This is a genomic window from Stenotrophomonas indicatrix (genome assembly GCF_050573115.1).
Lineage (GTDB): Bacteria > Pseudomonadota > Gammaproteobacteria > Xanthomonadales > Xanthomonadaceae > Stenotrophomonas > Stenotrophomonas lactitubi_A.
Genome location: NZ_JBNYZT010000001.1, coordinates 1,076,964 through 1,282,250, shown reverse-complemented (window position 1 = coordinate 1,282,250; position 205,287 = coordinate 1,076,964). Strand labels below are relative to the sequence as shown.

182 protein-coding genes and 8 tRNA genes are annotated in these 205,287 nt (G+C 65.8%); 110 read left to right on the top strand and 80 right to left on the bottom strand.

Features of this window, described 5'->3' with window-relative positions; all coding sequences use genetic code 11:
• The 3 genes from ACQ5SA_RS05805 to ACQ5SA_RS05795 all read right to left on the bottom strand — a co-directional run.
• The coding region (locus tag ACQ5SA_RS05805) for a hypothetical protein (RefSeq protein ID WP_499313231.1) at window positions 1-182 on the bottom strand (182 nt) is incomplete at its 3' end.
• A 96-nt stretch (window positions 183-278) separates the two neighbouring features.
• Complete coding sequence (locus tag ACQ5SA_RS05800) at window positions 279-1,064, bottom strand: queuosine precursor transporter (RefSeq protein WP_025879090.1); 786 nt, start codon at window positions 1,062-1,064, stop codon at window positions 279-281.
• Window positions 1,061-1,744: a DUF502 domain-containing protein gene (locus tag ACQ5SA_RS05795; protein ID WP_100553172.1), complete on the bottom strand. Its 684-nt coding sequence runs from the start codon at window positions 1,742-1,744 to the stop codon at window positions 1,061-1,063. Before ACQ5SA_RS05795 ends, ACQ5SA_RS05800 begins: the two co-directional genes overlap by 4 nt.
• An 84-nt stretch (window positions 1,745-1,828) precedes the next feature.
• Here ACQ5SA_RS05795 and ACQ5SA_RS05790 point away from each other — a divergent pair, with 84 nt between their 5' ends.
• A complete protein-coding gene (locus ACQ5SA_RS05790; protein ID WP_363732299.1) occupies window positions 1,829-3,100 on the top strand; it encodes a hypothetical protein in 1,272 nt (423 codons plus the stop codon).
• Between the two features lie 7 nt (window positions 3,101-3,107).
• On the opposite strand, the gene ACQ5SA_RS05785 is transcribed toward ACQ5SA_RS05790, so the two are convergent.
• From ACQ5SA_RS05785 to trxA, 5 genes are all read right to left on the bottom strand, one after another.
• Window positions 3,108-3,827, bottom strand: a complete 720-nt coding sequence (locus ACQ5SA_RS05785; RefSeq protein WP_353101026.1) for a hypothetical protein — start codon at window positions 3,825-3,827, stop codon at window positions 3,108-3,110.
• A 53-nt stretch (window positions 3,828-3,880) separates the two neighbouring features.
• Complete coding sequence (locus ACQ5SA_RS05780; protein ID WP_499313222.1) at window positions 3,881-4,333, bottom strand: DUF4442 domain-containing protein; 453 nt, start codon at window positions 4,331-4,333, stop codon at window positions 3,881-3,883.
• 88 nt (window positions 4,334-4,421) lie between these two features.
• Window positions 4,422-6,056, bottom strand: a complete 1,635-nt coding sequence (locus tag ACQ5SA_RS05775; protein ID WP_230112783.1) for a CHASE2 domain-containing protein — start codon at window positions 6,054-6,056, stop codon at window positions 4,422-4,424.
• Window positions 6,053-7,753 carry a FecR family protein gene (locus ACQ5SA_RS05770; RefSeq protein WP_499313219.1) on the bottom strand — a complete coding sequence of 567 codons (1,701 nt, stop codon included), beginning with the start codon at window positions 7,751-7,753 and terminating at the stop codon, window positions 6,053-6,055. The genes ACQ5SA_RS05775 and ACQ5SA_RS05770 overlap by 4 nt, the downstream gene beginning before the upstream one ends.
• A 107-nt stretch (window positions 7,754-7,860) precedes the next feature.
• The gene (gene trxA, locus ACQ5SA_RS05765) at window positions 7,861-8,718 is read right to left on the bottom strand and encodes a thioredoxin (protein ID WP_353101018.1); all 858 of its coding nucleotides are present in this window, start codon (window positions 8,716-8,718) and stop codon (window positions 7,861-7,863) included.
• Window positions 8,719-8,870: 152 nt separating this feature from the next.
• On the opposite strand from trxA, the gene ACQ5SA_RS05760 reads away from it, so the two are divergent.
• From ACQ5SA_RS05760 to ACQ5SA_RS05720, 9 genes are all read left to right on the top strand, one after another.
• Window positions 8,871-9,479 carry a DUF998 domain-containing protein gene (locus tag ACQ5SA_RS05760; protein ID WP_499313217.1) on the top strand — a complete coding sequence of 203 codons (609 nt, stop codon included), beginning with the start codon at window positions 8,871-8,873 and terminating at the stop codon, window positions 9,477-9,479.
• 105 nt (window positions 9,480-9,584) lie between these two features.
• The gene (gene leuS / locus ACQ5SA_RS05755; protein WP_499313215.1) at window positions 9,585-12,224 is read left to right on the top strand and encodes a leucine--tRNA ligase; all 2,640 of its coding nucleotides are present in this window, start codon (window positions 9,585-9,587) and stop codon (window positions 12,222-12,224) included.
• A 139-nt stretch (window positions 12,225-12,363) separates the two neighbouring features.
• Window positions 12,364-12,939, top strand: coding sequence for an LPS-assembly lipoprotein LptE (locus ACQ5SA_RS05750; RefSeq protein ID WP_353100953.1), 576 nt, complete (start codon window positions 12,364-12,366; stop codon window positions 12,937-12,939).
• Between the two features lie 12 nt (window positions 12,940-12,951).
• On the top strand, window positions 12,952-13,989 hold the full coding sequence (gene holA / locus ACQ5SA_RS05745) for a DNA polymerase III subunit delta (protein ID WP_230112778.1): 1,038 nt from the start codon (window positions 12,952-12,954) through the stop codon (window positions 13,987-13,989).
• A gap of 3 nt (window positions 13,990-13,992) precedes the next feature.
• Complete coding sequence (gene nadD, locus ACQ5SA_RS05740) at window positions 13,993-14,658, top strand: nicotinate-nucleotide adenylyltransferase (RefSeq protein WP_353100950.1); 666 nt, start codon at window positions 13,993-13,995, stop codon at window positions 14,656-14,658.
• 58 nt (window positions 14,659-14,716) lie between these two features.
• A complete protein-coding gene (gene rsfS / locus ACQ5SA_RS05735) occupies window positions 14,717-15,130 on the top strand; it encodes a ribosome silencing factor (RefSeq protein ID WP_099818985.1) in 414 nt (137 codons plus the stop codon).
• Window positions 15,131-15,193: 63 nt separating this feature from the next.
• Window positions 15,194-15,664, top strand: a complete 471-nt coding sequence (rlmH, locus tag ACQ5SA_RS05730; RefSeq protein WP_025879294.1) for a 23S rRNA (pseudouridine(1915)-N(3))-methyltransferase RlmH — start codon at window positions 15,194-15,196, stop codon at window positions 15,662-15,664.
• 22 nt (window positions 15,665-15,686) lie between these two features.
• Window positions 15,687-15,763: transfer RNA gene (locus ACQ5SA_RS05725), tRNA-Asn, on the top strand.
• Window positions 15,764-15,949: 186 nt separating this feature from the next.
• Complete coding sequence (locus tag ACQ5SA_RS05720; protein WP_499313357.1) at window positions 15,950-16,876, top strand: alpha/beta hydrolase; 927 nt, start codon at window positions 15,950-15,952, stop codon at window positions 16,874-16,876.
• Between the two features lie 33 nt (window positions 16,877-16,909).
• Here the strand turns inward: ACQ5SA_RS05720 and arcD are convergent, their stop codons facing one another.
• The 4 genes from arcD to ACQ5SA_RS05700 all read right to left on the bottom strand — a co-directional run bounded on the left by arcD (window position 16,910) and on the right by ACQ5SA_RS05700 (window position 23,060).
• Window positions 16,910-18,331 (bottom strand): arginine-ornithine antiporter, encoded by a 1,422-nt coding sequence (gene arcD, locus ACQ5SA_RS05715; RefSeq protein ID WP_499313210.1) that lies wholly within the window; start codon window positions 18,329-18,331, stop codon window positions 16,910-16,912.
• Window positions 18,332-18,439: 108 nt separating this feature from the next.
• Window positions 18,440-21,232, bottom strand: a complete 2,793-nt coding sequence (locus ACQ5SA_RS05710; protein WP_499313208.1) for a TonB-dependent receptor — start codon at window positions 21,230-21,232, stop codon at window positions 18,440-18,442.
• Between the two features lie 215 nt (window positions 21,233-21,447).
• Window positions 21,448-22,101 (bottom strand): energy transducer TonB, encoded by a 654-nt coding sequence (locus tag ACQ5SA_RS05705; protein WP_230112773.1) that lies wholly within the window; start codon window positions 22,099-22,101, stop codon window positions 21,448-21,450.
• A gap of 221 nt (window positions 22,102-22,322) precedes the next feature.
• Window positions 22,323-23,060 (bottom strand): SIMPL domain-containing protein, encoded by a 738-nt coding sequence (locus ACQ5SA_RS05700; RefSeq protein WP_265953492.1) that lies wholly within the window; start codon window positions 23,058-23,060, stop codon window positions 22,323-22,325.
• Between the two features lie 130 nt (window positions 23,061-23,190).
• Between ACQ5SA_RS05700 and ACQ5SA_RS05695 the strand changes: the two genes are divergently transcribed.
• The 4 genes from ACQ5SA_RS05695 (at window position 23,191) to tldD (ending at window position 30,686) form a co-directional block, all read left to right on the top strand.
• The gene (locus tag ACQ5SA_RS05695; protein ID WP_499313206.1) at window positions 23,191-23,799 is read left to right on the top strand and encodes a Maf family nucleotide pyrophosphatase; all 609 of its coding nucleotides are present in this window, start codon (window positions 23,191-23,193) and stop codon (window positions 23,797-23,799) included.
• Window positions 23,792-25,279, top strand: a complete 1,488-nt coding sequence (gene rng / locus ACQ5SA_RS05690; RefSeq protein ID WP_499313203.1) for a ribonuclease G — start codon at window positions 23,792-23,794, stop codon at window positions 25,277-25,279. Before ACQ5SA_RS05695 ends, rng begins: the two co-directional genes overlap by 8 nt.
• Window positions 25,280-25,309: 30 nt before the next feature.
• Window positions 25,310-29,176 carry a YhdP family protein gene (locus tag ACQ5SA_RS05685; RefSeq protein WP_499313202.1) on the top strand — a complete coding sequence of 1,289 codons (3,867 nt, stop codon included), beginning with the start codon at window positions 25,310-25,312 and terminating at the stop codon, window positions 29,174-29,176.
• Window positions 29,177-29,240: 64 nt separating this feature from the next.
• The gene (gene tldD, locus ACQ5SA_RS05680) at window positions 29,241-30,686 is read left to right on the top strand and encodes a metalloprotease TldD (RefSeq protein ID WP_230112771.1); all 1,446 of its coding nucleotides are present in this window, start codon (window positions 29,241-29,243) and stop codon (window positions 30,684-30,686) included.
• A gap of 41 nt (window positions 30,687-30,727) precedes the next feature.
• Here the strand turns inward: tldD and yjgA are convergent, their stop codons facing one another.
• A complete protein-coding gene (gene yjgA, locus ACQ5SA_RS05675; protein WP_499313199.1) occupies window positions 30,728-31,318 on the bottom strand; it encodes a ribosome biogenesis factor YjgA in 591 nt (196 codons plus the stop codon).
• 68 nt (window positions 31,319-31,386) lie between these two features.
• Here yjgA and pmbA point away from each other — a divergent pair, with 68 nt between their 5' ends.
• Both pmbA and ACQ5SA_RS05665 read left to right on the top strand, forming a co-directional pair.
• Window positions 31,387-32,754, top strand: coding sequence for a metalloprotease PmbA (gene pmbA, locus ACQ5SA_RS05670; protein WP_499313197.1), 1,368 nt, complete (start codon window positions 31,387-31,389; stop codon window positions 32,752-32,754).
• Window positions 32,755-32,841: 87 nt separating this feature from the next.
• Window positions 32,842-33,204 carry a DUF4870 domain-containing protein gene (locus ACQ5SA_RS05665; RefSeq protein ID WP_265953497.1) on the top strand — a complete coding sequence of 121 codons (363 nt, stop codon included), beginning with the start codon at window positions 32,842-32,844 and terminating at the stop codon, window positions 33,202-33,204.
• 123 nt (window positions 33,205-33,327) lie between these two features.
• Here ACQ5SA_RS05665 and ACQ5SA_RS05660 read toward each other — a convergent pair whose 3' ends face one another.
• The 5 genes from ACQ5SA_RS05660 to ACQ5SA_RS05640 all read right to left on the bottom strand — a co-directional run bounded on the left by ACQ5SA_RS05660 (window position 33,328) and on the right by ACQ5SA_RS05640 (window position 38,590).
• Window positions 33,328-34,206, bottom strand: coding sequence for a polyprenyl synthetase family protein (locus ACQ5SA_RS05660; protein WP_499313191.1), 879 nt, complete (start codon window positions 34,204-34,206; stop codon window positions 33,328-33,330).
• Entirely contained in the window at window positions 34,196-34,456 is a 261-nt protein-coding gene (locus ACQ5SA_RS05655) for an exodeoxyribonuclease VII small subunit (RefSeq protein WP_006381978.1), read from the bottom strand. Before ACQ5SA_RS05655 ends, ACQ5SA_RS05660 begins: the two co-directional genes overlap by 11 nt.
• Before the next feature lie 36 nt (window positions 34,457-34,492).
• Window positions 34,493-35,779 (bottom strand): tRNA lysidine(34) synthetase TilS, encoded by a 1,287-nt coding sequence (gene tilS / locus ACQ5SA_RS05650; protein WP_499313354.1) that lies wholly within the window; start codon window positions 35,777-35,779, stop codon window positions 34,493-34,495.
• Window positions 35,780-36,341: 562 nt separating this feature from the next.
• A complete protein-coding gene (locus ACQ5SA_RS05645; protein ID WP_499313188.1) occupies window positions 36,342-36,887 on the bottom strand; it encodes a WG repeat-containing protein in 546 nt (181 codons plus the stop codon).
• Window positions 36,884-38,590: an alkaline phosphatase gene (locus tag ACQ5SA_RS05640; protein WP_499313184.1), complete on the bottom strand. Its 1,707-nt coding sequence runs from the start codon at window positions 38,588-38,590 to the stop codon at window positions 36,884-36,886. The genes ACQ5SA_RS05645 and ACQ5SA_RS05640 overlap by 4 nt, the downstream gene beginning before the upstream one ends.
• A gap of 154 nt (window positions 38,591-38,744) precedes the next feature.
• Here ACQ5SA_RS05640 and ACQ5SA_RS05635 point away from each other — a divergent pair, with 154 nt between their 5' ends.
• The 7 genes from ACQ5SA_RS05635 (at window position 38,745) to ACQ5SA_RS05605 (ending at window position 45,821) form a co-directional block, all read left to right on the top strand.
• A complete protein-coding gene (locus ACQ5SA_RS05635) occupies window positions 38,745-40,079 on the top strand; it encodes a dicarboxylate/amino acid:cation symporter (protein ID WP_025876066.1) in 1,335 nt (444 codons plus the stop codon).
• A 230-nt stretch (window positions 40,080-40,309) separates the two neighbouring features.
• The gene (locus ACQ5SA_RS05630; protein WP_499313180.1) at window positions 40,310-40,849 is read left to right on the top strand and encodes a FapA family amyloid fibril periplasmic chaperone; all 540 of its coding nucleotides are present in this window, start codon (window positions 40,310-40,312) and stop codon (window positions 40,847-40,849) included.
• Window positions 40,846-41,460: a FapB/FapC family functional amyloid domain-containing protein gene (locus tag ACQ5SA_RS05625; RefSeq protein WP_499313177.1), complete on the top strand. Its 615-nt coding sequence runs from the start codon at window positions 40,846-40,848 to the stop codon at window positions 41,458-41,460. Before ACQ5SA_RS05630 ends, ACQ5SA_RS05625 begins: the two co-directional genes overlap by 4 nt.
• 44 nt (window positions 41,461-41,504) lie before the next feature.
• Window positions 41,505-42,875 carry a FapB/FapC family functional amyloid domain-containing protein gene (locus ACQ5SA_RS05620; RefSeq protein ID WP_499313174.1) on the top strand — a complete coding sequence of 457 codons (1,371 nt, stop codon included), beginning with the start codon at window positions 41,505-41,507 and terminating at the stop codon, window positions 42,873-42,875.
• Between the two features lie 140 nt (window positions 42,876-43,015).
• Window positions 43,016-43,720: a C39 family peptidase gene (locus tag ACQ5SA_RS05615; protein ID WP_230109683.1), complete on the top strand. Its 705-nt coding sequence runs from the start codon at window positions 43,016-43,018 to the stop codon at window positions 43,718-43,720.
• Between the two features lie 13 nt (window positions 43,721-43,733).
• The gene (locus ACQ5SA_RS05610; RefSeq protein ID WP_499313168.1) at window positions 43,734-44,486 is read left to right on the top strand and encodes a hypothetical protein; all 753 of its coding nucleotides are present in this window, start codon (window positions 43,734-43,736) and stop codon (window positions 44,484-44,486) included.
• A 45-nt stretch (window positions 44,487-44,531) separates the two neighbouring features.
• On the top strand, window positions 44,532-45,821 hold the full coding sequence (locus tag ACQ5SA_RS05605; protein ID WP_230109687.1) for a transporter: 1,290 nt from the start codon (window positions 44,532-44,534) through the stop codon (window positions 45,819-45,821).
• Window positions 45,822-45,865: 44 nt separating this feature from the next.
• Here the strand turns inward: ACQ5SA_RS05605 and ACQ5SA_RS05600 are convergent, their stop codons facing one another.
• The 3 genes from ACQ5SA_RS05600 to ACQ5SA_RS05590 form a co-directional block, all read right to left on the bottom strand.
• Complete coding sequence (locus tag ACQ5SA_RS05600; protein WP_353100864.1) at window positions 45,866-47,218, bottom strand: sigma-54 interaction domain-containing protein; 1,353 nt, start codon at window positions 47,216-47,218, stop codon at window positions 45,866-45,868.
• Between the two features lie 231 nt (window positions 47,219-47,449).
• Window positions 47,450-48,226, bottom strand: a complete 777-nt coding sequence (locus tag ACQ5SA_RS05595; RefSeq protein ID WP_230109689.1) for a C40 family peptidase — start codon at window positions 48,224-48,226, stop codon at window positions 47,450-47,452.
• Between the two features lie 132 nt (window positions 48,227-48,358).
• Entirely contained in the window at window positions 48,359-48,898 is a 540-nt protein-coding gene (locus tag ACQ5SA_RS05590) for a C40 family peptidase (RefSeq protein ID WP_099819008.1), read from the bottom strand.
• Window positions 48,899-49,009: 111 nt separating this feature from the next.
• Here ACQ5SA_RS05590 and ACQ5SA_RS05585 point away from each other — a divergent pair, with 111 nt between their 5' ends.
• The 6 genes from ACQ5SA_RS05585 (at window position 49,010) to ACQ5SA_RS05560 (ending at window position 54,839) form a co-directional block, all read left to right on the top strand.
• Window positions 49,010-49,492 (top strand): FKBP-type peptidyl-prolyl cis-trans isomerase, encoded by a 483-nt coding sequence (locus tag ACQ5SA_RS05585; protein ID WP_230109690.1) that lies wholly within the window; start codon window positions 49,010-49,012, stop codon window positions 49,490-49,492.
• Window positions 49,493-49,591: 99 nt separating this feature from the next.
• Window positions 49,592-50,836 (top strand): DUF418 domain-containing protein, encoded by a 1,245-nt coding sequence (locus ACQ5SA_RS05580; RefSeq protein ID WP_499313160.1) that lies wholly within the window; start codon window positions 49,592-49,594, stop codon window positions 50,834-50,836.
• A gap of 202 nt (window positions 50,837-51,038) precedes the next feature.
• Window positions 51,039-52,397 carry a glutathione-disulfide reductase gene (gene gorA / locus ACQ5SA_RS05575; protein ID WP_499313155.1) on the top strand — a complete coding sequence of 453 codons (1,359 nt, stop codon included), beginning with the start codon at window positions 51,039-51,041 and terminating at the stop codon, window positions 52,395-52,397.
• A gap of 418 nt (window positions 52,398-52,815) precedes the next feature.
• Complete coding sequence (locus ACQ5SA_RS05570; protein WP_165377749.1) at window positions 52,816-53,736, top strand: DMT family transporter; 921 nt, start codon at window positions 52,816-52,818, stop codon at window positions 53,734-53,736.
• The gene (locus tag ACQ5SA_RS05565) at window positions 53,643-54,071 is read left to right on the top strand and encodes an MGMT family protein (RefSeq protein WP_499313148.1); all 429 of its coding nucleotides are present in this window, start codon (window positions 53,643-53,645) and stop codon (window positions 54,069-54,071) included. The genes ACQ5SA_RS05570 and ACQ5SA_RS05565 overlap by 94 nt, the downstream gene beginning before the upstream one ends.
• Before the next feature lie 93 nt (window positions 54,072-54,164).
• A complete protein-coding gene (locus ACQ5SA_RS05560) occupies window positions 54,165-54,839 on the top strand; it encodes a rhomboid family intramembrane serine protease (protein ID WP_353101455.1) in 675 nt (224 codons plus the stop codon).
• Window positions 54,840-55,018: 179 nt separating this feature from the next.
• Here the strand turns inward: ACQ5SA_RS05560 and ACQ5SA_RS05555 are convergent, their stop codons facing one another.
• Both ACQ5SA_RS05555 and ACQ5SA_RS05550 read right to left on the bottom strand, forming a co-directional pair.
• Entirely contained in the window at window positions 55,019-56,605 is a 1,587-nt protein-coding gene (locus ACQ5SA_RS05555) for a phytoene desaturase family protein (RefSeq protein ID WP_353101457.1), read from the bottom strand.
• Complete coding sequence (locus ACQ5SA_RS05550; RefSeq protein WP_353101458.1) at window positions 56,602-57,084, bottom strand: VOC family protein; 483 nt, start codon at window positions 57,082-57,084, stop codon at window positions 56,602-56,604. Before ACQ5SA_RS05550 ends, ACQ5SA_RS05555 begins: the two co-directional genes overlap by 4 nt.
• A 125-nt stretch (window positions 57,085-57,209) precedes the next feature.
• On the opposite strand from ACQ5SA_RS05550, the gene ACQ5SA_RS05545 reads away from it, so the two are divergent.
• Window positions 57,210-58,865, top strand: a complete 1,656-nt coding sequence (locus tag ACQ5SA_RS05545; RefSeq protein WP_499313138.1) for a saccharopine dehydrogenase family protein — start codon at window positions 57,210-57,212, stop codon at window positions 58,863-58,865.
• A 64-nt stretch (window positions 58,866-58,929) separates the two neighbouring features.
• Here the strand turns inward: ACQ5SA_RS05545 and ACQ5SA_RS05540 are convergent, their stop codons facing one another.
• From ACQ5SA_RS05540 to ACQ5SA_RS05505, 8 genes are all read right to left on the bottom strand, one after another.
• Window positions 58,930-60,936: a M13 family metallopeptidase gene (locus tag ACQ5SA_RS05540; RefSeq protein ID WP_499313134.1), complete on the bottom strand. Its 2,007-nt coding sequence runs from the start codon at window positions 60,934-60,936 to the stop codon at window positions 58,930-58,932.
• 255 nt (window positions 60,937-61,191) lie between these two features.
• Complete coding sequence (locus ACQ5SA_RS05535; protein WP_499313129.1) at window positions 61,192-63,297, bottom strand: M13 family metallopeptidase; 2,106 nt, start codon at window positions 63,295-63,297, stop codon at window positions 61,192-61,194.
• Window positions 63,298-63,487: 190 nt separating this feature from the next.
• Window positions 63,488-66,478, bottom strand: coding sequence for a TonB-dependent receptor domain-containing protein (locus ACQ5SA_RS05530; RefSeq protein WP_499313124.1), 2,991 nt, complete (start codon window positions 66,476-66,478; stop codon window positions 63,488-63,490).
• Window positions 66,479-66,859: 381 nt separating this feature from the next.
• Window positions 66,860-67,672 (bottom strand): SEL1-like repeat protein, encoded by an 813-nt coding sequence (locus ACQ5SA_RS05525; protein WP_353098538.1) that lies wholly within the window; start codon window positions 67,670-67,672, stop codon window positions 66,860-66,862.
• A gap of 60 nt (window positions 67,673-67,732) precedes the next feature.
• Window positions 67,733-69,721 carry an alpha/beta hydrolase family protein gene (locus ACQ5SA_RS05520; RefSeq protein WP_353098539.1) on the bottom strand — a complete coding sequence of 663 codons (1,989 nt, stop codon included), beginning with the start codon at window positions 69,719-69,721 and terminating at the stop codon, window positions 67,733-67,735.
• Between the two features lie 87 nt (window positions 69,722-69,808).
• Window positions 69,809-72,628, bottom strand: coding sequence for a TonB-dependent receptor plug domain-containing protein (locus ACQ5SA_RS05515; RefSeq protein WP_499313116.1), 2,820 nt, complete (start codon window positions 72,626-72,628; stop codon window positions 69,809-69,811).
• 334 nt (window positions 72,629-72,962) lie between these two features.
• The gene (locus ACQ5SA_RS05510) at window positions 72,963-75,770 is read right to left on the bottom strand and encodes a TonB-dependent receptor domain-containing protein (RefSeq protein WP_353098541.1); all 2,808 of its coding nucleotides are present in this window, start codon (window positions 75,768-75,770) and stop codon (window positions 72,963-72,965) included.
• A 359-nt stretch (window positions 75,771-76,129) separates the two neighbouring features.
• The gene (locus ACQ5SA_RS05505; protein ID WP_499313110.1) at window positions 76,130-78,925 is read right to left on the bottom strand and encodes a TonB-dependent receptor plug domain-containing protein; all 2,796 of its coding nucleotides are present in this window, start codon (window positions 78,923-78,925) and stop codon (window positions 76,130-76,132) included.
• Window positions 78,926-79,140: 215 nt separating this feature from the next.
• Here ACQ5SA_RS05505 and apbC point away from each other — a divergent pair, with 215 nt between their 5' ends.
• Entirely contained in the window at window positions 79,141-79,995 is an 855-nt protein-coding gene (gene apbC / locus ACQ5SA_RS05500; protein ID WP_089236336.1) for an iron-sulfur cluster carrier protein ApbC, read from the top strand.
• A gap of 78 nt (window positions 79,996-80,073) precedes the next feature.
• Window positions 80,074-80,640, top strand: coding sequence for a dCTP deaminase (gene dcd / locus ACQ5SA_RS05495; RefSeq protein ID WP_089236335.1), 567 nt, complete (start codon window positions 80,074-80,076; stop codon window positions 80,638-80,640).
• Between the two features lie 65 nt (window positions 80,641-80,705).
• On the opposite strand, the gene ACQ5SA_RS05490 is transcribed toward dcd, so the two are convergent.
• From ACQ5SA_RS05490 to ACQ5SA_RS05480, 3 genes are read right to left on the bottom strand one after another with little or no spacing between them, the layout of a single operon-like run.
• Window positions 80,706-80,873, bottom strand: a complete 168-nt coding sequence (locus ACQ5SA_RS05490; RefSeq protein ID WP_025876120.1) for a LiaI-LiaF-like domain-containing protein — start codon at window positions 80,871-80,873, stop codon at window positions 80,706-80,708.
• A gap of 15 nt (window positions 80,874-80,888) precedes the next feature.
• Entirely contained in the window at window positions 80,889-81,311 is a 423-nt protein-coding gene (locus ACQ5SA_RS05485; RefSeq protein WP_230109716.1) for an HIT domain-containing protein, read from the bottom strand.
• Window positions 81,308-81,979: a dienelactone hydrolase family protein gene (locus ACQ5SA_RS05480; protein ID WP_499313105.1), complete on the bottom strand. Its 672-nt coding sequence runs from the start codon at window positions 81,977-81,979 to the stop codon at window positions 81,308-81,310. Before ACQ5SA_RS05480 ends, ACQ5SA_RS05485 begins: the two co-directional genes overlap by 4 nt.
• 206 nt (window positions 81,980-82,185) lie before the next feature.
• Here ACQ5SA_RS05480 and rimO point away from each other — a divergent pair, with 206 nt between their 5' ends.
• Both rimO and ACQ5SA_RS05470 read left to right on the top strand, forming a co-directional pair.
• A complete protein-coding gene (gene rimO, locus ACQ5SA_RS05475) occupies window positions 82,186-83,547 on the top strand; it encodes a 30S ribosomal protein S12 methylthiotransferase RimO (protein WP_230109718.1) in 1,362 nt (453 codons plus the stop codon).
• Entirely contained in the window at window positions 83,544-84,362 is an 819-nt protein-coding gene (locus ACQ5SA_RS05470; RefSeq protein ID WP_499313098.1) for a DUF3025 domain-containing protein, read from the top strand. The genes rimO and ACQ5SA_RS05470 overlap by 4 nt, the downstream gene beginning before the upstream one ends.
• Window positions 84,363-84,405: 43 nt before the next feature.
• Here ACQ5SA_RS05470 and greB read toward each other — a convergent pair whose 3' ends face one another.
• The gene (gene greB / locus ACQ5SA_RS05465) at window positions 84,406-84,921 is read right to left on the bottom strand and encodes a transcription elongation factor GreB (RefSeq protein WP_499313094.1); all 516 of its coding nucleotides are present in this window, start codon (window positions 84,919-84,921) and stop codon (window positions 84,406-84,408) included.
• A 125-nt stretch (window positions 84,922-85,046) separates the two neighbouring features.
• The gene (locus ACQ5SA_RS05460; protein WP_353098547.1) at window positions 85,047-86,552 is read right to left on the bottom strand and encodes a helicase HerA-like domain-containing protein; all 1,506 of its coding nucleotides are present in this window, start codon (window positions 86,550-86,552) and stop codon (window positions 85,047-85,049) included.
• A gap of 122 nt (window positions 86,553-86,674) precedes the next feature.
• Between ACQ5SA_RS05460 and ACQ5SA_RS05455 the strand changes: the two genes are divergently transcribed.
• Window positions 86,675-88,285, top strand: a complete 1,611-nt coding sequence (locus ACQ5SA_RS05455) for a transglycosylase SLT domain-containing protein (protein WP_230109721.1) — start codon at window positions 86,675-86,677, stop codon at window positions 88,283-88,285.
• A 23-nt stretch (window positions 88,286-88,308) separates the two neighbouring features.
• Window positions 88,309-88,656: a ribonuclease E inhibitor RraB gene (locus tag ACQ5SA_RS05450; protein ID WP_230109722.1), complete on the top strand. Its 348-nt coding sequence runs from the start codon at window positions 88,309-88,311 to the stop codon at window positions 88,654-88,656.
• A gap of 598 nt (window positions 88,657-89,254) precedes the next feature.
• Here the strand turns inward: ACQ5SA_RS05450 and asd are convergent.
• Both asd and ACQ5SA_RS05440 read right to left on the bottom strand, forming a co-directional pair.
• Window positions 89,255-90,097 (bottom strand): archaetidylserine decarboxylase, encoded by an 843-nt coding sequence (gene asd / locus ACQ5SA_RS05445; RefSeq protein ID WP_483023848.1) that lies wholly within the window; start codon window positions 90,095-90,097, stop codon window positions 89,255-89,257.
• A complete protein-coding gene (locus tag ACQ5SA_RS05440) occupies window positions 90,094-90,744 on the bottom strand; it encodes an SCO family protein (protein WP_025876141.1) in 651 nt (216 codons plus the stop codon). The genes asd and ACQ5SA_RS05440 overlap by 4 nt, the downstream gene beginning before the upstream one ends.
• 123 nt (window positions 90,745-90,867) lie before the next feature.
• Between ACQ5SA_RS05440 and prmB the strand changes: the two genes are divergently transcribed.
• The 15 genes from prmB (at window position 90,868) to ACQ5SA_RS05365 (ending at window position 111,983) form a co-directional block, all read left to right on the top strand.
• Window positions 90,868-91,797 (top strand): 50S ribosomal protein L3 N(5)-glutamine methyltransferase, encoded by a 930-nt coding sequence (prmB, locus tag ACQ5SA_RS05435; protein WP_499313087.1) that lies wholly within the window; start codon window positions 90,868-90,870, stop codon window positions 91,795-91,797.
• Complete coding sequence (gene aroC, locus ACQ5SA_RS05430; RefSeq protein ID WP_100461071.1) at window positions 91,794-92,897, top strand: chorismate synthase; 1,104 nt, start codon at window positions 91,794-91,796, stop codon at window positions 92,895-92,897. The genes prmB and aroC overlap by 4 nt, the downstream gene beginning before the upstream one ends.
• Window positions 92,890-93,927 (top strand): 2-hydroxyacid dehydrogenase, encoded by a 1,038-nt coding sequence (locus ACQ5SA_RS05425; protein WP_230109726.1) that lies wholly within the window; start codon window positions 92,890-92,892, stop codon window positions 93,925-93,927. Before aroC ends, ACQ5SA_RS05425 begins: the two co-directional genes overlap by 8 nt.
• Window positions 93,928-94,018: 91 nt before the next feature.
• Window positions 94,019-95,047, top strand: a complete 1,029-nt coding sequence (locus ACQ5SA_RS05420) for an aspartate-semialdehyde dehydrogenase (RefSeq protein WP_230109727.1) — start codon at window positions 94,019-94,021, stop codon at window positions 95,045-95,047.
• Between the two features lie 150 nt (window positions 95,048-95,197).
• Window positions 95,198-97,180: a FimV/HubP family polar landmark protein gene (locus ACQ5SA_RS05415; protein WP_499313084.1), complete on the top strand. Its 1,983-nt coding sequence runs from the start codon at window positions 95,198-95,200 to the stop codon at window positions 97,178-97,180.
• Entirely contained in the window at window positions 97,177-97,536 is a 360-nt protein-coding gene (locus tag ACQ5SA_RS05410; protein WP_353098552.1) for a VOC family protein, read from the top strand. The genes ACQ5SA_RS05415 and ACQ5SA_RS05410 overlap by 4 nt, the downstream gene beginning before the upstream one ends.
• Window positions 97,537-97,568: 32 nt before the next feature.
• Window positions 97,569-98,339: a tRNA pseudouridine(38-40) synthase TruA gene (truA, locus tag ACQ5SA_RS05405; protein WP_353098553.1), complete on the top strand. Its 771-nt coding sequence runs from the start codon at window positions 97,569-97,571 to the stop codon at window positions 98,337-98,339.
• A complete protein-coding gene (locus ACQ5SA_RS05400) occupies window positions 98,336-98,992 on the top strand; it encodes a phosphoribosylanthranilate isomerase (protein WP_089236318.1) in 657 nt (218 codons plus the stop codon). Before truA ends, ACQ5SA_RS05400 begins: the two co-directional genes overlap by 4 nt.
• A gap of 168 nt (window positions 98,993-99,160) precedes the next feature.
• Window positions 99,161-99,835 carry a DUF1449 family protein gene (locus ACQ5SA_RS05395; RefSeq protein ID WP_089236317.1) on the top strand — a complete coding sequence of 225 codons (675 nt, stop codon included), beginning with the start codon at window positions 99,161-99,163 and terminating at the stop codon, window positions 99,833-99,835.
• Entirely contained in the window at window positions 99,832-101,850 is a 2,019-nt protein-coding gene (locus tag ACQ5SA_RS05390; protein ID WP_499313078.1) for a flotillin family protein, read from the top strand. The genes ACQ5SA_RS05395 and ACQ5SA_RS05390 overlap by 4 nt, the downstream gene beginning before the upstream one ends.
• Window positions 101,851-101,932: 82 nt before the next feature.
• A complete protein-coding gene (locus tag ACQ5SA_RS05385; RefSeq protein ID WP_499313077.1) occupies window positions 101,933-107,305 on the top strand; it encodes a DNA repair ATPase in 5,373 nt (1,790 codons plus the stop codon).
• Window positions 107,302-108,009 (top strand): hypothetical protein, encoded by a 708-nt coding sequence (locus ACQ5SA_RS05380; RefSeq protein WP_499313073.1) that lies wholly within the window; start codon window positions 107,302-107,304, stop codon window positions 108,007-108,009. The genes ACQ5SA_RS05385 and ACQ5SA_RS05380 overlap by 4 nt, the downstream gene beginning before the upstream one ends.
• A gap of 43 nt (window positions 108,010-108,052) precedes the next feature.
• Window positions 108,053-109,162: a toxic anion resistance protein gene (locus ACQ5SA_RS05375; RefSeq protein WP_499313070.1), complete on the top strand. Its 1,110-nt coding sequence runs from the start codon at window positions 108,053-108,055 to the stop codon at window positions 109,160-109,162.
• A 205-nt stretch (window positions 109,163-109,367) separates the two neighbouring features.
• Window positions 109,368-110,057, top strand: coding sequence for a hypothetical protein (locus ACQ5SA_RS05370; protein ID WP_230109743.1), 690 nt, complete (start codon window positions 109,368-109,370; stop codon window positions 110,055-110,057).
• A gap of 48 nt (window positions 110,058-110,105) precedes the next feature.
• Window positions 110,106-111,983 (top strand): C40 family peptidase, encoded by a 1,878-nt coding sequence (locus tag ACQ5SA_RS05365; RefSeq protein ID WP_499313064.1) that lies wholly within the window; start codon window positions 110,106-110,108, stop codon window positions 111,981-111,983.
• A 75-nt stretch (window positions 111,984-112,058) separates the two neighbouring features.
• On the opposite strand, the gene ACQ5SA_RS05360 is transcribed toward ACQ5SA_RS05365, so the two are convergent.
• Window positions 112,059-112,946 (bottom strand): LysR family transcriptional regulator, encoded by an 888-nt coding sequence (locus ACQ5SA_RS05360; protein WP_499313061.1) that lies wholly within the window; start codon window positions 112,944-112,946, stop codon window positions 112,059-112,061.
• A 96-nt stretch (window positions 112,947-113,042) separates the two neighbouring features.
• Between ACQ5SA_RS05360 and trpB the strand changes: the two genes are divergently transcribed.
• The 5 genes from trpB (at window position 113,043) to glmM (ending at window position 118,657) form a co-directional block, all read left to right on the top strand.
• Entirely contained in the window at window positions 113,043-114,260 is a 1,218-nt protein-coding gene (gene trpB, locus ACQ5SA_RS05355; protein WP_499313059.1) for a tryptophan synthase subunit beta, read from the top strand.
• Window positions 114,257-114,937, top strand: a complete 681-nt coding sequence (locus ACQ5SA_RS05350) for a hypothetical protein (protein ID WP_353098562.1) — start codon at window positions 114,257-114,259, stop codon at window positions 114,935-114,937. Before trpB ends, ACQ5SA_RS05350 begins: the two co-directional genes overlap by 4 nt.
• 1 nt (window position 114,938) lies before the next feature.
• On the top strand, window positions 114,939-115,748 hold the full coding sequence (trpA, locus tag ACQ5SA_RS05345; protein ID WP_499313055.1) for a tryptophan synthase subunit alpha: 810 nt from the start codon (window positions 114,939-114,941) through the stop codon (window positions 115,746-115,748).
• 669 nt (window positions 115,749-116,417) lie between these two features.
• The gene (gene accD, locus ACQ5SA_RS05340) at window positions 116,418-117,293 is read left to right on the top strand and encodes an acetyl-CoA carboxylase, carboxyltransferase subunit beta (protein ID WP_230109749.1); all 876 of its coding nucleotides are present in this window, start codon (window positions 116,418-116,420) and stop codon (window positions 117,291-117,293) included.
• Entirely contained in the window at window positions 117,293-118,657 is a 1,365-nt protein-coding gene (glmM, locus tag ACQ5SA_RS05335) for a phosphoglucosamine mutase (RefSeq protein ID WP_499313048.1), read from the top strand. Before accD ends, glmM begins: the two co-directional genes overlap by 1 nt.
• Window positions 118,658-118,729: 72 nt before the next feature.
• Here glmM and galE read toward each other — a convergent pair whose 3' ends face one another.
• The 4 genes from galE to ACQ5SA_RS05315 all read right to left on the bottom strand — a co-directional run bounded on the left by galE (window position 118,730) and on the right by ACQ5SA_RS05315 (window position 123,706).
• A complete protein-coding gene (galE, locus tag ACQ5SA_RS05330; RefSeq protein WP_499313046.1) occupies window positions 118,730-119,737 on the bottom strand; it encodes a UDP-glucose 4-epimerase GalE in 1,008 nt (335 codons plus the stop codon).
• 70 nt (window positions 119,738-119,807) lie between these two features.
• Window positions 119,808-120,665, bottom strand: a complete 858-nt coding sequence (locus ACQ5SA_RS05325) for a polysaccharide deacetylase family protein (RefSeq protein WP_499313044.1) — start codon at window positions 120,663-120,665, stop codon at window positions 119,808-119,810.
• Window positions 120,658-121,803 (bottom strand): glycosyltransferase family 4 protein, encoded by a 1,146-nt coding sequence (locus ACQ5SA_RS05320; protein ID WP_108264923.1) that lies wholly within the window; start codon window positions 121,801-121,803, stop codon window positions 120,658-120,660. Before ACQ5SA_RS05320 ends, ACQ5SA_RS05325 begins: the two co-directional genes overlap by 8 nt.
• A gap of 19 nt (window positions 121,804-121,822) precedes the next feature.
• Window positions 121,823-123,706 carry a DUF3413 domain-containing protein gene (locus tag ACQ5SA_RS05315; protein ID WP_499313039.1) on the bottom strand — a complete coding sequence of 628 codons (1,884 nt, stop codon included), beginning with the start codon at window positions 123,704-123,706 and terminating at the stop codon, window positions 121,823-121,825.
• A gap of 194 nt (window positions 123,707-123,900) precedes the next feature.
• Between ACQ5SA_RS05315 and ACQ5SA_RS05310 the strand changes: the two genes are divergently transcribed.
• From ACQ5SA_RS05310 to ACQ5SA_RS05175, 28 genes are all read left to right on the top strand, one after another.
• Window positions 123,901-124,836 carry an isopenicillin N synthase family dioxygenase gene (locus ACQ5SA_RS05310; protein ID WP_499313035.1) on the top strand — a complete coding sequence of 312 codons (936 nt, stop codon included), beginning with the start codon at window positions 123,901-123,903 and terminating at the stop codon, window positions 124,834-124,836.
• A gap of 659 nt (window positions 124,837-125,495) precedes the next feature.
• Complete coding sequence (gene tpiA / locus ACQ5SA_RS05305) at window positions 125,496-126,251, top strand: triose-phosphate isomerase (protein ID WP_100553097.1); 756 nt, start codon at window positions 125,496-125,498, stop codon at window positions 126,249-126,251.
• Window positions 126,252-126,301: 50 nt separating this feature from the next.
• A complete protein-coding gene (gene secG, locus ACQ5SA_RS05300; protein ID WP_025876192.1) occupies window positions 126,302-126,739 on the top strand; it encodes a preprotein translocase subunit SecG in 438 nt (145 codons plus the stop codon).
• 51 nt (window positions 126,740-126,790) lie between these two features.
• Window positions 126,791-126,875: transfer RNA gene (locus ACQ5SA_RS05295), tRNA-Leu, on the top strand.
• A gap of 112 nt (window positions 126,876-126,987) precedes the next feature.
• Window positions 126,988-127,344 (top strand): NADH-quinone oxidoreductase subunit A, encoded by a 357-nt coding sequence (locus tag ACQ5SA_RS05290; RefSeq protein WP_005414075.1) that lies wholly within the window; start codon window positions 126,988-126,990, stop codon window positions 127,342-127,344.
• Window positions 127,335-127,889, top strand: coding sequence for a NuoB/complex I 20 kDa subunit family protein (locus tag ACQ5SA_RS05285; protein WP_089236302.1), 555 nt, complete (start codon window positions 127,335-127,337; stop codon window positions 127,887-127,889). Before ACQ5SA_RS05290 ends, ACQ5SA_RS05285 begins: the two co-directional genes overlap by 10 nt.
• Before the next feature lie 33 nt (window positions 127,890-127,922).
• Window positions 127,923-128,669: an NADH-quinone oxidoreductase subunit C gene (locus ACQ5SA_RS05280; RefSeq protein WP_499313030.1), complete on the top strand. Its 747-nt coding sequence runs from the start codon at window positions 127,923-127,925 to the stop codon at window positions 128,667-128,669.
• Window positions 128,666-129,973 carry an NADH-quinone oxidoreductase subunit D gene (locus ACQ5SA_RS05275; RefSeq protein ID WP_089236300.1) on the top strand — a complete coding sequence of 436 codons (1,308 nt, stop codon included), beginning with the start codon at window positions 128,666-128,668 and terminating at the stop codon, window positions 129,971-129,973. The genes ACQ5SA_RS05280 and ACQ5SA_RS05275 overlap by 4 nt, the downstream gene beginning before the upstream one ends.
• Before the next feature lie 97 nt (window positions 129,974-130,070).
• Complete coding sequence (gene nuoE / locus ACQ5SA_RS05270; RefSeq protein WP_025876204.1) at window positions 130,071-130,598, top strand: NADH-quinone oxidoreductase subunit NuoE; 528 nt, start codon at window positions 130,071-130,073, stop codon at window positions 130,596-130,598.
• Between the two features lie 4 nt (window positions 130,599-130,602).
• The gene (gene nuoF, locus ACQ5SA_RS05265; protein ID WP_499313023.1) at window positions 130,603-131,943 is read left to right on the top strand and encodes an NADH-quinone oxidoreductase subunit NuoF; all 1,341 of its coding nucleotides are present in this window, start codon (window positions 130,603-130,605) and stop codon (window positions 131,941-131,943) included.
• On the top strand, window positions 131,940-134,174 hold the full coding sequence (nuoG, locus tag ACQ5SA_RS05260; RefSeq protein WP_499313020.1) for an NADH-quinone oxidoreductase subunit NuoG: 2,235 nt from the start codon (window positions 131,940-131,942) through the stop codon (window positions 134,172-134,174). Before nuoF ends, nuoG begins: the two co-directional genes overlap by 4 nt.
• Window positions 134,171-135,265 carry an NADH-quinone oxidoreductase subunit NuoH gene (gene nuoH / locus ACQ5SA_RS05255; RefSeq protein ID WP_108265503.1) on the top strand — a complete coding sequence of 365 codons (1,095 nt, stop codon included), beginning with the start codon at window positions 134,171-134,173 and terminating at the stop codon, window positions 135,263-135,265. The genes nuoG and nuoH overlap by 4 nt, the downstream gene beginning before the upstream one ends.
• Before the next feature lie 3 nt (window positions 135,266-135,268).
• The gene (gene nuoI / locus ACQ5SA_RS05250; RefSeq protein ID WP_005417924.1) at window positions 135,269-135,757 is read left to right on the top strand and encodes an NADH-quinone oxidoreductase subunit NuoI; all 489 of its coding nucleotides are present in this window, start codon (window positions 135,269-135,271) and stop codon (window positions 135,755-135,757) included.
• Between the two features lie 9 nt (window positions 135,758-135,766).
• Window positions 135,767-136,426 (top strand): NADH-quinone oxidoreductase subunit J, encoded by a 660-nt coding sequence (locus ACQ5SA_RS05245; RefSeq protein WP_089236296.1) that lies wholly within the window; start codon window positions 135,767-135,769, stop codon window positions 136,424-136,426.
• Window positions 136,423-136,728, top strand: a complete 306-nt coding sequence (gene nuoK / locus ACQ5SA_RS05240) for an NADH-quinone oxidoreductase subunit NuoK (protein ID WP_033831640.1) — start codon at window positions 136,423-136,425, stop codon at window positions 136,726-136,728. Before ACQ5SA_RS05245 ends, nuoK begins: the two co-directional genes overlap by 4 nt.
• A gap of 7 nt (window positions 136,729-136,735) precedes the next feature.
• Complete coding sequence (gene nuoL, locus ACQ5SA_RS05235) at window positions 136,736-138,895, top strand: NADH-quinone oxidoreductase subunit L (protein WP_180166332.1); 2,160 nt, start codon at window positions 136,736-136,738, stop codon at window positions 138,893-138,895.
• 23 nt (window positions 138,896-138,918) lie between these two features.
• Window positions 138,919-140,427, top strand: coding sequence for an NADH-quinone oxidoreductase subunit M (locus ACQ5SA_RS05230; protein WP_089236294.1), 1,509 nt, complete (start codon window positions 138,919-138,921; stop codon window positions 140,425-140,427).
• Window positions 140,428-140,442: 15 nt separating this feature from the next.
• On the top strand, window positions 140,443-141,903 hold the full coding sequence (gene nuoN, locus ACQ5SA_RS05225) for an NADH-quinone oxidoreductase subunit NuoN (RefSeq protein WP_089236293.1): 1,461 nt from the start codon (window positions 140,443-140,445) through the stop codon (window positions 141,901-141,903).
• Between the two features lie 129 nt (window positions 141,904-142,032).
• Window positions 142,033-142,109: transfer RNA gene (locus tag ACQ5SA_RS05220), tRNA-Met, on the top strand.
• An 84-nt stretch (window positions 142,110-142,193) separates the two neighbouring features.
• A tRNA-Met gene (locus ACQ5SA_RS05215) sits at window positions 142,194-142,270 on the top strand.
• Window positions 142,271-142,626: 356 nt separating this feature from the next.
• Window positions 142,627-143,217 (top strand): ribosome maturation factor RimP, encoded by a 591-nt coding sequence (gene rimP / locus ACQ5SA_RS05210; RefSeq protein ID WP_089236292.1) that lies wholly within the window; start codon window positions 142,627-142,629, stop codon window positions 143,215-143,217.
• A gap of 4 nt (window positions 143,218-143,221) precedes the next feature.
• On the top strand, window positions 143,222-144,733 hold the full coding sequence (gene nusA, locus ACQ5SA_RS05205) for a transcription termination factor NusA (protein ID WP_499313007.1): 1,512 nt from the start codon (window positions 143,222-143,224) through the stop codon (window positions 144,731-144,733).
• A gap of 92 nt (window positions 144,734-144,825) precedes the next feature.
• Window positions 144,826-147,471: a translation initiation factor IF-2 gene (gene infB / locus ACQ5SA_RS05200; RefSeq protein ID WP_499313005.1), complete on the top strand. Its 2,646-nt coding sequence runs from the start codon at window positions 144,826-144,828 to the stop codon at window positions 147,469-147,471.
• Window positions 147,472-147,570: 99 nt separating this feature from the next.
• Window positions 147,571-147,954 carry a 30S ribosome-binding factor RbfA gene (rbfA, locus tag ACQ5SA_RS05195; RefSeq protein ID WP_089236289.1) on the top strand — a complete coding sequence of 128 codons (384 nt, stop codon included), beginning with the start codon at window positions 147,571-147,573 and terminating at the stop codon, window positions 147,952-147,954.
• Window positions 147,955-148,063: 109 nt separating this feature from the next.
• A complete protein-coding gene (gene truB, locus ACQ5SA_RS05190; protein WP_353098927.1) occupies window positions 148,064-148,972 on the top strand; it encodes a tRNA pseudouridine(55) synthase TruB in 909 nt (302 codons plus the stop codon).
• 178 nt (window positions 148,973-149,150) lie between these two features.
• Window positions 149,151-149,411 (top strand): 30S ribosomal protein S15, encoded by a 261-nt coding sequence (rpsO, locus tag ACQ5SA_RS05185; RefSeq protein ID WP_005410445.1) that lies wholly within the window; start codon window positions 149,151-149,153, stop codon window positions 149,409-149,411.
• Window positions 149,412-149,559: 148 nt separating this feature from the next.
• Window positions 149,560-151,668, top strand: coding sequence for a polyribonucleotide nucleotidyltransferase (gene pnp, locus ACQ5SA_RS05180; RefSeq protein WP_230112437.1), 2,109 nt, complete (start codon window positions 149,560-149,562; stop codon window positions 151,666-151,668).
• 147 nt (window positions 151,669-151,815) lie between these two features.
• A complete protein-coding gene (locus ACQ5SA_RS05175; RefSeq protein WP_499313002.1) occupies window positions 151,816-153,375 on the top strand; it encodes a winged helix-turn-helix domain-containing protein in 1,560 nt (519 codons plus the stop codon).
• On the opposite strand, the gene ACQ5SA_RS05170 is transcribed toward ACQ5SA_RS05175, so the two are convergent.
• Together ACQ5SA_RS05170 and ACQ5SA_RS05165 are read right to left on the bottom strand one after the other, a co-directional pair.
• Window positions 153,344-154,402, bottom strand: a complete 1,059-nt coding sequence (locus ACQ5SA_RS05170; protein ID WP_499313000.1) for a serine hydrolase domain-containing protein — start codon at window positions 154,400-154,402, stop codon at window positions 153,344-153,346. The two genes, ACQ5SA_RS05175 and ACQ5SA_RS05170, sit on opposite strands and share 32 nt — an antisense overlap.
• Before the next feature lie 103 nt (window positions 154,403-154,505).
• On the bottom strand, window positions 154,506-155,507 hold the full coding sequence (locus ACQ5SA_RS05165) for a tetratricopeptide repeat protein (protein ID WP_499312999.1): 1,002 nt from the start codon (window positions 155,505-155,507) through the stop codon (window positions 154,506-154,508).
• Between the two features lie 205 nt (window positions 155,508-155,712).
• On the opposite strand from ACQ5SA_RS05165, the gene ACQ5SA_RS05160 reads away from it, so the two are divergent.
• Entirely contained in the window at window positions 155,713-156,903 is a 1,191-nt protein-coding gene (locus ACQ5SA_RS05160) for a glycoside hydrolase family 18 protein (protein ID WP_499312997.1), read from the top strand.
• Window positions 156,904-156,963: 60 nt separating this feature from the next.
• On the opposite strand, the gene ACQ5SA_RS05155 is transcribed toward ACQ5SA_RS05160, so the two are convergent.
• Genes ACQ5SA_RS05155 through ACQ5SA_RS05145 form a run of 3 tightly spaced genes read right to left on the bottom strand, consistent with a single transcriptional unit; the run spans window position 156,964 to window position 159,093 of the window.
• Window positions 156,964-158,523 (bottom strand): PepSY-associated TM helix domain-containing protein, encoded by a 1,560-nt coding sequence (locus tag ACQ5SA_RS05155; RefSeq protein WP_499312995.1) that lies wholly within the window; start codon window positions 158,521-158,523, stop codon window positions 156,964-156,966.
• Window positions 158,524-158,533: 10 nt separating this feature from the next.
• Complete coding sequence (locus ACQ5SA_RS05150; RefSeq protein WP_230112434.1) at window positions 158,534-158,797, bottom strand: hypothetical protein; 264 nt, start codon at window positions 158,795-158,797, stop codon at window positions 158,534-158,536.
• A complete protein-coding gene (locus tag ACQ5SA_RS05145) occupies window positions 158,797-159,093 on the bottom strand; it encodes a hypothetical protein (RefSeq protein WP_025876254.1) in 297 nt (98 codons plus the stop codon). The genes ACQ5SA_RS05150 and ACQ5SA_RS05145 overlap by 1 nt, the downstream gene beginning before the upstream one ends.
• Before the next feature lie 418 nt (window positions 159,094-159,511).
• Between ACQ5SA_RS05145 and thrS the strand changes: the two genes are divergently transcribed.
• The 11 genes from thrS to ACQ5SA_RS05090 all read left to right on the top strand — a co-directional run bounded on the left by thrS (window position 159,512) and on the right by ACQ5SA_RS05090 (window position 167,971).
• Complete coding sequence (thrS, locus tag ACQ5SA_RS05140; protein ID WP_499312993.1) at window positions 159,512-161,413, top strand: threonine--tRNA ligase; 1,902 nt, start codon at window positions 159,512-159,514, stop codon at window positions 161,411-161,413.
• Window positions 161,414-161,462: 49 nt separating this feature from the next.
• Complete coding sequence (gene infC, locus ACQ5SA_RS05135) at window positions 161,463-162,005, top strand: translation initiation factor IF-3 (protein WP_089236282.1); 543 nt, start codon at window positions 161,463-161,465, stop codon at window positions 162,003-162,005.
• Between the two features lie 274 nt (window positions 162,006-162,279).
• Window positions 162,280-162,477: a 50S ribosomal protein L35 gene (gene rpmI, locus ACQ5SA_RS05130; protein WP_002811096.1), complete on the top strand. Its 198-nt coding sequence runs from the start codon at window positions 162,280-162,282 to the stop codon at window positions 162,475-162,477.
• A gap of 11 nt (window positions 162,478-162,488) precedes the next feature.
• Window positions 162,489-162,848 (top strand): 50S ribosomal protein L20, encoded by a 360-nt coding sequence (gene rplT / locus ACQ5SA_RS05125; RefSeq protein ID WP_005410435.1) that lies wholly within the window; start codon window positions 162,489-162,491, stop codon window positions 162,846-162,848.
• A 194-nt stretch (window positions 162,849-163,042) separates the two neighbouring features.
• Window positions 163,043-164,038 (top strand): phenylalanine--tRNA ligase subunit alpha, encoded by a 996-nt coding sequence (gene pheS, locus ACQ5SA_RS05120; RefSeq protein ID WP_499312991.1) that lies wholly within the window; start codon window positions 163,043-163,045, stop codon window positions 164,036-164,038.
• An 86-nt stretch (window positions 164,039-164,124) separates the two neighbouring features.
• Window positions 164,125-166,506 (top strand): phenylalanine--tRNA ligase subunit beta, encoded by a 2,382-nt coding sequence (pheT, locus tag ACQ5SA_RS05115; RefSeq protein ID WP_499312989.1) that lies wholly within the window; start codon window positions 164,125-164,127, stop codon window positions 166,504-166,506.
• A 27-nt stretch (window positions 166,507-166,533) separates the two neighbouring features.
• The gene (locus ACQ5SA_RS05110) at window positions 166,534-166,833 is read left to right on the top strand and encodes an integration host factor subunit alpha (protein ID WP_005410432.1); all 300 of its coding nucleotides are present in this window, start codon (window positions 166,534-166,536) and stop codon (window positions 166,831-166,833) included.
• Window positions 166,814-167,170 (top strand): MerR family transcriptional regulator, encoded by a 357-nt coding sequence (locus ACQ5SA_RS05105; protein ID WP_005410431.1) that lies wholly within the window; start codon window positions 166,814-166,816, stop codon window positions 167,168-167,170. Before ACQ5SA_RS05110 ends, ACQ5SA_RS05105 begins: the two co-directional genes overlap by 20 nt.
• 67 nt (window positions 167,171-167,237) lie before the next feature.
• Window positions 167,238-167,314 (top strand) — tRNA-Pro (locus tag ACQ5SA_RS05100).
• A gap of 118 nt (window positions 167,315-167,432) precedes the next feature.
• Window positions 167,433-167,636 (top strand): hypothetical protein, encoded by a 204-nt coding sequence (locus tag ACQ5SA_RS05095; RefSeq protein ID WP_100553082.1) that lies wholly within the window; start codon window positions 167,433-167,435, stop codon window positions 167,634-167,636.
• On the top strand, window positions 167,630-167,971 hold the full coding sequence (locus ACQ5SA_RS05090; RefSeq protein ID WP_353098908.1) for a low molecular weight protein tyrosine phosphatase family protein: 342 nt from the start codon (window positions 167,630-167,632) through the stop codon (window positions 167,969-167,971). Before ACQ5SA_RS05095 ends, ACQ5SA_RS05090 begins: the two co-directional genes overlap by 7 nt.
• Here ACQ5SA_RS05090 and ACQ5SA_RS05085 read toward each other — a convergent pair.
• From ACQ5SA_RS05085 to ACQ5SA_RS05075, 3 genes are read right to left on the bottom strand one after another with little or no spacing between them, the layout of a single operon-like run.
• Window positions 167,941-168,390: a GNAT family N-acetyltransferase gene (locus ACQ5SA_RS05085; RefSeq protein ID WP_353098907.1), complete on the bottom strand. Its 450-nt coding sequence runs from the start codon at window positions 168,388-168,390 to the stop codon at window positions 167,941-167,943. The genes ACQ5SA_RS05090 and ACQ5SA_RS05085 overlap by 31 nt on opposite strands.
• Window positions 168,387-168,740 (bottom strand): DUF6713 family protein, encoded by a 354-nt coding sequence (locus ACQ5SA_RS05080; protein WP_499312988.1) that lies wholly within the window; start codon window positions 168,738-168,740, stop codon window positions 168,387-168,389. Before ACQ5SA_RS05080 ends, ACQ5SA_RS05085 begins: the two co-directional genes overlap by 4 nt.
• Before the next feature lie 59 nt (window positions 168,741-168,799).
• A complete protein-coding gene (locus ACQ5SA_RS05075; RefSeq protein ID WP_499312986.1) occupies window positions 168,800-169,309 on the bottom strand; it encodes a DUF3011 domain-containing protein in 510 nt (169 codons plus the stop codon).
• A gap of 273 nt (window positions 169,310-169,582) precedes the next feature.
• Here ACQ5SA_RS05075 and ACQ5SA_RS05070 point away from each other — a divergent pair, with 273 nt between their 5' ends.
• Window positions 169,583-169,951 (top strand): hypothetical protein, encoded by a 369-nt coding sequence (locus tag ACQ5SA_RS05070; RefSeq protein ID WP_499312985.1) that lies wholly within the window; start codon window positions 169,583-169,585, stop codon window positions 169,949-169,951.
• Between the two features lie 21 nt (window positions 169,952-169,972).
• On the opposite strand, the gene ACQ5SA_RS05065 is transcribed toward ACQ5SA_RS05070, so the two are convergent.
• On the bottom strand, window positions 169,973-170,665 hold the full coding sequence (locus ACQ5SA_RS05065) for an aspartate/glutamate racemase family protein (RefSeq protein ID WP_353098904.1): 693 nt from the start codon (window positions 170,663-170,665) through the stop codon (window positions 169,973-169,975).
• A 161-nt stretch (window positions 170,666-170,826) separates the two neighbouring features.
• On the opposite strand from ACQ5SA_RS05065, the gene ACQ5SA_RS05060 reads away from it, so the two are divergent.
• From ACQ5SA_RS05060 to ACQ5SA_RS05050, 3 genes are all read left to right on the top strand, one after another.
• Window positions 170,827-171,459 (top strand): cation efflux transmembrane domain-containing protein, encoded by a 633-nt coding sequence (locus ACQ5SA_RS05060; protein WP_353098903.1) that lies wholly within the window; start codon window positions 170,827-170,829, stop codon window positions 171,457-171,459.
• A 99-nt stretch (window positions 171,460-171,558) separates the two neighbouring features.
• Complete coding sequence (locus ACQ5SA_RS05055; protein WP_205404746.1) at window positions 171,559-172,197, top strand: LysE family translocator; 639 nt, start codon at window positions 171,559-171,561, stop codon at window positions 172,195-172,197.
• 104 nt (window positions 172,198-172,301) lie between these two features.
• Entirely contained in the window at window positions 172,302-172,475 is a 174-nt protein-coding gene (locus ACQ5SA_RS05050) for a DUF1328 domain-containing protein (RefSeq protein WP_025876319.1), read from the top strand.
• Between the two features lie 25 nt (window positions 172,476-172,500).
• Here ACQ5SA_RS05050 and ACQ5SA_RS05045 read toward each other — a convergent pair whose 3' ends face one another.
• The 5 genes from ACQ5SA_RS05045 to ACQ5SA_RS05025 all read right to left on the bottom strand — a co-directional run bounded on the left by ACQ5SA_RS05045 (window position 172,501) and on the right by ACQ5SA_RS05025 (window position 174,830).
• Window positions 172,501-172,833, bottom strand: a complete 333-nt coding sequence (locus ACQ5SA_RS05045) for an SMR family transporter (protein ID WP_089236273.1) — start codon at window positions 172,831-172,833, stop codon at window positions 172,501-172,503.
• A 13-nt stretch (window positions 172,834-172,846) separates the two neighbouring features.
• Entirely contained in the window at window positions 172,847-173,419 is a 573-nt protein-coding gene (locus ACQ5SA_RS05040) for a TetR/AcrR family transcriptional regulator (RefSeq protein ID WP_353098901.1), read from the bottom strand.
• Between the two features lie 75 nt (window positions 173,420-173,494).
• Window positions 173,495-174,250 (bottom strand): transporter, encoded by a 756-nt coding sequence (locus ACQ5SA_RS05035; protein ID WP_499312982.1) that lies wholly within the window; start codon window positions 174,248-174,250, stop codon window positions 173,495-173,497.
• A gap of 70 nt (window positions 174,251-174,320) precedes the next feature.
• Complete coding sequence (locus ACQ5SA_RS05030; RefSeq protein WP_108264876.1) at window positions 174,321-174,554, bottom strand: DUF1653 domain-containing protein; 234 nt, start codon at window positions 174,552-174,554, stop codon at window positions 174,321-174,323.
• 12 nt (window positions 174,555-174,566) lie between these two features.
• Entirely contained in the window at window positions 174,567-174,830 is a 264-nt protein-coding gene (locus ACQ5SA_RS05025) for a hypothetical protein (RefSeq protein WP_100553074.1), read from the bottom strand.
• A gap of 416 nt (window positions 174,831-175,246) precedes the next feature.
• Between ACQ5SA_RS05025 and ACQ5SA_RS05020 the strand changes: the two genes are divergently transcribed.
• Window positions 175,247-175,453, top strand: a complete 207-nt coding sequence (locus ACQ5SA_RS05020; protein ID WP_499312979.1) for a hypothetical protein — start codon at window positions 175,247-175,249, stop codon at window positions 175,451-175,453.
• A 26-nt stretch (window positions 175,454-175,479) separates the two neighbouring features.
• Here ACQ5SA_RS05020 and ACQ5SA_RS05015 read toward each other — a convergent pair whose 3' ends face one another.
• From ACQ5SA_RS05015 to ACQ5SA_RS04980, 8 genes are all read right to left on the bottom strand, one after another.
• Window positions 175,480-175,950: a response regulator gene (locus tag ACQ5SA_RS05015; protein WP_353098897.1), complete on the bottom strand. Its 471-nt coding sequence runs from the start codon at window positions 175,948-175,950 to the stop codon at window positions 175,480-175,482.
• A 115-nt stretch (window positions 175,951-176,065) separates the two neighbouring features.
• Complete coding sequence (locus ACQ5SA_RS05010; RefSeq protein ID WP_312109481.1) at window positions 176,066-176,512, bottom strand: pilin; 447 nt, start codon at window positions 176,510-176,512, stop codon at window positions 176,066-176,068.
• Window positions 176,513-176,558: 46 nt separating this feature from the next.
• Window positions 176,559-177,026 (bottom strand): pilin, encoded by a 468-nt coding sequence (locus ACQ5SA_RS05005; RefSeq protein WP_353098896.1) that lies wholly within the window; start codon window positions 177,024-177,026, stop codon window positions 176,559-176,561.
• A 149-nt stretch (window positions 177,027-177,175) separates the two neighbouring features.
• Window positions 177,176-177,571 carry a pilin gene (locus ACQ5SA_RS05000; protein WP_230113235.1) on the bottom strand — a complete coding sequence of 132 codons (396 nt, stop codon included), beginning with the start codon at window positions 177,569-177,571 and terminating at the stop codon, window positions 177,176-177,178.
• Window positions 177,572-177,743: 172 nt separating this feature from the next.
• Window positions 177,744-178,106, bottom strand: a complete 363-nt coding sequence (locus ACQ5SA_RS04995) for a hypothetical protein (protein ID WP_499312976.1) — start codon at window positions 178,104-178,106, stop codon at window positions 177,744-177,746.
• 60 nt (window positions 178,107-178,166) lie between these two features.
• A complete protein-coding gene (locus tag ACQ5SA_RS04990) occupies window positions 178,167-178,544 on the bottom strand; it encodes a roadblock/LC7 domain-containing protein (protein ID WP_230113234.1) in 378 nt (125 codons plus the stop codon).
• The gene (locus ACQ5SA_RS04985; protein WP_353098895.1) at window positions 178,537-179,088 is read right to left on the bottom strand and encodes a GTP-binding protein; all 552 of its coding nucleotides are present in this window, start codon (window positions 179,086-179,088) and stop codon (window positions 178,537-178,539) included. The genes ACQ5SA_RS04990 and ACQ5SA_RS04985 overlap by 8 nt, the downstream gene beginning before the upstream one ends.
• The gene (locus ACQ5SA_RS04980; protein ID WP_353098894.1) at window positions 179,085-179,792 is read right to left on the bottom strand and encodes a hypothetical protein; all 708 of its coding nucleotides are present in this window, start codon (window positions 179,790-179,792) and stop codon (window positions 179,085-179,087) included. The genes ACQ5SA_RS04985 and ACQ5SA_RS04980 overlap by 4 nt, the downstream gene beginning before the upstream one ends.
• 246 nt (window positions 179,793-180,038) lie before the next feature.
• On the opposite strand from ACQ5SA_RS04980, the gene ACQ5SA_RS04975 reads away from it, so the two are divergent.
• The 3 genes from ACQ5SA_RS04975 to ACQ5SA_RS04965 all read left to right on the top strand — a co-directional run bounded on the left by ACQ5SA_RS04975 (window position 180,039) and on the right by ACQ5SA_RS04965 (window position 181,769).
• Window positions 180,039-180,698, top strand: a complete 660-nt coding sequence (locus ACQ5SA_RS04975; protein ID WP_353098893.1) for a response regulator — start codon at window positions 180,039-180,041, stop codon at window positions 180,696-180,698.
• A 132-nt stretch (window positions 180,699-180,830) separates the two neighbouring features.
• Window positions 180,831-181,391, top strand: a complete 561-nt coding sequence (locus ACQ5SA_RS04970; RefSeq protein ID WP_394122671.1) for a DUF3011 domain-containing protein — start codon at window positions 180,831-180,833, stop codon at window positions 181,389-181,391.
• 174 nt (window positions 181,392-181,565) lie between these two features.
• The gene (locus ACQ5SA_RS04965) at window positions 181,566-181,769 is read left to right on the top strand and encodes a hypothetical protein (protein WP_032978640.1); all 204 of its coding nucleotides are present in this window, start codon (window positions 181,566-181,568) and stop codon (window positions 181,767-181,769) included.
• Window positions 181,770-181,950: 181 nt separating this feature from the next.
• Here ACQ5SA_RS04965 and dxs read toward each other — a convergent pair whose 3' ends face one another.
• From dxs to ACQ5SA_RS04930, 7 genes are all read right to left on the bottom strand, one after another.
• The gene (gene dxs, locus ACQ5SA_RS04960) at window positions 181,951-183,858 is read right to left on the bottom strand and encodes a 1-deoxy-D-xylulose-5-phosphate synthase (protein ID WP_499312972.1); all 1,908 of its coding nucleotides are present in this window, start codon (window positions 183,856-183,858) and stop codon (window positions 181,951-181,953) included.
• 105 nt (window positions 183,859-183,963) lie between these two features.
• Complete coding sequence (locus ACQ5SA_RS04955; RefSeq protein WP_025876340.1) at window positions 183,964-184,629, bottom strand: HNH endonuclease; 666 nt, start codon at window positions 184,627-184,629, stop codon at window positions 183,964-183,966.
• A gap of 424 nt (window positions 184,630-185,053) precedes the next feature.
• On the bottom strand, window positions 185,054-186,844 hold the full coding sequence (locus ACQ5SA_RS04950) for an acyl-CoA dehydrogenase C-terminal domain-containing protein (RefSeq protein ID WP_499312970.1): 1,791 nt from the start codon (window positions 186,842-186,844) through the stop codon (window positions 185,054-185,056).
• Window positions 186,845-186,909: 65 nt separating this feature from the next.
• Entirely contained in the window at window positions 186,910-187,386 is a 477-nt protein-coding gene (locus ACQ5SA_RS04945) for an LEA/WHy family protein (RefSeq protein WP_089236264.1), read from the bottom strand.
• A gap of 163 nt (window positions 187,387-187,549) precedes the next feature.
• Window positions 187,550-188,101, bottom strand: a complete 552-nt coding sequence (locus ACQ5SA_RS04940) for a lipocalin family protein (protein WP_230113066.1) — start codon at window positions 188,099-188,101, stop codon at window positions 187,550-187,552.
• Between the two features lie 176 nt (window positions 188,102-188,277).
• Window positions 188,278-188,353, bottom strand: a tRNA-Phe gene (locus tag ACQ5SA_RS04935).
• A 42-nt stretch (window positions 188,354-188,395) separates the two neighbouring features.
• Window positions 188,396-188,471 (bottom strand) — tRNA-Phe (locus tag ACQ5SA_RS04930).
• 338 nt (window positions 188,472-188,809) lie between these two features.
• Here ACQ5SA_RS04930 and curA point away from each other — a divergent pair.
• Window positions 188,810-189,829 carry an NADPH-dependent curcumin/dihydrocurcumin reductase gene (gene curA, locus ACQ5SA_RS04925; RefSeq protein WP_442244065.1) on the top strand — a complete coding sequence of 340 codons (1,020 nt, stop codon included), beginning with the start codon at window positions 188,810-188,812 and terminating at the stop codon, window positions 189,827-189,829.
• 69 nt (window positions 189,830-189,898) lie between these two features.
• On the opposite strand, the gene ACQ5SA_RS04920 is transcribed toward curA, so the two are convergent.
• On the bottom strand, window positions 189,899-190,363 hold the full coding sequence (locus ACQ5SA_RS04920; protein ID WP_499312967.1) for a hypothetical protein: 465 nt from the start codon (window positions 190,361-190,363) through the stop codon (window positions 189,899-189,901).
• Between the two features lie 179 nt (window positions 190,364-190,542).
• On the opposite strand from ACQ5SA_RS04920, the gene ACQ5SA_RS04915 reads away from it, so the two are divergent.
• Window positions 190,543-190,716, top strand: a complete 174-nt coding sequence (locus ACQ5SA_RS04915) for a hypothetical protein (RefSeq protein ID WP_499312966.1) — start codon at window positions 190,543-190,545, stop codon at window positions 190,714-190,716.
• Between the two features lie 54 nt (window positions 190,717-190,770).
• Here the strand turns inward: ACQ5SA_RS04915 and ACQ5SA_RS04910 are convergent.
• From ACQ5SA_RS04910 to ACQ5SA_RS04895, 4 genes are all read right to left on the bottom strand, one after another.
• Window positions 190,771-190,846: transfer RNA gene (locus tag ACQ5SA_RS04910), tRNA-Ala, on the bottom strand.
• A gap of 135 nt (window positions 190,847-190,981) precedes the next feature.
• Window positions 190,982-191,896, bottom strand: a complete 915-nt coding sequence (locus tag ACQ5SA_RS04905) for an alpha/beta hydrolase (protein WP_499312964.1) — start codon at window positions 191,894-191,896, stop codon at window positions 190,982-190,984.
• Window positions 191,886-192,779, bottom strand: coding sequence for an alpha/beta fold hydrolase (locus ACQ5SA_RS04900; RefSeq protein WP_230113062.1), 894 nt, complete (start codon window positions 192,777-192,779; stop codon window positions 191,886-191,888). Before ACQ5SA_RS04900 ends, ACQ5SA_RS04905 begins: the two co-directional genes overlap by 11 nt.
• A gap of 20 nt (window positions 192,780-192,799) precedes the next feature.
• The gene (locus ACQ5SA_RS04895) at window positions 192,800-193,855 is read right to left on the bottom strand and encodes a sugar phosphate isomerase/epimerase family protein (protein ID WP_499312962.1); all 1,056 of its coding nucleotides are present in this window, start codon (window positions 193,853-193,855) and stop codon (window positions 192,800-192,802) included.
• 101 nt (window positions 193,856-193,956) lie between these two features.
• Between ACQ5SA_RS04895 and ACQ5SA_RS04890 the strand changes: the two genes are divergently transcribed.
• Window positions 193,957-194,547 carry a TetR/AcrR family transcriptional regulator gene (locus ACQ5SA_RS04890; protein WP_499312961.1) on the top strand — a complete coding sequence of 197 codons (591 nt, stop codon included), beginning with the start codon at window positions 193,957-193,959 and terminating at the stop codon, window positions 194,545-194,547.
• A gap of 153 nt (window positions 194,548-194,700) precedes the next feature.
• Window positions 194,701-197,031 (top strand): TonB-dependent receptor, encoded by a 2,331-nt coding sequence (locus tag ACQ5SA_RS04885; RefSeq protein ID WP_499312959.1) that lies wholly within the window; start codon window positions 194,701-194,703, stop codon window positions 197,029-197,031.
• A 97-nt stretch (window positions 197,032-197,128) separates the two neighbouring features.
• On the opposite strand, the gene ACQ5SA_RS04880 is transcribed toward ACQ5SA_RS04885, so the two are convergent.
• The 3 genes from ACQ5SA_RS04880 to rnd all read right to left on the bottom strand — a co-directional run bounded on the left by ACQ5SA_RS04880 (window position 197,129) and on the right by rnd (window position 201,920).
• On the bottom strand, window positions 197,129-199,195 hold the full coding sequence (locus ACQ5SA_RS04880; protein WP_499312957.1) for a DUF4034 domain-containing protein: 2,067 nt from the start codon (window positions 199,193-199,195) through the stop codon (window positions 197,129-197,131).
• Between the two features lie 119 nt (window positions 199,196-199,314).
• The gene (locus ACQ5SA_RS04875) at window positions 199,315-200,442 is read right to left on the bottom strand and encodes a serine hydrolase domain-containing protein (RefSeq protein ID WP_499312956.1); all 1,128 of its coding nucleotides are present in this window, start codon (window positions 200,440-200,442) and stop codon (window positions 199,315-199,317) included.
• Window positions 200,443-200,840: 398 nt separating this feature from the next.
• Window positions 200,841-201,920, bottom strand: a complete 1,080-nt coding sequence (rnd, locus tag ACQ5SA_RS04870) for a ribonuclease D (RefSeq protein WP_499312954.1) — start codon at window positions 201,918-201,920, stop codon at window positions 200,841-200,843.
• Between the two features lie 84 nt (window positions 201,921-202,004).
• Here rnd and ACQ5SA_RS04865 point away from each other — a divergent pair, with 84 nt between their 5' ends.
• Both ACQ5SA_RS04865 and ACQ5SA_RS04860 read left to right on the top strand, forming a co-directional pair.
• Window positions 202,005-203,888 carry a formylglycine-generating enzyme family protein gene (locus tag ACQ5SA_RS04865; protein ID WP_230113056.1) on the top strand — a complete coding sequence of 628 codons (1,884 nt, stop codon included), beginning with the start codon at window positions 202,005-202,007 and terminating at the stop codon, window positions 203,886-203,888.
• 102 nt (window positions 203,889-203,990) lie between these two features.
• A complete protein-coding gene (locus ACQ5SA_RS04860; protein WP_089236252.1) occupies window positions 203,991-204,881 on the top strand; it encodes a M48 family metallopeptidase in 891 nt (296 codons plus the stop codon).
• Window positions 204,882-205,287: the final 406 nt, after the last annotated feature.

Here is a 205,287-nt window from a genome sequence, read left to right as displayed (position 1 = left end):
GAGCTGCCGCGGGCCGGCGGGGTGGCACGTGTGCCGGCGCGGGCCTTCGGCTTGGCCGCCTGGCGGGTCTGCGCGGCGGCGGGGCGGCTGCCCTTCTTCTTCGCTGCTTCGGCCGGCGGAACGGCGCTGAACAGGAACAACGCGGCGATGGCGGCGGCCAGGACGCGGGGGGAATACGGCATCAAGAAGCTTCCGTGGAACACAGACCGTGGAGCTTGCACGATCCGCGCGCGTACGGCCAGCGTGAGGGCGCAGTCAGCTTGCGCGCCGCTGGGGCTTCAGTCAGCCGCGGCCGCAGCGCGCAGGTCGGCGGCGCGGTGTTCGCCCAGATAGCGGGTGATTGCACGCCGCATCAGGTACAGCAACGGAATCAGGGCGATCGCAAAGCCCATCTTGTAGACGTAGTTGACACTGCTCACCGCCAGGAACAGCGATGTCGGCCAGTGCTGCGGGCCGAGCACGAAGGCGATCCAGATCACCACGAAGCTGTCCACCAGCTGCGAGACTGCGGTGGAACCCGTGGCACGCAGCCATACATGGCGCTCGCCGGTGGCCTGGCGGATGCGATGGAACACCGCCACGTCGATCAACTGGCCGAACAGGAACGCCACCAGCGAGCCGGCGATGGTCCACATGCCCTGTCCGAACACCGCCGCGAACGCGGCCTGGTAGTCGGGCACGCCGTGGGCATCCATCGAGGTCACCCACCAGCTGGCCGGTGCCAGCGAGATCGCAGCGAAGGCGAACAGGAAACCGTAGGCGATCAGCACCACCGCCAGCCACGAGATGAAACGCACCCCGCGCTTGCCGAAGAATTCGTTGATGGTGTCGGTCATGATGAACACCACCGGCCACAGCAGCGTGCCGGCGGTGAAGCTCAGCGAGCCGGTCTGGCCGAACAGGTTCCAGTTCAGCGGGTCGATGCCGAGGGTGTCTTCCAGGGCGAAGATCTTCACCCCGATCAGTTCGGCCAGTACGGCGTTGCCACAGAAGAACGCGGCCAGCACGATGAACAGCAGGACCGCGCGGTCCTGCAGCGGGCGCGCGTGCGACGCCTCGCTCATTCGGAACGATCGCCAGCGCGGGTGAACGGAACGCTGGAGGGCGCCACTGCACCGCCGGAAATGATGAAGCTCATCGCCTGGTCCACCGTCCAGTCGGTCGGGGTGAGCAGTTCGACGGGCACGATCTCCAGATAGCCCGAGGTCGGGTTCGGCGTGGTCGGTACATAGACGGCCGCCAGTTCGCGGTCGGTGCCCTGTTCCTTGATGACCCGGGTGACCAGGCCGACCGATTTCATGTCGCGGTGCGGGAAGTCGATCAGCACCACGCGCTGGGTGCTGCCCGGCTCGGTCTGCAGCATGTCCAGCAGCTTCTTGGCGCTGTCATAGATGATGCTGGCCAGCGGAATGCGCTTGATGACCGCACCGACCCAGCGCAGCAGGCGCTGGCCGACCACGCGACGGCTGGCTACGCCCACCGCCAGGATCACCAGCAGGGTGGCCAGCAGGGCGATGGTGTTCTGGATCCATTCGGCGCGGACCCAGCCGAGGTAATGCGGGAAGTTGGTCGCGATCTGTTCGGACAGCGGCACCACCAGCGGGCTGGAGATGCCCGACAGCAGCACGAACACGAATTTGACCACCACCCAGGTCAGCCAGATCGGCAACAGGGTCAGCAGGCCGGTCAGGAACAGGCGCTGCAGGGAGGGGCGGGGAACCAGGGCGGGGGCTTCGAGCGACATGCGCGCATTGTAGCGGTCGCGGCCGCTCGTTTACGCTGTCCGTTGGCGGTGCAGGCCATACAGGGAAAGGATACCGTGTTGAGGATGCTGCGGTGGTTGAGCTGGGCAATGCTGGGTCTGCTGGTGATGGCCGTCGCGGCATGGCTGCTGTCGAGGTACTGGCCGTTGTCGGCCGCCCAGCGGGAAGACAGGCGTCTGCTTGAGGCCGTGCAACCCAACGAAGGTCGCAACGGCTTCGCCCTGCTGTGGACGCTGCCCTTCGATGGGCTGGACCAGGCCCAACGTGAGGCGGCGTTGGCCGAAGATCTGCGGCGCTGGCAGGCCTCGCCGTCGCAGGCGTCGCACACGTCGTTGCTGGCGGCCGCGCACGCACCGTTGAAGCTGGATGGGGCAGGTCGTTGTGCCGTCGGGCCCGTCGGCTGCCTGGCACAGGTACGCGCTGATCCGCAGCGCTTCGCTGACGCCCACGCCGGGCATGCCGGCCTGCACGAGCGACTGGCGCGGATGGCGGACTACGATCGTTTCGATTCCCCGTTCCAGCCCTTCGAAAGCGAGCTCCTGCCACTACCGGCGTACACGCCGCTGTTGGATGGCACCAGTGCGCAGGCACTGGCCTATCTGCAGGGCGATGTTGCCGGTGCCGTCGAGGCAGGCTGCAGATCGGTTCAGTTCGGGCGGCGGATGATGCGCACCGGCAGCACGCTGGTGGACAGCATGATGGGTGCCGCCGTGGTGAGGATCCATGCCGCATTGCTGGGTGACATGCTGGTCGAGCAATCACCGGATTACGTGCTGCCCGTCTCCTGCGAGGTGGCGCTGCAGCCGCTGGAAGCCGACGAGCAGAGCCTGTGTCATGCGATGCAGGGCGAATTCGCGATGAACAAGGCCGCCATCGAGGCGTCCACGCAGACAGCAGGCAGCCGCCTGCTGCTGGATCGCGACCACACCCTGGCCCGGATCGCCGGCAATTTCGGCTGGGCATGTCGCCCTGCTGCAGTGAAGGCGCTGGCAGCCGATGTCCCGCTCCTTGCCCCGCCACCGCCCCGATGGGAAGTGGGCTGCGTGGCCAATCCGCTGGGATGCACATTGAGCGCCATCGCCGGGCCGTCCCACGCACAGTACGCGACGCGCAGCCAGGACGCAGCGGCGATGATCCGCCTGCTTGGCGCGCAGCGCTGGCTGCGGCAACAGGCCGGGCCACCCGACGAGGCACTGGCGCGGTTGCCGGCGCAGTGGCGTTCGCAGGCGCGCACGCCAACACTGTCTGCCGACGGTCGCCACCTGCAGCTGCTGAGGCGCGGACCGGCGCGCGAAGGCGAGGGCCCGTATCTGTCGATGCCCTTGCGGGCTGACTGACCCGGGCTCAGTCGCTGTCGCCGAGCGGATTGAACGCCCAGCCATCGCCAACGCCGTCCAGCGTCCAGCGCCTGCGGTCACGCAGGGTCTGCCAGCGCACCTGTTCCTTGTCGTCCTGCATGCTGCCCTCGGTCAGCTTCACCTTGCCGGTGGAGAAGTTCACGCTGAGGCCTTCGGTCTGTCCGGAATTGCGCATCATCGAGTCGCGGTCGTAGCCGATCAGCGCGAAGGCGCCTTCCTGCCAGCGGAACGTGAATGTGGTGGTGCTCGTCGACCAGCTGCCCGCGCTGGAGAACGAGTACAGCCCCACCCGCAGTGCGCCGCGCTGGATCGACACGCCGGTGCCTTCGGCCAGCGCATCGCTGAGCACGGGCGAGTCCGGGCGTGGAATGAGGGTGTGGTTCTGCGCGGCCAGCACGTAACCGGAGGGGCGCGCAAAAGCGATGGCGAGGATGCGCGGGTTGCTGTCATACGGCGACGGCCCGAACCCATCGTGCTCGATGATGTTGCGCGGGTCCTGCTGGCGCAGCACCAGCGCAAGGTCGCTGCGCCCGTCCTGGTCGAGGTCGCCTTCAATCCTGTATTCCAGCGCCCAGCCGGCAGGTACGAACCCCTCGGCCGTAGCGGCGTGCGCCGGCAGGGTGGGGTAGCGCACCGGCGGCACATCCAGTGCGGTGGCGGCAACGGGCAGGGCGGTCAGCGCCGCAGCAAGGACGAAAAGGCGCATTGCAGCCTCCATGGCAAGGCTGCAGAGGATAGCGGGACGTCAGCCGGCCTGCTTTACCGTACGTGTGGCTTCAAGCGCACATAGACCTGCTTGCGTACCTGCGCAACGACCTCGCCGGCTTCGTCGACCACGTCGTTGCTGAACCAGCGCAGCACTTTTTCGCCACCGGCCGCCGCCGTACGCAGTTCATCCAACAGGGCGTCGTCGATGCGGAAGGACGTGCGTACTGTGCCGCGGCCGGGCTTGAGGAAATCGATCGCACCGGCGCGATCCCAGACGTAATAGTCACGGCCCAGGGTGTGCATCAGGCCCAGCATCCAGAACGGATCGGTCATCGCGAACAGGCTGCCGCCGAAGTGTGTGCCGACGTAGTTGCGGTTCCAGGGACGCAGGCGCAGTTCCACGTCGATCTGCCGGTAGTCCGGGGTGATCCGTGTGACATGGATGCCGGTGAACAGGAACGGTGGCCACAGATTGATGCCGAAGCGGAACGTGCTGGCTTTCATGCGGGAACCGGGCAGGGGGCGGGGATCCAGTCTAACCATTCGCATGCGTATGTTGTAGCCCGTGGGGGCGTATCAGACCTGCCGGGCGCTACGGTTCGGGCGTACCGCCGTCGATCACATAGCCGTCGCGGCCATTGTCCTTGGCACGGTAGAGCGCGTTGTCAGCGCCTTCGACGAAATGATGCGGTTGCAGGTCGCTGTCCGGCACGCGGGTATAGACGCCGATGGTCAGGGTGACACCTGTGTCGCTGCCATCGCCGGGCGGCGGCAGGGCGCGTATGCAGGAGATCAGGTCTTCGATCACCTGCCGTGCGCCTTCCACCGGGGTATCGGGCAGCACCAGTGCGAACTCGTCGCCGCCATAGCGCGCGGCCATGTCACGGGGGCGGCGGGCATGCGCCTGGATCAGGCGGGCCACTTCGCACAACACGCGATCACCGACCTGGTGGCCATGACGATCGTTGTGGTGCTTGAAGTGGTCGACATCGATCAGGGCCAGGGTCAGTGGCTTGCCACTGCGGCGCGCCGCATCACATTCCTGTTGCAGCGATTGTTCGAAGCGCAGGCGGTTGCCCAGCCCGGTCAGCGCATCACGGTTGGCCTGGCGGTGCCAGGAGGCGATGCGCCAGGTCGCCCACGCCGTCAGCACCAGCACGATGCCGAGCAGTGCGCTGGCCGGCGCCCACCAGAGGCTGCCGGTGCGCAGCAGCAGCCAGCTCAGCAGCGGCGCGGCCGGCAGCGAGCACAGCGCAACCACCCAGGGCAGGCGCAGCCCGAGCAGCAGTACGCACATTGCCACCAGCAGGCCGGCCAGGGTGTCCTGCCAGGCGCGGGGCAACACGTCGATCTGTTTGTCCTGCAGCAGCATCGAGGCGATGTTGGCCTGGTACTCGCTGCCGCTCATCCAGTATTCGCGGGTGGTGGGTGTCAACAGGCGGGGGGCGATGCCACTGGCCGTCATGCCGACCACGATGCGCCTGCCATGCAGCATCGATGCATCCACGCGTCCCTCCAGGACATCGGCGTAGGACACCTGCGGCAAGCGTTCGGGCGGCCCGGCATAGCGCACGCGCACGTAGTCGTTGCGGCGCCATTGATAGGGCGAATCCAGCGCGGGGTCGGGGTCAGGCAGGCCCTGAGCGCGCTGCGGCGGCAGACCGGTCAACGCCAGGCCGAGCGCCGGCCAGTGCGCTTGGCCGATGCCGGCATGCAGGTAGATTCCACGGGCGACACCATCGCCATCGACCTCAACGTCGCTGTGGCCGATGGCGGCAGCGCTGGCAGCAATCAGCGGGATGGGCAGCATCTCCTCGGCCATGCGGTCGCCGGCGGCCGGCGCGGCCAGCACCGGCAGCACCACGCGGCCGTTGCGACGGATCGCAGCGGCCAGTTCGGCGTCCTGGCGTGCATCGCGGCGGTCGGGCTCGGACAGCATGAGGTCCAGCGCGACGCGCTCGGCACCAGCGTCGGTCAGGCGGTCCAGCAGGCGCGCATGCACCGAGCGCGGCCACGGCCATTGGCCCAGCCGCTGCAGGCTGCCTTCGTCGATGGCGACGATCAGCACGCTGGGGTCGGGACGGTAATCCCAGCTGCCGACCATCATGTCGTACGCCGTTTCGTCCTGTCGCCACAGCCATTGGCCATGGCTGACCACCGCAGTCGCTACACCTGCCAGCAACGCCAGCAGGATCCGTCGCGACCACGGCAGCGGCGAACGCCTCACAGCAACAGCCACAGCAGCAGGACACCGCCGCCCGCGCCGTAGCACAGGCGGCACGGCAGCTTGACCTGCTGGGCAGGCGAGAACGGGCCAGCGTGGCCGTCGTCGTCGATGTACTGCACACGGATGTGCAGCGTGCCGCGCCATGGTCGCTTGAAGCTGACCTGCGGTTCGTCAACGGTGGTATCGACCAGCGGCGCGTTGAAATCACCGCGACGATCGACCTGCACCCGGTAGCGCTGGCCATCGCTTCCCGCCTGCCAGCGCAGGGTCAGCTCGCCATCGGTGGCCTCGGGCGGCTGTAGTGCCGGGTCCACGGGTTCATTGGTCAACTGCAGCGTCAACGCCTGGCCATAGCGACCCTGGTGACCCTGATCATCACGCGAAGCGATCCGCCAGTAGTACTGGCCGGGAGGCAGCGGCTCGCCCAGGCGCAGGTCGGTGTCGCCGGTACGCTGCTCGCGCAGCGGCTGCAGGAACTGCGGCTCGTCGGCAACCTGCAGCACGCTGCTGCTGGCACCCGGCGCCTGGCTCCAGTGGAAGCGCGGCCGATCGCTGTTGACCGTCTGTCCCTGTACCGGGGAAATGGTCAGCGGCGGTGGCGGCTGGTCGCCAAGGAGGAAATCCTCGCTGGCATCGAGGCCTTCCACATCTTGTGCATCCACCGCGCGCAGCAGCAGACGCAGCGCTCCCGGCGGCAGCTCGCCGATCAGCAGCCGGGTTTCGGTGGTGGTGGCGGCAAACAACAGGATTTCCGGGGTGGCGGCCTGCACGACTTCGACCCGGTAGTGATCGGCACCCGTCACCGGTTCCCACGCCAGCTGGGCCGGCAGGGCACCCAGGCGGGTCGAATCGGCGCGCAGGTGCGGTGCCGGCAGCAGGCCGGAAACCGCTTCGGGTGCTGTCTCGCTGCCCGCGCTGCGACTGGCCTGGCCGGGGTGCACCAGGCGCTGGCCATGCGGGTTGCCGACCTGCACTTTGCCTTCCAGTACTTCGGTGGCACCGGCATGGGCATCATCGCCGGCACTGACCCGGAACACGGTGCCGCGCACGCTGCTGGTGGCCGTGGGCGCATCGATGATGTAACGCGAGGCGGGCCCGCGCGCGGGGGTGACCCGGTTGCTGGCGCGCCCCTGCTGCAGGCGCAGTCGGGTATCGACCATGCCGGTGCGGCCATAGCGGCTGAGCTGGTCCAGGCGCAGGCGTGAGTGCTCGCGCAGCTGCAACCGCGACGCGTCGGCGAATTCAAGGGTGATGCTGGACTCCGCCTTCGTCTGGATCGCATCGCCGATATGCAGTTGTTCGCCTGCGCGCACGGCGCGGCTGCTGCTGCCATCGGCCGCGCTCAGTTCAACCTGCCCACGCACCGCCAGTACCCGCGCCGGTGCGGGTTCGATGCGCAACCAGCCGATCGGGAAGCGCAGCAGTTCGCCCGGTGGCAGCCGGTACGGATTGTCGATGCGGTTGTGCTGCTGCAGCTGCTGCCAGCCCACGCTGGGCTTGAGGTAGGCCTCGCCCAGGTCCCACAGGGTATCGCCGGGGCGCACCCGATAGTTCCAGTCCTGCGCGCCGGCAAACGCCGGCAACAGGCAGAGGGCGCACAGCAGTGTGCGCAGGAAACGCATGATGAAAGACGACGAGCGGCCAACGGTCACGGATTGCTGTCCCGGCAAAGCGGGGGCGCAGCTGCAAGACCCCATGGCCCCGACCTCATCCCCCCGAACGGATCGTGGCGGCCCTGGGGGCCACCATCGCGGGCATTATTGCCCGCGTTCAGTGCAGGGATTCTGAACGATGCCGGTGCCGTTCAGAACAGCAGCGAGGCCATCCGGCGCCGCGAACGGCCGACCAGGTCTTCGTCGGCGATGACGTTGAAGGCATCGATCAGCGCCTTGCGCGGCAGTCCTTCCTGGAAACCGCGGTCGATCCGCAGCATCTCCAGGAACTGTTCCAGTGCGGCTTCGTCTTCGCCGGCCAGCAACAGCTGCACACCACGCAGGTGGCGCGCCTGCAGGTCCTTGCCGTCGGCGGCGATGCGCGCCTCCAGCACTTCAGCGGGCGGGGCATCCTTCAGCGCGGCGGCGAAGGTGAGGCGGGCGCGGCCACGCACGGCGCGGTCGTCGGTGGCCAGGTTGGCGGGCAGGGCGTCGATCAGGGTAGCGGCCTCGTCCACGCCGCCAACCTGCAGCAGGGCCAGGGCCAGGTCGAGCTTCAGCTCGTCCTTGTCTGGTTCGGCGGCGATCTGCGCGCGCAGCACGTCCACCTGCGCCTGCGGGTCGAGCGGGGCCTCCTCCTCGGCAATGGCGTCGCCGACATCGGCCGGCACAACGCCGTGCTGGGCGAGGAATTCACGCAGCTGGCCTTCCGGCAGGGCGCCGGGGAAGCCGTCCACCAGCTGTCCACCCTTGACCAGGAACACGGTGGGCACCGAACGGATCTGGAAGGCGGCCGCGATCTGCTGTTCCTTGTCCACATCGACCTTGGCCAGTTCGAACGCGCCGTTGTACTCGCCGGCCAGCTTTTCCAGCATCGGGCCGAGGGTCTTGCACGGTTCGCACCAGGTGGCCCAGAAGTCCACCAGGACCGGCGTCTGCAGCGACTTCTGCAGCACGTCCGCCTCGAAGGTAGCGGTGGTGGCGTCGAATACGTAGGTCGTCTCGGTCATGGGGCATCGTTCGGCATCTGGAGACCGATTCTATGGTGACGAAGACTGTCGGTCTCAACCCTGGGACCACACCTCGATGAAATTCCGGACAGCTTGGCGGAGTTGCCAGCTGCCGCGACAATGCCCTGATGTTCTTCTGGAGAGTGGCTGCGATGTCCGTGGTTCGGCTGGATCGTTGGGTCGGCGTGCTCGCCGCAGCCCTGTTCGTGCTGTCGGTGGCCGGCTTCGGTGCGGCCCTGCCGGACTATTCGCAGGCGCTGCATCCGGTGACGTGGCTGGGCGCGCGCGGCATCCCCCATGCGCTGGGATTCAACCTGCTGGGTCTGGTGCTGCCGGGCGCGCTGGCGGTCGTGGTGGCCGAGCGCCTGCGTCGGCAACTGCCGGTGGACGCTGCCTGGACGGCACGCGTGGGCAGCCAGATGCTGCTGCTGGCCGCGCTTGCCTTCATCGCCATGGGCCTGCTGCCGCTGGATTTCGAGGACCAGATGGACATGCAGGGCCCGGCCAGCAAGCTGCACGCCAGCGTGTGGATGGTCTGGGCGCTGGCTTTTGTCGCAGGCAGCGTGCTGCTGGGGGCGGCGCGACTGCGGCATCCGGGAGGGCGCAGGCTGGGCCTGCTGTCGCTGGCCTGTGGCATCGGCGCTGGCCTGCTCGCGTTCGGCCTGCCGGGGGTACTGCCGGCGGCGCTGGCGCAGCGCTTGGCCTTTGCCTGCTGGGCGCTGTGGCTGGCCTTGGTCCTGCCGCTGTCGCGCAGGCGCTGAGACGCGTTCCAGCGCCTCGCCGCGCGCCGGCCCGGCAGGCGGGATTGGAGCCATTTGCCGCACTGCGGTACGCTGTACCGCTTTGCCGCCGCAACCGCGTGTTACATGACCAGCGTCGAACCCAACGTTTACGATCCGCAGCAGGTTGAATCCGCCGCCCAGCAGTACTGGGACGCTACCCGTGCCTTCGAGGTCGATGAAGCCTCGGACAAGCCGAAGTACTACTGCCTGTCGATGCTTCCGTATCCGTCCGGTGCGCTGCACATGGGCCACGTGCGCAACTACACGATCGGCGACGTGATCAGCCGCTACAAGCGCATGACCGGCCACAACGTCCTGCAGCCGATGGGCTGGGACGCGTTCGGCCTGCCGGCGGAAAACGCCGCGATCAAGAACAAGACCGCGCCGGCGGCCTGGACCTACAAGAACATCGACCACATGCGCAGCCAGCTGCAGTCGCTGGGCTATGCCATCGACTGGTCGCGCGAGTTCGCCACCTGCCGCCCGGACTATTACGTCCACGAGCAGCGCATGTTCACCCGCCTGATGCGCAAGGGCCTGGCCTACCGCCGCAACGCGGTGGTGAACTGGGACCCGGTCGACCAGACCGTGCTGGCCAACGAGCAGGTCATCGACGGCCGCGGCTGGCGCTCCGGCGCGCTGGTGGAAAAGCGCGAGATCCCGCAGTGGTTCCTGCGCATCACCGATTACGCCCAGGAACTGCTGGACGGCCTGGATGAGCTGGATGGCTGGCCAGACTCGGTCAAGACCATGCAGCGCAATTGGATCGGCCGTTCCGAAGGCTTGGAAATCCAGTTTGATGTGCGCGACGTCGATGGCGCCGCACTGGATCCGCTGCGCGTGTTCACCACGCGCCCGGATACCGTGATGGGCGTGACCTTCGTGTCGATCGCCGGCGAACACCCGCTGGCCCTGCATGCCGCGAAGAACAACCCGGAACTGGCTGCGCTGCTGTCGGAAATGAAGCAGGGCGGCGTGTCCGAGGCCGAACTGGAAACCCAGGAAAAGCGCGGCATGGATACCGGCCTGCGCGCCGTGCATCCGGTGACCGGTGCCCAGGTGCCGGTGTGGGTAGCCAACTTCGTGCTGATGGGCTACGGCACCGGCGCGGTGATGGCCGTACCGGGCCATGACCAGCGCGACAATGAGTTCGCCAACAAGTACAACCTGCCGATCCGCCAGGTCATCGCGCTGAAGTCGCTGCGCAAGGACGAGGGCGCCTACGACGCGACGCATTGGCAGGACTGGTACGGCGACAAGACCCGCGAAACCGAACTGGTCAACTCCGAAGAGTTCGACGGCCTGGACTTCCAGGGTGCCTTCGAAGCACTGGCCGAACGGTTCGAGCGCAAGGCCCAGGGCCAGCGCCGCGTGAACTACCGTCTGCGCGACTGGGGCGTGAGCCGCCAGCGCTACTGGGGTTGCCCGATTCCGGTGATCTACTGCGACAAGTGTGGCGCGGTGCCGGTGCCGGAAGATCAGCTGCCGGTGGTGCTGCCTGAAGACGTCAACTTCGTCGGCACCGGTTCGCCGATCAAGGCCGATCCGGAATGGCGCAAGACCACCTGCCCGGACTGCGGCGGCGCGGCCGAGCGTGAGACCGACACCTTCGACACCTTCATGGAGTCGAGCTGGTACTACGCCCGCTACACCTCGCCGGGCGCCCGTGATGCGGTCGACAAGCGTGGCAACTACTGGCTGCCGGTGGACCAGTACATCGGTGGCATCGAGCACGCGATCCTGCACCTGATGTATTTCCGCTTCTACCACAAGCTGCTGCGCGACGCGCGGATGGTGGACAGCAACGAGCCGGCGCGCAATCTGCTGTGCCAGGGCATGGTGATCGCCGAGACCTACTACCGCCCGAACCCGGACGGCTCGAAGGACTGGATCAACCCGGCCGACGTGGACGTGCAGCGCGATGAGCGCGGCCGCATCACCGGCGCCACCCTGATCGCCGACGGTCAGCCGGTGGTGGTTGGCGGCACCGAGAAGATGTCCAAGTCGAAGAACAACGGCGTGGACCCGCAGGCGATGGTCGGCAAGTACGGCGCCGACACCGTGCGCCTGTTCTCGATGTTCGCCGCACCGCCGGAACAGTCGCTGGAGTGGAACGAAGCCGGCGTGGACGGCATGGCCCGTTTCCTGCGCCGCCTGTGGGCACAGGTGCAGAAGCACGCTGCCGACGGTGCCGCACCGGCGCTCGACGCGGCTGCGCTGGATGCCAGCCAGAAGGCCCTGCGCCGCAAGACGCACGAGACCATCGGCAAGGTCGGTGACGACTACGGCCGCCGCCACAGCTTCAACACCGCCATTGCTGCGGTGATGGAGCTGATGAACGCGCTGGCCAAGTTCGAGGACGGCAGTGAACAGGGGCGCGCCGTGCGCCAGGAAGCACTGCAGGCCATCGTGCTGCTGCTCAACCCGATCACTCCGCACGCCAGCCACGCCCTGTGGCAGGTGCTGGGGCATGGCGAAACGCTGCTGGAAGACCAGCCGTTCCCGCAGGCCGACAGCAGCGCGCTGGTACGCGACGCGCTGACCCTGGCCGTGCAGGTCAACGGCAAGCTGCGTGGCACCATCGAGGTGGCGGCCGATGCCGCGCGTGAGCAGATCGAAGCGCTGGCCCTGGCCGAGCCGAACGCGGCCAAGTTCCTGGAAGGCCTGACGGTGCGCAAGATCATCATCGTTCCCGGCAAGATCGTGAACATCGTCGCTGCCTGATGTACCTGGCACCGGCCGCCCTCGTGGCGGCCGGTGCGTTGTCGCCACGCCGGGCGCGCCCGGCCGATGGCCCTGCGTTCACGCGGCCTCGGGCACCCTGTCTGTTGCCGTGATCGCCCGGCTCCGCCAGACTGTCTACATGACCCGAATCCTGCTTGCCCTCGTTCTCGTCCTCGGCCTCGCCGGCTGCGGTTTCCACCTGCGCAACAAGCTGATGCTGCCGACCGATACGGCGCCGGTGAAGGTGGTATCCACCGCGCCCTACAGCGAGCTGGTCAAGCTGTTGAACCGCAGCCTGCTGGCATCCGGTGCGCGCTTGGCCGATGAGGACAGCAAGGGCCCCAATGCCCAGCTGCAGGTGTTGTCCGAACGCTGGGGCGACCTGCCCATCGCCATCGACTCGCAGGGCCGCGCACAGGAATACAGCCTGCGCTACGCCGTGATCTTCATCTTCCGCCGCGAAGATGGCAGCGAACTGGTGCCGCAGCAGGTGATCGAACTGTCGCGCGACTACGTGTCGCCGCCGACCGACGCCACCGGTACTACCACCGAGCGCGAGATCCTGGCCGATGAACTGCGCCGGGAAATGTCCGCCTCGATCATCCGCCGCATCGACAGCGTGGTCCGCGCCGAACTGGAAAAGGGCGGCAGCCTGTCGGCACCGAAGCCGGTCGAGCGCGATCCGGTCGAGCCCGCACCCGCCGTCAAGCACTGAGCCGGGCGTCTGATGGAGCTGCGACCGGAACAGCTGGCCGGGCAGGGTGCTGACACGGCGCTGGCGCCGGTCTATCTGATCGCCGGCCCGGAAACACTGCGTGTGCTGGAGGCGGCTGACGCCGTGCGTGCCCGCGCACGCGCGGCCGGCATCGACGAGCGCGAAGTATTTGACGCCGACGGCCGCGATTTCGACTGGAACCAGCTCGACGCCAGCTTCCATGCCCCCAGCCTGTTCAGCGCCCGCCGTCTGGTGGAAGTGCGTCTGCCCAGTGGCAAGCCGGGCAAGGAAGGCGGTGAGGTGATCAGCCAGTTCTGCGCCAACCCGGCGCCGGACGTGATCCTGATGATCACCACCAATGAATGGAGCAAGGCCCACCAGGGCAAATGGGCCGAGGCGGTGAACCGTGTCGGCGTGTTGTCGGTGGCCTGGGCGATCAAGCCACATGAGCTGCCGGACTGGATCGAACGACGCCTGCGCAGCAGAAGCCTGCGCGCCGAACCTGCCGCCGTGCAGCGCTTGGCCGAGCGCGTGGAAGGCAACCTGCTGGCCGCTGCGCAGGAGATCGACAAGCTGGCGCTGCTGGCCGATGGCCAGACCCTGGACGTGGAACGGATGGAATCGCTGGTGGCCGATGCCGCCCGCTACGACGTGTTCCGGCTGGTGGAGGCAACGTTCTCCGGCCAGCCACAGGCGGTGCTGAGGATGCTGGCCGGTCTGCGCGGCGAAGGCGAGGCGGTGGCGGCGCTGATGCCGATCGTGATCCGCGAGCTGCTGGCCGGTGCCGGCCTGGCACGGGTACAGGCACGCGGCGGCAATCTGGCTGCGGAGATGAAATCCCGCGGTATCTGGGAATCGCGGCAGGCACCCTACAAGCGTGCGCTGCAGCGGCATCCGGAAGGCAAGCGCTGGGAGCGCTTCGTGGCCGAGGCAGGGCTGGTTGACCGCATTGCCAAGGGGCGCGCCGACGGCGATGCCTGGCTCGCACTTGAGCGCCTGCTGGTGGCGGTGGCCGAGGCGCGCGCGGTACGGCTGCTCGCCCGGGCCTGAGCCATGAGCCTGCGGATCTATTACGGAGGCACCTTCGACCCGGTGCATCTGGGCCATCTGGCGATCGCGCGCGCTGCGCGCGATGAACTGCAGGTGGCGGTGCGCATGCTGCCTGCCGCCGACCCGCCGCACCGCGCGGTGCCGGGCGCGACCGCTGAACAGCGCTGCACCATGCTCGGCCTGGCCATCGGCGATGAGCCGGGCCTGCTGCTGGATCGGCGTGAGCTGGATCGGGCGGCGCGCTTTCCCGGCAGGCCTTCCTACACGGTCGATACCCTGCGCGAACTGCGCGCCGAACTTGGACCCAGCCGCCCACTGGCGTGGCTGGTGGGGGCCGACAGCCTGCTGGGCCTGACCCGTTGGCATGAGTGGCAGTCACTGTTCGGGCTGGCCCATTTCATCGTCGCCGAGCGGCCGGGCAGTCCGCTGCGGGCCAGTGTCGACGGCGCCCTGGGACAGGCCACCGAGGGGCGCTGGGCCGACAACGAGCAGGCCCTGTTTGCCAGCCCGGCCGGCCGCATCCTGCGCCTGCACCACCCGTTGCGCGAGGAATCGGCCAGCGCCGTGCGCGCCCAGATCGCCGCGGGCGGCCCCTGGCGGGCCATGCTGGCGCCGGCGGTGGCCGACTATGTTTCTGGCCACGGCCTGTACCGCCCCTCCACCTCGTGAATACGGTTGCCGCGCTGTGCCCGTATAATCGCCCCCACGTTTATCGAGTCGACCCGCTTTGAGCAACCAGACCCAGCCCCAGACCATCAAGGTCGATCTGCCCAGCCCGCCGCCCTCCGTGCCGGAACTGCTGGCCAGCGTCCGTCAAGCCACCGAAGACCTGAAGGCCAAGGACCCGGTCGAGATCGACGTACGCGGCAAGTCCAGCGTCGCCGACTACATGGTGGTCGTGTCGGGTACTTCGACCCGCCATGTGAAGTCCATCGCCGACGAGGTCGTGCGCTTCGCCAAGAAGATCGATGTCATGCCGCTGGGTGTTGAAGGCGAGCGTGAAGCCGAATGGGTGCTGGTCGACCTGGGCGACGTCATCGTGCACGTGATGCTGCCGCGCGTGCGCGAGTTCTACGCACTCGAGCGCCTGTGGACCGTTGGCGACCAGCCGCCGTCCTACGACGACGACGAAGTGGCCTGAGCCATTCGTTGATGCAGTGTTCGACGGCGCCGATGGCGCCGTCGACGTTTTGGAGGAATGTTGATGAAAGCCCGCCTGATCGCCACCGGCGAACGCGCGCCCAGTTGGGTGGCGCAGGGGTTTGCCGAGTACCAGAAGCGGCTCTCGCACTGGCTGCCCTTCGAGCTGGTGGAGATCGAGCCCGGCCTGCGCGGCAAAGGGCGGGACGCACGTCGCGCCACCGAAGACGAAGGCAAGCGGGTGATCGCTGCGTTGCCGAAGAATGCCTATGTCGTTGCACTGGACGTACCGGGGCGCCAGCTCAGTTCCGAACAGCTGGCACAGCGCCTGGAGCACTGGCGCGGACAGGGCAGGGACCTGGCATTCCTGATTGGCGGGCCGGAAGGCCATTCGCCGGAAGTGTCTGCGCTGGCCGATGAAAAGTGGTCGATCGGTCCGCTGACGCTGCCGCACATGCTGGTGCGCCTGGTGGTGGCCGAGCAGCTGTATCGCGCTGCGGCGATGTTGGCCAATCACCCCTACCATCGCGCGTGAAGAGTCGTTATACTGGCGGTCTGCCCGAATAGCTCAGCCGGTTAGAGCACTTGACTGTTAATCAGGGGGTCGTTGGTTCGAGTCCAACTTCGGGCGCCACATTCAAGAGGCCTGCATCGCAAGATGCAGGCCTTTTTTGTTGTGCCGCGCTGTGCAATCGCGTGCGGCGGTAGATCCACGCCATGCGTGGATGCATTGCGCGCGATCTTTCGAGCGGACACGACTCTACACTGCAGGTCCATCACGTGGATGTTGACGATGCGCGCGTTTCGCTTTGCATTTCTCCTGCTGATGGCCCTGCTGCCATCTACCGCATCAGCCGCCGCGCCTGCCAGCTGGCACCCGCCGGCCGGTACCACCGAATTCCCTCTCTGGTCCGATGGCCAGGTGATGGCACCGCCGAAGCTGAAAGGCCCCGAGCAGGTCAGCGAAACCGTCTCCAAGGCCAGTGGCGAGCACTGGATGATGCTGCAGAACGTAGCCGTGCCCACGCTCACCGTGTTCCCGGCGAAAGGCTCGCCCACCGGCACCGCAGTGATGGTGGTGCCGGGCGGTGGCTACAACGTGCTGGCGATGGACCTGGAAGGCAGCGAGATCTGTGATTGGCTGACCGCACAAGGCATCACCTGCGCGCTGCTGAAGTATCGCGTACCGGCCTCGGGGCCGAACTGGAATCGGGAGTGCAACTGCCGCGACATTCCGGCCGTGCCGATGGCCTTGCAGGATGCGCAACGGGCAATGGGCCTGCTGCGTGCGCAGGCCGCACGCTGGAAGATCGATCCGCAACGGTTGGGCGTGATCGGCTTCTCGGCCGGCGGCCACGTGGTGGCCGGGTTGAGCACGCATGCACAGCGCAGCTATGCATCGCTGGACGCGGCCGATGTGCAGTCCAGCCGGCCGGATTTCGCGATGCTGCTGTATCCCGGGCATCTCTGGGTACGCAAGGATGATTCGCTGGAAAAAGACATCGTGGTCGATGCCAAGGTGCCGCCGACATTCATCGTGCAGGCCGCCGATGATCCGACGGACGATGTCCGTCACGCATTGGTCTATCACCGCGCACTGATCGAGGCCGGCGTGCCGGTGGAAATGCATCTGTTCGCACGTGGTGGTCACGCGTTCGGCCTGCGCCTGAAAGACGCGCCGGTGTCGGCATGGCCCAGCTTGGTCGAACGCTGGATGCACGACATCGGCATGCTGACGAAGCACTGATACGACGGGTGTAGCGTCGAGCGCGGCTCGGCCTTACAAGGTCAGCGCGCCACGCGAGAACGCCACCAGCGTAGCGATCGCCACCACCAGGATCGCGCCGAACAGCACCCATTCCCAGCGAGTGAAAACCTGCTCGCAGCGCTGGCGCCGGGTCACTGCATACAGCACCACGCCCGGCACATACAGCAGCACCGACAGCAGCAGGTTGTCCAGGCCACCGGCATACACCAGCCACAGCGCATAGGCGCTGGCCAGCAGCGCGACGATGAAGTCGCGCCAACGGGCACCGGCCGCGCTGGGGTAAGCCTCGCCCTGCCAGGCCAGCTTCACGCCGAATGCGCTGGACAGGAAGTACGGCACCAGGCTCATCGACGCCGCCAGCAGCACCAGGCTGGTGTAGCTGCCCGAATTGAACAGCACCAGCAGCAGGAACAGCTGGATCAGTCCGTTGCTCAGCCACAGCGCATTGGCGGGCACGCCGCGCGCGTTCTCGCGACCGAGAAACGCCGGCATCGTGCCATCACCAGCGGCGGCAAACAGCACTTCGGCGCACAGCAGCACCCACGCCAGCAGCGCGCCCAGCACCGAGATGATCGAGCCGATGATGATCACCGTTGCGCCCCATTCGCCAACGATCGCACGCAGCACATAGGCCATCGAGGGATTGGGCAGGCCCGCCAGCTCGGCCTGCGACAGCACGCCCATCGACAGCAGGCTGACCAGCACCAGCAGCAGCCACACGCCGATGAAACCGATCACGGTGGCGCGGCCGACATCGGCGCGTCGTGTGGCCCGGCGCGAGTAGATGCTGGCGCCTTCGATGCCGATGAACACCCACACGGTGACCAGCATCATTCCGCGCAGCTGTTGACCCATGTCCCCCAGCGCGGGAGCGCCGAAGAAGTCGGCGCGGAACACGTCCATGCGGAATGCACCGGCAGCCAGAACCAGGAACAGCGCGATCGGCACCAGCTTGGCCACGGTGACCAGGCCATTGATGATCGCGGCGGTACGCAGGCCGCGCAGCACCAGCAGGTGCACGGTCCACAGCAACACGGACGATGCGGCGATGGCGGCCGGTGTATTGCCTTCACCGAACACCGGCGCGAAGTGGCCGAGGCCGCTGAAGATCAGCACGAAGAAGCTGGCGTTGCCGAGCACCGAAGCGACCCAGTAGCCCCAGGCCGCAGAGAATCCGATGTAGTTGCCGAAGCCTGCGCGCGCATACGCATAGATGCCGGTGTCCAGGTCGGGGCGACGATTGGCCAGGGCCTGGAACACGAAGGCGAGCATCAGCATGCCGGCGCCGCTCACTGCCCAGCCGATCAGCGCGGCGGCCGGGCCGGCGCTGCGCGCCACGTTCTGCGGCAGCGAGAAGATGCCGGCACCGACCATCGAGCCAACCACCAGTGCGGTCAGTGCGGCCAGGCCAAGGCGTTGGTTGGAAGAGGGCATCACGCGCGCCGCAGCTGTCGGGGTGCCCATGATGGACGCTGTCGCGTGCGGAAAAAAGCAAAGGCCCGGGCATGAGCCCGGGCCTTTGCAGGTGAAGCGGTAGCAGGATTATTTGAACGTGTACTTGAAACCGACGGTGAAGTAGCGACCCAGCGCACCGGAGAAGTGCATCGGGTTGTAGTTCACGCCGCCGTAGGTAGTCGGATCGAGCGGGGCGATGCGATCGAACACGTTCGCCACCGAGGCGTTGAGTTCGAACGAATCGTTGATGCTCCAGCGACCGGACAGGTCCATCGTGGTGAACGAAGAAATCTTCTTCACCGGCTCGCCATCGGCGTAGAAGGCCAGGTAATCGCCGCCACGCTTGTCCTTGTTCTCCATCTTGCTGATGTAGTTGGCAACGGCGCTGACGCTCCACGGCCCCTGCTTCCAGGTGGTGCCGAAGTTGACCTTGTCCTTCGGCGTGCCAATGCAGTTGGTGACGTCGCAGTTGCCGTGGGTACCCACGTAGTCAACCGTGTCGCCGCCTTCGGTACGCTCGAACTTCAGGATGTGGCTCCACTGCAGGTCCAGCTCCAGCTGACCCGGGCCGATATCGAAGGTCTGGCGGATGTCGGTATCGATACCGCGCACGCGCGAGGAGCTGGCATTCACGTAGGCGGTGTTGACGGCCAGGATGGTGCCGCTGTTGGCCACGCCATTGAGATCGTTGCTGTCGCGCAGGACGTTGCCGGCGAGGATCGCCGCCGAGGTGCTGCCCTGCACGATCTCGTTGGTGCGCTTGATCTGCCAGGCATCGACGGTCATCGAGGTGGACGAGGTCGGCTGCAGCACGATGCCGACCGAGTAACTCTTGGACTCTTCCGGCTTCAGCAGCTTGTTCGGCTTGGTGATGATCGCCACCGAGTTGGCGCCGCACTCTGCTGCGTTGTTGCCGCTGATCTGGCAACGAATCGGGTCGACGGCAGTGGAGAAGGCGGCGAGGCCACCGTCACCGTTCTCGGCCGGGTTCGGCGCGCGGAAACCTTCGGCGTAGCTGGCGCGCAGGGCGATCCAGTCGGCCGGGGTCCACTTCACGCCCAGCTTCGGCGTGGCCTTGCCTTCACCGCTCTCGTACTTGTCGTAGCGCATCGCAGCGGACAGCTCCAACTGCTCCAGCACCGGCGCGGACAGTTCGACGTAACCGGCGTAGACGTTCTGGGTGCCGTCGTAGGCCGAATAGCCCAGGCCAATGATGTCGCCGGTATCGGTGAAGGTCTGCGGGGTCAGGCTGTTGCTGGTCTTGCGCCACTCGGTGCCGAACGCCAGGCCCAGCGGGCCGCCCTTCAGGTCCATCAGGCTGCGCGACATGGTGAAGTCGAACATGTCCAGGCTGGACTTGGCGCGTGCGCTGATCATCGGCGAGATGAAGTCGTACAGTGCCTGCGAGTTCTGGCCGGCGTTGTCGCCGATGCGCCACACGCCGCCGGCGCAGTTCGGGTTGGCCAGCGCACAACGCACGTTGTCGTAATTGAGGAAGCCGGTGCGCTTGTTGGTCAGGTCGGTGCCCGAATGCAGGTAGGCGGTGTCGTAGCTCCAGTCACCCCAGTTGCCCTTCACGCCAACGAGGAAGCGATTGAACTCGTTGGTGTTGTCGGTAACGCGCGGGCCGACGTCCCAGGCCGAGTAGCGCAGGCGCACCGGCGCACCGGTCGGGTTGTCCGGGTGGGTGGCACCGAGGGTGGTGGCGCCCGAGCCGCTGTTCGCGTTGACCGGGCCGCCGGGGTAACCCCAGCCGCCGGATACGCCGGACGGGGTATTGCTGAAGATCGTCTGTTTCTTCGAGTAGCCGATCTCGGTGTAGACCTCGCCGCCTTCACCGAAGGCGAAGCTGGCGCGACCGAACACGTTGACGTACTTCTCTTCCGGGATCAGGTCGCGGTACTGCTGCGCCGGATCGAACAGGCAGCCGTCGGCGGCGATGCTGGCCGGGGTCTGGCCACCGATGGTGGTCAGGCCCGCGCAGCCGGGCAGGGGAACCAGGTGGCCGGTGGCATCCAGGTAGGAGCCGTTCGGGCCGGAACCGCCCGAGGTGCCGCCACGGGTGTATGCGCCGCCGAGGAACTGTGCGGTCTTGTCATAGCCCCATTGGCGGGTGTCGCCGGTGCCGATCCACTTGCGGTTCTTGCGGTCGCTGATCTTGATGGCGTCGGTCTTGCCGACGTCCAGGCTGAAGAACGCGTTCCAGCCATCGCTGGCCAGGTCGCCGGTACCGGCGGTCAGGGTGGCCTTCTTGGCGTCGCCATCGCTGTCGCCGGACAAGCCGTAGGAACCACGCAGGATCACGCCCTGGAAGTCACTGCGCAGGATGATGTTGACCACGCCGGCGATGGCGTCGGAGCCGTAGATCGCCGAAGCGCCGTCCTTCAGCACTTCCACGCGTTCGACAGCATCGAGCGGAATGGTGCTCAGATCGGTGAACACCTTCTGGCCGTCATCGGCCAGGCCATAGGTGGCCATGCGGCGGCCGTTCAACAGCACCAGCGTGGAGCCGGCACCGAGGCCGCGCAGCGAAATGCCCGCGCCGCCACCGGCGAAGCCGTTGCCGAAGGTCTTGGGAATGGAGCCAGCACCGTCAGCGGTGATGGTCTGCAGGTACTCGGCCAGCGAGGTCTTGCCGGTGCGATCGATTTCCTGGCGGGTCACCACCTGCACCGGCGACGGTGTCTCGGTGTTGGTACGCGGGATGTTCGAACCGGTGACGGTGATCCGGTCAAGGTTGGTGGCCTGTTCCTGTGCGAATGCAGAGGAGGAAGCCACGGCGCCGGCGAGCAGCAGGGCACCGCCGGTGAGGATATGGGTAATGGACGTTGCCAGGTGGTTGCGGCGGCGGCTGGCGGGCCGTTGGATCGGGTGTTTCACAGCTTCTCTCCTGACTGGAAAACTCGAGCATTGAGGGCTGTCTCCGGTGTGTCCCGGGACGCGTCAATCTAGGTTTCCGGCAGGTGACGAAGGTGTGAAGTTTTACTAAATTCGTAACGGTTTTCCAACGAAGTTCAAATAACCGGGCAGATTGGCCCTGTTCCGGCCCATTCACCGTTACTGCCGGCCCGGCAGGTGCCGGGCCGGCCCACGGGTCAGTTGGGCAGGGAGAACTGCACCGGCACCATGCCGATGGCCGGTACGGCCATGCCATCACGCTCGGCCGGCACGAAACGCCAGTGGCGCAGCACCTGCTGGCGGGCGGCCTGGTCCAGGCTGCGCGAGCCGCTGCTGCGTTCGATGCTGACATTCACCGGCTGGCCACTGGGGTCCACTTCCACCCGCAGCAGCACCGTGCCCTGCTCGTGGTTGCGCAGGGCCTGGATCGGGTAGCTCGGCGGCGGGTTGCTGCGGTACTGCAGCTGGGCACCGGCCAACGGCGTGGACGGGGCGATCGTCGGCGCCGTCTGTACCGCCGTCGGCTCGGCGGCCGGCAGGATGATGCCCTGGGCCTCCTCGACGGTGGCGGTGGGAGCGGGCAGTGTCGGCGGTGCCGGCACGGCCTGCTTCTTCTGCACCACCTCCACCTTTTCGGGCTTGGGCGGCACCGGCAGCGGCTCGATCTTGGGCTCTTCCTTCGGAATGAACCGGATCGTGGTCTGGTCGCGGGGAAGTGCGGTGACGGCCTGGTAGGTCGCCGGGATCAGCAACATCAGGAACGCAAGCAGATGCAGGGCGATGGCCGCACTCCAGGCGGCAACGCGGGCGGGATCGAAGTGCAGGGGTACTACGGGATACGTACGAACCATGGTCCACCTCCATGCCAGTGTTGAAGTCCTCAACGCACCAGAGCCGCCATCGGGGTTGCCGCACGCGGCTGGCAGTCAATCATTAGCGCGCGGCCTCCACCACTGCCTAGAGGCAGGGGCGGCAGCGTTGAGCTGGCCTTCATCTAGCGGGGCGCGTGCGGCGGCGGCGGAAACGAAAACGGCGCCCCGCAGGGCGCCGTTGCAGGAAGCGGGCAGGGGCCTCAGCGGCCCAGTTCGAACACCACGTCCAGGTTCACCGAGACGGTCGACTCACCCGGGGCGACCGGAGTGGCCTTGTCCATGGCCATGCCTGCGGCTTGCGCGCGCATCATCGGCATCGGGCGGAAACCGCCACCGGAATTCTCGGAGATGCTGACAATACGGCGCACCTGCAGGCCAAGCGACTTGGCATAGGTCTGGGCGCGGGCCTGGGCCTTCTTCAGTGCCGCCAGGCGGGCTTCGTCATAGACCGGTTCGGGCTGGTCGATCTCGAACTGCGGGCCATTGATCTGGTTGGCGCCCTGCGCGGCCAGCGCGTCCAGCACCTTGCCGAGCTTGGCGATGTCGCGGACCTTCAGGCTGACGGTGTTGCTGGCCTGGTAGCCGGTGATCTTCGGTGCTTCGTTGTCGGCATAACGGTACTGCGGGTTGAGGCTGACGCCGCTGGTCTGCACGTCGCGCTCGGCGATGCCGGCGGCCTTGATCGCGGCCAGTACCTTGTCCATCTGCTGGGCGTTCTGGCGCATCGCGCTGTTGCCGTCGGCGGCCTGGGTGACCACGCCGGCCGACAGGGTGGCCACGTCCGGCACGCGGGTGGCTTCGGCGTTGGCCGAGATGTTCAGCAGCGTGCCTTCGGCCGGGGCGGCGATCGACGGCGACGACGGGTCGGCATGGGCGGTCATCGAAGCTCCAAGAGCGAGGGACAGGGCAAGCAGCAGCGGGGTGGCGGTGCGGCGCATGGGATCTCCTTGTTGTGGCGGTGAGGGTGGTGTCGTAGCGATGAACGCGCTGTGAGTCCGTTCGGGGTTGCAGGCGCCGGGGAAGGATTGTCCGACGATTCAGGTACCGGCGTCAGGTTATGCTGTGTCGATGCTCTATCTTGCTTCCCGCTCCCCCCGACGCAACCAGCTGCTGGCCGGACTCGGACGCCCTTTCCAGGCCTTGGACCTGGAGGTTGTCGAGCAGCGTGCGGCTTCTGAAAGTGCCCAGGACTATGTCTGCCGGGTCGCCGCCGACAAGGCGCGCGCCGGCCTGGCGCGGGTGCTGGCCGATGACCCGCAGGCACGGGTGCTGGGCTCGGATACCGAAGTGGTGCTCGATGGTGATGTGTTCGGCAAGCCGGTCGACGCCGCCGACGCGCGGGCGATGCTGGCGCGGCTGGCCGGGCGTACCCATCAGGTGATGACCGCCGTGGTGGTGGTGGACGCGCAGGGGCTGGACAGCGAACTGGTCGTTTCCGAGGTCACCTTCGCCCCGATCAGTGCCGCCGACATCGCCGCCTACGTCGCCACCGGCGAGCCGCTGGACAAGGCAGGTGCCTATGCCATCCAGGGCGGCGCCGAACGCTGGATCGAACACCTTTCCGGCAGCTACTCCGGCGTCATGGGGCTGCCGTTGCTGCATACCGATCGTCTGCTGGCCCGCTGCGGCGTGCTGGCCCCAACTGCTGATGCCGCCAGGGAGGCTGCCGATGTCTGAGGAAATCCTGGTCAATGTGACCCCGCGCGAAACCCGGGTCGCGGTGATCGAGAACGGCATGCTGCAGGAACTGCACATCGAGCGCGGCTGGCGCCGGGGTGTGGTCGGCAACATCTACAAGGGCAAGGTGCAGCGGGTCATGCCGGGCATGCAGGCGGCCTTCGTCGAAGTGGGGCTGGACCGCGCCGCGTTCCTGCACGCCAACGACGTGGTGCGGCCGGCACCGGTGGCCAGTGTCGACACCGAGAACACGACCCTGCCGCCGCCGTCCAGCGTGCCGATCGTGGAGCTGCTGCGCGACGGCCAGGACATCGTGGTGCAGGTGGTGAAGGATCCGATCGGGACCAAGGGCGCACGCCTGACCACCCAGATCAGCATCCCCTCTCGTTACATGGTGCTGCTGCCGCAATCGAAGGTGGTGGGCGTGTCGGCGCGTATCGAGGACGAAGGCGAGCGCGCGCGGCTGAAGGCGCTGGTGACCGAACTGTCGGCCCAGCACGGCGGCTACGGCTACATCGTGCGCACCAATGCCGAGGGCCAGCCGGCCGAAGCCATCGCCGAAGACATCGCCTACCTGTCACGGGTGTGGAACGTGGTCGAGCGCCGCGGCCGCGAGGCGGCCTCGTGCAGCAACATCTATGAAGACCTGAGCCTGCCGCTGCGTTCGGTGCGCGACCTGATCCGCAAGGACGTGGACAAGGTGAAGGTGGACTCCAAGGAGACCTTTGCCCAGCTGCAGGCCTTCGTAGCCAAGTACATGCCGGTGCTGGCCGAGAAGATCGAGCTGTACAGCGGTGATCGTCCGATCTTCGACATGTTCGGGGTCGAGGACGAGATCGGCCGTGCGCTGGACAAACAGGTGCCGCTGAAGTCCGGTGGCTACCTGGTGATCGACCAGACCGAGGCGATGACGACCATCGACGTCAATACCGGCTCGTTCCTCGGCCAGCGCAATCTGGAAGAGACGGTGTTCCGCACCAACCTGGAGGCCGCGCAGGCGGTGGCCAGGCAGCTGCGCCTGCGCAACCTGGGCGGCATCATCATCATCGACTTCATCGACATGGATGACGCCGAGCACCGCCGCCAGGTGCTGCGTACCTTGGAGAAGGCGCTGGCCCGCGACCACGCCAAGACCACGGTGTACGACTTCTCGCCGCTGGGCCTGGTGGAGATGACCCGCAAGCGCACGGTGGAAAGCCTGGAGCGCCAGCTGTCGGAAACCTGCCCGCAGTGCAGTGGTCGCGGCACCATCAAGACCACCGAAACGGTGACCTACGAGATCTTCCGCGAGATCACCCGTGCGGTGCGCCAGTTCGATGCGGCGCGCCTGCTGGTGATCGCCTCCAGCAAGGTGGTGGCGCGGATCACCGATGAGGAATCCACGGCGGTGGCCGAACTGGAGGAGTTCCTCGGCAAGAGCATCCGCTTCCAGGCGGATGAGCAGTACCTGCAGGAGCAGTTCGATGTTGTTCTGCTCTGATCCAGGCCGACTGTCTGCTTTCGGTGGCCGATGAGCGCGCCGCCGCGCCTGCGACTGCGAAGGATCCGCCGTCATTTCATCGCCGCATGCGCGGTCGGCCTGGTCGGGCTTGCCCTGCTGGTCGGCACCCTCAGCCAGCTGCTGCCGCTGGCTGAGCGCCATCCGGACAGGATTGCGGCCTGGTTGAGCGCGCGCGCCGGACAACCGGTGCGCTTCGAACGCCTGGACACCACCTGGACCCGACGCGGTCCATTGCTGCAGTTGAAGGGCCTGCGCATCGGCGCGGGCCAAGGCTTGGCCATCGGCGAAGCCGAGGTGCTGGTGTCGATGTACAGCGGCTTGTTGCCGGGCCGCTCGCTGACCGAACTGCGCCTGCGCGGCCTGGCGCTGGACCTGCAGCAGGCCGCCGACGGCCGCTGGTCGGTGCGTGGCCTGCCGCAGTCCAGCGCTGGCGGCGATCCGCTGGATGCGCTGCGCCGGCTGGGCGAATTGCAAGTGATCGGCGGCCGGCTGGGCGTGCATGCACCTGCGCTGGGCGTGGACACCACCCTGCCGCGCATCGACCTGCGCCTGCGCGTGGATGGCGACCGCCTGCGGGTGGGCGTGCGTGCCTGGGCACAGACCGATACCTTGCCGCTGACCGCGGTGCTGGACCTGGATCGCCAGCGCGGCAACGGCCAGGCCTGGCTGGGTGCCGATCCAGTTGATTTCCGTGCCTGGTCGCCGTTGCTGGCGGCTGGCGGCATGCGCCTGCGTGAGGGCAAAGGCGAGCTCAACCTATGGCTGACCCTGCGCGATTTCGCGCCGGTGGCGCTGACCACCGATTCGGACCTGCGCGATCTGCGTATCGAAGGTGCGCCGATGCCCGGCATCGCGCGTCCGCAGATGCAGCTGCAACGACTGCAGGCGCGCCTGCGCTGGCAGCGGACGGCAGACGGTTGGGCGCTGCAGGTGCCGCGCCTGCGCCTGCAGGCCGATGGCGGCCAGCAGCAGCTGGATGGCCTGCAGGTGCGGCTGGGCAAACAGATGCAGGTGCAGGCCGGGGCGACGCAGGCGGGTACCGCGCTGCGCGCGCTGGCGCTCAGCGACCGGCTGGATGCAGGCCTGCGTCATTGGCTGTACCTGGCCAAGCCGCAGCTGGACGTGGCGCAACTGCAGGTGCGCGGTCAGCAGGATGGCCCGTTGTCGGTACAGGGCGAGCTGCAGTCGCTAGGCTTTGCCAGCGTTGGCAATTCGCCGGGCCTGCGTGGCCTGGGCGGCCGCTTCGAGGGTGATGCCGACGGCTTCAGCCTGCAGCTGCAGCCACAACGCCAGCTGCAGTTCGATTGGCCGACCGGTTTCGGCGTGCGCCATGACCTGCACCTGGCCGGGCAGATCGTTGGTTGGCGCGACGAGGCCGGCGGCTGGCGTATCGGCACCCCGGCGATGCGTGTGGAAGGCACCGACTACGCCGCCGACGTGCGCGGTGGGCTCTGGTTCCAGGGCGATGGCACCCGGCCGTGGATGCAGTTGGCGGCCAAGCTGGACGACGTGCCGATGACCGCCGCCAAGCGTTTCTGGATCCATTCCAGGATGAGCAAGGGCGCCACCGACTGGCTGGACATGGCCTTGGCGGGCGGCCAGGTGCGCAATGGCATCGGCCTGGTCAGTGGTGACCTGGACGACTGGCCGTTTGACAACAACGATGGTCGCTTCGAAGCCACCGGCCATATCACCAACGGTGACATCCGCTTCCAGCACGATTGGCCGTTGATGGGCCAGGTGGATGCCGATGTCGCCTTCATCGGCCCCGGCTTCCACATGCAGGGCCGCGGCGATCTGGCCGGCGTGGCGGTGCAGAAGTTCGAAGCCGGCATCCAGGATTTTGGCCAGCAGCCGCTGTATGTTCGTGCCGACAGCCAGGGCGACGCCGGCAAGCTGCTTGCGATGCTGCGGCAGAGCCCGCTGCACAAGGAATACGGCGACACCCTGGACAACCTCGCGGCAAGCGGCCCGGCCAATGTGCATTTCGACCTGCTGCAGCCGCTGCACCATGACCAGGGTGGTGGCCACCTGCAGGGCACGGTGGACCTGGCGGGGCTGAGGCTGGTCGACAAGCGCTTCCAGCTGGAGTTCGACAACATGCGCGGGCAGGCCCGCTACAGCAACGCCGGCTTTGCCGCCGAGGAACTGGCGGTGCGCCACCTTGGCCAGGACGGCAGGCTGAGCCTGCGCGCCGGTGGCTTCGTGAGCGACCCCAAGCTGGCCTTCGAATCGGAACTGGCCGCCACGCTCGATGCGGGCGTGCTGATCGACCGCGCACCGGAAATGGCCTGGCTGAAGCCCTACATCAATGGCACCTCGCCGTGGACCATCGCGGTGAACCTGCCGAAGGTCGCGCCGGGTGCGCCCGCGCCGCCAAGTGAGCTGCGCCTGCGTTCGGATCTGGTGGGCACCCGCCTGGACCTGCCGGCACCGCTGCAGAAGCCGGCCAGCGAGCCGCTGGCGACCACCGTGGCCGCGCAGTTGCCGATGGGCGCTGGTCGCATCGACGTGGCATTCGGCCAGCGCCTGGCGCTGGCCGCGCGCAGCCACAACAACCAGACCGGCGTGCAGGTCACCTTGGGCAGCGACCGTGTTGACCGCGAACCCCCGCCCAGCGGGTTGACCATCAATGGCCGCAGCCCGACCCTGGATGCGCTGGAATGGATCGGCCTGGCCCGTGGTGCCGGTGGCGATGGCGATCCAATGCCGCTGCGCGCAGTGGACGTGCAGGTCGGCCAGCTGATGCTGATCGGCGGCGTATTCGAGCAGACCCGGCTGCAGCTGCACCCCGGCCCGCAGGCGTTGGATGTGCGCCTGGATGGCCCCTCGCTGGCCGGCAAGTTGAACGTACCCAACGCCGATGGCGGCACCATCAGCGGCCAGCTTGAGCGCGTGTACTGGCAATCGTTGCCGACTCTTCCCGGAGCAACCGCGGCACCGGCACGGGTGCAGGCCGGGGCCGACGACATGGACCCGGCCAAGCTGCCGCCGTTCGCACTGGACATCGCCGACCTGAAGTTCGGCAAGGTCGTGCTGGGCCAGGCAGTGCTGCGCACGCGGCCGATCGCCAATGGCCTGAGCGTGGAAGAACTGCGCTTCCGTGCCCCCAGCCAGGAGATCGACATCCGTGGTCGTTGGCTCGGCAAGGGCGGCGGCTCGCGCACCGCGCTTGATGCGCAGGTGCGCAGTGAAGACCTCGGCGGCTTGCTGCAGAACCTCGATTACGGCGGCCAGCTGCGCGGCGGCTCCGGCCATGCCCAGCTGCAGGCGTCGTGGCCCGGTGGTCCGTCGGACTTCCAGCTGGGCAACCTGCAGGGCCAGCTTGATGTGAATGCCCGCAATGGCCAGCTGCTGGAGCTGGAACCGGGTGCCGGCCGCGTGCTGGGCCTGCTCAGCGTCGCCCAGCTGCCGCGGCGGCTGATGTTCGACTTCCGCGATTTCTTCTCCAAGGGCTTCGCGTTCAACCAGGTCGAGGGCAGCGTGCAGTTCGGCGACGGCGTGGCGCGTACCGACAAGGTGCTGATCGAAGGGCCGGCAGCGAACATCACCATCCGTGGCGAGGCCGATCTGCGAAAACAGCAGTTCGACCAGACCATCGACGTCAACCCGCGCGCGGGCAACCTGCTGACCGTGGTCGGCGCGGTGGCCGGCGGCCCGGTAGGCGCGGCGCTGGGCGCCGCCACCAATGCGGTATTGTCCAAGCCACTGGGCGAGATCGGCGCCCGCACCTACAAGGTGACCGGCCCGTGGAAGGAGCCCAAGGTGGAAGTGATCGAGCGCAGCCGCGAACGCGCGCCAGCGCCGGCACCGCCGCCGCGCATACAACCATTGCCGGCCGTGCCGCCGACCGTCACCGAACCGCCGCCGCGCTGAGCCCGGCGTCCCCGTTTCCCCCGGCGGACTTGCCTGGCCGCCTTCACACCCCCAGATCGAGACCATGACTGACAACGCCCTGACGCTTGCCCAAGATCGCCTGTTGCGCCCCGGTGGCCTGGATACCGCCGGCCTGGAGCGCACCTTCGGCCAACTGCTCGGCCCCGGTGTGGACTTCGGCGACCTGTACTTCCAGCACGCCCGGCGCGAAAGCTGGAGCGTGGAGGACGGCATCGTCAAGGACGGCGCCCATTCCATCGAGCAGGGCGTGGGCGTGCGCGCGATTGCCGGCGAGAAGACCGGTTTTGCCTATTCCGACGACATCCACGCCGGTGCACTGCTGGCGGCGGCGCAGTCTGCACGTGCGATCTCGCGCGAAGGTGGCGCACAGACCGGACGCTCGCTGCTGCGCGGCGATGCGCGCGTGCTGTATCCGGCGCTGGACCCGATCGACGGCATCGGCAACGAAGCCAAGGTCGAGGTACTCAAGCGCCTGGACGGTTACCTGCGCGCGGCCGACCCGCGCGTGAAGCAGGTAATGGTCAGCCTGTCCGGTGGCGTCGATACCGTGCTGGTCGCCCGCACCGATGGTGTGCTGGGCGCCGACGTGCGCCCGCTGGTGCGCTTGAACGTGCAGGTGATTGTTGAACAGAACGGCCGCCGTGAGTCGGGTTATGCCGGCGGCGGTGGTCGCTATGGCTATGAAGTGCTGTTCGCCGATGGCCGCCCGGAAGCCTTCGCTCGCGAGGCGCTGCGGCAGGCATTGGTGAACCTGGAGGCGGTGCCGGCACCGGCCGGGGTGATGCCGGTCGTGCTGGGGCCGGGCTGGCCGGGCGTGCTGCTGCACGAGGCGGTCGGCCATGGCCTGGAAGGTGACTTCAACCGCAAGGGCACCAGCGTCTACGCCGGCCGGATCGGCGAGCGCGTGGCCGCCCCGGGCGTGACCATCGTCGACGACGGCACCCTGGATGGGCGTCGTGGTTCACTCAACATCGATGACGAAGGCCATCCAACCCAGTGCACCACGCTGATCGAGGACGGCATCCTGGTCGGCTACATGCAGGACAGCCTCAACGCGCGGCTGATGGGCGTGGCGCCGACCGGCAATGGTCGACGCGAATCGTTCGCACACATGACCATGCCGCGCATGACCAACACCTACATGCGCGCCGGCCAGCATGACCCGGAAGAAATGATCCGTTCGGTGAAGAAGGGCCTGTACGCGGTCAATTTCGGCGGTGGCCAGGTCGACATCACCAGCGGCAAGTACGTGTTCTCGGCCACCGAGGCCTACCTGATCGAGGATGGCCGGATCACCGCACCGGTGAAGGGCGCGACCCTGATCGGCAACGGCCCGGAAACCATGCAGAAGGTGCGCATGGTCGGCAACGACCTGGCCCTTGACGAAGGTGTAGGCATCTGCGGCAAGGACGGGCAGAGTGTGCCGGTCGGTGTCGGCCAGCCTTCGCTGCTGATCGAGGGCATCACCGTCGGCGGTACCCAGGCCTGAGCACGGCGATGGCCACAGCCACCGCCATGCCCGACGGGGACTCAGTCCTCGTCGGTGTCGTCGACCGGCTCGTCCGCCTCGACATCCTCACCGGATGCCTTCAGGCCCAGCGCGGCCGGCAGCATCAGCGCGCGCAGCACCTGGAAGATTTCGCGGTAGGCGCGCGGCGGCTTGTTCTTGGCCTTTTCGGCCTGGGCGTTGCGCACCAGCGTGCGCAGCTGCTGGCGGTCGGCCTGCGGGTAATCGTTGAGCAGTGCGGCCAGCGCGGTGTCACCCTCGTTCATCAGGCGTTCGCGCCAGTCTTCGGCACGGTGCATCATCGCCACTTCGCGGCGGCCGGTGTCGCTGTTGGCGTCCAGCGCATCGCGGATCGCATCCAGCGCGGCATCATCCTCGCGGCGCATGTGCTTGGCCAGGAACGCCAGCTGCCGCTTGTGCGCGATATGGGCGGTGATCCGCTTGCACTCGGCGATGTGCGGCAGCAGGTCCTCCGGGATCGGCAGGCGCGCCAGCTGGGCCGGGGTCAGCGACACCAGCTTCTCGCCCAAGGCCAGGACGTCGAGCGCATCGCGCCGGTTCTGGCTGCGGCTCTTGTCGTGGAATTCACCGGTTTCTTCGTCGCGTCCGCGCATCGTCCATACCTGATTTCAAAAAAAGTCGCCCGGCGTGATGCCGGGCCCAACCCGCACAGGATAAAGCATTGAACGTGATCGCCCCTGAAGTCGCCGTCGGCGACGACAGCCCGGCCCGGCTGGAACGGCTGGCCGACATCTCCCAGCAGCTGCTGCAGCGCGCCCGCGCGCTGGGCGCCAGCCAGGCCGAGGTCAGCTGCAGCGAAGATCGCGGGCTGGAGGTCAATGTCCGTCTCGGCGAGGTCGAGACCGTGCAGTCCACCCGTGACCGCGGCATTGCCGTGACCGTCTACTTCGGCCAGCGCAAGGGCAGTGCCAGCACCGCCGACCTGCATGAGGCCAGCCTGCTGGCCACCGTCGAGCAGGCCTGCGCGATCGCCCGCCATACCGAGGACGACCCGGCTGCCGGCCTGGCCGAGGCCGGGTTGATGGCTCGCGACTTCCCCGAACTGGACGGCTGGCACCCCTGGGAGCTGCAGGCCGACGAGGCGGTGGACCTGGCACTGGCCTGCGAGGCAGCGGGCCGCGAAGCCGATGAGCAGATCCGCAATTCCGACGGCGCCTCGGTGTCGAGCATGCAGAGCGTGTCGGTCTACGCCAATTCGCATGGCTTCATCGGCCGCGAGCGTGGTACCCACCATTCGATCGGCTGCGCGCTGATCGCTGGCGCCGGCGACGGCATGCAGCGCGACGGCTGGTACACCGGCGCACTGGCCCGCGAGGACCTGGAAGATCCGGCCAGCGTCGGTCGCCGCGCCGCCGAGCGCACGGTCGCCCGCCTGCAGCCACGCTCGCTGCCGACCGGCAGCATGCCGGTGCTGTACGCGCCGGAAGTAGCGCGGAGCCTGGTGGGCCATCTGCTGTCGGCGGTGTCCGGCGGCGCACTGTACCGCCAGGCCAGCTTCCTGCTGGACAGTGTCGACCAGCAGCTGTTTCCCGACTGGATGCAGATCGAGGAGCTGCCACACCTGCGTCGCGGCCTGCGCTCGGCGGCCTTCGACGGCGACGGTGTGGCCACGCGCGCGTCGGCACTGGTCCGCGACGGCGTGCTGCAGCGTTACGTGCTGGGCAGCTATTCGGCGCGCAAGCTGGGCCTGCAGACCACCGCCAATGCCGGCGGTGTGCACAACCTGCAGCTGGCGGCCAATGCCGGTTCGCTGCAGGACATCGCCGCACAGATGGGTAACGGCCTGCTGGTGACCGAGCTGATGGGGCAGGGGGTGAACGGGGTGACCGGCGACTACTCGCGCGGTGCCGGCGGCTTCCGCGTGGAGAACGGCCAGATCCAGTATCCGGTGGATGGCATCACCATCGCCGGCAACCTGCGGGACATGTTCATGGCCATCGAGGCGGTCGGCAGCGATGTCGATCCGCGCTCGCATATCCGCACCGGCTCGATCCTGGTGGGACGGATGACGATCGCCGGCAATGATTGATGCCATTGATGGCGTAAGCTAGGCCCGCCTGACGCGACCGGCCTGCCGCCGGTCGGTCAAGACCACCCAAAAAAAAGGAGTTTTGTCGTGAGCGAATTCGAGAACGTCCCGGCGGCGAGCAGCGTACCTGCCGACCAGCGCACCATGGCCCTGGCGGCGCACCTGCTGGGCATCTTCACCTGGTTCATCGGCGCGCTGATCATCTGGCTGATCAACAAGGATGACGCCAGCAAGGCCTTCGTCACCGACCAGGCCAAGGAAGCCCTGAACTTCCAGATCACCGTCTCCATCGCGATGTTCGTCTGCGTCATCCTGAGCTTCGTGATCATCGGCATGTTCCTGGCGCCGATCGTCGGCCTGCTCAGCCTGGTCTTCAGCATCATCGCTGCGGTGAAGGCCAACAACGGCGAAGCCTACCGTTACCCGTTCGCGCTGCGCCTGATCAAGTAAGCGGTAACGATCAACGACGCAAAAAGAAACGCCCGGCAATGCCGGGCGTTTCCGTATGCGGCGCGTATGGTAGCGCCGGGCCGAGCCCGGCGAGCGCGCAGCGCGGCAGCTCCATTGCTGTGATCAGTGGTCGCGTTCCACCGCCAGGGTGGCCAGCGCGCGCAGCGCATCGGCTTCTTCGTGATAGCCCGCCAGCGCCTGCTGCATGTGCGCGGACAGTTCGCGCAGCTGCGCTTTGGCACCGTCCATGCCGAGCAGGGCAGGGAAAGTGCTCTTGTCCTGGGCCTGGTCCTTGCCGGCAGTCTTGCCCAGCTGCTCGGAACTGGCTTCGACATCGAGGATGTCATCGCGGACCTGGAAGGCCAGGCCGAGCGCATCGGCGAAGCCATCGAGCTGGGCCAGCACGGGTTCGGGCGCATCACCGCACAGCGCGCCCATACGCACCGCCGCGCGGATCAGCGCACCGGTCTTCAGCGCATGCATGCGGGTGAGGGCTGCCAACGACTGCTGCTGGCCGGTGGCATCGATGTCCAGCGCCTGGCCACCGCACATGCCGGCCGCGCCGGAGGCATGAGCCAAGGTCTGCAGGCACGCCACGCGCAATGCCGCCGGCAGCGGCGCATCGGCCAGCAGGCCGAACGCACGGGTCTGCAGGGCGTCACCGGCGAGGATCGCGGTGGCTTCGTCGAAGGCAATGTGGGTGGTGGGCTTGCCACGGCGCAGGGCGTCGTCGTCCATGGCCGGCAGGTCGTCGTGCACCAGCGAGTAGGCGTGGATCAGCTCCACCGCCATCGCTGCGGCATCAAGCTTGTCCAGCGGGGCGCCGAACACCTGGCCGGCGGCATAGACCAGCAAGGGGCGCATGCGCTTGCCGCCACCAAGTACGGAATAGCGCATCGCCTGGTGCAGGCGTTGCGGGGCATCGGCCGGTGAGGGCAGGGCGGCGTCGAGCTGGCTTTCGATACGGTCGCGCCAGCGCGCGAACAACGCCTCAGCCGTCATGGCTGGGCGGATCGAAGGGTTCGGCGGTTTCGGGCTGGGCCGGATCGCTGAGCAGGCGCACGCGCAGTTCGGCCTGCTCCAGCGCCTGCTGGCACTGGCGGTACAGACCCACGCCACGTTCGTAAGCACTGAGCGAGGCTTCCAGGCTCAGCTCGCCGGTTTCCATCTGCTCCACCAGTTGTTCCAGTGATTCGAGCGACTGCTCGAACTGGGCGACGGGGGAGGCGTTTTCGGGGGACTTCTTGGCCATGCGACAAGTGTGGACGGCGCGCGCGCGAGGGTCAATTCACCAGCCGCCCGGATGCCACTGCAACTGTGCATTGCGGGCCTGCAGCCAGGCCTGCAGCGGTGCGGAAACAACCACGTCGGCGGCCGCCAGCAGCTGCCCACCGTCGAACAGCAGGGGCAGTTGTGCGCGTCGCCAGGGCGCCAGGTGTTCGCGCTGCAGGCAGTCCTTCAGTGCGGATGAATGCGTACGGCCGGGCAGTACGATGCGCTCTCCGCCCTGGCGGGCGCGCAGGTGCAGCGGGTGTTCGAAGCCGTCCGTGCCGAGCAGGCGCAGCTGGCCGCCGTCGGGCAGCTGCAGCGGCGCGCGGCCGTCCCATGTCGCCTGCAAGTTCTTCGGCAGTGCCGGCAGTTCTGCGGGCAGCAGGTAAGCGTGCTGGCGCCACTGGCGGATGGCGTGCTGTTGCCAACGCACCTGCGATTGCCGATCGGCGCTGGCGACCATCAGTTCGTTCTGCGCTTGCCGCAGCACGTGTGACGGCAATGGGGCTGCGCCATGACGGCGTACCCACGCACGCAGCACGCGCGCAGCACGCTCCGGTGCAACCTGGCGCAGCAGCTCCAGCGACAGCACCCGTGGTGCCACTTCCAGGTGAGCGAGCAGCTCGGCATCTTCTTCATCGAGCAGCGCGCGGGTCTGCGCGCTATGCGCGGCGCTGCCCGCCAACGCGGCAGTGGCGTGTGGCCAGCGCTGCCGCAGCAGTGGCAGCACTCGCAGACGCAGGAAATTGCGGTCGGCGTGGTCGTCGCCGTTGCTGGGATCTTCGATCCACTGCAGGCCGTGTGTGGTGGCGTAAGCCTGCAGCGTGCTGCGAGGTACATCGAGCAATGGCCGCCACAGGCGATGGCCGTCGAGTTGGCTGTCAGCGGTCATCGCCGCCAGCCCATCAATGCCCGAGCCGCGCAACGCACGCAGCAGGAAGGTCTCGGCCTGGTCGTCCTGGTGCTGGGCCAGCGCCAGGGTTTCCCCAGCCTGCAATTCGGCGGTGAATGCTGCACGGCGTGCCAGCCGGGCAGCACCTTCGAGGCCATGGCCGCCCTCACGCGTGACCTGCACGCGGTGCACGGCCAGCGCGATGCCCAGCGCAGCACATTGCTGCTGGCAGTGGCGCACCCAATCATCGGCAGCGGGTTGCAGGCCGTGGTGTACATGGATGGCACGCAAGGGCGTGCCGGCGGCCTGCGCCGATCGCCACAGCCAGTGCAGCAGCACGGTCGAATCCAGCCCGCCGCTGTAACCGACCAGCAGCGGTGCATCCAGCGTAGCGAGGGTCGGGAAGGCAGTCACGGCGGCAAGTATAGGGTGGGTCGGCAGGGCGGCGCCCTGCACCTGCCGAAGCGGTAGTGCCGGCCGCTGGCCGGCAACCTGAGCAGCAACAGCAACAGCAACAGCGGGCATTCCGTGGGATGGCGGGGTGGGTCCGGTTGCGGGGGACGCCGTAAACCCGTCCATGGGGGCTTGGCCGCGGCATCCATGCCGCGGACACCCCCGCAACCGGACCCACCCCGCCTTCGACAGATCTCCGCGATCTGTTGGGCTGGCTCTTGGGGTCAGATCCGTTTTCCGTAGGAAAACGGGTCTGACCCCAGATTGATTTCGATATCTGAAAGAGATTCATCCACGCATGGCGTGGATCTACCAGTTCGCGGAAATCTGTCGGGGGCGGGGTGGTGTGGCTGTGCAGGACCGTTGGCGCCATGGATGGCGCCATCGAGCCCCCATGGACGGGTTTACGGCGTGTCCTGCACAGTCACACCGCCCCGCCATCCCACGGAATGCCGCTGTTGCTGTTGCTTCGGCTGCTGAATTGGCCTCTGCGGGTGCAGGGCGCGGCCCTGCCGAAAACCCCTTACTTCAGCCGACGACCGGAACGATCGATACGGAACCACTCGCCGCCTTCCATCGGCGTATGCCCATCGCCATCGGGCGTGCCTCGGCGGCAGCCGTTGCAGACCTCGGCCACGCCGTCCTGGAATGGCCAGGCAAAATCGAACGTGGCCGCAATCACCTGCTCGAAGGCGGCGTTGAAGTAACCCACGCGATCGCCGACGCGGCCGCGGAACACGCCTTCCTGCAGGGAGTCCGCGCCGTTGTCCCAGGCGATCACCGCCTGGCTGCGGCCGCGACGGTCGACGTAGTGGAAGCCGTCGGCAGTCTGTACCAGCGCCAGGCCATCGCCGTCGTAGGGAAGATCCTGCAGGGTGTCCGCGCTGATCTGCGGCTTGCCATCGACGACCTCGCAACCGGGCAGCATCCACAACCCATGTTCTTCGGTCATGACCTTGCAGGCAGGCCCCTGCGCTGACGCACAGGTACTGGCCAGCACGCCCAGCAGGGCCAGCCCGCGCGCATGGCGCAGGCTGGCCAGCGCAGGGCGTGCTGGCCGTGCCATCACTTGCTGTCAGCCTTGCGTTCGAAGGTGGCCGGTGCCGGCAGTTCCACCGGTACGCCCTTGTCGTCGCAGGTGCCAGCCTTGCACAGGCGGTCGCGCAGGGCCGGGGTGGCCTGCACGATCATGTGGTAGATCGCGTTCTGTTCCAGGGTGCCGCGGATCGCCTTGCTGCCCGGACCGCGTGCCCAGATGCCGACGTCCTCGCCACCATGCGATTCGGACTTCATCGGTACCAGCGCTTCCTGCATGTAGTCCGGATGCTCGGTATCGACGTCGTGCAGGTTCGGGCGGCCGTTGGCCGGCTCGAAGCTGCTGGGGTTGTGCGGGTAGCGCTTCGGGCCCGCCGGCTGCTGGTTGCTGGTGCCGGTGTGGCCGGGGCCGTTGGCATAGCTCAGGGTGGTGTAGGGCTGGCCGTTGCCATCCAGTGCCAGGTCGAGCTTGCCCGCGCCGTCTTCGCCGCCCTTGTCCTTCACCTTGCCCAGGATCGGATTGCCACGGGCCGGGTAGCCGACGAAGTTCAGGGTGTGCGAATGGTCGGCGGTGACGATGATCAGCGTGTCGTCGGCCGAGGTCAGCTCGTTGGCCACGCGCACGGCATCGGACAGGGCCACGGTTTCGGTCAGCGCACGGTAGGCGTTGCCGCTGTGGTTGGCGTGGTCGATGCGCGCGCCTTCGATCATCAGCACGTAGCCTTCCTGATGGCGCGACAGGTTCTTGATCGCTGCAGCGGTCAGCTCGGCCAGGCTCGGCTCACCGGCCGGGTCCTGCGGACGCTCGTACTCGTAGCGCATGTGGTCCGGCTCGAACAGGCCAAGGATCGCCGGTGCGCTGGCGGCGGCCTGCAGCTGCTTGCTGTTCCACACATAGGCGCCCTGCGGGTGCGCCTGCTGCCATTCCTGCACCAGGCTGCGGCCGTCCAGGCGCTGGCCCACCTTGTCGTCGTACTCGGGGTCGCGCTCTTCCACGGTGGTGAATTCACCGCGACCGCCGCCTAGGGCGACCAGCGGGCCACGGCCGTAGCGCGAGGTCGACAGCAGCTGCTGGGCGATGTCCTTGCAGCCGGCAGCCTTGGCCGCTTCGGTCAGGTCGGTGTCGTTTTCCCAGTTGCGCTCCGGCGAGTGCGCGTAGGTCGCCGCCGGGGTGGCATGGGTCAGGCGTGCGGTGGAGACCACGCCGGTGGCCAGGCCGGCGCTGTCGGCCAGCTGCAGCCAGGTCAGCAGGCCTTTGGACAGGCTGTCGGCGCAGTCGGTACGGGTACCTGCGCTGACGCCGATCGCACCCATGTGGGTCTTCACGCCGGTGGTGATGGCGGTCATGGTGCCCGCCGAATCCGGCGTCTGCGAATCGGTGTTGTAGGTCTTGCTGAACGCGGTGGCCGGGAAGCGCTCCCAGGACAGCAGGTTCTCTTCGCCGGAGCCGCCCTTCTGCTGGCCTTCGTAGATGCGCGAGGCGGCCACGGTGGTCAGGCTCATGCCGTCACCCAGGAACAGAATGACGTTTTTGGCCTTGCCGGACATCGCGCCGTTCGCCGCTGCCTGCGCAGCGCCGCTGCGGTACCACCACTGCGGGGTTTCACCGGCAGGGTGGGCAACGGGGGCGACGCTGACCTTCAGGCCGGCCGGAGCGGACGCGGGGGCGGTGCTGGCGCAGGCGCCGAGCAGCAGGGTCGTGGCGCAGGCGGCCAACAGGGAGACGGAACGACGCATGGACGCTGGGATCTCACAAAGTGAAACGGGACGTTCATTATGCCCGGCCCCGCAAGGCACGCCGATGACACACTGATTTGCCATGTGGGCGGTCGTTCTGCGGCCCGCCTTGGGCTATCGTGCCAGCATCCCTTCCTACCCCCTTGGATTGCCTATGAAGCTGGTCTCTGCCTGGCTGCGGATTCCATTCTGGCAGCGCGTGGTCGGTGGCTTCGTGCTCGGTGCGCTGGCCGGCTGGGCGCTTGGCCCGGCTGCTGAAACCTGGTTCGGCCCGCTCGGCGAGCTGTACGTGACCCTGATCAAGATGATCGCGGTGCCGCTGGTGTTCTTCGCGGTCATCAACGCGATCTCTTCGCTGCACGGCCAGAAATCGGTCGCTGCGCTCAGCGGGCGCACATTCCTGTGGTTCGTCATCACTGCCGCGCTCGCGGTATGCGTGGGCCTGGGCGTGGGCACGGTGCTGCAGCCGGGCGCCGGCGGCCTGCAGCTGTCGATGGCCAGCAACTATGTGCCGCGCGAAGTGCCAAGCGTGGTGCAGGTGTTGCTGGATGTGGTGCCGTCCAACGTGTTCTACGCGCTGTCGGGTATCGGCACCAAGGTCAACGCCGCGGGTGAGACCGTGCTGGCGGCGGGTCGTGGTTCGATCCTGCCGGTGATCTTCTTCGCAGGCCTGGTCGGCTTTGCCATCGTCAAGCTCGGCGAGAAGGTGACCGAAGCGCGCAAGCTGGTCGGGCAGATGAGCGACATCATGATCCAGGTGACCCGCTTCGTGCTGGAAGTCACCCCGATCGGCACCTTCGGCCTGATCGCAGGCCTGGTCGGCAGCTATGGCTTCGAGAAGCTGCTGCCGCTGGGCCACTTCGTGCTGGCGCTGTACGTGGCCTGTGCGCTGCACATCGTGGTGGTCTACAGCGCGCTGCTGCTGGCGCACGGGTTGAATCCGCTGAAGTTCTTCCGCGGCGCGGCGCCGGGCATGCAGGTGGCCTTCGTCAGCTCCTCCAGCTTCGCGGCGATGCCGGTTGCGCTGCGTTCGATCACCCACAACCTGGGCGTGAACAAGGACTACGGTTCGTTCGCGGTGCCGCTGGGCGCGAGCATCAAGATGGACGGCTGCGGCGCGATCTATCCGGCGCTGTGCGCGGTGTTCATTGCCCAGTACAGCGGTGTGCCGCTGACGCCCGAGCAGTATGTGGTGGTGCTGATCGCTTCGGTGCTGGGCAGCTTCGGTACCGCCGGCGTGCCGGGTACGGCGGTGATCATGGCGACGGTGGTGCTGAGTGCGGCCAACCTGCCGCTGGAAACCATCGGCTATCTGTACGCGATCGATCGCATCCTGGACATGATGCGCACGATGACCAACGTGACCGGGCAGATGCTGGTGCCGGTGCTGGTGGCCAAGGAAACCGGCCTGCTCGACCAGACGGTGTACGACAACCCGTCCACCAACGTCGGCATCGATGATCCCGACCCGAGCCCGCCGCGCGCCTGAAGTGGCACTGCAACGGGCTGTATCAGCACCTGTAACACTGCTGATACAGCCCCGGTGGCGCCTTGCGCAGTGGTGTTTCCTGCGCGTTAAGGCGAACGGAATCCGAACGAAGTTGTAACACTGCGGCGTCACGTCGCGGTGGTGTTACCCGTCAAACCCCCGCTGCTACGGCCTCCCGGTGTTGGCACGAAAGCTGCTCTCTCCCTGCGCATATGCAACGGGAGAGCGGCATGGACGGCAGCATCACCCTTTTCACTGTTTCCGGCCGGCAGCTTGCACTGCTGCTGGTGCTGGTCGTTCCACTGGCGGCCGCCGCCTCGGGGGCGCGCCAAGGAGTGAAGGCGCAGCCGGGCGAGATCGTTCTGTTGCGCGACGTGGCCACGCGTCCGGCCTACCGCATGGCGCCGCCCGGCGTGGCGTTGATCGCTGATCCGAAACCGCAACATGAGATCGCCGCTGCGCTCGGCAGCAGCGGCGCCTCCAGCGGCATGGATGAACTCAGCGATGACGACTACGCCGGTCTCGGCGCTGGTCAGTCCGGCAGCGTGCACCCGCATGGCGTCACCACCGTCGAGCGGGTGACCCAGCAGGCCCTGGGCGGAACCCTTGGCCGCTCGGGCGAGGGGATGATGAGTGGCAGCAGCCTCAGCGGTGCGATGAGCGGCCCGCTGGGGGCGGTCGGCAATACCACACGCGGCATCGGCGATACCGTACGCGGCGCGCTGTCGCAGTTCCCGCTGGGCGCACCTGCGCAGGCGGGTGGCAAGTGAAGCGCGCACTGCTGCTGGCGGCCTGGCTGGCATTGCCGGCCGTAGCCCTGGCCGACGACTACAGCGGCATGTTGGCCTACCTCGATGTGACCCGCATCGACGGCCGCGCGCTGGCCGGTGCCAGCGGTGCCATCGCCATCAACCAGGCGGCGGGCGATCTCAATATCCAGGCCAATCTGCATGGCATGGCCAGCGGCGACCGCGCCGACGTGGCGATCGCCGCACGGCAGCAGCACAGCAACGATGTCGTGCTGTCGGCACCACTGGAAGCCAGCGCGCACATCGCCGGACAAGCGCTGGCAGGCGCCAGCGGTATTGCATCGATCAACCAGGCCAGCGGCATCGCCAACACGACGCTCAATGTCGTCAGTGCGACGCTGGCCCGGCAAGGAATACGCGAATCCGATGACACGGCGTTGGCCGCCTCGGACATCGCGTCAGCAGGGGGGCAGGGCGATGCCGGTGACGGTGTTGCGGCGGGTATCCGTAGTGTCGGCGTTTCATCGACGGCACTGCGGGGCTTCGACGGTGTCCTGCAACTCAATCAGATCGCGGGAGCGCGAAACGATACGGCCAATGTTCTGGGCCTGGTCGTGCAGGGCAACCCGTGAGTACCACCCACCCGAACCAATCACCTGATGAGAGAGAGGGCACCATGAAAGCGACTGTCAAAAAGACCGTACTCGCCATGGCAATTGCCACTGCCTCGACCGCTGCTGCGGCCAATGGCTGGGACAACCAGAACGCCAATGCGAACATCAACCACAACCACGTCGTGACCGAAACCCGCAACGACACGCACAACCACACCGACAACGAAGTCCGCAACTGGACCCGCAACACCACCACGGTACGCAACAACACCGATAACTCCAACGTGACCCGCAACCGCACGGTCAACGTCAACGAGCAAAGCAACATCCAGGCCGACGAGCGCAAGGAAAAGAACAACCACGGCGTCGACGTGAACCTGGAGAAGGACCTGCGGCTGAGTTCGGACATCAACTTCTCCGGCGATCCGACCATCACCGGTGACATCGATCTGGATTCGGCAGCCATCGCCGTGATCGACAACCGCCAGTCGATCAGCAACAACCTCACCGGCAACAGCCTGGTCACCAACAGCGCTTCGATCGCCGATGATGTCGGCGCCGGTGCCTCCGGCAACCTCGGCTTCAACGTGGTGGCTGGCGACAACAACGCGCAGGACAACGCTGCGTCGCTGTCGGCGGCGGATGCCTCCTTCAGCTTCGGCATGGCCGACGCTGAGGTGTTCGTCAACCAGGCCGGCTTCGGCAACACCACCATGAACTCCGGCGTCACCAACGCCGCTGGCCTCGGTGGCAATGCCTTCGGCGGTGCATCGGGCAACATCGGTGTGAACATCGCCTCGGGCAACAACAACGAGCAGAAGAACGCACTTGCTGCATCGGTAGCCACCAGTGCGATGGCGCAGTCGAGCATCAGCTCCAACCAGGTGTCCACCGGCAACACCGTGTCCAACGCCGGCTTCGTGCAGTCCTACACCGACACGGTGCAGGTCGGCCTGAGCGGTCGCGTCGCTGGCGGCACCCTGGCCGTGGGTGCCGGTACCTATCGCGGCACCGGTAATGCCTACCAGATGGCCAACTACTACCTCGATACGTGGAGTGGCGATCTGCCGCATCCGGGTGGCAATGCGACCGGGCACATCGATCTGGACAACGAGATCCAGAACGCAACGATGAACCCGAACCGGCCGGGAGTGGGTGGCCTGGGCTTCGATACGCGTGAAAGCGGCACCAGCCAGTTCGTCGAGCTGGGCGTGGCCGACCTGTATGCCAGCCTCAGCGGCACGGTCAGCACCACCCGCTGGGTGAACGTCAATGCGACCAACACCTCGGCACTGTCCGGCAGCGCGTTCTCCGGCGCTTCCGGCAACATCGGCGTGAACGTGGCATCGGGTACCGGCAACCTGCAGGCCAACAGCCTGGCATTGGCCGTGGCACAGCCGAGCACCGGCGGTGGGACCGGCGGCGGCGAATGATCCACGGTGTGACCGCTTTCGCAGTGAACCTGCGTTGAGCGCAACAAGCCCGGCCATCCGCCAATGGCCGGGTTCCCCCGGGAGCCCCTGTCCCTCCTCCCCCTTGGGGCAGGGGCTCCCTCCTTCTCCTGGAGAACCGCATGGCCGGTCATCGCTGGTGGTTGCGTTTGCTGCCCTGCCTGCTGCTGTTGACCAGCGCATGTGGCTGGGCGGGCGAGGTGGTGTTCAGCGGGGTGCTGCCCAATGGCGCACTGTTGCAGCAGAAGGTGGAAAGCATGCAGGAGCGGCGTTACCGCAACCTGGTGCGGCAGCACACCGACTACAGCTGCGGAGCGGCTGCTCTGGCCACCATCCTGCGTTATGCCTACCACCTGGACACCACCGAGGCGACGGTGATCGAGGGAATGATGGGGGTATCCGATCCACAGCTGGTCAAGGAACGCGGTTTCTCGCTGTTGGACATCAAACGCTATGTCGAATCGCTGGGCATGCGTGGACGCGGCTATCGCATCGATGAATCGCGCCTGCGCACGTTGCGGGTTCCTGGACTGGTGTTGATGGATGTACGCGGCTTCCGGCATTTCGTGGTGCTCAAGCAGGTGCGCGACGGCGTGGTGGAAGTGGCCGATCCGATTCTGGGCAACCGCAGCCTGTCACTGGCCGAGTTCAGCGCCGCCTGGCCGTCACGCGCCGTTTTTGTCGTGATCGGCAGCGACTTCGATCGCAATACGGCGCTGCTGCAGCCCAGCGAACGGCCCAGTGCCCGCGCGTTGTATGCGCGGCAGGGACCGATCACCGATGCCGAACTGGTCGACTTCGGCTTCAGCCACGCCGACCTGTTCTGAAGGAGGCACGATCATGCAATGCCAACGTGTAGTACTCGCCCTGTTGCTGATGCTGTCGGTGTCGCCGTTGATGGCGGCAGACGGTGCACCGGGGCGTGGCCTGAAGGAAATACCCGATCCCGAACTGAACCTGATGCGTGGCCGCTACACCTTCGGTGGCAACAACGTGGCCTGGTTCGGGGTGACGATGATTTCGCAGTGGCAGGGACCCAACGGTGCGGTGGTGCAGGGCGCGCTGACCCTGGGCATGGATTTCCGCAATGGCGGGACACCGAAGCTGAGCTTCCAGCCCAGCGTCCACGTCACTGCCGCTGATGCACCGCTGCCGGCAACGGCAGGGCGCAGCATCGACAGTGCAGGCCTGGCCAATGCCAGCGGACTGGTGCAGAGCGTGCAGGTGGCCGGCGATGGCAACACCGCACGCAACGTGACCACGTTGACCGTGCGTGATGGTGCGGTGCCGACAGCAATGACCGACGACGGCAGCCGCATGGCGCAGGCACAACAGGGCGGCACTACCGCCACGGCCGTACTCGATGGCAACCAGGCGCGCCTGCTGCTGCAGGTCGACGGGCAGAGCCTGGTACAGCAGTGGATCCGCAATGGCAGCGTGGGGCAGGGCATTGCCCTGGCCGGCGATGGACAGACGGCCAGCAACCGGCTGCAGCTGGAGCTGGTACGCAACACCGCGGCCAACAACCTGCCCTTGAGCCAGAACGTGGCCCAGGCGATCGGGATGAACCGCGGCATGGGCCCGGGCCAGTAACACGGCCCGGTCAGGGGGAATCGACGTACAACGCAGGTCACCGACATGCACACTCTCTTCCGGCTTACTCCGCTGGCGCTGGCGGCGCTGGCGGCCACTGCCTTCGCACAGCAGCCTGCGCCCAGTGAAGGCGCCGACATGCAGGCATTGATCGCGCAACTGGAACAGCTCAAGGCCAATTACGCACAGGAGGTACGCCGCCTGCGCGAACTGGACATGCAGGTGCAGGCAATGCAGGCGCGGCTGAGTGGTCGCGCAGGCCCTGGTACGACGCCCGCTGCGCCGTTGGCGCCCGCTGCGGCATCCGCCATTCCGCCCAGCAGCGAAGGCTATGCCAGCAGCGCGGTCGAGGCACAGCAGGCCAAACAGGAGGCGCGGCGCAGCGTGGACGACGTCAAGCAGCAGCAGGCGGCATTGTTCTCGCGCCGGTTCACCATCGAGAACGGCCTCACCTATGCGCGCTACGACCGCAAGCAGCTCACGCTCAACGGCTTCCTTGCGCTGGATGCGATCTTCCTCGGCAACATCGCGATCGAGAACGTCGAATCCGATTCGTTGACCTACAACCTGGCCGCGCGCTGGGGCGTCAGTCCCAATCTCACCTTGAACATGGACGTGCCGTATCTGGCCCGACGCACGGTCTACCAGAAGGGCGGTGCTGGTGGTGCGGCGGCGGCGATCGCGCAGGAAGAAACCAATGGCAGCGGCATCGGCGATGTCAGCCTGAGTGCCAATTACCGGCTGTTCGCCGAACGCGGCTGGCGCCCGGAGACGGTACTGACCGGTGGCGTGACTGCTCCTACGGGGCGAGCACCCTATGGACTGGACTGGAAAGTGATCGAGCGCGATGACGATGACTACATCCGCTTCGCGGTGCCGCAGGAACAGCCGACCGGCAACGGGGTGTGGCAGGCCAACCTGGGTGTATCGATGGTGAAGACCGCCGATCCGGCAATCCTGTTCGCGAACGCGGGCTACATCCATTCGTTCCCGCGCGGCTTCAGCGATATCGACAGCAACCCGGATACGGTCAACCCCGGCGATGTGAAGCTGGGTGGCTCGGTGTACTTCGGTGCCGGTGTGGCCTTCGCGTTCAACGAGCGCACCAGCCTGAGCATTTCCTTCAGCGACAAGATCAGCACGCGCGCCTCGACCCGTTTCAAAAGTGGTGAATGGGTGAAGGTAATCGGCAGTGACGCCAATGCGGCCTCGCTCAACCTCGGCGTGACCTATGCGTTGAACCAGCACACCACGCTGGTGACCCTGCTGGGCATCGGCCTGACCCCGGATGCGCCGGACTTCACGTTGGCGTTCAAGGTGCCGTACATGTTGTAGGCGGGACAGCCGGGCCATGCCCGGCTGCTCCAGGCCGTCAGCGGTCAGCGTTGCGCCGGCAGCTCAAGATGATGTTTGCGGCACAATCGATAGACCGTCACCCGCGAGATCTGCATGTGTCGCGCGCACGCCGACACGTTGTAGCCATGCTGGCGCAGGGCCTGCAGCAGCACATCGCGCTCCACCTGGCCACGTGCATCCTGCAGCAGCGCGCGCCGTGCGGGTGCATCGGGTTGGGCCAGATCCAGGTCCGCTGCGCTGATCAATTCTCCCTCCGCCACGATTGCCGCCCGCTGTACGCGGTTCAACAGTTCGCGCACGTTGCCCGGCCAGTCGAATCCGCGCATCGCCTGGTGCGCGCCAGGATCGAAGCCACGTGCACGGCCGGCATGACGTTGGCGGAATGCGCGCAGGAAGTGCTCGGCCAGCAACAGGACATCGGCGCCGCGCTCGCGCAGCGATGGCATCGGCAGGCGCAGCACATTGAGGCGGTAGTAGAGATCGCGCCGGAAACGCCCGTGGGCGACCGCCTGTTCCAGTTCGACATGGGTGGCTGCCAGCACGCGCACATCCACCCGCAGTGGCTGGTTGCTGCCCACCCGTTCCAGAGTGCCCTCCTGCAGCACCCGCAGCAGACTGGTCTGCGCATCCGCAGGCAGGTCGCCGACTTCGTCGAGGAATACGGTGCCGCCATGGGCCGCTTCGAACAGGCCGATGCGACGTTGGGAAGCGCCGGTGAAAGCGCCACGCTCGTGGCCGAACAGTTCGGACTGCACCAGGTTGGCGGGAATGGCGCCGCAGTTCACCGCCAGGAAGGGTTTTCCTGCGCGCCCGGACAGCGCATGCAGCGCCTGCGCGGCCAGCTCCTTGCCGGTGCCGGTTTCTCCCGTTACCAGCACCGGCAGCTCGACCGGGGCGAATTTGTGCAGGGCAGTGCGGACGGCCAGCAGGGGGGCGCTGTTGCCGATCAGTGCAGGAAGACCGCCACCGTTGTGGGTCGCGGCGAGTGCCATGTCATCGCCGTCGCACTGGCGCTGCATCGCCGACAGCAGGTCGGGAAGCTCCAGCGGCAGCGAGAACTGATCCTGGCAGGCCCGCAGCAACGCGCCCCAGACGGGAGGAGGGCTGCCCAGCCCGGCGGGCAGCACGGCCAACCACGGCAGGTGATGGTGCTGCTCGACCCACGGCAGCAACAACTGCGCCGCCTCTGCATCCAGATGGCGAAGATCGACGACGGCGACCAGATGATCGCGGCCGCGCAGGCCAATGGCCATGGCAGGCGCAGGGCTGACACAGCGCAGTTGCCATCCGGCGGCCGCCAGCGCGCCGCGCTCGGCGGCCGGTGGCTGGCCGAACCAGATCACGCAGCGCGATGGAATCTCCAGGCTTGCCGCCATGCCTTCCCCCAGCATCCGGGCAACGCGGGCGGCTGACAGGTCATCATCGGTGTGCCGCCCCACGCCGGGATGCTGCGGCCACGCGTGGGTGGCCGGTTGCGGCCCAACCGGACCGTGACATCAATGACCAACGCAGCATGCGTCGAGCAGCGGCCATCTCCGGCCCAATGAACCAACAAAAAAGCCGCTGCAGGGCAGCGGCTTGTCAGGTCACGTGCGGACGGCCTCGAATCAGAGGTCGACCCGGCGGGCCTGCATGAACTTGTTGCCCCAGTAGCCGCTGAGCAGGGTGTCGACGCGGACGTCCTTGCCGGTGCTCGGGGCATGCAGGAAGCGACCATCGCCCACATAGATGCCGACGTGGTCGACCCGGCCCTTGCGGCCGAAGAACACCAGATCGCCTGCAGCCAGGGCGGCGCGGTCGTTGATCAGTTCGGCATTGGCGTCATGCGCCATTTCACGCGAGACGCGCGGCAGCTCGATGCCCAGGGCCGAGCGGAACACATAACCGACCAGGCCGCTGCAGTCGAAACCGCTGTCCGGATTGCTGCCACCCCAACGGTAGGGGGTGCCAAGCAGGGTCATGGCCCGGCGCAGCAGCGACTGCACCTTGCCGTTGTCGGCAGCGGTACCGACCACGACGCTGCCATTGGGGGCGCTGCTGGTGTCGTAATTAGCGAGAAGGCGGCTGAGGTCACCGGCCACCATGGCCGAGCGGTCCATCAGGGGAATGGTGTCATTGGCGGCCAGGTGCGGCAGCAGGGCGGCCAGAGTGGCACTGGCGGCGGCATCGGCGCGGCTGCGCTGCGGAGCGGTGGCGTCGGCCTTGGCGGCTGCGCGGGGAGCGGTCTCGGCGGTGGCAGCCGGGGTCGCATCGGTACGGGTGGGAGCGGACTGCGACCAGGCGGGAAGGCTGGTCAGACACAATGCCAAGCCCAGCAGAAGCGGGCGGACACTACGCGAAGAAGCGGCGGTCTGGCCTTGGCACGTCGGGTCGTTTGTCGTCACGCGTCGGTCACAAGGAAAAAAACGATGGGGCATCATGCCCTGTAAAAGCGGTAATAAGTTAAAAATTCCGTTAGTAAATCGTTAGTTGCACAGTGATGTCCGTCACAATTTTGAACATATCGCCTGTTCATTTTAGCGAAGGACGCGTTTCGCCCCTGTGTAGTGGTCCTTCCAGTAGGGTCCGCTGAGCGAATCCAGGCGCACCGTTCCGCCGGTGCTCGGGGCGTGCACGAATCGACCTTCGCCCACGTAAATACCCACGTGACTGACATTGCCGCGGCTGCCAAAAAAGACCAGGTCGCCGGTCGCCAGGCGCTTCGGATCGATCTTCGGGCCCTGTACCGCCGCCAGGTCGCGTGAGGTCCGCGGCAGCTTCAGATCCAGCATTTCACGGTAGACGTAGGCGACCAGGCCACTGCAGTCGAAGCCGGATTCGGGCGTGTTGCCGCCGTAGCGGTAGGGCGTGCCGACCAGGCTGATGGCGCGCATCAGCACCGAATTGGCGGCCTCGGGGTTGTCCGGTGTAGTGCTGGGCCAGCTTGCCGCAGGCGGTGGCGGTGCGGAACGGACGGCCTTGCCGCCGCCACAGGCGGTCAGCAGCAGGGGCAGAGCAAGCAGCAGGGCGGGCGCGAGGCGCCGGCGCGTGCCGGACGAAACTGGCGTGATGTGCATGTTCTCCGGATAATGCGCGACCTTGGATTGGCCGTCATGATGGCGGCGTCCCCGCCGGGCGACAACCCGCCCCAACCCGCCTGCCTCCGGCAGATCCAGACAGAGTTGCGCATGAAGATCGAAAAAGACCGCGTTGTCCGCTTCCACTACACCGTCTCCGAGGCCGGCCAGGCGCCGATCGAATCGTCCAAGGACCGCGGCGAGCCGCTGGCGATCCTGATCGGCCACGGCAACATCATCCCGGGCCTGGAAAACGCCATGATGGACAAGGAAGCCGGCGCAACCTTCGACGTCGACGTCAAGGCGGCCGATGCCTACGGCGAGCGCCGTGATGGCCTGTCCCAGCGCGTGCCGAAGAAGCACTTCGGTACCGCCAAGCTGGTCCCGGGCCAGCAGGTCGTGCTGCAGACCAACTTCGGCCCGCGCGCCGTGACCGTGCAGAAGGTCGGCATGAGCGTGGTCGACGTCGACCTGAACCACCCGATGGCCGGCAAGGACCTGCATTTCGACGTCGAGATCGTCGACGTGCGCGAAGCCGGCAAGGAAGAGCTCGAACACGGCCACGTCCACGGCGACGGCGGTCACCAGCACTGATCGCCTTGCGATCGTGATGGCAGCAACGGCCCGCTTCGGCGGGCCGTTGCGTATGTGGAACAAGATGAGGCCATCCATGGCCTGCAGGCCGGCGGCATAATGACGGACCTGCACGCCGGATGCCCCGTGAACACCGCTTCCCCTTCCCTGCAACCGGTGGCTTCCGGCGAACGCATCGCCCTCCTGGACATACTGCGTGGGTTTGCCCTGCTGGGCATCCTGCTGATGAACATCGAGGCCCTCAGCGGGCCGCTGGACCTGGCCTTCACCGGCATCGACGTGCATTGGCAGGGCATCGACTACTGGGCCGATGCCTTCGTCTATGTGTTCGTGCAGGGGAAATTCTTCACCCTGTTCTCGCTGTTGTTCGGTGCGGGCTTTGCGGTGATGGCCCAGCGTGCTGAAACGGCGGGTCGCCCGTTCACGCCGTTCTATCTGCGTCGCAGCGCCGGGCTGCTGCTGATCGGCCTGTGCCACGCGCTGCTGGTCTGGTCGGGCGACATCCTGGTGCTGTATGCACTGGCCTCGCTGCCGTTGCTGGCCTGCCGCGAAGCACCGCGCAGCTGGCTGCCGTGGATGGGTCTGCTGGTGTATGCACTGGGTGTCGCGCTGATGCTGCTGGTCGGCGCGATGGTGTCGATGGCTACCCCGCAGGACCTGCAGAAGATGCTGGTCGATGCGCAGCAGGGCATCGACCAGCAACGTCTGGTGTACGGCCAGGGCGATTGGATGCAGGCCAACGTGCAGCGCCTGCATGAGTTCGGCGCGTCGCTGGGTGGCATGTTCATTTCCGGACCCGAAGTGCTGGGCATGTTCCTGCTGGGTGCCTGGTTCGCTGGCAGCGGCGCATTGACCGCGCCGGAACGTTTCCCCCGGTTGTATGCCGGCCTGCGCTGGGTCGCGTTGCCTCTGGGCCTGCTGGTCACCCTGGCGGGTGTGTTGTGGAAGCCCTATCTGGCCCCGGGTGTCTATGACCTGCCGACCACCTCGGCAATGGCGCTGGTGGCCGTGGGCGGCGTGCCGATGTGCCTGGGCTACCTGGCCTGGATCGTGCACTGGCGTGCGCGCATGGGCTGGCTGGCGCCAGTCGGCCGGATGGCGCTGACCCATTACCTTGGTCAATCGGTGGTCTGTACGTTGCTGTTCTATCACTACGGGCTGGGGTGGTTCGATGCAGTACCGCGTGCCTGGCAGCTGCTGTTCGCCTTGCTGCTGTTCGCTGCACAGGTAAGCCTCAGCCATCTGTGGCTGCGTCGTTTCCGCTTCGGTCCGATGGAATGGCTGTGGCGTGCGATGACGTACCAGCAATGGCCAGCGATGCGCCGTGGGGCTGGGCAGCGGTGATCGATGCAGGGCGCGCGCCTGGCGATCTGCATGGCTGCGTGCATCGTCAAGCACGCCATTGCACACCCTCACGTCTGCCCTGCAGCGGGTCATGGCATGCTCGCAGCAGCATGAGCGCCTGCGTCAGCCAGCTGCCCGTCGATCTTTTCTGCGGGCGCGCGCCCGCCATCGATCCTGTTCCCTGTCGACCCGAGCGATTCCGATGAACACTCCCTCTTATGACTACGATCTGATCGTCCTTGGCGGCGGTTCCGCTGGCCTGGCCGGCGCCATCCGCGCCGCGCAGCATGGCAAGCGTGTTGCCCTGCTGGAGCCAGGTGAACTGGGCGGTACCTGCGTGAATGTAGGGTGCGTGCCGAAGAAGGCGATGTGGTTGGCGGCCGACCTGGCCGAGCGCATCGGCCTGGCCAGCGCGATGGGCTTCGACGTGGAGGCGCGTCCGGCGCTGTCGTGGAAGGAGCTGGTGATCCATCGCCAGTCCTACATCAGCAACATCCACACCAGTTATCACAAGCGCCTGGATGAAACCGGCGTGGTGCGCATTCCTGCCCGTGGCCATCTGCTGGATGCGCACACGGTGGCGTGCAGTGATGGCGTGCAGTACAGCGCTGCGCAGATCCTCATCGCCACCGGGGCGCATCCGCAGCGGCCCGACATTCCCGGCGCCGAACTGGGCCTGGTGTCCGACGATTTCTTCGACCTGCGTGCAGCACCGGCCGACGTCGCCATCATCGGCGGCGGCTACATCGCGGTGGAACTTGCCGGGCTGTTGCAGGCGCTGGGCAGCAGGGTGAGCCTGCTGGTGCGTGGCAGTCGCCTGCTGGAGCGCTTCGACTACGAGCTGACCGCGCAGCTGGCCGAGAACCTGCGCCAGCAGGGTGTCCGCATCCACTTCGATTATCGTCTGCGCGAGTTGACGCGCGACGGCGAACGCGTGCGTGCCTTCGGTCACGACGGCCCGATCGACAGCGTGTTCGACGCCGTCTTCTTCGCTACCGGCCGGCGCGGCAACAGCAAGGATCTCGGCCTGGAGGCGCTCGGTATAGGCATCGGCGAACACCAGCAGGTAGAGGTGGACGAGTGGCAGACCACGGCCGTGCCGAGCGTGCATGCGGTCGGTGACATCGCCGGCAAGGTCGGGCTGACGCCGGTTGCCGTGGCTGCATCGCGCCGTCTGATGGATCGCCTGTTTGGTGGCCGCCCGGACGCGAAGATGGATTACGACAACGTGGCCAGCGTGGTGTTCTCGCACCCGCCGCTCGGCGCAGTGGGCATGAGCGAGGAAGATGCACGTGCGCGCTTCGACCAGGTGACGGTGTACCACAGCCGTTTCCGGCCGATGCTGCAGGCGCTGGCCAACGGCACCCAGCGCAGCCTGTTCAAGATGGTCTGTGCCGGCCCGGAGGAGCGTGTGGTCGGCATACACCTGCTCGGCGAAGCGGCCGACGAGATCCTGCAAGGTTTCGCGGTGGCGGTGAAGATGGGCGCGACCAAGGCCCAGTTCGACGACACGGTGGCAATTCACCCGACGTCTGCTGAAGAAGTGGTGTTGATGCGCTGAGCCGACACTCACGGTAGTGCCGGCCGCTGGCCGGCAACCTCAACAGCAACAGCCGAAGCAACAGCAACCGAAGCAACAGCAACAACAACAGCGTGCTTCCTGTGGGATGGCGGGGTGGGTCCGGTTGCGGGGACGCCGTAAACCCGTCCTTGGGGGCTTGGCCGCGGCATCCATGCCGCGGACACCCCCGCAACCGGACCCATCCCGCCTTCGACAGATTGCTGCGATCTGTCGGACCGGCGTTCTGTGTTGCTGTTGGTAGGTGTCGACCTTGGTCGACACATGGATCCACGCCATGCGTGGATCAGGAATTGCAGTGGGCATGAACGGAAATCGGATCGTTCGCCCGGAGGTGCCATGAGACAATTGGAAGCTATCCGGCTCCTTCCAGTCGCCCGTGCGGCCCGTCTTCTTCCTGATGTCTACCTCTTCCCCCCGCATCGCCACCACGTCCCCGCGTATTGCTCTGGGCGGCATCGGCCTGGCTGCGATCGGCGCCATTGCCGCTTCGGGCAAGGCGATCATCGTCAAGCTGGGGCTGCGCCATGGCGTGGATGCCACCACGCTGCTGGCGCTGCGCATGCTGATGGCGCTGCCCCTGTTCGCGCTGATGGCGGTGTGGGCGTCGCGCCGTGCGGAGCGATTGTCCTGGGCTGACCGCGCACGCGTGCTGTGGCTCGGCTTCACTGGTTACTACCTGTCCAGCCTGCTGGATTTCCAGGGCCTGCAGTACATCAGCGTGACCCTGGAACGGTTGATCCTGTACTTGAACCCGACCCTGGTGCTGCTCATCAACGTGCTGCTGGCGCGGCAGCGGCCGGGTCGATGGCAGATCGGTGCGCTGGTGCTCAGCTATCTCGGCGTGCTGATCGCGTTCGGCCATGACCTGCAGCGCGAAGGTGGGCAGATCATTCTCGGCAGCCTGCTGGTGCTGGGCAGCGCGCTCAGCTACGCGCTCTATCTGTTCGGCAGCGGCCAGGTGGTCGCCCGTATCGGCGCGGTGCGTCTGACCGCCTACGCCAGCTGCGTGGCCAGCGTGCTGGTGCTGCTGCATTTCACCATCACCCATCCACTGCCGTTGCTGTGGCAGGCACCCGCTGCAGTGCAGTGGCTGTCGCTGATCAATGCGACGGTCTGCACCGTGCTGCCAGTGCTGGCCATCATGCTGGCGGTGCAGCGCGTCGGCTCGTCGCTGGCCGCGCAGGTGGGTATGCTGGGCCCGGTTTCCACCATCGTGATGAGCCTATGGCTGCTCGACGAACCGATGGGGCCGGCGCAGATCGCCGGCACCGTGCTGGTCCTGCTCGGCGTACTGCTGGTGACGCGGCTGCGCCGCTGACGCCGGAGCAGGCGCGTGCGCGCATCCTGGCGGTGATACATGCGATTCCGCCGGGACAGGTGATGGGCTACGGCCAGGTCGCGATGCGCGCGGGCCTGCCCGGACGCGCCCGGCTGACCGCGCGCATTCTCGGCCAGAACGAGGATCCGTCGCTGCCCTGGCACCGCGTGCTGCGCTCGGATGGGCGCATCGCCATGGCCGAAGGTTCGACCGGCTGGCGCGAGCAGTCGCAGCGGTTGCGTGCCGAGGGTGTCGTCGTGGAAAACGGTCGGGTGCGGATGCCCGCGGCCGACCCGGCGGCGGCGCTGGATGCGGCCGTATGGGGTCCGGGCTGATCGCTGCCTGCGACTGAACGGGCGAGCGTCCGCTCTGGTCAAAAAGGGCCGATGCTGCGGCTATGATGGAGACCGTTCCATGCCGGTGTCCCCATGTTCCCGCGACTGCCAACCGTCACCAAGGCCCTGTTGATCGCCAACGCGATCCTGTTCCTGCTGCAGCAGCCGTTCCTGCTCGGCATGCAGACCTTCGAGCCGTTCATGCTGCAGCCGCTGCAGCAGGGCTTCGATGCGTTCTCGCCGGGCGGCAACTTCCAGCCCTGGCAGCTGCTGACCTACGGCTTCCTGCATGGCAGCTTCTTCCATCTGTTCTTCAACATGCTGGCCGTTTTCATGTTCGGTGCGCCGCTGGAGCAGACCTGGGGCGAGAAGCGCTTCCTGATCTATTACCTGGTGTGCGTGGTCGGCGCCGGCCTGTGCCAGTTGCTGGTCGGCACGATGCTCGACAATCCGGCCACGGTGCTGGGCGCTTCCGGTGGTGTGTTCGGCCTGCTGCTGGCTTACGGCATGCTGTTCCCCAACCAGCGGGTGATGCTGCTGTTCCCGCCGATTCCGATGAAGGCGCGTACGTTCGTGATCCTGTTCGGCGTGGGCGAGCTGGTGCTGGGCATGACCGGCTGGCAGCCGGGCGTGGCCCATTTCGCGCACCTGGGCGGCATGCTGTTCGGCTGGCTGCTGATCCGCTACTGGCGCGGCCAATCGCCGTTCAACAAGCGTCGCCCCCCCGGCCCGCCGAAGCGCCCGAACCATCTGCGCAGCGTGAAGTGAGGCGCTACGCGCCTCGTTTCACGCGGGTAGGTGCCAACCTTGGTTGGCACGCCTTGGAAAGGATCATTTGACGCCGGTAGATGCCAACCTCGGTTGGCACTCACCTCTGCCACGTTGTGCCTACCAACAGCAGGTAATGCAGGCGGCGGGTTGTACCCACATCCACGCATGGCGTGGATCTACTGGTCCTGCAGCACCACCTGCGCCGCATTGTGCCCGGGCGCACCGGTCACCCCGCCGCCCGGATGCGTACCCGCGCCGCACAGGTACAGGCCGGGCAGGGCGCCGCGATAGCCGGCCTGGCCGACCATCGGCCGTGCCGAGAACAGCTGGTTGGCGCTGAGCGCGCCGTGGAAAATGTCGCCGCCGATCAGCCCGAACGTCCGTTCCAGGTCCAAGGGTGAAAGTGCCTGTCGACCGAGCACGCTGTCGGCGAAGCCAGGGGCGTAGTGATCGACGGTAGCGATCATCAGGTCGGCGACGGTATCGCGATGGTCATCCCAGTGACGGCCATCGGGCAGCTCCGGCGCCACGTGCTGGCAGAACAGGCTCGCCACATGCTGCCCGGGGGGCGCCAGCGAGTCGTCCAGCGTGCTCGGAATCAGCATCTCCACGATCGGCTCGCGCGACCAGCCATCGCGGCGTGCATCGAGCCAGGCACGGTCCATGTAATCCAGGCTGGGCGCCATGATGATGCCGGCACTGAGGTGGTCGCCAGGGCCGGGCAGGGCGCGGAAATCCGGCAGTCGCGACAGCGCCACGTTCATCCGGAACGTGCCCGAGCCGCAGCGCCAGTTCGCCATGCGTTCGCGGGTGGTGGCGGGAACCTGCGCAGGCTGCAGCAGCTGTTCGTACAGCAGCTTCGGATTGACGTTGGCCACCACGGCACTTGCGCGCAGGCTCTCGCCGCCGGACAACGCGACGCCGACCACGCGTCCGTCTTCAACCAGCAGCCTCTGCACACCGGCATCGACACGCAGCTCAGCACCCGCCGCACGCGCGGATGCGGCGATGGCCTGACTGATCGCTCCCATGCCACCGATGGCGTGGCCCCAGGCGCCCTTGACCCCGTTGCACTGGCCAAACACGTGATGCAGCAGAACGTAGGCGCTGCCGGGCGTGTAGGGGCTGGCGTAGTTGCCAACAATGCCATCGAAACCGAACAAGGCCTTGATCGGCTCGCTCTCGAACCAGCGGTCCAGGTACTCGGCGGCCGACAGCGTGAACAGATCCAGCAGTTCCTGCCGCAATGCCGGATCAAGTGCGGCCAGCTCGCGCCCCAGCCGGCCCATCTGCCACAGCGCGGGCAGCGCGCGCCAGCCAGCTGTCACCCCGAGGTCGGGCGGCGGACGCAGCGCCCAGTCACGCAGCACGTCGGCAAATACTTCCAGACGCGCTTCATAGGCGGGCAGCGCCTGCGCATCGCGCTCGGAAAATTTCGCCACTTCCGCCTGGGTGCGGCCCGGTGCAGACAGCAGGTAGCGACCATCGGGCAACGGCAGGAAGTTGTTGGCCGGCCGCGCGACGATGCGCAGCCCGTGCGCATGCAGCTGCAGTTCCTCGATCACCTTCGGCTGCAGCAGCGACACCGTGTACGAGGCCACCGAGTTGCGGAAGCCGGGGTGGAATTCCTCGGTGACCGCCGCACCGCCGAGTACACCGCGGCGCTCCAGCACCAGCACCCGTTGCCCCGCGCGCGCCAGATACGCCGCACACACCAGCCCGTTGTGGCCGCCGCCAACGATGATCGTGTCCAACGTCGTCATGCGTTGCGGATCGCTGCTTCGATGGTGGCGATGTCGATCTTCTTCATCGGCATCATCGCATTGAAGGCGCGCTTGGCCAGCGCCTTGTCCTTGCTGGTCACCGCTTCGATCAGCATGCGTGGGCTGATCTGCCAGGAGATGCCCCAGCGATCCTTGCACCAGCCGCATTGGCTCTCCTGGCCACCGTTGCCGACGATGGCATTCCACAGGCGATCGGTCTCGGCCTGGTCCTCGGTGGAAATCTGGAACGAGAACGCTTCGCTGTGCTTGAAGGTCGGGCCGCCATTGAGGCCGACACAGGGGACAGCGCAGACCGTGAACTCGACGGTGAGGACGTCACCCTGCTTGCCGTCGGGGAAGTCGCCTGGCGCGTGATGCACGGCGATTACTTCACTGTCGGGAAATGTCTTTGCGTAGAACGAGGCGGCCTCGAGGGCACCGCTGTCGTACCAGACGCAGATGGTGTTCTTGTGAGCCATGGCGGGGCTCCGCAGTGGACGAAGGCGCAGCGATAGCATGGGTCGTGTTAATGCCGGATCGTGCTGCACTGCGGGAGCTGGCGGCGTCGCGCTACCATGGCTGGACGACACGACAGGGACGATGCGTGAAGATCCTGATTCTGGGTGGATATGGGGTGTTCGGGGGGCGTTTGGTCCGCTTGCTCGCGGACCTGCCGATGCTGGAACTGCTGATCGGTGGCCGCAACCTGGCGGCGGCGCAGGCCTTCTGCGCAGGCTATGTCGGGCAATCGACGCTGCGCCCACTGCAGGTTGACCGGCAGCAGCTGGTTGCGGCTTTGCGGGCCGAGCGACCAGACCTGGTAGTCGATGCCTCCGGTCCTTTCCAGGACTACGGTGAACACCGCTATGGCGCGATCGAAGCCTGCATCGCCGCCGGCATTGATTATCTGGACTTCGCCGATGCGGCGGACTTCGTATTCGGCGTTTCGCAGTACGACGCGCAGGCCAGGGCGGCCGGCATCTACGTGCTGTCGGGCGTCAGCAGCTTCCCGGTATTGACCGCGGCGGTGCTGCGCGAGATGGCCACGCACATGGACATCGTCAGCGTGGAAGGCGGCATCGCGCCATCACCCTATGCCGGCATTGGTCTGAATGTGATGCGTGCGGTTGTCGGCTATGCCGGTTCGCCGGTGAAGCTGCGTCGCAATGGTCGCGATGGGCACGGTATCGGCCTGGCCGAGAGTCGCCGCTTTACCGTCGCGGTGCCGGGCCGGCTGCCGCTGCGCAACCTGCATTTCTCGTTGGTGGATGTGCCCGATCTGCAGGTGCTGCCCCCCGAACATCCGTCGATGACCGACATCTGGATGGGGGCTGGCCCGGTGCCGGAAATCCTGCATCGCGTGCTGAACCTGCTGGCGAAGGCGCGTCTGCACCTGAAACTACCGTCGCTGGAGCCGTGCTCGCGGTTGTTCTACACCGTACTGAACCTGATGAAGTTCGGCGAACATCGTGGTGGCATGATCGTACGTGCGGTGGGCACCCGCGATGGCGCGCGCGTCGAACAGAGCTGGCACCTGCTGGCCGAGGCCGATGACGGCCCGTACATTCCGTCGATGGCGATCGAGGCGGTGATCCGCAAGCAGTTGGCTGGTGATCGGCCGGCACCGGGTGCGCGTGCGGCCACGCATGCGCTGGAACTGTCCGACTACGACCGGCTGTTCGAAGGGCGCACGATCCATACCGGTTTCCGCCGTGACATGCCGGGTGCCAGCCTGTACCAGCGCGTGCTGGGCAGTGCATACGCGCAACTGCCGGTCAGCGTACAGGCGTTGCACGCACCGTCTGCAGCCAAGCGCTGGAGCGGCACGGCATCGGTCGAACGTGGTCGCGGACTGCTGTCGCAGTTGCTGGGGAAGGTGTTCGGCTTTCCTGCGACGGGTGACGGTGTGCCGGTCAGTGTGGAGTTCACCCCGGAGGCGGGCGGCGAGCGCTGGACGCGGACCTTTGCCGGCCGTCGTTTCTCTTCGTTGCAGACGCAGGGGCAGGAGCGCAACGAAGCACTGCTGGTCGAGCGTTTTGGCGTGATCTCGGTGGCGTTGGCGTTGTTGGTCCACAACGGGCGGCTGCAACTGGTGCCGCGACGCTGGTCGATCCTGGGCATGCCGTTGCCGCGCGCGCTGATGCCGGGGGACAACAGCTTCGAGTATGAAGTCGACGGGCGATTCGTGTTCGACGTGGAAATTGCCGCACCGCTGGTGGGGCGCATCGTGCATTACCGGGGTGTGCTGGAACCTGGGTGATCTCCTGCGCGAATCAAAAAGGGCGCCCTAGGGCGCCCTTTTCGTTTCCACTATCAGATCACACTCAGCGCCAGACCTTGATCTGCTCGGCGTCGGTACGCTGCATCGGCTGGCCCGGCTTGCAGCTGAAGCTGACGCCGAACGCCGGCAGGTTCGACAGCGGGCCGTTGGTGCGCCAGCGGCCCGGTGCACGGATGTCGGCGGTCAGGCGGCGCGCGGCCTCGTTCGGCGACAGCTGCTGCGGCCACAGCGCGGCCCAGGCGCGGAAGAAGCCCTGCTGCTGTGCCGGCTTGGCCTTCGGCTCCTGCGCGGTGTAGGCGGCCCAGGCCAGTTCCAGGCCGGCGATGTCGGCCAGGTTCTCTTCCTGGGTCAGCGTGCCGTTGACCTTGGCTCCCTTCACGCCGGGGAACTCGTAGGTGCCGTACTGCGTGGCGACACGGGTGCCGAGCAGGGACCATGCGGTCTTGTCGGCCGGCGTCCACCAGCTGCGCAGTTCGCCCTTGGCATCGACCAGCGCACCCTTGGCGTCGATCGCGCGGGTCAGTTCGTGGCCAACCAGGCCGCCGAAGCTGCCGAACTTGTCCGCGGCGTCGGCCTTGGCGTTGAACACCGGGCCCTGCAGAATCGCAGCAGTGACGATCAGCCGGTTCTGCGCCAGGTCATAGGCCAGCGACGGCTGCTGCGGCAGCACGTCCCAGCGGCGGTCGGCGTTGCCCTTGCCGATGCGCTTCATTTCCTCGCGGTGGCGCCAGGTCGAAGCGATCAGCATGTTGCCGCCGAACGAACCACGGCCCATCGGCTGCACGCTGTAGTCCAGGTCGCGCAGCGGGGTGCCGATTTCGATCTTCAACGCGGCCAGCTTGGCCTGCGCTTCGGTCTTGGCCTCGGCGCTCATCCAGCTGTTGTTCTTGACCGCTTCGATCTGCACTTCACGCACCTTGTCGACGATCCATGCCGCCTGGCGGCGGTCTTCGGCGGACAGGTAACGGGCTGCGTATTCGCGGCCGACCATCGGGCCAGCGGCCACGTTGATCGCATCCAACACGCTTTCCCAGCGCTGCGGTGGCAGGGTCTCACCACGCAGCACGCGGCCACGGAATTCGAACTCCGCATCGCGGTACGCCTTGGACAGGTACGGCGCCATCGAGTCACCCACGCGCCAGCGCAGGTAGGCCTTCCACTGGTCCGGCTTGAGCTTGGTGACCATGCCGTCGAGCTGCTTGAACAGCGCCGGATCGGCCAGCGAGACCAGATCATCGTTGACGCCCTGCGCCTTCAGGAACGCATCCAGCTGCAGGTTGCGGTAGCGGCTGTTGAGGTCCTTGGTGGAGATCGGCGCGTAGTTGTTGAACGGGTTGTTGATGCCCGCCAGCGACTGCGCGTTGCGCGCCAGTTCGGTTTCCAGCGCGATCACCGCCTGCGACTCGGCGTCCAGCTTGGCCGCCGGGGTGCCGGTCAGAGCGAGGATCTGCTTGACGTAGTTGCGGTAGCGGCCCATCAACGCGACGGTGTCGGCGTCGGTGCGGGTGTAGAAGGCCGGATCAGGCAGGCCCATGCCGCCCTGCATGAAGTAACCGATGTGGCGGTCCAGTGCCTTCAGGTCCACATCGGGACCGAAGTTGAAGGCCACCGGGATACCGACCTGGTGCAGTGCGGCGATCGATGCCGGAATGTCCTTGGCCTTCTTGATTGCGTTGATGCGGGTCAGCAGCGGTGCGATCGGGTTGGAGCCATCGGCTTCCACGGCCGCTTCGTCCAGGCCGCTGGCCCAGAAGTCGCCCAGCAGCTTCTGCACGTTGCCCTGCGGCGCCTTCATCGAGGCGTCCAGCAGTTCACGCTGTTGCTGCCGGCTGCGGTCGACCAGCTGGCCCAATGCGGTGGCGGCACCGGTCTGCGGCACCGGGTTGGCCTTCAGCCAGCCCGCGTTGGTGGCGTCGTAGAAATCGCTGCACTGCGCACTGACGGCCGGGGCGCGTGCGGCCTTCTTCTTGGCGGCGAACGCATCGTGGGTCGGAACCAGGGTCGCCAGGCTGATGCCCAGGGCGATGGCAAGCGGACGGAAGTTGGGCATGTAGAACGAATCCGTGATGGATTGAGGGCGGGCGAACTATAGCAAGCCGCGCATGGGCACGGGATGCACGCGTCATGGTGCATCTGCCGGGCATGGCCCGGCGCTACCGGATGGGTGGCACGGGCACGGGATGCACGCGTCATGGTTGGCTGCTTTGTGCCATGCGCCGACCAAGGTCGGCCTCCACCCGCGCGAAAAAACAAAGGCCCGGGAAATCCCGGGCCTCTGCAGGCAAACCGTGGCCTCAGCCGTGGCTTACCAGATCACCACCTGCGCGTCGCCGGTGCGCGACATCGGCGTACCCGGCTTGCACTGGAAGGCCGCGGTGAAGGTCGGCAGGTTCGACGGCGCACCGATGGCACGGAACTGCGCCGGCGCGTGCGGGTCGGTCGCCAGGCGGACCTTGGCGTTCTCCGGGGTGTACTTGGTGCGCCACACGGTGGCCCAGTTGAAGAAGAAGCGCTGATCGCGGGTGAAGCCATCGATCTTCGCGTCTTCCTTGCCGGCCGACGCCTTCTGCAGCGCGTCGTAGGCGGTGGCCAGGCCACCCAGGTCGGCGATGTTCTCGCCCAGGGTCAGATTGCCGTTCACGGCCTGGCCGTCGACCTTGTACTGGTCGAACTGCTTGACCAGCTTGCCGGTCAGGCCAGCGAAGTTCTTCGAATCGCCTTCGGTCCACCAGTTCTCGAAGTTGCCGGTCGGCCCGAAGCGGCTGCCCTGGTCGTCGTAACCGTGGGTCATTTCGTGGCCGATGACCGCACCGATACCGCCGTAGTTCAGCGCGTCGTCGGCCTTGGCATCGAAGAACGGCGGCTGCAGGATGGCGGCCGGGAACACGATCTCGTTCTGCAGCGGGTTGTAGTAGGCATTGACCGTCTGCGGGGTCATGCCCCACTCGGTCTTGTCCACCGGCTTGCCGATCTTGGACAGGTTGTACTGGTAGTTGAACGCGGTGGCCGCGCGCACGTTGCCCAGGTAGCTGTCGCGGTTGGTCTGCAGGCCCGACCAGTCACGCCACTTGTCCGGGTAGCCGATCTTCGGAGTGAAGGTTTCCCACTTGGCGATGGCCTTGGCCTTGGTCTCTTCGCTCATCCAGGACAGGCCCTGGATGCGTTCCTTCAGCGAAGCGGCCAGGTTCTTCACCAGCTCTTCCATCTTCGCCTTGGCTTCCGGCGAGAAGGCGACCTTCACGTACAGCTGGCCGAAGGCTTCGCCGGCGTCGCTCTCGATGGTGCCCAGCACGCGCTTCCAGCGCGGCTTCTGTTCCTTCTGGCCATTGAGGGTCTTGCCGTAGAACTCGTAGCTTTCCTGCACGAAGGCATCAGCCAGGTATGGCGCGGCGCTGTCCACGGTGTGGAAGCGCAGGTAGGCGCGCCACACCGACGGATCGGTGTCGCCCAGCGCCTTGCTCACTTCCTGGTGGAAGGCCGGGATGGCCAGCGAGAACTTCTCCGGCGCGGCCACGTTCTGCGACTTGAAGAACTCGGTCCAGCTGAAGTTCGGGGTCAGCGCATCGGCTTCGGCCAGGCTGACCGGGTGGTAGTACAGCGAGACATCGCGCGACAGCTCGACGCTGGACTTGGAGGCCTTGGCCAGGCGGGTCTCGAACTTGACGACTTCTTCAGCCTGCTTGGCAGCATCGGCAGCGGCGACGCCGGACAGCTCCAGCACCTTCGCCACGTGGGCCTGGTAGGCCTTCAGCTTGTCTGCCTTGGACGCGTCGGTATAGAAGGTCTTGTCCGGCAGGCCCAGGCCGCCCTGGCTGGCGTAGGCCATGTTCACGGCCGAGTTCTTGAAGTCGGCTTCGGCGCCGAAGCCGAACAGCACGTTCTCGCCCTTGGCGGCGCTGGTGCGCAGGTAGTTGGCGATGGCCGCCTTGTCCTGCAGGCCATCAATCGCAGCCAGGTCGGCCTTCAGCGGCTCGATGCCCTGGGCGTTGACCTTGGCTTCGTCCATGCCGGTGGCCCACAGGTCGCCGACGATCTTCTCGATGCCGGCCGGGTTCTTGACCTGCGCGACCTGCTCGGCCAGCTGGTGCTGCACGGCCACCGAACGCTCGTCGAGGATGGTGAAGGCGCCCCAGCTGGTGCGGTCGCCCGGAATCTCGTTGGCGGCCAGCCACTTGCCGTTGACGTAGTCACCGAAGGCGTTGCAGGCGTCCAGGTTGCTGTCCAGATCGCTGGCCTGGAAGGCGTTGTAGGCCGGCAGCTTGCTCTCGTCGAGCTTGTAGGTGGTGGCGGCGTCGGCGGCGGCCGGCGTGGAGGCGGTGGCATCCTTTGCCGGGGTTTCGTTCTTGCCGCAGCCGACCAGCGCGGCCGAAACGGCCAGGGTCAGCAGCACGATCTTGGGAGTACGGGTCACTTGAATGGCCTCCAGGCCGAGTGAGTCAGGGAAGGGCCGTGGTGACGGCCGTGGGCCGAACAATACGCCGCCGGCCCGCACTGCAAGGGTGTCGAAGGTCATGGCCGGGCGCAAGGGGGCCTTGCCGGCACCGGAAAAAGACAGACCCGGCAAAAGCCGGGTCTGTCGGGGTACTGCATGTGTTGCTGGATCAGAACTTGTAGGTAGCGCCCATGTACATGTAGCGACCGATGTTGTCGTACATCGCCGAACCGACGTCGGAGCCGAAGTAGTTCACCGGCGGATCCTTGTCGAAGGCGTTGTCCACGCCCAGGTAGACGTCGATCTTGTCGCCCGGGAAGCGGTAGCCGAACTGGAAGTTGTGGTAGACGTACGAGCCATTGCGGATCGGGCTGGTCTGGCCCGGGTTGGCCTGGTAGCTCTTCGGCTGCACGCGCAGGTTGCTGCTCACGTAGTTCAGGTCCCACGACGCACGCCACTGACCCAGCGAGTACTTGGTCTGCAGCGAACCGCGCCAGCGCGGGTCGGTCACCCAGGTGACGTTCTCGTCGTACTCGGTCGGGAAGTCCTGGAAGGCCCATTCACGCGACTGCAGCAGGCGGGTACCGACCAGGCGGATCACCGTGTCACCCTCGGCCAGCTTGAAGCGGTAGTCCATTTCGAGGTCGACGCCGACGCGACGCGAACGAGCCAGGTTTTCGTTCAGCGCAACCCAACGGCTGATCGAATGTTCCGGGAAGGTCCGGCCGCCCGCATCGGTCTTGCCACCGACCGGTGCGCGCTCGATGAAGCCGCAGAAGCTGTTGTTGATGCCGCCCGGAGAATCCACGCAGCGGGTGGCATTGGTCTGTGCGGTCACTGCACCGATGGCGTCCTTCAGGCTGATCCACCAGTAGTCCACGGACATGCCGAAGCCCTGCAGGAAATCGGGCTGCCAGACCAGGCCATAGGTGAAGCTGCGCGCGCGTTCCGGCTTCAGGTTCGGGTTGCCGCCGCTGACGCCCGGGCGGGTTGCGGTGTAGGTGTCGACCCAGCCCACCGGCACGCCCAGCGCCGAGCAGTTGGCCTGGCGCAGGGCCGGATCAGCTGCGGTGTTGGGACGGTTGGAATTGGTGGCCAGGTAGTTGCAGGGATCGTTGACGGTGGCGAAGTTCTCGCTCTGCGGGTTGTACAGTTCGCCGATGCTCGGCGCACGCACAGCCTGCGACAGGGTGCCGCGGGCACGCAGGGACGGAATGATCGTCCAGTCCAGGCCGACCTTCCAGGTGGTGGTCTTGCCGATGCTGCTGTAATCGGACCAGCGACCTGCCGCATCCATGGTCAGGTTGTAGATGCCCGGGATGTCGGCCAGCAGCGGCACGGTGGCTTCGACGAACGCCTCGCGCACGTCGTACTTGCCCATGCGGTTGGGGATCGCGTTGAGGAAGGTCAGGCCCTGGGCTGCCAGCGGATCGGTGATTTCGCGGCTCTTCTCGCGGCGGTATTCCACGCCACCGGCCACGCCGACGTCGCCGGCCGGCAGGCTGAACAGCGAGGCGTTGGCCAGCGAGGCGCTGAACACCGACTGCTGCAGGCGCGAATAGTTGAACGACTTGACGTTCATCCAGTCGCGTGCCGCCTGGGTCACCGCGCCATTGCCGAACACCGAGAACGGCACGCAGCCTTCGCGGGCGAACTGCGAGTACACGCGGTTGCCGTTGTTGGGGTTGGTCGCGTTCGGGTTCAGCGTGGTGCGGCAGACGATCTGGCCGGTGGACGGATCGACCACGGTGTCCAGGCCGGCCTGCCAACGCTCATTGATGCGGTTGTTGAGGTTCCAGCGCTTGACTTCGCTCTGGCCCCAGTTGCCGTACACGTCGTAGGTCCAGTTCTCGGTCAGGTTGCCCTCGACGCCGAGCACGAAGCGCTGGGTGTTGCGCTCCACGTGCTCGCCACGCTGGCCGGCATCGACGTTGAAGCGGCTCAGGGTCAACTGGCTGGCGCCGTTGGCGGCCATCAGCGCGCGCAGCTGCGGCGAAACGTAGGCATTGTCGCGCTGGATGCGCAGGGTCTGGTCGAACGACGGCTGCGCCAGGAAGTCCGACACGGTCTCGGTGTACTTGCCTTCGAAATACAGGCGATGGTTGTCGGTCAGATCGAAGTTGACGACCGTATTGACGCTCTTGCGGTCGAAGCCGGGCTGCAGATCGGCCACCGAGTTGAGATCGGCGAAGTCGCAGTTGACGCAGCTGGTGGTGCTCGGCATCACGCCGTCATAGCGCTGCGGGCGATAGGTGCCGTCCGGATTGAACTGGTAACGGTTGCCCCAGGTTGCCTTGTTGTTGGGCGAGAACGCACCCAGCGTGAAGGTGCCGCCGAAGGAGATCGAATGGTTGCCGCCCGGGCCGCTGAGGACGGTCTGCGGATTGCTTTCGTTGGAGGGCTTGGTCGGGTCGTAGTTCGGGTTCGGCACCGACACCAGGAATTCGTTGCCGATCGCGCGGTCGCTGCGGACAAAGCGGTCCTGCTTGCTGTATTCCAGTGCGATCGCCGCGCTGCCGCGGCCATTGGCGAAGTCGGTACCGGCCGAGGCGCTGATGAAGGAGCGGTTGAAGCCGCCCTCACTGGCCATGCCGGTCTGGGCGCGCACTTCGGCACCGTCGAACGACTTCTTCATGATGAAGTTGACGACGCCGGCCACGGCATCGGCGCCATACACGGCCGAGGCACCACCGGTGATGACTTCAACGCGTTCGATCCACTCGACCGGGATCGTGTTGACGTCCACCGCCGAGGAGCCGGAGGTCGCGCCGACATGGCGGCGACCATTGACCAGCACCAGCGTACGCGAGGTGCCCATGCCGCGCAGGTCCATCAGGCCCACGCCGGCAGTGCCGATGAAGCGGGTGGAATTGCCCAGCGTGTAGGTCGGGCTCAGCGCCGGCAGGCGCGCCATCAGGTCGCCGATGTTGTTGGCGCCGGTGGCGCGGATTTCTTCGGCGGTAATGGCGGTGACCGGCGAGGGGGTCACGAAGCCGGTACGCGCGATGCGCGAGCCGGTCACGCTGACGCGGTCCAGGTCGATCGGGTTGCTGCCGGAGCTGGCCTCCTGGGCCAGGGCCGGGGCCGCGGCGGCCATCATCAGGCCGGCGAGCAGAGCGTTGGTCAGCGGGTGGCGACCGGGCGTGCGGTGGTGCGTCATCGAGTGAATCCCCCTAATGGACAGAGAACGCTCGCCTCCATGCGATTGTTATGTTGATGTTCATGTGTCGTCCTGACTTGACCCGAACGTAACACGCGCTTAACGGGAATTGCATGGTTCCGTCACACATTGATACGGCGCATCCTCATTTGCTGAATTAAATTGCAACAAATACAGCTACTTGGTCTCAGTTGTGACGATCGCTTGGTCTTTGTTCTGTTGATTATGAATGGGGTGTTAAGTTCCATTTTGCGCAAGTTGGCGGTTGGCGGGACGCAAAAAGCCCCGGGACGAAGTCCGCGGGGCTGTTGCACTGATGGAGTTCAGGCGGCGTTGCTTGCGTCGGTGTGCCGACTTGGGTCGCCAACCCAGGTGCGGCGATCAGGGTTTGACCGGGCCGTCCTGCAATGTGGGCATCTCGTTGCCGGCATCCGGTTCCGGGACATCCTGCAGCGGCTTCACCTCGGGAATGCGCGAGCCCTTGGCGTCCTTCTGGAGTTGCTGGACATCGCCGACGTCGACCGAGGCGATGCGCGGCTTTTTCCAGACAGAGTCGTGCCAGGCCTGGTAGCGCTCAGGGTCCCAGTAGCGTTCGTCGTAGAACTTGGAGCCATCGATTTCCTGCGGGCCGGCCGGCCCCGGCACGATGATGCGCAGGTTGCCGGTGAAGCCGGTGCGGCTGCCGGTGGCTGCGCGTCGTTCGCGGCGCAGGACCGTGGCGATGCGGGGCTGGGCCGCCGCGTCGCCATAGCGGGCGTAGATCGCTTCGCCCTCGTTCAACGCGCGCTCGCGCTCTTCCGGCGCCAATTGGTTCCAGTAGCGTTCGCGGAGTTCCAGGAACCCTCCATACCCCCGCTCAGCGGCCAGGTCCATCCACGCATAGGCCAGCGCACGGTCCTGCGTAGTGCCGTCGCCGTTCCACAGCATCTCGGCCACCATCGCCTGCGAGGGCTTGTCTGCGTACTGCGAGGCATATTGGAAAAACCGCAGGGCGTCGGCGCGCTTGCCGGCCTTGTACTTCTCAAGGGCCAGCAGGCGGAAGCGCAGGTCCGGATGGCCGTTGAGGAAGCCTGCGGTGATCATCAGCTTGTCCTGGGTGGGATCCGGCGCTGCCGGGTCCTGCGCCAGCGAGGTGCTCGACACCAGCAACCCTGCGAGCAGGGCACCGGTCGCCAACCATTGCGGATATCTCATTTGCATGTTCCATGTCGCATCGTAGGGGCCGGACGGGGGGGGCGCCCGGCACTGCCAGGTTCAGGGGCTGGAGGGCGGGCTGCTTCCAGCACCGATATGGCGGTCGAAGAACTTCAACATTTCCGTGTACAGGTTCACCCGCGCGTCCTCGCCGTAAAACCCATGCATTTCGCCACTCTGGATGATCATGCCTTCTGGCTTGTTGCCGGCGGCGATCAGCGCCTTGTTCATCATCTCCGTCTGTTCCGGCACCGCACGCACGTCACGCGCGCCAGCGGCCAGATAGACCGGGATCTTCACCTCTGCCGCACGCAGGGCCGGCGAGGCGCGGTTCCAGTCGGCACGGTCGGTGCCATGGGTGCGGCGCAGGTAGCGCAGGCCCGAGTCGCGCTGCGGGATGTCGCCCTTCTTGAACAACATGTCCACGTCGTACACGCCGACGTAGCCGAAGGCGCACTTGAACAGACCCGGCTCGCGGATGGGTGCCATCAGCGCCGAGTAGCCACCGAAGCTGCCGCCATAGATGCAGATGCGGTCGCGGTTGACGTAGCCGTTGTCGATCGCCCAGTGCGTAGCTTGCAGAATGTCGTTCTGGATGCCTTGGTCCCACTGCTGGTGGCCGGCATCTTCGAAGGCCTTGCCATAGCCTGAAGATCCGCGGAAATTGACCTGCAGCGTGGCATAGCCACGGTTGGCGAACAGCTGGGCTTCGGGGTTGAATCCCCAGTTGTCGCGCGGACCGATGGGGCCGCCATGCGGATTGACCACCAGGGGCAGGTTCTTGCCGTTGGAGCCGTTGGGCAGGGTGAGGTAGCCGAACACCTTGCGGCCGTCGCGGGTGGTGATGCTGAACGGCTTGATCGACGCCATGTTCTTCTTGTCGATCTGCGGACGGCGGGACATCAGGAAGCGGGCCTTGCCGGTATCGCGGTCGTACAGATACAGCTCGCCAGGGTTGCTGTCGCTATACACGCTGACGATGATCTTGCGGCCGTCCTGGGTGTAGCTGGAGAAATCGACCATCTGACCGTCGAAGGCAGCCGCCAGCGAGCCATACAGTTCGGCATCGGGGTGGTCTTCATTGATCAGCTTCACCGCAGGCGCACCGGCCTCGGTGACCACGCCGATCAGCGTGCTTTCGTCGGTCGACCAGATGTAGTTGGAGACTTCGGCAACCGGGTCCTGGAACAGCGGCTTGAAGGCGCCGCTGGCGGTGTCGAGCACGCCGACCGCGGCCGGTGCCTTGCCATCGTTCTCGGTGGCATAGACGGTGCCCGTGTTGGTCGTGGTGATCACATCCAGGTGCTTGCCGTCACTCTTGGAGGCATTGAGCAGGGTCCAGCCGCTGCCATCGCGGCGATAGAGTTCACTGCGCTCCTCGTACTCACCTTCTTCGTTGCGACTGGAACTGCAGATCGCAAAGCGCGGCTCCTTGGCGGCGTCCAGCGCGATGCTGCAGTTTTCCTTCGGTGCGCGGCCCATCGAGGTGCGGCGGCCACTGATGGTATCCAGGCGGACAATCTCGGTATTGCCACCCTCGGCCGAGCGCGCCGAGGTGACCTGCATGATCACGTTCTGATCATCGTTCTTGAGGGTGTCCAGCAGCGAGAAGCGCTCACGGCTGACCTCCTTGCCGCGCTGGGTTGCGTCACGGGTACCGTAGTAGATCAACGGTCGCGCCTGGCTGCCATCGGCATTGACGGCATACCATTCGCCGGTGGACATCGGCGAGGCGTAGCCGCCGAGTTTCTTGACCGCGTTGAACATCAACCGATCGGGGCTGGTCCAGTAGAACGAGCCGATGCTCTTCTTTTCCGGCAATACGTGAACCTTGATCGGCTTGAGGTCACTGGTGCGGATGACGGTCAGTACGTCCTGGTCACCCTGGTCGACGGTAATGGCCAGGTACTCGCCATTGGGCGAGATCTTGACCGAGCCATAGGTGGCGTGGCCGACAAAGTCCTTTACAGCCTGCTGCGGTGCGGCGGCGTGCGCGGACGGAGCGGCCGCCACCATCGCCACTGCAAGGAGCGACAACATGCGCTTCATACGCATTCTCCAGAAGAATAAGGCAATTGAATGCACATCAAAGCGAAGAGCCCGGCAAGCCGGGCTCTTCGATGCGACAGCGAGCGATCAGTTCAGCTTGTACTCGAACTGCACGAAGATCTCACGACCCACCGCGCTGTAGGCGTAGTAGAAGTAAGGATATTCGTTGTAGGTGCTGTCCTTCGGGCGCAGCGTGTCGAAGACGTTGTTCACGTACAGGCCGACAGTGGCCTTGTTGGTGATCTTCTTCTGCACATTGGCGTTCCAGATCACGTACGAGCCGATGCGATCGGTCTCGCCCCAGTTGGGCAGCGAGCCCCAACGGTAGCCGTACACCGATGCAGCCCAGTCGTCACGTTCCCATGCAGCAGTCCAGTTGATGCGGCTGCGGAAGTTGAAGAACTGCATGTGATCACGCACGTTGCGGGTCGGGCTTCCCGGGAACTCCTTGTCTTCCAGCTTCAGCACGTGCGTCCAGTTCAGACCCAGGTCGAAGTCGCCCCAGCGATCGGTGTCGATCTTGTACTTCCAGGCCACGTCCAGGCCCGAGGTCCTCTGCGTGGCCTGGTTGAACGGTACCGAGTGGTAATCGACCACATGCTCGTCTTCGCCGAGCACCGGGTTGATGCCTTCGCGGCCTATCAGGCTGCGGAAGTAGTCGCACGCTGCCGAGGCCCCATCAACCGGCGTTCCGTCGCGGGTCTTGCCCAGGCGGCAGTCCGCTTCGTTGCGCATCAGGTAGCCGAAGGAAATGTCCTTGACTGCACCTTCCAGCTTGATGTTGTAGTAATCCACGCTCAACGACATCTGGTCCATCACGTCCCAGACGAAGCCGACGGTGGACGACTTGCCGGTTTCTTCCTTGAGGTTGCGGTTGCCCTGGCGATCACCCTGCAGACTGTAGTTGTAGTCGGTGCCGACGCCGCACTCATCATTGTTCAGCGGATTCAGGCCATCGCGACGGCACAGGTACTCGTCGGTCACGTTGTTGAGGAAGAAGCCAGACGGCTGCGCGAAGATGTAATGCATATCCGGCGCGCGGAAGCTGGTGGCATGCGTGCCACGCAGCAGCAGGCTCTGGAACGGACGCCATTCCAGGCCAGCCATCCAGGTGGAAGCGGCGTCGACCGAGCTGGCGTCGTCGTACTTGTCATAGCGACCAGCGAGGTTGGCCTTCAACGTGCTGAAGATCGGAATGCTGAACTCCAGGCCCGCGGCGTAACGGCTGCGCTTGCCGCCACCGCCGGTGGCGGTGCGACCCATCGGCGCATCAGTGCCGGTGTAGTCCTGTCGCATGCGATCATCCGGCGAGATGTCGTATTTCTGGTGAGCACCTTCCAGCACGCCGGCCATGGCCAGCGGACCGGCCGGCAGTTCGAAGAGGTCGCCGCTGAGGGTGAAGGTGCCCTGCGTGGACTGCGATTCTGCGGTGCTGGAGTAGGTCTCGCTGAACGCGGCAACCTGATCCGGAGTCAGCGGATTGAGCAGGCGATCGACATTCAGGCGGTAGATCGGCAGCCCATTGGGACGAGTGCCCAGGCGCGGACCGAAGAAGAAGTCACGCACGCGACTTGCGACCGGCCAGTTGAACTTCTGGTCGGCGGTATAGCGCGAGTGCGAGACGGTGGCATCCCAGTCGAAGCGCTCGGCGATGTTGCCACGCAGGCCGAATGCGACGTCAAGCGAGGTCTCGGTGTAGTTGTTCTGTGCGCCCTCGTTGCCCACTTCGCTGGGGGTGAAGAAGCGGTTGATGTTGCCGACGGTGCCGCCGAACTGCGGGTCGTAGTGGCTGGTGATGCCGAGCGAGCCGCCACTCTGGAAGAAGCGGGTAGCACTGGAGATCTTCGCTTCCGAACGACCTGCGCTCAGCTGGCCCCAGGCCTGGATGCCATTGCTGAAATCGAAGGTGCCGTACAGGTAGCCCGACTGCGAGCTGTCGGAGTTGCGTACCGTCTGCGTGGCCGGGTAACCGAAGTAGCCGCAGCGGTTCGGTGCAGCCGCGCTGGGGGTGGACTTGAAGGTTTCGAAATCGGGGAAGCGCCCGCAGATCTCGTCCAGGCCCGGTGCCGGCCACTCGCGGATCGCGCCAGCGCCACGATTGACGGTGAAGCGCACGCCTTCGATGGCGGTCGCATCATCGGGATTGGCCAGCGACGGATCATCGCGATAGGAGTCCATGAACTTGCGCTGGCTTGCGTAGATCGCTTCGCGCTCCATGGCCTCGAAAGCGTACGTCACGCTCCAGTTGCTGCCGGTCTTGCCGCCAACCCACTGCAGCCGGCCGGAATCACCGCCGCCACGGGTGGTGGTACCACCGCGCAGGGTGACGGTATCGCCTTCGAAGTTGGTCTTCATGATCACGTTGACCACGCCGGCCACCGCGTCGGAGCCGTAGATGGCCGACGCGCCGCCGGACAGGATTTCGATGCGGTCGATCGCGGCAGCCGGAATGTTGGCCAGATTGACGGCGTTGGACTGGCTGTTGTACGGCAGCGGGTAGTCAGCTGCACGACGGCCGTTGATCAGCACCAGCTGATAGCCGGGGCCGAGGCCACGGAGGTTCAGGAAGCTGGCGTTCTGGGTGAAGCTGCCGGAGCTCAGTTCGTTCTGCACCGAGCCCGTGAACTGACTCAGGGTGTTCAATGCGTCATAGACGGTGTTGAAGCCCTGCTTTTCGATGTCCTGCGAGGTCACCACAACAACCGGTGCTGGGCCTTCGACCTCGGCGCGCTTGATGCGCGAGCCGGTCACGGTGACCTTGTCCAGCTGGGTGGTGGTGCCGCGGCTGGCAGGCTGTTCCTGTTCGCCCGCGTCCTGGGCGAAGGCGGGAAGGGCAACCGGGAAGACCAGTGCCGAGGCCAGTGCGAAGCTCAGCGGATTGCGGCTGAGCAGCTTCCGATGCGTCATGAGTGAAACCCCCTAGAAATCATTCCATTCGCACGTGGCGTCTGCCCGGAGCTGTGCCGGTGCCTGACATCCTTGTGCCCCTTTAAACGATGATCGAGATCACGCTTACCGGCTTCACAAGCCGATGTCGCGAGATTAACACGGGCTTAACTACCGGAGTCAAGTGTTCATGCGCGCGTCATAAAGACATGATCTGCAAAGAGGGTGGGCGCACTGAATGCTGCTGGGTCTTAGGGCAAGTTGATGATTTATAAGATTTTTCAGTCAGGCGCGGGTTGCCGGGCAAAAAAAGACCCCGCCGAAGCGGGGTCTCAAACGCTGCAGTGCGGGTGGCTTACTTCTTGCCGAACTCGTACTTGGCCTGCACGTAGACCGCACGGCCGTACGGGTTGTAGATGTTGCTGTTGTACGGCGCACCGATGTTGCCGGCGTAGCTGTGGGCCTGGCCGTCGGGCATCTTGTTGAACACGTTGTTGACCATCATCGACAGGGTCAGGTTGTCCATCGCCTGGTAATTCACGCTCAGGTTGTAGGTGGTGTACGAGCCCCACTTGCCGGCCTCGTAACCAGACGGATGCACGTAGTCGTAGCCCTTGCCCAGGTACGCCATGCGGTTGGGCGTCTTGCCGATGTAGTTGAAGTACAGGGTGGTGGTCCACTTGTCCTTCGCCCAGCCCACCGCGCCATCTGCACGCACCTTGGCGTACTGGTCGTAGTTCCACATCGCGTACGGGTCACGCAGCAGGTCCAGGTAATCATCGCCCGGCTGCGGCTGCAGTTCGCGCTTGATCATGTTGGTGTAGTTGCTGGAGAACTGCAGCGCACCGAAGCGGCCGATGTCCTGCACGTACTTGAAGCTGGCCGTCACCGCCTGCAGGTTCTGGCTGGCGATGTTCATCTTCGGCGTGTAGATCTGCTCCAGCTTGCCGGTGCCGTCACGGGTGATCCAGTCGCTCACGTTCTGGCAGCTGGCCGAGGTGTTGTTGGTCTGGCCGTTGCGGCAGTAATACTCGGCCAGCAGCAACTGGTCGGAACTGAGGGTGTTGACCTCGTTCTTGATCTTCCAGTTGTAGTAATCCACCGACACCGACAGGTTGTTGATGGGGGCCCACACGATGCCCGCGTTCCAGACGTCGGCGGTGATCGCTTCCAGGTCGGGGTTGCCGGACTGTTCGCCGAACACCGATTCGTTGCTGTACGGGCAACCCACGGTATCGCTGGGGTTGAAGCCAAGCTGGCCACAGCGGTAGTAATCGACCGAACTGTTGGCGTAGTAGCCGCTGCGGCCCTGGAATGCGTCGGACAGGCTGGGCGCGCGGAAGGCGGTGCCGTACTTGCCGCGGAACAGCAGGCTTTCAATGGGACGGAATTCCACACCGATGCTGTACGTCGATTTGTCGACGGTCTTGTCGGCGATCTTGAAGGCGTCGTAGCGGCCCGAGGCGGTCACGGTCAGTGACTCCAGCAGCGGCATGCGCAGCTCGCTGGTCAGCGCGTAGTTGCTGCGATGGCCGGCGCCGGCGACCGAGGTGGTGCCCCACACGCTGCCATCCAGCAGGCGCTGGTCCGGCGTATACGACCAGCCTTCGCTGCCGGCTTCGGCCACCACCGCCAGGCCTGCATCGCCGCCGGGCAGCTTGAACAGCGAACCGTTGGTGATCTGCGCGCGGCCCAGGTTCTGCCAGGTGCGGCTCTTGTTGTAGGTGAAGCCGGTGAAGGTCTGGAAATCACCTGCCGGCAGCGGCGAATAGAACGCGCCCCAGTTCGGGTTGTAGATGTTGTAGCCGTCGTCGCTGACGCCCAGTACCGGTCCCAGCACACGGTCTTCGAAGTAGCTGTCGATCTCGTTGGCCCAACGCGCGAAGCTGCGCTCGGTCAGCTTGTACTCGCCGCGGCTGAAGCTGGCGCTGTAGTCCCAGTTGCCGACGTTGCCACGACCACCGAGTGTGACCTGGTAGGCCTTGTTGCGATCAGTGCTCATGATGTCGCGGTAGCCGGCGGCGCTGATGTCCTCCGGCGCGAACGCGCGCTGCAGGTTCATGTATTCGCCACTGGCCTGGTCGACGAACGCACCGAAGCCGACATCGCTACCCCAGAAGGCGTAGCCCGAGCCGGCGTTGTACTGGACCTCTTCCAGGCTGTACAGCGCGTCCGCGAACAGCTGGAAGTTGTCGTTGACGTCGAAGGACATCGACGAATAGATCTGGCTGCTTTCTTTGCCGTTCTTCAGGGTCTTGTAGCCGGCGCTGAAGGGCGAGCCACAGGATTCACCGGTAGCGCGCGTGCCCAGTACAGTGGTGCCGCCGAACTGGCCGGCCACGTTGGCGCAGCGGGTCGGGTCCATCATCACGTAAGCGTTCTGCTGGCCCGGCAGGTAGACCAGGAAGTCGTTGGTCGGCACCTGCGGCGTATAGCCCTTGGTGTTGTTCTGCTTGGTCAGGTCACGCTGATAGCCCCAGATCGGGCTGCTCTTCTCGTACTGCACGTTGACCAGCGCGTGGAAGCGGTCATCGAACGCGTTGAAACCATGCGCGCCACTGACGCGGAAATCGTTGCCGCCACCCTCGGTGTAACCGCCGCCGCGTACGTTCAGCACGCCGCCGTCCATGCGGTCCTTGAGGATGATGTTGACCACACCGGCAATCGCGTCCGAGCCGTACAGCGAGGACTGGCCACCCGGCAGGATCTCGATGCGCTCGACGATGTCGATCGGGATGCCGCTGAGGTTGTTGAAGGTGTCGCTGCCGTTGTAGAGGGCAGGGTAGGACAGCATCGGCCGTCCATTGATCAGGTACTTGGTGTAGCTCGGGCTGAGGCCGAACATGCCCGAGGCTTCAGCACCCTGGGTGAACGAAGCAGAGGTCTGGCCGCCCTGCAGGCCGCCGGTGGTCAGCGAGTTCTGCTGCAGCACCTCGGCCACGCTGGTGAAGCCGCGGGTCTGGATGTCCTCGGCGGTGACGGTCAATACCGGCGTGTGGTTCTCGATCTGCGTCTGCGGGATCAGTGAACCGGTGACGGTCACGCGCCCGAGATCGGTAGGGGTGTTCTCCTGGGCGAGCGCGATCGCGCTGCTGCTGGCCAGGATCAAGCCGCTGAGGACGGCGCGGGTGAGCGGGTGACGCGGGAAGCCATTGCGAGACATGCGGTACTCCGAGTGGTCGTGAGAGACGCGTTTCCCTTTCCTGGGAACTCATGGATTGTTCAGCAGCCTGCAGACACAGAAAGGCGGCGTTTTTCGAACGTAACACACGCTTAACTTGTTTTTCGCGGAGTTGTCGCGCTCTCGCAATCACTCGTTTCGAGTTAATAAAAATATATTTAAAAACAATGCGTTACGAAATTGGTACGAATTTGCCGAGTTTGGCTTAATGAATGTCCCGTAAATCATTGGATATTTAACAATCGAGATGTTCATGCGCTGATCGATGCATATGCGCCGGCAAAAAAAAGGCCCCGCCGAAGCGGGGCCTGGTCCGGAATCAAACCCGGAAAACGACGGGATTACTTGCCGAAGTCGTACTTGGCCTGCACGTACATGGTGCGGCCGTAGACGTTGTACAGGTAGTTGTTGAACGGCGTGCCGGAGGTGCCCTGGTAGCTGTGGGCCTGCTGCTCGGGCATCTTGTTGAACACGTTGTTGACCATCAGCGACAGGGTCAGGTCATCCTGCACGCGGTAGTTAACGCTCAGGTTGTAGGTGGTGTACGAAGCCCACTTGCCTGCCTTGTAACCCGACGCACCATGGGTGTACTCATAGCCGTTCAGGCCCGCCAGGTAGTTCGGGGTGTGGCCGATGTAGTTCGCGTACAGCGTGGTGGTCCACTTGTCCAACGACCAGGCCACCGACGCGTCGGAACGGACCTTGGCGTAGCTGTCGTAGTTCCACATCGACTTCGGGTTGCCCAGCAGGTCCTGGAAGTCCTCACCCGGCTGCGCCTGCACTTCACGCTTCAGCATGTTGGTGTAGTTGCCCGAGACCTGCAGCGAACCGAAGCGGCCGATGTCCTGCAGGTACTTGAAGCCGACGGTCACGGCCTGCAGGTTCTGGCGGGCCACGTTCATCTTCGGGGTGTACAGCGAGCTCAGGTTGCCGGCCGAATCACGGGTGACCCAGTCAGCCACGTTCTGGCAGGTAGCCGAGGAGCCGTTCGGCAGGCCGTTGCGGCAGTAGTACTCGGCCAGCAGCAGCTGGTCGGTGCTGGCCGTATCGACTTCGTTCTCGATCTTCCAGTTGTAGTAGTCGGCCGAGATCGACAGGTTCGCCATCGGCGCCCAGACGATGCCCGCATTCCAGACGTCAGCGGTGATCGGCTCCAGGTCCGGGTTGCCGGCACGCTCGGAGTAGACCGAGACGCTGTCCGCGTAGCGGCAGGCGTCGGTATTACCCGGCACGTAGCCCAGCTCGCCGCAACGGTAGTAGTCGGTGGAGTTGGCAGCGTAGTAGCCGCTGCGGCCCTGGAACGCGTCGGGCAGGGTCGGCGCGCGGAAGGCGGTGCCGTACTTGCCGCGGAACAGCAGGCTTTCGATCGGACGGAACTCGACGCCGACGCTGTAGGTGGCCTTGTCGACGGTGTTGTCTCCGATCTTGAAGGCGTCATAGCGACCGGAAGCGGTCACCGTCAGCGACTCCAGCAGCGGCATGCGCAATTCGCTGGTCACCGCGTAGTTGCTGCGATGGCCATTGCCGGCAACAGCCGACGAACCCCACACATCGCCGTCCAGCAGGCGCTGGTCCGGGCTGTAGTCCCAACCTTCGCTGCCACCTTCGACGACCACGGCCAGGCCGGCGTCGCCGCCCGGAAGCGAGAACAGCGAGCCATTGGTGACCTGGGCACGAGCCATGTTCTGCCAGGTGCGCGCATGGTTGGTGGTGTAACCGGTGAAGCCGGCGAAGTCTTCCGGCGCGATCGGCGAATAGAACGCGCCCCAGTTGGTGTTGTAGATGCCGAAGCCATCCTTGGTGCCGAGCTGCGGGCCCAGTACCTTGTCAGCGAAGTAGCTGTTGATGGCATTGCCGAAGCGCTGGAACTTGCTTTCATCCAGGCGGTACTCGCCGCGGGTGAAGCTCAGGCTGTAGTCCCAGTTGCCGACCGCACCCTTGCCGCCCAGGGTGACCTGGTAGGAACGGCTCTTGTCGTTGTTCAGGATGCCCTTGTAGCCTTCGCCGCCGATATCTTCCGGAGCGAACGCGCGCTGCAGGTTGACCAGCTTGCCCGACGCCTGGTCATAGAAGCCACCCATGCCGCTCTTGGTGCCCCACCACAGGTAGTTCGAACCCGAGGTGTATTCGGTCTTTTCCTTGCTGTACAGCACGTCGGCGAACAGCTGGAAGTTGTCGTTCACATCGAAGGTCATCGACGAATAGAACTGGCCGCTGTCCTTGCCGTTCTTCAGGGTCTTGTAGCCTGCGCCGAACACCGAACCGCAGGACTGGCCGGTCGGGCGGTTCGCCAGCACGGTGGTGCCATCGAACTGGCCGGCGACGTTGGCGCAGTTGCTCGGGTCCATCATGTACAGCGCATTGGTCTTGGCGTCGATGACGGCGAAGTCGTTCGACGGCAGCTGTGCGGTGTAGCCGTTGGTGTTGTTCTGCTTGGTCAGATCACGCTGGTAGCCCCAGATCGGGTTGCTGCTTTCGATCTGCACGTTGACCAGTGCATTGAAGCGGTTGTCCAGCGCCGAGAAGCCGTGTGCGCCGCTGATGCGGAAGCTGTTGCCGCCGCCTTCAGTGGTGGTGCCGCCACGCACGGACAGGCTGCCGCCTTCCATGTGGTCCTTCAGGATGATGTTGACCACGCCGGCGATCGCATCCGAACCGTACAGGGAGGACTGGCCACCCGGCAGGACTTCGATGCGCTCGACGATGTCGATCGGAATGCCGCTGATGTTGTTGAACGCGTCGCCGCCGTTGTACAGCGCCGGGTAGGACATCATCGGGCGGCCGTTGATCAGGTACTTGGTGTAACCCGGATTCAGGCCGAACATGCCAGCGGCTTCAGCGCCCTGGGTGAACGAAGCGGAGGTCTGGCCGCCCTGGATGCCGCCGGTGGTCAGCGAGGACTGCTGCAGCACTTCGGCGACGCTGTTGAAGCCGCGCGACTGGATGGCTTCAGCGCTGATGGTCATGACCGGGGTCTGGGTCTCGACCTGGGTCTGCGGGATCAGCGAGCCGGTGACGGTGATCTTGTCCAGGTTGGTGGCCTTGTCCTGGGCCATTGCCGGCGAGGCGGCAACCAGGGCGGAGATCAAGGCGACGGCGAGGGTGTTGCGACGTGCGGAATTGCGAAGGTCTTTCATGTAGTTCCGTTCAGAGAGCAAATACGAGTACGGCACTGCGCATGCGCCATCGTGCGTGCTGTAGAACCAGCAACGCAGCCCAAAACCAGTGCCCAGCGAACGTAACATGAACTTAACAATCTGTGCACGAATCTGTAGCAATCCTGAATTTCAGTCAGCGTACGTCCAGCTAGTATGATGTTGGGTTCTTATTATCGATTCACCCGGAGTCCGCAGTGAACAGTTCTTCCCGTCGTCCGCATGCCAGCCAGGTGCAGAAGGGACTGGCGCCGCATGCGCGCATCCGCAACGTGATCGCGGTGGGCTCGGGAAAGGGTGGGGTGGGCAAGTCGACCACGGCGGTCAATCTCGCCGTCGCCCTGCAGCAGCTTGGCGCGCGCGTCGGCGTGCTTGATGCGGACATCTACGGCCCCAGCGTGCCGGCGATGCTCGGCCTGTCCGGTCGCCCGGAAAGCCCGGACAACAAGAGCATCGAGCCGATGCGTGCCTTCGGCGTGGACACCATGTCGATCGGCTATCTGGTCGAGGACGAAACGCCGCTGATCATGCGCGCACCGCGCGCGACGGCGGCGCTGACCCAGCTGTTCGAAGACACGCTGTGGGACGACCTGGATTACCTGCTGATCGACCTGCCACCGGGCACCGGCGACATCCAGCTGACGCTGGTGCAGAAGATCCCGTTGGCCGGTGCAGTGATCGTCACCACGCCGCAGGACATCGCCACGCTGGATGCGAAGAAGGCGCTGAAGATGTTCGAGAAGGTCGAGGTGCCGGTGCTGGGCGTGGTCGAGAACATGGCCGTGCACACCTGCAGCAACTGTGGGCACGTGGAGCATCTGTTCGGTGAGGGCGGTGGCGAGCGCATGGCGGCGCAGTACGGCGTACCGCTGCTGGGGTCGTTGCCGCTGCAGATCGGCATCCGCGAGCAGGGCGATGCCGGCACCCCGATCACCGCCGCGCAGCCGGATTCGGCGGCGGCCCAGGCCTACCATCGCGCTGCCCAGCGTCTGGTCGAGGAGGTGGGCAAGCGCCCGCGCGCCTCGATCCCGATCCTGTCCTCGCTGCTGTAAGGGCCGCTGGCGGGGCTGCGGCGGCGACGCCCGGCCCCCTGTTAGAATCCTCGCGCCCCCTTGCACCCAGGACAGAGCATGAGCATCAAGAGTGACCGTTGGATCCGCCAGATGTCCGAACAGCACGGCATGATCGAGCCGTACGAGGCCGGGCAGGTCAAGCAGGTCAACGGCGAGCGCATCGTCAGCTATGGCACCTCCAGCTACGGCTACGACGTGCGCTGCTCGCGCGAGTTCAAGGTGTTCACCAACATCAACTCGACGATCGTGGACCCCAAGCATTTCGACCCGGGCAGCTTCGTCGACATCGTCGGTGATGAATGCATCATTCCGCCGAACAGCTTCGCGCTGGCACGCACGGTCGAGTATTTCCGCATTCCGCGCGACACCCTGGTGGTGTGCCTGGGCAAGAGCACCTATGCGCGCTGCGGCATCATCGTCAACGTGACCCCGCTGGAGCCGGAGTGGGAAGGCCACGTGACCCTGGAATTCAGCAACACCACGCCGCTGCCGGCGCGCATCTACGCCAACGAGGGCGTGGCGCAGATGCTGTTCTTCCAGTCCGATGAAGTGTGCGAGACCTCGTACAAGGACCGCGGCGGCAAGTACCAGGGCCAGACCGGCGTGACCCTGCCGCGCACCTGAAGATGGCGCCGGGCGATACCCGGCGTTCTGCGTGATGGCGAAGGCGGCGCATGCGCCGCCTTTGCTTATTTGCCGCGACCGAACAGGATCGCGATGCCTACGGCCACCAAGCCGAGCGGCCACCAGGTCAGCAGCAGGCGCGACAGGTTCAGGTTGGTCCAGCCCAGGTTGCTGGCCAGCATGAACAGGCCGATCAGGATCAGCAGGATGGCGGCGACGATATTGAATCGCATCAGGTCGGCACTGGCTCAGGAATGGGCCGGATATCCTAGCCGTTCCTTCCAGTAGGCGACATGCTGGTCCAGCGCGGCCGCCTCATAGCGGTGCGCCGGGCCGCTGCCCCAGACCGGTCCCGGCCACGCCGGATCGCCGTCGTGGCGGCCGATCACGTGGAAATGCAGCTGGCGCACGATATTGCCCAGCGCGCCGATGTTGATCTTCTCCACCCCGTCGGAGCCGTGCAGCGCCTTGCATGCGCGGTTGAGCTCGGTACGCAGCTTGTCCTGCTGCTCGCCGTCCAGCTCGATCCACTCGGTCACCCCGGCCAGGCGCGGCACCAGGACCAGCCAGGGGAATCGTTCGTCGTTCATCAGTCGCACTTGCGACAACGGGCCTTCGGCCACCAGCACGCTATCGGTGGCCAGGCGTGAATCGAGTTCGAAATCGCTCATCCAAGATGCTCCGAGAAGAAGTCCAGGGTGCGTTGCAGCGCCAGGGCGGCGCTGTCTGGATCATACGCATGTCCGACCTCGCGGTTGAAGGCATGATCGGCCGGATAGACGTAGGTCGCCATCTGCGGCAGCTTCTCGCGGTGGGCCTGGATCGCCGCCGGCGGGATGCTCTTGTCCTGCGCGCCGAAGTGGAACATCACCGGGGCCTTCGGCGTTTCATCCAGGAACTGCACGTTGCGCGCGCCGTAGTAGCTCACCGAGGGCAGGCCCAGACGCAGCGCGGACAGCAGCGCGACGCTGCCTCCCCAGCAGTAGCCGACCGTGCCGACCTTGCCATGCGGGGCCAGCCGGGTGGCGGCGGCACGAACTACTTCCAGCGCTTTCTCCATGCCCAGGGCGGTGACCCGTTCCAGGCCATCCTTCACGCCTTCGGGGCTGTAGGGCAGGGCATCCGGGTCGGCCTCGGGGCCGTCGATCAGGTCGAAGAACGACGGCGCCAGCACCGCGTAGCCCTCGGCCGCGAAACGTTCGGCGACGCCGCGGATGTGTGGGTTGGCGCCGAAGATCTCCTGCACCACCACCAGCGCGCCGCGGGGTTTGCCCTCGGGCAGGGCCTGCCAGGCGCGGACAGGGCCGTAATGCGTGTCCAGGGTGATCCATTCGGACATCGGGATGTACCTCGTTGCAGGGGACAGGCCTGCATTGTCGGTGCTGGGCGGGTTAGCGCGACGTCAGCGGCTGTGCGGTATCGGGCGGCTCACACGATTCAGAGGCCGCCCCCCAACCCCGGTATACTGGCGCCCTTTCAGGCCCCGGCCCCCAGGTCCCCCTGCCATGCTGGCAGGGGCCCAGGCCCCCAGAGTCCCGCGATTCCATGTCCCAGCTGAACCCCAAAGTCGGCTTCGTCAGCCTTGGCTGCCCGAAGGCCCTCGTCGATTCCGAGCGCATCCTCACCCAGCTGCGGTCGGAAGGCTACGACATCGTCCCGTCCTACGATTCGGCCGACGTGGTGGTGGTCAACACCTGTGGCTTCATCGATTCGGCGGTGACCGAATCGCTGGACGCCATCGGCGAGGCGATGAACCAGAACGGCAAGGTGATCGTCACCGGCTGCCTGGGCAAGCGCCCCGAGCAGATCCGTGAGGCGTACCCGAACGTGCTGGCGGTCTCCGGGCCGCAGGACTACCAGAGCGTGATGGAAGCCGTGCATGCGGCGCTGCCGCCCAAGCACGATCCCTTCGTGGATCTGGTGCCGGACTACGGCATCAAGCTGACCCCGCGTCACTACGCCTATCTGAAGATTTCCGAGGGCTGCAACCACCATTGCAGCTTCTGCATCATTCCGTCGATGCGCGGCAAGCTGGTCTCGCGGCCGGTGGATGACGTGCTGCGCGAAGCCGAGCGCCTGGTGCGCGGCGGCGTGCGCGAGCTGCTGGTGGTTTCGCAGGACACCTCGGCCTACGGCGTGGATGTGAAGTACGCCGAGAAGATGTGGCGCGACAAGGCCTACCAGACCCGCCTGAAGGCACTGTGCGAAGGCTTGTCCGAACTGGATGCGTGGGTGCGCATGCACTACGTCTATCCGTATCCGCACGTCGATGACGTGGTGCCGCTGATGGCCGAGAACCGCATCCTGCCGTACCTGGACATCCCGTTCCAGCACGCCAGCCCGCGCATCCTGCGTCTGATGAAGCGCCCCGGTGCGGTCGAGAAGACCCTGGAGCGCGTGCAGAACTGGCGCCGCATCGCGCCGGACATCACCGTGCGTTCGACCTTCATCGTCGGTTTCCCGGGCGAGACCGAGGCCGAGTTCGAAGAGCTGCTGTCCTTCCTGGACGAAGCGCAGCTGGACCGCGTCGGCGCGTTCGCCTACTCGCCCGTCGAGGGCGCCACGGCCAACAACCTGCCGGACCCGGTGCCGGAAGAAGTGAAGCAGGAGCGCTTGGCGCGCTTCATGGAAAAGCAGGCGCAGATTTCAGCCTCGCGTCTGGAAGCCAAGATCGGCACCGTGCAGCAATGCCTGGTCGATGCCATCGAAGGCGATATCGCTGTAGCCCGTTCCAAGGCCGATGCGCCGGAGATCGACGGTCTGGTGCATATCCAGAACGCCGATCAGGTGGCGTTGCGCGTGGGTGAGTTCGTCGACGTGGAAATCACCGAAAGCGACGAGCACGACCTCTACGGCGACGCGCTGCCGCCGAGCACGCGCCCGGCCTTCGACCTCAAGGTGCTGTGACCGGGGCGGAGGCTGCTGATGGCGGCCCCCGCCGCTTCGTGGCGCCGCTGCGCGCGGTAGTGGATCGATCTGCGTTCGGTCATCCGCTGTTTGCCGGTATCGCCGAATTCGGTGATCTGCTGACCGCAGCGAACTGGCCGCGCGTGTCCGACCTGGACGCGCGTCTTGCACTGCCGGGCAAACGCTTTGTTGAACAGGATGCGGCGTTGCTGGCCGACGGCCTGCACTATGAAACGCGCATCGCCGAAGGCCGCATCGCCACCCGTGCCGAAAACTGGCACGACCTGTTCAATGCCCTGGTCTGGGCACGCTACCTGCCGATCAAGCGCGCACTCAACACGCAGCAATGCCGGCACATCGACAGCATGGCCGCAGGGCAGCGCAACCGCGCGCAGGCCGCGCTGACCCAGTTCGATGAAACCGGCGTGGTGGTGCGCGTGCACGATCCGGCGTTGCTGGAGGCCTGGGATGCTCATGATTGGCGCGGGCTGTTCAAACCGAGCCATTGGCAAACAGGGCGGATCAACATTGCCGCTGTATTTGGTCATGCCTTGATGGAACAGGCGTTGCTGCCGGGCCGGCTGCTGGTGGGTAAATGCATCGTGCTGCAGGGCGATGACGATGCGGCCTGCGTCGATGCGGTCGCGCAGGCCATCGACGAGGGCAGGGTGCTGCTCGACCCTTTGGAGCTGCGGCCGCTGCCATTGGCGGGCATTCCGGGCTGGCACACCGATCAGACGTCAGCCTTCTACACGAACGACGACTACTTCCGCCCACTGCGCGAAGGGCGCCGTTACCCGTCGCCGCTGCTGTAGAGCCGAGCCCATGCCCGGCTGAGCGCGGCTGCCCGCCAGAGGCTCAGCCCTTGGCCGCAGTCTCGTACTCGACATCGATCACCGCAAAGGTGTGATGACCACTGGGCAGTTCCACCGAAAACTCATCATCCAGGCGCTTCTTCAACAATGCCCGCGCCAACGGCGAATCGATGCTGATCCAGCCCAGCCCTGCATCGGTCTCATCCGGCCCGACGATGCGGTAGCGGCTGGTCTGCCCGCTGTCCACGTTCTCCAGTTCCACCCAGGCACCGAAGAACACCGCTTGTGGATCGGTCGGCGTGGTGTCGACCACGCGCAGTGATTCCAGGCGCTTGGTCAGGTAGCGCACGCGACGATCGAGCTCGCCCAGCTGCTTCTTGCGGTAGGTGTATTCGGCATTCTCCGAGCGATCGCCTTCGGCGGCGGCCGCGGCCAGCGCCTTGACCACTTCGGGTCGACGCACCCGCCACAGCTCATCCAGCTCGGCTTTCAAGCGTGCATGGCCGGCGGCGGTGATCAGCGCGGTGCTCTTTTCTGCGGGGGGACGCCAACGGGACATGCGGTAAGACTTCTTTTCAGGGGAGCGATGGGGTCGAAGCCCTTCCTGCGGAAGGGGTCCGACCCCGGGTCATGCAGTGGAGTCAGGTCCCTTCCGCAGGAAGGGCTCTGACCCATTGACGGAGCTCAGCGCTTGCCGCCGAAGATGCCGCCCAGAATGCCGCGCACGATCTGGTTGCCCAGCTTGGTACCGACCGTACGCGTGGTCTGCTTGGCCATCGTCTCGATCATGCCCTGGCGGCGCTTGGTGCCAAAGATTGCGTCCTTGATCGATTGTCCGAAGCCACCTTCCTGCGCCTCGTCCTGCTCACGGCTGCGCGCTGCCGGCGCATCGGTTTTCTCAACCGCCTTCTGCGCGCGCTGGGCAAGCAGTTCGGCGGCCGATTCGCGGTTGATGGCAGTGTCGTAGCGGGTACCGACCGGGCTGCCGGCACGCACCTGCGTACGTTCGGTGTCGGTGACCGGTCCCATGCGGCAGCGCGGCGGGGCGATCATCGTCTGCTGTACCGGCATCGGCACGCCCTTGTCCTGCAGCGTGGACACCAGCGCTTCACCGGTACCAAGCTGGCTGAGCACCTTCACCACATCCAGCTTCGGGTTCGGCACGAAGGTCTCGGCGGCGGTCTTCACTGCCTTCTGGTCGCGCGGGGTGAATGCGCGCAACGCGTGCTGTACGCGGTTGCCGAGCTGGCCGAGGATGTTGGCCGGCACGTCGTCCGGGAACTGCGAGCAGAAGTACACGCCCACGCCCTTGGAACGAATCAGTCGCACCACTTGTTCGATGCGCTGTACCAGTGCGGGGGGCGCATCGTCGAACAGCAGGTGCGCTTCGTCGAAAATGAAGACCAGTTTCGGCTTGTCGAGGTCGCCCACTTCCGGCAGCTGCTCGAACAGCTCCGACAACAACCACAGCAGGAAAGTGGAATACAGCTTGGGCTTGAGCACCAGCTGGTCGGCGGCAAGGATGCCGATGACACCGCGGCCATCATGGTTGACCCGCATGATGTCGGCCAGTTCCAGCGCCGGTTCGCCGAAGAAATGCTCGCCGCCGTCCTGCGCCAGGCGCAGCAGGGAGCGCTGGATGGCCGCCACGGATTGCGCGCTGACCAGGCCGTACTCGGTGGAGATGTCCTTGCGCTCCTCGGCCACCAGGCCGAGCAGGGCGCGCAGGTCGTCCATGTCCAGCAGCAGCAGGCCGCGGTCATCGGCCAGCTTGAACACAATGTCGAGCACGCCGGCCTGGGTGTCGTTCAATTCCAGGATGCGGGCCAGCAGGGTCGGGCCCATCTCGCTTACGGTGGTGCGTACCGGATGGCCGAGCTTGCCGTACAGATCCCAGAACACGGTGGGACTGGCCGCCGGGGCGTAGTCGCTCACGCCGATCTCGGCCGCGCGCTTGAGCAGATTGTCTGCGCCGGTACCCGGCACGGCCAGGCCGGAGACATCGCCCTTCACATCGGCCAGGAACACCGGTACCCCGATCCGCGAAAAGCCCTCGGCCAGGGTCATCAGGGTCACGGTCTTGCCGGTGCCGGTAGCGCCGGCCACCAACCCATGGCGGTTGCCGAGTTTCGGCAGCAGGGTGACAGCCACATCGTCGGTGATGCCTTTGCCGAGCAGAATCGGATCCATGGTCCAGCCCTTGTGATGAATGTGCCAATGTTAACCGCCGACGGTGACGGGCCGAAGGTCGGCTTGCCCCGACCTTGGCAGCGCCGCTACTCTGCCTGCCTGTTTCATACACAGTGCCACCAATGCCCGTTCCTGTCCTGATTTCCCGCACCTGGCCGCTGCTGGCCCTGGCTGGCCTGGTTTCCCTGGCACCGGAGGCCCACGCACAGCGGGTTTCGGCCCGGGACAAGGTGAAGGTGGATGCACTGCAGCTGCGCATGACGGCTGCCGAGAAGCGCTACAGCGATGCCGTGCTGCTGGTGGCCAACGCCGATCCGAAGGGTCGCAACGAGGCCGACGCCGCGCTGGAGGACATGGAAGATGTCATCAGCGAGTGCGTGAAGCAGAAGGGCTGCCAGATGAGCAACATGCTGGCGACCTACAAGCGGCTGCTCAAGCACGACGCCGATGCCGCCGCCGATGATGACGTGGCCGATGAAGCCGGCGACCGCCTGGAAGCCGACCCGGACCATGTCGGCCCGCTGGCTGCCGATGTGCCCGAGGCGGCCCGGGCGGCGGCGCTGCTCAACGACAAGCGCCATGCCTTCGACAACATGGTCGAGTACAACCCGGCCGTGCAGGCCGGCATCCGCCGTTGGCTGACCGACATGCGCCCGGCCTTGATGACCACCTACGAGAACTACCAGAACCTGCGCGCGGTGATGTGGCCGGAATGGGAGAAGCGCGGCCTGCCCGAGGCGCTGCTGTTCGGCATCATGGCCAAGGAGTCCAATGGCCGCGTGCATGCGTCCTCGCGCGCTGGTGCCGCAGGACTGATGCAGTTCATGCCGGCCACCGGTCGCCGCTTTGGCCTGGGCCCGGACGGCACCGGTTTCGATACCCGCTTCGACGCGCGCAGCGCCGCCGAAGCCAGCGCGACGTACCTCAACGAACGCATGCGCGAGCTCAACAACAACGTCGAACTGTCGTTGGCCGGCTACAACGGCGGTGAGGGCCGCGCGGCCCGCGTCTACAAGCAGTACCCGGGCCAGAGCTTCTGGGTGGACAGCGTCTACAACCAGTTCCCGGGCGAGACCAAGGACTACGTGCCGATGGTGATCGCTGCGTCCTGGATCTTCCTGCACCCGCAGCAGTACGGCGTGGAGTTCCCGAAGATCAACGCACAGCCGGCCACCATCCGCCTGGCCCGTTCCACCACGATCTACGAGCTGACCATCTGCCTGGGCAGCCATGGCACCCGCGATGGTTATATGCGCGCGTTGCGCAACCTCAACCCGCGCTATGAGGCCGATGGCTGGATCCCGGCAGGAACCCTCATCAATGCCACCAACCGCATTGCCGGCCTGTACGCGCGCAACTGCGTCAGCGGCCCGCGTGCGGATCTGGCCCGCACCCTGATCACCGCCGACCTCAATGCCGCGATCATGCGCCCCAGCGCTGCCAGCTACACCGGCAGCGTGGCCGTGGGCGGGGTGGTACCGGTGGTCGATCCCAACGCCGCCAGCAGCGTGCCGACCGCGCCTGCCGCGCCCGTGGCTGCGCCGCGCCCGGCGCCGGCCCCGCGTGCCAAGCCGGCCCGCAGCTACAAGGTCGGCAAGGGTGAGACCCTGGGCCGGATCGCCGCCAAGTTCCAGTGCGATGTGCCGGTGCTGGCCCGCGCCAATGGCCTCAAGGCCCCCGGCTACAGCCTGCGCCACGGCCAGGTGCTGAAGCTGCAGGGCTGCGACAAATAATCTTTCTGCAATCTGGATATCGCATGGACATCGAAGACACCCGCAACCTGTTCACCAACCTCCGCGAGAACACCGACTGGGACCTGGATGCCCCGCTGCTGTGGGGGTACTTCTTCGTGCACTCCACCGCCGAGCCGCTGCAGGCACTGGGCACCCACCTGCAGGCGCAGGGGTATGTGCTGGTGGAACTGTTCGAGCAGGAGCCGGAGGACGGTGACGCCGCATTCCACGTGCTGCACGTGGAGCGTGTGGAAGTCCACGACGAAGCCTCGCTGGACAAGCGCAACCAGGAACTGAGCGCGCTGGCCACGCAGATGGGCGTGGAAGACTACGACGGCATGGACGTCGGCCCGGCGCCGACCCTGCAGTAACGCCCGCATCCGGTAGTGCCGGCCGCTGGCCGGCAACACTCGATGCGTTGGATCAATGGAGATGCCGGCCAGCGGGCGGCACTACCAGAAGATCAGCGCAGCTTCGCCAGTGCCTGACCCAGCTGCACCCGATGCCCTGGCATCCAGGTGCGGGGCGAACCCTGCAGCAACGCACGCATCCGGTAGTGCCGGCCGCTGGCCGGCAACGCTCGATGCGTTGGATAACGGCGATGCCGGCCAGCGGCTGGCGCTACCAAGGGATCAGCGCAGCTTCGCCAGTGCCTGACCCAGTTGCCCCCGATGCCCGGCATCCAGGTGCGGAGCGAACCCTGCAGTAAGGTCCGCATCCGATAGTGCCGGCCGCTGGCCGGCAACGCTCGATGCGTTGGATCGACGGAGATGCCGGCCAGCGGCCGGCACTACCAGAAGATCAGCGCAGCTTCGCCAGTGTCTGCCCAGCGGCACTCGATGCCCGGCATCCAGGTGCGGAGCGAACCCTGCAGTAACGCCCGCATCCGGTAGTGCCGGCCGCTGGCCGGCAACACTCGATGCGTTGGATCGACGGAGATGCCGGCCAGCGGCCGGCACTACCAGAAGATCAGCGCAGCTTCGCCAGTGCCTGACCCAGCTGCACCGGATGCTCGGCATCCAGGTGCGGGGCGAATTCGGCCACCCCCGGTGGCAGCAGCACGATCACGGTCGAGCCGTAATTGAAGCGCGCCATCTCCTCGAAACGCTGCAGTGTGATGCCCTTGCCGCGGTAATCCTTGCGGGTGATACGGTCGCCGTAGTGTGGAATCTCTTCGCCGCTCCACACCGTTTCCACGCCCGACACCAGCAGCGCACCGACCATCACGCTGACCATCGGGCCGAAACTGGTGTCGAAGTGGCAGACCAGGCGTTCGTTGCGTGCGAACAGACCCGGTACGTTGTTGACTGCGGCCGGACCGACGCTGAACAGGCGGCCGGGCACGTGCACGGTCTCGCGCAGGGTGCCGGTCCAGGGCATGTGCACGCGGTGGTAGTCGCGCGGCGACAGGTACACCGTGGCATACAGCCCATCGTTGAATGGCTTGGCATCCTCGGCGCTGCCCAGCAGTTCGGCGGCGGTGAAGGACTGGCCCTTGGCCTGGAATATGCGCCCGGCGTCGATCTTTCCGAGCTGGCTGATGCGGCCATCGGCCGGCATCACCAGGCTGCGCGGATCGGCATCGGCCACGCGCGCGCCGGGTTTCAGCGCGCGGGTGAAGAACTGATTGAAGGTCGGGTAGCTGCGCGGGTCCGGGTTGGCCGCTTCATCAAGGTTGACGTTGAACTTGCGGGTGACCGTGTCGATCAGCCAGCGCGATACGCGCGGGTTGTCCGAGTACGCCAGCGAACGCGCCATCGAGGACAGCAGGCGGTGGGGCAGGACGTACGTCAGGGCGGTGGTCAGACTCATGGGGCGGATTTCTCGGTCAGCTTCTGCAGGTCGCGGGCGATCGCCGGCGCGTTGAACGGGGGCCGCACCAGGCCGGCAAGCCGACCCTGCGGATCGAGCACGGCCAGGCTGGCGGAGTGCTCGAGGGTGTAATCCTCGGGATTCTCGTCGAAGTGCTTGCCCGGCACCTTCTGGAACACAAAGCCCAGCGAGGTGGCAAAGCGCTCCAGCGAGGGGATGTCGGCGGTCGCCGCCAGGGTGTCCTTGTGGAAGCCATGGGCGTACTCGCCCAGGCGGGTCGCGGTGTCGCGCTCAGGATCGACCGAGACGAACAGCACGCGCGGGCGCAGGCCATCGGGCAGCGCTTCCCACTGGTTCTGCGCACCGGCCAGCTCGGCCAGCGTGGTCGGGCAGACGTCCGGGCAGAAGGTGAAGCCGAGGAACACCAGGGTCCAGTGACCTTTCAGCTCGCCGGGAATCAGGCGCGTACCGTCGGACTGGGCCAGGTTGTAGTCGGGCAGGGCGCGCGGCTGCGGGTACAGGGTGATCGCTTCGGTGGCCGGCTGCCCGGCCGGCGGCTTCGGCGCGAACACCTGCTGGGCGGCGAGCAGGCCAAGGCCCGCTGCCAGAGCGATCAGCAGGATGATGCCGACGTTGCGATTGAACATGGGATTCCGCCGCAGGAAGTGGCCACCATCATACCGGCTGCGACTGGATCGTTTCTGCCGCAACGGATGCCGGCGCAGGCGGCAACCCCTATAATCGGGGGCCACTTTGCCCGCAGTACCGCCATGACCGCTGAAACGGCCGCCGAACTCCACACGATCATCGATCTGATCCGCTACGGCACCAGCCGTTTCAACGCTGCGGGCCTGACCTTCGGGCACAGCTACGACAATGCCCTGGACGAGGCCACCCAGCTGGTGCTGCACGGCCTGCACCTGCCACACGACCTCGGCCCGGCCTACGGCCAGGCGCGGCTGCTGCGGGAAGAGAAACTGACGGTGCTGGAGCTGTTCCAGCGCCGCATCGACGAGCGCATCCCGGCCGCCTACCTGACCGGTGAAGCCTGGTTCGCCGGCCTCAGCTTCAAGAGCGACACGCGCGCCCTGGTGCCGCGTTCGCCGATCGCCGAACTGATCGAGTGCGGCTTCGAGCCGTGGCTGGCTGGCCGCGACGTCAGCCGCGCGCTGGACCTGTGCACCGGTTCGGGCTGCATCGCCATCGCCATGGGCCACTACTACCCGAACTGGGAAGTGGACGGCGTGGACCTCAGCGATGAGGCGCTGTCGCTGGCCGAAGAGAACAAGGAACGCCTGCAGGCGCACAACGTGACGCTGCTGAAGTCGGACCTGTTCAACGGCCTGACCGGCCGCCACTACGATCTGATCGTCACCAACCCGCCGTACGTCACCAACGACGAGACCGATGCCCTGCCGCAGGAATACTCCTACGAGCCGGATATGGGCCTGCGTGCCGGCGACGACGGCCTCGACCTGGTGCTGAAGATCCTGCGCGACGCGCCGCTGCACCTGAGCGAGGACGGCCTGCTGATCTGTGAAGTGGGCGAATCCGAACAGCACCTGATCAAGCTGCTGCCGGAAGTCGATTTCGCCTGGGTCGAGTTCAAGGTCGGCCAGATGGGCATCTTCGCGGTCGAGTGCCGCGAGCTGATCGCCCACAGCGCACGCATCACCGAACTGGCGGCACAGCGCCCGTGAGCTCCAATTCGTTCGGCAAGCTGTTCACCGTCACCACGTTCGGCGAATCGCACGGGCCGGCCATCGGCTGCGTGATCGATGGCTGCCCGCCGGGGCTGGCGCTGGACGCGGCCGAATTCAGCCACGATCTGCAGCGTCGCGCCACCGGCAAGAGCCGGCATACCTCGGCGCGGCGTGAGGCCGACGAGATCGAGATCCTGTCCGGCGTGTACGAGGGCCTGACCACTGGCACCCCGATCGCGCTGCTGATCCGCAACACCGACCAGCGCAGCAAGGACTACAGCAACATCGGCCAGCAGTTCCGTCCGGGGCATGCCGATTACAGCTACTGGCACAAGTACGGCATCCGCGACCCGCGTGGCGGCGGCCGTTCCTCGGCGCGCGAGACCACCATGCGCGTGGCCGCTGGCGTGGTCGCCAAGAAGTGGCTGGCCGAACGCTTCGGCATCACCGTGCGCGGTTACCTGTCGCAGCTGGGCGAGATCACCCCGGCCGGTTTCGACTGGTCGGTGGTCGAGGACAACCCGTTCTTCTGGCCGCATGCCGCACAGGTGCCCGAGCTGGAGGCGTACATGGATGCGCTGCGCAAGTCCGGTGATTCGGTCGGCGCCTGCGTGGACGTGGTCGCCGACAACGTGCCGCCGGGTTGGGGCGAGCCGATCTACGGCAAGCTCGATGGTGAGCTCGCGGCCGCACTGATGAGCATCAACGCGGTGAAGGGCGTGGAGATCGGCGACGGTTTCGCCAGCGCCATGCAGAAGGGCACCGAGCATCGTGACCTGCTGACCCCGCAGGGTTTTGCCAGCAACCATGCCGGCGGCATTCTCGGTGGCATCTCCACCGGCCAGCCGGTGGTCGCTTCGATGGTGCTCAAGCCGACCTCCAGCCTGCGCCTGCCAGGTGAATCGCTGGACACGGCCGGCAATGTGGTCGAGGTGGTCACCACCGGCCGCCATGATCCCTGCGTCGGTATCCGCGCCACACCCATCGCCGAGGCGATGATGGCACTGGTGCTGATGGACCAGGCGCTGCGCCACCGTGCGCAGTGCGGCGACGTCGGCACCATCACTCCGCGCATTCCCGGCCAGCTTGATGGCTGATACGCGGCCGACGGTCTGGGTGAGCCAGCCGCTGATCGACGCGGCCATCGCGCCGCTGCGCGATCGCGTGCAGCTGCGCACCACCGATACCGTCACCGCTTGGTCGCCGCCGCAGATCGCCGCGCAGCTGGCTGACGTTGACGGCGCGATCATCACCCTCAACGAGCGCATCGGTGCGGCCCAAGTTGCCGATGCCGCGCAGCTGCAGGTGATTGCGAATGTCGGGGTCGGCTACAACAACCTGGATGTCGACGCGCTCAGCGCCGCCGGCATCCTCGCCAGCAACACCCCGGACGTCCTCACCGAGACCACCGCCGATCTCGGCTTCGCCCTGCTGATGGCTACCGCGCGCCGGATCACCGAATCCGAGCGCTGGCTGCGCGAGGGGAGGTGGGGGCAGTGGTCGTTCCAGACCATGCTCGGTGCCGACATCCATGGCAGCACGCTGGGCATCCTCGGCATGGGCCGCATCGGCCAGGGCATCGCCCGTCGCGGTGCGCACGGCTTCGGCATGAAGGTGCTGTACCACAACCGTTCGCGGTTGCCGGCCGATACCGAATCCGCACTCGGTGCGACCTACGTGGATCTGGACACGCTGCTGGCGCATTCCGACCATCTGCTGACCGTACTGCCGTACTCCCCGTCGTCGCACCACATCATCGACGCCGCCGCGCTGGCGAAGATGAAGCCGTCCGCCACGCTGGTGAATATCGCCCGCGGCGGCATCGTCGACGAACTGGCACTGGCCGATGCACTGGCCAATGGTCGCCTGGCGGCCGCTGGCCTGGATGTCTACGAAGGCGAGCCGAACGTGCGGCCGGAGCTGCTGGCCCTGCGCAACATCGTGCTGACCCCGCACATCGGCAGCGCTTCACTGGCCACGCGCACCGCCATGGTGCAGATGGCCGTGGACAATCTGCTCGCCGGCCTTGGCCTGGGCGGCAGCCCGTCGCGCATGCCGAGCGCGATCAACGCCGATGCGGCCCTTGCCGCGCGCGCCTCCATGGATAAAAAAAGCGGGAAACGATAGGGAACCTCCGCGCATCCATCCGAGGAGGCTCCCCGAACCCAGCTGTCGTGCGTGAGTTTTCCCCCATTCCCGTTTTCGTGAGAGTTCCCCCATGAGCAATGCACAACGCAGCTTCCACGTCGCTATCGTCGGCGCCACCGGTGCGGTCGGCGAGACCATGCTGGCCATCCTGGCCGAGCGCGATTTCCCGGTCGGCACCCTGAGCCTGCTCGCTTCCGAGCGCTCGGCCGGCGGCGAAGTCGAGTTCAACGGCAGCAAGGTCAAGATCCAGGACCTGGCCACCTTCGACCCGAGTGGCGTGGACATCGCCCTGTTCTCGGCCGGTGGCAGCGTGTCCAAGGAATATGCCCCGAAGTTTGCCGCCGCTGGCGCAGTGGTGATCGACAACTCCTCGGCCTTCCGTTACGACGATGACGTGCCGCTGGTGGTGTCGGAGGTCAACCCGGACCAGATCGGCAACCGTCCGCGCGGCATCATCGCCAACCCGAACTGCTCGACCATGCAGATGCTGGTCGCACTGGCACCGCTGCATCGCAAGTACGGCATCGAGCGCATCAACGTGTCCACCTACCAGTCGGTATCCGGTGGTGGTCGTTCGGCGCTGGAAGAGCTGGGCAAGCAGACCGGCCAGCTGTTGAGCTTCCAGGAAATCGATCCGCAGCGTTTCCCGGTGCAGATCGCGTTCAACCTGATCCCGCACATCGACGACTTCCTGGACAACGGCTTCACCAAAGAAGAGATGAAGCTGGTCTGGGAGACCCGCAAGATCCTGGGCGACGACAGCATCCTGGTGAACCCGACCGCCGTGCGCGTGCCGGTGTTCTACGGCCACTCCGAATCGGTGGCGATCGAAACCCGTGACAAGGTGACCGTGGCTGAAGCGCGCGCGCTGCTGGAACAGTCGCCGGGCATCGAAGTGGTGGATCGTCACGAAGCCGGTGGTTACCCGACGCCGGTCACCCATGCCTCGGGCACGGACGCGGTGTATGTCGGCCGCATCCGCGAGGACCTGTCGCATCCGCGCGGCCTGAACCTGTGGATCGTGTCGGACAACGTGCGCAAGGGTGCGGCCCTCAATGCGGTGCAGCTGGCCGAGCTGGTCGCCGCCGAGACGCGCTGATCCCCGCTGGTGCATGACCGGTAGTGCCGGCCGCTGGCCGGCATTGCCTTGAATGGCGGACATGTGGATCTGCCGGCCAGCGGCCGGCACTACCGAAGGTCTCCCGTCGGTGGGTGCGGACCTTGGTCCGCACGCTTTATAGTGTCGCCCATGAATAAACGAGCCAAGGGCGCACGGCGCCCGCTCACCTGTCTCTCCGCCGCGCTGCTGGCCCTGGTCAGCAGTTCGGCCATGGCCCTGGGGCTGGGCGACATCCGGGTCCTGTCCAAGCCTGGACAGCCGTTGCTGGCCGAGATCCCGGTGATCTCGGCCGATCCATCCGAACTTGAGAACCTGCGCGTCGCGCTGGCCTCGCCGGTCACCTTCGAGCGTGTTGGCCTGCAGCGCCCGGCAGGCCTGGTCAGCGAACTGCAGTTCGAGTTGACCCGCAACGCACAGGGCAGGGCGGTGGTGCGGGTGACCTCGCAGACGCCTGTGGAAACACCGTCGCTGAGCTTCCTGGTCGAGGCCGACTGGGGCCAGGGTCGGCTGGTGCGTGAGTACTCGGCGCTGGTTGATGCACCGGCCAGTGCACTGGCCGTGGCCGAACCGGAGATCGTCGCGCCGGCCGGCGTGCTGTCGGACACCATCGTCCGCGATGCGCCTGCTGCCGCTGCGACCGTACCCGCGCCGGCACCTGCCACCGCGGCCGCCGCACCTGCTGCACCGCGTCCGCGCGCCGCGCCAGCGGCACCAGCCCCAGCAGCACCAGCACTGGCCGCAGACGGCAGCGTGACCGTGCAGCGCGGACAGACCCTTTCGCAGATTGCCGGTTCGCTGGCCCGTGGCAATCAGATCAGTCGCGACCGGGCGATGATCGCGCTGTTGCGTGCCAACCCCGAGGCCTTCATCCGAGGCAACGTCAACCTGCTCAAGCAGGGCGCGGTGCTGCGCATGCCGGGCGATACCGCACTGGCCGCGGTGGATGCGACCGAGGCCGCCGCGCTGGTTCGCGAACACGCCGCGCAGTGGCGGCAGGCTCGTACCGTGCCGCAGCCGGCTGGCGCCCCGATGCCGGTGGCCAAGGCCGATCTCACCGTTTCTTCCCCGGCTGCGGCCACAGGGGCACGACTTGAAATCGCTCCGGCGCTGGCGTCCGACGCCGCGCACGCGGGCACAACCACCGGCACCACTGCCGGCAGCGAGGGTGACATGCTGGGCAACGAACAACTGCGTCAGGCCAAGGAGGACATCGCCACCCGCGATGCCGAGATCGGCGATCTGAAGCAGCGCGTGGCGGAGCTGGAGAAGCTCAAGGAGCAGCAGCAGTCACTGATCGCGATGAAGGACAATGACCTGGCCGCCGCGCAGCAGCGCTTGGCACAGGCGCCGGGTGCGCCGGGCGCCGGCACGCCGTGGTACTGGCTGGGCCTGCCTCTGCTCGTGCTGGTTGCCCTGGGCGCCTGGTTGCTGCGTCGTCGCAAGCCCTCGCCGCTGCCGCCGCTGCGCGAGGAGCACGATGCTGCGGGCCTGGCAGCAGCGCTGCCGGCAGGTGCCGCGCTGGATACTCTGGCCGAGCAGGACGCCGGCGCAGGCTTTGCGGCCGACGGTGGACGTCAGGAACCGGCGATGCCGGCCTGGGCCAGCCCTGCCGACCATGACGCGCCGGATGCGGCAATCCACGCGGATGCCTCGCCGGCCGAGTGGCAGGCGGGTGAGCTTGATGACGACGCGCTGGCTGAACTGCCTGCTGCGGTGAACGATCTGCCGCGCTGGGACGATGCTGCTGCCGCTGCCGCTGCCCCGGTGGCGCCGACCGAACCGGCCGAGGTGGCCGTGCCCGACTACGCGCTGCAGGCCGAACAGGAGCCGCAGTTCCGTGGTGTGTTCGATCTGCCTGCCGAACCGCATGAGACGGCTGCACCGGTCGATCTGCACGATGACCGTACCGCTGTCGAGGACGCCGTCGGGTCTCCGGCAGACAGTGGTCATGACTGGACCCCGCGTGTCGGCCAGGAGCGGCTGGAACTGGCCATCGCCTATCTGGACCTGGGCGACGCGCAGACCGCGCGTACCCTGCTGCACGAGGTGGCCGAAGGTGGTGATCTGCATTGTCAGGCGCAGGCCCGCGAACTGCTGGCCCGTCTGCCATGACCCGCGAACGTCGCCTCGACTACGTTGAATTCGCCTCGAGCGACCCGGCTGCGAGCCGTGTCTTCTTCGAGGAGGTGTTTGGCTGGGCCTTCGTCGATTACGGCAGCGACTACACCGCCTTCGATGACGGCCGGTTGCAGGGAGGCTTCTTCCGCGGCCAACCGCAGCGTGCCAGCGAAGGTGCGCCACTGCTGGTGCTGTATGCCGACCAGCTGGCGCCGATGGAAGCGGCGGTGCGCGCAGCCGGTGGGCAGATCGTGCGTACCGTTTTCTCTTTCCCCGGCGGCAGCCGTTTCCAGTTCGTCGAGCCCGGTGGCAATGAACTGGCGGTCTGGTCCGAGCGCGACCCGGCCTGAGCGCCGCCCCACCCGCAACATCGAGGTAGCACATGCGTTACGCGCTCGGCGTCGAATACGACGGCAGCGATTTCAGGGGTTGGCAGAATCTGGGCGAGGGCGGACCCAGTGTTCAGGCCAGCCTGGAACAGGCCCTGTCATCGGTGGCAGATACCCCCTTGCAGGTGGTCTGCGCCGGCCGCACCGATGCTGGCGTGCATGGCCAGTGCCAGGTCGTGCACTTCGAGACCGACGTGGTGCGTGACCCGCGCGCCTGGATGCTGGGTACCACTACCCGCCTGCCGCGTTCGATCGCGGTGCGCTGGTGCGTGCCGGTGGCCGATGACTTCCATGCCCGTTTCTCCGCGCGGGCACGACGCTACCGCTATCGCCTGCTCAACCGCGAAGTGCGCCCGGCGCTGGGCCGGCAGACCCTCAGCTGGGAGCGCCGCCCGCTCGATGCCGAGCGCATGCACCTCGCCGGGCAGGCCCTGCTGGGCGAGAACGACTTCAGCGCCTTCCGCTCCGTCCAGTGCCAGGCCCTGCATGCGCGGCGTGAGCTGCAGTCACTGCAGGTCAGCCGCCACGACGACATCATCGAGGTGGCGGTGCGCGGCAATGCATTCCTTCATCACATGGTCCGCAATATTGTCGGCTCGTTGATTCTGGTTGGCAGTGGGGAGAAACCGGTGGAGTGGATCGCCGAACTGCTGGCCGGGCGCGACCGAACCGTAGCCGGTCCCACCGCTCCTCCGCAGGGACTGGTGTTCCTGGGGCCGCTGTACCCCGACAACTGGCATCTGCCCGCCGAGGTAACGCTATGAGCCGCTCCTACTACCGTACCCGCATCAAGTTCTGTGGCATGACCCGTGCCGGCGACGTGCGCCTGGCCGGCGAGCTGGGCGTGGATGCGGTGGGCTTCATCTTCGCCCGCGAGAGCAGCCGCCGGGTCGCACCGGCCGAAGCGCGCGCGATGCGCCAGGCGATCGCACCGATGGTCGACGTGGTGGCGCTGTTCCGCAACAACAGCAAGGAAGAAGTGCGCGAGGTGCTGCGCACCGTGCGGCCGACCCTGCTGCAGTTCCATGGCGAGGAAGACGAGAGCTTCTGCCGCAGCTTCAACATGCCGTACCTGAAGGCGATCGCCATGGGCGGGCGTGAGGAGATCAATGCGCGTACCCTGCAGCTGCGCTACCCCAGCGCCGCCGGGTTCCTGTTCGACAGCCATGCCCCGGGCGGCGGCGGCGGTACCGGCGTGGCCTTCGACTGGTCGCGGGTACCGACCGGACTGCATCGTCCGTTCCTGCTGGCCGGTGGCCTGACCCCCGAAAACGTGTACGACGCCGTGCTGGCGACCCTGCCGTGGGGCGTGGATGTGTCCAGTGGCATCGAACTGGAGCCGGGCATCAAGGACGGCTACAAGATGCGCACGTTCGTGGAAGAAGTCCGTCGCTCCGATTGCGCCGCACTGGATTGAATCGCGGTCAGTGCGGACGTGTCTGGCCTTCACATTTGAGCCTGCACACCTTCTTCACATAGGATGATCCCAAGCGTGCTGGCCATGAGGGCCGGCACGAGGATCGACGGAGCCGCTGTTGGCGTGCTCCGAACGGGCGCCTGGCGCCCTCGCCCAGGAAGGCAAACGATGCAGGAATTCCTAACCGTCGTGCTCGGTTATCCGACCCTCCCGTACAGCGTGGCGCTGGCGGTGGCGGTCCTGTATTGGGGAATTGCCGCCTTCGGCCTGGTCGATGACGGTTTCGGCGAGGCCGGTGCCGACGGCGCCCTCGAAGGTGACGCCCATCTCAGCGGTCTGTCAGCCCTGCTGGCGCGTTGGGGGCTGGGCGGTGTGCCGCTCATGGTGGTGGTGACGCTGCTGAGCCTGTTCGCCTGGACCCTCACCTACTTCATCCATCTTTACCTGCTGCTGCCGTTGCCCGACCTGCTGCGCTGGTCCTTGGGCACCGTCGTGGCGGTGCTTGCGCCACTGCCGGCGGTGCCGGTCACCGCGCTGCTGCTGCGCCCCATCCGCCGCTTCCTGCTGCGCCTGCGCCCGGTGCCGCAGGCCTCCCTGCTGGGCCGGGTGGGCGTGGTCGCCTCGCCGAAGGTCGACGCACGCAGTGGCCATGCCACCGTCGATGACGGCGGTGCCGGCCTGGTCCTGCAGATCCGCAGCGACATCGAACTGCAGCGCGGCGAGCGCATCGTGCTGGTCGAGCATGTGGCTGCACAACACCATTACCGGGTGGTCCGCGCCGACGCGGTCGCCCTCGACTTCCAGGACAACCTGCTTCCGGGCAACAAGGAGAATCATCAATGACGTTGGCTTCCGTGCTCCCCTTCCTCTTCATCGTGGGCTGCGTGCTTGCCCTCCTGCTCGGCGTGGCCGGCCTGTTCAAGGCGTTCTACCGCAAGGTCGACCAGGGCGTGGCGTTGATCGTCAACGACATGAGTGCGACCCCGAAAGTGCATTTCACCGGCGCGCTGATCATTCCCGTGCTGTACCGCGCCGAGCTGATGCGCATCAGCCTGATCACCCTGCAGATCGACCGTCGCGGCAAGGAAGGCCTGATCTGCCGCGACAACATGCGCGCCGACATCGCCGTGGCGTTCTACCTGCGCGTCAATGAGACCCAGGCCGACGTGCTGCGCGTGGCCAAGGCCATCGGCGCCGACCGCGCCTCTGACAAACACGCGGTCGATGAGCTGTTCAACGCCAAGTTCTCCGAAGCACTGAAGACGGTCGGCAAGAAGTTCGACTTCACCGAGCTGTTCGAGAAGCGCCAGGAGTTCCGCGACGAGATCATCGCGGTGATCGGCAATGACCTCAATGGCTATGTGCTGGAAGACGTGGCCATCGACTACCTGGAGCAGACTCCGAAATCGCTGCTGGACCAGTTCAACATCCTCGACGCGCAGGGCATCCGCAAGATCACCGAGCTGACCGCTGCGCAGAACGTGGTGACCAACGAGCTGGAGCAGAACGAGAAGCTGGCCATCACCAAGAAGAACGTCGAAGCGCGCGAAGCGTTGCTGGCGCTTGAACGCCAGCAGGCTGAGGCCGAGGCACGGCAGAAGCGCGAGATCGAAACCATCCGTGCGCGCGAGGAAGCCGAGACCGCCAAGGTGCAGGAAGAACAGCGCCAGCTGTCCGAGAACGCCCGCATCGAAGCGCAGCAGGTGATCGACATCCGCGAGCAGAACCGCATGCGCGAAGTCGAAGTGGCCGAACAGAACCGCCAGCGCGCCGTGGCCATCGAAGCCGAGCGCGTCGAACGTGCACGCCAGCTGGAGCAGGTCACCACCGATCGCGAAGTGCAGCTGCAGGGCGTGGAGCGCGACAAGGTGGTCGAGCAGGGCAAGATGGACGTGGCCAACATCACCCGCGAACGCATCTCCATCGACAAGACCGTGGCGCAGGAAGAAGAGCGCATCAAGGAAGTGCGTGAAGTCTCCGAGGCCGACCGCCATAAGCAGGTGCTGATCCTGGAAGCTGAAGCCAAGGCGCAGGAATCGCTGGTGCGTGAAGTGAAGGAAGCGCAGGCCCGCGAGACCGCTTCCAAGCATCGTGCGGTGGAGCTGACCACGCTGGCGCAGGCCGAGCACGAAGCGGCCGGCAAGCAGGCCGAAGCCAAGCGTCTGCTGGCCGACGCGTTCCGCGCCGAGCAGGCCGCACCGGGCCTGGCCGAAGCGCAGGTACGCGAAGCGTCGGCGCTGGCCATCGAGAAGGTCGGCATCGCCGAGGCGCGCGTGATCGAAGCCAAGGCCGAAGCAAACCTGAAGCAGGGCAGCAACGAGGCGCGCGTGCTGGCCGAGACGCTGCAGGCACAGGCACAGGGCGAGGAGAAGATGGGCCTGGCCCGTGCTACCGCCACCGAATCGCTGGGCAATGCGGAAGCCGGCGTGGTGCAGAAGAAGCTGCTGGCCGAAGCCGAAGGCCTGGTCCGCAAGTTCGAGGCCATCGCCTCGCTGAGCGACCAGGCACGTGGCCACGAAGAGTTCCGCATGATGCTCGACAACAGCCTCAAGCAGGCCCTGGCCTCGATCGAGGCCGGCAAGGAAGTCTCGCGCGAGAACGCTGGCGTCATCGCCAGCGCCCTGCGCAATGCAGACATCGATCTGATCGGTGGCGACGGCGGCATGTTCGAGAACCTGATCAAGGCGGTTTCGCTGGGCAAGTCGATCGAAGGCTTCGCCGGCAAGAGCCCGATCGTGCAGGACCTGATGCAGCGCTACCTGGGCGTCAACGTGGCCGACAACGCGCCGCGGCAGATCGCCGAGGACGCGGACACCGTGTCCGTCGCGTCGACCGCTGTGGTCGACAGCGTGCGCTGATCCACCCGGCGATGGCCACCGCCATCGCCCACCCGTGCCGGCCGCATCGACGGCCGGCCGTCCGTGAGCCGGAAACCTGCTGATGTCCGAAACCAAACCGTCCACCGCGTCCACCGTGCCAGAGGCTGCCAGCGATACCGTCGACCAGGCCGTTGCCCAGGGCGGCGCCTATGAAGTCCTGCGCCGTCGCCTCGGCGAACAGGGCCAGCGCCTGCAGGCCGTTGCTGAGCAGCTGAACCGCCAGCGCCTGGCCGAGTTCGGCGACAGCCGTCTGGAGGTGGTCGGTCGCTTCCGTATCCGCAGCGAGAACAATTGTGTCGGCCGTGACATCGTCCAGGTCGGCCCGGACCGCCTGCTGTTCGGCTACAACGTGTTCATCGGGCTCAAGACCCAGACCCGCATCGAAGATGTGTTCGGCCTGTACCGGCTGGTACAGGGCAATGATGGCTACGACGTCGCCGCGCTGGAGCTGAAGGGCAGTTTCCTCGACCAGCCCGGCTTCGTGCATGACTTCAACGAGCTGTACGCCTACTACAAGCATGCGCGCCTGCTGCAGCTGATCGTGGTGGGCGACAAGCTGCTGGCCTCGTTCCAGATCGGCGAGCGCAGCAGCGACGTGCGCGTGTTCCGCTGGGCGCTGTCACGCGAAGGTGAACTGACCTATCTCGATGCGCGTGGCGAGCGTGACATCGCGCTGCCGCCGCCGTTCGATTTCGAATGGACCCGCGCCACCCGCGACCTCGCCGTCAACGGCCGCCATTCGCATCTGAACATCCTCGACACCCTGTTCGTGGAGACCACCGGTGGTGATCTGACCATCAAGGTGGAGAACAACACCGAAACCGGGCAGGGCATCTACAGCGAACCGGTGGAAGACAGCACGCAGTCGCTCGACGACGCGCAGTTCGAGTTCGCCCGTGTCGGCTCGCTGGTGCTGCTGAAAGTGCTGCCGTACCGCGAAACCGAATGGCGTGGGCTGATCTACAACACCCTCACCGGTGACATCGTGCGCAACGATGCCATCGTCCAGGCCTGCGTGCAGCTGCCCGAAGACCACGGCATCATCTTCCCCGGCGGCTATTACCTGCAGGGTGGCGAGCACAAGGCGTTCGACGCCTCGATGGATGGCATGCAGTTCAAGCGCAGCATCCGTTCGCCCAACGGCGAGGACGTGCTGTACATCTTCTACGAGCGCGAAGGTGGGCGCTCGGCGCTGTTCGTCTACAACACCATCCAGCGCGTGCTGCAGAACCCGGTGTTCGGCCACGGCTATGCCTTCATGCAGGACGGGCGCATGGTGCTGTTCCATGCCGAAGGCAGCGAGCCGACCCGCATTCATCCGATGCAGGTCTGGCAGACGCCTTTCAGCAGTGATGAGTTCGCCGCCAGCCGTCCGCCCGGCAATACCTTCATGGGGCGCATCGGCAACGCCGAGCTGGTGCGTGGCATCTCCAACCTGTTCAACCTGGCGCGCGAAATCGACGGCCAGGATGTATCGGTGCAGCGCTACCAGCGCCTGGTGGCCGACACCCGGCGGCTTTTCGATGCCCATCATTGGCTGGGCGACGAGGCCTGCGATGGTGCCGAAGCGTTGCTGCGGCAGATCAGCGCCACCGGCGAATCGGTGCTGGACGAATACGAAAAAGTGCAGTCGATCCGCCAGCAGTCGGCGCAGGCGATGGCCGAGGCCGAGGCCACGCACAAGGCGCTGCTGGGCCGGCTGCAGCCGGAAAACTGGAACGAGGTGCAGGCCTTCGTCGAGGCGCTCAACGCGATCACCGCGCTGCGTGGCCGCCTGCTGACGATCCGCGAACTGCGTTACATCGATACCGCGCGTATCGAGGCGATGGCCGCCGAACTGGTCGAGGCGCACGACCGTGTCGGTGCCGCCACCGGCGCTTTCCTCGCCGGCGATGCGGCGCTTGCCCCCTTGACCACCCGCATGCTGGCGCTGGACGAGGCTGCACAGCAGGCCGCCAGTGCACGCCAGCTGGATGAGCAGCTGGACGGACTGCGCGGCATGGCCGGCGATCTGGACATGCTGTCCGAGCTGATGGCCGGTCTGAAGGTCGACGATGCGACCGCACGTACCCGCGTGGTCGAATCGATCTCGCTGCTGTACGGGCGTCTGAACCAGGCGCGCGCACGTGCCGAACAGCGCCGCAGGTCGCTGGGCTCGGCCGAAGCCGTGGCCCAGTTCGCCGCGCAGTTCGCCCTGTTCTCGCAATCGATCACCAGCGCGCTGGCGATGGCCAGCGACCCTGAACGTGCCGACGAGCAGCTGTCGCGACTGCTGGTGCAGCTGGAAGAACTGGAGAGCCAGTTCGGCGAGCACGAGCAGTTCCTCGGCGACATCCTGAGCAAACGTGAAGAGCTGGTCGAAGCCTTCGACACGCACAAGCAGGCCCTGCTGGATGATCGCCAGCGCAAGGCGCGCTCGGTGCTTGACGCCGCCAACCGCATCCTCGACGGCCTGGGCAAGCGCACCGAGCGTTTCGGCACAGCCGACGAACTCAATGCCTTCTTCGCTGGCGATCCGCTGATCCTCAAGCTGCGTGAACTGGCCGAGCGCCTGCGGGCGCTGCGCGACAACGTCAAGGCCGACGATGTCGAGGCGCGCCTGAAGGGCGTCCGCGACCAGGCCGTGCGCCAGCTGCGTGACCGCAGCGACCTGTACGAGGCCGGTGGAAATGTGGTCCGCCTGGGCCCGCGCCACCGTTTCAGCGTCAACACCCAGGCGCTGGACCTGACCCTGCTGCCGCGTGGTGAAACCCTTGCCATCCATCTCACTGGCACCGACTTCCTGGAGACCCTGCACGATCCCGAGCTGGATGCGCTGAAGCCGTTCTGGCCGGTGACCCTGGATTCGGAATCGGCAGCGATCTACCGCGGCGAATACCTGGCCGGGTGCCTGTTGCTGGCGGCGGAGGAGGGCCGGGATGGCCTGGACCTCGCCCAGCTACAGCATGATGCGGCCGAACCCGAAGCGCTGGACCAGCGGGTCCGCGCCTTTGCCGCGCCCCGTTACCGCGAGGGGTACGAGCGCGGCATCCATGACCATGACGCCGCCCTGATCCTGCGCGCGCTGTTGCCTCTGCAGCAGGCGGCTGGCCCGCTGCGGCATTCGCCCCACGTGCGTGCGCTGGCACTGCTGTTCTGGGCCGCACGGCAACGCGATGAAGCCGTGGCGCAGTGGCCCGGCCGGCAGGCCGGCGCGGAGGCTATCGCGCGCCTGTTCGGTTCCGATGAGGGACGTCAGGCGCTGCGCGCGGAAATGGCGAAGGCGCTGCATGACTACGCACAGACCCATGCATTGCCGTTCGACGCCGCCGCCGCCGATGCTGCAGCGGCGTATCTGGGCGAAGAACTGGTCGCCGGCGAGCCGGTGTTCAGCACCAGTCGGCATGCTCAGGCGTTATTGGAAGCGCTGTCGCAGCAACTGGAGCAGGCGGGCCAGCGTGATGCGCTTGAACGTGCGCTGCAGCGCTCGCAGGATCCGTTGGCTACACGTTGGGCGTTGGCCGGGCAATGGCTGCGGGCGCTGGCCGGTCTGCCAGCGCAGTCGGCGCATGCCGGTTATGTCGAAGAAGCAGCGGCATTGCTGCTGGTGCAGCGACAGCTGCGCACCCGGGCCAGCGATGCACCGCTGCAGGCGGACGTCAGTGGCCTGCTGGGCGAACATGCCCGCATCCGCAACGGCAGCCTGACCGTGTCGCTGGACGATTTCCTGGCACGAATGCAGCACCACCTGCAGTCCTTCGTGCCGGCATTCCATGCCTATCAGGCCGTGCGCCAGGGCATCATCGGCCGCGAGCGCGAAACCCTGCGGTTGTCGGAGTTCAAGGCGCGGCCGTTGTCGTCCTTCGTGCGCAACAAGCTGATCAACGACGTCTATCTCGGCGTGATCGGCGACAACCTGGCCAAACAGATGGGCACCGTTGGCGAGAACAAGCGCAGCGACCTGATGGGTCTGCTGATGATGATCTCGCCGCCCGGCTATGGCAAAACCACGTTGATGGAGTACGTGGCGCATCGCCTCGGCCTGGTCTTCATGAAGATCAACGGACCGGCCCTGGGCCACGAAGTACGCTCGCTGGACCCGGAACAGGCGCCGGACGCGACCTCGCGGCAGGAGCTGGAAAAGCTCAACCTGGCGCTGGAGATGGGCAACAACACCATGCTGTATGTCGATGACATCCAGCACACCCACCCGGAGTTCCTGCAGAAGTTCATCTCGCTGTGTGATGGCACGCGTCGCATTGAAGGCGTGTGGCGGGGCCGCACCCGCACCTACGACATGCGTGGCAAGAAGTTCTGCGTGGTCATGGCCGGCAACCCGTATACCGAGTCCGGCGAAGTGTTCAAGATCCCGGACATGCTGGCCAACCGTGCCGACATCTACAACCTGGGCGACGTGCTCGGCGGCATGGAAGCCGCCTTCACCCTCAGCTACATCGAGAACAGCCTGACCTCCAACCCGGTACTGGCGCCGCTGGCCACGCGTGAGATGGCGGACCTGTACCTGCTGGTCGACCGCGCGATGGGCAAGGATGTCTCCACCAATGGTCTGAGCCATGCCTACAGCGGCGCCGAGGTCAACGAGATCACCGCCACCCTGCAGCGCATGCTGCGCGTGCGCGACGTGGTCTACAGGGTCAACCAGCAGTACATCGCCAGCGCCGCACAGGATGATCGCTATCGCACCGAGCCGCCGTTCCGCCTGCAGGGCAGCTACCGCAACATGAACAAGCTGGCGGAAAAGATCTCGCCGGTGATGAATGACGACGAGCTGCAGCAGCTGATCTCCGACCATTATCTGGGCGAAGCACAGCTGCTGACCACCGGTGCCGAAGAGAATCTGCTGAAGCTGGCCGAGCTGCGCGGCGTGCTCGATGATGAGCGAGCACAGCGCTGGGCGCAGATCAAGCGTGATTTCCTGCGCAACAAGGCGATGGGCGCCGGTGACAGTGATGTCGGCGGACGCGTGGTCGCGCAGCTGGCCGACATCGCCAGCGCGCTGCAGTTGCCGCCAGCGCCGGTGGAGGTAGCCGTCGCGCCCGAGCCGGCGCCATGGCCGGCCCTGCTGGCGGCGCTGCAGCGACTGGCGGATGCACGTCCGGCCAGTGCGCCGGCCGCTGCCGCACCGCCGCCTGCAGCCACGCCATTGGCCGAAGACCTGCAGGCCGGTCTGGCACCGCTGCTGCAGTTGCTGGTTGCCTCGCAGGAGCAACAGGTGCAGCTGTCGCAGACATTGGCAGCCTTCGCCGGATGGGCGCGGCAGCAGGTAAACACCGATGTGGCAACGACTGACACGCGTCGTCGTCCGCGCGTGCGTCGTGCAGCGACACCGGAAGAACGTGCGCTGGATGAAGCGCTGATGCGCCACTTCTACGGCGAATCATTGCCGCCGGAAACGGTGGCTGATGACGGCCCACGGCCGCCGCCACTTCCGTGACCTCCGTACGCTCCCTGCCCGGACCTGCGCTTCCGGCGTGTGCCGATGTGGCCGCGCTGGCTGCGTATGGCAGCCCCTTGCTGCAGCTACTGGCCGAGCCGACACCGTTGCAGACCGACGCGGGCGGCGAAGGCCTGGTGGCTGCGCTGGCGCGGATCGCGTTGGCCCTGCAGGCCAGCGATCCGGTGCGCCTGCGCCGGCAGGAGGGTTGGTGGGGGCGCCTGCTCGGCCGCGATGTTGCGCGCGAAGCGCAGGCGCAGGGGCTGCAGGCGCAGCTGGGCGTGCTGGTGCTGCAGGCGCGCGAGCAGGCACAGGGTCTCGCGCAGCGTGTACAGCAGCGTGCCCAGACCATCATCGACAACGACGCGGCTGCCGCCGCGTTGGAGGCCTGGGCCACGTTCGGCGCCGCGCAGTTGGCGAGCCTGGAAGGCGCTGCGCAGGTCGCGCTGGCCCCGCGCGTGGACCACCTGCAGCGGCTGGCCACGCTGCGGCGCATCGAAAGCGGGCAATGGCAGCTGCTGCAGGAGCAGGACGAAGCCCTGCTGCAGCGCTTCGTCCGCATCCACGATGTCCTGCTGCCGGCCTGGCGCCAGGCTGCACAGGCTGGCCAGGCACAGGCCCAGGCTGCACAGGTCGCGCAGGCAGCCACGCTGCAGGCCCAGATCGACGACGAAGTGGCCGCTGCTCAGGCTAGACTGCGCTGAGCCGGCCGCCGCTGCCGCTTATCCACTGCAAGGACACTGCCCGATGACCCAGGACAGCCAGAACTCCGGCACGCTCGTGCCCGCCACCACGCCCGCCCCCGAACTTGATGACAGCACGTTGAAGGCCCTCGGCCTGGTGCGCGACGACCTGCCGCGCATCGCCGAAATCGGCCGCGAGCTGGAAGATCTGCGACCAGGCAACCTGCAGGTGTTCGGCCGTGAAGCCGCCGCACGAACGACGGCCTTCTCCAGCCAGTTGCTGGACCAGGTGCGCAATCGTGACCTTGATGCCAATGGCGAGAAACTTGGGGAAGTGGTGCGCATCGCGCGCGAGCTCAAGCTGGATGGTTTTTCGCAGCGCTCGAAGGTGCCGTTGATCGGTGGCCTCATCGATCGCCTGCGTGCTTCCAAGGGCGAACTGGTGCAGAAGTTCAGCGATACCAATTCGCAGATCGAACAGCTGCTTGGCGACGTGGGCGCGCAGCAGACGCTGATGGGCAAGCGGGTGACCGATTTCGACCGCATGCATGACATCGTGCGCGAGGAACGTCATGCGCTGGGCCTGTACGCCGCCGCCGGCAAGCAGCGCCTGGCCCAGCTGCAGTCCGAACAGCTGCTGGGGCAGGGCAGCGAAGACCCGCAGCAGCGCATCCGCCAGAGCGAGATCGACAATGCGATCCGCCTGATCGAGAAGCGCGTCTCCGACCTGCAGCTGATGCAGCATGCGGCTGACCAGTCGTTGCCGATGATCCGGCTGATCCAGGCCAATGCGCTGCAGCTGATCGAGAAGTTCAACACCGTCCGCGACATCACCATCCCATCGTGGAAGCGTCAGTTCGCGATCCAGTTGTCGCTGGGCGAGCAGAAGAACGCGGCCGAACTGGCCAATGCAATCGATGATGCGACCAACGAACTGATGCGACGCAATGCCGACCTGATGCGGCAGGCCTCGGTGGACACTGCACGCAGCAACCAGCGCGGCGTGATCGACGTGGCCACGTTGCGCCACGTGCACGATCAGCTGATCGCTACGGTCGAGGAGGTGCGCAGCATCCATCGCGAGGGCATGCAGCAGCGTCAGCAGGCCGAAGTGGAGCTGTCGCGCCTGCGCGAGGATCTGCAGCAGCGGCTGGCGGCACCGACGGCGCCGTAGCTGGGTACCTGCTGTCCAAGCGGCGTGCAGGAATGCGACGAATATCCCATTTTTGCATGAATACGCACCGACGAGGGTGGGGATGACGTCCTCGCAACATTTGATCGGACACAATGTGCCCCAGCCTGCCACGGCTGGGTGCCAGCCTGTGTGCGTTCCACCATCTCGCGCCCCTGCGGCGCGTCATGCTTTCAATGAGGTTGCAATGGATATGCCGCGTCTCTCCTCCCCGCGATTCCGCTTGGCCCGTGTTTCTGTCGTTCCTGTCTTGCTGCTGGCCTTGGCCGCCTGCGCGGCGGGAGAATCCTCGAATTCCGCGGCCTCGTCGCCGGCCACGACGGCGCCTGCCGCTGCTGCGACGGCCACGGCGACGCCTGGGACTGCCCCCGTATCGGCCGACAATGGGCTGGCCGCGCTGATCCGCGCCAGCGGGGTGACGTGCAGCAATGCCAGTGCCGGTACCGGCTGCACGGCAGGCGATGTCGACAGCGGTGACTTCTACGATGTTGAACTGTCGCCGGACTGCGGCGACCAGGGATTCTTCGCCGGCGTGGCCGAGGCCAAGGGCGTGGAGACGCTGGATGCGGTACCGAGCAGCGGCAGCAAGGCCACCGCCACCGCGAAGCTGTCGAAGGGGCAGCTGGTGTGCGTGCAAGGCATCGGCCGCACCGGACAGAATCCGCTGTTCTATTACGTTGTCGCCATTCCGGCCAACACGGTCGGCAAGTGCAAGGACAATGCGTTGTGTGACACCTATGGTGACAGGCCGATCAACAATCGGGTCGCCACGGGAGGCGAGGCCTGCCATGCGGCAGCCCCGGGACACTACGCCGGGAACTGCGCACAGGGCTGGGTCAGTGCGGATGTACTGGACGTGTTTTCCAACGGAATGTAATCGCCGCCAGGGGAGCGGTCCAATCAACCACTGGCAAAGGAACAGCGCATGTCGGATCCAAACGTCACCCGGGTAGTCAGCAGCGTCGGTACGACGCGCACGCTGGAAATGGACGATGGCAGTGTCATCGAACGGTCAGGCGGCAGCGTCTCGTGGCGCAACAACAACCCCGGCAATCTCAAGTTCGAGTTCGCCGGCAGCGCCGACAAGACGGTAACCAACCCCCGTACCCGTGAGCAGGCGCTCGAGGCGGCGCATGGTCGTTACCAGGGCGTAGTCGGTCTGGACCAATGGGGCAACGCGGTCTTCGAAAGCTATGAAGCCGGGCGAGTGGCGAAGATCCAGCTGCTGGAGCGCCGTTTTGGTGACAAGACCGTCGAGGAAATGCTGCCGAGTTACTCCAAGAAGGACTATAGCGGCACGACCCACCACAAGGAGCAGGCCGCCACCATCTACGCCGAGGGTGATCGCAACGGCGTTGATCTGCGCTCGAAGACGGTGGGCGAAATGAGCGTGCGCGAGCGCGAAGTGCTGGCCGACGGCATCCGCCGTTTCGAGGGCTGGCAACCTGGCGATGTCGCTACTGTCCAGCAGCCGACGCGCACATCGGCTGCCGTGCAGACCCAGACCCAGACCCAGACCCAGACCCAGACCCAGACCCAATCAACGACGCCTGCTGCGACCGCACCCGCTGCGGCTCAGGTGGTGGCTGCGGCCGGCAGTGCCGCCGTCTACAACGAGGCCCACCAGCATTTCATGGGCTCCGGCCGCCAGTACGAGTATGGCCGGCCGGACCATCCGCGGCCGGGTCGTGACAGCAGCCGGCTGGAGCGCGACCTGGACGGGGACGGGCGGCTCGGCGTGGATTGCTCTGCATTCGTCTGGCGCGGTCTGAAGAATGCGGGCTACGACGTGCGCGGCGAGAACGCCGCGGGATTCACCACCTCGACCCTGTTCAACGGCGCGAATACGACCGCGTACGCGCGCGAGCATTTCGATGTGACCTCGGCGGCGGACGCACGCAAGCCCAATGGCTCGCTGAAGCAGGGTGACATCCTGATGTTCTCCTCGTCGCAGGGTCAGCACGTCGGTATTTTCAAAGGCTACGACGCGCAGGGAAACATCCAGTTCATCGGCTCCCAGGGCAGTACCGGGCCAGCTGAAGTCACCATCCGCCCGGGCGGTTACTGGGACGGCGGCGGTACGCGCATCGTCGGTGCACTGACGCCCAAGCCGGAGTTCCAGGTTCGTGCGCCGCTGCACGGCAATGCCGAGCCGGCGCTTTCCCGCCCCGCCGCATCGGCAGCGCAACCGGCGGCATCGCACGCGGCATCGGCCGAAGTGATCCGGCACGGCCAGCGCGGCAGTGATGTGCAATCCCTGCAGCAGACCCTCAATCAGCTCGGCGTGCGCGATGCGCACGGCAACCGGCTGGCCGAGGACGGTCGCTTCGGTGACCACACCCGCGAGGCGGTGATCGCCTTCCAGAAGCAGCAGGGTCTGGTGCCCGATGGCATCGCCGGTCGCAATACCCACGCTGCGCTGGCCGCAGGCCGCTTGCAGGGCCAGGAGCCGGTGGCTGCCGCGCCGAAGGGTCCATCGCTGAACGATGCTTCGCATCCGGACAATGCCCTGCACAACGCGGTGCGCAGCAAGCTGCCAAGTGTGTTCTCCGAAGAAGCCGCGGCCAACATCACCCTGCATGCAAAACAGAACGGCATCGACGCCGCCGACAAGCTGCAGAGCATCACGGTGCAGGATGGCAAGGCATTCGTGATGGGAACCACGCCGGGCTTCCGCGCCGCCGTAGACCTTGCCCAGGCACCACCATCGCTGGAGCACACCAGCGCGAAGCTGCTGGCCGATCCTGCGCCGCACCAGCAGGTGCAGGAGGAGCAGCAGAGGGTCGCGATGGGCGGCCGCTGAGGCCTGCACAGTGCCGGCACCGGGTGGATCATTCCGCCCGCGTTGCCGGCCATTGCGCACCCGCCGCGGTGCGCCTCATCGCAGCTGGGCAGTCACCCAGTCCGCCAGCGCGTGCACGCGCGCATCGACAGGGCCGTCCGGCCGCGCCAGCACCCAGAACCCGCCGGTCGCGGCAAACCCCCACGGTGCCACCAGCCGCCCTGCGGCCAGATCCTCTGCCACCAGCGGCTCCGGCGCGATCGCCGGGCCCAGTCCGGCCACCGCTGCTTCCAGCAGGTAGTACAGGTGTTCGAAGCCGGTGCCCAGCTGCAGCTGGCCCGGGTCCAGCCCGTGCGACTGCGCCCAGGCTGGCCACGCTTGCGGGCGCGAGCTGGTGTGCAACAGCGTTTCCTGCAGCAAGGCGGACGGCGGCACATGGCGTAGCCGATGCGCCGCCGGGTGCGAGGGCGCCACCACCACGCCCACCCGCTCCGGTGCCAATTCGCGTACCTGCCAGCCGCGCGGCCATGGTCCCTGCGCCAGCAGCAGCACCGCATCCAGCGTGGCCTGCGTCTCGGTGAAACTGCCATCCAGAGCGGACCACTGCAGGCGCACGCCGGGCAGTGCCGCCTGCAGTGCCGGCAGCCGCGGAATCATCCAGCGCGCCAGCACGCTGCCGCTGCATCCCAGCACCAGCGCCGGTGAAGCCGCCGGCCGCCGCAACGCGCGCACACAGTCCTCGATGCCGGTGAAGGCCTCGCTGCAGGCCTCCTGCAGGCGGGTGCCTGCGGCAGTCAGGCGCAGGCCGCGACCAGCACGCTGGAACAGCGCCAGGCCCAGATGGTCTTCCAGCAGCTTCAGTTGCCGGCTGACCGCGCCATGGGTCACATGCAGCGCCTGTGCAGCGCGGCCTACGCCGCCCAGCCGTGCGGTGGCCTCGAACGCCCGAAGGGCATTCAAAGGGGGCAGCGATGACGCGCTCATGTGAGATTTCCTGACGGGATACGCCAGATAATATCCATTTTCCGGACACAATCCGTGCGCTAGAGTATCCACCTGTCTGAACGACCGGTCGTCTCCATGTCTGCCTCTCCCATTGCCGATTTCCACGCATTCCCTGACGCCCAGGGCCACTTCGGCCGTTATGGCGGCAGCTTCGTCGCCGAAACCCTGGTCGGACCGCTGCAGGAACTGGCCCAGGCCTATGACCAGGCCCGTCAGGACCCGGCGTTCCAACTGGCCTATGACCGCGACCTGGCTCATTACGTGGGCCGGCCAAGCCCGATCTACCACGCTGAACGCCTGAGCGACCACGTTGGTGGCGCGCAGATCCTGCTCAAGCGCGAGGACCTGAACCACACCGGCGCGCACAAGATCAACAACACCATCGGCCAGGCGCTGCTGGCTGCGCGGATGGGCAAGACGCGCATCATCGCCGAGACCGGCGCTGGCCAGCATGGCGTGGCCAGTGCCACCGTCGCCGCGCGGCTGGGCCTGGAGTGCGTGGTGTACATGGGCGCCACCGACATCGAGCGGCAGAAGATCAACGTCTACCGCATGAAGCTGCTCGGTGCGACGGTGGTGCCGGTCACCTCCGGCTCGGCCACCCTGAAGGACGCGCTCAACGAAGCAATGCGCGACTGGGTCACCAACGTGCAGGACACCTTCTACATCATCGGCACGGTCGCTGGCCCGGACCCGTACCCGCGCATGGTGCGTGACTTCAACGCCATCGTCGGTCGCGAGGCGCGCGAGCAGATGCTGGCCGAGTACGGTCGCCTGCCCGATGCGATCACCGCCTGCGTCGGCGGCGGCAGCAATGCGATCGGCTTGTTCCACGCCTTCCTCAACGACCGCCAGGTCGAAATCGTCGGCGCTGAAGCGGCCGGCGATGGCATCCACACCGGTCGCCACGCAGCCTCCATCGCCGCCGGCCGTCCGGGCGTGCTGCACGGCAACCGCACCTATGTGCTGTGCGACGACGATGGCCAGATCATCGAGACCCATTCGGTATCGGCCGGCCTGGACTACCCGGGCGTCGGTCCCGAGCATGCGTTCCTGGCCGACAGCGGCCGCGCGCGCTACGTCGGAATCACCGACGAAGAGGCGTTGCAGGCCTTCCACCTGCTGGCGCATACCGAAGGCATCCTGCCGGCGCTGGAGTCCAGCCACGCGCTGGCACAGGCGATGAAGCTTGCACGCGAGCGTCCGCGCGACCAGATCGTGCTGTGCAACCTCTCCGGCCGCGGCGACAAGGACGTGCATACCATCGCTGCGCGCGAAGGCCTGGTGCTGTGAGCGCGTTGATGCGCAGGAGCAGCGCACTGCTGCTGGCGTTCGGTCTGGCCGCTTGCCAGCCGCCGGAGCCGCCGCTGTTGGCGCCGGCGGCCAAGGCAACCACGCAACCCGCGCAGCAGCCCGCTGCCAACGATGATGTAGACCCGCTGGCACGCATGCCGATCGACGACCCGCCCGCAGCAGAAGCTGAGGGTGGCGACGAGGGCCCGGCCGTGGTCTCGGTGGCGCTGGATCATGCCGGCGAGGTCCTGATCGGCCAGCACTTGAACGATCTCAAAGCGCTCGGGCCGTGGACGGCGCAAGGGGCGGTCGAAGCCCTCGGTGGAAGTTGCGAGTACTACGACGGCAAGGGCTTGCCGGCGGGCGTGTCGATGATGACCGACGAGGACCGCGTGGTTCGTTTCGACCTCGGCCTTGATCCGGACAGCGGGGCGCCGGCCGAGCAGCCCGGCCCGTTTGGCCTGCGCGTGGGAATGACCCGCGCGCAAGCGGTTGCCCGGTTCCCGAAGCCGCCTGTGTCCAGCCCGCATGCCTACGACGGCGAGCAGGGCGAGTACCTGACCTGGCAGGACCCGGGTTCCGCGCTCGGCATCCGCCTGGAACTGTTTGAAGGGAAGGTTACCCAGATGTACTGGGGAACCAGTGAAGCGATTGAACTGATTGAAGGGTGTGCCTGAAATGTCCGTATCCCGACTCGATGCTTGTTTCCAGCGCCTGCGCGAGCAGCAGCGCAAGGCCCTGATCCCCTTCATCACCGCCGGTGATCCGTCCCTGGAAGCCACGGTGCCGGTCATGCACGCGCTGGTCGAGGCCGGTGCCGATGTGATCGAACTGGGCGTCCCGTTCTCCGACCCGATGGCCGACGGCCCGACCATCCAGCGCAGTTCCGAGCGCGCGTTGGCCCGCGGCGCAGGCACCCGCTATGTGTTGCAGGCAGTGGCGCAGTTCCGCGAACAGGACGCGCAGACGCCAGTAGTGCTGATGGGCTATCTCAACCCGGTGGAGATCCACGGTTACGTGGCGTTCGCCAACGCGGCAGTGGCCGCTGGCGTGGACGGCGTGCTGCTGGTCGATCTGCCACCGGAAGAAGCCGGCGAAGCCCAGCAGGCCTTCGATGCCGCAGGTCTGGCGCTGGTTCTGCTGGCATCGCCGACCACCAGCGAGGCACGCGCCGACAAGCTGCTGGCGCTGGCCCGTGGCTATCTCTACTACGTCAGCTTTGCCGGTGTCACCGGTGCCTCCGAACGACTGGACAGTGACGCGGCCAGTGCACGTCTGCAGGCACTGCGGGCCAAGGCCAGCGTGCCGGTGGTGGCAGGCTTCGGCATCAAGGATGCAGCCAGTGCGGCGGCCATGGCCCGCCAGGCCGACGGCGTGGTGGTCGGCAGTGCGTTGGTGGCGGTACTGGCCGAAGCGGCCTCGGTCGAGGACGCAGCGCAGCGCGCCGCTGAATTCCTGGCTCCGCTGCGCCAAGCGCTCGACGCGTAACGGTAGTGCCGGCCGCTGGCCGGCATCCTCCGTACCTGCCCGCTTGCAGGCGCTGCCGGCCAGCGGCAGGCGCTACCAACAGCTGGCGTAACGGTAGTGCCGGCCGCTGGCCGGCAACCTCCGTACCCGACCGCGTGCAAGCGCTGCCGGCCAGCGGCCGGCGCTACCAACAGCTGGCGTAACGGTAGTGCCGGCCGCTGGCCGGCATCCTCCGTACCTACCCGCGTGCAAGCGCTGCCGGCCAGTCGCCGGCGCTACCAACACCTGGCATAACGGTAGTGCCGGCCGCTGGCCGGCATCCTCCGTACCCGCCCGCGTGCAAGCGTTGCCGGCCAGCGGCCGGCCCTGCCAACACCTGGCGTAACGGTGTGCCGGCCGCTGGCCGGCATCCTCCGTACCCGACCGCGTGCAAGCGCTGCCGGCCAGCGGCCGGCGCTACCAACACCTGGCGTAACGGTAGTGCCGGCCGCTGGCCGGCATCCTCCGTACCTGCCCGCGTGCAAGCGCTGCCGGCCAGCAGCCGGCGCTACCAACACCTAAACGTACGTCCCAGCATGGTTTTTTCCACCGGGGCCACGGCCGGGCAGGGGGTGCACGGGCAGGGAAAGCGGAGCTAGACTGTCCGCCTTTGCGGCCCTCGGGCCGCCCTGAACGGAAGTGTCCTCCCGCATGAGTTGGCTCAGCAAGTTGATGCCGTCTGGCATCCGCACCGACAACACCCCCAGCAAGAAGCGCAGCGTCCCCGAGGGCCTGTGGGAAAAGTGCAGCAACTGCGGCAGTGCGTTGTACCGTCCGGAGCTGGAAGAGAATCTGGAGGTCTGCCCGAAGTGCGGCCACCATATGGCCATCCGTGCGCGTGCGCGCCTGGCCGCGCTGTTCGACGCCGACAGCACCACCGAGATCGCCGCCCGCCTGGGGCCGACCGACCTGCTGAAGTTCAAGGACCAGAAGAAGTACGGCGAGCGCATCAAGATCGCGCAGAAGAACACCGGTGAGTACGACGCGCTGATTGCCATGCGCGGCCTGCTCAAGGGCCGTCCTCTGGTGGCCTCGTCCTTCGATTTCGCCTTCATGGGCGGCTCCATGGGTTCGGTGGTCGGCGAGCGCTTCGCCCTTGCCGCCGAGACCGCTGCCGAGATCGGCGCACCGTACGTGTGCTTCTCCGCCAGTGGTGGCGCGCGCATGCAGGAGGGCCTGTTCTCGCTGATGCAGATGGCCAAGACCTCGGCCGCGCTGGGCAAGCTGCGTGAAGCCGGACAGCCGTACATTTCGGTGCTGACCCACCCGACCACCGGCGGTGTGTCGGCATCGTTCGCGATGCTGGGCGACATCAACATTGCCGAACCGCGTGCACTGATCGGCTTCGCCGGCCCGCGCGTGATCGAGCAGACCGTGCGCGAGAAGCTGCCGGAAGGGTTCCAGCGTTCGGAGTTCCTGCTCGAGCACGGTGCCATCGACCAGATCTGCGACCGCCGTGAACTGCGCGACCGCCTGGCCGACCTGCTGGCGATGCTGCGTCGCGAGCCGGCACCGGAGGAGATTTGATGGGGAGCCGCAAGTACTTCGGTACCGATGGCATCCGCGGTCGGGTTGGCCAAGGGGCGATCTCGGCGGATTTCGTGCTGCGCCTGGGCAACGCCCTGGGCCGCGTGCTGGTCGCCCAGCGCGGGCAGGAGGGACGCCGTCCGATCGTGGTGATTGGCAAGGACACGCGGATCTCCGGCTACATGTTCGAAGCCGCGCTGGAAGCCGGGCTGGTCGCTGCCGGCGCTGACGTGCAGCTGCTCGGCCCGATGCCGACCCCGGCCGTTGCCTTCCTCACCCGTACCCTCGGCGTGGATGCGGGCATCGTCATCAGTGCGTCGCACAATCCGCACTACGACAACGGCATCAAGTTCTTCTCCGCCCAGGGCGAGAAGCTCGACGATGCCACCGAACTGGCGCTGGAAGCCGCATTGGACGTGCCGTTCACCACGGCCGTTTCGGAGAAGCTCGGCAAGGCCTCGCGTGCACGCGAGGCCGTCGGTCGTTACATCGAGTTCTGCAAGTCCAGCGTGCCGCGCTCGTTCGATCTTCGCGGCGTGCGCCTGGTGCTCGACTGCGCGCATGGCGCCACCTACCAGATCGCGCCGCTGCTGTTCCGCGAACTGGGTGCGGAGGTCATCGGCATCGGTGCCGAACCCAATGGCATCAACATCAACGACGGCGTCGGCTCGACCCACATCGACAACCTCGCTGCCAAGGTGCGTGAGACCCGCGCCGACCTGGGCATCGCCTTCGACGGTGATGGTGACCGGGTGTTGATGGCCGATGACCACGGCAACCCGGTCGACGGCGATGACCTGGTGTACATCCTGGCGCGCGCGTGGCAGGCCGAAGGTCGCCTGCGCGGCCCGGTGGTCGGTACCTTGATGAGCAACTTCGGTCTGGAAAAGGCCTTGGCCGAACTGCAGATTCCGTTCCAGCGCAGCAACGTCGGCGACCGCTACGTGCATCAGGCACTGGTGGAGGGAGGCGGCGTGCTCGGTGGTGAAGCGTCCGGCCATCTGCTGTGCCTGGACCGGGCCACCACCGGCGACGGCATCGTCAGTGCCCTGCAGGTACTGGTGGCGTTGAAGCAGCAGGGAAAGAGCCTGCGCGAAGCGCTGCAGCCGTTGTCCAAGGTGCCGCAGAAGACGGTCAACGTGCGCCTCGGCGATGTCTCGGCCAAGGCCATCGTGCAGGCCGAGAGCGTGCAGGCTGCGCTGACCGAAGCGCAGCAGGCCGTATCCGGCCGCGGACGTGCCTTCCTGCGTCCCTCCGGCACCGAACCGGTGGTGCGGGTCACGGTCGAGGCCGATGACGCGACGTTGATGCAGGACACCCTGGATCGGCTTTCGGCGGCGGTCAGGACAGCGGCTGCGGCCTGAGCCCTGTCGCTGGATTGAACCGACAACATGGCCGCCTGTGCGGCCATGTTGCTGTCTGGTGCAAGCAAGGCATCAGGCGCTGCGCGGCATCTCCGTCTGCCATTTCCAGGTGTCGCGGCACATGTCCGCCAGACCATGGCGCGCAGTCCAGCCCAGTTCGCGCAGGGCAAGGGACGGGTCGGCAAAGCTCACCGCGATGTCGCCGGTGCGGCGGCCGGTGATCCGGAATGGAATCGCCCGACCGACGGTCTGCTCGAAGGCCTTGATCAGTTCCAGCACGCTGTGGCCCTGTCCGGTGCCCAGGTTCAGGGTGATGCTGCGGCGCTTGTCGCGCAGGTACTGCAGCGCCAGCACATGGGCCCGCGCCACATCCTCCACATGGATGTAGTCGCGTACGCCGGTACCGTCGCAGGTCGGATAGTCATCACCGAACACCTGCACTTCGGGCAGCAGGCCGGCGGCCACCTGGGCGATGTAGGGCATCAGGTTGCTGGGTGTTCCGTGCGGCAGTTCGCCGATCAGGGCGCTTGAATGTGCACCCACCGGATTGAAGTAGCGCAGCGTTGCCACATGCAGCGCTGCATCGGCGCCGACCAGATCGGACAGCAGTTGTTCCACCACCAGCTTCGAACGGCCATAGGGCGTCATCGCGCAGGTCGCGGCGGTCTCGGCCACCGGGCAATGGTCCTGGTCGCCGTACACGGTTGCCGACGAGCTGAACACGAACGTGCCCACGCCGGCATCGCGCATGGCGCCGAGCAGGGCCAGGGTGCCGCTGATGTTGTTGTCGAAGTAGTCCAGCGGCATCTGCCGCGATTCGCCAACCGACTTCAGCGCGGCAAAATGCAGTACCGCATCGATCGAATGCTCGCGCAGCAGGGCCGCGATCCGCGCACGATCGCGCACATCGGCCTGTACGAACAGCGGCGTGATGCCGGTGATGTCGCCGATCCGGCCGATCACCCCGGCGTCGCTGTTGCAGAGCGAATCGACGATGACCACCGCATGGCCCTGCTGCTGCAGTTCCACACAGGTGTGGGAGCCGATGAATCCCGCACCGCCGGTAACCAGAACGTTCATTTCCTGTATTCCTTCCAATCGGTTGAAGCTTCCTTGCCGAAGCTGTGTCAGACCGGGCCTGGAGACGCCGTCACGGCCCCGGCACCATCTTCTTCTGCCGCGCCTTGAAGCCATTGAACAGCGGTGCGATCAGCGGGTTGTAGCTCCATGCGATGCGCTTGCGCAGCCAGCTTGCCGGCCGGTTACGGATGGCGAAGCGGTAGATGTGCTCGGGGTCGCTGCCGACCACGTTGCGTCCGAACGGATGGGTGGTGTGCAGGTAGCGGAACCCCTGCTCGCGTGCCACTTCGATGTAGTCCTGGTCGAAATCACCGTACGGCCAGCACAGCGTGTCCGACACTTCGCCCAGCTTCTCCAGCAGCACTTCCCTGGCCTTCGACAGGTCGCCACTGATGCCGGCACGGCGCTGGGCGCGATCCAGGTCCTGGCGGCGCAGCCAGCGCGTATGGGTGTGGGTATGGCAATGGATCTCGAAGGTGCCGGCCTCGATGGCCGCACGTGCTTCGCTCCACCGCATCATCACTTCGTCGCTGCGGTCCTGCTTGTAGATCAGGTCTTCGCAGGCGCGATGCTCGGGCGTTTCCGGCAGCGTGGCACCGGTGATGCCGGCATGCGGGCGCATCGGGCCCTCGTGCATCCAGCCGGTCACCACGAACACCACCGCGTGCATGCCGTACTTCTGCAGGATTGGATGGGCGTAGACCCAGTTGTCCAGGTAGCCATCATCGAAGGTGATCACGATCGACTTGCGCGGCACCGGCTTGCCGGCCAGGAAACCGGCGTACTGGTCCAGTGTCAAGGAGGTCCAGCCGGTGCGTGCCAGCCAGGCGATCTGGCTTTCGAAATTCTCCGGCGACACCGTGATCATGCCGGGCGAGTTGCTGACGTGATGATGCATCAGCACCGGTACGGTTCTGGCATTAGCCATGACCCAGCTCCTTCATCCATTGGTGGTAGTAGTGTTCGGTGGCCTCAGCGTGGCCTTCGGGGCTGAAACGCTTGGCGCTGCGGATCCAGTCCCAGCCGGAACGTCCCATCTGCCGTCGGCGCTCGGGATCGTCCACCAGCAGCCGCAGCGCGCCGGTCAGGGCGGCGCCGTCACCGAGTCGGGTGAGGATGGCATTGCTGCCTTCCACCAGCATTTCAGGCACGCCGCCGACCCGGTGCGACACGATCGGCAGGCCCGCCTGTGCCGCTTCCAGGAACACCGTGCCCGACGCTTCCTTGTGTGTGGCCAGAGCGAAGATGTCGAAGCCGGGCATCAGCTGGCTGGCATCGCTGCGGAAGCCCAGCAGATGGACCTGACGCTGCAGGTCGTGCTCGGCGCAGGTGGCCTGCAGGCGCTGCATCACTGCCTGGCCATCGCCGACCACCACCAGATGCAGGCGGGGGTTGGCCTTGCACAGCGGCACCATGGCCTGCAGCAGTTCGGCGTGGCCCTTGGGTTCACGCAGCACGGCCACGCAGCCCACCACGATGTCCTGTTCGTCGAATCCGAGCTCGCCGCGCACGCGTGCACGCGTCTCCTGCAGCGCCTGCCAGGACGGCTCCTGCGCGGCGTCGATGCCGGTTGGAGAAACCGCCATCGGCGGCACGATGCCGATGTGATCGGCGGGAATTCCTCGGTCCGCCAGCAGTTGCTTGACGAAGTTGCTCACGGTGATGACCCGGTGCGGCAGGCCGGTGTAGGTCAGCAGCGAATTCACCGGGCTCATCAGGTGGCGCGAGCGCACCACCAGCGGTGTGCCGCCCAGGCGTGCACCCGCGGCGGCAATCAATGCATCGCGACGGCTGGTGGTGTTGACCACGTCGTAGCGCTCGCGGCGCACCAGCCGTGATACCGACCAGATGCCGCGCAGCAGCCGGGCAATGCCGCCCATGCGCAGCGTATGCACGGTGAAGCCATCGTCGCGCGCGCGGGTGGCCAGGCGCGCGTCGGGCTGGCACAGCAGGGCGACGTCATGGCCGCGCGCGCGCATCACCTGCATGTGGCGGAAAATGTAGATTTCCTGCCCACCCATGCCTTTGGCGGCTTCGGTATGCAGGATGCGCAGCGGACGGTTCATGGTGGATCGGTCCTTGGATTCAGCGGTTGCGGAAGCGCGTCAGCGCTTCCCATGCCGCGCGGATGCTGGCGGCGTCGGGGGTCTGTTGCGGCAGGGGGCGGTAGCGCGCGTCGAGCGCGGTGGCGTTGCCGAATTTGTCGAACACGTAGATCGCCTCGCCAGTGCGCACTGCGCGCTGCGACCAGCTTTCCACCACCAGCGCACGCTTGCCGGTCGGTGCAGCGAGCAGGTCGTGGCCGGTGCTGTAGTCGGTCAATGCGTTCTCGCAGCCCAGGCCGTGACGCATCAGCGTCGGTACCCAGTCTTCATGCGAGCTGACGCGCGCGTCGCGGCCGCCAGCCTGGCCCGGCCAATGCAGCACGAACGGCACCTGCAGCTGGTAATTGGAGAAGTTGCCGTTATGGCCCCAGTAGTTGAGCTTGAGGTCGTTGAATTCCTCGGCGTGGTCACCGGTCACCAGCACGATCGTGTTCTGCTCCAGGCCCTGTGCGCGCAGGTCATCCAGCAGCGATCCAATCAGGCTGTCGGCGTAATGCACCGAGGTGTGATAACGGTTCAGTTCCGGCGTTGGATCGTGCTCGGGGCCGAACTTGAGGAAATCGATGGCATCGGCCATCGGCGTAGCGAGCGGCGGATAGCCGGCTGGCATGTGGTACGGCGCGTGGGTGGAATCGAGGAACACGAAACCGAACCACGGGCGCTGCGCAGCCTGGCTGGCGCGGATGTCCTTCTGCAGTCCAGCGACGATGGCGGCATCACGGCCGTCGGAGGTCAGTTCGGACGGCCCCTGGTGCAACTGGTCGCGGACATCAGCGAACGCCGTGCGATCGAATTCCGGGCTGTACAGCGGCGCGCTGCCATACAGATGCAGGTCATAGCCCTGCTGTCCCAGCACCTTGAACAACTGCGAGCCACGCTGCTCGTCGAGCATGCTGGGCCAGTAGCCACCCGGCAGGCCGTACAGCAGCCCGAACAGGCCGTAGCGGGTGGCGTTGCCGGTGCTGAAATGATGCGCGTACACCCGCGAGGACCGGGCCAGTGCCGATGCGTTGGGCATGAACTGCGGGGTGAGCACGTCGTGGCGCAACGACTCCAGCACCACCATCAACACGTTCGGGCGCTGGTGGCTCTGGCAGCGCAGGGGCTGCAATGGATAGTTGAGCTGGGCATGGCGCGGATCGGGCAGGCCGACCTGGTGCTGGCTGACCACGCCGAAGCGGCGCATCGCGCTCTTGGCGGTGATCGGCTGCGCCCACGGCAGGTAATTCCATTGGCTGATCACCGCGCGTTCGCCGAGCGCGTCGTAGTAGGCAGTGGCGACCTGGCCCCCGCCCATCAGCAGGGCGATCACCGCCCACGCCTGCAGTACCCGTCGCCGCCGCGGTGCCGCAGGCAGCAGCTTCCAGCACGCCCAGGCCAGCAGGCCCTGCGCGGCGAAGATCGCCGAGACCAAGGCTATCGCCTGCAGCCAGGTCTTCCAGGACAGGCTCACCTGGTCCTGCAGGGCGCCGCCGAACACCATGTTGGCGACCATCGCGTTGAGGTGGAAGCGATACAGCGCGAACACCTTGGCATCCACCAGCAGGAGGCACAGCCACAGGCCCTGGCAGATCACCGCCGACACGCTCAATGCGCGCGCGCTGCGCGGCCACAGGCCGATGGCCAACGGCAGCAGGCCGGCCAGTGCGCCGAACGCGAGCAGATGGCCGGGCAGGGCAATCGCCAGATAGGCCAGACCGAGCGTCCCGCCAGGGTTGTCGCGCAGCGGCACGTTGCCCAGCGCAATGAGCGCGGCAAGCGCCGCGTTGGCCGCGATGAACAGGGACCACCAGGCCAGCCTGCGCCAGCGTCGGGCTGGCCCGGGAATATCGGCGGTGATGGCGTCGGGCAGGGCGGCGTCCATGGCAGGGCGGTTTCAGGTGGGCAGCGAGGGCGTTTCCCGGCGTGACGAAGTCGTTAACTCGCGCGCGGGTTGCGCATTGTATCGGTTTGTTTCAGCGTGTCGGTGGCGTGTCCCGATCTATCTGTCACAATGTTCAGATCGGCCGCTGTGACCCGGGCGGCCCGTACCGACTCAACGACAAGCCAGGAACCGCTGTGAGCCAGATCCCCACCCTCGACATCACCCGTTTCGACAGTGACCGCGACGCCTTCGTGGCCGAGCTCGGGGCGGCATATCGCCAATGGGGGTTTGCCGGCATTCGCAACCACGGCATCCCGCAGGCCGACATCGATGGGGCCTATGACGTCTTCAAGGCCTTCTTCGCACTGCCGGATGAGACCAAGCGCAAGTACCACGTGGCTGGCAGCGGCGGCGCCCGTGGCTATACCCCGTTCGGTGTGGAGACTGCCAAGGGCTCCAAGCACTTCGACCTGAAGGAGTTCTGGCACATCGGTCGCGAGATCGCCGACGACTCCAAGTACCGGGACGTGATGGCGCCGAACCTGTGGCCGTCCGAGGTCGAGGGTTTCCGTGAGCGTGGTTACGGCCTGTACCAGGCGTTGGACAACCTGGGGTCGCGCGTGCTGTCGGCCCTGGCCCTGCACATCGGCCTGCCGGAGCACTTCTTTGCCGACAAGACCAATTTCGGCAATTCGATCCTGCGCCCGATCCATTACCCGCCGATCACCACCGACGACATCCCGAACGTGCGTGCCGGTGCCCATGGCGACATCAACTTCATCACGCTGCTGGTCGGTGCCAGCGCGGCAGGCCTGGAAGTGCAGTCGCATGATGGGGACTGGGTGCCGTTCACCTCGGACGCGGACACCATCGTGGTCAACATCGGCGACATGCTGCAGCGCCTGACCAACCACGTGTATCCGTCGACCATCCACCGTGTGGTCAATCCCCCGGGCGAGCTGGCCCGCCAGCCGCGCTATTCGGTGCCGTTCTTCCTGCACCCGAACCCGGATTTCCTGATCGACGTGCTGCCCTCGTGCATTACCGAGGAGAACCCGAGCCGGTACCCGGAGCCGATCACCGCGCACGGCTTCCTCGAAGAGCGCCTGCGCGAGATCAAGCTGAAGTAATGAATGAGAAGGCCGCCGAAAGGCGGCCTTTTCCTTTGCAGGGTTGCACCCTGCACCCGCAGAGGCCAAAGCCAAAGCCAAAGCGGCTCTGGAATGTTCCGTGGGGAGGCGGGGAGGTGTCGGATGGCGGGGACGCCGTAAACCCATCCATGGGGGCTTGGCCGCGGCATCCATGCCGCGGACACCCCGCCATCCGACACCTCCCCGCCTTCGGCACCTCCCTGCGGCTGTTGGTAGGCGTCGACCTTGGTCGACACGATCTATCCAGGTCATGCGTGGATGAGATCTGTCAGATCTCGAAGCAGGGGAGGGGGCCGAAGCTCTGCTTTCGCTTTTGCTTTTGATCTTCTTTTTTCTTTCCGTGGCGGGCGGACCGCCGCAATGTGTCATGGGCCGGGCGGGTGGGGCTGGCGAGGGTGTCCGCGGCATGGATGCCGGGGCCAAGCCCCCAGGGATGGGTTCACGGCGTCCCTCGCCAGTCCCACCTGCCCGGCCAACCCCGCAAATCCAGCCGGGGCTCTCCGCGGCCAACCCAACCTCAAACCCGCCACGAGGGGCTGCGCCGTTGGCTGAAAATCCATGTAACCGCTTACAAAGAAACGGTTTTTTGCCGCAGCAGGTATCATGGGCGGCTGAGTTCATACAGGAGCCACCCGCTCATGCGCCGCAAGATCGTCGCTGGAAACTGGAAGCTGCACGGCAGCCGTCAATTCGCCACCGAACTGCTGGGGCAGGTCGCCGCCGGGCTGCCGAAGCGCGGGGTGGAGGTGGTGATCCTGCCGCCGATGCCCTACCTGGGTGAGCTGGTCGAAGATTTCGGCGACACCGGCCTGGCCTTTGGTGCACAGGACGTCAGCAGCAACGAGAAGGGCGCCTACACCGGTGAGGTATGCGCGGCCATGCTGCACGAGGTGGGTGCCCGCTATGGCCTGGTCGGCCACTCCGAGCGCCGCCAGTACCACAACGAGAGTAGTGAGCTGGTCGCGCGCAAGTTCGCGGCCGCCCTGCACGCCGGCCTGGTGCCGGTGCTGTGTGTCGGTGAAACCCTTGAGCAGCGGGAGGCCGGACAGACCGAGTCGGTCATCGCCAGCCAGCTGGCCCCGGTGCTCGAACTTGTCGGGGCGGAAGGCTTCGCCAATGCCGTGGTCGCCTACGAGCCGGTCTGGGCGATCGGAACCGGCCGTACCGCAACCAAGGAGCAGGCGCAGCAGGTGCACGCGTTCATTCGTGGCGAAGTCGCGCGCATCGATGCTAGAATTGCTGATTCACTGCCCATTGTTTACGGCGGTAGCGTGAAGCCCGACAATGCCGGGGAACTGTTCGCGCAGCCGGATGTCGATGGTGGGTTGGTTGGTGGTGCCTCCCTGGTGGCCGCCGACTTCCTGGCCATCGCAGAGGCGGCGGCAAACAATTAGTTACGGTTGCCGGCTAGCCGCCGGCACTCTAGTCCGAGGGCGGATTTCCAATGCTGATGTTGATCCTCAATGTCGTCTACGTGCTGGTTGCCGTAGCCATGGTCGCGCTGATCCTGATGCAGCGTGGCTCGGGTGCGGCGGCAGGTTCGGGCTTTGGCGCTGGCGCCTCGGGGACTGTGTTCGGTGCGCGTGGCGCGTCCAACTTCCTGTCCAAGTCGACCAAGTGGCTGGCCGTGGTGTTTTTCGGTATCAGCCTCTTCATGGCCTGGTACGCCGGCCACGGCAACCGCCCGGCCGCCGATCAGGATCTGGGCCTGATGTCCGCCCCGGCGGCCAGTGCTCCGGCCGCTCCGGCGGGCGAATTGCCGGCCGTTCCGAAGGCCGATGCGGTCCCGGCCGCCCCGGTTCCGGCCGCAACTGTGCCGGCTCAGGCGGAATCTTCGGTTTCTGGTGAAGAAAAGCCTTCGGAAGGCTCCCAGAAAGACTGAAGCCGGTTACAATACGCGGCGCATCGGGAAGATAGTCTGATGTGATCGTTTGCCCAGGTGGCGGAATTGGTAGACGCACTACCTTGAGGTGGTAGCGACTTAGGTCGTAGGGGTTCGAGTCCCCTCTTGGGCACCATTTAGTAAGTAAAGCGGGTTCGTCTGGCGCGCAAGGCGCCAGGCAGATTCCCGTCCACTCCCCCATGCCAAAGCGCCTGCAGGCGCAGCGGCAGAGGCAAGAGAGAATCGCTGTGCTGGCCGAATATTTGCCGTCTCTGCTGTTTCTGATCGTTGCCACCGGTATCGGCATTACGCTGATGCTGGTTGGTCGATTCCTCGGTCCCCGCCGCCCCGATCTGGAAAAGCTGTCGCCGTACGAGTGCGGCTTCGAAGCCTTCGAAGACGCACGTATGAAGTTCGACGTGCGCTACTACCTGATCGCGATCCAGTTCATCGTCTTCGACCTGGAAATCATCTTCATCGTGCCGTGGACGCAGGTCTTCATGGAGCTTGGCGCGCGTTCGCTCGTCACCATGGGTCTGTTCGTCGGCATGCTGTTCCTCGGTTTCATTTATGTCTGGAAGAAGGGAGCGCTGGAATGGGAGTGATTCAGACTCTCGATGGCCTGATGACCAATCCTGTCCCGGAAGGGCGGGTTGATGACATCCTGCGGCCGGAAGGCGACAACCCCCTGTTGGAAAAGGGCTTTGTCACCACCAGCGTCGATGCCCTGCTGAACTGGGCACGTACCGGTTCGATGTGGCCCATGACCTTCGGTCTGGCCTGCTGTGCGGTCGAAATGATGCACGCAGGTGCGGCGCGCCTGGACCTTGACCGCTACGGCGTGGTGTTCCGCCCGTCGCCGCGTCAGTCCGACGTGATGATCGTCGCCGGCACCCTGGTCAACAAGATGGCCCCGGCGCTGCGCAAGGTCTATGACCAGATGCCCGACCCCAAGTGGGTGATCTCCATGGGCAGCTGCGCCAACGGCGGTGGTTACTACCACTACTCCTATTCTGTGGTGCGCGGCTGTGATCGCGTGGTGCCGGTGGACATCTATGTCCCGGGCTGCCCGCCGACCGCCGAGGCGCTGGTGTACGGGATCCTGCAGCTGCAGAAGAAGATCTGGCGTACACAGACCATCGCCCGCTGACCCCTTTACCTGACAAGAGCGCGCCAAGCCCCCATGGCAGAGCAAGCATCCTTCATCGACCGACTCTCCGCACGTTTCGCAGGTGCGAAGGTCATCGTGGTCGAACCCCGCGGCGAAGTGACGCTGGAAGTGCCTGCCACTGAGTGGCACGCCACCGCCCTCGCGCTGCGTGACGAGTTTGGTTTCGAACAGGCCGTTGATCTCTGCGGCGTCGATTACCTCGGCTATGGTTCCGATGAGTGGGACACCGCCGACGTGTCGTCGCAGGGCTTCAGCCGCGGTGTCGAAGGCAAGGCCCAGGGCCGCTTCGCCTGGGGCGAATTCCCCAGCGAAGAGAGCGCCGACGGTGCCCGCCCGCAGCACATGCCGACCCAGCGCTTTGCCGTGGTCGCACAGCTGCGTTCGTACCAGCACAACCTGATGATGCACCTGCGCTGCTTCGCTCCTGACGAAGCGCTGCCGGTGGTGTCCTCGCTGACCGGCATCTGGCCGGGCCTGAACTGGTTCGAGCGCGAAGCGTTCGACCTGTATGGCGTGATCTTCGAAGGTCACCCGGACCTGCGCCGGATCCTGACCGATTACGGTTTCGTCGGCCATCCGTTCCGCAAGGACTTCCCGCTGATCGGCAACGTCGAAGTCCGCTACGACGAAGAAAAGAAGCGTGTCATCTACGAACCGGTCACCTCGGTGGAGCCGCGTGTCGGCGTGCCGCGCGTGATCCGCGACGACGCCCGTCTGCAGACCGCTGCCGGCGAGCGCTCGCAGGAGGCAGTGAAGTGAGTCACGTACACCAGGCCGGCGAAGCATTCGCCAGCAATGCTGCCGAAAGCCGGCAGGAAATCCGCAACTACACCATGAACTTCGGCCCGCAGCATCCGGCCGCGCACGGTGTGCTGCGCCTGATCCTGGAGATGGACGGCGAGACCATCATGCGTGCCGACCCGCACGTGGGTCTGCTGCACCGGGGCACCGAGAAGCTGGCCGAGTCCAAGCCGTTCAACCAGTCGATCGGCTACATGGATCGCCTGGATTACGTGTCGATGATGTGCAACGAGCACGCCTACGTGCGCTCGATCGAGACCCTGATGGGGATCGAGGCGCCGGAGCGCGCGCAGTACATCCGCACGATGTTCGACGAGATCACCCGCATCCTGAACCACCTGATGTGGCTGGGCTCCAACGCACTCGACCTGGGTGCGATGGCAGTCATGCTGTACGCCTTCCGCGAGCGCGAAGAGCTGATGGACTGCTACGAAGCGGTCTCCGGCGCGCGCATGCACGCGGCGTACTACCGTCCGGGCGGCGTCTACCGCGACCTGCCGGACCACATGCCGAAGTACAAGGAATCGCGCTGGCACAAGGGCAAGGCCCTGAAGAACCTCAACGCCTCGCGCGAAGGTTCGCTGCTGGACTTCCTGGAAAACTTCACCAATGAGTTCCCGGGTCGTGTCGACGAATACGAGACCCTGCTGACCGACAACCGTATCTGGAAGCAGCGTACCGTTGGCATCGGCGTGGTCACGCCGGAGCTGGCCCACCAGTGGGGCATGACCGGCGTGATGCTGCGCGGCTCGGGCATCGCCTGGGATCTGCGCAAGAAGCGTCCGTACGCAAAGTACGACGCCGTCGATTTCGACATCCCGCTGGGCAAGGAAGGCGATTGCTACGATCGCTACCTGTGCCGCGTGGCTGAAATGCGCGAGTCCAACCGCATCATCAAGCAGTGCGTGGCGTGGCTGAAGGCCAACCCAGGCCCGGTCATGGTCAAGAACTTCAAGGTCGCTCCGCCCAAGCGCGAGGACATGAAGGACGACATGGAAGCGCTGATCCACCACTTCAAGCTGTTCAGTGAAGGCTATTGCGTGCCGGCCGGCGAGACCTACGCCGCGGTTGAAGCGCCCAAGGGCGAATTCGGCTGCTACCTGGTTTCCGACGGCGCCAACAAGCCGTTCCGCGTACACCTCCGTGCGCCGGGCTTCGCCCACCTGTCCTCGATCGATTCGATCGTGCGCGGCCACATGCTGGCCGACGTGGTGGCGATGATCGGTACCTACGATCTGGTGTTCGGCGAGGTTGACCGGTAATGCCGTCCGCCACGCCAACGCCCGCTGCAGGCAGCCGGCGCAAGCCGGCGCCGCAGTTTCTGCAATTTCACGTTATGCATTTCGCTGAGGTCGGCCGATGAAGGCGACAGGTAATTTCGAGGCGGCGCGCGACGTCGACCCGATGGTGGTGTTGAGCGACAAAACCCGCGCTCACATCGATCACTGGCTGTCCAAGTTCCCGCCGGACCGCAAGCGCTCTGCCGTGCTGCAGGGTCTGCATGCTGCCCAGGAGCAGAACCAGGGCTGGCTGACCGACGAGCTGATCGCCGGCGTGGCCAAGTACCTGGACCTGCCGCCGGTGTGGGCCTACGAGGTTGCCAGCTTCTACTCGATGTTCGAGACCGAGAAGGTGGGCCGCAACAACGTGGCCATCTGCACGAACATCAGCTGCTGGCTCAATGGCGCCGAAGACATCGTGCGCCATTGCGAGAAGAAGCTGGGCATCAAGAACGGTCAGTCGACCGCTGACGGCCGCGTCTACCTCAAGCGTGAGGAAGAGTGCCTGGCCGGCTGCGCGGGTGCACCGATGATGGTCATCAATGGTCACTACCATGAGCGTCTGACCCTGGAAAAGGTCGACGAGCTTCTGGACGGGCTGGAGTAAGGGCATGGCACATCACCACGAATCCAAGGGTCCGGTCGGCCCCGCGCCGCTGCCGCACCAGGTGGTCTACACCACCCTGCATTACGACACTCCGTGGTCGTACGAAAGCTATCTGAAGACCGGTGGCTATGCTGCCCTGCGCAGGATCCTCGAAGAGAAGATCCCGCCGGAGCAGGTCATCGAGATGGTCAAGGCCTCCGGCCTGCGCGGCCGTGGCGGCGCAGGTTTCCCGACCGGCCTGAAGTGGTCCTTCATGCCCAAGGGCAACGTGCAGAAGTACATCCTCTGCAACTCGGATGAATCCGAGCCGGGCACCTGCAAGGATCGCGACATCCTGCGTTACAACCCGCATTCGGTGGTGGAAGGCATGGCGATCGCCTGCTATGCCACCGGTTCGACCGTGGGTTACAACTACCTGCGCGGTGAGTTCCACCACGAGCCGTTCGAGCACTTCGAACAGGCCCTGGCCGACGCCTATGCAAACGGCTGGCTGGGCAAGAACGTGATGGGTACCGGCGTGGATATCGATATCTACGGCGCCCTCGGTGCCGGCGCCTACATCTGCGGCGAAGAAACCGCGCTGATGGAATCGCTGGAAGGCAAGAAGGGCCAGCCGCGTTACAAGCCGCCGTTCCCGGCCAACTTTGGCCTGTATGGCAAGCCGTCGACGATCAACAACACCGAAACCTATGGTTCGGTGCCGGCAATCATCCGCAATGGTCCCGAGTGGTTCAAGGGCCTGAGCCTGACCGCCAATGGCGGCCCGAAGTGCTTCTCGGTGTCCGGCTGCGTGCAGAAGGGCGGCAACTTCGAAGTGCCGCTCGGTACCACCTTCGATGACCTGCTGGAAATGGCTGGCGGCCTCAAGCCGGGCCGCAAGCTCAAGGGCGCGATCCCGGGCGGCGTGTCCATGCCGGTGCTGACCGCGGCCGAGCTGAAGGGCCTGCCGATGGACTACGACACCATCCGTGCGCTGGGCTCCGGGCTGGGTTCCGGTGCGGTCGTGGTGCTGGATGACAGTGTCTGCTGCGTCAAGTTCGCTTGCCGCATCAGCCAGTTCTTCCACAAGGAATCCTGTGGCCAGTGCACCCCGTGCCGCGAAGGTACCGGCTGGATGCACCGCGTGCTGGAGCGCATCGTCGCCGGCAAGGCCACGATGGAAGACCTGCACCAGTTGAAGACCGTGGCCGGTCAGATCGAAGGTCACACCATCTGTGCGTTCGGCGAAGCGGCGGCGTGGCCCATCCAGGGCTTCCTGCGCCAGTTCTGGGACGAATTCGAGTACTACATCGTCAACGGTCATTCGATGGTTGACGGCAAGAAGGTGGAGGCAGCCGCTGCATGAGCGCGCAACCCATAAATCCCAGCGTGCCACCGGACCACGTCACCATCGAGATCGATGGCAAGTCGCTGGTCGTGCCCAAGGGTTCGATGATCATCCAGGCCGCCGACAAGGCGGGCATTTCGATTCCGCGCTTCTGCTACCACGAGAAGCTGCCGATCGCTGCCAACTGCCGCATGTGCCTGGTCGACGTGGAAAAGTCGCCGAAGCCGGCACCGGCCTGCGCCACGCCGGTGATGGATGGCATGAAGGTCGCCACCCGCAGTGAAAAGGCGCTGAAGTTCCAGCGCTCGGTGATGGAATTCCTGCTGATCAACCACCCGCTGGATTGCCCGATCTGCGATCAGGGCGGCGAGTGCGAACTGCAGGACGTGTCGCTGGGTTACGGCCGTTCGGTCAGCCGCTTCAACGAGCGCAAGCGCGTGGTGGCCGACGAGGACATGGGGCCGCTGGTCGCCACCGAGATGACCCGCTGCATCCAGTGCACCCGCTGCGTCCGCTTCACCGCCGACGTTGCCGGTACCTACGAACTGGGTGGCATGTACCGCGGTGAAAACCTGCAGATCGGCACCTACGACGGCAAGCCGCTGACCACCGAGCTTTCGGGCAATGTGGTTGACGTGTGCCCGGTCGGCGCGCTGACCAACAAGGTGTTCCAGTTCCGCGCCCGTCCGTGGGAACTGACCGCGCGCGAATCGCTGGGCTACCACGACGCGATGGGCTCGAACCTGTTCCTGCACGTGCGTCGCGGCGAAGTGCTGCGTACCGTGCCGCGCGACAACGAAGCCGTGAACGAGTGCTGGCTGTCCGATCGTGACCGCTATTCGCACCAGGGCCTGTACAGCGAAGATCGTGCGGTCAAGCCGCTGCGCAAGGTTAATGGTGAGTGGAAGGAAGTGAGCTGGGCTGAAGGCCTGGCCGCTGCTGCCGAGATCCTCAAGGCCAACCAGGGTGACAACCTGGGCGTGCTGGTGCACCCGTCGACCTCGAACGAAGAGGGCGCACTGCTGGCCCGCCTGGCCACTGGCCTGGGTTCGAGCAACATCGACCACCGCATCAACAACCGCGACTTCTCCGACGCCGCCACCGCCGAAGTGTTCGGCCTGCCGCTGGCCGAGATCGAAGGCGCCGACCGTATCGTCGTTCTGGGCAGCAACATCCGCCACGAGCTGCCGCTGCTGCACGCCCGCCTGCGCAAGGCACAGACGACCAACGGCGCGAAGATCCACGTCGTCAACCCGGTCGATTTCGATTTCGCCTTCAGCATCGCCGGCAAGCAGATCGTGGCGCCGTCGAAGTTCGCCGATGCGCTGGCCAACGCCGAGCTGCGTTCGGCGGTGCAGGGCGGTACCAATACGGTGCTGATCGTCGGTGGCATCGCCGAGAACCACCCGCAGGCTGCCGCGATCCGCGCCGCTGCGCGTGAGTTCGCCGCCGCCACCGGTGCCAAGCTGTGCCGTATCCCGCAGGGCGCCAACGCGATCGGCCTGACCCGCGCCGGCGTGCTGCCGGCCGGCAAGGACGTCGCCGCGATGCTGGCCGATCCGCTCAAGGCTTACGTGGTCTACGGCCTGGAACCGGGCCTGGACTTCGCCGATGCTCCGGCTGCGCGCAAGGCGCTGGTCGGCGCACAGGTGGTGGCTTTCAGCCAGTTCGCCTGCGCCTCGACCCGCGACGTCGCCGACGTGATCCTGCCGATCGGTGCGCTGCCGGAAATCGATGCCACCCTGACGAACCTCGATGGTCGCGAGCAGTCGGCCCGTGCCGGCGGCAAGCTGCCGGGCGAGGCCCGTGAGGGCTGGCGCGTGCTGCGTGCGCTTGGCGGTGAGCTGGCCGTGGCCGGCTTCGAGTTCATCGACCTGGCCGGCCTGCGCGCCAGCCTGGCACCGGTGAGCGTGCAGGTGTCCGCGTCGGCACAGCCGGTGCTGGCGGGCGAGGGCATGGAAGTGGCCTCGACCGCTGCGATCTACCGCACCGATGCGGTGGTCCGTCGCGCCCCGGCGCTGCAGTCGCATCCGCTGAACAACGCCCCGCGCATGGTGCTCAACGCTGACGATGCCGCCCGCCTGCAGCTGCAGGAAGGGCAGATGGCCAAGGTCGGCACCGATGCCGGCAAGGCCACCCTGCCGGTGGTGGTCGATGCCCGCGTCGCTGCGGGTTCGGTCTGGATTGAATCGGGCCACGGCGCAACCGCGCCGCTGGGTGCCGCTCGTGTTTCGGTGGTGGCTGCATGAACGAATTGCTGATTAACGCGGTCGATCCGCTGCACCAGTGGCTGCTTGGCCTCGGTGACATCGGCGCGCTGATCTGGATCATCCTGAAGATCCTGGTGATCACCGTTCCGGTGATCGTCTCGGTGGCCTTCTACGTGGTCTGGGAACGCAAGCTGATCGGCTGGATGCACGTCCGCCACGGCCCGATGTATGTGGGCATGGGCATCTTCCAGGCCTTCGCCGACGTCTTCAAGCTGCTGTTCAAGGAAGTCCTGCAGCCCAGCAGCGCCAACAAGGCGATCTTCCTGCTGGCGCCGCTGATCACCCTGGCCCCGGCCTTCGCGGCCTGGTCGGTGGTGCCGTTCGACAACCAGCTGGTGCTGTCCAACGCCAATGCCGGTCTGCTGTACCTGCTGGCGATGACCTCGCTGGGCATCTACGGCGTGATCCTGGCCGGTTGGGCCTCCAACTCGAAGTACGCGTTCCTCGGCGCCATGCGCGCCTCGGCACAGATGATCAGCTACGAAATCGCGATGGGCTTTGCCCTGGTCGGTGTGATGATCGCTTCGGGCAGCCTCAACCTCAGCAACATCGTGATGGCCCAGGCTGGCAGCTCCGGCTTCTTCGATTGGTTCCTGATCCCTCTGTTCCCGCTGTTCATCGTGTACTGGGTGTCCGGCGTTGCCGAAACCAACCGCGCGCCGTTCGACGTGGTGGAAGGCGAGTCGGAAATCGTCGCCGGCCACATGGTCGAGTACTCCGGCGGTGCCTTCGCACTGTTCTTCCTGGCCGAATACGCGAACATGATCCTGATCAGCTTCCTGATCTCGATCTTCTTCCTCGGCGGCTGGCTGAGCCCGATCCAGGGCTGGGTCAATCCGGGCGAGATCTCGCCGTTCATCGACTGGATCTGGAAGGGCGGCTGGCCGTGGCTGTTCGTCAAGGTCTTCTTCTTCGCCAGTGCCTACATCTGGTTCCGAGCAAGCTTCCCGCGCTTCCGCTATGACCAGATCATGCGCCTGGGCTGGAAGGTCTTCATCCCGCTGACCATTTTCTGGATCGCGGTTACCGCCGTCATGGTGTTCTTCGGCGTGATTCAAAAGGGCGTCTAAGTGATGAACAGGATTACCCATTACTTCAAGAGCCTGCTGCTGCTCGAACTGCTGGCCGGTCTCTGGCTGACGCTGAAGTACAGCTTCAAGCCGAAGTACACGATGATGTACCCGATGGAGAAGTTCCCGCAGTCGCCGCGCTTCCGTGGCCTGCACGCCCTGCGCCGTTATCCCAACGGTGAAGAGCGCTGCATTGCCTGCAAGCTGTGCGAAGCGGTGTGCCCGGCATTGGCCATCACCATCGATTCGGCCAAGCGCGAGGACGGCACCCGCCGTACCACCCGCTACGACATCGATCTGTTCAAGTGCATCTTCTGCGGCTTCTGTGAGGAAAGCTGCCCGGTGGACTCGATCGTCGAGACCCACATCCTCGAGTACCACTTCGAGAATCGTGGCGAAAACATCGTTACCAAGCCGCAGCTGCTGGCCCTGGGCGACCGTCTCGAATCCGAGATCGCCGAGCGTCGTGCCGCCGATGCCGCTTACCGCTGAGGTCGAGAGATGGATTGGGTAAATATCGCTTTCTGGGTCTTCGCCATCGCGGCAACGGTTTCGGCCGCTGCGGTGATCAGCGTGCGCAACCCCGTGCATGCTGTCCTGTGCCTGGTGCTGACCTTCTTCTCCATCGCCTGCGTGTGGCTGCTGGTCGGCGCCGAGTTCCTCGGCGTGGCACTGGTGCTGGTCTACGTTGGTGCCGTGATGGTGTTGTTCCTGTTCGTGGTGATGATGCTCGACATCGATCCGGACAAGCTGCGTGAGGGCTGGGTGCGTTACCTGCCGGTCGGCCTGATCGTGGCCGTGGCCATGCTGGTGCAGATGCTGATCCTGATCGGCGTGAAGGGCAGGACGGTCAACCCGTTCCCGGCCGACAACGCCGCCGCGCTCGCCGCCGACAGCTCCAACGTCACCTGGCTGGCGCGCAGCCTGTTCACCGAGTACCTGCTGCCGTTCGAGTTCGCCGCCGTCATCCTGACCGTGGCCGTGGTCGCCGCGGTGATGCTGACCCTGCGCCGTCGTGAAGGCCTGAAGACGCAGAACCCGTCGCAGCAGACCATGGTCAAGGCACACGACCGCCTGCGCGTGGTCAAGATGGACGTCGAGCAGCCGCTGATCCACAGCAACACCAAGCCGGCCGCTGGCGACGAGGAGACCAAGGCATGATCACTCTGGGCCACATCCTGGCGCTGGGCGCGGTGCTGTTCTGCATCAGCCTCGCCGGCATCTTCCTCAACCGCAAGAACATCATCGTCCTGCTGATGTCCATCGAGTTGATGCTGCTGTCGGTCAACATCAATTTCGTCGGGTTTTCGCGGGAACTGGGGGACACGGCCGGCCAGCTGTTCGTGTTCTTCATCCTGACCGTGGCTGCTGCCGAGGCCGCCATCGGCCTGGCGATCCTGGTGACCCTGTTCCGTACACGCCGAACGATCAATGTCGGCGAAGTCGATTCGTTGAAGGGCTGATCCACAGATGGAAATCACTCTCTCCAAGAGTCTGTTGATCGCAGTGGTGCTTGCACCGCTGTTCGGCAGCATCATCGCCGGCCTGTTCGGTCGCCAGGTCAAGCGCTTCGGTGCGCAGACCATCACGATCCTCGGTGTCGCGGTTGCCTGCGGCCTGTCGATGCACACGCTCTACCAGCTGCTGTGGGGCGGGGCGCAGCCGTTCAACGAGAACCTGTACACGTTCTTCGAAGTCGGCCAGTACTCGGCCCACGTCGGCTTCATGGTCGACAAGCTGACCGCGATGATGATGGTGGTGGTGACCTTCGTGTCGCTGCTGGTCCACATCTACACGATCGGCTACATGCAGGACGATCCGGGCTATCAGCGGTTCTTCAGCTACATCTCGCTGTTCACCTTCTCGATGCTCACCCTGGTGATGAGCAACAACTTCCTGCAGCTGTTCTTCGGCTGGGAAGCAGTAGGCCTGGTGTCGTACCTGCTGATCGGTTTCTGGTTCAAGCGCCCGACCGCGATCTTCGCCAACATGAAGGCGTTCCTGGTCAACCGCGTCGGTGACTTCGGCTTCCTGCTGGGCATCGCCGGTGTGTTGTGGGTGTTCGGTACCCTGGATTACTCGCAGGTGTTCTCGCAGGCCGGCATGCTCGCCGACCCGCGCGCCCAGCTGCAGATCTGGGACGGCACCATGTTCGGCATGCAGCTGCTCAACGAGCCGGTGATCTGGTCGATCGCCACCGTCATCTGCATCGGCCTGTTCATCGGCGCCATGGGCAAGTCGGCGCAGGTTCCGCTGCACGTGTGGCTGCCGGATTCGATGGAAGGCCCGACCCCGATCTCGGCACTGATCCACGCCGCGACGATGGTGACCGCCGGTATCTTCATGGTCACCCGCATGTCGCCGTTGTTCGAGCTGTCGCAGACCGCGTTGAACTTCATCCTGTTCATCGGTGCCACCACCGCGTTCTTCACCGGCCTGATCGGCATCGTGCAGAACGACATCAAGCGCGTCGTCGCGTACTCCACGCTGTCCCAGCTGGGTTACATGACCGTCGCCCTGGGCGTGTCGGCATACTCCGCCGCCGTGTTCCACCTGATGACCCACGCCTTCTTCAAGGCGCTGCTGTTCCTGGGTGCCGGCTCGGTCATCATCGCGATGCACCACGAGCAGGACATGCGCAAGATGGGCGGCCTGCGCAAGTACATGCCGATCACCTTCATCACCATGTGGATCGGTACCCTGGCCCTGGTCGGTACGCCGTTCTTCTCCGGCTTCTACTCGAAGGACACCATCATCGAGGCCGCCGAGATCCACGCCCACATGCAGAACAGCTGGGTAGCCACGTATGGCTACTGGGCCGTGCTGGGTGGCGTGCTGGTGACCAGCTTCTACAGCTTCCGCCTGCTGTTCCTGACCTTCCACGGCAAGGAACGCTTCCGCGACGCACACGATGATCATGGTCATGGTCATGACGACCACCATGCCGCCGACGCACATCATGCCGACGCGCATGACGACCACGGCCATGGCCACGGTCCGCATGAGCCGCATGAAACGCCGTGGGTGGTGACGCTGCCGCTGATCCTGCTGGCCATCCCGTCGATCGCCATCGGTTTCTTCAGCATCGGTCCGATGCTGCATGGCACCGACTGGGCCGGTCACCACGCCCATGCGGCGATCAAGGGCCAGGTCAACACGTTCTTCACCGGCATCGTCGATTTCTACGATCCGGCCAAGAACACCGTGGCCTTCCTGGGCGAGGAGTTCCATGGTCCGGTGGCGTTCGCGCTGCACGGCATGATGCTGCCGCCGTTCTGGCTGACCCTGGCAGGCTTCCTGCTGGCTGCGTTGTTCTACCTGTGGAAGCCGGACCTGTCGGGCAAGGCGCGCAAGACCTTCGCCCCGGTGGTGTCCGTGCTGGAAAACAAGTACGGCTTCGACAAGCTGTGGATCGATGGCCTCGCCGGTGGCAGCGTCAAGCTGGGCAAGGTCTCGCGCTGGATCGACAGCAACATCGTCGACGGCGTGGTCAATCTCTCGGCACGTGTTGTGGACGTCGCAGCCAGCGTGCTGCGTCGTACCCAATCCGGTTTCCTCTATCACTACGCCTTCGCGATGATCATCGGCCTGATTGCCCTCCTGGGCGTGCTGATGCATTACCTGCGTTGATGACCTGTACGGAATAAGAAGACGTGTCGAACTGGCCTCTACTCAGTGTCCTCATCTGGCTGCCGATCCTCGGCGGTGCCCTGATCCTTGCGATCCGTGATGCGCAGACCGCCCGCTGGGCGTCCCTGGGCGTCGCGGTGCTGACCTTCGTGGCGAGTCTCTCGCTGCTGGGCGGCTACAACCCGGGCATCGACGCGCTGCAGTTCGTCGAGACCCACGCCTGGATCCCGACCTACAACATCGGCTACAACCTGGGCGTGGACGGCATCGCCGTAGCGCTGATCCTGCTGACCACGCTGGTCAGCGTGCTCGCCCTGATCGGTGCCTGGAGCGCGATCGACAAGCGCGTGAACCAGTACGTGGCTGCCTTCCTGATCCTGGAAGGTGTCACCGTCGGTATCTTCTCGGCCACGGACGCGATGCTGTTCTACGTGTTCTTCGAGGCGATGCTGATCCCGATGTTCCTGATCATCGGTGTCTGGGGCGGCCCTCGCCGCATCTACGCTGCGCTGAAGTTCTTCCTGTACACCTTCCTCGGCTCGGTGCTGATGCTGGTGGCGCTGATCTACCTGTACATGAAGGGCGGCAGCTTCCAGCTTGCCGACCTCTATGCACTGCAGCTGTCGGGCAAGGAACAGACCTGGATCTTCTTCGCCTTCCTGATCGCGTTCGCGGTCAAGGTGCCGATGTTCCCGGTGCACACCTGGCTGCCGGACGCGCACGTGGAAGCGCCGACCGCCGGTTCGGTGATCCTGGCCGCCATCGCGCTGAAGATCGGTGGCTACGGCTTCCTGCGCTTCAACCTGCCGATCGTCCCCGATGCGTCGCAGGAATGGGCATGGCTGGTCATCGCACTGTCGCTTATCGCGGTGATCTACGTCGGCCTGGTCGCCCTGGTGCAGGACGACATGAAGAAGCTGATCGCCTATTCGTCGATCGCGCACATGGGCTTCGTCACCCTGGGCACCTTCATCGCCCTGTGGCTGGTGCGTGAAGCCGGCAACGTCGATGCGGCCCGCCTGGGCCTGCAGGGCGCCATGGTGCAGATGATCTCGCACGGCTTCGTGTCCGGCGCGATGTTCTCCTGCGTCGGCGTGCTGTACGACCGCATGCACAGCCGCCGCATCGCCGATTACGGCGGCGTGGTCAACGTGATGCCCTGGTTCGCCACCTTCGCCATGCTGTTCTTCATGGCCAACGCGGGTCTGCCGGGTACCAGCGGTTTCGTCGGCGAGTTCATGGTCATCCTCGCGGCGTTCCAGCGGAACCCGTGGATCGCCCTGGGCGCAGCCACCACCCTGATCATCGGCGCGGCTTACACCCTGTGGCTGTACAAGCGCGTCTTCTTCGGCGAGGTGGCCAACAGCCACGTTGCCGAACTGAAGGACATCAACGGCCGCGAATGGCTGGTGCTGGGCGTGTTCGCCATTGGCGTGCTGGCCCTGGGCATCTACCCCAAGCCGCTGACCGACCTGATGGAGCCCTCGATCGCAAAGCTGGCGATGCAGATCGCATCCAGCAAGTTGCTGTAATTCCAGGATTTGATGATGACCACCTCGCCGCTGCTGCCACTGACCGCCGCTGACCTGCCACCGCTCGCTCCCGAGCTGGTGCTGATCGGCAGCGCTTTCGCCCTGATGATCCTCGACCTGTTCGTCAGCGAACGGAACAAGATCGTCACCCACCTGTTCTCGGTCGCCGCACTGGCCGTCGTACTGTTCATGCTGGCCACCGGTGTGGGCGGGCAGGGGGAGGTCTTCCATGGCATGTTCGTGCGCGATACCGCCGCGGACGTGATGAAGACCGGGATCGTGCTGCTCAGCGGCCTGACCCTGATCTACGGCTGGGGCTATCTGCGCGAGCGCAAGCTGTTCCAGGGTGAGATTCCGGTGCTGATTCTGTTCGGCACGGCCGGCATGATGATCCTGGTCTCCGCCGGCAGCCTGCTGATGGTGTACCTGGGCCTGGAACTGCTGGCCCTGTGCTCCTACGCATTGGTTGCCAGCAACCGTGAAAGCGGCCTGGCCTCGGAAGCGGCGATGAAGTACATCGTCCTCGGCTCGCTGGCTTCGGGCCTGCTGCTGTACGGCATGTCGCTGATCTACGGCGCCACCGGCAGCCTGCACCTGGATGCCATCCAGGCTGCCATCCCGCACTCGGAAGAGCGCGTACTGCTGATCACCGGCGCGGTGTTCATGATTGCCGGTGTTGCCTTCAAGCTGGGTGCCGCACCGTTCCACATGTGGCTGCCGGACGTGTACCAGGGTGCACCAGCACCGATCGCGCTGTTCATCAGCTCGGCACCGAAGCTGGCCGCCTTCGGCATGGCCTATCGCCTGCTGGAAATGGGCGTGGGCCCGCTGTCGACCGAACTGCAGCTGATGATTGCCGGCCTGGCCGCGTTGTCGCTGGTGATCGGCAACCTGATGGCCATCGCACAGAGCAACCTCAAGCGCATGCTGGCGTTCTCCACCGTGTCGCACATCGGCTTCCTGCTGATGGGCATCGCCGGTGGCGGTTCGCAGGGTTATGCGGCTGCGCTGTTCTACGCCCTGGCCTACGCGATCATGTCGACCGCAGCCTTCGGCGCGATCATCGCACTGTCGCGTGCCGGCTTCGAGGCCGAGAACATCGAGGACTTCAAGGGCCTGAACGCCCGCAACCCGTGGATGGCCGGCCTGGTGCTGTGCATCATGGCGTCGCTGGCAGGCATCCCGCCGTTCCTTGGTTTCTGGACCAAGCTGGCCGTGCTCGGCGCAGCCATCAACGGTGGCCTGTTGTGGCTGGCGATCCTGGGCGTGCTGTGCGCCGTGGTCGGCTGCTTCTACTACCTGCGCGTCATCAAGGTCATGTACTTCGATGAGCCGGTGGGCGAGGCCATGCCGCGCAGCAAGGACCGCGTGCTGGGTGTGGTGCTGGGCGTGAACGCACTGGCATTGCTGGCGCTGGGCCTGGCCTGGAACCCGATCATGGTCTGGTGCCAGCAGGCATTTGCGCATCTTGCATAAAAGTTGACACAAAGCTGCGCGATTCGTGTAATATACGCAGCTTGAGTTGTCACTGCAGCGGTTCAGCCAGAACATCGTTGCGGAGCGCCTCCACTCGCCAGAGTGGGGCAGCGGTTCAAACACTTCCGGTGCGGGGTGGAGCAGTCTGGCAGCTCGTCGGGCTCATAACCCGAAGGTCGCAGGTTCAAATCCTGCCCCCGCTACCAACACATCGAATCGGCGCCAACCAATTCGATGAATGAGGAAAAGCTTGCATGTTTTGAAGTTATCCCTCATAATTCCGCTTCTGATGCGGGGTGGAGCAGTCTGGCAGCTCGTCGGGCTCATAACCCGAAGGTCGCAGGTTCAAATCCTGCCCCCGCTACCAAGTAAAGAATACGCCTTCGAAGCTCTGCTTCGAGGGCGTTTTTCTTTGCGGCTTCTGCCGATCCGCCGGGCTATGCCTGGCGAGCGCAGCGAAGGGTTTCAGGACGGTCGCAGCCTTGCACCAGAGCGGTGCAGGGGCTATCATCAGCGGCCTAGAAGTACCCCTGACGGCGGCACTCCCCATCGGAGGTCCACCCGGAAGGAGGGCCGCAACACGCTTGTTCAGCGCGTTGCAACCGGAATCCAGTCACCGGAGTCTTTCCGGAAAAGGGGCCCAGCGGGCCCTTCGTCGTTTTCGGGGCGTCATGTTTCCATGCTGGCCAAGGCCGGCACCCAACCAAGAGATCAAGGCAGGCTGTGAGCGACAAGGCAACCGACATCGCGAATCTGCTCGCCCCGACCGTTGTGTCGCTGGGCCTGGAGCTGCTGGGCGTTGAGTATCTGCCGGCCCCCGGCGGTGCGACCCTTCGCCTTTACATCGACGTGCCGCTGGCGGAACAGCCGGAGCGCATCATCAATGTGGACGACTGTGAGCGGGTAAGCCGCGAAGTCTCGGCACAGATGGACGTCGAGGACCCGATCAGCGGCAATTACACGCTGGAAGTCTCCTCGCCGGGCGTGGATCGCCCGCTGTTCAACCTGGAGCAGTTCGGTCGTCACCTCGGCGAATCGGCCAAGGTCACGCTGAAGCTGCCGCAGGAAAACCGCCGTCGTCTGCAGGGTCGCATCGACGCGATCGACGAGGCGCAGGGCAGCATCACCTTCATCGTCGACAACACCGCACTGGTGGTGTCGGCCGACAACATCGACAAGGCGCGGATCATGCCTGACTGGGTGGCGCTGGGGCTGGCCCCGAGCAAGCCGACCGGTCCGGCGCCGAAGCGTCCGAAGCCGAACAAGAATTCTTCTTCCAACGAGCCGGCGGCAAAGAAGCCGCGCGCGGAGTGAGCCAATGAGCAAGGAACTGTTGCTGGTAGTGGACGCGGTCGCCAACGAGAAGGGCGTGCCGCGTGAAGTGATCTTCGATGCCATCGAGGCCGCCCTGGCCTCGGCAGCGAAGAAGCGCTATCCCGACGAGGAAGTGCTGACCCGCGTGGTCATCGACCACAAGGATGGCAACTACGAAACCTACCGCCGCTGGGAAGTGGTGGCCGATGACGTGGTGATGGAATCGCCGGATCGCCAGATCCGCCTGATGGATGCGGTCGACGAAGCCGAAGGCGTGGACGTCGGCGATTACATCGAAGAGCAGATCGAGAACCCCGACTTCGGTCGTATCGCCGCCCAGGCCGCCAAGCAGGTGATCGTGCAGCGCGTGCGCGAAGCCGAGCGCCAGCAGGTGGTCGATGCGTGGGCCGACCGTGTGGGCGAGCTGATCACCGGTGTGGTCAAGCGCGCCGAGCGCGGCAACATCTATGTCGACCTTGGCGGCAACGCCGAGGGTTTCATTCCGAAGGACAAGGGCATTCCGCGTGACGTCCTGCGTGCCGGCGACCGCGTCCGCGGTTACCTGGCCGAAGTGCGTTCGGAACCGCGTGGCCCGCAGCTGTTCATCAGCCGCGCCGCCCCGGAATTCATGATCGAGCTGTTCAAGCTGGAAGTGCCGGAAGTCGGCCAGGGCCTGGTGGAAATCAAGGCCTGTGCCCGCGACCCGGGCGACCGCGCCAAGATCGCCGTGCTCGCCCACGATGCCCGCACCGATCCGATCGGCGCCTGCATCGGCATGCGTGGTTCGCGCGTGCAGGCCGTGTCCAACGAGCTCAATGGCGAGCGCGTGGACATCGTCCTGTGGAACGAGAACCCGGCCAACTTCGTCATCAATGCGATGGCGCCGGCTGAAGTGCAGTCGATCATCGTCGATGAAGACAAGCATTCGATGGACCTGGCTGTTGCTGAAGACCGCCTGGCCCAGGCGATCGGCAAGGGCGGCCAGAACGTGCGTCTGGCCAGCCGCCTGACCGGTTGGCAGCTGAACGTGATGACCCAGGACCAGGTGACCGCCAAGTCGGAAGCCGAGCAGGCTTCGGCCCGCCAGCTGTTCATGGACAAGCTGGAAGTGGACGAGGAAATCGCCGGCATCCTGGTCAGCGAAGGCTTCGGCACGGTCGAGGAAATTGCATATGTACCGGTCGGCGAACTGCTGGCCGTGGAAGGTTTCGACGAAGACATCGTCGAAGAGCTGCGCGCACGTGCCCGCGATGCGCTGCTCAATGAGGCCCTGGCAGTCGAGGAAGGCCTGGAGGACGGCCAGCCGGCGCAGGACCTGCTGTCCCTGAAGGGCATGGACGAAGCCACCGCATATGCGTTGGCCGGCCACGGCGTGCGTACCAGCGAGGACTTGTCCGACCTGGCCGCCGACGAGGTCATGGACTTCGGCATCGAAGGGCTGGACCAGGAGCGCGCCGCGGCGCTGATCCTGGCCGCGCGTGCCGAGGAAATCGCCCGACTGGAACGCGGCGAATGAGCCGGCAATGAACAGGGCCCTGAGCCGATCAGGGCGTAGAATCCGCGCCACCTCCAGATGCGGGGGGGCGCCCACAAGATCATAGGATCCGAATGTCGCAGCAAACCACCATCCGCAAGCTTGCTGAACTGGTCAATACACCGGTCGAAAAACTGCTGGAACAGCTGGCTGGTGCCGGCATGAAGTTCAGCGGTCCCGACCAGGTCGTGACCAGCTCCGAGAAAGTGAAGCTCCTGGGCTTCCTTCGTCGCTCGCATGGCAAGCCCGAGCAGGCCCCGGAAGAGACTGATCAGTCTGCCAAGAAGATCACCCTCAACCGTCGCAAGCAGCAGGAAGTGACGGTCAATTCCGGTCGCAGCAAGACAACCGTGAACGTGGAAGTGCGCCAGAAGCGCACCTACGTCAAGGCCGATGGTGGTCGCGCGATGACCCCGGACGAAGAGCGTGCCGACATCCTGCGCAAGCTGGAAGAGTCGCGCGCACGCAACCTTGCCGAGCAGCAGGCACTGGCCGAGAAGGACCGCCTGCGTGACGAGGAAATCGTCCGCAAGCGCGAGGAAGAAGTCGCTGCCAAGGAGCGTGCCGAGGCCGAGAAGAAGGCGGCCGAGGAAGCTGCGGTTGCCGCCAAGGCTGCCGAGGCCCTGGCTGCCAGCAAGCCCAAGGTGCGTGCTCCTATCGACGAAACCGCGCCGCGCCCGCCGCGCGCTCCGGCTGCAGCCCCGGCTGCTCCGCGTAGTGCAGCGCCGCCGCGCAGCGACGACCGCAACAACCGCAACGCGCCGCGCAACGAGCGTGGACCGGGTGACCGCTTTGCCGGTCAGATGCACCTGTCCGCCGCCGATCGTGCGCGCCGTGGCAACAGCAACAACAGCAACAACCGTGGTCGCCCGGGCAGCCGTCCGACGTCCGGCCGTCGCGACATGTCGCGCGGCGGTGGCAACTCCGGCCCGCACGCCTTCGAACGTCCGACCGCACCGGTCGTGCGTGAAGTGGCGATCGGCGACACCATCACCGTGGCCGACCTGGCGCAGAAGCTCGCGCTGAAGGGCGGCGAGGTGGTGAAGGCGCTGTTCAAGATGGGCGTGATGGCCACCATCACCCAGTCCATCGATCACGACACCGCCGCACTGGTCACCGAAGAGCTGGGTCACAAGGCAATCCGCGCCAGCGACAACGACGCCGAAGACGCGCTGTTGGCATCGGCGGGTGAGAACAAGGGCGAGGCCGTGCAGCGTCCGCCGGTGGTCACCATCATGGGCCACGTCGACCACGGCAAGACCTCGCTGCTGGATTACATCCGTCGCACCAAGGTCGCCACCGGCGAAGCCGGCGGCATCACCCAGCACATCGGTGCGTACCACGTTGAAACGCCGAAGGGCGTCATCAGCTTCCTGGATACCCCGGGCCACGCCGCGTTCACCTCGATGCGTGCCCGTGGTGCCAAGCTGACCGACATCGTGGTGCTGGTCGTGGCTGCCGATGACGGCGTCATGCCGCAGACCAAGGAAGCGATCCAGCACGCCCGTTCGGCGGGTGTGCCGCTGATCGTGGCGATCAACAAGATCGACAAGTCCGGTGCCGACCCGATGCGGGTCAAGAACGAGCTGCTCTCCGAGCAGGTCGTGGCCGAAGACTTTGGTGGCGACACCCAGATGGTGGAGATCTCGGCCAAGACCGGCCTGGGCATCGACGATCTGCTGGAAGCTGTTTCGGTCCAGGCTGAGCTGCTGGAACTGAAGGCGGTCGACGAGGGTCGTGCCAACGGCGTAGTCATCGAATCGTCGCTGGACAAGGGCCGTGGCCCGATCGCGACGGTGCTGGTGCAGCAGGGCCGCCTGAAGAAGGGCGATTACCTGGTGTGCGGTATCCAGTACGGCCGCGTGCGTGCGCTGTTCGACGAAACCGGCAAGCAGCCGGAGTTCGCTGGCCCGTCCATCCCGGTGCAGGTCCTGGGCCTGTCCGGCGTGCCGGAAGCCGGTGACGACTTCGTCGTCGTCGACGACGAGCGTCTGGCCAAGGACGTTGCCCAGCAGCGTGAGACCAAGCGCCGCGAATCGCGCCTGGTCGCCACCGCTGGCAGCCGCATGGAAGACATCATGGCGACCCTGGGCAAGGGCGAGGGCCAGCAGGTTCTCAACCTGGTCATCAAGGCCGACGTGCAGGGTTCGGTGCAGGCGTTGAGCCAGGCCCTGGTGGCGCTGTCCAACGACGACATCCGCATCAACGTGATCCACTCCGGCGTGGGCGGCATCACCGAGTCGGACGCCAATTCGGCCGCCGCTTCGAAGGCCACCGTCATCGGCTTCAACGTGCGTGCGGATGCTTCGGCCCGTCGCATCATCGAATCCAACGGCGTGGACCTGCGTTACTTCTCGATCATCTATGACGTGATCGATCAGGTGAAGCAGGTGGCCTCCGGTCTGCTGGGCGTGGAGATCCGCGAAGAGATCATCGGTATCGCCGAGGTCCGCGACGTCTTCCGCAGCTCCAAGCTGGGTGCCGTCGCCGGCAGCATGGTCATCGAGGGTGTGGTCAAGCGCAACAAGCCGATCCGCGTCCTGCGCGACAGCGTGGTGATCTTCGAAGGCGAGCTGGAATCGCTGCGCCGCTTCAAGGAAAACGTCGAGGAAGTCCGCAACGGTACCGAGTGTGGTATCGCGGTGAAGGCCTACAACGACGTCAAGCCGGGTGACCAGATCGAGTGCTTCGAGCGTATCGAAGTGCCGCGCACCCTGTAATGCTGCAACGGACCGGCCCTCACGGGCCGGTCTCGTTTCATCCCGTAAACTGTAGGGCCTGACCTTGGTCGGGCCACAATCGAATCAAGAGCCTGCCGCGTGCCCAAGACTTTCCATCGAACCGACCGTGTCTCCGCCCAGCTGCGCCGTGAACTCGGCACCCTGGTGCACAACGCCGTGCGAGAGCATGGGTTGCCCTCGGTGAGCGTGTCCGACGTGGAAATCACCCGCGACATGGCCCACGCCAAGGTGTTCGTAACCGCGCTGATGCCGGAACGTTCGGTTGAGGCGATGAAGGGCCTGAAGGAACTGGCCTGGGGCCTGCGCATGGAACTGGCGCGCGCGATGAAGCTGCGGCACGTGCCGGAGCTGCATTTCCACTACGACGACTCGGTCGATCGTGGCGAGCGCATCGACAATCTGCTGCGCGACCTGCCCGATACCGTGGCCGCCGAAAAGCGTCGCGAAGGCGACGAAGAATAACCGCGCGACGCCGGGCATGCCCGGCGTTGTTGCATTCCGGCTGCGCGATGTCTGATGCAGACCGCGCTGCGCGCTCGCCGGGCATGGCCCGGCGCTACCCGTACTTGTCATGACCCGAATTCAGTTCCGCCGCCTGGATGGCATCCTGCTGCTCGACAAGCCCACCGGCATGAGCTCCAACGCCGCGCTGCAGGTCGCCCGTCGCCTGTTCCGTGCGGAAAAGGGTGGCCACACCGGCAGCCTTGACCCGCTGGCCACCGGCCTGTTGCCGTTGTGCTTCGGCGAGGCCACCAAGATCGCCGGCCTGCTGCTGGGTTCGGCCAAGGCCTACGACGCCGAGATCGTGCTGGGCCAGACCACCGATACCGACGACGCCGAGGGCCAGGTGCTGCTCGAGCGTCCGGTGCCCGCGATCAGCCCTGAGACCCTGCAGGCGGCGATCACGCCATTGCTGGGCGACATCCTGCAGCGTGCGCCGATCTATTCCGCGCTCAAGCAGGGTGGGGAACCGCTCTATGTGAAGGCCCGCCGTGGCGACGCCATCGAAGCGCCCGAGCGCCAGGTCAAGGTCCACGCCATCGAGATACTGGAGCAGCAGCCCCAGCGGCTGCGGCTGCGGGTCACCTGCGGCTCGGGCACCTATATCCGCAGTCTGGCCCGTGACCTTGGTGAAACGCTGGGCTGCGGCGCGCACATCAGTGCCCTGCGTCGCTTGTGGGTCGAGCCGTTCCACGCGCCGGCGATGGTCACCCTGGAGCAGCTGCGGGCCCTGGTGGAAGCACAGGACGAGGACGCCATGGATGCGCTGCTGCTGCCGCTGGTGGCGGGCCTATCCGAGTATCCACGGGTCGATCTGGACGCCGAGCAGGTCCAGCGCTTCTGCGTGGGCCAGCGCCAGCGTGACCCTTCCTGGCCGCGCGGCCTGGTGGTCGTGTTCGGTCCTGAATCGGTGGTGCAGGGCCTCGGCCAGGTCGATGATGGCGGTCTGCTGGCCCCGCAGCGTCGCTTCAACCTCTGAACGGGGAGGCCCGGTTCAGCCCCGGACCTTGTTCCAAAGCCCCCTGGCCGTTACAATTTCGCGGCCGTTTTACGGCAGCCTGCCGAAGGCGGGTTTCATCCCTTTGTTTGTTCACGGCGAGCCAAGCGGTGCGCGAAAGCGCGTTCCTGCCGGCCACGCATCACAGAGAAAAAAAGACATGTCGATCGACACCCAGAAGGTCATTGAAGACAACAAGCGCAGCTCGGCTGATACCGGCTCCCCGGAAGTCCAGGTTGCACTGCTGACCGCCCGCATCGAACTGCTGACCGGCCACTTCAAGACCCACAAGAAGGATCACCACAGCCGCCGCGGTCTGCTGCAGATGGTCAACCGCCGCCGCAGCCTGCTCGACTACCTGAAGAAGAAGGACGTCGAGCGTTACAAGGCCCTGATCGAGAAGCTTGGCCTGCGTCGCTAAGCAACGAATCCCCCGCGGCGCAGCGATGCGCCGCGGTTTTGTTTTGTAGCACCGCAATACCTTTTTCAGATCGGAACGACCGGTCATCCGTTGGCGGCAAGGGTCGCCCTCGGTCCATTCGCAGACAGCATCCCCAAGGACACCCTCCGTGGCAAAAATCACCAAAACCTTCCAGTACGGCAAGCACACCGTCACGCTTGAGACCGGCGAAATCGCCCGCCAGGCCGGTGGCGCCGTCATCGTCAAGTTCGACGACACCGTGCTGCTGGTCTCCGCCGTTGCCGCCAAGAGCGCGCGTGAGGGCCAGGACTTCTTCCCCCTGACCTGTGACTACCAGGAGAAGTTCTACGCCGGTGGCCGTATCCCGGGTGGCTTCTTCAAGCGCGAAGGCCGCGCGACCGAGAAGGAAACCCTGATCTCGCGTCTGATCGATCGTCCGATCCGTCCGCTGTTCCCGGAAGACTACAAGAACGAAGTCCAGATCATCGCCACGGTGATGTCGCTGAACCCGGACATCGATGGTGACATCGCTGCCCTGATCGGTGCCTCGGCTGCGCTGTCGCTGGCCGGTACCCCGTTCAAGGGTCCGATCGCCGCCGCCAAGGTCGGTTACAAGAATGGTGAGTACATCCTCAACCCGACCGTGACCGAACTGAAGGATTCGGAGCTGGAGCTGGTTGTCGCCGGTACCGCCAATGCCGTGCTGATGGTCGAATCCGAAGCCGCGCTGCTGTCCGAAGACGTGATGCTGGGCGCTGTGACCTTCGGCCACCGCGAAATGCAGAAGGTCATCAACGCGATCAACGAGCTGACCGTCGAAGCCGGCACCAAGCCGTCGACCTGGGAAGCCCCGGCCAAGAACACCGCCCTGATCAGCGCCCTGCAGGAAGCCATCGGCCCGCGTCTGGGCGAAGCCTTCCAGGTGCGTGACAAGCTGCAGCGCCGCGACGCCATCTCGGCGATCAAGAAGGACGTGACCGAGTCGCTGGCTGGCCGCGTTGCCGCCGACGGCTGGAACCCGGCCGAGCTGTCGAAGGAATTCGGCGAGCTGGAATACAGCACCATGCGCAACTCGGTGCTGGACACCAAGGTCCGCATCGACGGCCGTGCGCTGGACACCGTCCGCCCGATCGCCGTGAAGACCGGCCTGCTGCCGCGTACCCACGGTTCCTCGCTGTTCACCCGCGGTGAAACGCAGGCCATCGTGACCATCACCCTGGGCACCGCCCGTGATGGCCAGGTCATCGATGCCGTCTCCGGTGAGTACAAAGAAAACTTCCTGTTCCATTACAACTTCCCCCCCTACTCGGTGGGTGAGACCGGCCGCATGATGGGCCCGAAGCGTCGCGAGATCGGTCACGGCCGTCTGGCCAAGCGCGGCGTGCTGGCAGTGATGCCGTCGCTGGAATCCTTCCCGTACACCATCCGTGTCGTGTCGGAAATCACCGAATCCAACGGCTCCTCGTCGATGGCCTCGGTCTGCGGCTCGTCGCTGGCCCTGATGGACGCCGGCGTGCCGGTGAAGGCACCGGTTGCGGGTATCGCCATGGGTCTGGTCAAGGAAGGCGATCGCTTCGTCGTCCTGTCCGACATCCTGGGTGACGAAGATCACCTGGGCGACATGGACTTCAAGGTTGCCGGTACCGCTGAGGGCATCTCCGCCCTGCAGATGGACATCAAGATCGAAGGCATCACCGAAGAGATCATGAAGCAGGCTCTGCAGCAGGCCAAGGCTGGCCGTCTGCACATCCTGGGCGAAATGGCCCACGGCCTGACCGCTCCGCGCGAAGAGCTGTCGGACTACGCGCCGCGTCTGCTGACCATCAAGATCCACCCGGACAAGATCCGCGAAGTGATCGGCAAGGGTGGTTCGACCATTCAGGCCATCACCAAGGAAACCGGCACCCAGATCGACATCCAGGATGACGGCACCATCGTCATCGCTTCGGTCAATGCCATCGCTGCGCAGGCTGCCAAGGCCCGCATCGAGCAGATCACCTCGGACGTCGAGCCGGGCCGCATCTACGAAGGCAAGGTCGCCAAGATCATGGACTTCGGTGCGTTCGTCACCATCCTGCCGGGCAAGGACGGTCTGGTCCACGTGTCGCAGATCTCCAGCGACCGCGTCGAGAAGGTCGGCGACGTGCTGAAGGAAGGCGATGTGGTCAAGGTCAAGGTGCTGGAAGTCGACAAGCAGGGCCGTATCCGCCTGTCGATGAAGGCCGTCGAGGAAGGCGAAGGCGCCACCGCCGAGTAATCGACGGTACGTGTCAACCTTGGTTGGCACGCCTCGATGCCGGTAGGTGTCAACCTTGGTTGACACGCCGAAATGAAAAAGCGGGCTTCGGCCCGCTTTTTCTTTGCCCGCCGTTCCGCCGGCCGCACCGGCCGCTATGCTTTGCTCATGGACAGCCTGCGTCTGCTCGACCTTGAAATCGATTGCCCTGCACAGCGGGTCACCCGTGCAGGAGTCGCGTTGCCGGTCCATGGCTTGAGCTGGCGCCTGTTCGAAGTGCTGCTGGAGCGTGGTAGCGACATCGTCGATTTCGACACCCTGGCCGAACAGGTCTGGGCACCCGCAGTCGTGGGTGAAGATGCGATCAGCCAGCGGGTGAAGCTGCTGCGCCAGGCGCTGGGCGATGACAGTCGCCGCCCGCGCTATATTCGCTCGGTGCGCGGACGTGGCTATCAGCTGTGTGCCGCGCCGGTTGCGCTGGAACCGACGTCGCCGCCAACTGCACGACGCAAGTGGCCTTTGCTGGCCGGCGGTGCCGCCGCCGTTGCCGTACTGGCTACCGTGCTGCTGTGGCCTGCTACGCCATCGCCTCCGGCCGCCCAGGCATTGCTGCAGCGCGCGGAGTACTACGCCAGCATCGGCCAGGCTGGCAACAACGAGCGCGCCATTGCCCTGTACCGGCAGGCGCTGCAGGTAGATCCCGAATCCAGCAGCGCACGACGCGGGCTGTCACGTGCCTTGTCCGCGCAGGGCTGCCTGTTCAACGGCTCGGCTGCGCAGGTGGACGAAGCCCTTGTGTTGGCGGACGCCGAACTCCGCCGCGCTTCTGACGATGGTGCGGCATACGCGTTGCGCGGTTATGCCTACGACTGCCTGGGGCAGATGGGTGATGCCATTGCCGATTACCAGCGTGCCATCCAGCTGGATCCAGCAGATGAGCGCGCGCGCGCATCACTGGCCTATCTGCACCAGGAGCAGGGCCATCTCGTTCTTGCGTTGCGTGACAACCTCGCACTCAAGGCGCCCGAGCGCCTGCGTTTCCGCGACGTGCAGGTGGCACGTGAACTGGAGTTGCTGGGCTTCACCCAGGCGGCGGCACAGCGGCATGCGCGGAACTTCCAGCTGTACCCCGACAACGTCTTTGCCAACATTGCCTGGCCGCGCAGCCTGTTCGCAGCGGGTGCATCCGGGCCCGCCAGGCAGGCGCTCTCCGAAGCGCTGTCGCGCGGCACCCCGCATCCACAACTGCTGCGACTGCAGGGCGAATTGGCGCTGCAGGCCGGGGATCGCGCCGCCGCTGCCGCTGCCTTCGAGCAGGGCCGCCAACTGCGTCCGCAGCAGTCGTTCGGGCAGACCCTTGCCATGCTGTACGCAGTGCCGGGCCCATCAACGGAATGGATCGGCAACCGCCTCACGTCGCTGCAGGCACAGGCCGGTGATGGCTGGTCCGACGCCGCTCTGGAGCGGGCTCTGCTGCTGCAGGCGTCAGGCAACACCGCTGCGGCGATGGCGGCGCTTCAGCAGGCGGTCAATGATGGCTTCCGCGATGCGGCGTGGCTGCGCGCCACGCCGCTGTTCGCGCCCTTGCACAGCACTTCGGGATGGGCGCCACTGCTGGCGCGCATCGATGCCGACATCGCACGCCAACGTAGCCGGGTACTGGCTGCCGACTGGCGTCCCGCCGACCTCTCGGGCCTCAGCGCAGCGCCGGCAACAGGAACTCGGTGAGAATCCGTCGCGACTGTGGGTGGGCCAGGCTGCGGTTGTAGGCCTGGCTGGTGATCACGGCCACCGCGCGAAGCTGCGGCAGCACGAAGACGTAGTTGCCGCCATTGCCGGACATTGCCCACACCGTCTGTGGCTTGCCGTCGAGCACCAGTTTCAATCCCCACCATTGATAGCCGTAGTCACTGCCATCACCGGCCTGTGCCTGCGGTTGGATCATGGCGGCGATGTAGTCGGGCGGCAGAAGTTGTCGGCCCTGCCAGCGGCCGCCATCGAGTACCAGTTGGCCCAGCCTGGCTAGATCGCGGCTGCGGTAGCGGGTCCCGCCGCCACCCATGCCGATGCCCTCGGGCGAACGGTTCCAGTGGCTTTCCGTGATCCCCAGCGGTCGCTCCAGCACGCGCGCGGCGTAGTCTGCCAGCGGCTGACCGGTCGCCTGTTCCAGCACGGTGCCGAGCACGAAGGAATTGGCGGTGCAGTAGGCGAAGGCGCGCCCGTGCGGGCTGTCTGCCGGACGCGGCATCCATGGTGCGAATCCTTTAACCGGCAACCCCAGGGTGAAATCGAGCCAGCGTTCGGTCACGTACATGCGCTCTTCGTGGCCTGCCGAGAACGCATTCTCGTCATCGCACTCCCACAGGGAACTCATGGTCAGCAGATCTTCCACCGTGGTCTGGCGCAGGCGCGGGTCCACCGGATGGAGGGCGGTGTAGGCGGGGAAGTAGTCATAGACGCGGGCGTGTACGCCCGGCAGCTTGCCCTCGCCAATGGCAGCCCCCACCAGCAGCGCGGTTACGCTCTTGCTGGCCGAACGCACGTCGTGCAGGGTCTGCGCATCGGCGCCATTGAAGTAGCCCTCGTAGACGACCCTGCCGTCCACCTGCAGCAGCACGCTGCGGATCTGCTTCAGTTCATCGCTGGCAATCGCGTGTTCCAGCGCCTGCATGCGTGCAGGGTCGGGCGGGGCGGCAGCGCAGGGCAGGCTGAGAAGAGATGCCAGCAGGCCTGAAATGGCCAGGAGTGAACGCATGATCGGGCTCCATCGAAAGGAGCCCGATTGGGCCAGAGCACCGGCTGAAGTGCTGGAAATCCCCCTGAAGAATTCTGAAGGCCTTGCGCTGCAAGGCTCAGCGCTACACGGGCTGTTCTTCTTCGTGCCCCAGCCACCACACCTGGCCGGGCTCCGGCTCCGGAAGCGGATGCTCGCGCTGTTCAATCGCCTCCAACACGCGCCCCCTGCCTGCAGCCGTCCATACCGCCATCAGCGTCTCCACTGGGGCCCGGCCCTGTGCGGCGATACCGAGGTTGCGTTCGCTCTCCCAGCGATCGTCATCATCACGGGTCTCGTCCTCGCCACGGTCGTCATCGTGCTGGTGCGGCGTGCCATAGCTGCAGCGCAGGCACAGGTGACGCACTGACTGGGTCCAGTCCTCGACCAGACCGATGCCCGGCAAAGTCAGCGCACGCAACGCGTCAATGTCCTCTGGCCCGTCGCACTGCACGAACACGGCATGGGTTGCCATGTCCGATGGCTGCAGACGCTGCATGGCGTTGAACACCGGTACCTGACGCTCACCATGGCTGCGCTGCCCAGTGGATGCGCCGTCATGCAGCACGATGTCGCCGAAGCGGAACCCGCTCTCAGGCAGCGGTACGTTCTCCACCCGTGCACGCACCGGATCCAATCGGCGCATGTACACGGTCTCGCCGCTGGACCACGGATTCAAGCGGACACAGGCAACGCCGAAATTGCCGTCGATTGGGCCTTCGCCCTCTGGCAGTGTGATGCCGCAACGGGTCCATTGCCGGCGCGCCTCTGCCCAGTCACCGGCGCCGGTGGCGGCAATGCCGGCATTCCATGCGGTGGCCTCGTCGAATGCATCGCGCAGCTGTTCCGAGCGCAGGTTGTCCTGCAGCGATGCCGGCCAGTCGCGCAGGTACTTGTGCGCCAACCCGCGCATGTAGTGCAGATTGGGCAGTTCGGGTGTGAGTTCGATCAGCTCGCCGAACAGGGTGGTGGCTTCCGCCAGGTCGCCAGCATCGAACGCCGCATAGGCACGCGCTTCCATTGCCTGCAGCTTTTCGAGGGTTTCGTCGTCCAGCAGTTCGTCGTCTGCGTCGTGGTCTGCGGTCATGTCCGTGTGCCATTGAAGATCCAGCGCCACCTTAGCCCAGGCAGGTCGTGTGTTGTCCTGCAGCGAAGTGCTTTCGACGTTGCGCAGCCACGACCGTGTCAGCTTCCAGTGGCCGGCCACTGTCCAGCGGACGACTTGCACGGACATCCGCACCCTGGGCCGATCTGTTTGCTAACGTGGCTGCGCCTTCGACCCGGGAGTTTCCATGTTCCGCCAGACCTTGGCCGTACTTGCAGTGCTGATCGCCGGTACCCTGCCCATTGCCGCACAGGCGCAACCCGCGCAACCGCCGATCTTCGGAGCGTACTATCCCGGCGGTTCTGCCGAGCGCTATCCGGTATCGAGCATCCCGGCCGAACGACTCACCCATCTGTTCTATGCGTTCTCCACCATCGAGGACGGACGCTGTGCGATCGGTGCCGAGGCGCCTGCCAACTTCGCCGCGTTGGCCGAGCTCAAGCGCAGGCATCCGCATCTGCGCACGTTGATTTCGATCGGTGGCTGGGGCGCGGGCGGATTCTCCGACGCTGCGCTGACCGAGGCCAGCCGCAGGCGCTTGGTCGACTCGTGCATGGCGTTGTTCTTCGAGCGTCATGCCGGCAGCTTCGATGGCGTGGACATCGACTGGGAATTCCCGGTCAGCGGTGGCCCGAAGGAACTGGCGCACCGCCCGCAGGACCGTGCCAACCTGACCAAGCTTGCGCAGGCCTTCCGCGTAGCGCTTGATGCGCGTGGCAGAAAAGCGGGGCAGCCGATGCTGCTGACTGCGGCGCTGGCGGCAGGTCGCCTGCAGACTGACGGTCCGTACGATCCCGCCGCCAGCTACGATCTGCCGGCGTTGGCCAAGGTGTTCGATTTCATCAACCTGATGAGCTACGACATGGGCACCGGCTTCTCCTCGGTGTCGACCTTCAATGCCCCCCTGCATGAAGTGCCTGCTGACCCGCTGGCGCCGGAACTGCGGCGCTGGAACAACGTCGCCGGTGCCGTGCAGTACTACCGCGAGCACGGCGTACCGGCGAGCAAGCTGGTGCTGGGCGTGCCGTTCTATGGGCGCGGTTTCAAGGTCACCGGCGAGTCGGCAGATGGCTTGTACCAAGCCTACAGCGCTCCGGCCGATGCCGGTGACTGGCGGGTGATCAAGGCGCGCTATCTCGACCAGCCGGGCTGGAACAAACACTGGCAGCCGCAGGCGCAGAGCCCTTGGCTGTACAACCCGACCGAGAAGATCTTCATCAGCTATGAAGACCCGCGTTCGATCGGGCTGCGGGCGCAGTTCGCGCGCGAGCAGGGCCTGGCCGGTGTCTTCATGTGGGAGCTGACCGGTGACGACGAGCAGGCCAGCCTGCTCAACGCCATGCTGGCTCCATGGCAGAAGGCCCGCGTCGGCGACTGAGCGGTTCTGGCAGCGCCGGGCCCTGCCTGGCGCTGCAACCCGATCATCGATGGCGGGTGATCAGTTTGCCCACACGCTGTTCGGATCGCCGTTGCGGGCCCGTCGCTGGCTCGCATACGCCAGGCGGGCAAAACCAAAGGCCATCGCCAATGCCATCGCATCGATCCAGAACAACGGCCAGTGGCCGCGTGCGGCGGCCAACCACAGCCAGTCCCCGTTGAGGGCGCCGTGTGCCACCGGCACCAGCGCGGTGCTGATCGCCGCGGCCCACAGCAGCTCGCGTGCCGCCTGTGCCGGGCGGCGCAGGGCTGCCCACAGCGCACACGCGGCCCAGGTCACGAAGCAGGCCCAGCGGATGCCGTGGTCGACCTGGGCAGGGGCGACCCGCTCCAGTACCAGTGCGGCCACGAAGGCCACCGAGATCGCCACGCACAGGCCGATGCAGACACCCACCGTGGCCCGCGCCATGTTGACGGCCGTGCGTGACTGCTGCGGCTGACGGCGCTTGCGGCGCGACTCGATCCACAGCAGATTGCCCGAATAGAACAGGAAGGCGCCGCCGAGGCCGAGCAGGAAGTACAGCCAGACCACCACGCCGTTGCCGAACTCGCCGAAGTGCAGGGCATAGGCGGCACTCAGCGTGGCGTGGTTGGCATCGCGTTGGCCGGGCAGCTGGCTGGCCAGCACGCGGCCGCTTTCGACATCCAGCGCGACAGCACCAAGTGGGCCGAGCGTGCCGCTGGCCTCGCCGGTGATCTCGATGGTCGCGTTGGCATCGCCGCCATTGGCCAGTTTCAGGTAGGCCGGTTCAAAGTTGGCCACGCCCTGCGCGCGCGCCACTTCCAGCGCCCGTGCGTGCAGTTCGCGCAGGCTGCCCGGTGCAGCCGGAATGCCACTGGCTTCGCGCAGCGGCGCGGTGTCCATCGCCGTCGGCACTGCCTGCAGGGCCTTGCCGTCGTAGATCAGGGGATTGAGTACGGCCATCTGCATGAACACCAGGCAGAGCAGGGCGCCGGTTACCGCGAACATCAGATGGAACGGCAGGCTGAGCACGCCGATCACGTTGTGCGCGTCCTGCCACTGCTGCTTGAGATTGCGGCCCGGGCGCAGTGCAAACAGATCGCCCAGCAGCTTGGGCAGGTGGATCACCAGGCCGCTGAGCAGGGCCATGCCGTACAGCAGGCTGACGATGCCCATCACATAGATGCCGGCCACCGGCAGGCCCAGGCTGTAATGCAGTTCGTTGACCAGTTCGGCCAGCCCGGTCTGCGGTGGCGTCGGGCTGCCGCCGGTCTGTCCCGGCCATGCATAGCGCCAGCTGCCGTCCTCGGCCTGCCAGTAGGCCAGCGGCTGCGGATGATCGGCGCCCGGGAAGGTCATGCCGACGTGGCGACGCGCTTCCGCGTGCGTGGCCAGCACGTCGTCGAGCAGGTACTGCGCATCATCCAGGCCGGCCGGCAGCGCGGTTGCCGCGCCTGGCGTCTGCCACAGCGGGAGGTCGTGGTGGAACAGGGTCAGCGCGCCGGCATAGAACGCCACGAACAGCCCGAAGCCGGCGACCAGGCCAACCCAGGTGTGCAGGGTGGTGAACGTGCGCAGGGTCTGTGAACTGAATTTCATGGGGTCGATCTCATTGCACCGCGCCGGTCAGGCGCAGCAGGCCGAGTACGGCGAAGCCAAGGGCCGCGCAACCGGCCAGGGTCAGCCAGGCGCGCAGCGGGCTGCGGAAACTGAAGGCCCACAGCGCGGCCAGCATCCACAACGGGACGAACGCGATCAGGCTCGGCACCAGGGCCTTCTGCCACGGGCCCGGCGGTAGCCATGCGACCAGGCCGGTCACCGCAGTGGCAAGGAAGAAGCCGGCGAAGATGCCGGCGAGTGCGCGCGCCCACATCAGCGCGGCTCCACATCGGGACGGTGCCACGCGGCCAGTGCTGGCAGCAGCATGGCGGCCAGCATCCAAGTACACAGCATCGCCACCAGGCCGGCGGCAAAGCCCAGTTCGGCCATCCACAACCACAGTGCGGCCACAGCAGCGACCAGGCCGATCTGCCGGCCCAGGCGCCCGGCACGGCGCAGGCGTGGCCAGCGGCAGTGCGGGGAAGCGGCATAGAAGGCCAGCGCGGAGAACATCGCCGACAGCATGCCGAGGCTGCAGAAGCCAAGGGTCGACAGGCCAACGGTGATCATTGCGGGCTCCGAGCCCGGCACTCGGCCGGTGAACGCGGGGCACGGGCGGGACCGGCAGGCGCCGGTCGGGGCGGGTGGCGCATTGCAGGGTCCTGGGGGAAGCGGGCAAGCCGGCACGGAGGCTGGCTGCGCGCACATGGTAATCATTGCGTTTTCACGCCGCCAGCGAGCGCCATTCAGGCGCCGCTTGGGCTTTGTCGGCCACTGGTTTAAGATCATCGGCAACCACATCCTGGAACCAAGGTGGCCCGCGCACTGCGCCGGCCGAGCGTGCGACATGAGCACTACCACCGCCCACTGTTGACCTGCCCCGAAGGCCCTGTATTCCAGGCGCCCTCGCGGCGCTTTTTTATTGCCCGGGCGCTGGCCCGGGAGCGCTTTCCAGCCCGCCCGGCGGGCCCCGCATGAAGCCATTGCAATGATCACGATTACCCTTCCCGACGGCAGCCGCCGCGAATTCGAACATCCCGTCAGCGTCATGGACGTCGCCCAGTCGATCGGCGCCGGCCTGGCCAAGGCCACCATCGCCGGTTCGGTCGATGGCGTGCTGGTCGATGCCAGTGACGTCATCGACCACGACGCCTCCCTGCGCATCATCACCGCCAAGGACGAGGAGGGCGTGGAAATCATCCGCCACTCCAGCGCCCACCTGGTCGGCCACGCGGTCAAGCAGCTGTACCCGGACGTGAAGATGGTGATCGGTCCGGTGATCGCCGAGGGCTTCTATTACGACATCTATTCCGAGCGCCCGTTCACCCCCGAAGACATGGCGGCGATCGAGAAGCGCATGGGCGAGCTGATCGCCCAGGACTACGACGTGGTCAAGAAGGTCACCCCGCGCGCGGAGGTCATCGAGATCTTCAAGGCGCGTGGCGAGGACTACAAGCTGCGCCTGATCGAGGACATGTCGCCTGACATCCAGGCGATGGGCATGTACTACCACCAGGAATACGTGGACATGTGCCGCGGCCCGCACGTGCCCAACACGCGCTTCCTGAAGGCCTTCAAGCTGACCCGCATTTCCGGCGCCTATTGGCGCGGTGATGCGCAGAACGAGCAGCTGCAGCGCGTCTACGGCACCGCCTGGGCCGACAAGAAGCAGCTCGATGCGTACATCAAGCGCATCGAAGAAGCGGAGATGCGCGACCACCGTCGCATCGGCAAGCAGCAGGACCTGTTCCACCTGCAGGAAGAGGCCCCGGGCCTGGTGTTCTGGCACCCGAAGGGCTGGGCGCTGTGGCAGGTGGTCGAGCAGTACATGCGCAAGGTGTACCGCAGCACCGGCTACGGCGAAGTGCGCTGCCCGCAGATCCTGGACGTGTCGCTGTGGCAGAAGTCGGGCCACTGGGACAACTACCAGGACGCGATGTTCTTCACCGAGTCGGAGAAGCGTACCTACGCGCTCAAGCCGATGAACTGCCCGGGCCACGTGCAGGTGTTCAACCAGGGGCTGCACAGCTACCGCGATCTGCCGATCCGCTACGGTGAGTTTGGCGCCTGCCACCGCAACGAGCCGTCCGGCGCGCTGCACGGCATCCTGCGCGTGCGTGGCTTCACCCAGGACGACGGTCACGTGTTCTGCACCGAAGACCAGGTCGAGGCGGAAGTGACCGCGTTCCACCAGCAGGCGCTGGCGGTATACCAGCACTTCGGCTTCGAGGAGATCCAGGTCAAGATCGCGCTGCGCCCCGAATCGCGCCTGGGCGATGACGCCACCTGGGACAAGGCGGAGGGCGCGCTGCGCTCGGCACTGTCCAGCTGCGGGGTGGAATGGCAGGAACTTCCGGGCGAGGGCGCCTTCTACGGCCCGAAGATCGAGTACCACCTGAAGGACGCCATTGGCCGTACCTGGCAGCTGGGCACCATGCAGGTCGACTTCATGATGCCCGGCCGTCTGGGCGCTGAATACGTGGACGAAAACAGCCAGAAGAAGCATCCGGTGATGCTGCACCGGGCCATCGTCGGCTCGATGGAGCGTTTCCTGGGCATCCTGATCGAGCACCATGCCGGTCAGTTCCCGGCTTGGCTGGCGCCGACCCAGGTGGTGGTGGCCAATATCACCGATGCGCAGGCTGAATACGTGTCTGCCGTGACCAAAAGCCTTGCGGATCAAGGCTTCCGCGTCAGCGCCGATTTGCGTAACGAGAAGATCGGCTATAAGATTCGCGAGCACACGCTGCAGCGCGTGCCGTACCTGCTGGTCATTGGTGACCGCGAGAAGGAAAACGGCGCTGTGGCGGTGCGTACGCGTTCTGGCGAAGATCTCGGCAGCATGAGCCTTCAGGCCTTCACCGAGCGGCTCCAGGCCGAGGGCGCGTAAACAAAGGTCCGGCCCGTGCGCATTGGCGCCCGGGCCGGGTTCGACACCCTTGGGAGATCGCAATATCAGTACCCCTGACAACAAACAGAACCGCAAGAATCAGGAAATCCGTGTGCCGCGCGTCCGCGTGATCGGCAGTGACGGAGAAATGATTGGCGTGTTGACGCGAGACGAAGCGTTGTCCATGGCCGAAGATGAAGGCCTGGACCTGGTCGAGATCCAGCCGCAGGCCGACCCGCCGGTGTGCAAGATCATGGACTTCGGCAAGTTCAAGTTCGAAGCCCAGAAGAAGGCCAGCGAGGCCAAGAAGAAGACCAAGCAGGTCGAGATCAAGGAAGTGAAGTTCCGTCCGGTTACGGACGAGGGCGACTACCAGATCAAGCTGCGCAAGATGCGCGGTTTCCTTGAAGAAGGCGACAAGATCAAGGTCAACATCCGTTTCCGTGGCCGTGAAATGAGCCACCAGGAACTGGGTCGCGAGATGGCCAGCCGGATCGAGGGTGATCTGGGCGAGGACATCGTCATCGAATCCCGTCCGCGCCTGGAAGGGCGTCAGATGGTGATGATGATCGCGCCGAAGAAGAAGACCTGAGGCCTGACGGGCTGCCTCGCGGGGCGCCTGGCGGCTGAATGGATGAAGGTGAAGGGGCGCCGATGGCGTCCTTTTGCTTTTCCGGGGCCGGCGCAGCCGGGATGCGGATGAAAAGCTGTCTGGGGGCTGGTTACAGGGCGGTTTTGCCTGTATCATGCCCGGCTCGACCCACCCAGGACGGGTCGTACGCCGATCATGGCAGGACGGAAAGAGCGGCCCAGGCCGCCGCCAGATCAGTCAGAAACCAGGGTCATATCCCATCAAGGACATTGCAATGCCCAAGATCAAGACCAACCGGGCGGCGGCCAAGCGTTTCCGCAAGACCGCCTCGGGCAAGTACAAGTGCGGCCACGCCAACCGTAGCCACATCCTCACGAAGAAAGCGACCAAGCGTAAGCGTAACCTGCGTCAGACGAATCACGTCCGCGCAGAAGACGCAGGCCGTCTGGACCGCATGCTCCCTTACCTCTGAGGAACTGAAAAATGGCACGAGTTAAGCGTGGCGTACAGGCGCGTCGCCGCCACAAGAAAATCCTTGATCTGGCGAAGGGCTACTACAATGCCCGTCGCAAGGTCTTCCGCGTCGCCAAGCAGGCGGTCATCAAGGCACAGCAGTACGCCTACATCGGCCGTAAGCAGAAGAAGCGCAACTTCCGTTCGCTGTGGATCACCCGCATCAACGCGGCTGCCCGCATCAACGGCCTGAGCTACAGCCGTTTCATGAACGGCCTGCTGAAGGCTGGCATCACCCTGGACCGTAAGGTTCTGGCTGACATCGCCGTGCACGACGCAGCTGGCTTTGCTGCACTGGCCGAAAAGGCCAAGGGCGCACTGGCGGCATAAGTCCTTCCCGATGCCGTTGCCGTTCACGGAGAACGGTGTCAGGTAAAGGCAATGCATGGGGAAGGGCGCAAGTCCTTCCCCATTCTTTTTTGTGCCGGGCGCAGCTGTGCAGATGGCGGGCGACCGGCATGCGGTTGCGACGGCGCGGCCCTTCGCGCATCGCGATGGCAGACCGACTGGAGTTCCGGCTACCCATGAGCGACATCCAATCCCTCACTTCCCAGGCGCTGGCCGATGTGGCCGCCGCGCAGAGCCCGGACGCGCTGGAACAGCTGCGCGTGGCCCTGCTTGGCAAGAGCGGCAGCATCACCTCGCAGCTGAAACAGCTCGGTGCGCTGCCGGCCCACGAACGCAAGGCGGCCGGTGAGGCCATCAACCAGGCCCGCGACGCGCTGAGCAGCGCGCTGGGCGAGCGCAAGGCAGTGCTGGAAGATGCCGCACTCGATGCGCGCCTAGCCGCCGAGGCGATCGACATCACGCTGCCGGGCCGCAGTGGCGAACGCGCCGGCCTGCACCCGATCACCCGCACCCTCGAGCGCATCACCGGCATCTTCGGCCGGCTGGGCTACGAGTTGTCCGAAGGGCCGGAGATCGAGGACGACTGGCATAACTTCGAGGCGCTGAACTTCCCGCCGCACCATCCGGCGCGCGCCATGCATGACACCTTCTATTTCGGTGACGGCCGACTGCTGCGCACGCATACCTCCGGTGTGCAGGTGCGCTACATGGGCGAGCACCAGCCGCCGCTGCGCATGATCGCCGCCGGCAAGGTCTACCGCAGCGACAGCGACCAGACCCATTCGCCGATGTTCCACCAGGTCGAAGGCCTGCTGGTCGACGAGCACTCGACCTTCGCCGACCTGAAGGGCACGTTGTCCGAGTTCGTGCGCGCGTTCTTCGAGCGCGATTTCGAGATGCGCTTCCGCCCCAGCTACTTCCCCTTCGTCGAACCCGGCGCGGAAGTGGACATCGCCTGGCAGCAGCCCGATGGCAGCACCCGCTGGCTGGAAGTGCTGGGCTGCGGCATGGTCCACCCGAACGTGCTGCGCAACGTCGGCATCGATCCGGAGCGCTACACCGGCTTTGCCTTCGGCCTGGGCGTGGAGCGTTTTGCGATGCTGCGCTACGGCGTCAACGACCTGCGCGCGTTCTTCGAGAATGATGTGCGGTTCCTGAAGCAGTTCGCGTAAGCCACAGCCATGTCGTGCCGGGCCACGCCCGGCTGCACTTGAATCCGAAGCCCAGGCGCATGCGCCGGGCCCACCAGGGTGACCCCATGAAATTCTCCGAAAACTGGCTGCGCAGCCACGTCCCCACCACTGCCTCGCGCGATGAGCTCAGCGCGGTGCTGACCGCCATCGGCCTGGAAGTGGAAGAGGTGACCGCGCTCGGCGATGGCCTGCAGCACGTGGTCGTGGCTCGTATCGTCGAGGCCGAACGCCATCCCGAAGCCGACCGCCTGCAGGTGTGCAAGGTTGATGCGGGGCAGGCTGAGCTGCTGCAGATCGTCTGTGGTGCGCCGAATGCGCGCCCGGGCCTGGTCGCGTCGCTGGCGATGGTCGGTGCGCAGATCGGTGAATTGAAGATCAAGCCGGCCAAGCTGCGCGGCGTCGAGTCCAACGGCATGCTGTGCTCGGCCAAGGAGCTGGGCCTGGACAACGATGCCTCCGGCCTGCTGGAACTGCCGGACGATGCGCCGGTCGGCCAGACCCTGGTGGAGTACCTCGGCCTGCCGGACGCCAGCATCGAGATCAAGCTGACCCCGAACCGCGCCGACTGCTTCAGCATCCGCGGCATCGCCTACGACGTCGCTGCTGCCACGCGCAGCGAAGTACTGGATTTCATCGCAGAGCCGATCGCCGCCCACGGCAACCGTGAGCTGGCGATCCAGCTCGACGCCGGTGCCGAAGCGCCGCGCTATCTCGGACGTGTCATCGAAGGTGTCAACGCCGCGGCGAAGACTCCGTTGTGGATGGCCGAGCGCCTGCGCCGCAGTGGTGTGCGCCCGGTATCGCTGCTGGTCGACATCACCCAGTACGTGATGCTCGAGCTGGGCCAGCCGATGCACGCCTACGATCTCGGCACCCTGCAGGGCACGATCGGTGTGCGCCGTTCGCGCGCCGGCGAAAGCCTGAAGCTGCTGGACGGCCGCGACGCTGCGCTGGACGACAGCTTCCTGGTGGTCACCGACGCTGATCGCGCGGTCGGCCTGGCCGGCCTGATGGGCGGCTTCGATACGCGCGTTACCGATGCCACCACCGCCGTGTTCCTGGAAGCGGCGCACTTCGCGCCGGCCGCGATCATGGGCCGTGGCCGCAAGCTGGGCCTGCACACCGATGCCGGCCACCGTTTCGAGCGTGGCGTCGACCCGGCGCTGCCGCGTACCGCCATCGAATACGCCACCCGCCTGGTGCTGGACCTGGCCGGTGGTACCCCGGCGCCGGTGACCGAGGCGGTACATGCGGCCGACCTGCCGCAGCCGGCCACGATCCTGCTGCGCCGCGCACGCATCACCCGCGTGCTGGGCATCACCATCGAAGACGCGGAAGTCGAGCGCATCCTGCGCGCGCTGGGCATGCAGGTGGTGGTCGTTGGCGAAGGCTGGCAGGTCACCGCGCCGAGCCGCCGCTTCGACATCGCCATCGAAGAAGACCTGATCGAGGAGCTGGCCCGGATCCACGGTTACGAGCAGATCCCGACCACGTTGCCGGGTGGTGCATCGCGTGTTGCGATGCCGACCGAGACCCAGCTGGACACGCTCAGCGTGCGCTGCCAGCTGGTTGCCCGCGACCTGCAGGAAACCGTCAATTTCGCCTTCGTCGACGACGCATTGCTTAGCCAGTGGCAGCTGCGCGACAACCTGGTGCCGCTGGCCAACCCGCTGTCGGCCGAGCTGGCGGTGATGCGTCCGGCGCTGCTGCCGGGCCTGGTCGCCACCTTGGGCCGCAATGCGGCCCGCCAGCTGGGCCGCGTGCGTCTGTTCGAAATCGGCCGGGTGTTCGCCCAGCAGGCCGGTGACGGGCAACCGGCACCGCTGGAAACCTCGCGCGTGGCCGCTGCGGTCTGCGGTGACGCGCAGGCGGTGCAGTGGGGCCTGCCGACCCGCAAGGTCGATTTCCATGACCTGAAGGGCGACCTGGAATCACTGGCCGCCGCCAGTGGCGCTGTCCTGGAGTTCCGCCCGTCTACCCGTGCCTATGGCCATCCGGCGCGTTCGGCCGAGGTCTTCCGCGACGGCGCGGCGATCGGCTGGATCGGTCAGATCCACCCGCGCCTGGCCAAGGCGATGGACATCGATGTAGACGTGTACGCTTTCGAGCTGGATCTGGAAGCGCTGTCCGCCCGTGCGCTGCCGCGCGCCGGTGAACTGTCGCGCTACCCGGCAGTGCGCCGCGACCTGGCTTTCCTGGTGCCTGAACAGGTGGCCTGGAGTGACCTGGCCGCGACCATCCGCCAGGCCGCCGGCCCGCTGCTGCGCGAGCTGAACCTGTTCGACCGCTATGTCGGCCAAGGCGTCGAGCCGGGATTCAAGAGTCTCGCTATGGGCTTGATTTTGCAGGACAAGTCGCGCACTCTGACGGACCGCGACGTGGAAGCGGTAGTGGCCGAGGCGGTCACTGCCATCGAGCGTGAACACCACGCCCGGATCCGCGGCTGAGCGGGCAGCACTCGGGGGTAGCAGGCAATGGCATTGACCAAGGCGGAGATGGCGGAAAAGCTGTTCGACGAAGTCGGTCTGAACAAGCGGGAAGCCAAGGAATTCGTCGACGCGTTCTTCGATGTGCTGCGTGAAGCATTGGAACAGGGACGTCAGGTGAAGCTGTCGGGCTTTGGCAATTTCGACCTGCGGCGCAAGAACCAGCGCCCGGGTCGCAACCCCAAGACCGGCGAGGAAATTCCGATTTCCGCTCGTACGGTGGTTACCTTCCGTCCGGGCCAGAAGCTCAAGGAGAGGGTGGAAGCTTATGCTGGATCCGGGCAGTAACCGCGAACTTCCGCCGATTCCGGCCAAGCGCTACTTCACCATCGGTGAAGTCAGCGAACTGTGTGACGTCAAGCCGCACGTGCTGCGCTACTGGGAAACCGAGTTTCCCAGTCTCGAGCCGGCCAAGCGCCGTGGCAACCGTCGTTACTACCAGCGTCACGACGTGCTGATGGTGCGGCAGATCCGCAGCCTGTTGTACGAACAGGGCTACACCATCGGTGGCGCGCGCCTGCGCCTGGATGGTCCGGATGCGCGCGAGGAATCGGCCTTGAGCAACCAGATCATCAAGCAGGTGCGTATGGAACTGGAAGAAGTGCTGCAACTGCTGCGTCGCTGACCCATTTCCGCCGTAATCCGCTATACTTCACGGCCCGCCGCACTGGCGGGTACATCGCAGCATCAGTCGGGGCGTAGCGCAGCCTGGTAGCGCATCTGCCTGGGGGGCAGAGGGTCGTCGGTTCGAATCCGGCCGTCCCGACCACTGTGATGAAACAGACAAGCCTGCGCAGCGATGCGTGGGCTTTTTTGTTGCAGCGTTGTATCCTGCGCGCACTCGTACTACCGCGGCTGCTGACCCCGGTACTCACGAGAACACGATCATGGAAACGCAAAGGAACCGCGCCTGGAGGCGCTCGCAGTCGCGCCACCACGGCGGCGACCACACGGCACCACTGCCGATCTTCAAGCCGGAAAAGAACTGGAAGCTGATGTATACGCGCGGCGACAAGCTGCTGCGGGCGCGCCAGCTGGGTTTCACTTATCCGGTCCTCAGCCCGCGGCAACTGCTGGATCAGGAATGTTGAACCTGTTGTTTGTCTGCAGCCGCAACCAGCTGCGCAGCCCCACCGCCGAAGCGATGTGGCATCGACGGCCAGGCATCAGTGCGCGCTCTGCAGGCACCAGCCCGCATGCGCGCCGGCCCATCAGCCCAGCGGATATCCGCTGGGCGGATGTCATCTTCGTGATGGAGCCCAAGCACCAGCATCGGTTGCAGGCGAATTTCGCGCGCCTGCTTGAGCACACGCCGCTGCACTGTCTGGACATCCCCGACGACTATCGCTGCATGGATCCGGCGCTGATGGCGCTGCTGGAAGCGAAGGCTGCGCCTTACCTCACATCGTCAGTTGCGAAGCGGTAGATCAACTCCGGATCGCCTTCGTCGAGGCCGTGCACGATCCCGCACTGCACGAATCCAGCGGCTGCCAGCAGCCGCTGCATGCTGGTGTTGGACTGGTTGGTGGAACTGAAAAGCCTGGCGCCTGCACTGCACGAAACGGCATGCAGCAGCAGCGCGCGACCGATGCCGTGTCCCCGCAGCGGCGCGGCCACCATCAGCATCTCGATGAAGGCCTCACCGAAGAAGTGCCGATGCTGGACCCGGTAGCCGGCCAGCGCGCCATCGAGCTCGGCAACGTGCATGTGGCTGTCCGCCAGCCACTGGCCGATCTGCGCGGCACGGCGTGGGTCATCGGCCGCAACGCTGTCCAGAGCGATCAGTGCCGGAAGATCCGTGCACTCGGCCGCGCGTATCCGAAGTGCTGGAGCCTGCAGAGTCATCGCGGACGGCTGCGCAGCAGCAAGCCGCTGCCGCTGACCAGGCAGGCCAGAAGCGTGAGCAGCGACAACGGCAGGTGGAATTCATCGCGACCGGCCGCAGCGAAGCCTGCATGGATGAGGGTGGTGCCGATACCCAACACGCCGCACAGCAGCGCGTAGCGACGCGCAGAGCCCAGGCCGAGCACGACCTGACGATAGCCGTGCAGCAGTACGCCGATGGCAAGCAGGTTGAACAGCAGGAAACCCTGGATGCCGCCGGGTACCTGGAACATCCGCCACTCCTGCCAGAACGCGGCATCGATCTGATGCAGCAGCAAGGACATCATCGTTGCCAGATACCAGCGTTCCATGCGGTGCTTCCTGCTGTGGGAGCCTCATTCTAGCGAGGATGGGCCCGCAGCCATCGCACTCAGTAGACGCGGAATTCGGCGCGGCAGCCGTCGCTGACCCATACACCGCGTCGGTCCCAGCCCCAGTTGCGGTCCTCAGTGCAGGTGGTGACCGACTTCTGCTTCACCAACCGCACGTCATGACGGACGCGGATGCGGCAGTGCTTTTCCTTCTTTTCATAGGATTCGCAGACCAGACGCTCGCCATCGCGATCACGGTCGCGGTCACGTCCGGGCCAACGGCCTCGTCCACGCTCTTCGGCGACGAACTCGGCGCGACAGCCGTCGGTGACCCACAGCATGCCGCGGCGCTGTCCCCAGTTGTCATCTTCCACGCATCGCGTCACCGACAGCTGTCGGGCCAGTCGCGCGCGTCCTTCGAACGGGCACTGCTGGGTCTTGTTGAAGTGTGATTCGCAGGTCGTGCGCGGTGACGATTCGCTGTCGTAATCCTGGGCCGAGACGGTGGTTGCGGCCAGCAGCAGGGCAAGCGCAGAACCGCCCAGGGGCAGTAGCAGGCGAAGGCTCATTGAAACCTCGGGTTGGGAATGGGACGCAAGAATGGCGCAGGTGCAGCGCTCTGCGACGACCGGGGCCTGCGCTGGCTCAGGACGGATTTATAAGTGTCCGGCGGCGCATGCAGGGCATTACATCCCGTATCATCCCCGGCACATCCGATTGCATCGGTTTACAGTTTTTTACACGTTCCAGCGCTTTCGGACGCGGCCTTCGGGCATCGCCCGTGGCTGCTGGCGCGGGTGCGGACAAGGATGTGCGGACCACGACGACCACAGGGGGTTGCGTTGATCAGCAGTATCGTCATTCATCGCTCGGCCGGCGCAAGCGCGGCCGAAGTGCAGGTCCTGGACACGACGTTCAAGGGCAAGCGTGTTTTTGTTGCCTGGGGCCTGCGTGGCCTGGAATTGACCCGCGAAGCCGAGCCGGAAGATACGGCAGCGGCTCGGCATGCCTTGCGGCTGGTTTCGCGCCAGGCCGATGGGCCGCGCAGCAGCGAGATTTTCATCGCCAGCCAATCGGGCGTGGCGATCAGCGTTTACCGGATGCTGACCGAAGCCCGCAGCGGCGACGCCGTGTTCTTCCTGTGCGATTCGCCACCGGTGGTGGAATGGCTGGTCACTTCGCTGGAAGTGCAGTCCGATCCGACCGCGTGATCGGGTGCACGGCGATGTGCGTCATGCCAACGCCGCGTCCACCGCCGCGCGCGCATGCAGGGACGTGGTGTCGAACAGCGGCACCGGGCTGTCTTCGGCACGAACCAGCAGCATGATCTCGGTACAGCCCAGGATGATCGCTTCGGCACCGCGTGCAACCAGGCGTTCGATCACTTCGACGTACACCTGCCGTGATCGCTCGCTGACCACGCCGCCGATCAGTTCCTCGTAGATGATCGCGTGCACATCGCGGCGGTCGTCGGCCTCCGGAACCAGTACGTCCAGGCCGAAGCGCTCGCTCAGGCGACCACGGTAGAAGTCTTCCTCCATGGTGAAGGCCGTGCCGAGCAGGCCGACGCGCTGCAGACCGGCCTGCACGATCGCCGTAGCGGTCGGGTCGGCGATGTGCAGCAGCGGTAGCGCGCAGGCCGCCTCGATCTCACCAACGAGCTTGTGCATGGTGTTGGTGCAGATCAACAGCAGTTCGGCGCCACCGGCCTGCAGCCGCTGTGCGGCATCGACCATCTCGTTGCCCAGCGCATCCCAGTCACCGTCGTGCTGCAGCTGTTTGATGCGGGCGAAATCCAGCGACCACATCAGCAGCTGCGCCGAGTGCGCGCCTCCCAGCCGGGCGCGTACCTCTTCGTTGATGAGGCGGTAGTACTGCGCCGAGCTTTCCCAGCTCATGCCACCGATCAAGCCAAGCGTCTTCATGCGTGTCTCCGTGCCGGGGGAGTGCCATTGCAGCACAACCGTGGACAGGATGCTGCGCGCCGGCTTGCTGGGGGCCCGCGATTACGGGCGGACCCGCGTCAGCAGCTGCCGACGCGCCTGATCGGCGTGATAATGGGCGACGACAGGCAGAGGGCAGGGCGATGGGCGAATGCTGTGGCTGCGGCAAGACGCTGGATGTGGCGGCCATGCAGGCGCGCCACCGGCGGGTGTTGTGGATCGTGCTGCTGATCAACCTGGCGACCTTCCTGATGATGGTCGGCGCGTCGTGGTACAGCCACTCGTCCGCGCTGCTCTCCGGCGCGCTGGACAACCTGGGCGACGCAGCCACCTACCTGCTGAGCCTGCTGGTGGTGGGTGCCGGCGTGGCCGCCAAGGCGCGGGTTGCCTTGTTCAAGGGCGTGCTGATCCTGGCGGCGGCTGTGGCAGTGGCGGTGCAGATCGGATGGCGGCTGGCGCATCCGCAGGTTCCCCTGTTCGAAAGCATGGGCCTGGCCGCGCTGCTGAACCTGGCCGCGAATGGCTTCTGCCTGTGGCTGCTGACGCCGTATCGCTATGACGACGTGAACCTGGCATCGGCCTGGGAATGCGCGCGCAACGATATCTTCGAGGGCGTTTCGGTGGTGCTGGCGGCGGGGCTGGTGGCGCTGTTCGGTGCCGGTTGGCCGGACCTGCTGGTCGCGGTCGCGCTGCTGGTCGTGTTCCTGCGCTCGGCGCTGCGGGTGCTGCGCATCGCGATGGCCGAACTGCGTGCGTCGCGCGTTGCCAGCGGCTGAGCCGCAGCCGCTGTATCCGTCGAATCGACCCGGGACTGTGCATGGTGGTAACAGCCGCTGCGCACTATCCTTGCAGGGATTATTCCGGTGGACGAAGTGATGGCCCTGCATACCTGGTGGTGGTTCCTGGCGACGGTGTTCGTGCTGTGCGGCACGCCGGGTCCGAACATGCTGCACATCCTGGGACGCAGTGTCGGCCTGGGCTTCCGTCGCAGCGTGCCCGCCATGGCCGGTTGCCTGCTGGCGATGCTGCTGGTGCTTGCGGCGTCCGCGGCCGGCCTGAGCGCGGTGCTGCGCTCGTCGCCGATGCTGTTCGATGTGCTGCGCTATCTGGGTGTGGCCTACCTGGCCTGGTTGGGCATCAAGGCCTGGCGGGACAGCTACCGGCAGGCGCCGGTGGCGACAGACGTCGATGCAGCGCTGGCGCCGGTGCACGGCGCCTGGGCGGTGTTCCGTGGTGGTCTGCTGGTGGGGCTGAGCAATCCCAAGCTGCTGCTGTTCGCCGCCGCGTTCCTGCCGCAGTTCGTCGACCCCGCGCGTGGCCAGGCCGTGCAGTACACGGTGCTGGTGGCCACCTTCGCCACCTGCGAACTGTTCTGGTACGTGATGTATGCCGCAGGCGGACATGGGCTGCGCCGTTGGCTGGCAAAGCCCTTTGCGCAACGCTGGTTCGAACGCCTGGTCGGCAGCGTGTTTCTCGCCTTCGCAGTGGCGCTGCTGCGCTTCCGGCCGCGCTGAGCCGGATCGTTTCACGCCGCGCCTGCGACCTGTTCACGCGTGTGGCATCGCGGCCTGCCTAACCTGATCGCACCTTCAGTATTCCCGTCAGGGAGAGGATCGACATGATCAAGTGGGCCATCATTTTCGCCATCATCGGCCTGATCGCCGGTGCGTTGGGTTTTGGCGGTATTGCCGGCGCTGCCGTGGGCATCGCCAAGTTCCTGTTCTGGGCCGGCATCATCATTGCCGTCGTACTTTTCGTGCTCGGCATGACCGTCGCGAAGAAGGTCGCCTAGCGCAGCAGTTCGTGCAGCGGCGCGCTCAATGCGCGCTGCTGTGCGAGAACAGGTTGATGACCAGCACGCCGGCACAGATCAGGCCGATGCCGATCAGTGCCGGCGCATCCAGACGCTGCTTGAACACCAGCAGGCCGATCAGCGAGATCAGTACGATGCCGACGCCGGACCAGATGGCATAGGCAATGCCGGTGGGGATCGACTTCATCGTCAGCGACAGCAGGTAGAAGCACACACCGTAACCGGCGAGCGCGCCCAGCGTGGGGCCGAGGCGAGTCATTCCTTCCGATGCCTTGAGCAGGGAGGTGGCGATCACTTCCAGCACGATCGCGCCGGCCAGGTAGAAATAGGGGTTCATCGCAGTCTCCCGCTCATGCCGGTTCGCATAGTTTCAGTGCCTCCAGGGCCATGGCCTGGGCGTTCTGGCGTTCGTGCTCATCAAGAGGCCGCCCATAGGCGGTGGCCCAGTAACCATCGGCAACGCAACGCGCGGCGTACAGACGCGGATCGCAGGCTTCGTCCGGAAACTCGGCCAGCATGCCGCGCATCCACGTGCGCCAGTAGACCAGCAGTGCCGGCTCCAGCATGTTGCCCATGGTGAGCCCGATGTCGTTGACCTGTTCCTGCTGCAGCAGATGTTCGAAATTCACCTGCACATAGGCACGGCTGAAGCCGCCATGGCGGGGCGGAGACTGGCGCAGCACCTCGCGCACTCTGTCCTCGAAGTCGGCGATGAGCGAGGTCAGCGTCGCCTCGATCAAGTCCTGCTTGCTGCTGAAATGATGGAACAGCGCGCCCTTGCTGACACCGGCCGCGTCGGCGACGTCCTGCACGGTGAGGGCCGCCAGCCCGTTCTGGCCGAGGGTAAGGGCGGTCGCGTGCAGCAGCGCCTGGCGCACGCTGTCGGGCGCCTTGCGGCGGGAGCGGGGAGGGGATTCTGGCATGGGAAACGAAACCGACTGGACGGTTTGATTGTAGCGCGAGGACGATGCAGTCGCCTCGCCAGTCAGTTCAGGACCTCACTGCAGATAGAACGCGATGCCGGTACCCAGCTGCAGGTCGGGACTGTTGCGATTGAGGCCGAGATCGAAAGAGGCGTCCAGCTGCACGTTCGGCCGCAGCATCCAGGTCAGGCCTGCGCCGGCGATGGCCTGGTCGGGCTGCTGGTTGGCATGGGTAAAACCGGCTTCGAGGTAGGTGCCCAGCCGCTCGGTCACGCTCAACGCCAGGCTGGGCGACCAGGTTGTGCTGCGCTGGCCCGCGCCGCGCTGATGGCTGCCATACAGCGCGCCGCTCCAGCGGTCGCTGAAGGTGTGCTCGACGCTGGCGGCCAGCGCGTACTGGCGGCCGTCGCTGAAGGCGCCATCGCCCCGCGCGATCACACCGCTGGCCAGCAGCGCCCAGGCCGTGCGCTCGGTACTTCCCGGACCTGCCCATTTCACGCCGACGGTGCTGTCGCCGGCGCCGCGCTGCTGCGTGCGCGGCATGTCCGGGCCACGTTCGCGCTGGCGCTGCCACGGTGTGGACGCCAACTGCAGTTCCCAACCCGGCGCCAGGCCCGTGCGCAGCAGCAGATCGCTGGACAGCGATGTCGTACGCAGGCCGTCGCGATCATGATCGCGTTGATAGCTGGGCAGGCCCACTTCGACGGCAAGGCCGCCACGCGGCACCGTGTCGGTGCCGAAGCCGATGCCGGGACGGTCGAAGCTGGGAGGTTCTGCGGCCAGCACCGGGGCGCTGACCAGTGACAGGGCGATCAACAGGGTGTGGCGCATGCGGGTTCCGTCTCGCAGGGGGGCTTCAGAATGCGCGGTGATGCCGTGCGCGCAGCGTGAGCCGCGCCGTTCAGTCGCCAATGCGGGCGAAGCGTGCCTGCGGGCCGTGCTCGCCGGGCACCTGTTCTATGAACATCGGATAGGGCCGCACCCACAGGCCGCCTTCGCCGTACAGCGCGCGATAGAGCACCATCGGCTGCAACGTTTCACTGCTGCGGACGATGTCGATCACCTCGTACTCGCCACCTTTGAAGTGGCGGTAGCGGCCGGGCGCCAGCGCGGGCAGCGGGGACAGGTCGGTCATTGGCGGACTCCGTTACCTGCGCGCCGGCGTTGCCGGGGTGGCGCAGTAGGCGTCGATGGCTTCGGCCGTGTTGGCCAGACCCTGCGCTTGCGCCAGTTCCCACGGGCGCTCGCAGCGCTGGCTGTGCTCGCACCACTGATAGCCGGCCGAACCGATGCATCCGTGTGCATCGCGGTCACCACCAACCACGGGCGTGGCGGTGTCATGGGTGACCGGTTTTTCCGGGCTGGCACACGCGGCCAGGGCCAGCAGCGGGATCAGGAACAGGACTTTCATGGGTGCGGCTCCGTGCCGTAAACCGACAGTTTGTTCGGTCCCCGCGGCAGCGGCAAGCATCGCTGGCCAATCCTCAGCTCAGCGATGCGCGGACCAGTTCCTCGATCAGTACCACGTAGCTGGCGGCGAAATAGAACTTCAGCAGCGTCGAACGCTGCAGTGGAAGCGAGGTGCGCATGTGGAAGGGGCCCCTGTTGATGACGGTAGTGTGAAGCGCGGCTGACTTCGTGACAAGGGTCACGGAATGGATTTCCTAAATGGCCTCAGGGATGTGATGGGCGGCGCTTTCTGAGGGGCTGGTAGGGAGTTTTCGGATAAATCCGATAGGTCTTCCCGGAGGCGCTGGCTAGGCTGGTCGGGCATCGGAGATCGGCCTCGCGCCGGTCCCGGATTTCCCAGAAACGCAGGAGCCCACCATGGTCATCACTGTCCAATGCAATGCCCAGCGCTGGTCCGTGCTGGATCCGCAGACACGCTCGACCGAAATGTTCAGCAGCGGCGCGGCGGCCTTCGATGCCGCTGTGTCGCGGGCCAGCGAGCACCACCGCCGTACCGGCCAGCACAGCACCGTGCGCGTGGAAGCGCTGGGCAGCACGGTGGACGCGGTGCATTTCAGCCATTGAGGCGCGGCGCTTGCGATGCGCGGGGGCTAGGCCGCCTCGCTCTGTGTCAGTGCCCGGTCGATGAAGCGGTACAGCCAGGCGGCGCTGATGTTCTTGCGGCAGACATGCGCGATCTGCCTGGGAAAGGCCTTGTCGCGCAGCAGATGCTGCGGTTGCCGGGCCAGTACCAGGATATGCAGGTCGCGGCGCAGGCAGCAGATGCGCCGTAGCAGCGGCACCCCGTCGGTCTGGCCGATGGTCGGCATGCAGGGGTCGATCACCAGTACGCGGCACCGTGAATCGGCCACTTGCAGCAGGACTTCCGAGGGGGAGCGGGCTTCGGCGATCGCGTCTGCGCCGAAGTGGGGGTGGAGATGCTGGTTGAGCTCGCGCCGGATCCAGGGATTGGCGTCTGCCAGGAGGAGGGTGGGAGAGGTGCGTCTGTGCGGGGTTCCGAAGCCTTCGGTTCTTGTCTTTGATGTGGGTGGTGGAGCGATTGAAGCGTATGCGGCGTTCATGCGAAATGGATGGCGGATAGGGCGTGACTCACGAATGGGTGCCCCACGCGTAGTGAGTGAATGAGAACGTCGGTTCGTGCGCTGCGCGCTCCGTCGTGTAGCCGTCTTAAGGCTGTCAGGAACGGCACTCCTTTGGGAGGAAAGGTTCGACGGGAACGTCGGCATGGCAGCTCCAAGCACCGGTCATCGAGTCACGCCTCAGATTCAGGTGTGAGTTGCCGAGCACCGCATCAGGCTTCATCATGCAGAAAAGCTCATAACTGGTCACAAGGAAACTTGCGCACTGCGACCCCTGTTCCGGCAGGCCTACATCCTCAGGCTTCAGCGGGCGGTTTGGATATTCTTCGATCAACAAAATCTCAAGCCCGGCCTTCCCTGGTATCAGCTCGGATAAGGCCGCTGCCACCTTGGCTCGGGTTGCGAATCTCTGGTATTGCGGCAGCGCGATCATGGCCAGAATGCTGATGATCGCGACCACTACCATCAGTTCGATCAGCGAAAATCCTTTTTGATCAGATTGCGGCCTTGCCGCACGTGGTACGCGGGTGTTGAAGAGCACCATGTTGTTTTCCTGTCAGCTGGGCGGCAGGTTGGCCAGGCCGCAGCTGTCAGCCGCGGCAGGGCTCGGGCAGCAGGTTTTTATCACTGACGTCGCTCTCGCAGTTCCAGATGCCGTTGGTGCTGCGGACCAGGCTCAGCGTGAAGCCGCCAGTACCGTAGGACCCGTCGTCCTTCAGGTTGCAGACCAGACTGCTGGTGCCGCCCATCCCGTCGTACACCACATCGAACGAGGTGCAGCGCGAACCCGAAACCGGCAGGCCGACCATGGCCCCGTCCACGGTGCTGGCACTGCTGCCTTCGGCTAGCAGTGCTTCCACCCCGACCTTTCCAGGCGCCACTTCGGCAAGTGCCGCGGCCAGCTTGGACTTGGCCGAGAACCTCTGGTACTGCGGCAAGGCGATCATGGCGAGGATGCCGATGATGGCGACCACCACCATCAGCTCAATGAGTGAGAAACCCTTCTGTCGGGAATTCTTAAGCGGGGTAAACTCTGCACGATTATTCTGGGTATTCATGATGATCCTCCGTGGCCTGGGTGGTTGAATGGGCGGCTGTGGAATGGATGCTCCAGAGCGTGCCAATAGATAATCACCAAGGAGGGTGGAGCGATATTCAAGAAGTGGTAAAAGTGCAGCCTGTGGTGCGGAGTGAAGTGTTTTTACGATTAATGGTATGTGCGCGTGGCGCACGCCGCAGGCAGCAGGTGCGGATCAGTCACATCGGCCTGGCAATGCCACGCTCCCTGCGGGCTGCGATGCAGCACCAGCGTGCCGTGCACGCGCGACGTCACGCGTAGTTCGCAGGTCAGGCGCGCGCGACCGGTCTCCGGCAGATACAGCCTGAGGTGTGCGCAGAACGCGGCGCTGCCCGGCAGCCCAAGGTGTCGGTCGCTGATCTGGAATTCGCCATCGGCATAGCTGGCCTCCACCACGTTGATCGCGTTGCCGAGGCTGGCCACGGCGCCATGCAGCTGGCTGCGGGTGGCGTGGGTACCCGCAGCCGGCGCAACCAGGATCAGTGCATAGGTGGCGATGAGTGCTGCAGCAACAAAAATGGCCACCCAGGGCCTTCCCCGGGGGGGCTGCATGTCGTCTGCGTGTGTTGCGGAAGGCGGCCGCATGGCGGTGGCTCCAATGCACGGAATCCTGCTGGAATACGTCCACGGGCCGGGGCCGCTTTCCCCAGCGGCCCCGGCATTCCCGTCCCCTTCAATGTCGTTCGTTGGCTGGGCGTTACAGCGCCAGCGAGCTTTCCACGTCCAGCACCATCCGGCGGGCCAGCGCGAGGTTGGCCCTCTGCCGGTCCAGCACGACGTAGAAGAAGAGGCCCTTCTTCGCCGACACCGGACGCAGCACGTGGTAAGCGCGGCCCAGGGTAATGAGAATGTCCTCGATGCTGTCGTTGAGGTTCAATGCCTCTGCCGTCTTCATCTTGGCACGCAGCACTTCGGTGTTGCCGGCCGCGGCCAGCTCCATGTCCACGCCCGAGCCAGCTTCGCCGAGCAGCATGCCACTCTCGTAATCGACCAGCGCGACGGCTTGCGCGCCGTTGATCTGCATGAGCGTGTCCAGGCATTTGTTGATCGCAGTATTCATTTCAGTGGTCCGTTGCGGGTGTTTGAAAGAAAAGAGTCGTCTGAGCAATGAAAGAGGCATTCATCGGTTCGTGTTGTCGGCCAGAGTGCGCACGCACTGCTTGGCGTGCCACAAGGCGTTGCCGATGACGCAGCTGTGATCACACGCGGTCATCAGCAGCCGTGGCTGCGTTCCTGGAATGGCCAGCATCAGCACCTTGCCGTTGGCGGCATCGAGGATCAGCGTGTCCAGCTCGCCGAAGCGCAGCTCTCGGCCAAGCGCGCTGGCCAGGCCCAGCATCGAGCTGGTCATCGCCGCCAGCCGGTCGGCGACGTTGCCCTTCGGGCCGGCTTGGGCGAGCGCGAAACCGTCGGCGCTGGCGACGACGATCGCTTGTATGCCGGAGACGGCGCGCGCTAGCGCGTCCAACGCCGAAGCGGCGTGGATGGTGTCATTCATGGGCGGTCGCCAGTGCGTTGCATTCGATCTGGCTCATCAGCAGGTCCATGGCGGTGATCGCCTGCTTCACGTCGCGCGGATCCAGCGGCAATGCCGGCAGGTGGGGTGCGTGCTCACTCAGCCAGGCCTGCCAGTGAGGCAGTACCGGGTCGTCGGTGCGGCCGCATTTGGTGATGCCGATGACCACGGGAAGCGCGGGCGCGTGGTCGGCGATGGCCTGCAGATGCTGTCCGGCGAGTGTCGTGTTGACGCCGGTGCTGCCATCGACCAGGACGATGGCGCCCTCCGCTCCGGCCAACAGGATCGGCCAGATGTACGAGAAGCGTTCCTGGCCTGGGGAGCCATACAGGCGCAGGCGGTCACCGCCGGGCAGGTCGATGTCGCCGTAATCCATCGCCACGGTGGTGTATTCCTTGCCCACGCTGGGGTCGGTATTGCGGGCCTCGGTCACTACGGCTTTGCCTTGGGTCAGGGTCTGCACCAGGGTGGATTTGCCGGCGCCGAGTGGGCCCATTACAACGATCTTGTGCTCACGCACGGTCATGCACTCCAGCGGATACGAAGTTGGCGCCACAGATTGACGAGGCCGTCGGCGGGCGAGGGGCGGACGGGCGCATCCTCGCCCATCACCGGGAAGGCGTAGGCGGTGAGGAAGGCTGCGTTGAAGAACGACTGCACCTGGCGTTGTGGCAGGTCCAGGATGTCGCAGCAGGCCTGCACGGAGGCGCCCTGCTTGATCAGCAGTGCACAGAGCCGGAAGTGATCGGGGCGATGAGCGAGAATCCGGAAGTCCGGCCAGCGGCGCAGGCGCAGTTTTGCGTCCATCTGCAGCGGGGTCATCAGCCTGTCGAGCCGCGTGGCCGCCAGGCCGATATTCCACAGGGTAGGCCGCAGCGGCAGGTTGCTGGAAACGGTCGCGCGCTGCACCAATATCTCCTGCGTCACCGGTGCCAAACAAAGTGGCGGATGCTCGTCGGCCAGCAACTTGTGCAGCAGCGTCAGCGCAATTGGCGCCGGTGCTGTGGTCATCATGCGGTCGTTCTTCGTGTCCAGCCAGCAGACAGTTGCATTGTCATGGATGACGGCGGCATAGGCGGATCTACGCGGCATCGCGGTGTCACCTGCAAGGTGCATGCGCAGCTGCTGCACGAAGGGAAGGGCCGCGGCGGGCAGTGTCGCCTGCGCCATTGGTGGCGGTGCGAACGGCCCGCTTGGGTCCTCGAACGATGAACGACGGAATCGGACCATGTGGTTTGGCGGGGTGATTGATCGGGGAGGGATATGTAAACGTCTTCCGCGATCCCGCACCATGAAACTATTGGGAAAGTTGTGCTTTTTTTTCGAATTTTCTGGTTTATGCAATTAGTTGAAAGATCGGTGCTGGGCTTGCTTCTGAGGATTATTGAAAAGGCGCGATGTTAAGTTGACGGCGTGCGGATGCATTATTAGCGTCCTCGCTGCGCACTGCGGCGTGGCTACACAGGGATAACCATCATGCTCACTCGAATCGCCATTGCAGACGATCATCCGATCGTGCTGCTGGGTACCCGTGTGGTGGTCGAAGCAGGCGGCCGGCACCGCGTCGTGGCAGAGGCGCAGAGCGCCGAGCAGCTGCTGTCGATCCTGGCCAGCGAGCCGGTGGACATGGTGTTGACCGACTTTTCGATGCCCGGTGGCAGCCGTTCCGATGGTCATGCGATGTTGCAGGCATTGAGTCGCAATCACCCTGATGTGCCGGTGATCCTCGTCACCATGATCACCAATGCGACGTCGCTGCACATGGCCCTGCGTTCTGGCGTACGTGGCGTGGTCCACAAGGGCAGTGGCGTGGACAACGTGCGCGAGGCCGTGGACATGGTGCTGGGTGGACGGACGTACTTGGACCCCATGCTTGCGCCCTGCCTGCAGGAGGCCGGGCACGATCGGTCACTTTCGGTCTTGTCGCCGAAGGAACTGGAGGTGCTGCGCCTCTACGTCTCTGGGCCGTCGATCACCGAGATCGCCGCGCAGCTGCGGCGGACGGTCAGCACCATCAGCCGGCAACGCATTTCGGCCATGCGCAAGCTGGGCATCAGCAACGACGCGGAACTGTTCGCGTATGCGTTCGAGGAGAAGCTTGGGCTGACGCAGGGTGGGATTGCCGTTGGCCACTGATGGCGCGCGCCGCCTTGGTCAGGCGCGGTTGGGTTGGTTGAATGGGGGAAAAACCGCCGTCGCAGCCCCCTCTGTGCGGCGCGCCCGGAATCCCCGATGCTTGCCTCGACCGTATTCACCTGGAGACGAGGGATGGGCAAGGGACTCACTTGGCGCACCGTGGCGTGCACCCTGTTGCCGATGATGGCTGCCGCTGGCGGCGTGCAGGCGCAGAACTATGGCTACGACGATCGCTACGATGACCGTGGCGGCAATGGCATCGTGCGCTGCGAATCGATCAAGAACCGCAGCAACGAGTGCCGGCTGGAAGGGCGCGCGCGCATGATCCGCCAGTTGTCCGGCTCCCCCTGTGTGGAAGGGGAGACCTGGGGCCAGTCCCGTTACGGTGTCTGGGTTACCCAGGGGTGCCGGGCCGAATTCGTCGGTGAATACCGGCGACCGGGCGGTGGCGGCGGTGGTTGGGGCGGCGGCGGCAACGGCTGGGGCGGAAGCCAGTGGGGTGGTGGCGGCCAGGTGATTGCCTGCCATTCCAATGACCGGCGCCAGCAGTACTGCGATGCGCAGGTTCGTCGCGGCGTGCGTCTGGTACGGCAGGAATCGCGCAGTGCCTGCATCGAAGGCCAGAGCTGGGGCTGGGACCGCCGTGGTATCTGGGTCAGCAACGGCTGCAGGGCCCAGTTCCAGGTGAACTGAGCGGCCGCCGCAATCGGCTCAAGATCAGAGAAATCTGATAGCGATCACACTTCTTTCCTCGTATTGTCGACCCCCGGGACGCCTGGAGCGTCCCGGTTCGCACTGGCCATCCCTGTCTCGCCTGGTGCGGTCATTCTCTCGTCGTCGATACGCTGTTCAAGGAGTGAGCAACGCATGTTGATCCGACTGCAATGTGAGCAGCGCCAATGGCGCGTGCTGCATCCGGACAAGCCGGAACCGATCGAGTTCCGCGATGGCGTCCGTGCCTTCGATTTCGCCGAAACCCTGGCCCGCCTGCATTTCACCGACACCGGCCAGCGCGCCTCGGTGCGGGTGGAGTCCAGCGGTGCATTTGTCGAGGCGATCAGCTACGGCTGAGCGCGCCGTTCGCCCGCAGGGACTGCGGCATCCACGCATGGCGTGGATCTACTTTTACCCTGGTAGATCCACGCCATGCGTGGAAGTATTTCTGCGCCACCAGTACCTACCCACGCCATGCGTGGATGAGGAACCTGGGGAGCCACGCATGGCCTGGCCCCACCAGACCCCTGCAACGCTCTCAGCCCGCCGCGCTCAACGGCGGGTTGCCGGCGGCCAGCTGCGGCCAGCGCTTGAGCAGGGCCGCACGGATGCCGGCCGCATCGATGCCGGCCTCGGCCAGCAGATCCTCGCGGCTGGCGTGATGCTGGAAGGCATCGGGCAGGCCCAGGTGCAGGATCGGGCGCAGCACGTCCTCGGCATTGAGCAGTTCGGCCACGGCCGAGCCGGCGCCGCCTGCCACCACGTTGTCTTCGATCGTCACCAGTGCGTCGTGCTGGTTGGCCATCGCCAGCACCAGCTCGCGATCGAGTGGCTTGATGAAACGCATGTTGACCACGCTCAAACCCAGTTCGCGACCCACCTGTTCGGCGGCGGCGACGGTGCTGCCGAAGGCGAGCAGGGCGACACGGTTGCCCTGCAGGCGCAGCTCGCCCTTGCCGATCGGCAGGGTCGACAGATCGCTGCCTGCGTCCACGCCGGTACCGCTGCCGCGCGGGTAGCGCACGGCTGCCGGGCCGGGGTGCTGCAGGCCGGTGCTGAGCATCTGCCGGCACTCGGCCTCGTTGGACGGGGCCATCACCACCATGTTCGGCACGCAGCGCAGGAAGCTGAGGTCGAGGTTGCCGGCGTGGGTTGCACCATCCGGGCCGACGACGCCGGCGCGGTCGATCGCAAACAGCACATCCAGGTCCTGGATGGCCACGTCGTGCACGAGCTGGTCGTACGCACGCTGCAGGAAGGTGGAATAGATCGCCACCACCGGCTTGCCACCCTGGGTGGCCATGCCTGCGGCCAGGGTCACCGCGTGCTGCTCTGCGATGGCCACGTCGAAATAACGCTGAGGATGTTCCCTGCTGAAGCGCACCAGGCCCGAGCCTTCGCGCATCGCCGGGGTGATGCCATACAGACGCGGCTCGGCGGCGGCAGCGTCACACAGCCAGTCGCCAAATACATCGGTGTAGGTCGGCTTCTTCGCGCCGGTCTTGGCCACCAGGCCCTTGTCCGGATCGAACGGGCCCACCGCGTGGTAGCCGATCTGGTCGCCTTCGGCCGGCTCGTAACCCTTGCCCTTGGTGGTCATCACATGCAGCAGCTTCGGGCCCTTGGAGGCACGCAGGGTCTTCAGCGCGGACAGCAGCGCCGGCAGGTCATGGCCGTCGATCGGGCCGGTGTAGTGGAAGCCCATTTCCTCGAACATCGTGGACGGCACGAACATGCCCTTCCAGTGTTCTTCCCAGCGCTTCACGAAACGGGCGGGGTTGTTCTTCTTGTCGCCGAGGATCTTCTTGCCGCCTTCGCGCAGCGCATTGAGCGTGCGGCTGCCGGTGGCGCGGCCGAGCATCTTGGTCAGCCCACCCACTGCCTCGGAGATCGACATGTTGTTGTCGTTGAGAATCACCAGCAGGTTCGGTTCCGGTTCCATGCCGCCGGCGTGCATCAGCGCTTCGAACGCCATGCCGGCGGTCATCGCGCCGTCGCCGATCACGGCCACGACCTTGCGGTCGTCACCTTCGGTCTGGCGCGCGATGGCCATGCCCAGCGCTGCCGAGATCGAGGTCGAGGAGTGGCCGACACCGAAGGTGTCGTATTCGCTTTCCTCGCGCTTGGGGAACGGCGCGACGCCATCCTTCTGCTTGACGGTGTGGATCTCGTCGCGGCGACCGGTAAGGATCTTGTGCGGATACGTCTGGTGGCCGACGTCCCAGACCAGCTGGTCGACCGGGGTCTGGTACAGGTAGTGCAGGGCCACGGTGAGCTCGATCACGCCCAGGCCGGCGGCAAAGTGGCCGCCGCTTTTGCCAACCGATTCGATCAGGTAGGCACGCAGTTCATCGGCAACCGCCGTCAGTTCGGATTCGTCGAACGTGCGCAGGTCATCCGGTGTCTGGATGCGCGCGAGGCGGGGATAGCGGGCAGAGTCGATCATCATGTTCGCACTTGTTCTGAACGCCCATTTTCGCCCTCAAACGGGGGTGGGGCAAGCAAACGCCGCCGTCCGTGACAGGACGGTGAGGGTTGCAATTTCAGGTGTTCAGGTGCAGAGCTTGGAACGCTTGGGCAGCTGGGCCCTCAGGAATGCCATCTGGTCGGCCAGGATGTTGCGGTTGGACAGGATCAGGTGCTCGATCCAACTCGGCCGGTAGGGTACCGCCAGCAGTGGCATGCCGGCCTGTTGCGGGGTGCGGTCGCTCTTGCGCGAATTGCAGTGGAAGCAGGCGGTGACTACGTTTTCCCAGGTATCCAGGCCGCCTTTGGACAAGGGCATGACGTGGTCGCGGGTGAGGGTCGGGCGTCCGAACTGCTGGCCGCAGTAAAGGCAGAGATGGGCATCGCGGGCGAACAGGGCCGGGTTGGTCAGGTTCGGTGTGGGGTCCAACGCGCGTGAGCGGGCATGTCCACGCGCGGCGATGATGGGGTGCAGGTCCATCCCGCTCTGCATGCCACTGCGACGATTTGTCCCACCGTGGATGTGCAGGCAGGGGTCGCCAAGTGTCCAGGCGACGGCATCGCGGGCGTAGAGGCAGGCGGCGTCCTGCCAGGTGATCCAATCCAGGACCCGCCCGTGACCATCAAGTGAGAGCAACCGGACCGTGCCGGGGCGATGCAGCGTCGTGGCGTTGGGCGATGCTTCGGCGCCCGGAGCAGAAAACGGAGCTCCGGCTTCGATCAGACCCAAGCGTGTAGTGTCTGTCTCCATCGGGAAAACAGCTTATACCTGAATGTTGACGATTTGTGTATCGCCCAGCGGGCGATACACAAATCGTCAACATTCAGGTCCACGCATTCCTCCTATTCCCCGCGCCTTTGGCGCGCCCCCTTTAACAAAAGGGGGCTTTTCTCCAGATGGATTCCGGGGGTTTCCATCCACGCGTGGCGTGGATCTACGTGTCGACCAAGGTCGACACCTACCAACAGCCGCGGGGAGTTGTCGAAGGCGGGGTGGGTCCGGTTGCGGGGGCGTGAGCGCCATGGATGGCGCGACCGAGGCTACAGGGACGTACTTGCGCCGTCCCCCGCAATTGGACCCACCCCGCCATCCCGCAGGAAACCAGCTGTTGCTGTTGCTGTTGCTGTTGCCGGCCAGCGGCCGGCACTACCGCGGGTGCCGGGCGCGGCCCGGCTCAGGCGCCGAAGCGTTCGTCGTCCATTGCCATCAGCGGTGCGGCACCCGCCTGGATGGCGGCGGCATGGCCGAGGGTGCGTGGCAGCACGCGGGCGAAGTAGAAACGTGCGGTCTCGCGCTTGCCTTGGGCGAATGCTGCGCCGTGTGCGCTGGCATCGGCGGCGGCAACGCTGCGGGCCCACCAGTAGGCCAGCACCACATACCCCGAATAGAACAGGTAGTCGTAGCTGGCTGCGCCCAGTTCGTCCGGGTTGGCGGCCGAACGCTGCAGCACGTCCATCGTCAGCTTGCCCCATTCGGCGGCCTTGGCGCGCAGCGGGCCGATGAACTCGGCCAGGCTCTCATCGCCTTCATTCGCCTTGGCGAACGCTTCGATCTCGGCCAGCATCAGCTTCAGGCCAGCGCCTTGGCTGGACGCGGTCTTGCGGCCGATCAGGTCCAGTGCCTGGATGCCGGTGGTGCCTTCGTACAGCGTGGTGATGCGGGCATCGCGGGCCAGCTGTTCCATGCCGTGTTCGCGGATGTAGCCGTGGCCACCGAAACACTGCAGGGCGTTGTAGGTGTTCTCGATCCCCCATTCGGTCTGGCAAGCCTTCGAGATCGGAGTCAGGAAGCTCACCAGGGTGTCAGCGCGCTCGCGTTCGCCAGCATCTTCCGCATGGTGGGCGACGTCGATCAGGGTGGCGGCGTGCAGCGCCAGCAGGCGGCTGCCTTCCACCAGCGACTTGATGGTCAGCAGCATGCGACGAACGTCCGGATGCACCAGGATCGGGTCGGCCGGCTTGTCCGGGAACTTGGCGCCGCTGAGCGAACGCGACTGCAGGCGCTCGCGGCTGTACTTCAGCGCGTTCTGGTACGCGCGTTCGGACAGGCCGATGCCCTGCAGGCCGACACCCAGCCGTGCAGTGTTCATCATGGTGAACATCGCCTGCAGGCCCTTGTGCGGCTGGCCGACCAGGTAGCCCTGGGCGCCATCGAAATTCATCACGCAGGTGACCGAGCCCTTGATGCCCATCTTGTGCTCGATGGAGCCGCAGCGCAGCGCGTTGCGCTCGCCGACATTGCCGTCGCGGTCGACCTTGAACTTCGGGGTGACAAACAGCGAAATGCCCTTGGCGCCCGGCGGGGCGTCGGGCAGCTTGGCCAGCACCAGGTGCACGATGTTGCCGGTCAGGTCGTGCTCGCCGGCGGTAATGAAGATCTTGGTGCCGGTGATCGAATAGCTGCCATCGGCGTTCGGCTCGGCCTTGGTCTTCAGCAGGCCCAGGTCGGTGCCGCAATGCGGCTCGGTCAGGCACATGGTGCCAGTCCAGCGGCCTTCGATCAGCGGCTTCAGGAACGCCTCGTGCTGCCAGGCTTCGCCGTGCTGTTTCAGCGCTTCGATGGCGCCGTGCGACAGCAACGGGAAGTTGCCCCAGGCCAGGTTGGCGGCGTTGATCATTTCATTGAGCGGCACGCCCAGCGTGTGCGGCAGGCCCTGGCCACCCAGTTCAGGTGACGCGGTCAGGCCGGTCCAGCCGCCGTCGACGAACTGATCGTAGGCCTGCTTGAAGCCGGGCGGAGTGGTCACTTCGCCGCTGGCCTGGTCGAGCACGCAGCCGATCTCGTCGCCCACGCTGTTGAGCGGGGCCAGCACACTGGCGCTGAAGCGGCCGGCCTCTTCCAGCACGGCATCGACGACATCAGCAGTGGCGTCGGTGAAGCCAAGACGGGCGAACAGCGGCTCGACCTTCAGCACATCGTGCAGGCCGAAACGAAGGTCGGAAAGCGGGGCGGTGTAGCTGCTCATCGGTGCGTCTCGATTTGATCAGTAACAGGGGGAGCGGCGCGATGCGTCGCGGCGGAAAGCGGAGATCAGCGCAGCACGCCGGGCAGGCCCGGGGCCTGGTTGAGCGTGCTGCGGCTGTTGATGTCGAAGGTGCGCTGCTTCTTTTCCTGCGGCGTGGCCGACACCGTGCCCTTCAGGCTGTAGGCGAGGGTGCGGTTGCTGGCCAGCGCGTCGGCGATCACCAGACGCGCGGCCGGGCTGGGCTTGAAGTTCACGTTGATGACATCGGCGGAGACGCCGCCGATGGAGATGCCCGGCTTGGCGGACAGGGGGCCGGCCTCGGTGTCGCCGATGGTCAAGGCCAGCGCGACGTCGTCGAAGCTCATCGGCATCGAACTGTAGTTCTGCAGACGCAGGGCGACGGTCCAGTCGCCGTTGGCCTGCACCGTCAGCTGCTGCAGGCTCGCGGCCGGTTCCGAAACACGCTTGACGATGCCATCGCCGCAAGCGGCCAGGGCCAGGGTGCACAGGACGATCAAGACGGTACGGAAGCGGTGGAGCATGGGCGCAGGTCCTCTGAGGGCAGTGCGTGGGATAAGCATACTACGGCGTATGGTGGAATGGGGCGCCTGCGGCGACCCGCCACAGAGGGTAGCGCGTGAAGATGCGCGCGAGGCGTGCGCGATGTCGGATTGCGAGCGTGGCGTGCGCCGGTTGGGCGGCGCTTCAATCGGCGGGTGGGTCGCGCAGGGGCGCCATCATGCGCAGCGGTGCGAGGTCGTAGCCCATCGCTTCGGCCTTTGCCTTGAGCCGGTCGAACAGGGCGCGGTCCATCTCCGGCAGGCGCGCGAGGATCCACAGATACTTGTGGCCGGGCTCACCGACCATCGCCCACTGGTAATCCGGGTCCAGCGCGATCACCCAGTAGTCGGCCCAGACCAGGGGCACCCAGCTCAGCCAGTCGGGAACGAAGCGCACCTGCAGCTGGCCGGGCTGTCCCGCAACGGGCCGCGCCACGCCTTCGGCGACAACCCGCTCGCCATCGGCCTTGCGGCAGGCATTGGTGACGCTGATGCGACCATCGCGGCGCAGCCCGTAGTTGGCGGTGATCTCGCCCACGCACTGCTTCTGGAACGACACTGGCAGATGGGCGATCTCGTGCCACTGACCGGCATAGCGATCAATGTCCAGTTCGCTGACGGCACGCACGGGCTCGGCAGCAAGTGCCGGTGCGGCGAAAAGCAGCAGGCAGGCGAGCAGGGCGGGGCGCAGGTGCATGGGGCGGCTCCGGGCAGGACTCTGGAGCGTAGGGTGCACGGCACGCGGAGGTGTGAATGTTTCGTCAACCCGCGTGCCCGCGTCCGCGCACAATCGATGCGGCGTGAGCCACGCCATGCGTGGACGGAAAAGTCGCAGACAAAAAAAAGACCTGCATTTCTGCAGGTCTTCGAACATGGTGGCCGAGGACGGAATCGAACCGCCGACACGGGGATTTTCAATCCCCTGCTCTACCAACTGAGCTACTCGGCCATGTAGAAAAAAAAGACCCGCATTTCTGCAGGTCTTCGAAAGTGGTGGCCGAGGACGGAATCGAACCGCCGACACGGGGATTTTCAATCCCCTGCTCTACCAACTGAGCTACTCGGCCACTTGTTTCGTTGCAGCGATGTCGCTGCCGAGGACGCGCATATTACGGACGTAGGACAGGTTCGGCAAGCGTTTTGGAAAAAAACCTTCACATTGGTGTCTGCGGCCGGCGGAAGGTCGTGCAAGTGATTGATCCTGCGTTGAGCCGGCTCGACCGGAATTGTCGGACGCGGAAAACAGCGGCCCGCCGCTGACGTCAAAGCTGACGGGGCAAGCGATGCAGGGACGGAGTGGGGACGGCGCCGATGGAACGCTGTTTTCATGGCGCCCACGCGGGCAGGGTACGGCGTACTGTCGCGGTTCCCCTCCCCGAAGCTGCCCGCAGCAGAGCCATTGGACATGTCCGATTCAACCACCCGTATCGTGCTTGCCTCGCGTCCGCAAGGTGCGCCGGTCGCCACCAATTTCCGCCTCGAACAGGCGGCCCTGCCGGCGCTGGCGCCCGGCCAGGTGCTGCTGCGCAACCGTTACCTGTCGCTGGATCCGTACATGCGCGGACGCATGGACGATGGCCCGTCATACGCCCCGCCCGTGGCCGTGGATGCAGTGATGGAAGGCCAGACCGTCGCCGAAGTACTGCAGTCGCAGGCGCCTGGCCTGGCGGTGGGCGACCTGGTGCTGGCCCCCGGTGGTTGGCAGACCCATGCCGTGGTGGCGGGCGATGCGATCAGCCGGCGGCTGGATCCGGCCGGGTTGCCGCTGAGCACGGCATTGGGCGTGTACGGCATGCCAGGGTTCACCGCGTACTCCAGCCTGATAGAAATCGGCAGGCTGCAACCCGGTGAGACCCTGGTGGTGGCTGCTGCCAGTGGACCGGTCGGGGCCACCGTGGCGCAGCTGGCCAAGCTGCAGGGCGCGCGCGTGGTCGCCATCGCCGGTGGTGAGACCAAGCGTGCGTACCTGGAGACATTGGGCGTGGACGTGGCGCTGGACCATCGCGCCTCCGATTTTGCAGCGCAGCTGCGTGCTGCCGTACCGGATGGCATCGACGTGTATTTCGAGAACGTGGGGGGGCATGTGCTCGATGCGGTATTGCCGCTGCTCAATGATTTCGCGCGCATTCCGGTGTGCGGCACCATCGCCACCTACAACGCCCGCGGCGTCGCACAGCCTGGACCGGATCGGCTGCCGGCGCTGTTCAGCCAGATCCTGCGCCAGCGGCTGACGGTGCGTGGCTTCATCGTCCATGACTTCAAGCATCTATGGCCGGATTTCGAGCGCGACATGCCGCAGTGGCTGCGCGATGGGCGCATCCAGTACCGCGAAGACGTCGTGCAGGGTCTGCAGAATGCGCCGGAAGCCTTCTTTGGCCTGCTGCAGGGACGCAACTTCGGCAAGCTGGTGGTGAAGCTGGATTGAGTGATCGCTTCATCGAGGCACCGGAACGGGTCCGGTGCCCTCCATCCACGACGCGTGCCGTTCGTTGGCTTACGGGGCGAAACGAAGCTGATTGGCGTCGCGGATCTGGATCTGGGTCTGGTAGTAGTACTTGTCGCTCTGCCGGCCGTTCGAATCGATGAAGGCGATGCGTACCCGACGCGCGGTGCCGCGCACCAGCATGCGCCGGTTCTGCAGCTGTTCGAGCTTCATGCCCAACGCCTTCTCCAGTTCCGGGCGCAGCGCGGCATCGATGTTGAGCGTGATGTTGAGCGGGTGGCGGTAATCGCGCTCGCTGTTCAGGTAGATGCGCTCGCCTTCGGTACCGATGGCCTGCACGGTCAGCACGAAAACGCCGGAGATACCGCGCGCGGGGTCATCCTGCGCGGCACGCACCGCCTCGTAGGTGCCGATGTAGCCTGCTGGCGGCGCTGGTTGCCGGTCAAGGCGATGCGCGCAGCCAGTGGCGAGCAGCAGTGGGATCAACAGGGCAGACATCAGGGCAGGGCGATACATGGCGCATCCTTGTGCGAGGTGACCGCCGATTGTGACCACGCGCCGATGACGATCACAAGCATTGAAGGGGCGTGATGGCTGCACGCGCTGTTCGCAGGCAACCGACCGCCGCATCACGCAGGCGTGGCTAGCGTTGTCCGCGTCACGTTGGCCTGTTGCCAGCGCAGTGGGAGCGATTCATGACCGAACACGACAAGAAGACCTCGAACGCACACGAAGGCGTGCAGGAAAGTCGCCAGGACCGGCAGCAGGAGGAAGTGGCCAAGCAGCGCCCCGGCCAGCAGGACCAGAAGGTGCGCGATGCACATTCGCGTTCACCCGTCCGCAAGGACGGCGGGCAGGCCCCGGCCTGAGCGGTTGGCCAAAACAAAAAGCCCCGGCAGTGCCGGGGCTTTTTGTTCTTCATATGGTGGAGCCAAGGAGGATCGAACTCCTGACCTCGTCATTGCGAACGACGCGCTCTCCCAGCTGAGCTATGGCCCCATGGGTGGTGTTGCATCCCGTGGGCAGCGGAGCTGACGCCACGTGACGACCCTAGCATAGCGCTGGCCGGTGCCGGCTGCAAAGGGGCGGGCCGGACACAGCGGCGCAGGTGATCTGCGCCGCTGCAGGCCGGGCTCAGGGCAGCAAGGCCGCCGCGCGCTGGATCGCGATGTCGGTCGCAGCCGACACGCCATGCAGGTGGATACAGGCGTGGATCATCCCCGGCAGGCGCTCCAGCGTGCAGTCCACACCCGCGTCCCGCAGGTGCGCGGCGTATTGTTCAGCTTCATCGCGCAGCGGATCGAACTCACAGCTCAGCACAGTGGCCGCTGGCAGCCCGCGCAGATCTGGGGCGTGCAGGGGCGAAGCCAGCGCCTGCCGGCGGTCACCGTCGCCCAGATAGGCCTGCCAGCAGCGCTGCATCAGTTCGGCGCTGAGGTAGTAACCGTCGGCGAACTCACGATAGGTGCTGCTGGCCATGGTGGCATCCAATGCCGGGTACAGCAGCAGCTGATGCGATGGCAGCGGCAGTCCCTGATCGCGCAGCAGCAGGCAGCACGCGGCGGCGAGATTGCCGCCAGCGCTGTCTCCACCGATGAGCAGGCGCGCGGGATCAAGACCCAGGTCTGCGGCATTGGCCTGCAGCCACAGCCAGGCGTCGGCGACGTCGTGCAGCGGCGTCGGGAACGGATGCTCCGGGGCCAGCCGATAACCGACGGCAGCGATGACATGGCCGCTGGCATTGGCCAGGGCTCGGCAGGGGCCGTCATAGACCGCCAGCGAGCACTGGAACCAGCCACCGCCGTGGGCGAACAACAGGGCGGGGCGGGGTTCGGCGCTGTTGGTAGCGGGCGTGTACAGGCGCACGACCAGCGCATGGCCGTCGCGCGCGCTGACGACGTGCTCCACGACATGCGATACCGCCTCGGTGGCGCCCTGCAATGTGGGCAGCGCCTGCTCGCTGAGTGCGCGCAGCTCCAGCAGATCGTGTGGCAACGGTTGCGCCACCACCGCATCGACGAACGACTGCAGCGCAGGTTCAAGCGGCATGACCAGCCTCCTGCAGGAACGGCAGCAGCTGGGCGAGGAACGCCTGCGGTGCTTCTTCCATGATGAAGTGGCCACAGCCCGGAACAACGCTGCCGCGCAGGTCATCGGCATGCGGCTGCAGGGTCAGCATCGGGGCGTTGCCGGTGGCGTGCTCGGCACCGATGGCCAGCACCGGCATCGTCAACCGGCGTTGTGCGCGGAGCTGGTTCTGGCGGATCGTTTCCGGAATCGCGCGGTACCAGGCAAACCCTGCACGCAACGCGCCGGGGCGGCTGTAGGCGGCAATGTAGGTTTCGCTGGCCACCGCATCGCGCCGGTACGACCAGCGGTCGAACATGAAGTCCAGGTAGGCGCGTTCGCGACCGGTGATGAGTGCCTCGGGCAGATCGGCCACCTGGTTGAACATGAAGTGCCACAGGAAGATGTTGTCGGCCGGTGCGGCGAAAATGCCCGGCTCAGGTGCCAGCCCGGGAATCACCGCTTCGGTCACGGCCAGACGCTGTACCGCCTGCGGCTGGTCGCTGGCCAATGCATAGGCGATCCACATGCCGATGTCATGGCCGACCACCTGGTAGCGCTCGTGGCCCAGGGCCTGCATGGTCTGATGCAGTACCGCGGCGGCACTGCCGGTGTCGTAACCGTGCGCGGGACGATCGGATTCGCCGATGCCGGGCGGGTCGACCGCGATCGCTTCGAAGCCGGCCTCGGCCAGCGCGTGCAGCACGTGGCGCCAGGCGTACCAGGTCTGCGGCCAGCCCGGGATCAACAGCACCGGTTGCCCGCTGCCGGCGGATACGCAATGCACGCGCTGGCCGTCGATGCGCAGGTAGTGGTGGCGCAGGGTGTCGTCGCCGGTGGTACCAGCGGTGGGGATGTTCGTCATGAGGATGTTCCTGTGGGGGCTCAGGCGATGCCGAGCATGTTCTGCATCTGGGCGCTGCTGATCGGCGCGCCGGCGAAGTCGTCGAAGATCTTGTCGGTGACCGGGATGATGTGATCGCGGATGAAGGCGGCACCTTCGCGCGCGCCGGCTTCCTGGTCCTTCAGGCAGCACTCCCACTCCAATGTTGCCCAGCCGGCGTAGTCGTACTGCGCCAGCTTGGAGAAGATCGACTTGAAATCGACCTGGCCATCGCCCAGCGAGCGGAAGCGGCCGGCGCGATCGGTCCAGTCGGCGTAGCCGCCATAGATGCCCTGGCGGCCATTGGGACGGAACTCCGCGTCCTTGACATGGAACATGCGGATCAACGGATGGTAGATGTCCAGGAACTGCAGGTAATCCAGTTGCTGCAGCACGAAGTGGCTGGGATCGAACAGGATGCGGCAGCGCTCGTGCTGGCCCACACGCTCGAAGAAGCGCTCGAAGCTGGTGCCATCGTGCAGGTCTTCGCTGGGATGGATTTCGTAGCAGAGGTTGATGCCGTTGTCCTCGCAGGTATCGAGGATAGGCCGCCAGCGGCGTGCCAGTTCATCGAACGCGGTATCGATCAGGCCCGGCGGACGCTGCGGGAACGGGAACAGGTAGGGCCAGGCGAACGAACCGGAGAAGGTGCCCATGTCCTGCAGGCCGAGCCGGCGCGAGGCGCGGGCGGCCAGATGCAGCTGTTGCTGCGCCCATTCGCTGCGTGCCTGCGGATTGCCGCGCAGCGCCTCCGGGGCGAAGCCATCGCACAGTTCATCGTAGGCCGGATGCACGGCTACCAGCTGGCCCAGGATGTGGGTGGTCAGCTCGCTGACCTGCAGGCCGTGCTCGGCCAGGGTGCCACGCAGGTCATCGCAGTAGTCCTGGCTGTCGGCAGCGGTGGCCAGGTCGAACAGGCGCGCGTCCCATGCCGGAATCTGCAGGGCCTTGAAACCGTGGCCGCCCGCCCAGGCGGCGATGCCGGACAGGCTGTCGAACGGCGCCTGGTCGCCAGCGAACTGCGCCAGGTGCAGGCTGGGGCCTTTGAGGGTTTGCATGTGTTGCTCCAATTGTTTGTCGGTCGACAAAGAATAGGCGTGTGCATCGGGATGGTCAACACCCGCGTTACACTGCGCGCCTCAGAACGGCAGGCAGGCAGATGGCAGGGCGACCGCGCGAATTCGACAGGGACCAGGCATTGCGCAAGGCGATGCTGTTGTTCTGGCAGCACGGCTATGAGGGCACCTCGATGTCGGCCCTGGTTGAAACGCTTGGCATTGCCTCGGCACGCATCTACGCCGCGTTCGGCAGCAAGGAGCAGTTATTCCGCGAAGCAGTGGCGCTGTACGAGGAAGGCGAGGGCGGCTTCGCGCCGCGCGCGCTGGAGCAGGCGTCACTGCGCGATGCGATCGGCAGCATGCTGCGTGACGCCGTGTTGACCTACACCCGTCGCGGTCGTCCGCATGGCTGTCTGGTGGTGTCCTCGGCCAGCAGCGTGTCACCCGATGGCGAGGGCGTACGCGACTGGCTCGCCAGCCATCGCCGCCAGCGCACGGCAGCGATCGTCGCGCGGCTGCAGCAGGCGCAGGCGGCCGGCGAGCTGGCGGCCGATCTGTCCGTGCAGGCCCTGGGCGATCATTTCGCCACGGTACTGCATGGCATCTCGGTGCAGGCGCGTGACGGCGTCAGCCGTGAGCGCCTGCTGGCGATGGTCGAGGTTGCGCTGGCGCCGCTGCCAAAGGACGGCTGAGGGCGGACTGTGCCGAAAACGGCTTGATGCCCCTGCTGTCTGCCGGCGCAACGAAATTGTAACAATTTGGAGGATAATGGCCGCTTGCGCAGTTTTCCTCCTATTTGCCGCCCGGTCAGCGCAGGCCGCACGGACGCCTCCTCAGAGCTTTCGATGCCTTCCCATTCCGATTCCCGCCGTTCGTCGGGCATGTCGTCCTCCCTCGTTTCCTTCCGTCGCCATCCGCTGGCCCTGGCCTGTGCAGGCCTGGCGCTGGCTGCCAGCTTCGGTGCTGCCGCGCAGGACAGTGCGCCGACCCCGACCGGGCTGGACACCATCACCGTGACCGCCGAGCACCGCGAGCAGAACCTGCAGGAAGTGCCGGTATCGGTAGGCGTGGTGCAGGGCGAGCGCATGCGCGACTTCACCGCCGGCGGCGACGACACCCTGCTGGCGCTGTCCGGCCGCGTGCCGAGCCTGTATGCGGAAACCACCACCGGCCGCATCTTCCCGCGCTTCTACATCCGCGGCCTGGGCAACATCGATTTCTACCTGGGTGCCTCGCAGCCGGTCTCGATCATCCAGGACGACGTTGTGCTGGAGCACGTAGTGCTGAAGTCCAACCCGGTCTATGACGTGGACCAGGTGGAAGTGCTGCGCGGTCCGCAGGGCTCGCTGTTCGGCCGCAACACCACCGCCGGCATCGTCAAGTTCGACACCCTCAAGCCGACCCAGGACTACAGCGGCCGCGTCAGCGCCAGCTATGCCTCCTACAACAGCGTGTCGATCGACGGTGGTTTCGGCGGCCCGATCAACGACATAGCCTCGTTCCGCGTGTCGGCCCTGTACCAGCACCGCGATGATTACGTCGACAACACCTACACCGGCCCCAGTGCAGATGGCACGGTCAGCCCGAAGAAGAACGCCATGGGCGGCTTCGACGACCGCAATGTGCGTGCACAGCTGCTACTGACCCCGAGCGACCAGTTCTCGATCCTTGCTTCGGCCCACGCCCGCGACTACGAAGGCACCTCGACCCTGTTCCTGCGCAACGCGCTGACCAAGGGTTCGAACAAGACCGACGTGCCGCGTGACCAGGTCGCCTACGACGAGGCCGACAACAACCCGCAGGCGTACAAGACCTACGGTGGTTCGGTGAAGGCGCGTTATGACTTCGGCGCGATCGACTTCACCTCGATCACCGCTTACGAAACCACCTCCGGCTACAGCCGCGGTGACACCGACGGCGGCGCCGCGGTCAACTACCCGGTCAATGGCGTGCCGAACGGCTACGGCCAGTCGATGGGCCAGATCCGCGACCTTGACCAGTGGACCCAGGAATTCCGCCTGGCCAGCCACGATGACAGCGCCCTGCAGTGGCAGGCCGGCGCGTTCTACTTCAACGGCAGCGACACCACCGACTTCTACCAGCGCGCCTGGTTCCTGAAGGGCGCGGCGCGCAACCCGAACAACTGGGTGCGCCTGCGCAACAAGAACACTTCGTGGGCCGGTTTCGGTCAGCTCAGCTACGCCTTCACCGACAAGTTCACCGTCACCGCCGGCCTGCGCCAGACCCGCGATGAGAAGCACACCCGTCTGTTGAAGACCGCCGACACCGCCGCTGGCGCAGTCACCTACAAGGGCCGCACCGACGTCAAGATGACCGACACCACCCCGAGCTGGGATCTGAGCGCGATGTATCAGATCACCCCGGACGTGAGCGTCTATGCGAAGGTCGCGCGCGGCTTCCGCGGCCCGACCATCCAGGGCCGTTCGGCAGTGTTCAACGCTGACTTCACCACCGCCGATTCGGAGACGATCCTGTCCTGGGAAGCCGGCGTGAAGAGCAGCCTGTGGGACAACCGCCTGCGTTTGAATGCCACCGCGTTCACCTACACCGTCAACGACATCCAGCTCAACGGCAACGATTCGGACGGCAATGGCGTGCTGTTCAACGCCGACAAGGCCAAGGCCTACGGCTTCGAAGCGGACATGGAGCTGCGCCCGATCCCGAACCTGACCCTGAGCGCCGGCCTGAGCCTGCTGCACAGCGAGATCAAGGACAAGCGCGTGTATGCGCAGGTCTGCGCACTGAACGGCAAGGTGGTGTGCACCGTCGATGACCCGACGATCAAGGTCGGTGCCAATACCTTCGCCCAGATCGATGGCAATCCGCTGCCGAACGCGCCGAAGTACAACATCAACCTGGCCGCGCGCTACGACTTCCCGCTCAGCGATGCGGGCACGATGTTCGTGTCCACCGACTGGAACAAGCAGGGCTACACCAGCTTCGTGCTGTACGACAGCCAGGAGTTCAATTCGAAGGGTGACTTCGAAGGCGGCCTGAAGATCGGCTACTCGGGCAACTACGGCGCGTATGAAGTGTCGCTGTTCGCGCGCAACATCACCAACGAGAAGAACCTCAAGGGTGTGATCGAGAACTACATGGCGGCGGTCTACAACGAGCCGCGTACCGTGGGTGTGTCGCTGAACATGAACTGGTAAGCGGCATCGGTCGGTACCGCACGCGGTACCGACACCATTGCACTTCCCTCCAGACGCCCTGCCTGTGCAGGGCGTCTGTCGTTGAGCTGCCGCGGGTTCAGACCGGCTGCACGTCGTGCCGGTCGGGTACTGCATCCAGTCCGAAGGTCAGCTGCCAGCTGCGCAGGTCCACTTTCTCGCGGTCGCGGGCTTGCTGGCGCGCCGCACGGCTGGCACCAAACAACTTGCCCTGCCCATCGATCAGCGGACGCATGCGCAGCACCTCTGCGTTGTCGGGCTCGGCGTCGGCGGCACGCTCAAGCCAGATCTTGGCCAGGAAGGCATTGGCAGGCACACCGTTGCCGAAGTGGAACACATCGGCCAGGAAACCGGCGGCCCACGCCTGGGTCGCGCTGTCGCCACGCCACCACAGTGGCCCCAGCAGGTCGAACACGGCTTCGCGCTTGTCGTTGTCGTCCTCGTCCTGGTACAGCAGCACCGCAAGGTTCTTGTGCGCCGGGCGCCATACCCGGTCATGCGGCGCAGCCTCGTCCACGCAGCGCCGATACAACACGCGCGACCGCTGCTGCAGTGCCGGATCGGGGTTCTGCCTGAAGAGCTCGCCGAGGTGCCAAGCGCGGTTGTAGATGACCACCAGGTCGCCGGCGGCAATCGCGCGTTCGGTCCACAGCGCTTCCTGCTCGGGATCGGTGTAGGCGGGGAAGTCCTTGCCGGCCACGCGCCCGCGGTACAGATCCACCAGCGATGCCATTGATCGCGGGTCCCCGGCTTGCGCGAGCTGCAGCAGCATCTGCAGGCCGGCCGGCGCGGAAACCGAGCAGAGCAGATTGGCAGCCACCGTAGACAGTTCCACGTCTTCTTCATCGGCCGTCGCCAGCGCTCCCTGCAGGTGCTGCGCGGCGAGGGCGTTGTCCGCGCTGAAACCGAACAGGCCGGATTGGCGACCGGCCGCCAACCACGCAAGCGCATGCGCGCTGTCGGTCCAGCCTTCGACACTGGCCAGAACCTGCGTGAACAGGGTTTCGGCGCCGTCGACGCGTGCGAACAGCGCACAGGCTTCCAGTGCGTTCAGCCCCTCATCAACCACACAGCCCGGATCCAGTGCGAAGGCTTCTGCCAGGCACTCATGGGCATGCGTCATCCGCACCGGGTCCCAGTTCACCTCGTTGTCCTGCGGTTCGTCGCGGCCGAGGTGATAGTCCATGGTTGCCCACCAGCACAGCACCTGTGCCCGGGTGGACGCGTCCAGATGCAGGTCGAGCAGCGCGCGGTAGGCCTGGTCGTGCTCGGCAATGGCCTCGGCATCGTCGGCATCCGGGGTGAACCACAGCCAGTCGCGTTCCTTGACCACGCGCAGTCGATTGCGCTGGGGAAGCATCAATCGCGATGCTTCGGGGCCATCGATGAAGTGCTGCATCAAGGCATGGCTGCCGCCCCAGCGCGGGTACAGGTAATACAGATAGGTCTCGAGCACGTCGACATCGTCGGCACGGAACGACAACGCCAGCTGCAGCCAGTAGTCGGCGACGTACTTGAATGCCTCTTCGCTGCGTTGCGCCAGCACAGGAGGCAGCGCAGGCAGCTCATCCAAGGGGGCGCCGTAAGGCGCGAGCAATGCGACCGCATCGGCGAATGCTTCCGGATCCTGGTGCTGCTGCGTGGTGTACAGATCGGCGCGACCGCCGCGCTGCAACTGCTGCAACCAACGCGGCTCGCCCAGATAGCAGGCCATCCGCAGCATCCGCCCCAGTACGAAGGCGGGGCGTGGATGCCGCGCGACGGTATGCAGCCACGCGGCCAGAGCATGGTCGCGCGCCAGGGCAGCACCGTCCCATTGCGCCTGGTGGATCTTTTCGACGGTGTCGGTGGAACGGATGCGGCCGGCAACGCGGTCCCACAGTGTGCCCAGTACGGCCCACGCATGCGGGCTGTGTGGCTGTCGCGCACACCAGTGCCGCGCGCGTCCAAGGCGGGCAGGCAGGTCCTGCGTGGGTTCAAGCAAGGTGGCGAGCAACCAGCCATATCCAAAGCGCGGGGTGTCACCGTCGAGCCACTGTTGCTCCACCGCCCCGAGCAGCCGGTCGACATCGTCGAAACGCTCCTGCTGCAGCGCGTCGCGTGCTTCGCGGCGCAAGGCCATCGCGTCGTGGGGGGAATGCGGCATGGGGAACAGCGTCCTTGCAGATGATCGGACGCGCATTCTAGGCAATCCGGTACAGGCCTGTTATCTCTTGCGGTGCCGCGGCAGGCCGACGCCCTGCAACTGCAGGGCGTCGGCCGGTGTTACTTCGCGGCGGGCGCGGCGGAAGGTGACAGTTCGGCGAACAGGCCGCCGAGCACACCCATGGTGACCGTGTCGGCCCCCATGTCTTCGGCGGCGTTGGCAATAGCGATCACGCCACTGTTCTGTGCGGGGAACAGCACCACCCACGCCAGCCAGTTGCCATCGGAGCCACCGTGCACCAGCACCGGGCCCTGGCGGCCTGCGATCGACGGCTGTACGCCCCAGTCCAGACCCGAGGGGCTGCCCGGTTGCGCGCTCTGCATCAGCGTGTAGGACGCAGGCGTCAACAGCGTGCCCTTGCCGTGGCTGCCGGCGAGCTGGTCGATGGCGAACAGTGCCAGGTCCTGCAGGCGCATGTGCAGGTTGCCGGCGGCGGTGTAGATCGGCGGTACGCCATCATCGGCTTTCTGCGGCGCGCGGGTGACGGGCTTGCCGCCGCGGTGGCCCAACGGCTGCCCTGCCGTGGTCGGCCCGAAGCCGGCACCGGTCATCTTCAGTGGCTGGAACACCTCGCGCTGGATCAGCGTTTCCACGTCCTTGCCAGTGGCGCGCTCGGCGATCACGGCTGCGATCAGGAAGCCGCTGTTGCTGTAAGCGAATTCCGTTCCCGGCGGGTGGATCGGCGCCTCGGACAGCGCGGCCTTGATGTAGGCGTCGCGTTGTACAGGCAGGGCACGCGTGTCGGTGAAGAACGCATCCAGCGCGGCGCCATCGGTGAGGTTTTCCGGCAGGCCGGCGCGGTGCGACAGCAGCTGCACCAGCGTGACGTTGCGGTAGGCCGGCTGCATCTGCGCGGCCAGGTCGGGCAGCATCGTCGACAGCGGCGCATCCCACTTCAGCACGCCCTGTTCGACCAGACGCGCGATCATCGCGACGGTGATTGGTTTACCGGTCGAGCCGATCATCCAGGCATCACCGGTGCTGACGGCCACCTTCTCATCATTGCGGCGCACGCCGCTGACGGCCTGCTCGGCGATCTTGCCGTCGCGGATCACCAGTACTCCCATGGCCGGCGTCGTCGTGCCCTGCAGCGCCTGTGCAATGCGTGCCTGCAGGTCATCGGCGGCGCTGGCACTTGCGGCAACGCACAGGAGTGAAACGCCCAGCCATCGGCGCAGGTGGCGCATGGGGCGGGAGGGGGAAGCTGCGGTCCGTTCGGAGATGATCGTGTGCATGGAAGTCCTTTGCGCAGCAGCGTGGGCAGGACCTGCGCCGACGGCATCGGTCCTGCGGGGTGCGTCGTCCACCCGTACCTTGATAAAGGCATGAAAGGTGACGCGCGATTCACTCTTGCATGCCGCCGACGCAGGCGTATGTGTCTGCAGTCATGTACATGAACCGAGCGGCGCGATCCTGTTGGCGGGCGTACAGGATCACGGGACCGCCGCATGCGGCAATCAGTGTCAGGTGGGTTTCGAAGAGCGATAGCGCGACGTGTCGCACGCTGCAGGCACGTGCCGCGCGATCTCATGACCATGCCCGGGTGTACCGTCGCCGCGCTGCGTGCGCGACGACGGCAGGACATTCAGGCGGCGGGCAACAGCGGTGCCAGCACCGGCTCCAGCTCCTGCTGGCGCCAACCGGCCAATGCGGCAGGCCACTGCCGACGTTCCAGATAGCTTTCCAGATGCTTGCGCGAGGCCAGCACGCCGTCGGCCAGACCGAGCTCGCGGCTGCGTTCGGCCACGGCGTCCTGCAGCTTCTTCAGCGCCTGCTTGCTGGCGTCGCTGGCCTGTACCGCCAGTGGTGCATCGGCTTCGTCGGCCAGCGGCGTATCCAGTGCCTGCCACACGGCAGCGGCAAGCTTGCGCGGCGCCTTCGGGAACTGTTCGAACAGCGTGCTCAATGCAGCGGCATCGGCCGGCGGGGTGCGTGCCAGGGTCGCGGCCAGCTCGTTGTCCAGGATCCAGCTGCGCGGACGGTCGCTGGCGCGCGCCTGCACGTCGCGCCAGCGCAGCAGGCGCAGCAGGCGGCGCTGCGCGGGCGCGTCCAGGAACTGCGCCGATCGCATGCCCAGGTGTGGCCAGCGGTCTTCGTCATTGGCGACGCTGGCCAGCAGGCGCTCGCCGTCGTCGTGCAGCCACTGCTGGCGCCCCAGCGATTCCAGCTTGGCGGAAATCGCGTCATGCATCGCGAACAGATGCTCGACGTCATCGGCGGCGTACTTCAGCTGTGAGTCCGACAGCGGCCTGCGCATCCAGTCAGAGCGGGTTTCGCCCTTTTCCAGTGCCACGCCGGTGATCTCCTGCACCAGCTTCTGGTAGCCCATGCCAGCACCGATGCCGGCCAGGGCGGCGCCGATCTGGGTGTCGAACAACGGGCGCGGCAGCACGCCGCAGGTCCACTTGAACGCCACCAGGTCTTCGCTGGCGCTGTGCATTACCTTGGTGATGGATTCATCGGCCAGCCACGGCGCCAGCGCCTCGGGCATGCCGGGAATCAATGGGTCGATCAGCAGGATGTCCTCGCCGACGGCCATCTGCACCAGCGCCAGCTGCGGCCAGAAGGTGCGTTCACGGATGAATTCGGTATCCAGGCCGATGCGGGTCGGCCGTTGCTGGCGGTATGTGTCCAGCTCGGCGGGGGTGGTGATCCAGGTTGCCACAGGTCAGGGCCTACTACTCGTGTTTGCTCAGGCAGGGGAGAATAGCCTAACGTCGGTCCGCATCCGTGCCGAAGGAGGCTCTGCTTGCGTTTTCTGCTGTCGCCCGTGCTGTGTACCGCCTTGGCCATGGGTCTGGCCGGTTGCACGCCGTCGCCCCCTGCGCAGACCTCTGGTGGCACCGCAGGCCAGCCGGCCGATCCCGCGCCAGAGGCCGATCCGGCGCCTGGTAGCGGGCAGGGCACGGTGACCATTGCCGGTGACGATGCGGCCGAGGACATCCAGCAGTGGACGCCGCCGCGGGTCGATCGCCAGGGACGTACGCTGGCACAGCTGCGCCGGGCGGCCGATCAGGCATTCGCGCGGGGGCATCTGTACGAAGATGGCGATGCGGCAGTTCCCCTGTGGCTTGCGGTGCAGGAAGAGGAACCTGACGACCGCCAGGCGCGCCTGGGCCTGCAACGTGCGAAGCAGCGCCTGCTGCAGCAGGCCGATGCGTTGCTGCAGCAGCCATTGCGGCAGCGTGAAGCGCTGGCCGAAGCCGGGCGCCAGGCGCTGGTACTGCTGACCCTTGCGCCGAAGGACGAGAAGGTGCGCGCGCTGCAGGGCCGGGTGGAGACGGCGCAGCGCGTGGTCGCCTACAACCGCGCGGGCGAAGACGATCTGCGTGCCGACCGGATAGGTGAAGAGGGTGATGGCGCCATCGGCAACTTCCGCGAGGCACTGGCGTTGGACCCGAACAACCGCCGCGCGCGGCAGGGCCTGGCCGCTGCGGAAAGCGGACTGATCCGGCGGGCCGAGGACGCCGCGCGCATCCGTGATTTCGCCAGTGCCGGGGCGTGGTTGGCAGAGGCCAGCAAGGTGCGGGACTCGTCACCCACCATCGCCGACGCGTTCGAGCGCATCGAGCAGATCCGCGCAGCGGCGCTGGTCCAGCTGCGCGATGGCGGCCTGCATGATCTGACCACTCCGCAGGGGCTGAAGCCTGCGCGCGAGAAGCTGGCCGAAGCGCTGCGCATCGCCTTGCCGGGCGACGCGGTGGTGGCGCAGCTGCGCGAGCGCATCGAGTTGGCCACCCATTACGGCAGCTTCCGGCCGGGGCAGGTGTTCAGCGACGCGCTGCGTGATGGCGGCCGTGGACCGCAGATGATCGTGGTGCCGCACGGCGGATTCCAGATGGGCGCCAGTGATACCGAACCGGGCGCGACCGACGCAGAGCGACCGTCGCACTATGTGCGCTTCGAGCGCGGTTACGCGATGGCGATCACCGAGATCACCGTGGGTGATTTCGAGCGTTATGTGAAGGCGACCAACGCCCGTCCACGCGCGACCCGGCGTGGACACTCGGTGGTCTATGACGAGCGCAGCGGCAATTTCATCCGTCGCAGCGGCGTGGACTGGCGGTCCGACTATGACGGTGGGCGCGCACTGGGCAATTCGCCGGTGATGCATGTCAGCGTACGTGACGCGGAGAATTACGCCACCTGGCTGTCCGAGCAGACCGGCCGCAGCTACCGCCTGCCCAGCGAGGCCGAGTTCGAGTACGCGATGCGTGCCGGCAGCAGTGGCCGCTATCCGTGGGGCGATGCAGGGCTGCCGCCGGAAGGTAGTGGCAATTACACCGGCAGCAAGGACGTTTCACCGTCCGGCCGACATTGGCACAACGCCTTCGTCGGCTATGGCGATGGGTGGTGGGGGCCGGCACCGGTCGCCAGTTTCCAGGCAAACGGCTTCGGGCTGCACGACATGGGCGGCAACCTGAGCGAGTGGGTGGCCGACTGCTGGCATGCCAGCTATCGGCGCGCCCCGGCCGATGGTGTGGCCTGGTTCAACCCTGGCTGTCGTTCACGGGTGATCCGCGGTGGCAACTGGGCCAATGCACCGGAGCAGACCCGGGCGGCCTGGCGGCAATCGCAGGATTCGGATACCACCAACGCGCGCATCGGCTTCCGTCTGGTCCGCGGGATCTGACGGACGCGCTCGCATCGGCGTCGGCTTCACCCGCCGCAGGCAGCGTCGCACTAAGATTGCGCCGTACCCGCCGACCGGCGGGGTCAGCCGGAAGACCTGCCGATGCGCAACGATCCTTTTTCCCGCTCGCCGCAGCAGCGGCGTGGTCTGTTCGGCAACATCCGCTGGTGGGTGCTGCTGCTGGCCGCCGGCTACGCCGCGTTCTACTGGTTCTCCAACCGTGCGGTCGACCCGTATACCGGCGAGAAGGTGCTGATCGACAGCAGCCTGGATGCCAGCCAGGAAAAGGCACTGGGCCTGCAGGCCTACCAGCAGATCCTGTCGCAGGAGCGCCCGCTGGGCCCGAACGAACAGGTCTCGCGGGACGTCCGGGCGATTGCCGAGCGATTGATTGCCAAGGTGGACGTGGTCGAAACCGCGCTGGCGCAGGAACACGGGTTGCAGCCGGCACACTTCGCACGCGACTTCGAGTGGGAAGTGAATGTGATTCCGTCCGAACAGGCCAATGCGTTCTGCCTGCCCGGCGGCAAGATGGCCGTGTACACGGGGCTGATCCCGGTGGCGCGCACCCGCGATGCGATGGCAGTGGTGATGGGTCATGAAATCGCCCATGCGTTGCTGCGGCACGGTGCACAGCGCATGGCCCAGCAGAAGCTGACCCAGATCGGCCAGGTGGCCGGCGCCGCCAGTGGCATGGATGCGCAGCAGCAGCAGATGATGATGTCGGCGATGGGCTACGGCTATCTGTTGCCGTATGCGCGCAGCCACGAGACGCAGGCTGACGAAGTGGGCCTGATGCTGGCGGCGGCGGCGTGTTTCGATCCGCGCGAGGCGGTGCCGCTGTGGCAGCGCATGGGCCAGGCCGGCGGCGGCCAGTCGCCGCCTGAATTCTCTTCGACCCACCCCAATCCGGGTACCCGTATCCAGAACCTGCAGGCGTTGATGCCGAAGGCACTGGAGTACCGGCAGAAGTTCTGCGAGCAGGCCAGGTAAAGGGTGGTTCGGCAGGGCTGCGCCCTGCACCCGCCGAAGCAACAGCCGGAGCAACAGCCGGAGCAACAGCCGGAGCAACAGCAACAGCGGGCTATCGGTGGGATGGCGGGGTGGGTCCGGTTGCGGGAGACGCCGTGAACCCGTCCATGGGGGCTTGGCCGCGGCATCCATGCCGCGGACACTCCCGCAACCGGACCCACCCCGCCTTCGACAGATCTCCGCGATCTGTTGGAGTGGCTCTTGGGGTCAGATCCGTTTTCCTACGGAAAACGGATCTGACCCCAGATTGATTTCGATATCTGAAAGAAATTCATCCACGCATGTCGTGGATGTGCCAACCGTCACCGGCAAACTGTCGAAGGTGGGGCGGTGTCGGATTGCGGGGTGTCCGCGGCATGGATGCCGC

Coding starts and splice junctions, on each gene's coding strand:
- ACQ5SA_RS05800 (WP_025879090.1), bottom strand. CDS start 1,064: ATGAGCGAGGCGTCGCACGCGCGCCCGCTGCAGGACCGCGCGGTCCTG.
- ACQ5SA_RS05795 (WP_100553172.1), bottom strand. CDS start 1,744: ATGTCGCTCGAAGCCCCCGCCCTGGTTCCCCGCCCCTCCCTGCAGCGC.
- ACQ5SA_RS05790 (WP_363732299.1), top strand. CDS start 1,829: ATGCTGCGGTGGTTGAGCTGGGCAATGCTGGGTCTGCTGGTGATGGCC.
- ACQ5SA_RS05785 (WP_353101026.1), bottom strand. CDS start 3,827: ATGCGCCTTTTCGTCCTTGCTGCGGCGCTGACCGCCCTGCCCGTTGCC.
- ACQ5SA_RS05780 (WP_499313222.1), bottom strand. CDS start 4,333: ATGAAAGCCAGCACGTTCCGCTTCGGCATCAATCTGTGGCCACCGTTC.
- ACQ5SA_RS05770 (WP_499313219.1), bottom strand. CDS start 7,753: ATGGGGTCTTGCAGCTGCGCCCCCGCTTTGCCGGGACAGCAATCCGTG.
- trxA (WP_353101018.1), bottom strand. CDS start 8,718: ATGACCGAGACGACCTACGTATTCGACGCCACCACCGCTACCTTCGAG.
- ACQ5SA_RS05760 (WP_499313217.1), top strand. CDS start 8,871: ATGTCCGTGGTTCGGCTGGATCGTTGGGTCGGCGTGCTCGCCGCAGCC.
- leuS (WP_499313215.1), top strand. CDS start 9,585: ATGACCAGCGTCGAACCCAACGTTTACGATCCGCAGCAGGTTGAATCC.
- ACQ5SA_RS05750 (WP_353100953.1), top strand. CDS start 12,364: ATGACCCGAATCCTGCTTGCCCTCGTTCTCGTCCTCGGCCTCGCCGGC.
- holA (WP_230112778.1), top strand. CDS start 12,952: ATGGAGCTGCGACCGGAACAGCTGGCCGGGCAGGGTGCTGACACGGCG.
- nadD (WP_353100950.1), top strand. CDS start 13,993: ATGAGCCTGCGGATCTATTACGGAGGCACCTTCGACCCGGTGCATCTG.
- rlmH (WP_025879294.1), top strand. CDS start 15,194: ATGAAAGCCCGCCTGATCGCCACCGGCGAACGCGCGCCCAGTTGGGTG.
- arcD (WP_499313210.1), bottom strand. CDS start 18,331: ATGCCCTCTTCCAACCAACGCCTTGGCCTGGCCGCACTGACCGCACTG.
- ACQ5SA_RS05705 (WP_230112773.1), bottom strand. CDS start 22,101: ATGGTTCGTACGTATCCCGTAGTACCCCTGCACTTCGATCCCGCCCGC.
- ACQ5SA_RS05700 (WP_265953492.1), bottom strand. CDS start 23,060: ATGCGCCGCACCGCCACCCCGCTGCTGCTTGCCCTGTCCCTCGCTCTT.
- ACQ5SA_RS05695 (WP_499313206.1), top strand. CDS start 23,191: ATGCTCTATCTTGCTTCCCGCTCCCCCCGACGCAACCAGCTGCTGGCC.
- rng (WP_499313203.1), top strand. CDS start 23,792: ATGTCTGAGGAAATCCTGGTCAATGTGACCCCGCGCGAAACCCGGGTC.
- ACQ5SA_RS05685 (WP_499313202.1), top strand. CDS start 25,310: ATGAGCGCGCCGCCGCGCCTGCGACTGCGAAGGATCCGCCGTCATTTC.
- tldD (WP_230112771.1), top strand. CDS start 29,241: ATGACTGACAACGCCCTGACGCTTGCCCAAGATCGCCTGTTGCGCCCC.
- yjgA (WP_499313199.1), bottom strand. CDS start 31,318: ATGCGCGGACGCGACGAAGAAACCGGTGAATTCCACGACAAGAGCCGC.
- ACQ5SA_RS05660 (WP_499313191.1), bottom strand. CDS start 34,206: ATGACGGCTGAGGCGTTGTTCGCGCGCTGGCGCGACCGTATCGAAAGC.
- ACQ5SA_RS05655 (WP_006381978.1), bottom strand. CDS start 34,456: ATGGCCAAGAAGTCCCCCGAAAACGCCTCCCCCGTCGCCCAGTTCGAG.
- ACQ5SA_RS05640 (WP_499313184.1), bottom strand. CDS start 38,590: ATGCGTCGTTCCGTCTCCCTGTTGGCCGCCTGCGCCACGACCCTGCTG.
- ACQ5SA_RS05635 (WP_025876066.1), top strand. CDS start 38,745: ATGAAGCTGGTCTCTGCCTGGCTGCGGATTCCATTCTGGCAGCGCGTG.
- ACQ5SA_RS05630 (WP_499313180.1), top strand. CDS start 40,310: ATGGACGGCAGCATCACCCTTTTCACTGTTTCCGGCCGGCAGCTTGCA.
- ACQ5SA_RS05620 (WP_499313174.1), top strand. CDS start 41,505: ATGAAAGCGACTGTCAAAAAGACCGTACTCGCCATGGCAATTGCCACT.
- ACQ5SA_RS05615 (WP_230109683.1), top strand. CDS start 43,016: ATGGCCGGTCATCGCTGGTGGTTGCGTTTGCTGCCCTGCCTGCTGCTG.
- ACQ5SA_RS05610 (WP_499313168.1), top strand. CDS start 43,734: ATGCAATGCCAACGTGTAGTACTCGCCCTGTTGCTGATGCTGTCGGTG.
- ACQ5SA_RS05605 (WP_230109687.1), top strand. CDS start 44,532: ATGCACACTCTCTTCCGGCTTACTCCGCTGGCGCTGGCGGCGCTGGCG.
- ACQ5SA_RS05600 (WP_353100864.1), bottom strand. CDS start 47,218: ATGGCGGCAAGCCTGGAGATTCCATCGCGCTGCGTGATCTGGTTCGGC.
- ACQ5SA_RS05590 (WP_099819008.1), bottom strand. CDS start 48,898: ATGCACATCACGCCAGTTTCGTCCGGCACGCGCCGGCGCCTCGCGCCC.
- ACQ5SA_RS05585 (WP_230109690.1), top strand. CDS start 49,010: ATGAAGATCGAAAAAGACCGCGTTGTCCGCTTCCACTACACCGTCTCC.
- ACQ5SA_RS05580 (WP_499313160.1), top strand. CDS start 49,592: ATGACGGACCTGCACGCCGGATGCCCCGTGAACACCGCTTCCCCTTCC.
- gorA (WP_499313155.1), top strand. CDS start 51,039: ATGAACACTCCCTCTTATGACTACGATCTGATCGTCCTTGGCGGCGGT.
- ACQ5SA_RS05570 (WP_165377749.1), top strand. CDS start 52,816: ATGTCTACCTCTTCCCCCCGCATCGCCACCACGTCCCCGCGTATTGCT.
- ACQ5SA_RS05565 (WP_499313148.1), top strand. CDS start 53,643: ATGGCTGCTCGACGAACCGATGGGGCCGGCGCAGATCGCCGGCACCGT.
- ACQ5SA_RS05560 (WP_353101455.1), top strand. CDS start 54,165: ATGTTCCCGCGACTGCCAACCGTCACCAAGGCCCTGTTGATCGCCAAC.
- ACQ5SA_RS05555 (WP_353101457.1), bottom strand. CDS start 56,605: ATGACGACGTTGGACACGATCATCGTTGGCGGCGGCCACAACGGGCTG.
- ACQ5SA_RS05550 (WP_353101458.1), bottom strand. CDS start 57,084: ATGGCTCACAAGAACACCATCTGCGTCTGGTACGACAGCGGTGCCCTC.
- ACQ5SA_RS05540 (WP_499313134.1), bottom strand. CDS start 60,936: ATGCCCAACTTCCGTCCGCTTGCCATCGCCCTGGGCATCAGCCTGGCG.
- ACQ5SA_RS05530 (WP_499313124.1), bottom strand. CDS start 66,478: ATGACGCACCACCGCACGCCCGGTCGCCACCCGCTGACCAACGCTCTG.
- ACQ5SA_RS05525 (WP_353098538.1), bottom strand. CDS start 67,672: ATGAGATATCCGCAATGGTTGGCGACCGGTGCCCTGCTCGCAGGGTTG.
- ACQ5SA_RS05520 (WP_353098539.1), bottom strand. CDS start 69,721: ATGAAGCGCATGTTGTCGCTCCTTGCAGTGGCGATGGTGGCGGCCGCT.
- ACQ5SA_RS05515 (WP_499313116.1), bottom strand. CDS start 72,628: ATGACGCATCGGAAGCTGCTCAGCCGCAATCCGCTGAGCTTCGCACTG.
- ACQ5SA_RS05510 (WP_353098541.1), bottom strand. CDS start 75,770: ATGTCTCGCAATGGCTTCCCGCGTCACCCGCTCACCCGCGCCGTCCTC.
- ACQ5SA_RS05505 (WP_499313110.1), bottom strand. CDS start 78,925: ATGAAAGACCTTCGCAATTCCGCACGTCGCAACACCCTCGCCGTCGCC.
- dcd (WP_089236335.1), top strand. CDS start 80,074: ATGAGCATCAAGAGTGACCGTTGGATCCGCCAGATGTCCGAACAGCAC.
- ACQ5SA_RS05490 (WP_025876120.1), bottom strand. CDS start 80,873: ATGCGATTCAATATCGTCGCCGCCATCCTGCTGATCCTGATCGGCCTG.
- ACQ5SA_RS05485 (WP_230109716.1), bottom strand. CDS start 81,311: ATGAGCGATTTCGAACTCGATTCACGCCTGGCCACCGATAGCGTGCTG.
- ACQ5SA_RS05480 (WP_499313105.1), bottom strand. CDS start 81,979: ATGTCCGAATGGATCACCCTGGACACGCATTACGGCCCTGTCCGCGCC.
- rimO (WP_230109718.1), top strand. CDS start 82,186: ATGTCCCAGCTGAACCCCAAAGTCGGCTTCGTCAGCCTTGGCTGCCCG.
- greB (WP_499313094.1), bottom strand. CDS start 84,921: ATGTCCCGTTGGCGTCCCCCCGCAGAAAAGAGCACCGCGCTGATCACC.
- ACQ5SA_RS05460 (WP_353098547.1), bottom strand. CDS start 86,552: ATGGATCCGATTCTGCTCGGCAAAGGCATCACCGACGATGTGGCTGTC.
- ACQ5SA_RS05455 (WP_230109721.1), top strand. CDS start 86,675: ATGCCCGTTCCTGTCCTGATTTCCCGCACCTGGCCGCTGCTGGCCCTG.
- ACQ5SA_RS05450 (WP_230109722.1), top strand. CDS start 88,309: ATGGACATCGAAGACACCCGCAACCTGTTCACCAACCTCCGCGAGAAC.
- asd (WP_483023848.1), bottom strand. CDS start 90,097: ATGAGTCTGACCACCGCCCTGACGTACGTCCTGCCCCACCGCCTGCTG.
- ACQ5SA_RS05440 (WP_025876141.1), bottom strand. CDS start 90,744: ATGTTCAATCGCAACGTCGGCATCATCCTGCTGATCGCTCTGGCAGCG.
- prmB (WP_499313087.1), top strand. CDS start 90,868: ATGACCGCTGAAACGGCCGCCGAACTCCACACGATCATCGATCTGATC.
- ACQ5SA_RS05425 (WP_230109726.1), top strand. CDS start 92,890: ATGGCTGATACGCGGCCGACGGTCTGGGTGAGCCAGCCGCTGATCGAC.
- ACQ5SA_RS05420 (WP_230109727.1), top strand. CDS start 94,019: ATGAGCAATGCACAACGCAGCTTCCACGTCGCTATCGTCGGCGCCACC.
- ACQ5SA_RS05415 (WP_499313084.1), top strand. CDS start 95,198: ATGAATAAACGAGCCAAGGGCGCACGGCGCCCGCTCACCTGTCTCTCC.
- ACQ5SA_RS05410 (WP_353098552.1), top strand. CDS start 97,177: ATGACCCGCGAACGTCGCCTCGACTACGTTGAATTCGCCTCGAGCGAC.
- truA (WP_353098553.1), top strand. CDS start 97,569: ATGCGTTACGCGCTCGGCGTCGAATACGACGGCAGCGATTTCAGGGGT.
- ACQ5SA_RS05400 (WP_089236318.1), top strand. CDS start 98,336: ATGAGCCGCTCCTACTACCGTACCCGCATCAAGTTCTGTGGCATGACC.
- ACQ5SA_RS05395 (WP_089236317.1), top strand. CDS start 99,161: ATGCAGGAATTCCTAACCGTCGTGCTCGGTTATCCGACCCTCCCGTAC.
- ACQ5SA_RS05390 (WP_499313078.1), top strand. CDS start 99,832: ATGACGTTGGCTTCCGTGCTCCCCTTCCTCTTCATCGTGGGCTGCGTG.
- ACQ5SA_RS05385 (WP_499313077.1), top strand. CDS start 101,933: ATGTCCGAAACCAAACCGTCCACCGCGTCCACCGTGCCAGAGGCTGCC.
- ACQ5SA_RS05375 (WP_499313070.1), top strand. CDS start 108,053: ATGACCCAGGACAGCCAGAACTCCGGCACGCTCGTGCCCGCCACCACG.
- ACQ5SA_RS05370 (WP_230109743.1), top strand. CDS start 109,368: ATGGATATGCCGCGTCTCTCCTCCCCGCGATTCCGCTTGGCCCGTGTT.
- ACQ5SA_RS05365 (WP_499313064.1), top strand. CDS start 110,106: ATGTCGGATCCAAACGTCACCCGGGTAGTCAGCAGCGTCGGTACGACG.
- ACQ5SA_RS05360 (WP_499313061.1), bottom strand. CDS start 112,946: ATGAGCGCGTCATCGCTGCCCCCTTTGAATGCCCTTCGGGCGTTCGAG.
- trpB (WP_499313059.1), top strand. CDS start 113,043: ATGTCTGCCTCTCCCATTGCCGATTTCCACGCATTCCCTGACGCCCAG.
- trpA (WP_499313055.1), top strand. CDS start 114,939: ATGTCCGTATCCCGACTCGATGCTTGTTTCCAGCGCCTGCGCGAGCAG.
- accD (WP_230109749.1), top strand. CDS start 116,418: ATGAGTTGGCTCAGCAAGTTGATGCCGTCTGGCATCCGCACCGACAAC.
- glmM (WP_499313048.1), top strand. CDS start 117,293: ATGGGGAGCCGCAAGTACTTCGGTACCGATGGCATCCGCGGTCGGGTT.
- galE (WP_499313046.1), bottom strand. CDS start 119,737: ATGAACGTTCTGGTTACCGGCGGTGCGGGATTCATCGGCTCCCACACC.
- ACQ5SA_RS05325 (WP_499313044.1), bottom strand. CDS start 120,665: ATGGCTAATGCCAGAACCGTACCGGTGCTGATGCATCATCACGTCAGC.
- ACQ5SA_RS05320 (WP_108264923.1), bottom strand. CDS start 121,803: ATGAACCGTCCGCTGCGCATCCTGCATACCGAAGCCGCCAAAGGCATG.
- ACQ5SA_RS05315 (WP_499313039.1), bottom strand. CDS start 123,706: ATGGACGCCGCCCTGCCCGACGCCATCACCGCCGATATTCCCGGGCCA.
- tpiA (WP_100553097.1), top strand. CDS start 125,496: ATGCGCCGCAAGATCGTCGCTGGAAACTGGAAGCTGCACGGCAGCCGT.
- secG (WP_025876192.1), top strand. CDS start 126,302: ATGCTGATGTTGATCCTCAATGTCGTCTACGTGCTGGTTGCCGTAGCC.
- ACQ5SA_RS05285 (WP_089236302.1), top strand. CDS start 127,335: ATGGGAGTGATTCAGACTCTCGATGGCCTGATGACCAATCCTGTCCCG.
- ACQ5SA_RS05280 (WP_499313030.1), top strand. CDS start 127,923: ATGGCAGAGCAAGCATCCTTCATCGACCGACTCTCCGCACGTTTCGCA.
- nuoE (WP_025876204.1), top strand. CDS start 130,071: ATGAAGGCGACAGGTAATTTCGAGGCGGCGCGCGACGTCGACCCGATG.
- nuoF (WP_499313023.1), top strand. CDS start 130,603: ATGGCACATCACCACGAATCCAAGGGTCCGGTCGGCCCCGCGCCGCTG.
- nuoG (WP_499313020.1), top strand. CDS start 131,940: ATGAGCGCGCAACCCATAAATCCCAGCGTGCCACCGGACCACGTCACC.
- nuoH (WP_108265503.1), top strand. CDS start 134,171: ATGAACGAATTGCTGATTAACGCGGTCGATCCGCTGCACCAGTGGCTG.
- nuoI (WP_005417924.1), top strand. CDS start 135,269: ATGAACAGGATTACCCATTACTTCAAGAGCCTGCTGCTGCTCGAACTG.
- ACQ5SA_RS05245 (WP_089236296.1), top strand. CDS start 135,767: ATGGATTGGGTAAATATCGCTTTCTGGGTCTTCGCCATCGCGGCAACG.
- nuoK (WP_033831640.1), top strand. CDS start 136,423: ATGATCACTCTGGGCCACATCCTGGCGCTGGGCGCGGTGCTGTTCTGC.
- nuoL (WP_180166332.1), top strand. CDS start 136,736: ATGGAAATCACTCTCTCCAAGAGTCTGTTGATCGCAGTGGTGCTTGCA.
- nuoN (WP_089236293.1), top strand. CDS start 140,443: ATGACCACCTCGCCGCTGCTGCCACTGACCGCCGCTGACCTGCCACCG.
- nusA (WP_499313007.1), top strand. CDS start 143,222: ATGAGCAAGGAACTGTTGCTGGTAGTGGACGCGGTCGCCAACGAGAAG.
- infB (WP_499313005.1), top strand. CDS start 144,826: ATGTCGCAGCAAACCACCATCCGCAAGCTTGCTGAACTGGTCAATACA.
- truB (WP_353098927.1), top strand. CDS start 148,064: ATGACCCGAATTCAGTTCCGCCGCCTGGATGGCATCCTGCTGCTCGAC.
- rpsO (WP_005410445.1), top strand. CDS start 149,151: ATGTCGATCGACACCCAGAAGGTCATTGAAGACAACAAGCGCAGCTCG.
- ACQ5SA_RS05175 (WP_499313002.1), top strand. CDS start 151,816: ATGGACAGCCTGCGTCTGCTCGACCTTGAAATCGATTGCCCTGCACAG.
- ACQ5SA_RS05170 (WP_499313000.1), bottom strand. CDS start 154,402: ATGCGTTCACTCCTGGCCATTTCAGGCCTGCTGGCATCTCTTCTCAGC.
- ACQ5SA_RS05165 (WP_499312999.1), bottom strand. CDS start 155,507: ATGACCGCAGACCACGACGCAGACGACGAACTGCTGGACGACGAAACC.
- ACQ5SA_RS05160 (WP_499312997.1), top strand. CDS start 155,713: ATGTTCCGCCAGACCTTGGCCGTACTTGCAGTGCTGATCGCCGGTACC.
- ACQ5SA_RS05155 (WP_499312995.1), bottom strand. CDS start 158,523: ATGAAATTCAGTTCACAGACCCTGCGCACGTTCACCACCCTGCACACC.
- ACQ5SA_RS05150 (WP_230112434.1), bottom strand. CDS start 158,797: ATGTGGGCGCGCGCACTCGCCGGCATCTTCGCCGGCTTCTTCCTTGCC.
- ACQ5SA_RS05145 (WP_025876254.1), bottom strand. CDS start 159,093: ATGATCACCGTTGGCCTGTCGACCCTTGGCTTCTGCAGCCTCGGCATG.
- thrS (WP_499312993.1), top strand. CDS start 159,512: ATGATCACGATTACCCTTCCCGACGGCAGCCGCCGCGAATTCGAACAT.
- rpmI (WP_002811096.1), top strand. CDS start 162,280: ATGCCCAAGATCAAGACCAACCGGGCGGCGGCCAAGCGTTTCCGCAAG.
- rplT (WP_005410435.1), top strand. CDS start 162,489: ATGGCACGAGTTAAGCGTGGCGTACAGGCGCGTCGCCGCCACAAGAAA.
- pheS (WP_499312991.1), top strand. CDS start 163,043: ATGAGCGACATCCAATCCCTCACTTCCCAGGCGCTGGCCGATGTGGCC.
- pheT (WP_499312989.1), top strand. CDS start 164,125: ATGAAATTCTCCGAAAACTGGCTGCGCAGCCACGTCCCCACCACTGCC.
- ACQ5SA_RS05110 (WP_005410432.1), top strand. CDS start 166,534: ATGGCATTGACCAAGGCGGAGATGGCGGAAAAGCTGTTCGACGAAGTC.
- ACQ5SA_RS05105 (WP_005410431.1), top strand. CDS start 166,814: ATGCTGGATCCGGGCAGTAACCGCGAACTTCCGCCGATTCCGGCCAAG.
- ACQ5SA_RS05095 (WP_100553082.1), top strand. CDS start 167,433: ATGGAAACGCAAAGGAACCGCGCCTGGAGGCGCTCGCAGTCGCGCCAC.
- ACQ5SA_RS05090 (WP_353098908.1), top strand. CDS start 167,630: ATGTTGAACCTGTTGTTTGTCTGCAGCCGCAACCAGCTGCGCAGCCCC.
- ACQ5SA_RS05085 (WP_353098907.1), bottom strand. CDS start 168,390: ATGACTCTGCAGGCTCCAGCACTTCGGATACGCGCGGCCGAGTGCACG.
- ACQ5SA_RS05080 (WP_499312988.1), bottom strand. CDS start 168,740: ATGGAACGCTGGTATCTGGCAACGATGATGTCCTTGCTGCTGCATCAG.
- ACQ5SA_RS05075 (WP_499312986.1), bottom strand. CDS start 169,309: ATGAGCCTTCGCCTGCTACTGCCCCTGGGCGGTTCTGCGCTTGCCCTG.
- ACQ5SA_RS05065 (WP_353098904.1), bottom strand. CDS start 170,665: ATGAAGACGCTTGGCTTGATCGGTGGCATGAGCTGGGAAAGCTCGGCG.
- ACQ5SA_RS05060 (WP_353098903.1), top strand. CDS start 170,827: ATGGGCGAATGCTGTGGCTGCGGCAAGACGCTGGATGTGGCGGCCATG.
- ACQ5SA_RS05055 (WP_205404746.1), top strand. CDS start 171,559: ATGGCCCTGCATACCTGGTGGTGGTTCCTGGCGACGGTGTTCGTGCTG.
- ACQ5SA_RS05050 (WP_025876319.1), top strand. CDS start 172,302: ATGATCAAGTGGGCCATCATTTTCGCCATCATCGGCCTGATCGCCGGT.
- ACQ5SA_RS05045 (WP_089236273.1), bottom strand. CDS start 172,833: ATGAACCCCTATTTCTACCTGGCCGGCGCGATCGTGCTGGAAGTGATC.
- ACQ5SA_RS05040 (WP_353098901.1), bottom strand. CDS start 173,419: ATGCCAGAATCCCCTCCCCGCTCCCGCCGCAAGGCGCCCGACAGCGTG.
- ACQ5SA_RS05035 (WP_499312982.1), bottom strand. CDS start 174,250: ATGCGCCACACCCTGTTGATCGCCCTGTCACTGGTCAGCGCCCCGGTG.
- ACQ5SA_RS05030 (WP_108264876.1), bottom strand. CDS start 174,554: ATGACCGACCTGTCCCCGCTGCCCGCGCTGGCGCCCGGCCGCTACCGC.
- ACQ5SA_RS05025 (WP_100553074.1), bottom strand. CDS start 174,830: ATGAAAGTCCTGTTCCTGATCCCGCTGCTGGCCCTGGCCGCGTGTGCC.
- ACQ5SA_RS05020 (WP_499312979.1), top strand. CDS start 175,247: ATGGTCATCACTGTCCAATGCAATGCCCAGCGCTGGTCCGTGCTGGAT.
- ACQ5SA_RS05015 (WP_353098897.1), bottom strand. CDS start 175,950: ATGAACGCCGCATACGCTTCAATCGCTCCACCACCCACATCAAAGACA.
- ACQ5SA_RS05010 (WP_312109481.1), bottom strand. CDS start 176,512: ATGGTGCTCTTCAACACCCGCGTACCACGTGCGGCAAGGCCGCAATCT.
- ACQ5SA_RS05005 (WP_353098896.1), bottom strand. CDS start 177,026: ATGAATACCCAGAATAATCGTGCAGAGTTTACCCCGCTTAAGAATTCC.
- ACQ5SA_RS04995 (WP_499312976.1), bottom strand. CDS start 178,106: ATGAATACTGCGATCAACAAATGCCTGGACACGCTCATGCAGATCAAC.
- ACQ5SA_RS04990 (WP_230113234.1), bottom strand. CDS start 178,544: ATGAATGACACCATCCACGCCGCTTCGGCGTTGGACGCGCTAGCGCGC.
- ACQ5SA_RS04985 (WP_353098895.1), bottom strand. CDS start 179,088: ATGACCGTGCGTGAGCACAAGATCGTTGTAATGGGCCCACTCGGCGCC.
- ACQ5SA_RS04980 (WP_353098894.1), bottom strand. CDS start 179,792: ATGGTCCGATTCCGTCGTTCATCGTTCGAGGACCCAAGCGGGCCGTTC.
- ACQ5SA_RS04975 (WP_353098893.1), top strand. CDS start 180,039: ATGCTCACTCGAATCGCCATTGCAGACGATCATCCGATCGTGCTGCTG.
- ACQ5SA_RS04970 (WP_394122671.1), top strand. CDS start 180,831: ATGGGCAAGGGACTCACTTGGCGCACCGTGGCGTGCACCCTGTTGCCG.
- ACQ5SA_RS04965 (WP_032978640.1), top strand. CDS start 181,566: ATGTTGATCCGACTGCAATGTGAGCAGCGCCAATGGCGCGTGCTGCAT.
- dxs (WP_499312972.1), bottom strand. CDS start 183,858: ATGATCGACTCTGCCCGCTATCCCCGCCTCGCGCGCATCCAGACACCG.
- ACQ5SA_RS04955 (WP_025876340.1), bottom strand. CDS start 184,629: ATGGAGACAGACACTACACGCTTGGGTCTGATCGAAGCCGGAGCTCCG.
- ACQ5SA_RS04950 (WP_499312970.1), bottom strand. CDS start 186,844: ATGAGCAGCTACACCGCCCCGCTTTCCGACCTTCGTTTCGGCCTGCAC.
- ACQ5SA_RS04945 (WP_089236264.1), bottom strand. CDS start 187,386: ATGCTCCACCGCTTCCGTACCGTCTTGATCGTCCTGTGCACCCTGGCC.
- ACQ5SA_RS04940 (WP_230113066.1), bottom strand. CDS start 188,101: ATGCACCTGCGCCCCGCCCTGCTCGCCTGCCTGCTGCTTTTCGCCGCA.
- curA (WP_442244065.1), top strand. CDS start 188,810: ATGTCCGATTCAACCACCCGTATCGTGCTTGCCTCGCGTCCGCAAGGT.
- ACQ5SA_RS04920 (WP_499312967.1), bottom strand. CDS start 190,363: ATGTATCGCCCTGCCCTGATGTCTGCCCTGTTGATCCCACTGCTGCTC.
- ACQ5SA_RS04915 (WP_499312966.1), top strand. CDS start 190,543: ATGACCGAACACGACAAGAAGACCTCGAACGCACACGAAGGCGTGCAG.
- ACQ5SA_RS04905 (WP_499312964.1), bottom strand. CDS start 191,896: ATGCCGCTTGAACCTGCGCTGCAGTCGTTCGTCGATGCGGTGGTGGCG.
- ACQ5SA_RS04900 (WP_230113062.1), bottom strand. CDS start 192,779: ATGACGAACATCCCCACCGCTGGTACCACCGGCGACGACACCCTGCGC.
- ACQ5SA_RS04895 (WP_499312962.1), bottom strand. CDS start 193,855: ATGCAAACCCTCAAAGGCCCCAGCCTGCACCTGGCGCAGTTCGCTGGC.
- ACQ5SA_RS04890 (WP_499312961.1), top strand. CDS start 193,957: ATGGCAGGGCGACCGCGCGAATTCGACAGGGACCAGGCATTGCGCAAG.
- ACQ5SA_RS04885 (WP_499312959.1), top strand. CDS start 194,701: ATGCCTTCCCATTCCGATTCCCGCCGTTCGTCGGGCATGTCGTCCTCC.
- ACQ5SA_RS04880 (WP_499312957.1), bottom strand. CDS start 199,195: ATGCCGCATTCCCCCCACGACGCGATGGCCTTGCGCCGCGAAGCACGC.
- ACQ5SA_RS04875 (WP_499312956.1), bottom strand. CDS start 200,442: ATGCGCCACCTGCGCCGATGGCTGGGCGTTTCACTCCTGTGCGTTGCC.
- ACQ5SA_RS04860 (WP_089236252.1), top strand. CDS start 203,991: ATGCGCAACGATCCTTTTTCCCGCTCGCCGCAGCAGCGGCGTGGTCTG.